The sequence below is a fragment of the Stenotrophomonas koreensis genome, from assembly GCF_001431525.1.
In the GTDB taxonomy this organism is placed as follows: Bacteria; Pseudomonadota; Gammaproteobacteria; order Xanthomonadales; family Xanthomonadaceae; genus Stenotrophomonas; species Stenotrophomonas koreensis.
On the sequence record NZ_LDJH01000013.1, the window covers coordinates 1 to 227,625 of the forward strand.

Below are 227,625 nucleotides of genomic sequence, written 5' to 3' on the forward strand. Positions count from 1 at the left end.
CCCGGTAGCCTTCCCAGCCGCCCAGCGCGGCAATCATCTTCCGATCCAGCATGACCTCACCCTTGAGCACTGAAATCAGGCCTCAAGGGTAAGCGCAACCGGGAAAAGCTCCACGCTGATCTGCGATGAACCTTTTTAATGCCTGTCGGCCGTGGCAGGAGCTGTGCAGTCACAGGATTGCCCGGGATTGACTGCTGCAGCTGCGGGTCATCTGGATGTCTGTCATCGGGCACAAAAGCATCGCGTACCGGGGCCGCTCCGGCAGGAGCGCGGGTTGTCGGCTATTGCCGGTGGTGATGGATCATCTGGCTTTTGCCGGAGCGATCCGTGTCGCGGCAAAACCAAAGGCCCCGCACTGCGGGGCCTTTGCTGTGAGCGGTGCGCCGGCGCGCGCCCGGATAGCGAGTGGAGGGCTTGCCCTTACTCCACCGCCAGCCCGTCGACCTTCTGCCACCCGCGCGGCAGCAGCTGCCCGCGGGTGCCGCGCGTTCCCAGGTAGGTTTCCAGATCCTTGAACGCCAGGGTCATGGTGCGCGCTCCGCACTGCACCAGCAGGTTCTGCCCCGGTGCAACCGCGGCCACCGCGATGACCCGTTCGGTGGCCAGCTTGGCCTTGGGGATCTCGATCAGCTTGTTGCCCTTGCCCTTGTCCAGTTCCGGCAGCTCGGTCGCGGGGATGGCCAGCAGGTTGCCCGAGCTGGTCACGGCCACGATGCGGTCGGTTTCCACCTGGCCCAGCGGGGCAGGGGTGATCACCCCGGCACCGGGGGACAGGTTGAGCATCGCCTTGCCGGCCTTGTTGCGGCCGATCAGGTTCTCGAACCGGGTGATGAAGCCATAGCCGTGGCTGGTCAGCAGCACGAAGCGCTGCTGCGCCTCGGCGCTGGTGGCAGTGACGAATTGCGCGCCGGCGGCCGGCGAGAAGCGGCCGGTCAGCGGCTCGCCATTGCCGCGTGCCGAGGGCAGGGTGTGCACGGCAGTGGAATAGCTGCGCCCGGTGTTGTCCAGGAAGGCTACCTGCCAGGTGCTGCGCGCACGCGCGGCGGCCTGCAGGCGGTCGCCATCACGATAGGACAGGCCGGCCGCATCGACGTCGTGGCCCTTGGCGGCACGTACCCAGCCCTTTTCCGACAGCACCACGGTCATCGGTTCGCTGGCCACCAGCTCGGTTTCATCCAGCGCCTGTGCGGCCTGGCGGGTGACCAGCGGCGAGCGGCGCTCGTCGCCGAACTTCTTGGCATCGGCCAGCAGCTCGTCCTTGATCAGCTTCTTCAGCTTGGCCGGGCTTTCCAGGGTGGCGATGATCTTGCTGCGCTCCTTGCTCAGCGCATCCTGCTCGCCGCGGATCTTCATCTCTTCCAGGCGGGCCAGCTGGCGCAGGCGGGTTTCCAGGATGTAGTCGGTCTGCTCTTCGGTCAGGCCGAAGCGCTCCATCAGCACCGGCTTGGGCTCGTCCTCGGTACGGATGATGGTGATCACCTCGTCCAGGTTGAGGAAGGCCACCAGCAGGCCATCGAGCAGGTGCAGCCGGCGCTCGACCTTTTCAAGCCGGTGGTTGAGCCGGCGGGTGACAGTGTCGGTGCGGAAGCGCAGCCATTCGCTGAGCAGCTGCTTGAGGTTCTTGACCTGCGGCCGGCCATCCAGGCCGATCACGTTGAGGTTGACCCGGAAGCTGCGCTCCAGGTCGGTGGTGGCAAACAGGTGCCCGATCAGCTGCTCGGCATCCACGCGCGAGGAGCGCGGCACCAGCACGATGCGTACCGGATTGGCGTGGTCGGATTCGTCGCGGATGTCTTCCAGCCACGGCAGCTTCTTGGCGCGCATCTGCGCGGCAATCTGCTCGATGATCTTCGACGGCGAGACCTGGTAGGGCAGGGCGCTGATCACCAGGTTGTTGGCCTCGCGGCTCCACACCGCGCGCGCGCGCACCGAGCCGTGGCCGGTGGCATAGATCTGGCGCAGGTCGGCGGCCGGGGTGATGATCTCGGCGCTGGTCGGGTAGTCCGGGCCGCGCACGTGCTCGCACAGCTCTTCCAGGCTGGTCTGCGGTTCGTCGATCAGCCGGATCAGTGCCGATACCAGCTCGTTGAGGTTGTGCGGCGGCACATCGGTGGCCATGCCCACGGCGATGCCGGTGGTGCCGTTGAGCAGCAGGTGCGGCAGCCGTGCCGGCATCCAGGTCGGCTCTTCCAGGGTGCCGTCGAAGTTCGGGTTCCAGTCGGTGGTGCCATGGCCGAGCTCGCCCAGCAGCACTTCGGCCAGGGGGGAGAGCTTGGATTCGGTGTAGCGCATGGCCGCAAACGACTTCGGGTCATCGGGCGAGCCGAAGTTGCCCTGGCCGTCGATCAGCGGGTAACGGTAGGAAAACGGCTGGGCCATCAGCACCAGCGCTTCGTAACAGGCGCTGTCACCGTGCGGGTGGTATTTGCCGATCACATCACCGACGGTACGCGCCGACTTCTTGTGCTTGGACGCGGCGCTCAGGCCGAGCTCGCTCATCGCATAGATGATGCGGCGTTGCACCGGTTTCAGGCCGTCACCGATGAACGGCAGTGCGCGGTCCAGAACCACATACATGGAGTAGTCCAGGTAGGCACGTTCGGCATATTCGCGCAGCGGCAGCTGCTCAAAACCGTGGAACGGAGAACGGGCAAGGTCGGTCATGCAGGGAATACCAGTAGCCTGAGGAGAGCGGCGCCAAGCGCCGGCACAGCCCGTTGATTATCCGCATGTGCCGGCCAATGCCAAGCACTACCGCTGGCGGCCCTGTGGCGGGCAGTGCGCTGTCAGGGCGCCAGAACCGCCGGCAGGGCGCCGCGCAGGGCATTGCAGACCAGCAGTTCCTGCGCAGCGAGCAGCTCATCGCGGGTGATCGTGCGTTCGCGCGCCTTCAATGTCGGGTCCGCGAGCAGCTGCCCGCGCATCACCCCCGGCAACAGTCCAGCCGCCACCGGCGGGGTGTACCAGTGGCCTGCGAGTTTGACGAACACATTGCTGCGTGCGCCTTCGGTGAGCTGGCCTTGAGCATTGAAAAACAGCATGTCGAACGCACCGGCCGCGGTGGCGGTGGCAATGGCCTGGTCATACTGCTGGCGCAGGTCGGTTTTGTGCGCCAGCAGCCAGTGCGGCGTGTCTATCGGGCTGGGCGACAGCAACAGCGTCACCGGGCCGGTACCGGGCAGCGGTTCGAGCACGCTGCAGTGCCAGTCCAGCCGGCCATCGGCCGCCAGGCTCAGGCGCAGCCGCCGTGGCGGGCCAGCTGCCAGCCGTCCCTGTTGCTGGTTGAAGGCCTGATCCAGGGTGTTGGGGCCCAGCGGCAGGCTCAATTGCCGGGCGCTGGCCAGCAGCCGGGCGCGATGGGCCGGCCAGGACAGCACCTTCCCCTGGGCATCGACACGCATGGTTTCAAACAGGCTCAAACCGGCCATGTCGCGGCAGGCAAAATCGCCCTTGAGCAGACACTCGTCCCATTCGGAGGCGGCATCGGAGTCGATGGTGATGCCTGCCCCCACCGGCAGGCGTGCGTAGTGGCCACCGCCGGGGTGGGGCGAAAGTTCGATGGTGCGGATCGGCACCGACAGGCACAGCTGCATGCGTGCCGCATCGGTTCCGCCCTGCAGCCAGCCGATTGCCCCGGTGTACAGGCCGCGCGCATGTGGCTGTGGCGATGCGGTTTCCAGCTGCTGGATCAAGGCCATCGTGCTGCGCTTGGGCGCCCCGGTGATCGAGCCGCACGGAAATACCGCCTGCAGCAGCGTTGCCAGGTCGGTTTGCGGGGCCAGCCGGGCCTGGATCGTGCTGGTCATGCCCAGCACCCGGCCGACCGGCTGCACCTGGAACAGGGCCGGAACCTGCACCGTGCCCGGCAGCGCGATCCGCGCCAGGTCGTTGCGCAGCAGGTCGACAATCATCAGGTTTTCGGCGCGGTTCTTGCCGTCTGTGGCCAGCCAGTGCGCCGCTTCGGCAGGGTTGTCGCCCGCCGCGACGGTGCCTTTCATTGGTTGGGCACTGACCACACCGTCATCCACCCGCACGAACAGCTCCGGAGACAGTGACAGCACCCAGTGCTGCTGCGGCAGCCGGATCAGCGCGCCGAATGCGGCCGGCTGGCGTTGGCGCAGCTGCGCATGGATCGCCGCCGGATCACCGTGGGCCAGGCCCTGCAGGGCAAAGGTATGGTTGACCTGGTAGGTGTCGCCACGCCGGATTGCCGCGTGGATCCGGGCGATGGACTGGATGAAGCGTTGCCGGTCATGTGCCGGCCGCCAGCCGAGCAGGCCACAACGCGTCGGCCCCGGCGTGGCCAGCCATTGCGCCACTTCGGTCGTATCCAGCAGCTGCTGCTGTGCAAACAGCAGCGCACGCAGGCCTGTCGCGCCGTCGTGCTCGCAGGCGCTGGGCGGCAGGTCGTGCAGTTCCAGCCCCCATTGGTAATCGGCCAGCAGCAATACGTGCTGGCCGGCATCGATGGCGGCCTGCAACTGTGCTTGCCAGGCTGGCAGGTCCTCTACGCTGGCACAGGCCAGCACGCCGGTAAAACCGTGCAACAGCCGGCTGCGCGCTTGTCCGGCCGGTGCGCGTGCGTCATCGAGCAGGGCAAACGGCTCAGTGCTGGCCAGCAGCTCGGCGAGGGACGGGGGCGCGGGCATGTGCGGCATGGTGTCGACCAGGGCAGGCGAGCAAAGCGCAAATTGCCCGCGTTGGGAAGTGCGGATACGAAAAAACCGGCTTTCGCCGGTTTTGTCTGCGTCAACGTCGTGGTGCCCAGGAGAGGACTCGAACCTCCACGGTTTTACCCGCTAGTACCTGAAACTAGTGCGTCTACCAATTCCGCCACCTGGGCGACTTGACGAGGTGAATCTTGAACGTTTGACGGGACAATGTCAACGTTTTTTTCACTTTTATGAAGCGGTATTGCCGAGATATTGCCAACGGGTCCGCCTGCTGTCACTGCCGGCCGTCAGGCATGAAAAAACCGGCTTTCGCCGGCTTTGTCGTGATCAAGTCATGGTGCCCAGGAGAGGACTCGAACCTCCACGGTTTTACCCGCTAGTACCTGAAACTAGTGCGTCTACCAATTCCGCCACCTAGGCGACTTGAGCGGTGAATTCTGATGGCTGTGGCAGCTGCCTGTCAAGGCTCGACAGGCACTGTCTGCCGAGTGGCCAGCTTGTGCAAAGCAGTGCTTGCCGGCGGCTCTTTCCTTTGCACAAATGAAAAAACCGGCTTTCGCCGGCTTGATCGTATGGTGCCCAGAAGAGGACTCGAACCTCCACGGTTTTACCCGCTAGTACCTGAAACTAGTGCGTCTACCAATTCCGCCACCTGGGCGCCTCAGGAGCTGTGAATTATGGGTAAGAGGCAGGCCTTCGTCAAGCCTTGGCGAAGAAAATTTTCGATGCGGCCAGGCAGTTGCCTTGCGTACCGCGCAGACATGAAAAAACCGGCTTTCGCCGGTTTGATCGTATGGTGCCCAGAAGAGGACTCGAACCTCCACGGTTTTACCCGCTAGTACCTGAAACTAGTGCGTCTACCAATTCCGCCACCTGGGCGCCTCAGGAAGCATGCATTGTGCAGGGTGCGTCCAGTGCTGTCAACCTCCCAGGGCGCGGCGGCTGTCCTGGGCTGCAGCGGGCTGGCTGAACAGGTCGGTGGCGGGCAGGAATGGCCGGGCACACGGTAATGGCGCCGCAGCAGGTACCATGGTCGGCAATGAAAAAGAAAACCCCGACCGGGTCCAATGGTCCAGAGACCGGCAAGGGCGGCATTGCCCGCACTGTCACTTCGTTGTTCAACAAGCTCGTCGCGAACCCGCTGAAGGCCGTACGCCGCAGCGAGCCGGCTGCCATCGCCGCTGCGTCCGCGCCACCCGAGCCGCCACTACAAGCTGAGGCGATGAAGAAAAAAACCTCGTCCGGGCCCAAGCGCCGCAATCCCGCCGATGGCGGATCCAGCCATCCGACCCATCCGACCCATCCGACCGCCGGCAAGCCCCCCGCACGCAAGAGCGGCGCCGGCAAGGGCGCGCGCCGCAAGTCGGCCGACAAGCCATTGCCGGGCTGGCTGCCGCAGCTGGACTCGGCACCGCCGCAACCGCCGATGGCCGGCCGTCGCCGCGGCAGCCCCGCACAAGCCCGGCCGACTGGCCACACTGGCAGTAAACCGGGTCCCTTGGTTGATCCCCAGGCCGAGCGCGAGGCCCAGCGCTACGAGCAGCCGATTGCCAGCCGCGAGGCCTTGCTGCAGGTGCTGGCCGAGGCCGGCGGCCCGCGCAATGCGATGGAGCTGGCCGTACAGCTGGAACTGACCGCGCCGGAGCGTTTCGAGGCCCTGAGCCGTCGCCTCGGGGCGATGGTGCGTGATGGCCAGCTGGTGCAGAACCGCCGTGGTGGCTTTGCCCCGGTGGCGCAGCTGAGCCTGGTGCCCGGTGTGGTCATCGCCAACCCGGAAGGCTTCGGCTTCCTGCGTCCTGACAGCGGTGGCGATGACCTGTTCCTGCCGCCGTATGAAATGCGCAAGGTCCTGCACGGTGACCGGGTGCTGGCCAATGTCACCGGCATCGACCGCCGTGGCCGCCGCGAAGGCAGCATTGCGCGCGTGCTCGAACGCGGCATGACCCGGATGATCGGTCGCTTCATGACCGAATTCGGCATCTGTTATGTGGTGCCCGATGACAAGCGCATCCAGCGCAACATCCAGATCCCGCCCGACGCGGTGGGCGAGGCCCGTGACGGCCAGCTGGTGGTGTGCGAGATCACCCAGGCACCGGATACCCGGCGCCCGCCGATCGGGCGCATCCTCACCGTGCTCGGCGACAAGCTCACCCCGTCGCTGGTGGTGGAGGCCGCCATCCACGGCCATGAGCTGCCGTTTGAATTCCCGCAGGAGGTGATCGACGAAGCCGCCGCGGTGCCGGTGGATGTGTCGCCGGCCGAACTGGAAGGACGCATCGACCTGCGTGCGCTGCCGCTGGTGACCATCGATGGCGAGGACGCCAAGGATTTCGATGACGCGGTGTACTGCGAGGCGACCGCCGACGGCTTCCGCCTGGTGGTGGCCATTGCCGATGTCTCCTACTACGTGCGCCCGGGCAACCCGCTGGACAACGAAGCGCAGGACCGTGCCACCTCGGTGTATTTCCCTGGTTTTGTGGTGCCGATGTTGCCGGAGACACTCTCCAACGGCATCTGCTCGCTCAAGCCGAAGGTGGACCGCATGTGCTTTGTCTGTGACATGCAGATCGACCGCAGCGGCCAGGTCACCGAGTCCAGGTTCTATGAGGCGGTGATGCACTCGCATGCGCGGCTGACCTACACCCAGGTGTGGGATGCGGTGGGCGAGGGCGAGCCGGCGGCGATTGCCGCGCTGGGCGAGAACTTTGAGGCGATCAAGCGCCTGCACCAGCTCTACAAGGTGCTGGCCAAGGCCCGTGCCAAGCGCGGCGCGATCGAGTTCGAGACCAGTGAGGTCCGTTTCGTGCTGGACAACACCGGCCAGGTGACCCAGGCCGGGATGCTGGTGCGCAACGACGCGCACAAGCTGATCGAGGAATGCATGATCGCCGCCAACGTCGAGGCCGCGCGCTACCTGCTCTCGGTCGATGTGCCGGCGCCGTACCGCATCCACGAGAAGCCACCGGAGTCCAAGTACGAGGACCTGCTGGAGTTCCTGAAGGAATTCCAGCTGGCGATGCCGTCCTGGTCCAAGGTGCGCCCGGGCGATTTCACCAAGCTGCTGGGCAGGATCCGCGAGCGCCCGGATGCGGCGCTGATCGAGTCGGTGCTGCTGCGCAGCCAGTCGCTGGCGGTATACAGCCCGGACAACGTCGGCCACTTTGGCCTGGCGCTGGAGTTCTACGCGCACTTCACCTCGCCGATCCGCCGCTATCCGGACCTGCTGGTGCACCGGGCAATCAAGCAGGCCCTGCGCCATGGCAGTGCCAAGGGCTTTGCCTATGGCCCGCGCGAGATGGCCGCGTTGTCGCTGCAGTGCTCCGAGCGCGCGCGCCGTGCTGACGAGGCCGAGCGTGAGGTGGACGAGCGTTACCGCGCGGCGTGGATGGAAAAGCACGTCGGTGGCCAGTTCGATGGCGTGATCAGTGGCGTGACCAGCTTCGGCCTGTTCGTCGAGCTGGACCAGTCCAAGGTCAATGGCCTGGTCCATGTGACCCAGCTGCCGCACGATTTCTATCATTTCGATGCGGTGCGCAAGGTGCTCACAGCGGATCGCCGTGGCCAGGAATACCGGCTCGGTGACCGCGTGCGGGTACTGGTGCTGAAGGCAAGCATGGAAGAGCGCAAGATCGACTTCCGCCTGGTCAGCCATCTGGGCGAGGAGCAGGAGCAGCATTCCGCTCCGTCGCCGTTGCCGCCGCATGGCAAGCCGGCCCGGCGCAGCAAGAAGAAATACTGATCGAGCAGACGATCTGCGGCCGCCGCCAGGGGCGCTGTTGCCCCTTGGCGGTGCAGCGCGGCTTCACTCAGCGGCGGCCGCAAGTCGTACCATTAGCCCCTGATAATCCCCCGTGGCGCCCATGAGCAAGCAAAACCAATGGATCGTCGGCGTCAATGCCGTCGCTTCCGCCATCGAAAAGGACGCAGAGAACGTCCGCGAAGTGTTGATTGAGGCCGGCAGCAAGAACCCGCGCCTGGTCGAAATCGAGGAAAACGCGCTGCGCAAGGATATTGCCGTGCGCAAGGTCAATGCGCAGGCGCTCAGTGGCGTTGCCGGCCAGTTGCGCCACCAGGGCGTGGCCGCACGTTACGCCGCCGCCAAGCTGACCGAGGAAGGCGAGCTGCCCGGGTTGATCGAAGCGGCCGACGGCAAGGCACTGCTGCTGGTGCTGGACGAAGTGCAGGATCCGCACAACCTTGGCGCCTGCCTGCGCAGCGCCGCCGCCGCCGGCGTCACCGCGGTGATCATTCCCAAGGACAAGAGCGCCCAGGTCAACGCCACCGTGCGCAAGGTCAGCGCCGGTGCTGCCGACACCATCGCGGTGATCGCGGTCACCAACCTGGCACGCAGCTTGAAGGAAATGCAGAAGCTCGGTGTCTGGGTCTATGGCCTGGCCGGTGAGGCGACCCAGACCATCCACCAGCTGGACCTGCGCGGCAATGTCGCGCTGGTGATGGGAGGCGAGGCCGATGGCCTGCGCCGGCTGACCCGCGAAACCTGCGATGGCCTGGTCAAGATTCCGATGCCGGGCGATATCGAAAGCCTGAACGTGTCGGTGGCTACCGGCATCGCGCTGTTCGAGGCCGTGCGCCAGCGGCTGTGACCGCTAGGCGCAGGCCAGCGTGCCAAGCCCGATGCTGCTTGTCGTCGCTGCCTGGCAAGCCTGCTGAAAACCCCGCCATCGGCGGGGTTTTTTGCTGGTGTGCACTGGCAGCGGCGTGTGCGGTTGTGCGCACGCCGGTAGCGCCCGCGCTGCGAAGTGATGCGGCCGGTTGATGCGGCCGCAAGCTCCCATGGCAAGTGTCTTCCGGAGCGCGAGAGGGGCTGCGCACTGCGGTGTCGTGGCACCGGCGTGAACGGCTGCTGCCGGGTCGGGGGCGGGCGTGGATGGTGCACTGGGCAGTGCTTGTCCGCTGGCCTGGCAACCGGCCAGTGGGGCTGGCGGCACTGCCCGCGCGCGAACCACCGTGCACGCCGATCTCCGCTGGCCGGCGGTGCTGGCAGCGGGTACTGGCCAGGCTGCCGTGGGCGACGCAGGCGCTTGTGCGGTGCGGCCGAAGGGATCAGCCCTTGCTGCCGGCAAGCCGGGGTGCCGGCGTGGTCAGGGCGGATTGGCCTGGCTTGTACTGGCAGCGCGGGTAGCCCGAGCAGGAATGGAACGGGCCGTAGGGGCCGTTGCGCAGCACGATGACCCCGGTGCTGCAGGCCGGGCAGCGTTTCTCGTCCACGGCCTGGCCATCAAGATGGGTCAGCTGCACGGCGCCATCGGCGACCAGCTCGTCGAGGAACGGCGAGTTGCGGCCCTGTACGGTGAGCATCAGTACCTGGCGGCGGGCTCGGGTCAGGGCGACGTAGAACAGACGGCGTTCTTCGGCCAGTGGGTAGTGCTCGCCATCGGGCATGGCCAGGGCCAGGGCCGGGTCATCGGCGCGCTGGCTGGGGAAACTGCCGGCCAGCAGGCCGGGCAGGATCACCACATCGGCCTCGGCACCCTTGGAGCGGTGGATGGTGGCAAAGCGCAGCTGAAGCCATTGGCCGAAGCGTTCCTGCCAATCGGCCGGGATCCAGGCCCGTTCGCGGTTGTAGCGGCCCAGTACGAACACCTGCAGCTTGCCGCCCCGCCCCGGCGGCTGCTGGCCACTGCGCAGCTGGGCCACCAGGCGGGTCAGCAGCCGGGCCACTGCATCGCCCAGCTGTTCGCGGCGGGCCACCTGCAGCGCCTGCAGGACCGGACCATGCGCAGGGGTGAGCGAACGCACCTGCTTGCGCAGCTGCGCCGGGTTCTTGCTGACGAAGCGGCTGGCCGCATCGCACAGCGCCTGCGGGCAGCGGAAGGTCTGGGTCAGCTGCAGCACCTGGCCGTGGCCGAAGTAATCAGCAAACCCGGTCATCACCCCGACATCGGCACCGGCGAAGCGGTTGATCGACTGCCAGTCATCGCCAACGGCAAACAGATGGCGGTGTGGTGCGGCGACCAGGGCGCGGCACAGCCGGGCGCGGGCACGTGAGGCATCCTGGAATTCGTCGGCCATCACCAGGGTCCACGGGGTGCTGGCCTGGCCGCTTTCCAGCAGCTCGGCGGCGTGGTTGAGCATGTCCTCGAAGTCCACCCCGCCTTCGGCGGCCAGGGCCTGATCCCAGGCGGCGGTCACCGGCGCGGCCAGCTCGAGCAGGCGGCGGTGGCGTTCGCTGAAGTCATCGCCCGGCAGGCCGGCCAGACGCTGCTGCAAGGCCGCGTTGCCCAGCGCGTTGCTCTTGGCGTGGCTGATGAAGGCGCGCATCAGGCCGATCAGTTCCTCGTCGGGCAACGGCGGCTGGCCGTCGGCGGGCAGTTCGCGGTCGGGGTGTGGGTCCAGTTCAATGCCGGCGGCCTGCAGGGCATCGGCCAGCAGCGCGAAAGCCTGGCCGCTGCGTAGCTGCGCCGAGGTCGTTTCCAGCAGGCGGTGGCCACGGGCGTGATGGATCAGACGCTTGAAATCGCTGGCCTGCTGCTGCGCCGAAAAGTGCAGCAGGGGCTGGCCATCGGCATCGAGCACGTGGTGCTCGTACCACAGCCCGGCTTGCGGAAAGTGGAAATCCGGATGGTGGCTGCGCGTGCCGCTGCTGTCTGCGTCCAGTGCGAAAGGGGCGCGATAGCAGTAGTCCACGCCGTTGTAGAACAGCCAGTTGGCAAGCAGGCAGTGTTCCTGGCTGTGCATCTGTTCGCCGCGCAGGGTGAGCACATACGGCTGGCCGGCGCGGTCATGGCCATCGGCCTGGGCGATGGCGGTGCCGGCGGCCGGCAGGGCGTGGCCGAATACCAGCCGGAACAGGTCCCAGCGGGTGCGGAAATCGGCCGAGCGGTCCTTGAGCATATCCACCTGCTCGGCCAGCTTGTCCACGCCGGCCTGGGCATCGATGGCCCAGGCCGGGACATGCGGTGTACGCCCGCTGGCCTGGCCGATGATCTGCAGGCCCAGGGCGTGGAAGGTGGCCGCCTGGACCTGCCAGCCGGGCTGGCCGAGCCGGGCAAACGCCTGTTGCGCGCGTGCCTGCAGTTCGCCGGCCGCCTCCTTGTTGAAGGCCAGCATCAGGATCTGCGATGGCTGGGCGATGCCGCGGTCGATCGCATAGGCGGCCTTGGCCACCAGGGTGGAAGTCTTGCCCGAGCCGGCGGCGGCCACCACCTGCACCCGGTTGTCGAAGCAGATGACGGCACGCGCCTGCTCCTCACTCAAGGGGCGGCTTTCGACCCGCGCAAACAAGGCGCGGCTGTGCGCCAGCTCGGCATCGGCCATGTGCTGGTTGGCCTGTTCCCACAGCGCCGGCCAGTCGGCCTGCCAGTCCTGCAGGCAGGCGGCTTCGGCGCCGGACAGGTCAGCCGGTGATGCCTGGCACCGTGCCTGCTGGCCCGGATCGATGTGCTGACGCTGCAGCAGCAATGCCTGTTGTTGTTCGTGGCTGATCCAGCGACGCTGCTGCACGGCCTGGTCACACAGGGCATCGGCGGCGTCGATCCATGCGGCCATGGCGGCAAGGCGGTGCTGGCGCTGTGTATCGGCCTGGGCGTGGTCAAGCAACTGCTGCAGCTGGCGGGCATCGCGCGGTGACAAGCCGGGCAGGCAGATGGCCTGTCCGTCCTCGCCATGCAGGTGCACGCTGGTCCACCACCACCGGCGTTGCAGTGTCAGGCCCGCCTGTGCCGATAGCGGCAGCGTGTAGCGGCCTTGGGCGGTGATCGCGCTGAGCTGGCTGCCGTCCAGCTGCAGTGACCAGGGGGCACAGCGGTACCGGCACAGGGCGAGGGCCGAGGGAAACCAGCGGTGTTGCATCCAGCACGACCAGAGCAAAAACAGCCGTCATCTTAGGCCAAGGCCGGCGCAAAAAGGCCCCATCGACAGATGGGGCCCTGGCCGCCAAGCGTCTGCGTTCGCGGCGCGGTGCGTACTCAGGGCTGGCTGCGGTCCGAACCGCCCAGCGCCTTGTACAGCGTGGTCTGGTTGACCAGTACGCTGCGCTTGGCCTGGGCCAGCGCGAGCTCGGCAGTGCGCCGGGTCTGCTGGGCATCGAGCCAGTTGCGCAGGTCGGTGGCGCCAGCACGGTAACGCACTTCGTACAGGCGCTCGATCTCCACGGCGTGGTCATGGGAGGCCTGGCTGGCGGCCAGCTGCACGGCCAGTTTCTCGCGGGCCGACAGCGCGTTGTCGACCTCGGCCAGTGCCGAATACAGCGTGTCGCGGAACTGATTGGCGGCGATCTGGTAGGCCAGATCACTGGATTTGATGTTCAGCTGCATCTGGCGCAAACGCAGGAACGGCAGGCTCAGCCCGGCGCCGAGGCTGGCCACCGGGTTGGCCAGCACATCGGCCAGGTCGGTGCTCGAGCCGCCCACCGAACCGGACAGGCTGAAAGTGGGGTAGTAGCTGGTGGCGGTGACCTTGATCTGCTTGAGCGACTGGCGCAGGCGCAGCTCGGCCGCACGCAGGTCCGGGCGGCGGGCCAGCAGTTCGGCAGGCAGGCCCGGTGCGACACCCGGCAGCGTGAAGCCATCCAGGTCCTGTGCCTCGCGCCCGGCTGGCCAGGGCTGGCCATCCAGCAGCACGGTCAGGGCATTGCGTGCTTCCACCCGCTGCTGTTCCAGCTGGGCCTGGTTGGACTTCTGCGCTTGCAGGTTCTGCGCCGCCTGGCGCACTTCCAGCATCGACACCGCACCGGCGCGGTACTGCACGTCGACCAGTTGGTTGATGCGCTGCAGGCGCTCGAGGTTGGCCTGGCCGCTGCGGATGGCCAGGTTGAGGTAGCCGATCTGCCAGTACAGCTCGGCGGCCTGGCTGACCAGCAGCAGGGCGGTGTTCTGCTGGTCCTCGGCGGTGGCTGCTGCTTCCCACTGGGCAATGTCGCGCTGGGCGCGCAGCTTGCCCCACAGGTCCAGTTCCCAGCCCAGCGAGACGCTGGCGTTGTAGCCCTCGCTCCAGTCATCGCCGGTGTCGATGCGGCGGTTGCCGGACACCCCGACCGAACCGTTGGCGCTGGGCCACAGGTCGGCACTGGCCAGACCGGCCTGCAGCCGCGCGCGCTGCAGGCGCAGGCCGGCCACGGCCATGTCGGTGTTGCTGGCCAGCACCTGGTCGATCAGGGCATCGAGCTGGGCGTTGTTGAAACCGCGCCACCAGGCATCGGCGGCAATGTCGGTCGGCGGTGCGGTGACCTCCAGCGGCTGCACCTGGGTCGGCGCGCTGGGCTGGCCCCAGGCCGCAGGCACGCGGATGTCGGCGGCCGGGTTGGCGCCGGGGGTGGCGCAGCCGGCCAGCGCGGCGCTGACGGCCAGGGAGAGAAGCAGGGTACGCGGGGCAATCATCAAGGCAGTCCTCATTCGCGGGCCAGGGCGTCGACCGGATCAAGCTGGGCCGCGCTGCGGGCCGGCAGGAAGCCGAAGGCAATACCGATCACCGTGGAGCAGGCAAAGGCTGCCACGATCGATGCGGTGGAAAAGATCAGCGGGAAGCTGGCACCAAAGGTCTTGAACGCCCAGCCGATGGCCAGCGCCAGCGCGATGCCGAGCACGCCACCGAGCAGGCAGACCAGCACCGCCTCGATCAGGAACTGCTGGCGGATGTCGCTCTGGCGCGCGCCCACGGCCATGCGCACGCCGATCTCGCGGGTACGCTCGGTTACCGACACCAGCATGATGTTCATCACCCCGATGCCGCCGACCAGCAGCGCGATGGCGGCGATCGAACTGATCAGCAGGGTCATGGTCTTGCTGCTGGACTCGATGGTGTCGCGGATCTCGGCGGTGTTGTTGAGGAAGAAATCCTGCTTGCCGTGACGCAGGGTCAGCAGCTTGGTCATGGCTGACTGCGCGGCCGGCATCGGGATCTCGTCCCTGACCCGCACGGTGATCGAGTTGATGTGGGCCTGGCCGAGCATGCGCCCCATCACCGTGGTGTGCGGCGCCCACACGCTCAGGTTGGTGCTGCCACCAAAACCCATCGACTGGCGCTTGGCCACACCGATCACGCGCGCCGGGACATTGCCCAGCAGCAGCACCTGGCCAATCGGATCCTCGCTGCCAAACAGCTGGTTGCGGGTGTTTTCGTCAATCACCGCGACCTGGGCCATCGCGCGCACGTCATCGGCATCGAACAGGCGGCCGGACACCAGGGTGACGCCCTTGACCCGGAAGAACTGCTCGCCCACGCCGTTGACCTGGGCATTGGCGGCCTTGTTGCCGATGCGTGCGGTGACGGAAGAGGATACTGACGGCGTGGCGCTGTCGACATAGCTCTGCTGGGACAGGGCGGTGGCATCGCTGGCCTTCAGCGTCTGCACCCGTCCCGAGCGCATGTCACCAAAACCGCTGCCGGGATAGACATCGATGGTGTTGGTGCCCAGCGCGGAGATGTTCTGCAGGATCTGCTGCTGCGAACCGTTGCCCATCGCCACCACGGTCACCACCGAGGCGATACCGATGATGATGCCCAGCATGGTCAGGAAGGTACGCAGGCGGTGGGCATTCATCGCCAGCAGGGCCATGCGGAAGGCTTCGGTGAAGCGGTCGCGGGCGGCCTGGAAGGCGGTGCCGCCGGTACGCAGTTTCTCCCGGCGCCTGGGCGGGGGCAGGGTGGGTACCTTGTCGTTGCGGCGGTCGGCAATGATGGTGCCATCACGGATTTCGATGATGCGCTGGCAGTGTTCGGCCACCTGCATGTCGTGGGTGACGATGATGATGGTGTGGCCCTCGGCATGCAGCTCGCCGAGGATGCGCATCACCTCCTCACCGGAAGCGGTATCCAGTGCACCGGTGGGCTCGTCGGCCAGGATCACCTCGCCGCCGTTCATCAGGGCACGGGCAATGGACACGCGCTGCTGCTGTCCACCGGAGAGCTGGCCGGGCTTGTGGCCCATGCGTTCGCCCAGGCCCAGCCGGGCGAGCAGGGCATCGGCACGTTCGCGCCGTGCCTGGGCCGGGGTGCCGGCATACACGGCCGGTACCTCGACATTGCCACGTGCATCCAGGTCACCGAGCAGGTGGTAGCGCTGGAAGATGAAGCCGAAATGCTCGCGGCGCAGCTGCGCCAGCTCGTCCGGCGCCATCTGCCCGGTCTGGCGGCCATCGACCTGGTAGGAGCCGCTGGTGGGGCGGTCCAGGCAGCCGAGGATGTTCATCAGGGTGGACTTGCCCGAACCGGACTGGCCGACGATGGCCACCAGCTCACCGGCAGCGATGTCCAGGTTGATGTCCTTGAGCACGGCGATGGTCTGCTCGCCGGCCGGAAACTCGCGTCGCAGGTTGCGTAGCTGCAGCAGGGGCTGGCTCATCGACGCGGACCACCCATCATGCCCATCGGGCCGCCGCGCATGCCGCCGCGCGGGTTGCCGTTGCCGGCCGGCATCTCGGAGCCATCACCGACCACGACCTGGTCGCCTTCGGCCAGGCCATCGACCACCTGGGCCATGGCGCCGTTGTTCAGGCCGATGCAGACCGGCCGCGGTGCGGCCTGGCCTTCGGCATCGAGCACGCTTACCAGGTAGTGGGTGCAGTCATCGCGCCTGGCCACGCGCGGCGGCGCAGCCGGGTCACGCTTGCCCCGCGCCTGGCCAGCGGCCGTGCGCTCACCTGCCGAGCCCTGCGCGCCGGGCTTGCCGCCTTCGCCGCGCGGGCCACGGCCTTCGCCCATCTTCGGGCCCAGGGCCACGGCCGGGATCATCAGGGCATCGCTGGCCTGCTGCAGCAGCACCGAGACCTGGGCGGTCATGTCGATGCGCAGCGAGCCATCGGGGTTTTCCACGTCAAACAGCGCGTTGTAGTAGACCGCCGAGCTGCTGGCGTTGCTGGTGTTGTTGCTGGTCTCGGTGGCGATCGAGGCCGGGGCCGGGTTCACCGTGCGCAGGGTGGCGTGGTAGCGGCGCTCGGGGTTGCCCAGGATGGTGAAGTAGACCGGCATGCCGGCCTTGACCTTGACCACGTCGGCTTCGGAAATCTCGGCATTGACGGTGACCGTGTCCAGCCGGGCCAGCTTGACGATGGTCGGTGCGGACTGGTTGGCGTTGACGGTACGGCCTTCCTCGGCGACCACCGCGACCACGGTGCCGTCGATCGGGGCGGCGATGCGGGTATAGCCCAGGTTGGCACGGGCGGTGCCCATCTCGGTCTCGCGCTGCTTGATCTGCGCCTCGATGGCACGGATCTGCGCGCGGGTGGTGGCCAGGCGCGCCTCGGCCGTGTCGTACTCGGCCCTGGAGGTGGCGCCTTCGGCAAACATCATCCGCTGGCGCTCGAAGGCCAGTTCGGCCTCGCGCAGGTTGGCCGCCTGCAGGTCACGCTGGGCGCGCACGTTCTCCAGTGCCGCCTCGGCGTTGCGCAGGCTGTTTTCCTGGGTGATCGAATCAATCTCGGCGATCGGGTCGCCGGCCTTGACCTCGTCGCCCAGCTGCACGAACAGCTTCTTGATCTGGCCCGAGGCCTGGGCGCCGACATTGACCAGCTTGTAGGCATCGATCACCCCGGTGGCCTCGACAGTCACTTCCAGGTCGCCGCGGGTGACCGGTGAGGTGGCCAGTTTCGGAGCTTCCTCGCTACGGCTCAGCAGCCAGGCGCCGCCACCGAGGGCGGCCAGCACGGCAACGGTCAGGAGCAGGCGGCCATTGCGGGTCTTGGGCAGGGGCAGTTTCACGATCGGTGGACTCAACGTGTGGGGCCGGCAGTCGGCGACGCCCCAGTTTGCCAGTGCCTTCATGGACCACAAGCCTGGACATGTACCGGCCTGTATCGGCAGCTGGCGGGAATGTGTCGTTGTGTGTCAGCCAGGGCCTGCGGACAAGGACCGGTACACCGCGGCAGGTGCATGTGCGCGCGCCAACGGCGAAGATGCCCCCATGAACGATGACAGCGCTCCCCACCACCTGCTGGTGGTCGATGACGACCATGACATCCGCACCCTGCTGGCCGAGCAGCTGGGCCGGGCCGGCTACCGTGTCTCCACCGCTGCCGACGGTGCGCAGATGCGCCAGCAGCTGCAACGCCAGGCCATCGACCTGGTGGTGCTGGACCTGAACCTGCCGCGCGAGGATGGCCTGACCCTGTGCCGCGACCTGCGTGCCCAGTCCAGCCTGCCGGTGATCATGCTCACCGCGCGCAGCGAGCCGATCGACCGTGTGCTCGGGCTGGAAATGGGCGCCGACGACTACCTGGCCAAGCCGTTTGAACCGCGCGAGCTGCTGGCGCGGATCCGCAATGTGCTGCGCCGCACCCAGGCCCTGCCGGCCAACCTGGAGCCGTTGACGTTGCGCAAGGCACGTTTCCAGGGCTGGCTGTTTGACCTGGAACACCGCCACCTGATTGATCCAGCCGGACGGGTGCTGGTGCTTTCCGGCGCCGAATACCGTCTGCTCAAGGTCTTTGTCAGCCATCCGAACAAGGTGCTCAGCCGTGAGCAGCTGGTCATGCTCTCCAGTGGCAAACCGTTCGATTCGCAGGAGCGGGCCATTGACCTGCAGGTCAGCCGCCTGCGCGCCAAGTTTGGCCAGGCCGGCGGCAGCCTGATCAAGACCGTGCGCAACGAAGGCTATGTGCTGGCCTGCACGGTGGCGGTGGAATGAACCGGCTGCGCCAGTTCCTGTCCTCGATGACCGGGCGGCTGTTCGTGATCCTGCTGCTGGGCATGAGCATTGCCGCGGTGGCAGCCACCGCGCTGGCCAATGCACGCCGCAACCAGGAGTTTGATCGCCAGCTGCTGGTGCGCAATGCCGACCGGCTGCAGAGCTTTGTCCAGCTGCTCGATGCCAACCCGGAAATCCGCACCCGGTTGCTGGCGGCCGGTGCCGGCATCCGCGCTGCCCCGCAGCAGGTCCGGCTGTTGCGCAGCGATGTGGCCTTGCAGGCGCTGCTGGCCCAGCGCAGTGGCCCGGTGGCCAGTGCCCGGGTGGACCTGGCCTCCTTTGGCACCTGCCAGCCGGAACTGCGCCAGTTGCTGCCCCGGACACCACGTGCCGACAACCGTAGCACGGAGCGGACACGCAGCCGCCGCGAATACCAGCCGCCACGCTGCCGCCTGGTGAGCCTGACCCTGAGTGATGGCACCGACTTACGGCTGGCCTTTGAAACCCCGGCGGTGGCGCGCGACCAGGCCGCGATGCTCGACCCCTGGTTCCTGTCCCTGCTGCTGCTGGCCATTGCCGTCCTGGCCTACGGGGTGGCGCGCATCGCCAGTGCCCCGTTGCAGCAGCTGGCCGCTGCCGCCCGCGCCCTGGGACGTGACCTGGATCGGGCACCGATGCCCGAGGCCGGCCCCAGTGAGGTGCGCCATGCCGCGCAGGCCTTCAATGCCATGCAGCAGCAGCTGCAGCATCACCTGGCCCAGCGCACCCAGATGCTGGCGGCCATCACCCATGACCTGCAGACGCCGCTGACCCGGCTGCGGCTGCGCCTGGAGAATGTCGACGACGCCAGCCTGCGCGAACGGCTGGTGGCCGATCTGGCCGCGATGCAGGCACTGATCCGCGAGGGCCTGGACCTGGCGCGCAGCGAGCACAGCCGTGAGAAACCAGTGCCGCTGGAACTGGATTCGCTGCTGGAAAGCCTGGTCGAGGACGCACAGGAAGCCGGTGCCGATATCGTTTTTGCCGGCGGCTGTGGCCAGGTGCTGTCGTTGCGGCCGCAGGCCATGCACCGCCTGTTTTCCAACCTGATCGACAACGCGCTCAAATATGCCGGCCAGGCCCGGGTATGGGCGGCAAGCGACGACCACGGGATAAGCGTGCACATCCGCGACCAGGGGCCCGGAATCCCCGAGCAGGCGCTTGCCAGCGTGTTTGACCCGTTCGTACGGCTGGAGACCTCACGTTCGCGCGATACCGGCGGTGCCGGCCTGGGCCTGGCCATCGCCAGGGCGCTGGCCGACAAGGACGGCGCGCAGCTGAGCCTGCGCAACCACCCCGATGGTGGCCTGGAGGCCATCGTGCATTGGCCGGCTTGTACACAATAAGGTGGGCAGCATTGCCCGGGTATGCCTAAAATCAAGCCCTACACGCGAGCAGTGGCAGGGGCAGTGGTCATACGCATAGCACAAAGCCAGGCAGTACCGGCGCTGGTTGCCAGGGTGTACGGCTGGCTTGGCTGTTGTCTGTTGCTGTTGGGCCTGCTGCTTGCGGCACCAGCACACGCGGTAGCGACAGCATTTTCCAGTGGCAGTCCCGGCCCCGGGCTGCTGGATCCCACCCCGGTGGCACCCACGATCCGGCCGATGCGCGATTACGCCATCGATATCTGGACCACCCGCGAGGGCCTGCCGCACAACTCGTTGCGCAAGATTGTCCAGACCCCCGATGGCCTGATCTGGCTGGCAACCTGGGAAGGCCTGGTGCGTTACAACGGCCAGGAGTTCACCACCTTTGACCGCGGCAGCACCCCGGGCCTGCTCGACAACGCGGTCGGCACCCTGCATGTGGACCGGCAGGGTGCGCTGTGGGTAGGCGATTCGCGTGGCAACCTCAGCCGCTATGACAGCAAGGGGCACTGGCAGCATTTCGAACGCGAGCTGCCGGCGCCCGGGGTATTGATCCAGGGCATCGCCAGTGACCAGAACGGGCGCCTGTGGCTGCAGTACGAAGGCAAGGGGTTGGGCCACCTGGACCCTGGCGGGCGCTTCAACTTCACCCCGCCGCCGGATGACCTGTCGGTGCTGCTGACCTATCCGGGCCTGGTCGTGGACAGCCTGGGCCAGGTCTGGCTGGGAACCATGGATGGCGTGCTGATGCGCGACAGCCGGGGGCAACTGCGGCGCGCGCCCGCCAGTTTTGGCCTGCCCGCGGCGCCGGCATGGCCGTACCTGGCCCCGGACGGGGTGTTGTGGCTGGTTGTCGGCAACCGCATCTACCGCATGCGTGATGGCCGCCCACAACTGCACTACAGCGTTGATGAGCAGACATTCCTGACCACGATGCTGGTCGACAGCAAGGGGTTGATCTGGCTGGGGACCGAAAGCGATGGCCTGATGCGGCTGGGCCCGCACGGCCTGGAACGGCTGCCCGAGGGCAAGCAGCTGCCCGGGGGACGCATCCTGAGCATGTTCGAGGACAACGAGGGCAGCATCTGGGTCGGCGCCAATGGCGGCCTGTTCCGCCTGCGCGAAACCCTGTTCACCAGTTATGGCACAAGCGACGGGCTCAGCGGCAACTATGCCCGCAGCGTGCTGGAAGACCAGCGCGGCCGGATCTGGGTCGGCACTGCGCAGGGGCTGGACCGGATGGAGACCGATGGCCGCATCGGCAAGATCGATCTGTCCGCGGTAACCGACAATGCGGTCTCGGTCCTGAGCCTTGCCCAGGGGCCGGATGGCGCGGTCTGGGCCGGCACCTTTTCCGATGGGGTCATCCGCATTGACGGCGATGACCGCTTGACCCACTACCCGCAGGTGCAGCAGCTGTCCTCGGGCAATGTCCGTGCCATCGAGGTGGATGCGGACAACCAGGTGTGGGTGGGGACCCAGGGGGGGCTGTTGCGGATCAGCAACGGCGTGGTCGATCGACCGCAGATCCACGGCCTGCCCAAGCAGGAACTGGTGATTGCGCTGGGCCAGCACCAGGGCAACCTGTGGGTAGGCAGCACCGAAGGGGTACGCGTGGTGCTGCCCGACCGGGTCCAGCGTCTGGAGCTGAACCAGCTCGGCGGCGCGCGGACCGTGTTTGGACTGCAAAGCGTCGGCAATGCGATGTGGATCAGCACCGACCGTGGCCTGTACCGCTACCGCGATGGCCAGCTCGGCCATGTCGGCCTGGAGCAGGGCCTGCCGGTGGATGCGGTGTTCCAGCTGGTGCCTGACCGCCTGGGCAATGCCTGGCTGTCTTCCAACCGCGGCGTGCTGCGCACGGACATGGTCAGCCTCAACGATGTGGCCGATGGCCGCCGCGACCTGCTGGAAACGGTCGAGCGTTATTCCGAAATCGATGGCATGAGCAATTCGCAGGCCAACGGCAGCAGTGGGCCGGGGGCGATGCTGGACCGGCACGGGCGCTACTGGGTGGTCACCGCCGGCGGCCTGAGCGTGGTCGATCCACAGCATCTGCGCCAGTTGCGTGAGCGCCCGGCGCCGCGGCCGATGCTCGAGCAGGTGCGGGTCAATGGCCAGCTGCAGGACTGGCGCAACAACCCGCTGTCGGTTCCCGGCGGTGCGCGCCTGTCGATCAGCTATGTCGGCCTGAGCTACCTGATCAGCGACCGCATCCGCTACCGCACCCGCCTGGTCGGCCTGGATGAGGAGTGGATCGAGCGTGGCCGCCAGCGCAGCGTGGAATACATCGGTTTGCCGCCGGGCGAGTACACCCTGCAGGTGGCCTCGATGCACCCGGGCGGGCGCTGGAGCCTGCAGGCGGCCGAGCTGCATTTCCGGGTGGCCCCGTTGTGGTGGCAGAACGCCTGGGTGTGGATGGTCGCGGTGTTTGCGCTGCTGCTGCTCTGGGCCTGCCTCTACCGCTATGGCGTGTACCGCTACAAGGCGCACAACCAGCGGCTGGCGCGACTGGTGGACCAGCGCACCTACGACCTGCAGCTGCAGGCCGAGAGCCTGCTGGCGGCCAACCAGGAAAAAACCCGCCTGCTCGAGCGCCTGCGCGAGCAGTCCGAGGCGTTTGAGCGCCAGGCGCGCGAAGACCCGCTGACCGGCCTGCCCAACCGCCGGGTGTTTGATGAAGCGCTCACGCGCGAGTTTTCCCGCCATCAGCGCAGTGGCCATCCGCTGTGCCTGGTGGTGCTGGACATCGATCACTTCAAGACCGTCAATGACCGCTTCAGCCACAGCGTCGGCGACCAGGTGCTCAAGGATGTGGGCCAGTTGCTGCTGGATGCCTGTCGCGAGGGCGACCTGCCTGCGCGCCTGGGCGGGGAGGAGTTTGCGCTGCTGCTCGGTGACACCACCGCCGATGAGGCCGAGCAGTTGTGCAGCCGGCTGCAGGGCCTGTTCCATCAGCGGCATGACTGGGGTGGCGTGCAGGGCCTGACGGTGACCTTCAGTGCCGGTCTGGTGCAGGCACGCTCTGACGACAGGCAGGCCACCGACCTGTACCAGCGCGCCGACCACGCGCTGTACCGCGCCAAGAGCAGCGGCCGTGATGTCACCTGTGTGGAATGAACCGGTGCCGCAGGCATTGCATGGTTGAGGCAATGAAAAAAGCAGGCCACTGGCCTGCTTTTTTCATCATCGACCGGTCCGTTGGGGGCTCAGGGACGATCCTGGCGTGGCCACTGGTTGGCGATATGGCAGAACAGCTCGGCGGTCTTTTCGGTGTCATACACCGCGCTGTGCGCCTGGCTGGCATCGAACTCGATACCGGCGGCGGCCACGGCGCGGGCCAGCACGGTCTGGCCGAAGGCAACCCCGCCCAGGGTCACGGTGTCAAACACGCTGAACGGATGAAACGGGTTGCGCTTGTGGCCGCTGCGCGCGACCGCCGCATTGATGAAGCCCAGGTCGAAATGGGCGTTGTGCCCGACCAGGATCGCGCGCTGGCAGTTGTGCTTCTTCAGCGCCGCGCGGATCGGCGCAAACACGTGTTCCAGCGCGTCCTTTTCGGCCTTGGCCAGCCGGAACGGATGGTCCAGACGGATGCCGGTGACCTCCAGCGACTTCGGATCGATCTGCGTGCCTTCGGCGGGAACCACATGCGCGGCATGGGTCTGGCCGGGGATCAGCAGCCCCTGGTCATCCAGTTCCAGCGGCACCGCCGCCAGTTCCAGCAGGGCATGCCGGCTGGCATCAAAGCCACCGGTTTCAACATCCACGACCACCGGCAGGTAGCCGCGGAAACGGCGGGACATCGGCACGAACGCAGCGGTTTCGTGCGCGCAATCAGAAGGGGTATCCATCGCCATAGCCTAACAGAGCCGCTTCACTGCCGGCCCATGGATGACCGGGCCGGCGCCTGCCTGGCCCGGTGGGAAAAGCTCAGTTGCCGCTGGTGCGGTCGGCCTTTTCGCGTGCCGGCAGCGGGGTGTCGCCATGCACCAGGAACCACAGGTTCTCGGCAATGTTGGTGGCATGGTCGCCAACCCGTTCCAGGTTCTTGGCCATGAACAGCAGGTGGGTGCAGGCGGTGATGTTGCGCGGGTCTTCCATCATGTAGGTCAACAGCTCGCGGAACAGTGCGGTATACAGCGCATCGAGCCGGGCATCGTCCTCGCGCATGGCCATGGCCGCCTGCACATCGCGCTTTTCGTAGGCATCAATGGCGCGCAGCACCTGGCTGGCAGCCAGCTTGCCGACCGCGCGCAGCCCCTGGATCTGCGGCGGGGTCGGCTGGTTGGCCGGCGGCATCTGCGCCAGCACCCGCGAGCGCTTGGCCACGTTGGCCGCGTGGTCGCCAATCCGCTCCAGCTCGGCAGGCACACGCACGCCGACCAGGATCTCGCGCAGGTCACGCGCCAGCGGGCCGCGCAGCGCCAGCCGCATCACGTCATGGGCAATGGACTGCTCCAGGGCATCGATCTCGACATCGTTGGCGATGATCCGTTCGGCCGCGAGCGGGTCGAAACGTTCGATCACATCCAGTGCCGATTCCAGCTGGGCTACGGCCATCCGGCCCATGCGGGTGATTTCCTGGGTCAGGCGCTGCAGTTCTTCGTCGTAGCTCTTGACGATGTGCTCGTTGGGCATGGTCATGTGTCCGGTGGAGGGTGGGGCGGCAATGCGCCCGTGTCTGGTGCAGCAGGGCGGCAGCGGTGTGTCTGTGCCGGCCTGGCAATGCCGCGGGAATGGCTGCACGGCTGACGTGCAGCCAGGCAGCTCAGCCGAAGCGGCCGGTGATGTAATCCTCGGTCTGCTGCTTGCTGGGCTGGGAGAAGATCACCTCGGTACGGTCATGCTCGATCAGGTCGCCCAGGTACATGAAGGCGGTGTAATCGGACACGCGCGCGGCCTGCTGCATGTTGTGGGTGACGATCAGGATGGTGTAATCGCTCTTGAGCTCTTCCACCAGCTGTTCGATGCGGCTGGTGGAGATCGGGTCCAGCGCCGAGGTCGGCTCGTCCAGCAGCAGCACCTCCGGGCGCAGGGCCACCGCACGGGCGATGCACAGGCGCTGCTGCTGGCCGCCGGACAGCCCCAGCGCGCTCTGGCCCAGCTTGTCCTTGACCTCGTCCCACAGCGCGCCCTGGCGCAGCGCCTGTTCGACCCGGTCGGCCATCTCGGCCTTGGACAGCTTCTCGTGGTGGCGGATGCCGTAGGCGACGTTCTCGAAGATGGTCATCGGGAACGGCACCGGCTTCTGGAACACCATGCCGACCTTGGAACGCAGCCGGCTCATCGGGTACTTGGGCGCCAGGATGTTCTCCCCGTCCAGCAGCACCTCGCCCTTGGCTTCCAGCTTCGGATACAGGTTGTAGATGCGGTTGAAGATGCGCAGCAGGGTCGACTTGCCGCAGCCGGACGGGCCGATCAGCGCGGTGACGCGCTTTTCCGGCACATCCAGGTTGATGTTCTTCAGCGCATGGAAGCCGTTGTAGTAGAAGTTCAGGTTGCGCGCAGCCAGCTTGACCGGTGCATCCGGCAGCACGATGCCGTTGTGGCTGGGCACGTTGATGCGCTGCATCGGCACGCTGTGGGAAGTGTTGTTCATGGTCGGCTCGACGGAAAGATCAGTCATGGGAGATGCGGTTGCGCAGCAACAGGCCACGGGCGGTCAGGCTGACCAGCAGCACGAACAGGGTCAGCACCAGGGCACCGGCCCAGGCCAGTACCTGCCAGGATTCATACGGGCTGCCGGCAAACTGGTTCATCACCACCGGCACCGAGGCCATCGGTGTGAACACATTGCTGTTCCAGTACTGGTTGCCGAAGGCGGTGAACAGCAGCGGCGCGGTTTCGCCGGAGATGCGCGCCAGCGAGAGCAGGATGCCGGTGATGATGCCGGCACTGGCGCTGCGGTAGAGCACCTGCACGGTGACCTTCCACTGCGGCACGCCCAGCGCCAGTGCGGCCTCGCGCATCTGTACCGGCACCAGGCGCAGCATTTCATCGGTGGTGCGGATCACCACCGGAAGCACGATGAAGGCCAGTGCCAGCGCACCGGCAAAGGCGGAAAAGCGCCCGCCGGTCTGCATCACGTACAGGGTGTAGACGAACAGGCCCAGCACGATCGACGGTGCCGAGAGCAGGATGTCATTGACAAAGCGCACCACCGTGCCGGCCTTGCGCGCATTGCCGTACTCGGCCAGCCAGGTGCCGGCCAGCACGCCCAGCGGGGTGCCGATGGCGATGGCCAGCGCGCACATCACCGCCGAGCCGAAGAAGGCATTGGCCAGGCCGCCTTCCTGCATCGGTGCCGGGGTCATCTGGGTGAACAGTGCCCAGTTGATGCCGGGCAGGCCGCGGCTGATCAGGGTCCACAGGATCCAGCCCAGGAAGAACAGGCCGAACAGGGCCGTGGCGCAGCCCAGGCCGATGGCCAGCACATTGGTCAGCCGGCGGCGCAGGTAAAGCGAGGACGTGGACATCAGTTGCCCTCCTTGCGGGACAGGCGCATCAGCATCAGGCGGGCGATGGCCAGCACCACGAAGGTGACGATGAACAGGACAAAGCCCAGCAGCAGCAGGGCCGAGCGGTAGGTTTCGGTGGCTTCGCCAAAGTCATTGGCGATCAGCGCGGCGATGGTGGTGCCCGGCTCCAGCAGCGAGGGCGTCAGGCGCACCGAGTTGCCGATCACGAAGGCCACCGCCATGGTCTCGCCCAGGGCGCGGCCCAGGCCAAGGAAGATGCCGCCGATCACCGCCGAGCGGGTGTAGGGCAGCACGATGTCCCAGGTCACTTCCCAGCGGGTGGAGCCCAGCGCATAGGCCGATTCCTTCAGCCGGGTCGGCACGGTCAGGAACACCTCGCGCATCACCGAGGAAATGAACGGGATCACCATGATCGCCAGCACGAAACCGGCGGTGAGCATGCCGATGCCCAGCGGCGGGCCCTGGAACAGCACGCCGACCAGCGGCAGCGTGCCGAGGTGGTCATTGAGCAGCGGGGTGACGTACTCGGTCATCACCGGCACCAGCACGAACAGGCCCCACATGCCGTAGATGATCGACGGGATGCCGGCCAGCAGTTCCACCGCGGTGCCGACCGGGCCGCGCAGCCAGCGCGGCGCCACTTCGGTCAGGAAGAAGGCAATGCCGAAGGACACCGGCACCGCGATCAGCATCGCGATCACCGCGGTGACCAGGGTGCCGTAGATCGGCGCCAGTGCGCCGAACTTGTTCTCGACCGGGTTCCAGTCGGCCGAGGTGAAAAAGCTCAGGCCCTGGCTGGCCAGCGCATGGCGCCCGCCCCAGAGCATGGACAGTGCCGCACAGACCAGCGCCACCAGGACCAGACCCACGGTGGTCATCAGGATCGCGCGGAAAATGCGGTCATTGCGCGCATCGCGCCGTTCGTTTGGCGTCGGTGCAGCGGTAGAAGAGGGGGATGTCATCGGTCACTAAAGCCGGTTGTGGAGCACTGTGCGGACAGGCCGCAAGGACGGTGCCCGCGTCAGACGCGGGCACCGGCGCTGTTACTTGCTGAACTCTGCCGCCCAGTAGGTTTCGATCTGGGCGACCAGTTCGGCCGGCAGCGGCACGTAGTGGAGCTCGTTGGCCTGGGCCTGACCGTTGTGGAAGGCCCACTTGAAGAAGTCCAGGGCGGCCTGGTTGCGCGCCGGATCCTTGGGCTGCTTGCTCATCAGCATGAAGTTGGTGGCAGTGATCGGCCAGGAGTTGGCACCGGTGGCGTTGGTGATCACCAGGTTGAAGTCGGCCGCATTGGCCCAGTCGGCATTGGCTGCTGCGGCGGCGAAGGTCTCGGCGCTCGGCTCGACCCAGTTGCCATCGGCATTGCGCATGGACGCATACGGCATCGCGTTCTGGGTGGCATAGGCAAGTTCGACATAGCCGATCGCGCCCTTGATCTGCTTCACGTACGAGGCCACGCCCTCGTTGCCCTTGCCGCCGACGCCGGCCGGCCACTGCACCGAGGTGCCTTCGCCGACGCTGTCCTTCCAGCCAGTGCTGACCTTGGACAGGTAGTTGGTGAAGTTGAAGGTGGTGCCCGAACCGTCGGAGCGGTGGACCAGGGTGATCTTCTCGGCCGGCAGGGACAGTTCCGGGTTCAGTGCGGCGATGGCCGCATCGTTCCACATCGTGACCTTGCCCAGGTAGATGTCAGCCAGCAGCTCGCCGCTCAGGCGCAGCTGGCCCGGGGCCATGCCTTCCAGGTTGACCACCGGAACCACGCCGCCGATGGCCGACGGGAACTGGCTCAGGTTGGCCGCGGCCAGCTCATCGCTGGGCAGCGGCTTGTCGGAGGAACCGAAGTCCACCGTGCCGGCCTTGATCTGGGCGATGCCGCCGCCCGAACCGATGGACTGGTAGTTGATCTTGGCGCCGGTGGCGGCGTTGTAGTCGGCCGACCACTTGGAGACCAGCGGGAAGATGAAGGAAGCGCCGGCACCGGATACTTCGGTGCTGATGCGCTCGCTGCTGCCTGCCTGTTCGCCTTGCGGTGGCTGTGAGCCGCCACAGGCCGACAGGCCCAGGGCAATGGCCAGGGAAAGGGCAGCAAGGCCGGTGGTGCGCAATTTCATGGTGGTCTCCATAGACACAACGATGGGGTTCAAGCAGGTTGCGACTATGGAATGATGTTTTTGTTACACGTGTATGACGAGCGAAGGAGAAATTGTCATACGCGGTGTTTTGGCAGCCGCGCACAGGTGCCGGGAGCTGTACACCGGGTCTGTTGCTGGCTGCGGTTTGTGCGCCGGACAAGTAAAACGCCGCCGTATGACACTACGGCGGCGTTCGGGTGACAGCGCGATGACGTCTCTTACCAGTGCAGCTGAATGCGCGCCTCGAGGATGTCCGGATCATCCGAAAGCGTGCTGCCGGTGGCGGCATCGAAGCGCTCACTGCGCAGCTTGACCCAGTTCAGGGCGAATTTTGAATGGGCGCCGTACCAGTAATTCACCCCCAGGGTCAGGGCCTGCTGCCTGCCGCCGGCCACCGCACCGTCATCCAGGTCCAGCTGGTCGTAACGGGCACCGAGCTGCCACAGCCCGCCGGCCAGCGAGCCGGCCTTGGGCGGGGAGGGAACCCCGCCGCTGTAGCTCCAGGCATGGCCGCCCAGGTTGTAGACCGCGCTGGCGTAGCCACCGTGGCTGTCGAAATCGGCGCTGGCCTGGCGCTGGCCGGTGGCGGTGAAGTATTCGGCCTGCAGCTTCCACGGCCCGGCCAGCCACAGCGCCTCCACCCCGGTGGTGGCCAGGCGGTCGGTGCCGGGCAGCCGGCCGGTGTCGATCAGGCGCACATCGGCCAGGTCGGCATTGGGGCGGGCACGTAGCCGCAGGGTGTCGGCCGGCAGGTCATAGCGGGCATGGTTGATGCCCAGGTGCACGGTGTTGCCGGCGCCAGCATTCGGCAGCCACCAGCCGCGCAGTGCCTGGCCATTGCCTTCAGCCAGACCGTTGGTCAGCTCATCGCCGAACACACTGGCGCTGATGCCCCAGCGCTGGCCGCCCAGCTCGTAGCCCAGGCCCAGCCGCCGGCCGATCGCGTAGGTCGAGGTGGCCGTGGCCTTGGCGATGAAATCGTTGGCGCCGGTGCTGCTGAGCTCTTCCAGCGAGTTGGGCTGCTTGAACTGGCCCACGCGCAGGCTGTGCTTGAGGTCACCGCTCTGCCAGCGCGCACGCACGTTGGCATCGAGGAATTTTTCGGCCTTGGCATCCCAGCCCAGGGTCCAGTCCAGCGGGCCGGGGCCATCGCCCTTGAGCACCAGCTCGGCCCGGCGCATGCGCAGGCGGTCATCGCCCAGGTCGCGCTGGTCGGAGGAATACCAGTTGCCATCGGCCTGGAGCAGGCCTTCGAGGCTGAGGTCGGTCTGGCCGACGCTGCCGATCTTCACCGCCGCCTGGGCGGCAGGCACGGCAAGCAGACTGGCGACAACGGCCAGGTACAGCGGGGTTGTACGGTTCATGGGCGTTCTTGCGGCTGGGGTGGGACGCAGGTTATGAACGCTAGATTGCAACAAGATGACCGGATCTGTCGTCAATGACAGGCGAGAGTCATTTTTGTGACGGCGGTGTGGCATGGCTGCCGACTGGCTGGCGCTGCAGCCGCGCTTGCAGCGAACCATTGCCGCGCCACAGCTGCAGTTGGTCGGGCAGCTGTGCGGCAGGCAGTTGCGCCAGCCAGCCGGTCAGTGCCTGCGCCTTGCCAGGGGCGGTTTCCATGCTCAGCCCCTGTCCGGCATCGTTGCTGTGCTGTGCCAGTTGCAGGCCGCTGTCGGCCAACGAAGCCTGCCACTGCTGCAGCAGGAGCTCCGGTTGCTGGACCTGCTGATCCAGCGCCTGCAGGCTGCTGTGCAGTTGCTGCTGTTGCCGGTGCGCCTGCTCAAGTTGCTGCTGGCCCTGGGCCTGCCAACGCAGCAGCGGGGCCAGCAGGCCGTACCAGGCCACAAAGCCGGTGATCGCCAGCAGCATGGTCAACAGCATGGCCTGCTCACGCCGGGCGCGCTGCTGCCACCAGCCCTGCAGGCGGGAAAGGCCAGCGCTGCGCTGCTGGCCGGTTGCAGTGGAAAGGTTCATGGCAGCTCCTGGGCAGTGATGATCAGCGTGGTGCTGGTGGCCGGGTCGGCGGACGGCTGGATGGCCAGTCCCTGCTGGTGCAGTTGTGTGTGCAGCTGCGCCAGCGCGGTGGCCGTGGCCGGTTGCAGCTCCAGGATCAAACGGCCATCACCCAGTTGCAGCTGTTCCAGCGCCACGTCCGGGCTGGCCTGCACCGCCTGCAGTCCGGCGCGCAGCAACGACCACTGCCGCTGGCGCTGTTCCCGTTGCGCGGCCAGTGCATGCACGCTGGCGACCGGCTCGGGGTTGTCGGCGCCAATGCCCGGATGCTGGCGGGCCAGCGCCAGGCTCTGCTGCTGGATCTGGCTGGCTTGCCAGCGCAGGCCGGCGCCATGGGCGGCAATGGCCAGCGGCAGTGCCAGCACCAGTGCGGCCACGGCGATGCCGAGCCGGCGTCCGGCCAGCGGCACCGGCTGCTGGCCGGGGGCAAAGCGGCCCTGCAGCAGGTTGCTGTCCGGCAGTCGCTGCAGGTCCAGCTGTGCGGCCAGTGGCAGCACCTTTGCCGGTGCCTGGGTCAGGCAGCGCTGGATCAGCGCCGGCTCGGCCGTCATCGCCTGCTGCTGGCTGCGCCAGAGCCACAGCCCCTGGTGTTCGGCCAGGACGCCATCAGCGCTGTCGGCAGTGACCGGCAACAACAGGCTGTCGGGAATCACCTGTGCCGGGCTGACGCCATGGGCCCGGGCCCGGGCCATTGCGTCCTCCAGCACCTGCGGGGCGCACAGCATCAGCTGCCAGTGCGTACCATCGCGCTGGGCCGCTGCGTGCAGGCTCTCCGGCGGGGCAAGCAGGTCATCGGCCAGGGCACTGGCGCCGGCGGTGCGCGCCTGGGCCGGGCTGTGCGCGGGGATATCCAGCCAGCGCACCAGTACCTGCTCGCCGGAAAGGGCCAGCACCACGTGTTCATTGTCCGGCCCGGCCGGCAGGCGCTGGCCAGCCAGCAGCTGGCCGTGCTGGAGCTGGTCATCGGCCAGCCGCCACCAGTGCGCCGGGTGCTGGTCATTGCGGGGTAAAACGAGCAGACAGATCGGTTTCATTGCGGAGCATCCAGCGGCGTGACAACAAACGGGCGTGGTCAGGGGTATCGGTACTGAGCAGGCTGGTCAGTTCGGCCTGGCTGCCATCGAGCAGCACCTGCACCTGCAGCTCGAACAGCGTGGGTTGCAGCCGGATCTGGCTGGCCAGCCCGGCATCGCCGGCCAGCGCCTGCAGGGCGGGGTGGGCCAGGAAGGCGCTGCGCTGGCGCCAGCCACCGGCCGGCCGCTGCGCCAGCCATTGCTGCGCCGCAGGCAGGGACATCGCGCCCCGGCTGAGCATCACCAGCAGCGGCGCCTGGCGCGGGCTGAGGGCATTGACATTGACCGGGGTGGGCGCGTTGTCGGGTAGCGCACACAGCCACGGGCGCAGGCGCTGGTACAGCGCGGCATCCATGCCGGCCAGCGCCAGCAGCTCGCTGGGATCGTTCAACAGCGCCGCGGCGCTGAGATAGGCCGGTACCTGCAGGCGGTAATAGGCGTCTTCGGCACCGGCGGCGCTGGCCACGCTGTCGTGGTCAATCCAGTCGACCAGACTGTCGCTGAAGGCCTGGGCCTGTGACGGTGGCAGCTGCAGCGCCTGCAGCAGTGCCAGCAGTTGTGCCACCCCGGTTTCGGAGCGTTGCCATTGCCCGGGGGCGCCGATGACCACCGCATTGAGGTTGAAACAGCTGCTGGCATCGCGCAGCCGGTACTGCAGCTGGCCTTCGGACAGGGCCAACTGTTGCACGCGTCCATGCCACTGGCCGAGCTGGGCCGGCGGCAGCTGCGCCAGCCGGCCGACCTGGCGGACAGCCAGCTGTTCGGCGCCCAGCGCATGGGCACGGGCCTGGACCAGCGATTGGTTGTTGCGCGCGCGCGCCAGGCCCAGCCCGATCAGGTCCAGCTGGGTGCTGGCCACCAGCGCGATCACCGCCACCAGCAGCAGTACCGTGAGCAGGGCGGCGCCGCGTTGCCGGCTGGCCATCAGCGCCCCTCCGCTGGCAGTGCCAGCACATGCTCGACCATCCCGAAATCGCGGTGGTGATAGCGCAGGCGCAGTGCCCGTGGCAGCTGGTCCAGCCCACCCGGCCAGCCGCGGTTCCAGCCGCTGCCGTCGTGGTAGGCCAGTTGCAGCTGCTGCATATCATCGAGCAGGACCTGCTGCTGCCAGTGGCTGCTGCCATCCAGACGGTCCCGGCTCAGCCGTACCAGCGCCTGTCCCTGCAGCCGGTACTGCACATGCAGCAGCTGTGACCGTGGCTGGGCCGGGTTGTCCCAGCCGCCGCGGGTGAAGGCAAACAACGCGCTGCGCCCGGACCAGGCCGCGGCGTCGCCATCGGTGGCGCCGGTAAATACGGCGGTGGCCGGCTGGCCGTCGACCTGGCGCACGCTGCGGCGGGTAGCCTGGCCCAGGTCGGCACGCAGCAGGTTGTCCAGCCGCTGCAGCCGGGCCACGCTGTCGATGCGCTGCTGCACCGCCTGCTGGTTGTCCAGTGACTGGCGCAGCACCAGCACGCCGCTGCTGGCCAGCAGTGCAAACACCGCCAGCGCAACCAGTGCCTCGATCAGGGTAAAACCGCGTTGTGCGCTCATGGCGCGGCCTGCCAGCTGGTCAGTTCGGCCACCTGCTGGCCGCTGTCGGCCAGCACCGCCCAGTGCCAGCCCTGGATGCCGGGCAGCGCGCCCTGTACCGGCCGGCGCTGCCAGTGCCACTGGCGGCCGGCCAGTTCGATCTGGCCCTGGTTGCCCCACTCAGGCGACAGCTCGGCGCTGGCGGCCAGGTTCTGCAGCACGATCAGGGCCAGGGCCTGCTGTTCGCTGTGCTGGGCGCTGCGGGTGCTCTGGCTGCCCAGGTGCAGCAGGGCCACCACTGCCAGTGCCAGCACGGCCACTGCGACCATCAGTTCGAGCAGGCTCAACCCCTGTTGTCTGCTAGCGGGGCTGGACATCGATGCTCCCATCGGCGTGCAGCTGCAGTTGCCAGCGCTGCTGCCCGCTGTGCAGTTCCAGCAGGCCGGGCAGGGTGTTGCCTGCCGGATCCAGGGTCAGCTGCAGCTGTTCGCTGGCCTGGCCGGCAAACACCAGGGTGGTCGGCGCCGGCCATGGCTGCGCGGCCAGTGCCGGGTCGCTGCTGGGCTGCCACTGGCCCTGCTGGCGGTGTTCAAAGCGGTAACCATCGCCATCGAGCAGTACCCGCAGGCTCTGGTTGCGCAGCACGGCCTGATCCTGCGCGTGGGCCAGGCGGGCGGCCAGCCGCTGCACCGGCTCGCGCAGCGGATCGGCCGGCGGCACGCTGAGCACCACCGCCGCGCTGGCCAGGGCCAGCAGCACCAGCACCACCAGCAGCTCGATCAGGCTGAAGCCGGCCGCACGCCTGTGCATGGCTTATTGCCAGTTGCCGATGTCGGCATTGTCATCACTGCCGCCGTCCGCCCCATCGGCGCCCTGCGACCAGACATCGAAGCTGCGGCCATCGTTGCCCGGCTGACGGTACTGGTAGGGGTTGCCCCACGGGTCAGCGGGCAGCCGGCGGACATAGCCACCGGGACGGTAGCGCTGCGGCTGGGACAAGTCCTGCGGTGCGCGCTGCAGCGCCGCCAGGCCCTGGCCGCTGCTCGGATAGGCCAGGTTGTCCAGCCGGTAGGTTTCCAGGGCCTGTTCCAGCACGGCGATGTCGGCGCGGGCCTTTTCGACCATCGCCCGGTCCTGGCTGGGCATCACATTCAGGGTGACCACGGTGGCCAGCAGGCCGAGGATGACGATCACCACCATCAGTTCGATCAGGGTGAAACCACGTTGGCGTTGGGTTGATGGAACGGACATGCAGGACTCCAGAGGTCAGCCAAGGACAAGGGAATTGAATTGCAGGATCGGCAGCAGGATCGCCAGCACGATCACCCCGACCACCACGCCCAGGACGATGATGATCAGCGGCTCGAGCAGGCCCATCGCGACCTGGGTGGTGGTCTGGGACTGGCGTTCCAGGTAATCGGCTGCGCTTTCCAGCATCGGCGCCAGCTGGCCGCTGTCCTCGCCGCTGCTGGCCATGTGCAGCAGGGTGGAGGGAAACACCGCCGCCAGCCGCATCGCGGTGCTCAGGCTGCCGCCCTCATCGATCACCGTGGCCATCTGCGCGGTGGCATTGCGCAGCACCGTGTTGGCGATGGTGCGCGCACTGGCGCGCAGGCCGTCGATCAGCGGCAGGCCGGCAGCGAGCATGATCGCCAGCGTGCGTGCCAGTTGTGCGGCATGTACCTGGCGCAGCAGGTTGCCGGCCAGCGGCAGGCGCAGGATCAGGCGGTCCACGGCCAGGCGCAGGCCGGGGCGGCGCAGCGCCAGTGGCGCGGCCAGCAGCAGGGCCAGCAGTGCAGCGCCCAGCCAGGGGGCGAGTGCGGCCAGCAGCTCGCTGCTGCCGACCACGATGCGGGTCAGCAGCGGCAACTGCCGGCCCATCGCATCGAATTGTTCGACCACCCGCGGCACCACCAGGGTCATCAGCGCGATCACCACCGCGCAGGCGGTCAGCGCCAGGGTGGCCGGGTAGATCAGTGCGGTGGCCAGGCGGGCGCGGACCTGCTGCTGCTGTTCCAGCAGGTCGGCCAGCCGGGCCAGCAGCTGCGGCAGCGCACCGGAGGCTTCGCCGGCGGCGATCATCGCCCGGTACAGCGGCGGGAACGCGCGCGGCTGTGCGGCCATGGCCTCGGCCAGCGCAAAGCCTTCGGCCAGCCGGGTCTGGGTGCTCTGCACGGCCTGGCGCAGCCGGCGCTGCCCGGCCTGCTGGCTGATCGCCTGCAGCGCCTGGGCCAGCGGCAGGCTGGCCGTGAGGGCGGCCAGCTGGCGGGTGAACAGGGCCAGCTCGCGCGCCGGCAGGCGGACCTGGCGGCCTGGCTCGGCTGCGGCCGGGGCCAGCTGCAGCACCAGCCAGCGCTTGCCCAGCAGCTGCGCGGTGGCGGCCTGGGCATCGCTGGCGCGCAGCTGGCCGTGCCGGGTGCGCCCGGCAGTGTCCACGGCCTGGTAGGAAAAGGCGATCATCGGCCGGCCTGCGCGCGGGCTACCCGCAGCACTTCACTGGCACAGGTCAGGCCGGCGGCCACTGCCGCACGCCCGGCATCAAGCAGGGTGCCGCCCTCGGCAAACGCCTGCGCGGCGAGCTGGTCCTCATCGGCCTCGGCCACGATCAGCCGGCGCAGCGGTTCATCGATCGCTACCGCCTCATACAGCGCCATCCGTCCGCTGTGCCCGGTGTGTTCGCAGGCGGCGCAGCCGGCGGCATGGAACTGCGGCGGCACCGGCTGGCCGGCAAACAGGCGTGCGGCCAGCGGGTCATCCAGCGCGCAGGGCTGGCGGCACTGTGGGCACAGCCGGCGTACCAGGCGCTGGGCCAGCACCAGGCGCAGGGTGCTGGCCAGCAGGAAGGACTCGCTGCCCATGTCGCGCAGGCGGGTGATCGCACCGATCGCATCGTTGGTATGTACGGTGGACAGCACCAGGTGGCCGGTCAGGCTGGCCTGCACCGCGATCTGCGCCGTTTCCACATCGCGGATCTCGCCGACCATCACCACATCCGGGTCCTGGCGCAGGATCGCGCGCAGGCCGGCGGCAAAGCTCATCCCGACCTTGGCATTGACGGGGGTCTGGCCGATGCCGTCGATCGCATATTCGACCGGGTCCTCGACGGTAAGGATGTTGCGCTGGCCGTCATTGAGCGCGGCCAGCGCCGCATACAGCGTGGTGGTCTTGCCCGAGCCGGTGGGGCCGGTGACCAGCACGATGCCGTTGGGCTGGGCCAGCGCGCCCTGCAGCCTGGCCGCGACCGTTGGCGACAGCCCCAGCTGTGCCAGCTCCAGGGTGCCGGCCTGCTTGGCCAGCAGGCGCAGCACCACGCGCTCGCCATCACGCGCGGGCAGGGTGGACACGCGCACATCCAACGCCTGGTTGCCCATCCGCAGCGAGATCCGGCCGTCCTGCGGCACGCGTTTTTCGGCGATGTCCAGCCGCGCCATCACCTTGATCCGCGACACCAGCAGTGGCGCCAGCCGCGGTGGCAGGCTGGCGGCGGTGCGCAGCACCCCGTCCACGCGCAGGCGTACCCGCAGCATCGATTCAAACGGTTCGACATGGATGTCCGAGGCGCCCTGGCGTGCGCCCTCGGCAATCAGCCCGTTGATCAGGCGGATCACCGGTGCATCATCGGCGGCGGCCAGCAGGTCGGCGGCGGCCGGAAGGTCGTCCAGCAGCGCTTCCAGGCCGCTGCCGGCCTCCAGCGCCAGCACGCTGTCATCGCCGCCATCCACGCTGTCGGCATACACCCGCGCCAGCTGCTGGTCGAACAGCTCGGCCGGCAGTGGCTGCAACTGCAGCGCACATCCTGCCACCCGGCGCAGTTCGGCCAGTGCCGGCGCATGCGCCTGCGGGTGCAGCCATACCGTCACGCCATCGCCGGCGTCGTCCGGCCCGGCAAGCAGCAGGCCATGGCGGCGGGCAAAGGCATACGGCAGGCGCCCGGGCAGGCTCATTGCGGCGTACCCGCAGCGGCGTCAGCGGGGGCCGGCAGCTGCGGCGGGGCGCTGCGCAGGTAGTCGCGCACCAGTGCATCCAGCGCCGCCTCGCCGCCACGCGGCTGGCCGGGCAGGGCCAGCTGGGCATCGCGCATCCAGTCAAAGCGCGGCGCGGTGATGCGCTGGGCATCGGCGCGGTCGCGGATGATGGTCGGGCGCAGGAACACCATCAGGTTGGTGCGGGTGTCGCTGTTGGCATCGGAACGGAACAGCCGGCCCAGCAGCGGGATGTCGCCCAGCCCGGGCACCTTGTCGCGGGTCTGGCGCTGCTGCTGGTCCAGCAGCCCGCCCAGCACCACGATCGCGCCGTCATCGACCAGCACCCGGGTGTCGATCTCACGCTTGTTCAGGATCAGCTCGTTGTAGCTGGCCGAGACCGGGCCGGCCACCGAGGACACTTCCTGGCGCAGCTTCAGGGTGATGCCGCCGCCGGCGTTGATCTGCGGGGTGACCTCCAGCGCGATGCCCACGTCCTGGCGCTCGATGGTACGGAATGGGTTGGAGTTGGCATCGCCGAGCACCTCGCCGGAGGTCAGCGGCACTTCCTGGCCGACCAGGATGCGTGCCGGCTCGTTGTCCAGGGTCAGGATCGACGGGGTGGACAGCAGGTTGGAACCGGTGTCGCTGCGTACCGCGGTGATGATCGCGCCGAACAATACATCGCCGGCCTGGTCGGCGATCCCGGCCAGCCCGCCGGACAGGCCGAGCAGGGAGTTGGCCGCGGCACTGCGTGCGCTCTGCGCCCAGGCCGAGTCATCGCTGCCGGCCGCCGCGCCGGCGATCAGGCCCATGATCCCGGGCTGGCTGGACGGGAACTGGGTGCCCAGCAGCGGGATGTCGCCGTTGCGCCCGGCTGCGGCCAGCTGCACGCCGAGCTTGCGCGAGGCCTCATCGGAGATTTCCACCACCACCGCCTCCACCAGCACCTGCTCACGGCGGGTGTCCAGCTGGGTGATCACTTCCATCAGGGTGCGCTGGGTTTCCGGATCGGCATTGATGATCAGCGCGTTCTGGCCCGGTGCCCGCGCCAGGGTCGGGCGCTTGCCGCCGGCCGGGGTGATCAGCACCGCCTGGTTGGGGTCCAGCGTGCTGCTGCCGTTGGTCGTGGCGGTGGCGCTGCCGCTGGCCGGGGCGTTGCTGCTGCCTTCGCCCTGGCCGATCAGCTGCTGCAGCACCGGCAGCAACTGTTCGGCGCTGGCGTGCTGCAGCTTGACCACGCGCACATCGCCGGTGCTTTCGGCGCGCCGGTCCAGCTCGGCGGCCATGTTGATGGCGCGCTGGACCACCCCGGCATCGCCACGGATCACGATCGAGTTGCTGCTTTCCACCGGCAGGATCGACAGCACCTGGCTGCCGCCTTCGCCACGCACGCCGAACAGCGCGTTGAGGGTGGCGGCAATCTCGTGCGCCGAGCTGTTGCGCAGGGTCAGGGTATCGATGCTGGCGTTGTCGCTGTCGATCTGCGCCACCAGCGAGCGGATGCGCGCGATGTTGTCGCTGTAGTCGGCAATCAGCAGGCTGTTGCCCTGCGGGGTGGCAATGACCACGCCGCCACGGCCGAGCAGGGGCTTGAGGGTTTCGGCGGCGATCCGTGCATCGATCCGGCGCAGGCCGATCACCTGGGTGGCAAAGTGCGCATTGCTGCCGGTCCCCTGGCCGGCCGCGCCCTGGTCGGGCACCACGCGGTAGGTGCCCTGTCCGGCCGGTACCGCAACCAGGCCATGGCTGCGCAGGATGGTCAGCAGCACCCCGAGCATGTCCGCCTGTGACATCGACTGCGGGTTGCTGTAATCGACCGTGCCCTGGACGGCCGGGTCGACGATGAAGCTGGTGCCGGTGGCACGGGCGACATCCTGGATGAAGGCGCGGATGTCGGCACCACGCACATCCAGGGTGTTGCCCGGCGCCGGATTGGCGGCGGCCCAGGCCGGGCCGGGCAGTGCGCAGCAAAGTGCGGCAGCCAGCAGGCCGATGGGCAGGGCGATCGGCAGGGCAAGGCGCGGCAGGGAGCAGGTCATCAGGGCATCCGCAAAACAGAGGTATGGGTCTGGCCATCGCGGCGCCATTGCAGGCGCACGCTGTCGCGCCCGTGCAGCTGGGCGCGCAGGGCATCGGCATCGAGCCGCGTCAGTGGCTGGCCATCGACGGCCAGCAGTTCATCGCCCACGCGCAGGCCCTGGGTCTGCAGCCACAGTGCCAGCGGCGTGCCGGCCTGCAGTCGCGGGGCGGCATCGGCCGGCAGCGCGGTATCGCTGGCGGGCGGCTGCGCGGCGTGCTCTACGGCGGCGTGCTCTACGGCGGTGCGCAGCAGGCTGTCGGCCTGGGCAGGCAGGCTCAGCTCGACCAGGCCACCCGGGCCGAGCAGACGCACACCACTGGCGGCCACCTGTTGCAGCTGCCAGCCCGCGGCAATCTGTTCGCCTTCGGCATAGGAATCCTGCTGGCCGGCCTCGTTGCCCAGGATGGCACTGGCCTGCGCGCCGCCCAGACGGATCCCGTGCAGGGTCCATGTGCCGGTGCCGGGGGCGCTGTGGTTGCCGGCCTGGCGGTGGAACAGGTCCTGCTCCGGCCACGCCAGCGGATCGCTGCCGGCCGTTGCCGGCACAGACCTGGCGAGCGGCGCGGCACTCGGTGTGCGCAGGCCCAGCAGCAGTGCCAGCAGGGGCAGTGCCACGGCCAACACCCACAGGCCTTTGGGAAGCAGGCGGTTGATCACAATGATCACAGCGGGCGGCAGCACGATCACGCCGGGCAACTCAGGGTGGGGACGTGGCGATCATGCGACGGCACGATGACACTATGATTTCAAAAGACATGGCGTTGCCATAATTGTTGACAGCCACTGTCATCGGCGATTGCCCGCGGCAGACCCGGTGGCCCTGCCAGGGCCAAAAAGAACCAAGCCCGCCGACCTGATGTCGACGGGCTGGTAACCACCGGCAGGACTCCCCAGCCGCCACCGATGGTGTGCATTGGCCCACGCCGCCCGGCCTGCCAGGCCGGAGGGCGGGCATTGATCAGGCTGGTGCAGGCTTAGAAGCGTGCCTCGATGCTGGCGCCGAAGCTGCGGCCCAGCTCGTAGCGGTTGACGTCGATGCGGCCACCGCCCAGCTGCTGGTACTCGTGGTATTCCTCGCCCAGCAGGTTGCGCGCTTCCAGGCTCACGCTCATCGGCACGTCCCACAGGGTGAAGTACTTGCGCCCGACCAGGTCCAGGCTCAGGCCCGGGTCCTGCATCAGCGCCGGCTGGCGCTGCACGCCGTTGGCATCGAAGGTGCCACGGGCGGAGATGCGCTCGCTGGCATAGCCCACCAGCAGGGTCAGCTGGTCGCCATTGCCGCTTTCCAGGCCCAGCGACAGGTTGGCCAGGTGGTCGCTCTGGCCCTGCATCTGGCTGCCGTCACGCACCACCAGCGGCGCGGCCAGCGCGCTGCCGTTGTACAGCAGCACCTGGTCACTGGCGCCGGCACTGACCTTGGAATCGGTGTAGGTGTAGTTGACGTTGAAGAAGATCCGCTTGTCACCCAGCCAGGACACTGCCGGGGTCAGGTACTTGCGGTAATCCAGCTCCAGCCCGTACAGGCTGGCTTCCGGTGCATTGACAAAGCTCTGGCGCAGGAAGGAGACGTCGTCGGAAACCACCGCCTCGATCGGCTTGTCCAGCTGCTTGGCGAACAGGCCGGCATGGAAGTACTCGCCGCTGTTGAAGTACCACTCCAGGCGTGCGTCGAGGTTGAGCATCTCCGTATCCTGCAGGTACGGGTTGCCCACCGTCATGCGGTCCAGCTCCAGGTCCAGGTACTGCAGCGGCGAGAGCTCGCGGAACTGCGGGCGGGCGATGGTCTGCGAGGCGGCCAGGCGCAGCTGCAGGTTGTCGGCGAAGTTCCAGGTCAGCGACAGCGCCGGCAGCAGGTAGTCGTTGTCCAGGGTGTTGCCCGGCAGGGTGCTGCCGCCCTGGAACAGGTTGCGCGGGTTCACGCCCTGGGTGGCCTGTTCCCAACGCAGGCCGGCGGTGGCGCGCACGGTGCCGGTGAGCTGGCTTTCCAGCTCCAGATAGGCCGCCTCGTTGTCCAGGCTGGCGGTGTAGGCCGAGGCGCCGTTGGCACCGGTGTTCTCGCGCAGCTCCAGGTAGCCCTGGTAGAGGTTGTAGTCGGAGAACAGGTAGTCCGGGCGCTGGTAGCCGTTGTAGAACGGCGCGGTATCGGTGATCAGGAAGGAGAAGTCACGCGTGCGTGCATCGCGTTCGGTTTCCGACCAGGCGTAGCCGGCCGAGAGGATGATTTCGCGCTCGCTGGGCAGGCGCCAGTCCACGTCCACCGCGGCGCTGTCGATGCGCTCGTTGACATCGCCCAGGCTGACGGTGTTGTTGAGGTGGCGCCAGAAACCGAAGTCGTCCTGGAAATAGTTGATCTCGCGTTCGAACGGCGACTGCCGGCTGGCACGGGCATGGCCACCGCGCCAGCTCACGGTCAGGTCGTCGTACTCGCCGAACACATGCTTGCCGGTGAACTGGTGGTTGAGCATCTCGCGCTCGATCCAGCGGGTGGCATCGTTGCGGCGTACCTGCGAGGCCTGCCAGGTGAAGCCCTCGCGAGAGCGCGCCTGCTTTTCGGTGTCATGCACATACAGCGTGCTGGCGCCGAGGGTGTGCTTGCCCACTTCCCAGGTCAGGGCGAGCAGGCCGTTGAGCCTGGCCTCGTTGCTGGTGCTCAGGTACTGCTGCTGGGACAGCACCTCGGCGGTGCCGGTGCGTGCCTCGCCATACTGCTGCACGCCGTTGCGGCTGCGCCAGCTGTTGCTCAGCGCGGCGCTGGCAACCACGCCCAGGCGTGAATCCTCGGCAAATTCCAGGGTGGTGCCGGCGGCAACCGAGCCGCTGTGGTTGGGGTTGATCGAGTCGCTGGTCTGCAGCAGGTTGATCGCGGCATTGGGCATGGAAGCACCGATCGCGGCCAGCTGCTCGCGGCTGAAGTGCTCGCCGACGCTGATCATCTGCCCGCTGGCCAGGGCCTGGGCGAAGGGCTCGCGCACCTTGCGGGTGCCGTCGTCGTAGCCGAGCAGGTCCGAATCGCCGCCGCCGTAATAGGTCAGGCCCGGCTGGGTGGTGGTTTCGGAGTTGCCGGACAGGCCGTAGGACAGCTTCAGGAACGGTGCCTCGGGCACCACCGCGGTGGACAGGTTGATCACGCCGCCACCGAACTCACCCGGGTAGCGCGCCGAGTAGGTCTTCTGCACCTCGATGGTTTCCAGCACGTTGGTCGGGAACAGGTCCAGCGGTACCACGCGCTTGAGCGGTTCCGGGCTGGGCAGCGGCGAGCGGTTGAGCAGGGCCTGCGAGTAGCGCTCGTTCAGGCCACGCACGATCACATACTTGCCCTGCGACACGCTCATGCCGGCCACCCGTCCCAGCGCATCGGCAGCGGTGCTGGCGCCCTGGCGGTCGATGTCTTCCTTGCTGACCAGGCTCATCACCTGGGAGCTGAGCAGCATCGGCTCGGGGATGTGTTCACCGCGCACCTGGATCGCATCCAGGCTGGTCGGTGCCGCATCCGCGGCGCTGACGGCGGTGCTGTCGGTGGCGCTGACCGGGTTGGCAGCGGCGAAAGTGGGAACCAGCAGCGCGGCAATGGCCAGCGACAGGCTGGAGCGGGCAAGGGGAGCGTGTGTCATCAGGGGAGCCTTGAAGGGAACATGCGGCGGGGAGGACGTGCTTGCGTCCGGCCTGGCTTGGCGGCCAGCCTTGGATAAAGCCACGCCGCGGCAGGTCCGCGGCGTGGCTGGATGACGGTCATGCGTGCTGCCGCCATCGTGGTCGATCAGCAGGACGGGGTGCCCGGCAGGCCGCAGGTCCAGCCCTGCCACCAGGTGTCGTTGCCATCCTTGACCGCGCCGATGTAGTTGACCTGGCGCACGAAGCCACCGCTGCGGGTGATCAGGGTCGACAGGTCGGCCGCGGTCACCGCGTTTTCATTGGCACCGTTGGTGAAGCCACTCAGGCTGGAAGTACCGTTGGCCACGTTGTTGGCATTGGCGGTGAAGGCGGCCAGCTGGGTGCCGGCGCCGTCGTTGTAGAACGGCGCACCGCAGGAGAAGAACACCGAGGCGAAGGTGCCGCGGGTGTTGGCGTTGCCGGCGGTATCGATCTCGGCGCAGTTGTTGGAGCCGGTCACCACCGCGTTGTAGTACTCCACGTGGGTGCCGGAGTTGAGCACCATCGCCGAACGGTCATGCGCCGGGGCGCCGACGAAGGTCACGTTGACCAGCTTCGGGTTGGACGGCAGTGCACTGGAACCGGCCGCGCTCATCTCGTTGATGCGGTCGCCGCGGTCGCCGGAAGCTGCCTTCTGGCCGCGCTGCATCACGATCGCGAACTGGATCGCGCCGCTGAAACCGGTGTCGGTATCGATGGAGTCGTCGTCGTTGCCGGTGGCCACCAGGTAACGGTTGTTGACGGTGCCGCCGAACCACTCAAAGCCGTCGTCGGAGCTGTTGTGCACCTGCACGTACTCGATCGAGGTGCCGCTGCCCAGGCCGGCCAGGGTGATGCCGTTGAGTTCGACGTTGGGCAGCACTTCAAAGCCGGAGTGCATCACGCGCACGTACTTCAGGGTGCCGGTGCTGTCGCCCGGGGCGTTGCCGCCGTAGTAGGCGCCGGTGACGCCTTCCACTTCCGCCTCGCAGGCGGCGGTGCCCGGGGTCACCGAGCCGATGCAGTTGGCCGTCGGTGCGCGGCCGAGCAGCACGAGGCCGCCCCACTGGCCGATCGAATCGACGTTGGTGGTGCCTTCCACGCTCTGGCGGCTGGTGAACACGATCGGCTTGGTCTTCTCGCCGACGGCATTGATCCTCGAGCCGCGGTTGATCACCAGCGCGTCCTGGCCGCTGGAGCCGAAGATGGTCACGCCCGGCTCGATGGTCAGGGTGGCGCTGCGCTGGTTGGCGCGCGGGTTGGCGGCATCGCCGCCGACGTCCTCACCGACGCGGGTGTAGCCGCTGATCGAATACAGCACGCCATCCACATACGGCACCGTGGTGTTTTCCACGATCAGCGCCGGCAGGCGGCAGTTGGTCTTGCCGGCGATGGTGCCGACATCGCTGAAGCCAGTCGGGCAACCGGCGACCGGACCCGGTGCCGGTGCCGGTGCGGGGGCAGGGCCCGGTGCCGGTGCGGGAGCCGGGGCCGGCGGGAAAGCACCTTCGCCTGGCGAGGCGACGCGGTCGGCACCGCCGCCACAGGCCGACAGGGCGAGCACGGCGCCGATGGACATCATCAGGTTACGGGTGGATGCAACAGCCATGGGTCTTGCTCCAGATCAGTGAATTGGGCGCCGTCAAGGGATGAGCGCAGATCGGGAGCGATTTATAGGTGCTGCAGATGACAGCGGGCTTGCACGGATGTGTCAGTGCCAAGGCAGTGCCTGCGCGCTGCCACAACGGCGTGTGCTGGTGCACACTGTGGCGATGAACGCCGATGCCCTTTCTCCCGAGTTTTCCCAGTGGTTGGTCATCCAGGCCCAGGCCGGTGCGCGCCCGGAGCAGTTGATCGCGCCGCTGCTGCAGGCCGGCTGGGACGAGGATGCTGCCAGCACCGCGGTGGATGCGGTCCTGCGCCGTTTTGTCGCCGAGCAGGGCCAGCGCCAGGGGCTGCCGCCGGCGGTGCCGGTACCGACACCGTTCCAGCTCAATGGGCCCTCGCAGATCCATATCGATGGCCAGGCCATCCATGTGCTGGGCAGCAGCCTGCACCCACGGGTGGTGCTGCTGGGCAATGTCCTCAGTGCCGATGAATGCACGCAGCTGATTGCCACCGCGCGTGGCCGGTTGCAGCGTTCGGCGACCTTCAATGCCGTGACCGGCGCCAACGAGGCGCACCAGTCGCGCACCAGTGATGGCACCTACCTGCCCACGGCGTGTACGCCGCTGGTGGCGCGCATCGAGCAGCGCATCGCCGATCTGGTCGGCTGGCCGCTGGAGCAGGCCGAGCCGCTGCAGGTGCTGCACTACGGCCCGGGCGCCGAATACCAGCCGCATTACGATTATTTCGACCCTGACGGTCCCGGTGCCGAGGCAGCGCTGCGCCATGGTGGCCAGCGTGTGGCGACCCTGGTCACCTACCTCAATACCCCGCTGTCCGGCGGGGCGACCACCTTCCCCGATGCCGGCCTGGAGTTTGCAGCGGTGCAGGGCAATGCGGTGTTTTTCAGCTACGACCGCGCCCACCCGTCCAGCCGCACCCTGCATGCCGGTGCGCCGGTGATCGCCGGTGAGAAGTGGGTGCTGACCCGCTGGTTCCGCGAGCGCCGCTTCGGCTGAGCGGCGCCCGCGCAGGCCAGGTTCAAGCCGCGGTGGTCTTGTCCGGGTAGCGGCACAGGTCGGCAATCACGCAGCCGCCGCAGTCAGGCTTGCGCGCCTTGCACACATAGCGTCCGTGCAGGATCAGCCAGTGGTGGGCATCGAGCAGGAATTCCTCCGGAATGACCTTGACCAGCTTGTCCTCGACCGCGCGCACGGTCTTGCCCGGTGCCAGCCCGGTACGGTTGGCAACCCGGAAAATATGCGTGTCCACCGCCATCGCCGGTTGTCCGAAGGCAGTGTTGAGCACCACGTTGGCGGTCTTGCGCCCGACCCCGGGCAGGGCTTCCAGTTCCTCGCGGGTCTGCGGCACCACGCTGTTGTGTTTCTCGACCAGGATCCGGCAGGCGGCAACCACATTGGCGGCCTTGGCGTTGTACAGGCCGATGGTGTTGATGTAGCGCTTCAGGCCGTCCTCGCCCAGGTCAAGGATGGCCTGCGGGGTATTGGCCACCGGGAACAGCCGGCGGGTGGCCTTGTTGACCCCGACATCGGTGGCCTGCGCCGACAGCGTCACCGCCACCAGCAGCTCGAACGGCGTGCTGTATTCCAGCTCGGTGACCGGCTTGGGGTTGAGTTCGCGCAGGCGCGAGAACAGCTCGCTGATCTGCACCCGGCTCAGCAGCGAGGCCTTGCCGGCACGTTTGAGCACCCGTGCCATCACTGGCCACCGCTGCCGGCCCTGGCCTTGGCCCGGGCCAGGATCGCGGCCACGTTGGCCGGCAGTGCCGGGGCAACGCCGCTGCTGGCCGGGGCGGGGCGCCGGGCATCGCGTTCGGCGGCAATCCGGCGCAGCCGCACCGCGCGCGCGCGATGGCGTTCGCGTGCGGCCAGCGCAGCGCGCAGGCGCTGTCCGGCCGCGGCAACCTGCGCCGCCTGTGCGGGGTCATCGCCGGGCTGCGCCTGCCAATGGATCAGGCCCGCCTCGATGGCGGCATCCAGGTTGTCGGCCGCCAGCCAGGCGGCCAGTTCGGTGGTGCGGGCGATGCTGCTCACTGGCCGGCAAACTCCGGCTGGCGACGTTCCAGGAAGGCGGCGGTGCCTTCGCGCATGTCGGCGGTGGCAAACACCAGGCCAAACTGGGTGCTTTCAAACTGCAGTGCCTGTTCCAGCGCACACTCGCCACCGACCAGCACGCAATCCAGGATCGCGCGCAGCGCCAGCGGCGCGGCCTTGGCCAGTTGTGCGGCCAGTTCGGCCACGCGCGCATCCAGCGCATCGGCCGGGACCACCTCGTTGACGATGCCCAACGCCTGCGCGCGGCTGGCGCTGATCGGGGCACCGAGCAGGCACAGTTCCAGGGTGGCCGCCCGTCCAGCCAGGCGCAGCAGGCGCTGGCTGCCGCCGAAGCCGGGGATCAGTCCGAGGTTGATTTCCGGCTGGCCGAGTTTGGCGGTATCGGCGGCAATGCGCAGGTGGCAGGCCATCGCCAGTTCCAGTCCCCCGCCCAGGGCAAAGCCGTTGATGCGTGCAATCACCGGTTTGCCGAGGCCTTCGATCCGGCGCATCAGCTGCTGGCCGAGCAGGGAAAAATCGCGCCCCTGCACCGGCGTCAGCTGGTTCATCTGGCTGATGTCGGCGCCGGCAACGAAGGCCTTGGCGCCGGCGCCGGTGAGCACCACCACGCGTACGCGCTGATCCGCAGCGGCCTCGGCGAAGGCCTGGTCCAGGGCTTGCAACGTCTGTTGATTCAGCGCGTTGAGCTTGTCGGGGCGGTTGACGGTCAGGGTGCAGATCCCGTCTTCCAGATGGCGGGTGACCAGGTCCAGATCCATGCAAGATTCCTTACAGACGTTAAAAAAAAAGAAAGTTTATGAATTCGTGGGAACTTGTGCCGGCCAGCGCAGTCAAAACGGCTGCGTTGGCAGTGGCGATGTGCCGGCGCGCAGGGCTATGCTAGCGCGTCGCCTCGGGTTCAATGATTGCCTTGGTGCCATTCCTTTTGCGGAGAATCGTTTGATGAAGTTGCGTTCCCTCGCCGTCGCTGTGGCGGCTCTGGCCCTGTCGGGTGCCGCTCTGGCGCAGGACACCACCTCCGAAAAGGGGCGTCTGAGTTATTACTTTGGCTATGACTACGGCAACAATCTCAATGAACTGACTGCCCGTGGCGAGCAGCTGGACATCGACTCGGTGGTCAAGGGGCTGCAGGATGCCTTTGCCAAGCGCGAGCCGGCCATCACTGCCGACCAGCTGCGTCCTGCGGTAGAAGCCTTCCAGCAGCGTGAGCGTGCGCGTGCCGAGCAGGCCCGTGCCCAGTACGAGAAGGCCGCTGCCGACAACAAGACCCGTTCGGACAGCTTCCTGGCTGAAAACCGTGCCAAGGCCGGCGTGCAGACCCTGGCCGGTGGCGTGCAGTACCGCGTGATCGAAGCCGGCCGTGGCGCCAAGCCGACCACCGGCAGCAGCGTGGCGCTGGAAGTGGCCGGTCCGTTCCCGTACGGCCAGCGTCCGGCCGAGGTGCGCGTGCAGAACGTGCCGGAAATCAAGATGGCCGATGTCGAGCTGCAGGCCATGCGTGATGTCCTGCTGCAGATGCCGGTCGGCTCGAAGTGGGAAATCACCCTGCCGGCCGACAAGGCCTACGGTGCCGACCCGCGTCTGCCGTTCCCGCCGAACGTGGCCGTGCAGTTCGAGGTCAAGCTGGTCAGCATCAAGTAAGCCAGCAGTTGGTGCATGCAGACGCCGGCAGATGCCGGCGTCTGTGTTTGGGCCGCAGTGCAGCGGCGACATGGCAGGTGCGAAGGTGAGTGAGCAGCGTCGGCAGGCAGGATGTATCGGGTTGTGCCCGTCGGGCTGGCCAGACCGGCTGGCGTGCCCGTATTGCACCGCTCTGACGACGGCGCCCGGGGTGTGGCCTGACACCAGCAACGATGGCCTGGGCACTGTGCGGCCTTACCTGGAGGCCTTGCCGGAGTTGCCGGCGCTGGGCCGGGTGTTGCACCGCCTGGACCGGGTGCCGCAGGGCATTGGCTGGAATCATGCCCAGCTGGCCGACCTGTTGCCCAGCCAGCCACCGGTGCAGGCGGCGGTGCTGGTCGGCCTGGTGCCACGCGCCGAGGGCACCCAGGTGATATTGACCCGGCGTACCGAAACCCTGCGCAGCCATGCCGGGCAGGTGGGCTTTCCCGGCGGGCGGATCGAGGCCGTTGATGGCCATCCGGCGGTGGCGGCGCTGCGTGAGAGCAACGAAGAAATTGCCCTGCTGCCGGAGCAGACCGTGGCGCTGGGGTTTCTGGATCCGTTCATCACCATTACCAATTACCGGGTGCTGCCGTTGGTGGCGGTGATTGATCCGGATTTTGTCGCCATTCCCAGCCCGGATGAAGTGGCCGAGGTATTTGAAGTGCCGCTGGCCTATCTGATGGACATGCGCCACCTGCGCGCCAGGCCCGTGGATTGGGGCGGCAACACCCGCAGCGTGCTGGAATATGACTGGCCCGGCCAGCGTATCTGGGGAGCCACGGCGGCCATGCTGGCCAACCTGCACCAGCGCCTGCAGCAGGCCTGAGTCCGGCACTCCCGTCCTGCCACCTGCCGCTGCGCGGCGGCGGCGGTGGTAACGTAGCGGCTCTGTCCGATCAGGATCCTTGATGAGCGCAACCGCCGTCTCGTTGCTGGCCCCTGGCCAGGTGTTGATCGATGTGCCGACGCTGCGGGCCTGGTTGCACGCCGGGCTTCGGCTGCGTTTGATCGACGCACGTTGCGCCCCGGCTATCGGCGGCGGTGACCGCGCGGCCGGCCGCAAGGCCTGGCAGGCCGGCCATCTGCCCGGTGCGCTGCATGCCGATCTTGACCAGGATCTCGCCGCGCCTGCGGCCAGTGCCCCGGGGCAGGGCCGTCATCCGCTGCCGGAGCAGGCCGCCTTCAACGCCGCGCTGGGGCGCTGGGGCATCGATACGGACACCACCGTGGTGGTCTACGACGCGGCTGATGGCAGCATGGCCGCTGCGCGCCTGTGGTGGTTGCTGCGCCTGCTTGGGCATCAGCGCGTTGTTGTGCTCGATGGCGGCGTGGCGGCATGGAGCGCCGCCGGTCTGGCGCTGGATACCGATATCCCGGTGGTGGCCGGGTTGCCGCCCTATCCGGGCCGGTTCGACCGGCAACAGATGGTCGATGCCGACCAGGTGCTTGCACGCCTGGGCCAGGGCCCTGGCTGGCTGCTGGATGCGCGCGCGCCAGCACGCTTTGCCGGCCACAGCGAGCCGGTCGATCCGGTGGCCGGGCATGTGCCCGGAGCGCTCAACCTGCCGTATGCGACGCTGGTGGAACAGGGCCGGTTGCTGGCGCCGGAGCAGATCCGGGCACGCGTGCTGCCGCTGCTGGGGGCTACCGAGCTGCGCGATGTGGTGCTGATGTGTGGTTCGGGGGTGACCGCCTGCCATCTGTTGCTGGCCCTGGAGCATGCCGGGCTGCACGGTGCGCGCGTCTATCCGGGCTCCTGGAGCGGCTGGATCGCCGATTCCTTGCGGCCAGTCGCAACAACTGCGACCGGCTGAGCCGACAATCGCCCCATGTCCCTGCTGCTGCCATTGCCGTCCGCCCGCTGGTTCAGCGCTGCCTTGCCGCTTGCGCTGCTGCTGGGCTGCCACGGTGGCGCCAATCCGGCCGGGCCGATGGATGCGGCCTACCTGGAGTCCCTGCAGCAGTGGCGCAGTGCGCGGGTTGTGGAGATGAAGCACCGCCCGGGACGGCTGGGTTATGTTGCCTCCGGGCGGCTGCTGCCGGGCCGTTACTCGGTTGGCGGTGAATTGGCCGCAGAGCCGGATATCCGCCTGCCGCTGGCGGTATCGGAACTGGGCCAGCTGGTGCTGGAAGCCGACAGCGCGCGCTTTGTTTCCGTGGACCAGGCCCGGAGCACGTCCTTGCAGCCATCGCGCTTTGACATCGACCCGGGTACCCGGCTGGATATCGGCGATGGTCAGTTCTTCGTGGTGCGCACCGGGCCGTTGTGGGGCTGGCGTTTCAAACGCCAGCAGGCGGCAGCTGAGCATCCTTTCAATGGGTTCGAGCACTATCCGGTCGATGTCCGCTGGCGGATCAAGGCACGCTGGAAGGCCTATCCCAAGCCACAATCGCTGATCGTGCTGACCACGATCGGCACGCCACTGGAATTTGCCGCGCTTGGTGAGGCCAGTTTCTGGCTGGGCGGGCAGGAGCACCGCCTGCGTGCGGTATCCCTGCCCGAAGGCGACCGGATGATGTTCATGTTCAGTGACCGCACCTGTGGCCGTGGTTCGCATGGCAGCGGGCGCAACGTGGTCACCGCCTTGCCCGGCCCGGGGCAGCGCTGGATCGAGCTGGATTTCAACCGCGCCGAAAATCCCGCCTGTGCGCTGACCACCCACCTGGTCTGTCCGTTGACCCCGGCAGAAAACCGCCTGGATATCGCGGTGGAGGCGGGCGAGCAGGCCTGGCGCGAGGTCTGACCGCGCTCAGCCGGGGACGTGCAACCGCCGCAGCTCGGTGTTGGCCAGCAGGTAGGCCCACGGGAACTGCGGGCCCGGGTCGCGTTTGCGCGCGACCAGGATGGCCGGATCATCACTGGCCGGCACCTGCTCCCGGTCCAGGTCCTCATGCCCGGCAATCCAGCGCAGCCCGGGCAATTGCTGGCGCAGCTGGTCCAGCAGCTGCAGCAGCACATCCAGCTGTGCCGAGGTGTAGGGCTCGTCCATCGCCTGGTGGCGTGAGTCCAGCCAGTGCGGCCAGCGCCCGCGGTTGACCAGTTCAATGCCGATCGAGCGCGGGTTGTAACCACGCACATGGTGGGCGATGCGGTTGAGCGGGGCGTATTGCTCCAGCCGGCCATCGCGGTCGATATAGAAATGGCCACTGTTGCCGGTGCCACTGGCATACAGCACGCGCTCGCCGTACTGGCGCGCCGTATCCATGTCCGGCAGCTCGGTGCAGTGCAGGACCACCAGGTCAATGGCCGACAGCGGCCGTGACTCAAGCCGCTCGCTGTAGGAGAGCCAGTGGGGGCGGGCAAGTGGCTGCGCGGTGTCCATGGTCGCCGATGCTAGCATTGCCACCCCCTTCGCCAGCAATGAGGCATGTCATGTCGCGCGGCCACTGCATTTTGTCCCACGGTTTTGAAAGTGGTCCGGCGGCGACCAAGGTGACGGCGCTGGCGCAGGCCGCGCAGCAGCTGGGCTGGAGCAGCGAGTGCCCGGATTACACCGACCTGGATGCACGCAGCGACATCAGCCGGGTCGGCGATGTGCCGGCACGCCTGCAACGGCTGCTGCAGCTGGCCGGGCAGCGCGCGGCCGAAGGCCCGTTGGTGCTGGCCGGTTCCAGCCTGGGGGCCTACATTTCGGCCATTGCCAGCCTGCAGCTGCCGGTGCGTGGGCTGTTTTTGATGGTGCCGCCGCTGACCATGGGGCCGCTGCTGGCGCTGGATGCCGCCGCGGTGCCGACCAGCGTGGTGCATGCCTGGCACGATGAGCTGATTCCTGCATCCGGGGTGATCGACTGGGCTGGGCGGCGTTCGGCCCGCCTGCTGCTGGTCGATGACGGCCATCGGCTGTCAGCGCATGTGGACACCTGTGCGCGGGCGTTTGCCGAGCTGCTTGCCACGCTGTGATCAGGCCACGCTCAGCGGCCTGGCTGCTGGCTGCGGTTACACTGTGCGCCGCCGGGCCTTGTTGCCCGGTGCCGACCGCGCCCTGAGCGCGCCGCTTTCCCTGTTGTGGACGTAACCTGCGTGAAATTCTTCGTATCCTGCGCCAAGGGCCTTGAGTACCTGCTGGCTGATGAGCTGTTGGCCCTGGGTCTGCCCCGGGCGACCGCCACCGTGGCCGGCGTCAATGCCGAGGGCACGATGAATGATGCCCAGCGTGTCGTGCTCTGGTCGCGGCTGGCCAGCCGCGTGCTGTGGCCGCTGCACAGCTTCGAGTGTCCCGATGATACGGCGCTGTACCAGGGCGTGCTGGCCATCGACTGGGAAAACCAGACCACCGCCGACCGCACCCTGGCCGTGGATGCGCATGTCTCCGGTGAGCAGATCACCCATGCACGCTTTGCCGCGCAACGGGTCAAGGATGCGGTGGTGGACCGCATGCGCGGCCAGGGCCTGGAACGCCCCAGCGTGAATGTCGAGCTGCCCGATGTGCGCATCAACCTGTCCCTGCGCAAGGGCATTGCCACCATTTCGATCGACCTCGGTGGCGGCCCGCTGCACCGGCGTGGCTGGCGCATGGCCGCCCACGATGCGCCGTTGAAGGAAAACCTGGCTGCCGCGCTGTTGATCCGTGCGCAGTGGCCGAAAATCCACGCCGAAGGCGGTGCGCTGCTGGACCCGATGTGTGGTGGCGGCACGCTGCTGGTTGAAGGTGCGCTGATGGCCGCCGACGTCGCCCCGGGCCTGCACCGGCATGGCTCGATCCCACCGACCCGCTGGCTCGGCTTTGACCAGGCCAACTGGAAGGCCCTGTTTGCCGAGGCCCGCAGCCGCGAGGCCGCCGGCCGCGCCGCGCTCAAGCCAGTGATCCATGGCAGTGACATCGACCCGCGTGCGATTGCCTCGGCGCGGCAGAATGCCGAGGAAGCCGGGTTGTCGCAGATCATCCAGTTCAGCGTGGCCGATGTGGCGCTGCTGCAGGCACCGCCGCAGGCGCGCGGCTGCGTGGTCTGCAATCCGCCGTATGATGAGCGCCTGGCTGCCGACGAGGCGCTGTACCGCGACCTCGGCGATGCGCTCAAGCGCGCGGTGCCGGGCTGGCGTGCCTCGATCCTGTGCGGCACCGCCGAGCTGGGCTTTGCCACCGGCCTGCGTGCGCGCAAGACCTACCAGCTGTTCAACGGCGCGCTGGAATGCACCCAGCTGGTGGTGGACCCGATCAAGATGCCCGAGCGCGAGCGCACTGCCGACCAGGCGCCGCGCGAGTTGAGCGAGGGCGCGCAGATGGTGGCCAACCGGCTGCGCAAGAACCTGCGCAAGTACAAGGCCTGGCTGGCCCGTTCCGGGGTCAGCTGCTACCGCGTCTATGATGCCGACCTGCCCGAATATGCCGCCGCGATCGACGTCTACACCGAAGCCGGTGGCAGCGGCCGGATCTGGCTGCATGTGCAGGAATATGCCGCGCCGGCGGCGATTCCCGAGGCCGACGTCAAGCGCCGCCGCAACGAACTGCTGGCCGCCGCGCGCGAAGTGTTCGGGCTGGAGCATGACCGCATCGCCCTGAAGACCCGCGAGCGCGGCAAGGGCGGCAGCAAGTACGGCCGGATGGAAAAGCGTGAGCAGTTCATCAAGGTCAGCGAGCACGGTGCGCTGCTACAGGTGAACCTGTTCGACTACCTGGATACCGGTCTGTTCCTGGACCACCGTCCGCTGCGCGCGCAGATGGCGCGCGAGGCTGAAGGCAAGCGGTTCTTGAACCTGTTCTGCTACACCGGCGTGGCCAGTGTGCAGGCGGCAGTGGCCGGCGCGCTGTCCACCACCAGCGTCGATCTGTCGGCCACCTACCTGGAATGGTGCGCCGACAACATGGCGCTCAATGGCCTGGGCGGGCGCGAGCACCGGCTGGTGCAGGCCGATGCGCTGCGTTGGCTGGAAGCAGAAACCTGGCAGTACGACGTGATCTTCTGCGACCCGCCGACCTTCTCCAACTCGGCTCGTGCCGAGGACTTCGATGTCCAGCGTGAGCACGTCCGCCTGCTGATGGCGGCGGTGCAGCGGCTGGCCCCGGGCGGGGTGCTGTACTTCTCCAACAATTTCCGCCGCTTCAAGCTGGACGAGCAGGCCATTGCCGGGTTCGCCCACTGCGAGGAAATCTCCCCGCGCACCATCGACCCGGATTTCGAGCGCAATGCGCGCATCCACCGTGCCTGGCGGCTGACTGCGTTGTGATCCACAAGCGGTTTGAGTTGCAATGAATAAAGGCAGCCATCGGCTGCCTTTATTCTTGCCCGTCAGCTCAGTTGAGCCAGACCTTGATCGCATGCAGCCCCAGGCCGATCAGGCCGCCGACCAGGGTGCCGTTGTAGCGGATGAACTGCAGGTCGCGGCCGACGCTCAGTTCCAGTTGATCGACCAGCTTGTCGTCATCCCAGCTTTTGATCGTGTTGGCCACATGGGTGCGTGCCACTTCGCGCAGGCGTCCGGCGATACGGGTGGCCGCGCGCTGGATGTGGGTATTGAGGGCATCACGCAGGGCGCCATCGCGCTGCAGGGCGCCGGCCAGCCCGCCCAGGGCGCGTTCGATATGCGCCGCGACGGTGGAATCCTCCTGCGCCAGGTCGCTGCGCAGTGCCGCGGCGATGCGCTGCCACAGCCCGCCGACATACTCGGTCACCGCCGGGTGTACCGCCAGCTGGGCCTTGTAGTCCTGCAGGCGCGCGGCCAGGGCCGGATCGGTGCGCAGCCGCTGCACATAGCCGTCCAGCCACTGGTCATAGTCCTGGCGCAAGGGATGGGCGCTGTCGGTCAGCACGCCCTGCAGTTCCTGCACCAAGGCCTCGCCGATGCGGGCGGCCAAGCTGTCGCCGATTTCCTCGATCGGCTTGATCCAGTCCACGGTGCTGGCCAGCTTGGGCCACTGCTTGCGGATGTAGCGGGTGATCAGCTCGCTGGCGCGGGCATGCACGGCTGGCTCGCCCAGCCACTGGCCCAGCCGCTGCAGGCCGGCATCGAACACTTCCTGATGGCGGTTGTCGGCAGTGAGCAGGCCCAGTACATCCGCCAAGGTATCGGCCGCATCCCAGCGCAGCAGCTGTTCGCTGACGAAGCGGTTGATCGCCGCGCGCACCGCGTCTTCATCGAACACCTCCAGCAACTGCAGGGCCCAGCCCCGGGCCAGTTGCGCCAGTTGCCGGCGCTGGGCCGGGGCCCCCAGCCACTGGCCGACCCAGTGCGCGGCATCCAGCCGCTGCAGGCGTTCGGCGATCAGCCCGGGCTCGAGGAAATGGTCGCGCACGAACACGCCCAGGCTGTCGGCCAGGCGCGCCTTGTTGCGCGGCAGGATCGCCGTATGCGGGATCGGCAGCCCGAGCGGACGCCGGAACAGGGCCACTACCGCGAACCAGTCGGCCAGCGCACCGACTGCGGCCGCCTCGCAGAACGCGCCCACCCAGCCCCACACCCCGTCACCGCCCATCAGGTGGCTGAACACAAAACCGCTGGCCATGGCCAGCAGCATGGCCACCGCGATCAGCCGCAGGCGGCGCAGCTGGGCCCGGCGTGGGTCAGCGGGCGGATGGATGCTCACTGCGACGCGGACGGATTGTTGCCGGGCAGCGCGGGCTGTGTTGTCTCCACTGCGACCGCAGCGGCGCTGACCCGGTGGGTGAAGCAGTGCCGGCCCGCCCCATGGGCGCGCTCGACCGGGTACTGGCGGCCGTAACGGTTGTCGGCGGTATCGGTGAGGAAGTGCGCGCACAGCTGGTAACGCCGGGCATCCAGCGGCAGGTAGTCATAGGCTGGACCGCCATCGGCCGGGGCCTGGTTCAGGCTCAACCCGGGTTGGGCCAGTACCGGCGCCAGCGTGGCCGGCAGCTGGCCGTGTTCACGCTGCCAGCGTTCGATGGTGTTCTCCAGTTGGTTCAGGTCAGCCAGCACGGCGGCATCGCGCTGCATCTGGCGGTGTTCGGCCGGGCTGGGGGTCAGGGCAATCACCGCCACGATGGTGGCAGCGATCAGCACGCTGGCGGCAATCAGCAGGCTGCGTCCGGGGGAAAGGGTTCTCATGCCGGGTCCTCCTCCTGGCGCAGGTCATGCAGGTACCAGCCGAACACGCCGCCGGCCAGCAGGGCGACCACGGCGGTCTTCAGGGCGAAGCGGGCGCTCAGCTCGCCGCCGAGCAGGGTATTGACCAGGCTGATCAGATCGCCGATCAGCACGGACGCGGCGATGAACAGGGTCAGGTAGGTCAGCCAGCGGCGCACCGGTGACAGGCGCTTGAGTGGTTGGCGCGCCACTGCGCGAGCGATGCGCCAGGACAGCCAGACAAACAGCGGCCAGCTGATGATCAGGCTGGAAACCGAAAAGCGCACCCTGGACGAATCGACCACACTGAAAAAGGTGTTGCCGCCTTGGGGCAGCATTACGTTGATCAAGGCGAACAGCAGGTGGCCCAGGTGCCAGATGCTCAGGTAAAGCGCGGTGAACAGCACCAGGTACTCGAAGGCCTCGCGCGCGGACAGCGAGGCGCTGGGGCGTGGTACCGGCAGCGGGAAGTCGACGCTGGCCCATTGCTGCATGGCCCCGTCGATCTGCGCCTGTGACCAGCCGGCATCCAGCAGGGCCCGCTGGACCGCCGCCCGTGGGTGGCCGGCAATCAATGCCTGTTCGATGAAACGTTCCAGCTCGGCACTGCCTGCGGCCATGGCGCACATCCTTTGTCACGTTGCCGCCCAGCCTAGTGGCTGGACCGCAACACTGACAAGCGCGGCTCAGTAGTCGCTGTCGGCCGGTTCGGCCAGCGGCAGGCGTGCACGCAGGGCCTCCAGCTCCATGCGCAGGGCCTGGTTTTCGGCGGTCAGGGTGATGACCTGGCGGCGCAGCACGGCCACTTCCGATTGCAGCTCGCCGGGGCTGGCGACGTGGTCGGCATCGGCGCCGGCCAGCGGGGCTTCGTCGCCGTCTTCGCGGGCCGGGCGCGGCTTGCGCCTGGCCTCGCGCACGCGCTTGGCGGCCTGCTTCAGCTCGGCCTTGCCGCCGGCCGCGGCCTGGCGCTGTTCGTCCTCGCTGAGGCTGACCAGGGTAGCCGCCGTGCTCAGGTTGATCTCACCGCTCTTGACTGCGGCAATCACCTCGGGCGCGGCATGGGCGTGGATCTTCTCGATCTGGCTGACCTGGGCGGTGCTCAGCTTGGCCTGGCGGGCCAGGTCGGCCTTGGACAGTTTCGGCGCCGGCTCCCACGGCGGGCTGTCCTCCTCAGCCTCGGCCGGGGGCAGCTCGCCGGCGCTTTCGCGGGCGAGCTTTTCCTGCTCGGCCAGGCGCCGGGCCTCGACGATGGCGCGCTTGCGCAGCGCCAGCACGCCGCGCTGGAAATCGGACACGCTGCGCCGGCCCAGGTGCTGTTCGATCATCCACAGGTGCACATCCTCCATCGACTTGAAATGCGGATGCTGGACGGTGCGGAACGGGATGTTGTGCTTGACACAGATGCCGTAACGGTTGTGGCCATCGACCAGGATGTTGCCCCACAGCACCAGCGCGTCGCGGCAGCCTTCGGCCAGCAGGCTGCGCTCCAGCGCTTCGTGCTCTTCGGCGGTGAGCGGGTCGATATAGGCCTTGAGTTCTTCTTTGACGATGATGTCCATCAGTCATCCGCAACAGATCGGGGGAGCCGGCCATTGTAGTCGCCCGCACCCGGCCCGGGCTCTGCGCACGGGGTGTCATCGGCTACAATCGCCGCGCCACTGGTGCCTTGGGTCAGTTCCTGACCCGGGTGAAACGGGAAAGCGGTGCGTCCATCCGGACCAGGCCGCTGCTGCCCCCGCAACGGTAGGCAGGTGCGGGCATGCCACAAGGCCACTGGAAGCGGTTTTTCCGGGAAGGCGGCATGCCAAGACCTGCAAGCCCGGAGACCGGCCACTGGCAATGCGGAACGTGCCACGGGGTGGTGGCGCCGGGTTTGCCGGTGGCTGTTGCTGCGCGTGCGCGTTCTTCCTGACCTTGATGCCGCTGCGCGGGGACGCGTGCCGGCTGCGGAGAACTCCCCCATGCGCCATCCACGCCTTACTGCCCTGGCGGCCTTGCTGCCGGCCTGCCTTGTTCTTGAAGCCCACGCTGCGGTTGAGCTGATGGCCGCCGAGCTGGACCCGGTGGTGGTCACCGCCACCCGCCAGGCCGCGCCGCTGTCGGTGCTGATGGCCGATGTCACGGTGATTGACCGCGAGCAGATCCAGCGCCTGGGCCAGGGCACCATCACCGACCTGCTCGGCCGCCAGCCGGGGATCCAGACCAGCGCCTATGGCGGCCAGGGCGCGGCCACCAGTTTCTATGTGCGTGGCGCCAACTCCAACCAGCTCAAGGTGCTGATCGACGGCATTGCGATCAACTCGATCGACCCTTCCGGCTCGCCGCTGCGTCTGCTCAGCCTGGCCGATGTGGACCGCATCGAAATCCTGCGCGGGCCGGCGGCCACCCTGTACGGCGCCGATGCGATCGGCGGGGTAATCCAGATCTTCACCCGCCAGGCCCAGGCCGGCTTCGCCGCCCAGGCCCATGCCGGTGCCGGCTCCCACGGCACGCGCAAGGCCGGGGTCGAGCTGTCCGGCGGCAATGCGCAGTGGCGTTGGCAGCTGGGGGGCAACCATCACTACAGTGATGGCATTTCCGCCCAGCGCGATGGCAGCAACCGCGATGCCGACGATGACAGCTACCGCAACAATGCCGTCAATGCCGGCCTGCGTTACCTGGCCAGCGAGGACGCCGAATACGGCCTGAGCTACCGCCAGGCCCGTGGCCTGGCCGAGTACGACAGCGGCAACACCCCGGCCGATGGCGATTACAACAACCGCCAGGCCTTCGACAACAGCCAGTGGCAGCTGCATGCCAAGCACCGCTTGAGCCCGCGCTGGCGCAGCACCGTGCAGTTCGGTGGTGCCGATGACTGGCAAAAGGACTGGTCCTTCAACGCTTGGGCCTTCCCGCCAGCCGAAGTGGTCGGGGCGATCACCACCCGCAACCGCGAGCTGAGCTGGCAGAACGACATCGACCTGGGCCACTGGGGCAATGCCCTGCTGGCGGTGGAAGCCGAACGCCAGCGGGTATCCACCACCAGTGCCGGCTACACCCACGAGCCGGAGCTGGAGAACCGCTCGCTGCTGGCCGGCTGGGGCGGCAGCCGTGGCCGCCTGCAGTGGCAGCTCAATGCCCGCGCCGACGACCACCAGCAGTACGGCAACCAGAGCACCGGTGCGCTGAGCCTGGGCTGGGCCCTGGGTGGCGGCTGGCGCGCCCATGCCAGCTATGGCTCGGCGTTCAAGGCGCCCAGCGTGGACCAGCTGTATATCGACAACCCGGCATGGATGCTGACCGGCAACCCGGATCTGGCTCCGGAAAAATCGCGCAACCGCGAGCTGGGCCTGCGCTGGGGCAACAGCACCCAGCAGCTGGGCGTGACCTGGTACCTGAACCGGGTCAGCAACCTGATTGACTGGGTCTCCGACCCGGTGACCTGGGCTGGCACCTATGCCAACGTCAGCCAGGCCCGGATGGAAGGGGTCACCGCCCAGTGGCGCGGCAACTTCGGCGCCTTCAGCCCGTCGTTGTCGTATGACTGGCTGGACGCGGAAAACCTGGACACCGGCTTCGCCCTGGGCCGGCGTGCCCGCCACAAGGCCAGTGCCGGCCTGGACTGGCAGCACGGTCCGCTGCAGCTCGGTGGTGAGGTGCTGGCGGTGGGCCGGCGCTGGGATTACAGCAACCAGACCGGCAATCTTGCCGGCTATGCGCTGCTCAACCTCAGTGCCAGCTATGCCCTGCGCGAGGACCTGCAGCTGCAGGCCCGGCTGGACAACGCGCTGGACCGTGACTACCAGAGCATCGGCGGTTACGGCACGCCCGGGCGCAGTGCCTACCTGGCCCTGCGCTGGTCGCTGCGCTGAGGATGGCCCGGCGGCGTCGCCCGTTCTGGTTGATGGCCCTGTTGCTGCTGGCTGGCAGCGGCATGGCCGGCGTACCGCAGCGGGTGGTGTCGCTGGACCTGTGCAGCGACTGGATCCTGGGCGAGCATGCCGACAAGGGCCAGGTGGCCGGGTTGTCGGCCATGGGACAGCGCTTTGACGCCCGTTACGGGCCGGCCAGCGGCTGGCCCAGCCATGACGGCTCGCTGGAACAGGTGGTGGCCCTGCAGCCGGACCTGGTGCTGGTGGGGCCATACAACGCCAGCGCCCTGCGTCAGCGCCTGCAGGCGCTCGGCATAAGAGTGGAAGTGACACCGCTGCCGACCACGCTGGAGCAGGTGGCCGGCTTCGAGCGCCAGGTGCTGGGCCTGCTCGGTGGCGACCCGTCGCGCGCCCACCCGGTGCTGCCGATGCCGGCGCTGGCCGCCGATGCGCCGCGATTGCTGGTGCTGGGCGCCAACGGGGTGGGCACCGGTTTGCAGACCTTTGAAAATGAAGTTATCGCACGTGCGGGCTGGCGCAACTACCTGGCTCTTCCCGGTTATGTACGGCTGGACATGGAGGCGCTGGTGGCCGACCCGCCCGACGCCATCCTCTGGGCGGCACCGACCAGCCCGGCCAAGGCCAATGCCTTTGCCGGGCATCGCGCATTGCTGGCGGTGGTGCCGCCACCGCGCTGGCTGAAGACCGACAACTGGCGCTGGGAATGCCCCGGCCCCTGGACCTGGTCCCTGGTGGAGCAACTGCAGCAGTGGCGCAATCGATGAAACGTGGTCTCCTTCGCTACGGGCCGTTGCCCTTGCTGCTGCCGCTGGTCGGCGTGCTGGCCCTGGCCTCGCTGGCCATCGGCAGCACCGCGATGCCGGCGCTGGAAGGCCTGTGGCAATGGCTGCGCGGTGAGCACAGCCTGGCAGCGATCGTGATTGGCGAGATACGCCTGCCGCGCACCTTGCTGGCGCTGGCCGCCGGCGCCTGCCTGGGCCTGGCCGGGGCGGCGCTGCAGGGGTTGTTGCGCAACCCGCTGGCCGACCCGTCGCTGACCGGGGCCAGCCAGGGGGCGGCGCTGGGGGCGGCGGCGGTGTTCTATTTCGGCCTGTTCCCGGCCCTGGGCGGTTTTGCCACCGCGCTGGGCGGGCTGGCCGGGGCGCTGGCAGCGCTGGGGCTGGTGCTGTGGCTGGCCGGCGCCGGCAACCCGTCGCGGGTGATCCTGGCCGGGCTGGCCGTGTCCACCGTGGCCGGTGCCTCGTTGGCCGCGGTGTTGACCCTGGCGCCCAACCCCTACGCCTTGCAGGAACTGGTGTTCTGGTTGATGGGCTCGGTCGCCGACCGTGGCCTGGAGCAGCTGTGGGTGTTGCTGCCGGCATTGCTGCTCGGCAGCGCCCTTCTCTGGTGGCAGCGCGGCTTGCTGCATGCGCTGAGCCTGGGCGAGGACGTGGCCGCCAGCCTGGGCTTTGCGGTGGGCCGTGGCAGCCGCTGGCTGGTGCTGGGCTGCGGCCTGCTGGTCGGTGGCAGCGTGGCGGTAGCCGGCGGGATTGGTTTTGTCGGGCTGATGGTGCCGCACCTGTTGCGGCCGCTGGTCGCCCACCGGGCCGACCGCCTGTTGCTGCCCAGTGCGCTGGCCGGTAGTGCGCTGGTGCTGGCCGCGGACATGCTGGTACGGCTGATGCCGCCCGGGCGGCAGCTGCAGCTGGGGGTGCTGACCGCGCTGGTCGGTGCGCCGTTGTTTGTCCGCCTGGTGTTCAAGGAGCGTGGCCGGTGAGTGTGTTGCGTGGCAGCGGCCTGACTGTCGAGCATCGCCTGAGCGCGGTTGACCTGGTGCTCGAACCGGGCGAGCTGGTCGGGGTGATCGGCCCCAACGGGGCGGGCAAATCGACCTTGCTGTCGGTGCTGGCCGGGTTGCAGCCGCTGGCCCAGGGCGTGGTGACGCTGGACCAGCAGCCGCTGGAAAGCCTGCCCGCGCGCCAGCGCGCGCGGCAGATCGGTTACCTGGCCCAGTCCGGGCACAGCGCCTGGGCATTGCAGGTGGAGGACATCGTGGCCATGGGCCGCCTGCCCTGGGGCGATGCCGATGCCTGCGCCATTGCACAGGCACTTCGCGACAGCGGTGCCGAGGCCCTGCGCGGGCGGCGCATCGATGCGCTGTCCGGCGGCGAGCAGGCCCGGGTCTGGCTGGCCCGGGTGCTGGCCGGGCAGCCGCAGCTGCTGCTGGCCGACGAGCCGGTGGCCAGCCTGGACCTGTACTACCAGCGTGCGGTGATGCAGACCCTGCGTGGATTTGCCGACAGCGGCCGCAGCGCGCTGGTGGCCCTGCACGACCTGGCGCTGGCCGCACGCTATTGCGACCGCCTGCTGCTGCTGGCCGATGGCCGCCTGCACGCGGCCGGCAGCCCGGCCCAGGTGCTGCAGGCCGACCTGCTTCAAGCCGTGTATGGCCTGCCGGTACAGGTGGACCTGCAGGCACAACCACCGCACATCAGCTTCAGGTGAGTGATGAAACACAGCCGTGACCCCGACGAGAATTGCTACCCCTTCATCTATGAGGCCGGGGCGCTGTGCGACTTTGAGGTCTTCACCGACGAACTCTGTGGCCACCTTGGTGCGGCGCTGAGCCTGCTCGAGGACCCGGCTTGCCAGGACATTGTCGATGACCTGGCCGCGATCCAGCCGCTGGCCTTCCATGCCAATGGTTCGGTGCGCGGGCGGCTGGCCATTGGCGAGGCCGACATCGACTGGCTCAAGGCGCGGCTGCACTACTGGCGCCAGCAGCCCGGTGGCCATTACGCCGGCTTCGTGCTGCCGCGTGGTGCCCAGCCGGTGCCGACGCTTCACCTGGGGCGTTCGGCCTGCAAGAAGGCCATCCGCGCCCTGGTGCAGGTGGAGCAGCAGGGCATCACGGTGCCGCTGCAGGTGCCACGCCTGCTCAATGTGCTGTGCAACCTGCTGTTTGTGTTGACGCTGGTGATCAACCACCGGCGCGGGTTGGCCGAAGTGCCGTTTGTCAGCCTCAGCTATGGCCGTGCAGTGGCGACCCGGCCCCGGGATTGATGCAACCGGGCAGATGCCGGTCTGGCGATGATCGCCGCGCGAACCGGCCGCGCGGCCTGTTGACCACCTGCCACCCCCCAAGCGGTGCAATCAGCGGAACAGGCGCTTGAGCGTGCGTCCCAGCCAGTTGCCGTCATCGTGTTCGCGCGCGAACCGGTTCAGGTGGTTTTTGACCTGTTCGGCGTAGGCCTTGTCATCGCCGCGGATGTGGTTGAACAGCCAGCGCGAGAGCATCGTGCGCAGTTCATCGGTGATGTCCTCGCCGGCCTGGAAGCGCATGCGGTATTCGGACACGCGCTTGACGAACACCTCGTGCACGCGTTTGTGCGCGGCGCAGAAGGCGTAGCCGGCCTCTTCCATCAGCTCTTCTTCGAAGGCGAAATGCGACAGGGTGTAGTCGACCAGCTCATCGATCACCTCACCGACCACGGTGCGCTCCATCGAACGCTGGGCGTTGTACAGGTGGTTGAGCATCTCCACGATGCGGCGGTGTTGCTGATCAATGACCTCGATACCCGTATTGAGATCGTCCTGCCAAACCAGAAGAGCCATCTGAGCATTCCCCCTTGCGATGAGCGATTGGGGCGCAGCATAGGCGCGGGGCAGGGCGCCGGCGTTGATCTGGATCAAGCCGGCCGTTTGTGGGTTCAGCCCAGGCGGTCGCGCAGCTTGTACCAGCTCATCGCTGCCACCAGCAGCGGCCGGCGCAGCAGGCGGCCGCCGGGGAAGGGCTGGTGCCTGATGGCCGCAAACGCATCCAGGCCTTCGGCCTGGCCGGTGATCGCGCGGGCAATCAGGTCGCCGGCCATGCCGGTGGCGGCCACGCCATGGCCGCAGAAGCCCTGGGCAAAGTACACATTGGCCGCCAGCCGGCCGAAGTGCGGGGCGCGGTTGCGGGTGATGTCGATCATGCCGCCCCAGACGTTTTCCAGGCCGACATCGGCCAGCTGGGGAAACACTGCATGCATGCGCCGGGTCATCGCCGCCTGCAGCCCCGGTGGCGGCAGTGCCGAATAGCTGGCCATGCCCCCAAACAGCAGGCGGTGGTCGGCACTGAGGCGGAAATAATCCAGTGCCCAGTTCACATCGGCCACGGCGATGTCATTGGCGATCAGCCCCGCGGCACGTTCTGCCCCCAGTGGCGGGGTCGCACCGACATAGGTACCCACCGGCATGATGCGTTTTTCCAGCGCCGGATCGATGCCCTCCAGCAGGGCATTGCCGGCAATCACCGCAAACGGAGCCGTGATGCAGCCGTGCGAGGTATGTAGGCGGACCTGGCGGCCATGCTCGAGCCGGGTCACCGCGCTGTGCTCGTGGATGCGCACTCCCAGCTGGCGGGCGGCGCGTGCCAGCCCCAGCACATAACGCAGTGGATGCAGGTGGCCGGCATTGGCATCAAACAGGCCGGCAATGAAGCGCGGGCTGGCGACCTGTGCCTGCAGCTGGGCCTGGTCCCACAGCTGCAGTGGATAGTCATACAGCGCGGCCATGCGCTCGGCCTGCCGCTGCAGGCCGGTGGCCTGGCGCGCGCTGATGGCGACATCGGCCGCGCCGGGCCGCCATTGGCAATCGATCTGGAACTGATCGATCCGCTGTTTGAGCAGTGCCAGGCCCTGGCGCGAATAGTCGAACAGCACTCTTGCGTGGGCTTGGCCGGTGAGGCCTTCGAGCACCTGCTGGTCGCAGCCAAAACCGACCAAGGCCTGCCCGCCATTGCGCCCGGAGGCGCCCCAGCCGACCCGCTGCGCTTCCAGTACCACCACCTCCAGCCCCTGCTGGGCCAGTGAAACCGCCGCACCCAGCCCGGTAAGGCCGGCACCGAGGATCACCACGTCCGCCTGCCGGCTGCCGGCCAGGGGCGGCAGCGACACTGGCGGAGGAATGCTGCTGGTGTACCAGCTGGGACGGTAGCCGGCAGGAGGGTTCTGGATGCTCACCGGCACATGATAGGGGCAGTGGGCCGGCCCGGTGCAGTGGCGCGGTTGCCGTGGCAACACACTGCGGAGTAACGTGCCCGGGCTGGCAGGGCATGATACGCCCCTGCAGGCTGCTGCCCGGTGCTGGTACCGGTGTGTGGTGGCCCATCACCGGAGGTCCTGATGTCCAACCGTTCCCGCTCCCGTACCCGCAGCCGACTGCCGGTGGCAGCGCCGCCACCAGAGAGCACCCTGCTGCGCTGGTTGCGTGACAAGCGCATCACCGAGGTCGAGTGCCTGGTGCCGGACCTGACCGGCAACGCGCGCGGCAAGATCATCCCGGCCGACAAGTTCCGTCACGATTACGGCACCCGGCTGCCAGAAGGCATCTTCGCCACCACCGTGACCGGCGATTTTCCCGACGACTACCACGAAATCATCCCGCCGTCGGATTCGGACATGCTGCTGCGCCCGGATCCTGCGACCGTGCGCATGGTGCCCTGGGCCGCCGACCCGACCGCGCAGATCATCCATGACTGCGTCACCCGCAGCGGCCAGCCGCATGAACTGGCCCCGCGCAACGTGCTGCGGCGGGTGCTGGCCGAGTACGAACGCATCGGCCTGCGCCCGGTGGTGGCGCCGGAGCTGGAATTTTTCCTGGTGCAGAAAAACACCGATCCGGATTTCCCGCTGCAGCCGCCGGCCGGGCGTTCGGGGCGCCCGGAGACCGCCCGCCAGTCCTACTCCATCGATGCGGTCAATGAGTTCGACCCGATCCTGGACCTGATGTACGACTACTGCGATGCGATGGAACTGGACGTGGACACCCTGATCCACGAATCCGGTGCCGCGCAGCTGGAGGTCAACTTCACCCATGCCGATGCGATGGGCCTGGCCGACCAGGTGTTCCTGTTCAAGCGCACGATGCGCGAGGCCGCGCTGCGTCATGGCATCTACGCCACCTTCCTGGCCAAGCCGATGGAGAACGAGCCGGGTAGCGCGATGCACATCCACCAGAGCCTGGTCCGGGTCGCCGACGGGGTGAACGTGTTCTCCGGCGAGGTCGAGGGCGAGATCAGCCCGCTGCTGGGCCATTACATCGCCGGGCTGCAGAAGTATGTGCCGGCGGCGATGGCGTTCTTCGCCCCCAACGTCAACTCCTACCGCCGGTTGATGTTTGGCGAGGTCTCCCCGTCCAACGTGCACTGGGGCTATGACAACCGTACCTGCGGCCTGCGCGTGCCGCTGGACAGCCATGAGAACATGCGGGTGGAAAGCCGTTTTGCCGGCTCCGATGCCAACCCGTACCTGGCCATGGCCGCGACCCTGGCCTGTGGCCTGCTCGGCATCCGCGAACAACTGCAGCCGACCCCGGCACAGACCGGCAGTGCCAAGGTGCTCGGCTATGACCTGCCGCGCTCGCTGGGCGAGGCGCTGGACCACCTGCAGGCGTGCCAGCCGTTGCAGGAACTGATCGGGCCGCGCTTCTGCCGGGCCTACACCTCGGTCAAGCACAAGGAGTATGAAACCTTCTTCCGCGTGATCAGCTCCTGGGAACGCGAGTTTTTGCTGCTCAATGTCTGATCACACGGCACTGCGACCTGTCCATGCAAACTCCAGCGCTGGCGTTGCAGCCCCATGGCCGTTACGCTGGCGCCCGCGCCGGCACTGACGGCGGACCTTTCAAGCACCGTACTGGAGACACTGATGAAGCTACGCACCCTCTCTGCCGGCCTGGTGGCCGCCATCCTCACCGCTTGCGGCGGTGGCAGCACGGAGGGCGAAGCTGCCAAACAGGTTGTCAATGTCTATAACTATTCGGACTACATCGCCGAAGACACCATCCCGAATTTTGAAGCCGCTACCGGCATCAAGGTCACCTACGACGTGTTTGACAGCGACGAGATGGTCGAAGCCAAGCTACTGGCCGGTGACAGTGGCTACGACGTGGTGGTGCCGACCCTGAACTTCTTCGGCCGCCAGATCCAGGCCGGCGTGTTCCTGGAGCTGGACAAGGCCAAGATCCCGAACCTGGCCAACCTGGACGCCGACATCATGGCCCGCATCGCCGGCCAGGATCCGGACAACAAGTACGGCGTGCCGTACATGATGGGCACCACCGGTATTGGCTACAACGTGGCCAAGCTGAAGGAGCGCTTCGGCGAGGACACCGAGATCGGCAACAGCTGGGACCTGGTCTTCAAGCCGGAAAACATCGCCAAGATGAAGGACTGCGGTGTCACCCTGCTCGACACCCCGGCCGACATGCTGCCGATCGCCCTGCACTACCTGGGCCTGGACCCGCACTCGTCCAATGAGGCTGACCTGACCAAGGCCGCCGACCTGCTCAAGTCGATCCGTCCGTACGTGCAGAACTTCCATTCCAGCCAGTACGTTTCCTCGCTGGCCAATGGCAGCACCTGCCTGGTTGTGGGTTGGTCCGGTGACATCATCCAGGCCCGTGACCGCGCCGAGGAAGCCGGCAACGGGGTGGAAGTGGCCTATTCGATCCCGGTCGAAGGGGCGCCGCAGTGGTTTGACATGCTGGCCATCCCGGCCGATGCCAAGAACGTAGATGCTGCCTATGCCTTCATCAACTACATGCTTGATGCCAAGGTTGCGGCCAACAACACCAACTTCATCCAGTACGCCAACCCGGTTGCGACCGCGACCCCGCTGGTGGACCCGGAAATCAGTGCGGATCCGACCATCTACCCGCCGGCCGATGTCGCCGCGCGCATGTTCACCTACGCGGTCAACAACCCGGAAACCGACCGGCTGTATACCCGCCTGTGGACCGAGATCAAGACCGGCCGTTGAGCCTGTCCTGGCCGTGGATCCGGCCACACACCGGCAGGGTTGGCCTTGGCGCCGGCCCTGCCGTCACCACGAGATTTGATTGGCGCACGCCGCTGCGCCGATCCATGCAGGCGGACGTGCGTTCCGCCTTTTCCTTTGAGGGATGGCCATGGCCGCAACACAACCCGTGATCGAGCATGTACCCGGCGCCACTGCCACTGGCAACGGTTATCTCTCGCTGGTGGGCGTGCGCAAGGAATACGACGGCTTCGTCGCCGTGGACAATGTCTCGCTGGACATCGGCAAGGGCGAGATCTTTGCCCTGCTCGGTGGCTCGGGCAGTGGCAAATCGACGCTGTTGCGTTGCCTGGCCGGGTTTGAAACCCCCAGCGCCGGTGAAATCCGCCTCGATGGCCAGCTGCTCAACGGCCTGCCGCCGTACGAGCGCCCGGTCAACATGATGTTCCAGTCCTATGCACTGTTTCCGCACATGAGCGTGGAGCAGAACATCGCCTTCGGCCTGAAGCAGGACGGCATGGCCAAGGACGCCATCGCCGCGCGGGTGGCCGAGATGCTGGCGCTGGTACAGCTGGGTCATCTGGGCAAGCGCAAGCCGCACCAACTTTCCGGTGGCCAGCAGCAGCGCGTGGCGCTGGCCCGTTCGCTGGCCAAGAGCCCGAAACTGCTGCTGCTGGACGAGCCGATGGGCGCGCTGGACAAGAAGCTGCGCTCGCGCATGCAGCTGGAGCTGGTGGACATCATCGAGCAGCTGGGCGTGACCTGCGTGATGGTCACCCATGACCAGGAAGAGGCGATGACCATGGCCCACCGCATGGCGGTGATGGACCAGGGCTGGATCCAGCAGGTCGGCATCCCCTCGGACATCTACGAGCAGCCGGCCAACCGTTTCGTGGCCAGCTTCATCGGCTCGGTCAACCTGATCGATGGCGTCATCGACGAGGACCTGCCCGAGTACGTCACCGTGCGCACCCCGGATTTCCCGGCCCCGGTCTACATCGGCCACGGCATCACCTGCTATGAAGGCCAGCCGGTGTCCTTTGCGCTGCGCCCGGAAAAGGTCCATATCGCCAAGGAAGAGCCGGAAGGCCCTTACAACAAGGCGCGCGGGGTGGTCGAGGACATTGCCTATTTCGGCAGCCACTCGGTCTACCACGTGCGCCTGCCGTCCGGGGCCAGGATCATGGCCAACTTCGCCAACATGAAGCGCTGGGACAGCGATGGCATCACCTGGAAGGATGAGGTCTGGGTGTCCTGGCGCGACAACGACGGCGTGGTGCTGGTGTCATGAGTGCGCTGACCCGGTTCAAGCCGGCATGGCCGGACGTGCGCAAGCTGGTAACCGCGTTGCCGTACCTGTGGCTGCTGCTGTTTTTCGCGGTGCCGTTCCTGATCGTGGCGCGGATCAGCTTTTCCAGCGCGGCCAGCGCGATGCCGCCGTACACCGATGTGGTCGGCTACAGCGAGCGCGCGCTGCAGATCACCCTGAACCTGGGCAACTACCTGGCACTGCTGGGTGACAGCCAGTACATGCTGGCCTACCTGAGCTCGATCAAGGTCGCGCTGATCGCCACCGTGCTGACGTTGCTGATCGGCTACCCGATGGCCTATGTCATCGCCGGCATGCAGCCGGCCACCCGCAGCGTGCTGATGATGCTGGTGGTGCTGCCGTCGTGGACCTCGTTCCTGATCCGGGTGTATGCCTGGATCGGCATCCTGGACACCCACGGCATCCTCAACCGCACGCTGATGGCCATCGGCATCATCGACAGCCCGCTGCGCATTCTCTACACCCCGACCGCCGCCTATATCGGCCTGGTCTATTGCTACCTGCCGTTCATGGTGCTGCCGCTGTACGCCAACCTGGTCAAGCATGACCGCCGGCTGCTCGAGGCCGCCTACGACCTCGGCGCCAAGCCGTGGCAGGCCTTCGTGCGCATCACCCTGCCATTGTCCAAGGCGGGCATCATCGCCGGCTGCATGCTGGTGATGATTCCGGCCATCGGTGAGTTCGTGATCCCGGAAATGCTCGGTGGCCCGGATACGCTGATGATCGGCCGGGTGCTGTGGGGCGAGTTCTTCAACAACCGCGACTGGCCGATGGCCTCGGCGGTGGCCATCATCATGCTGCTGATCCTGCTGGTGCCGATCCTGGTGTTCAACCGCTTCCAGCAGAAGGAAATGGAGGGCAAGCTGACATGAGCATGCCCGGCAAGCGTCCCTGGCTGGGCTGGGCGGTACTGGCCGCCGGCTTTGCCTTCCTCTACCTGCCGATCCTGTTGCTGATGGTGTATTCGTTCAACGAATCGCGCCTGGCCACGGTGTGGACCGGTTTTTCGACCAAGTGGTATGGCGAGCTGCTGCGTGACCGCCAGTTGCTGCAGGCGGCCTGGATCAGCCTGAAGGTGGCCTTCTGGACCGCCAGTGCGGCGGTGGTGCTGGGCACGATGGCCGCGCTGGCGATGGTGCGCTTTGGCCGTTTCCGCGGCCGCACCGGCTTTGGCGCGCTGGTTACCGCACCGCTGGTGATGCCCGAGGTGATCCTGGGCCTGTCCACGCTGCTGCTGCTGGTCTCGATGGGCGGGCTGTTCGGGCTGCCGTCCAAGGGCCTGGTGGCGATCTGGATCGCGCATGTCACCTTCACCCTGGCCTACGTCACCGTGGTGGTGTCCTCGCGGCTGCAGGAACTGGACCGTTCGCTGGAAGAGGCGGCGATGGACCTGGGCGCCAACCGGATCAAGACCTTCTTCCAGATCACCCTGCCGATCATCGCCCCGGCGCTGGTCGCTGGCTGGCTGCTTGCCTTCACCCTGTCGCTGGATGACGTGGTGATTGCCAGCTTCCTGTCCGGGCCGAGCTCGACCACCTTGCCGATCAAGATCTTCGCCTCGGTGCGCCTGGGGGTCAGCCCGAAGATCAACGCGCTGGCCACGATCATGGTGCTGGCGGTGTCGCTGATCGCGGTGATCGGCTGGTGGCTGATGGCACGCAGTGAAAAACGCCGCGCGCGTGAAGTGCAGCAGGCGTTGAAGGACAACGGCTGAGCCGTCTGCTGCAGCCGTTTCGGCCTGCCGGCCTACAATGGCCGGCATCGACTAACGGGAGCCTGCAGACAATGAACGCCACGCCCAACCCCTACACCGGGCAGGTGGAACATCAGCAGCGTCTGGATGACGCGGCACAGCTCGAGCAGCGCATCGCCAGTGCGACCGCCGCGTTTGCCGGCTGGTCCATTACGCCCTGGGAGCAGCGCGTCGGCGTGTTGCGCCGGGCGGCGCAGGCCCTGCGCGCGCAGGCACCGGAACTGGCGGCACTGATGCGGGCGGAAATGGGCAAGCTGCAGCGCGAAGGCGTGGCCGAGGTCAACAAATGCGCCAGCGTCTGCGAGTACTACGCCGACCACGCCCAGGCGATGCTGGCCGATGAGCCGATCGCCACCGAGGCCCGCCGCAGCTATGTGCGGCATGAGCCGCTGGGCTGCGTGCTGGCGGTGATGCCGTGGAATTTCCCGTTCTGGCAGGTGTTCCGTTTCCTCGCCCCGGCGCTGATGGCCGGCAATGTGGCCCTGCTCAAGCATGCGGCCAACGTGCCGCGCTGCGCCGATGCCATTGCCCGGTTGCTGGCCGGCGCCGGGCTGCCGGACGGGGTGTTCGGGGTGCTGCATATCGACAACGAACAGACCGCCACGGTGGTGGCCGATCGACGGATCCGTGCGGTCAGCCTGACGGGCAGTGAGCGGGCCGGCAGCGCGGTAGCTGCCAATGCCGGCAGGCACCTGAAGAAGTGCGTGCTGGAGCTGGGCGGCAGCGATGCCTTCATCGTGCTGGCCGATGCCGACCTGGAGGCGGCGGTGGCGGCGGCAGCGGCCTCGCGTTTTGACAATGCCGGGCAGACCTGCATCGCGGCCAAGCGCTTCATCGTGCTGCCCGAAGTGGCCGATGCCTTCGTGCGTGGCCTGGTGCACGCGGCCGGACAGCGTGTGTATGGCGATCCGGCCGATGCGCAGACCTCGTTGGCGCCGATGGCCCGGGCCGACCTGCGTGACGAACTGGACAGGCAGGTGCGCCAGTCGGTGGCTGCCGGGGCACAGGTGCTGATCGGTGGTGCACCGCTGGTGCAGACCCATGCCGGCTATCCGGCCACGGTGCTGGATCATGTGGCCGCGGGCATGCCCGCCTATGCCGAGGAGTTGTTCGGGCCGGTGGCGGCGGTGATCCGGGTGCCGGATGTCGCCACGGCCATCGCGGTGGCCAATGACACCGATTACGGGCTGGGTGGCAGTGTGTGGGGCGCCGATGTGCAGGCTGCCGAGGCCGTGACGGCTGCCCTGCAGTGCGGGGCAGCCTTCGTCAATGCGCCGGTACGTTCGGATCCGCGGCTGCCGTTTGGTGGTTGCAAGCGCTCCGGCTTCGGCCGGGAACTGGGCCGTGCCGGCCTGCTGGAGCTGGTCAACAGCAAGACCGTCTACCTGGCCTGATCCGGTTTACAGCCAGTCGGCCCGCTTGAACAGGCGGTACAGCCCGACGCACACCAGCAGCACTGCTGCGCCCAGCAGCGGATAGGCATATGGGCTGTCCAGCTCGGGCATCCGGGTGAAGTTCATCCCGTACCAGCTGGTGATCAGGGTCGGGGCGGCCAGCAGCGCCGCCCACGCACCCAGCCGTTTGACCGTCTCGCCCTGGGACAGGGTGACGATGGACAGGTTCACGCTCAGCGCGGTGCTGATCATGTCGCGCAGGGTATCGATGGCATCGGCCACCCGCGCAACATGGTCATGCACGTCGCGCAGGTAGGGCCGGACCTCGTCGGCAACCAGCTCGCCGGGGCTGCGCCGCAGCTGCCCCAGCACATCCTGCAGCGGGCTGACCGCCATCCGCATCAGGTTGACCTCGCGCTTGAGCTCGTACAGCCGGCGGATCGTGCTGCGCTTGTAGCGGTCGGCAAAGATGTCCTTTTCCAGCGCATCCAGGCTCTGTGTCAGCTGGTCGGTGATCGGCAGGTAGTTGTCCACCACCGCATCGAGCACCGCGTACAAGCACACCGAGGGCCCCAGCCGCAACAGGCCAGGTTCCAGTTCCAGGCGCTCGCGCACCGGCTCGTACGACAGCGAGGCAGCGTGGCGGATGGTGATCAAGAAGCGCTTGCCCAAAAACAGATGGGTCTCGCCATAGCGCAGTTTCTGTTCGATCTGCTGGGTGGTGTGCACCACCACGAACAGCACATCGTCAAAGCTTTCCACCTTGGGCCGCTGGTGGGCCTTGGCCGCATCCTCAATGGCCAGCGGATGCAGGTTGAACAGGGCCTGCATCTGCTGCAATGCGGCCATGTCCGGTTCGTACAGGCCGATCCAGACAAAGCCCTCATCGTTGTTGAGCTGCGCCTTGACCTGGTCCAGGGCGATGGCCTGGCGGCTGCCATCCGGCCGGTAATGGGTGCAGCTTTTCACCCCGTGCGGCAGTGTCGGGTTCACCGTGCACCTGCCTGGCCCGGGCGCCGGCGCAGTTGCCAGGCCAGTACCGCATGGGCCGGGGTGAGCAGCACGATCCAGCCCAGATGCGCCTGGCCACGGACCTGCAGCCCATACAGCAGCAGGGCGAACAGGCTGCCAGCCAGCAACAGCAGCGACAGCCAGAAAAATCCGCTGGCCGGTTGCCGGCCCTGCCACCAGCGACGGGCGGCAGGCAGCAGGCCCAGCGCCAGTGGCGAGCACAGCAGCAGGTTGTGGTTGGTCCAGCCGGCGGTGTGCTCGGTGGCCAGCCAGAGCAGGGTCAACAGCGTGCCGAGCAGGCCGCTGCTGGTCCAGAACCCGGCCGCCAGCAGGGCCTGCAGGCGGTGGCGCCGCTGGCTCAGCCACAGCGCGCCGGCCAGCCCCAGCCCGAACAGCAGCCAGGGCCACAACTGGCGTGGCCGTTCGGCCGGTTCGGGCGGCAGCCGGTGTGGCAGCAGTTCAATCTCCTCGGCCACCAGGGCGCGGCCTTCGCTGTTGCTGGCCAGGCGCAGGCTGTCAGCCAGCCGCATCGGCACGAAGGCCTCTTCCCAGCGCGAGAGCGGCCGGTCGGCGGCCGGGCCCAGTGCCAGGTCAAAGCCCAGCCACATCCACGGCGAGGGCCTTGCCAGCCGGATCGATTCGCTGCGCCAGGTATTGCCGGCCGAGCGGCCGGCCAGCTGTGCCTGCAGGTGGCCGCCCATGGCCTGGTCCAGCGCATCGCGCACCATCGTGGCGCAGTTGGCCTGGTAGTAGTCGTAACGGTAACGGGCCTCAGGCGAGTTGGCCCGTGTGGCCAGCGCCTCGGCCAAGGAGCGTGCCTGGTCCGGCGGCAGGTCCAGCCATTGCAGGGTGGCGCCGCGTCCGGCCTGCTGGTACTGGCGCAGGTCCTCGGCCAGTGGCAGCGCCACCAGCCAGTACATCATCCTGCCGCGGGCAAAATTGCCGACAAAGTCCGGCTCGGACGGATCAAAGAAGCCGAAGTTGTAGGACACCGGTTCCAGCCCGGGTTCGGCGACGACGATGGCATCGTGGCCGAAGCGCTCGAAAAAGATCTCGCCCGGGGCCATGGTGACCACGCCGATGCGCGGGGCGGGCTGGGCGGGGGCTGCTTCGGCAGTCCGCTCAGCGGCCAGGCCGGCCGCCTGGACAGGGCTGAAAATGATGCTGGCCAGGGCCAGCACGGCCCCGGCCAGCAGCCAGGCGAAGCGGCGCACGCAGGTGCTCAATCCGCCTCCGGGTTCACCGGCGGCAGCACGGTGACATGGAAGGCCTGCACGCGGCGCGCATCGGCCTTGGCCACCCGGAACAGGAAGCGGTCCAGGCTCAGCTCATCGCCGGTCTCGGGCAGGTGGCCGAAGGCTTCCACCACCAGGCCGCCGATGGTGTCGTAATCCTCGTCGGAGAAATCGGCACCGAAGCGTTCGTTGAAATCCTCGATCGCGGTCAGCGCATCGACCACGAACTGACCATCGGCCTGGATCGCGATCTGGGTGGAGTGGTCTTCGGCCTCGTCATGCTCGTCATCGATCTCGCCGACGATCTGCTCCAGCACGTCCTCGATGGTGACCAGGCCGGCAACCCCGCCGTACTCATCGACCACGATGGCCATGTGGTTGCGCGAGAGGCGGAATTCCTTGAGCAGCACGTTCAGGCGCTTGGATTCGGGGATCAGGACCGCCGGGCGCAGCAGCTCGCGGATGTTGGCCGGGCCGTTGTCGGCGACCACGCCGCGCAGCAGGTCCTTGGCCAGCAGCACGCCGAGGACTTCGTCGCGGTTTTCGCCGTGTACCGGGAAGCGTGAGTGGCCGGATTCGACCACCTGCTTCATCAGGTCCAGAAAGCCCGATTCCAGCGGCAGTGACACCATCTGCGAGCGCGGGATCATCACATCACCCACGGTCAGGTCGGCGACATTGATCGCGCCTTCCATCATCTTCAGCGTGTCGGCGGCAATCAGCCCGTCGGTCTGGGCGGTCTGCAGCACGGCGAGCAGGTCATCGCGGGTGTGCGGTTCGCCGGAAAAGGCCGAGCTCAGACGCTCAAGCCAGCTACGTTTCTTTTCAGGCTCGCCATGCGAGCCACTACTGTCGTCTTCTGACATCTCTTGGCAGTGCGGTGCCCACGCATGGCGGGCGGTAGGGCGAGTCTAACAGGGCAGCTGCGGCCGGTGCGAGAGCAATCGCGCGGGCTTTGCCGCCCTGGTGGCGGTGGCTCAATCCTCGCTGGGGGCAGGGTCGGAATCGGGCTGCTCTTCCGGCAGGTCCAGCGAATAGGTGCAGCCCAGCAGGGTTTTGCCGACATGGCTGGCCACCGTCGATACCCCGATCACGGCCGATTCGATCAGTACCTGGCCGTTGTCCGGGTCGATCCAGTCGCGGCTGACCAGTTCGCGGCCGGCCATGAACTTGCCGTTTTCATCGACCACCACTTCCAGTGCCAGCTCCGCGGCCAGTGCCTGCGGGCTGACCTGCTCCAGCACCAGCATCACCGTGCCGCCGGAAATGGCCAGCCAGTCGCTGTGCCGGCCGTAGGCCTGTACCGGCGTGTTGAGCCGGTACTCGGCCATGAACGGGTTGGTCCGCGGCCGTGGGGCCCAGCCCAGGGCCACGGCCTGCAGCGGCTCATCGACCGCGCCGGTCAGGCCGGCGAACTGTTCGACGCTGGCCTGGCATTGAACCAGGGCCGACAGGTCAGGGTGTGGTGGGCTGCCGGGGCTGGCAGGCTGGCCGTGGGCGATGGCTGACAGCAGCAGGCCGCCGATTGCCGTGGCGTGCAGGGTGGGACGTCGTAAGCGGGTGATGGACATCGATGGCGTGATCAACAGCGGGCACAGGGCAGGCAGTGTGCCAGTTCGTGCCGGCTCAGCGCTCGCCTGCGTATGGGTCGGCGATACCCAGGCTGGCCAGGATCTGCCGCTCCAGCGCTTCCATTTCTTCGGCTTCCTCATCCTCGATATGGTCAAAGCCGAGCAGGTGCAGCACGCCGTGGATAGTGAGATGGGCGTAGTGATCGCCCAGCGCCTTGCCCTGTTCTGCCGCTTCGCGCGCGACCACCGGCGCGCAGATCACCAGGTCACCCAGCTGCGGGAAGTCGAAGTCCTCCGGCAGCCCTTCGGGCATCTCGGCCGGAAAGGACAGCACGTTGGTGGCGTAGTCCTTGCCGCGATACTGCAGGTTCATCGCCTGGCCTTCGGCGGTATCGACCAGACGGATGGCCACTTCCGAATCGAAGCGGCGGCCGGCGCCATCCACTGCTGCCTTCACCCATTTGCGGAAACTGGCCGCTGCCGGCAGGCCGGCACGGGGCAGGGCGTAGCTGACGGCGACATCAAGATGGACGGGGCCCTTGGTCATGTTGGTTCCAGCACTGGCGCAATACGAAAGCGCACAGTATCGCCCGCAGGCGCGCTTACTGCGACTTCCAGTCCTGCGCGCTGAAGGCGATTTCGACAATGTCGTGGTCCAGGCGCTGTTGCGCGCTGACCGCCTTGCCCGCGTCCTGGTGGCAGTTGAGGGACTGGTGGACGGTGATCTGCCGCACCAGCTCCAGTGCGGCTTCCTCGTCGGGCGCATCGGCCGGAACGTTGATCTGCGCACTGGCGCAGCTGCCGACATGGGCCACCTGCAGTGCCGGCACCAGTTCGCGCGCGGCACGGTCAGCCAGGGCGTTGAAGCGGTCCTGGTCGATGTCCTGCTGTGCGGCGGAGGCGCGCAGCTTGAGCCAGTACAGCTGCTTGTAGAACAGGTAGGCATTGGAGTGCATCGGCAGCTCGCGCGGCGGCAGGCTCAGCTGCAGTTGCAGCTTGCGGCCCTCCACCTGCTCGATGGCGGCAATGGTGGCAATCACCCGGGCGTCGAAATCGTTGGCCGGGGCGGTGCCGGCTGTAGGCCCGGCGGGCAGGGCGAACGTCGCTTCGCCCAGCTCACGCAACTGGCTGTAGGAGCCCTGGGCCTTGGCATGGGCCATGCTGGCACGCAGGTCGCGCATCCCGACCTGCAGCGCCTCGGCCGGGGTCATGCGCCCGGCAGGGTACACATACAGGTCGATACGCAGGCCCGGATGGTCATCGCTGGTGTAGCGGAAGCCGGCCCCGGCGTATTTGTTCGCCGGGTCGTAGCTGCTTGCCTGCAGGCTGAAACCGCCGGCCTGACGCGGTGCCTGCAGGTAGCTGGTTTCAATGTAAGGCCGCTCATCGGCGGTGTTGCCGGCCTGTTCGGCGGCGGCCGGCAGGCTGGCGGTGGACAGCAGCAGGTACAGCGGCAGCAACAACAGGACGGGGCGTGACATGGCGGTTCCTGACGGCGACGGTAACCGGCAGTGTAGGCCTATTCAGCAGCGGCGGTGCCCTGCTGCTCGCGGCGTTCGTAGGCGTTGACGATGCGGGCCACCAGTGGGTGACGCACCACGTCGCGCGATTCAAAGAAGGTGAAGCTCACGCCCTCGACCTCGCGCAGCACCTCGATGGCATCGCGCAGGCCCGAGCGCACGTGCTTGGGCAGGTCGGTCTGGGTCAGGTCGCCGGTGACCACGGCGGTGGAGCCGAAGCCCAGCCGGGTCAGGAACATCTTCATCTGCTCGATGGTGGTGTTCTGCGCCTCGTCCAGGATCACGAAGGCGTCATTGAGGGTGCGCCCGCGCATGTAGGCCAGCGGTGCGATCTCGATGACGTTCTTCTCCAGCAGCTTGGCGACCTTCTCCACCCCGAGCATCTCGTACAGGGCGTCGTACAGCGGGCGCAGGTACGGGTCGACCTTCTGGGTCAGGTCACCGGGCAGGAAGCCGAGCTTCTCGCCGGCCTCCACCGCCGGGCGGACCAGGATCAGCCGCTGCACGCGCGATTCGTTGAGCGCGTCCACCGCCATGGCCACGGCCAGAAAGGTCTTGCCGGTACCGGCCGGGCCGATGCCGAAGTTGATGTCGTGGGTGGCGATCTGGTGCAGGTAGCGGGCCTGGTTGGCACCGCGGCCACGCACGGTGCCGCGCTTGACCCGGATGGCCACGTCCTGGGCGGCATAGCTGCGCTGGGCGACCTGCTCGACATTGGCCTGGCTCAGGCGCAGCGCGATCTGGGCGCTGTCCAGGCTCACCTCGGCCGCCTCCTCGTACAGGGACTGGATCAGCCGGCTTGCCGCCATCACGGCGGGCTTGGCGCCGCTGATGTGGAAAATATTGGCGCGGTTGGCAATTTCCACCCCGAGCGCGCCTTCGATCTGGCGCAGATGGGCATCGAACGGGCCGCACAGGCTGGCCAGACGTTCGTTGTCCAGCGGCTCCAGGGTGAAGTCTTGGCGATGGTTCTGGGACATGGGGACTCCGCCGGACCAGCCGGCCAATCACGAAATGACAAGGGGCAAAGGTAGGCCGCCAGGCTCGGAAGAGCCAGTGGGGCCGGCCAGGAGTTATCCACCGGGGCTGTGGACTTCTCGGTGGTAAACCCTGTGGATAAGCATGTTTGGCCCGCTCGCCGTAAGGGCTTGTGGTTGCCGGGTGAAAAAAGTGCCAATGCTGTGATCCATTGCCGCCTCCGGGCCTGTCGCCATTGTCCGTTGCACCCGGGCAAGGGCAGGCCGCAGGGCAGCTGTGCAGGCAGGTGCCCAGCGGCGATGGATCGCGACCCTGGCCGTTGCGTCAGTCCAGGCCGACAACCCGGCCGCGCAGCGAGTTGCTCAGCGCGTGGGTGATCTGCACATCGACAAACTGGCCGATCAACCGCGCCGGGGCCGGGAAGTTGACCGAGCGCATGTTCTCGGTCTTGCCGGTCAGCTCGTTGGGATCCTTGCGCGAGGGGCCTTCGACCAGCACGGTCTGCACGCTGCCGACCATGGCTTCGGAAATCTTCGCCGCATTGGCATTGATCGCCGCCTGCAGCCGGCTCAGGCGTGCATGCTTTTCGGCATCGCTGACATCATCTGCCAGGTCGGCGGCCGGGGTGCCCGGGCGGCGCGAGTAGATGAAGGAGAAACTCTGGTCAAAGCCCACGTCCTGAATCAGCTTCATGGTCTTTTCGAAATCGGCCTCGGTCTCGCCGGGGAAGCCGACGATGAAGTCCGAGGAAATCGAAATGTCCGGGCGCACCGCGCGCAGCTTGCGGATCCGGGACTTGAACTCCAGCGCGGTGTAGCCGCGCTTCATTGCCGACAGGATGCGGTCGCTGCCGGCCTGCACCGGCAGGTGCAGGAAGTTGGCCAGCTTTGGGACGTCACGGTAGGCATCCACCAGCGAGTCGGAGAACTCCAGCGGGTGGGAAGTGGTGAAACGGATGCGGCCGACACCGTCGATCTCGGCGATGGCGCGGATCAGCAGGCCCAGGTCGGCAAACTCTCCGTCGCCATACGGGCCGCGGTAGGCATTGACGTTCTGGCCGAGCAGGTTGATCTCGCGCACGCCCTGGGCGGCGAGCTGGGCGCACTCGACCAGCACGTCCTCGAACGGACGGCTGACCTCGGTGCCACGGGTGTAAGGCACCACGCAGAAGCTGCAGTACTTCGAGCACCCTTCCATGATCGAGACGAAGGCGCTCGGGCCCTCGGCGCGCGGCTCGGGCAGCCTGTCGAACTTCTCGATCTCCGGGAAGGAGATGTCCACCTGCGGCTTCTTCTCGGCGCGGCGGGCGGCGATCAGTTCGGGAAGGCGATGCAGGGTCTGTGGGCCGAACACCAGGTCCACGTACGGGGCGCGCTTGATGATCGCCTCGCCCTCCTGGGAGGCCACGCAGCCACCGACACCGATGATCACGTCACGGCCGTCCTTCTTCAGCTCCTTCCAGCGGCCGAGCTGGCTGAACACCTTTTCCTGGGCTTTTTCGCGGATCGAGCAGGTGTTGACCAGCACCACATCGGCTTCTTCCGGGTTGTCGGTCAGCTCCAGGCCTTCGGATGCGGCAAGTACGTCGGCCATCTTGGCCGAGTCGTACTCGTTCATCTGGCAACCGTGGGTCTTGATGTAGAGCTTGCCGCGGGCACCGCCGGCAATCGGCTGGCGCTGGCCAGGCAGGGGCAGCAGGGTGGGGGCGGTATCGGTGGTTTCGCGGGTCATGATGATGTCGTGCTTCCCGGGCCTGGCGGTTATTCCAGACGGGTGGAGGGGCGCGCGCAAACTGCGGCGGTCAGTCACATATTGTATGCCAGCCAGCCTGGATCGACAGTCCGGGGCTTGGCAGCGCGGGCCGGCTGGGACAGACTTGCCCGCATGAAGGGGAGTCTGGGGACCATTGCAGTGTTTCTGGCCATGCTCGGCTGCGCGCCGGCGTGGGCCGGTACGCTGTACAAATGCGTCGGCAATGACGGTGTGCCCGCGTATGTCAGCAAACGGGTCGCTGCTGCGCGTTGCGAGGTGGTCAGCCGCTACCGTCCGCAGGCCTCGCGGCCGGCCATTGCCCCGGCGGTGGCGTCACCGCCGCCCACTGCTGCCGCTACCACTGTTGCAGCGGCAGCCACTGCCCGTCCGGCGCAGGTCGCTGCCACTGCGGCAGCCAGCCCATCCCCGGCCGTGGCCACGGGTGGCCGTGCCGGGCGCTCGGTCAGTGGGCAGGTCTACAGCTACATGAAGGACGGGGTGCGTCACTACTCCAGCCAGCGCCCGGCCGGCAGCCAGGGGCCGGTACGCACGATTGCCTACACCTATATCGAGCGGTGTTTTGCCTGTGGCAGCAACAGCAGGGTCAACTTTGGTTCGGTTCGCCTCAATACCAATGCCTACCGCGATGAGATCGCCGCGGCAGCACGCCAGTTCGGGGTGGAAGAGGCCGTGGTGCGTGCGGTGATCCATGCCGAATCGGCCTTCAATCCGACTGCGGTCAGCCATGCCGGCGCCCAGGGGTTGATGCAGCTGATGCCGGCGACGGCGCGCCGTTTTGGCGTCTCCGACAGTTTTGATGCCAGCCAGAACATCCGCGGCGGTGTGCAGTACCTGTCCTGGTTGCTGCGGCGCTTCAATGGCAACCTGACCCTGGCTGCGGCCGGTTACAACGCCGGCGAGGGCGCGGTTGACCGTCATGGCGGGGTGCCGCCTTACCGTGAAACCCAGAACTATGTGGTGCGGGTGGCGCAGCTTGCCGAGCGTTATCGCAGCGAGGGGGTTGTCAGTCAATAAAGGCGTGCTGCAATGCAGGATCCATCTGCGTTGTGTGTCCGTTAAGCATTCCGCTACACTCCCAACGGATTCAAGGGCGAAAGGCCCCCACCTTTTGCCGGCAGCCACTTACGCTACCTAATCAAAATCGGAGTGCCGCATGGCCAACGATGGGGTAAACGATCCAGTCAACGCCGGTCGTCGAAAGTTTCTCACCGCCACCACGGCTGTTGTCGGGGCGGTCGGTGCCGGGTTTGTCGCAGTACCTTTCATCAAGTCATGGAGCCCCAGTACCCGTGCCAAGCTGGCCGGTGCACCGGTGGTGGCTGACATCAGTGCCCTGCAGGAAGGTCAGCGGATGATCCTGGAATGGCGTGGTCAGCCGATCTGGATCGTCAAGCGCTCGCAGGCCATTCTGGCCGCGCTGCCGGGCCTGGACGGGCGCCTGCGTGATCCGGACTCGGAAAATGCCGAGCAGCAGCCGGATTATGTGCTGGCCGAAAACCGCCAGTTGCGCTCGATCAAACCGGAGATTTCGGTGCTGGTCGGCCTGTGCACCCACCTGGGCTGTGCGCCGGAAATGGTCGCCGAGATCCGTCCCGAGCCGTATGACGCGCAGTGGAAAGGCGGCTATTTCTGCCCCTGCCACAAGTCGCGTTTCGACATGGCCGGGCGGGTGTTCCAGGACGTGCCGGCGCCGACCAACCTGGTGGTACCGCCGCATCATTACGCCGATGACAACACCATCGTCATTGGTGTTGATCCGCAGGGAGGGGTGTGAGCATGCGCAATCCGATCACGCGCGCCGTTGGCGGCGTCCAGCACTGGGTCAATGAGCGCGCCCCGGGCCTGGGGCCAACGCTGCACAAGCATCTCACCGGTTATTACGCGCCGAAGAACTTCAACCTCTGGTACTACTTCGGCTCGCTGGCGCTGTTGGTGCTGGTCAACCAGATTGTGACCGGCATCTTCCTGACCATGCACTACAAGCCCAGCGCGGCCGAGGCCTTTGCCTCGGTGGAATACATCATGCGCGATGTGGAGTGGGGCTGGCTGATCCGCTACATGCATTCCACCGGGGCCTCGCTGTTCTTCATCGTGGTCTACCTGCACATGTTCCGCGGGCTGATGTACGGCTCCTACCAGAAGCCGCGTGAGCTGGTGTGGATCCTGGGCATGCTGATCTACCTGGTGCTGATGGCCGAGGCCTTCATGGGCTATGTGCTGCCGTGGGGGCAGATGTCGTTCTGGGGCGCCAAGGTGATCATCTCGCTGTTTGGTGCCATCCCGGTGATCGGCAATGGCCTGACCGAGTGGATCATGGGTGATTACCTGCCCGGCGATGCCACGATCAACCGCTTCTTCGCCCTGCATGTGATTGCGCTGCCGCTGGTGCTGCTGTTGCTGGTGGTGCTGCACCTGGCCGCGCTGCACGAGGTCGGCTCCAACAATCCGGACGGGGTCGATGTCAAGCATGGCCCCAAGGGCAACCGCTGGTCGGCCACCGCGCCGGCCGACAGCATTCCCTTCCACCCGTACTACACGGTCAAGGACCTGTTCGGTGTTGGCTGCCTGCTGATCATCGCCGCCTTCATCATCTTCTTTGCCCCGGGCTTTGGTGGCCTGTTCCTGGAGCATGACAACTTCACCGAGGCCAACCGGCTGGTGACCCCGCCGCACATCAAGCCGGTGTGGTACTACACCCCGTACTACGCGATGCTGCGCGTGGTGCCGGACAAGCTGGGCGGGGTGATCGTGATGTTTGCCGCGATCGCGATCCTGTTCCTGGTGCCGTGGCTGGACAAGGCCAGGGTCAAGTCGATCCGCTACCGCGGCCTGCTCAGCCGGCTGATGCTGGCGATGCTGGTGGTGTGCTTTGTCTGGCTGGGGATCATCGGTTCGGGCCCGGGTACGGCGGCCTGGGAAACCTGGGTCGGGCGGGTGCTGACCCTGCTGTACTTTGCCTTCTTCATCACGATGCCGATATGGACGCGGCTGGACAAGACCAAGCCGGTTCCGGAAAGGGTGACCCTCCATGACTAATCGCCGTTTCCTGTCTCTGCTGGCCGCTGGCGCGATGTTGCTGGCCTCGGCCTGGAGCCATGCCGCTGGCGGCGGTGCGCTGCAGTCGGCCGGCAATGATCTGGGTGATCAAGCCTCGCTGCAGCGGGGGGCGCAGCTGTTCACCAACTACTGCGCCGGCTGTCATTCGCTGAAGTACCTGCGTTATTCGCGCATGGCTGAAGATCTGGGCCTGAGCGAGGAGCAGATGCAGTCCAGCCTGAACTTCAGCGGCGCCGCTTTCGGCGAGCACATCACCACGCCGATGCCGCCCGCCGCCGAGAAGTGGTTCGGCAAACTGCCGCCGGACCTGAGCCTGGTGGCGCGCGTACGTGGCAACGACTGGTTGTATACCTACCTGCTCTCGTTCTACCAGGATGAGCAGGCGGTCCTGGGCTGGAACAACCAGCTGTTCCCGGATGTGGCCATGCCCAATGCCTTGTGGGAGCTGCAGGGTCTGCAGCGCCCGGTGTACGCGCCGCAGCCGGACCAGTCCGGCAACCCACAGGTGGTCGGTGTGCAGCTGGCAGCGCCCGGTGCGATGGAGCCGGCGCAGTTCAAGCAGGCCGCTCGCGATATCACCAACTTTCTGGCCTATGCTGCAGAACCTGCCGCGCTGAAACGGCAGACGCTGGGTATCTGGGTGATTTTGTTCCTGGTGGTGTTTACCTTGTTGGCCTGGATGCTCAAGCGCGAGTACTGGAAGGACGTGCACTGAGCGGTGTGCCTCCCCGAGCCCCCACCTTCCGGCAACCCCGGTTGCCCATGACGCCCATAGCGGGCACAGGTACCTTGATGCGTAATACCTTGACCTTGTTCTCCTCGACCGACGATGTGACCAGCCACCGTGTGCGCATGGTGCTTGCAGCCAAGGGTGTGGCATACGATCTGGTCCTGGTCGATCCGGCCAATCCGCCGGAGGATCTGCTGGACCTGAATCCCTACCAGAGCCTGCCGACGCTGGTCGAGCGCGAGCTGGTGCTGTATTCGCCCGGCGTGGTGGGGGAATATCTGGATGAGCGCTACCCGCACCCGCCGTTGATGCCGATCGATCCGCTCGGGCGTGCGCGTCTGCGTCTGGCGCTGGTGCGGCTTGAGCAGGACTGGGTGCCGCAGATCCATGTCGCAACCCATGGCAGCAAATCCCAGGCCGAGGCTGCACGCAAGCGGCTGCGCGAGCTGGTGGCCCAGTCGGTGCCGCTGTTCAAGGTCGCCAAGTTCTTCCTCAATCCGGAAATCAGCCTGGCCGACTGCGCGCTGGTGCCGATCCTGTGGCGTCTGCAGTCGCTGGGTGTGGCCCTGCCCAAGGACGGCAAGCCGCTGGAGGATTACGTCAACCGGATGTTCCGTCATCCGGCCTTCGTGCGCAGCCTGACCGATGCCGAACGCAAGCTGCGTGATTTGCCGGCCTGAGGCCTGCTTGTCGCTGGCAGGGCTGCGTTACACTGCCAGCCATGAGCCAAAGTACTTTCAGCATGACCAGTCACCGTCCCTACCTGCTGCGTGCGCTGGTGGAATGGATCAACGATAACGACATGACTCCGCACCTGCTGGTGGATGCCTCGGTGAGCGGGGTCATGGTTCCTCCCAGTGCCGTGCACGACGGGCGGGTTATCCTGAACATTGCCGAGCGCGCCGTTGCCCAGTTGCACATGGACAACCACGAGGTCAGTTTCAGTGCGCGGTTTGGTGGCGTCAGCCAGCCGGTACGGGTGCCGATCGCGGCGGTGCTGGCGGTGTATGCGCGCGAAAATGGCCAGGGCATGGCCTTGCCGGATGATCTTCCCGGCAGTGCCGAAGCGGCCGAAGATGACATCGTGATTGATGATCCGCAGCTGGTCCCCGCTGGTGGGCCGCAACTGGCGGCGGTGCCGAGCGTGGCGCGCAGTGATGACGGTGATGACGAGCCGCCAGCGCCGGGTGGCCCCGGCAAGCGCCCCTTCCTGCGGGTGGTCAAATAATCCAACGGCCGGTTCTACCGGCCGTTCTCATTTGTCCCTGGGTCCATCCAGTGGTTGCGGTGGCAGGCTGGCCTGGAAGACGACCGCAGGCTGCACCCGGGTCGGCCCGGTGAGCTGGACCAGTTGCTCGCCGCGCAGCACGATACGCCCGGCATGCCGGTCCGAGCCGTCGCGCGAGTATTCGAACCGGTAGGTGCGTTGAAACCCGAGCCAGCCGTTGGGCAGGCGGCAGGGGACGATGCCGATGGCATGCACCGACTGGTCCAGCCACTGCACCTGGGCATCCTGGCACGCCTTGCGACTGTGGTGGCTGGCCGCTTCGGCCGCAGCGCGGGAGGCGTTCCAGAACGCATAACCGGCAGCGCCGGCGATCATGAGCAGAATCAGGCTGGGCATCGGCGCACTTTACGGGGTGTCAGTGGTAGCGGCTAGTGGGGCTGGGTCGGGGCCGCGCAGTTGCAGCAGGGCGATCCAGCGTGGCGGATTCAGGCTGCACAGTTGCGGTTGCTGCACCGCGCAGTCCTGCGGGCTGCCAGCTGCCGGGGTGACCAGTGCGCCGCGCTCATTGACCGCAAGCAGACGCATGGTCACGGCGTTGAGTACATTGCCGCCGATGGTGTAGCTGGTACGGTTGCCGCCCGGGTTGCTGGCAACGACCAGGTCGCAGTGTGACTGCCAGCCGCCTGTCTGGCCGGCAGACAAGGCAGTGAGCAGACCCTGGTAATCCAGGTCGTCGCTGCGCCCACGCAGGTGGCACAGCAGGTCGCCGGGGCGGATGCGGGTCTGGTAGGGGTCGCTCAGCCGGTACGGGCCACGTTGCTGATGGCTGGCTGCGATGTAATCAAGATGTGCCGCCGAGGCGGGGAAGTCGTACACACCGGCCTGCATCATCAACCAGCTGATGAAGGCGGCTGACCAGGGGGTATCGAGCACAAAGCTGCGGCACAGTGCGCTGTCGACGGTAGTGGCCGGACTGGCGGAGGAGGTCGACAGGCAGGCGCTGCTGCCGGGATGGGCCGAGGTCCTGTGCAGGGTATTGCTGCCCAGCCAATACGCGGCTACGCGCTGCCAGGCGCGCAGGCCATCATCGGCGAGCATCCCGTTTTCGGCCTCGGTGACCGGCAGGCGGGCGAGCCGGCCCTGGCGGTCGATGAACGGGCTGTGCCACAGCCGGTGTTCATTGCAGGCGCTGCGTACCAGTGCCTGGGCCTGTGGTGCCGTGCCGTGGGGCAGCGGCAGCTGGCACGGGTCCAGCTCGGTCGTGGCCTGGGCGGGGACAATGTCCTGCGCGCTGGCGGTGGTACTGGTGCCGGCAAGCAGGGTGGCAAGCAGGAACAGTGGGCGCATCATGATGTGTCTCCGCAGGCAGGCAGAGGCGGTGCGGCCTGAACGGTGTGGTGGTTGCGCGCACACCGTCCCGCAGCTGGCTCAGGCCTTGGCCAGGCCGGCGATGCTGGCACAGGCAATCGCTTCTTCCGGCAGCAACACCGGGATGCCGTCTTCTACCCGGTAGATGTGCGCGCGGTCGGCGGTGATCAGTGCTTCGCGCAGAGGCTTGTCCAGCGTGCTGCCATCGGCGCGTTGGATGCTGCCGGCGCTGATGGCGGCATTGAGCGCCTGCAGACCGGCGCTGTCCAGCAGCGCCAGCGGCTGGCGGGTGTCGGGAGATACGAGCAGGTCGAGCAGTTTGCGGTCCATTACAGTCAAGTCTTGCGTGGAAGACGGCTAGAATACGTCTTTACTGCAGCACACGGCCAACAATGAGCACCAACACCCCCGCACCCCTGGTCGGCCTGGTCATGGGTTCCCGTTCGGACTGGGAAACCATGCAGCATGCCGCCGCCAAGCTCGATGCCCTCGGCGTCGCCTACGAAGTGAAGGTGGTTTCGGCCCACCGCACCCCGGATGTGCTGTTCAGCTATTCCGAACAGGCACAGGCGCGCGGCCTGCGCGCGATCATTGCCGGTGCCGGCGGCGCGGCCCATCTGCCGGGCATGATCGCGGCCAAGACCGCCGTGCCGGTGCTCGGCGTGCCGGTGCAGTCCAAGGCCTTGAACGGCATGGATTCGCTGTTGTCGATCGTGCAGATGCCCGCCGGCGTGCCGGTGGCCACCTTTGCCATCGGCCAGGCCGGTGCGGCCAATGCCGGCCTGTTTGCCGCCGCCCTGCTTGCGCATGACCACCCGGCGATCGCGCAGGCGCTGGCTGATTTCCGTAGCGCGCAGACGGCGCTGGTGATGGAAAACGACGACCCCCGCCTATGAAAACCGTCGGCATTCTCGGTGGCGGGCAGCTGGCCCGCATGATGATCCTGGCCGGTGCGCCGCTGGGGCTGCGCTTCCGCATCTACGACCCATCGCCGGAGGCTTGTGCCGGCCAGCTGGCGCCGCTGGTGAACGGGCAGTTTGATGACCTGGCGGCGCTGCAGGCCTTCGCTGGCAGCGTGGATGTGATCACCTTCGACTTTGAAAATGTGCCGGCCGCCAGCGTGGCGGCGTTGTCGGCACTGCGGCCGGTGTTTCCCAATGCCGGTGCCTTGGCCGTGGCCCAGGACCGGCTCAGTGAAAAGCGGCTGTTCCAGGCCCTCGGTATCGCCTTGCCGGCATTTGCCGACATCGACTCACTGGCCACGCTGCAGGCCAGGGTCGCCGAGTTCGGCATGCCCTGCATCCTGAAGACGCGGCGTCTGGGCTATGACGGCAAGGGCCAGTTCCGCATCCGGAGCCAGGCTGACATTGGCGCTGCCTGGCAGGCCCTCGGGGCGCAGGTGGATGCCGTCGGCTTGATCCTGGAAGGCTTCGTGGATTTTGACTGCGAGCTCAGCGTGGTGGCTGCACGCAATGCTGCCGGCCAGTTCGTGGCCTGGCCGGTGACCCGCAACTGGCATGTCGATGGCGTGCTGTCGGCCTCGCTGGCGCCATGTGGCCTGCCCGCGGCGGTGCAGGAGCGCGCAGTGGCGCATGCGCGTGCGGTGGCCGAACATCTGGATTACGTCGGCGTGTTTGCGCTGGAGCTGTTCCATTGCGACGGTGCGCTGCTGGTCAACGAGATGGCGCCGCGGGTGCACAACTCCGGCCACTGGACCGGTGATGGTGCGCAGACCAGCCAGTTTGCCAATCATCTGCGCGCCGGCCTGGGGCTGCCGCTTGGCGATACCGCTGTGCTGGGTGTGGCCTGCATGCTCAATTGGCTGGGGCAGATGCCCGAGGCGGCGCCGGTGCTGGCCCAGGCTGCGGGCTTCTGGCATGACTACGGCAAGCAACCGCGTGCCGGGCGCAAGGTCGGGCATGCCAATTTCCGTACCGACGATGCCCCGGCGATGGCCCGGGCATTGCAGCAGGTAGGGCAGGCGCTGGGGCGTGAGGCCCAGGTGGCGCCGCTGCTGGATGCCTTGTCAGTGGCGTAATTGCTGCCCGGGCAAGGGGCGACGGCTCGCCCCTTGTCTGCGCCGGCTCAGCGCAGGTTGCGCTCGGCCATGTCCCAGTTGACCAGTTTCCAGAAGCCGGTCAGCCAGCTCGATCGGTCGCTGTTGCCCGGGCTGTCCCAGAGGGTGTGGTCCAGCGGGCAGGCCAGCACGGGGCGGGAGGTGCCGGTCAACGGATTGCCGATACCCGGATGCGAGGTGACCGCCAGCCGGCCGTCGGCCTGTTCGACCAGCCAGATCCAGCCGTCAGCCGGCAGCTGTGCCGCGTGCTGGCTGAAGGATTCCTGCAGTGCGCCCAATGAGCCAAAGTCGCTCTTGATGCGCTCGCCGATACGCCCGCCCGGCTCGGCAGGGCTCCTGCTGCACAGCCCATCCCAGAAAAAACGCTGGTTCAGGCAGCTTGCCGCCAGCTCGAAGGTCTGGCCCTGACTGCTGGCAACCACGACATCCAGTTCCATCTGCGCCAGGTCACTGCCCGTCAATGCATTGCACAGGGCTTGCTGCAGGCCGGCCAGGCGGGCAAGGTGCGTGCCGACCACCTCGCTGCTGATATGGGGCTGCAGCGCAGTGCTGGGATAGGGGAGAATATAGGTATCCACGATCTGATCCGGTGCCGTCCTTGTGGACAGGCATACAATACGAAGACTATAGCGCCAGTCTGACGTTACCGTTGGCTGGGCTGGCAATCACAGGCGGGAGCACGCACTTGGCGTTGATCGAGCAAATCCAGGCGATGGTTGAGCAGCATCCAATGATTCTATTCATGAAGGGTACGCCGCAGTTGCCGATGTGTGGATATTCCAGCCAGGCGGTGCAGGCACTGCAGGCGGCCGGGGCTGGCCAATTGAAGACGATAAACGTCCTGGCCGATCCCGAGCTGCGTGCCAACCTGCCGCGTTTTTCCAACTGGCCAACTTTTCCGCAGTTGTTCGTCCATGGCGAGTTGATCGGTGGCAGCGAGATCATCATCGAGCTGCTCGAAGCCGGTGAGCTGCAACGCATTGTCGCCGAGGCGGGCGTGGTATGAGTCCAGGCCTCCTGGCAGGCCAGGTGGTGGTGGTTACCGGTGCCAGCGGTGGGCTCGGTGGTGCGATGGCCCAGGTATGCAGCCGTGCCGGTGCGCAGGTGGTTGCCAGTGGCCGCCATCTGCGGCGGCTCGATGCGCTGTATCAGAAGATCCTGGCCGAGGGAGGGCAGATCCAGCTCTATCCGCTGGATCTGGAAGGCGCGCAGCCGGCCGATCACCAGCAGTTGGTCGAACGGGTTATTGACGAATACGGCCGCCTGGACCTGCTGGTGCATTGTGCCGCCGACTTTCCGGGGCTGACGCCGATGATGCATGCCGATCCGGCTGCCCTGGCGCGGGCGCTGCACGTCAATCTCACCGCGCGCCTGTGGTTGACCCAGGCGGCGCTGCCGGCCTTGCAGGCGGCCAGCGGTGCGGTGGTGTTTGCGCTGGACCACGCCGAGCGTGGGGAGCAGGCCTACTGGGGGGGGTATGGTTTGGCCCAATCAGCACAGCATGCACTGATGGCGATGTTGCGCGCCGAGCTGCACAACAGCCGTGTCCAGATCCATGCACTGTGTCCGCCGCCGATGCCGACGGCGCTGCGCGCACGCGCCTATGGCCATGAGGTGGCGCAGATCGCGCGTCCGCTGGAAGTGGCTGCAGCGTGGCTGGATAACCGGTATCGTGCGGCGCAGGTGTAAGTAATTTGTTGCGCAGGGGTGGGGGCGCGGGGGGCGCAAAAACAGGGCCTTCTGCCTGCTGGATTGTCAGCTTTTCCCGGATGTCAGTCATGTAAATCAGTGACTTACAGTCGGGCGTTGGTCGTTGTTCTGTCGCAAAGTGGTCACAATTGCGGTCTATTGTGTTAACCTGTTTTTAACCGTATCGACTGCAACAACTTGCATTGAAAGTCGTCCCGGTTGGGACACCCAAGATTCAGCCGATCAGTCGCCCAGTCGTTCCTGGGGCTGAAGGATCGCGTTTTTTACCAATCGCCAACTCGTATCGAGGCTACCCATAATGAACCACCCACGTCTCCGGATGTCCAAGCTGACCCTTGGCCTGGTGGCTGCACTTGCAGCTGCGCCGGCTTTCGCCCAGAGCACCTCTGCCGGTGTCGGCGGTCAGGTCCTGTCCAATGCCGGCCAGCCGGTCATTGGTGCCGAAGTTGTCATTACCCACAATGAGTCGGGTACCGTCAGCCGCGCAACCACCGATGCATCCGGTCGCTACAACGCCCGCGGTCTGCGCGTGGGTGGTCCGTACACCATCACCATCACCAAGCCTGGTGAAGGCACCAAGACCGAAGAGGGTGTCTACCTGAACCTGAACCAGGTCAACACCGTCAACGCTGCCCTGACCGGCGATGTCGCCACCCTGGAAGGCGTCACTGCCTATGCCGTGGCCGGTGGTTCGGAAATCTTCAGTGCCAACAAGATGGGCACCGGCACCAACCTGAACCGCGACATGATCGAAGCCATGCCTTCGGCCAACCGCAACATCCAGGACTACATGCGCCTTGACCCGCGCATCTCGCAGGTCAGCAAGGCTGACGGTGCGATCTCGGCCGGTGGCCAGAACACCCGTTACAACGCCATCCGCATCGACGGTATTGGCGCTTCGGATCCGTTCGGCCTGGAATCCAATGGCCTGCCGACCGAGCGTCAGCCGGTCTCGATGGATGCCATCGAAGAAATCAACATCGACCTGGCCAACTACGACACCACCATCTCCGGTGGTACCGGTGCGGTGGTCAACGCCGTGACCAAGTCGGGTACCAATGAGTTCCACGGCACCGTCTATTACACCTACCGCGACAAGGACATGGTCCGTGATCGCCTGGAAGGCGACCGCGAAGACTTCAGCGGCTTCGACAAGGAAACCACCATGGGCATGACCCTGGGTGGCCCGATCGTCAAGGACAAGCTGTTCTTCTTCGCCAACTACGAAAAGTACGAGCGTGAAGCCCCGGGCATTGCCCTGAGCAGCACCCCGTACGGCAATGGCTCGATCACCGATGCCGACATCGCCACTGTGCAGCAGTACATGTCCGGCCTGGGCTATGACGTCGGTGGCCTGACCACTCCCGATGCCACCACCGAGATCGAGGAATACGCGGTCAAGCTGGACTGGAACATCAACGAAAACCATCGTGCAGCCCTGCGCTACAACAAGATGGAACAGAACGTGATGCGTTTCCCGGGCCTGGGCAACAGCACCGTTTCGCTGAGCAGCTACTGGTACGCACAGCCGAAGGCTTACGAGACCTGGATGGGTGAGCTGTTCTCCAACTGGAGCGACAACTTCACCACCGAGTTCAAGGTCTCGCACAAGGATTATTCGGCTGTTCGCGTCCCGGGCGTGAACCTGCCGCAGATCCGTATCAACGGTTTTGCCAACAACAACGCACTGCTGCTGGGCACCGAGCAGAACACCCACGTCAATATCGTTGAATCCAAGGAGCTGAATGCCTTTGGTGCCGGTACCTGGTATGTCGGTGACCACACGCTGAAGTTCGGTTTCGACTACAGCGACAACGACCTGATGAACTTCTACGGCCGTAACCTCAACGGTGTGTATGAGTTTGCCAACATGGCTGCCTTCCTGGCAGGTGAGCCGACCCGTTACCAGCTGCGTGCACCGCGTCCGGGCGGCAGCCGTGACGACATCCCGGCGGCCTTCACCCTGAAGAACACCGGCCTGTTCGTGCAGGACACCTGGGCGGTCAATTACAACCTGAACGTGATGGCTGGCGTCCGCGTCGACATGCCGTCCTTCAGCGACCAGCGCCTGTACAACCCGCGCATCGAGGCCGAGTACGGCTACAACAACACCAACCTGGTCGATGACAAGCTGGTGCAGCCGCGCGTCGGCTTCAACTACACCTTCGACAGCGATCGCCCGACCCAGCTGCGTGGTGGCGTCGGCCTGTTCGGCGGTGCTGCCCCGAACGTGTGGCTCGGCGGTGCGTACTCCAACACCGGTCTGAACTACCAGGAATACGACCTGCGCAACCCGGGTGCGATCTTCACTCCGGACGTCAACAATCCGTATGTCCCGGGCTCTGCCGTTGCCGGTCGTGACAACGTCGACCTGGTCGAGCCGGGCACCAAGCTGCCGTCGGTGTGGAAGGCCAACCTGGCGTTCGACCACGAGCTGCCGTGGTACGGCATCACCGCATCGGCCGAAGTGCTGTTCACCAAGGTCAATGACGGTCTGTACTTCGAGCGTCTGGACATCACTGATGGTGTTGCTGGCCCGACCGCTTACGGTCAGGACGGTCGTGCGATCTACTGGAACGCCGCTGGCCTGGATCCGGCCAACGCTGGCCGTTTCGGCACTGAAAACGGCACCAACGGTGCTGGCAACCGTGCCAGCCGCCCGAACTGGGTCGGCGACGTGATGCTGCTGCGCAACACCGACAAGGGCCGTGGTGCACAGGCGACCTTCGCGCTGTCCAAGGCGATGACCGACAAGTGGGCCTGGTCGCTGGGTTACACCTACACCGAGGCTACCGAAGTCAGTCCGCTGGCCAGCTCGCAGAACACCTCGAACTGGTCGGGCACCCTGATCAACAACGCCAACGAAAACGTTGCCTATAACTCGCGTTATGCCATCAAGGACCGTGTCACCGGTACCGTCGAGTTCAAGCACAACTTCTTCGGTGACTATGCCACCCGCTTTGGCATGTTCTACGAAGGCCGCTCGGGCCGTCCGTTCAGCTACATCTACTACAACGATGTGAACGGTGACAGCGCCACCACCAACGATCTGTTCTATGTCCCGAACGGTTACGGTGATGTGCAGTGGGTCGGTGGTGCAGCGATGGAGAAGCAGTTCTTCGACTGGCTGGCCAAGAATCCGGAACTGGCGGCCTACCAGGGCCAGATCGCTCCGGCCAACGGCTTCCGTTCCAGCTGGGTGAACAACTTCGACGTGCGCATCAGCCAGGAACTGCCGGGCTTCTTCAAGGGCCACAAGTCCGAGATCGCGCTGGACATCATGAATGTCGGCAACCTGCTCAACAAGGACTGGGGCCTGATCGAAGACTACGGCTTCTACTCGACCCGTCGCGTTGCCAACTACGCTGGCATTGACCCGGCCACCGGCAAGTATGTGTACAACTTCACCGGCTCGACCGACAACGAAGCGGTGCAGGAAAACAACAACGACAAGGGCAACACCGCCGTGTCGCGCTGGTCGATGATGCTGAGCTTCAAGTACAAGTTCTGATGCCTTGACGGATCAGTTCTGAACAGGGGAACGGCCGGGGCAACCCGGCCGTTTCTCTTTTTGGCGGCCGGCGCTAAAGTCGCTGGGTTGATAAGAGGACATTCAAAGTTATGAGCAACAACGAGCAGCGCCAGCGTGCACTCCCGGTACAGAATGCGCGCATTTTCCCGCGTGGCGAGCTGGATATTCTTTCGCGGGTGGAAGTGGCGCGTCTGCGCGATGCCTCTTCCGGAGGCATGCATGACCTGCTGCGCCGTTGTGCGCTGGCGGTGCTGACCAGCGGCAGTGCTTCGGATGATCCGCGTGCAGCCTCGGACCTGTACCCGGACTTTGATATCCAGGTCACCCAGCAGGACCGCGGCGTGTTGATCGACCTGGTCAATGCGCCGGCACAGGCGTTTGTCGATGGCGTCATCATCAAGGGCATTGCCGAGCTGCTGTATGCCGTGGTGCGCGACCTGGCCTATACCGCGATCGAGCTGGGGCCGGAATATGCGGCCGAGCTGGAATCCTCCGAAGGCATCACCAATGCAGTATTCGGATTGATGCGCAATGCGCGTGGCCTGCAGCCAGGGGATCCGAACCTGGTGGTGTGCTGGGGTGGCCACTCGATTCCGCGTGATGAATATCTGTACACCAAGCAGGTTGGTTACGAGCTGGGCCTGCGCGGGCTGGATATCTGTACCGGTTGCGGCCCGGGTGCGATGAAGGGGCCGATGAAGGGCGCCACCATTGCCCATGCCAAGCAGCGCAAGCATCCAGCGCGTTATATCGGCATCACCGAGCCGGGCATCATTGCCGCCGAATCACCCAATCCGATAGTCAATCATCTGGTGATCATGCCGGATATTGAAAAACGCCTGGAATCGTTCGTACGTCTGGGCCACGGCATCATCGTCTTCCCCGGCGGCGTGGGCACGGCCGAGGAAATCCTCTACCTGCTGGGCATCCTGCTGCGTGAGGAAAACAAGGACCTGCCATTCCCTCTGGTGCTGACCGGTCCGGCGGTGGCCGCGCCGTATTTCGAGCAGATTGACCGTTTCATCCGTTTGACGCTGGGCGATGCCGCTGCAGCGCGCTACCAGATCATCGTCGGCGACCCGCCGGCCGTGGCCCGGGCGATGGCGGCAGGCATCAAGCAGGTGCGCGAATACCGCCTGCACAACAAGGACTCGTTCTACTTCAACTGGGGCCTGCATATCCCGCTGGAATTCCAGCAGCCCTTCGAGCCCACCCACGAGGCGATGGCCGCGCTGGACCTGCACAGGAACCGTCCGCCGCATGCGCTGGCAGCGGATTTGCGGCGTGCGTTCTCCGGCATTGTTGCCGGCAACGTCAAGGAGCCGAGCATGCGCCGGATCGAGCAGTACGGCCCGTTTGAAATCAATGGTGATGCCGAGCTGATGGCATCGCTGGATGCCTTGCTGCGCGCCTTTGTCGAGCAGCGCCGGATGAAGATCGCCGGCGACTACAAGCCCTGCTACCGCGTGGTGACCTGATCGCCCAATGGCAACTGCAGGCGGGCATGGAAGTGCCCGTCTGCCTGCCAGGTTTCCAGCCGGGCCTGTTCGCTGTACGCGGCCAGGCGCGCACGCACGGCCTCCAGTCCGACACCATGGCCATGATGGTGCCGCGCGCCTGCTGCATGCAGCGGGTTGCCGATGTCGATCACCATCCGGTCCTGTTCCAGCCTGGCGTGGATCTGGATCAGGCTGCTGCCATGTGAGCGTTCAACCCCGTGATGCACCGCATTCTCGACCAGGGGTTGCAGGCAGAGCGGGGGAATGGCCAAGGCAGGCAAGGGATCAGGCAGCTGCCAGTGGGTCTGCAGGCGATCGCCAAAACGTGCCTGTTCGATGGCGATATAACGCCGGCACAGGTCTATTTCTTCTGCCAGCGTAATGGTGCTGGCGGGCGAAAGCGCACTTCGGAACAGGTCGGCCATGTCGATCAGCAGGTTCTCCGCGCGTGCCGGTTCGCTGCGTACCAGGGCGACGGCGGAGTTCAAGGTATTGAACAGGAAGTGCGGGCGTATCCGCGCCTGTAGCGCCTGTAGTTGAGCCTGACTGGCCTGGAGGGCGAGGCGTTGCAGTCGCAGGTGGTTTTCAATGATCCCTATGGACATCAGGCCTAGAAGGAGCGCCATCCCGCAGCCAGCCACTGCAAGATTCTGCAGCGGGGCACCTGGTGGAATCAGTGGTACCGGCAGTATTGTGTTGAAAAAAAACAGTGTGGTGGCGGTTACGATCAGCAGCAGGATGAGGATGGCAACCATCTGTGCTGTCGATGAAAGTCGGCTCAGTCCATGATGCGTCATATGGATCAGTGCCAGCGTCCCGAAGATGATCCACTGTATGATCAAGGAGTTGACGCCAAACCACACGGGCCTGTCATGTGGGATGCCGGGGGCAAGTGCCATCAGCAAGGCAAGTGCCTCGCCACAGAAAAATGCCCACGCCAGGAATTGGCCGGTCGACAACACTTGCAGGTGTTGGTTGTAGCGGGGGAGTGAGGCCGTTCGGCTGTGTTTTTGCACCGTCTGTCGCTCAGCCTGTGGAGTCGGAGAGTGGTTTGGCTATGCTTATTGTGCCATTGGTGCGGGGAAGGTTGATGCTGTCCAGGAAACGTCAAACGGGTGTGCTGAATGGAGGGTGTGCTGGCCAGTGCGGTTTCACACTGGTAGAGCTCATGGTGACAGTTTTGGTGCTGTCCATTCTCGTAGGTATTGCAATACCAAGCATGACGGGGCTGATCAATACCAATCGGCTGGCAGGCCAGGCCAACGAGTTGGTATCGGCGCTCCAGGTGGCCCGCAGTGAGGCCATCCGTCAAAACGCCGGGGTCACCGTTTGTGCATCCACAGATGGTCTTGTCTGTTCTGATGCCGGTACCTGGACCCATTGGTTGGTGCGCGGTGGCCGCGACAATGAGGTCATACAGTCCGGTCTGATCAACGGATCGGTGCGGATCAGTGCTGCGGGTTATCCGGTACGTTTCCGTGCTGATGGCCTGGCGCGCTCGGCCGCTGGTGGGCTGGCGGCAGCCACCATCACGCTGTGCATCCCGACCACGCGGCCTGCGCAGAACCAACGGCAGGTGACATTGAGCAGAGGCTCACGGATTGAGGTCGTGCCAGTCAACGGCGGAGGGGCTTGCTGATGAACCATCGTGTCTATTCGCCCCGGGGGCGTCAAACAGGGGCCAGTCTGATCGAGGTGTTGGTGGCGGTGCTGATCCTCGGCGTTGGATTGCTGGGCGTCGCGGCCATGCAGGCTGCCTCGCTGCGCAACAGCCAGAGTGCGTATGAAAATACGCAGGCGGTTGCGCAGAGTTACGCCATTTTGGACATCCTGCGCGCCAATCGTGTCGAAGCGGTGGCGGGCAGCTTCAATACCGGGTCAATGCGCTGTGTGGCGGCGGACATTGACAGTGAACATTCCGCAGGCAAGCAAGCCGCCCAGGCCGATGTGAATGCATGGGTTGCCGGCTTGAAGCGCAATATCGGCAGCGCAGGTGATACCTCCACGTGTGGCTCCATAGAGTGTGCGGCCAATACCTTTGGTGGTGCAGACTGCACGATTGCCGTGCAATGGGATGACAGTCGCGGCACTGCTGTGGACACAGGGGCTGGTGATGATGAGCGCACGATCGAAACAGTGGTGGCCATATGACAGGTGAGCTGAAAATCACGCGGATGCATTGCCAGGCCGGCTTGACGCTGATCGAGCTGATGATCGCGATGCTGTTGGGCCTGCTGGTGGTGCTGGCTGCAGGTGGTATTTTTCTCAGTAACCAGCAAGCCTCGCGCTCTACGCAGGCGGTGGGTTACATGCAGGATGCATCCTTGTTTGCCTTTGAGCTGATTGCCAAGGATGTGCGCGAAGCAGGTGGCAATGCCTGCGACGCCGGGTTGATCCCGAATGTTCTCGCCACAGCAGCGGCGGGCGCCACTCCATCGGGCAGCAACTGGTTTCTGGCTTTTGATCACCCGTTGTTCGGGTTCGAGGCCAATGCCGCTGGTTCGCCCGCGCACCAGACCGGTGCAGATGTGCTTCAGTTGATACGCATGGGCGATGACGTCCGCACGGTCAGTGTGCAGCCTGCGGCTGTCGGGCCCAGTTTTACCTATGTCCCGGCGAGCCCGGCAATTGGGTCTGCACAGTACGTTTACGTGTGTGACCACGCGGTGCTGGGGGTGTTCAACAGTGGCAGCACCGAAATCAGCGGCGGTGCGCTCGCAGTGCCCGCATCGGGAAATACCTGTACTTATTTTTCACGCCCCAATGCTGCGACGTGCGGCGGCACCGGTATTGCCTATCAGTACGACAAGTACGCCATGCTGGGTACGGTCCAGGGAGTGCGTTGGTTTACGCGTGATACCACCAATGGCCCTGCCTTGTTTCGTCAAGTCAATGATGGTGCGGCCGAGGAGGTCCTGCGTGGTGTCGGCAATCTGCAGTTGAGCTACTTGACCCCTGCAGGGTATGTCCTCGCTTCGGATTTGCTCACTGCAACAGGCTGGCAAGAGGTGCGCGCGGTGCGGATCACGATGGATCTGGTGGAAGAGGGGCGTAGTGGTGTGGGCGCAGCTGGCGCAGGCGCTTCCCAACTTTCGCGTCGCGTGGAACATGTGGTGACCCTGCGTAATCGTGTCCTGTGAGGGTGAATCGATGACACATAAATCACAACAGCAAGGTGCCGCATTGGTCGTGGTGCTTATTCTTCTGCTGGTTATGACCATTCTGGGTTTGGTTGTCGTGCGTGGTACTGCATTGAACGAACGCATGAGTGCCAACATGTATGACCGCAGCTTGGCTTTTCAGCAGGCTGAGACAGCGTTGCGCGAGGCTGAGCAACTGGTGCGCGACACTGTCATTGCCAATGGCAATGGCTGGGTCATCGGCGTGAAATGTGGGCCGGATCCGACGCCTGGCCGTGGCGGTGCCACTGGTATTGCGGATGCAACCCAGTGCGGCCTGCCGGATGCGGCGGTTGCCGGAACCACCTGTTCAGGTAATGGGTCGCTCACCTCGCATTGCTGGCGCAATGTCAGCGCGGACAGGTTGCAGGTTGCAGGTCTGCCAACGGCGGGTGCACCACAATATATGATCCAGTTCATGGGTTTGCGCGATGCCCACGAAGATTTGAACCTGGGCTCTGGCGCCGGCAGCAATCAATATGGTGGCGGTGGTGGTAGTGCGGTCCAGGAGGCGCTGTTCCGCATCGTTGCCAGGAGTCAGAATCCCGCCGCGGCAGCAGGGCAGGGTCGCTCGCTGGTTGTACTCCAGTCCAATGTGGCAGCACGCTGATGAATATTTTCAACAAGGCTTTGGGAGTGAACTCATGACGACGAAAACTTCGATGGGGGGCAGGCAAGTGATGGCCAACCACCGTTTCCCATCATTTGTTTTTGGCCTCGGTGTTACGCTGATGTCAACCCCGGCCATGTCCACGGCTGTCATTGACAACAAACCGTTGACTGTCACCAGTGCAGTGCCGGGCAATATGGTGTTGCTGCCCTCGGTGGAGTGGCCCACCGTGGTCACCCAGGCCAACCAGCCCGGTGTAGATGAAGGTAATGCCAATTACTCTGCGGCGCAGGCCTATTCCGGGTATTTCAACCCGGATGTGTGTTATGCCTATGAATATCATACCAATGAAGTCAATCGCTATTTTCGTCCGGCCGCTCATGCATCCTCCAGGACTTGTACCACCAGTGGTGATGTAAAGCTCTGGAGTGGCAACTTCCTCAATTGGGCTGGCATGCAGGCGGCGGACACATTCCGCATGGCGCTTACCGGGGGTTATCGTGTTCACCGCCCGGCTGATGGCAATGTTTCCAATGTGACCGTGCGTGACAGTGAGGGTGCTTCGGTAACGCACTCTGTCAGTGAGCTGGCGTCTGTCACGTACCTGGAGAAGGCGAATTCGGACCGCTGGGATAATAATTACACCAAGCTGCGACGATTGAATTCCACGGCGCTTGTCGCTGGTGCTACGCCGGCTAAAACCGGGCATCTCAGGGCGAGAATTGGTGGTTTGCGCAATCAGATGTGGTTTAGGCCCAGCTCTTCCGGGATTGGTAACGCGACCAGTTACAACGATCCCAAGGCGATTGCATTGCCGGTGACTGATGGTAATCAGAGTGATGGCAACTCCACCAGTGCTATTCCTTACCAGCCGAGATGGCATCAGCTGCCGAATGCCGATACCACTACAACCGAAACCGACAAGGCATGTGCGGCGGGGGAGCCCGATTGCGAGCCTCGCAATAACGGCAAGTATCGTCGTACGGTACGCGGTAGAAATGAAAATTACGCGGTGAGTATGCGTGTGCAGGTCTGTGATGGGGTTTATGACCGCCGCGATTTCTGTACGCAGTACGGCAGTTATTACAAGCCTGAAGGTCTGCTGCAGCTCAACGCGTATAAAAGTCGCTTCGGGATGTTTTCCTACCTGGCCGAAAGCGGGCAAAACCGTAACGGCGGAGTGATGCGCTCGCGTCTGAAGTTCATCGCCCCGTGGACAGCGTCTGAAATTGCCGGTACCACCACCCTGTATCCTGATCGCGCGCGTATTGGTGGCACCGACAACCCTGAATGGGATCCGGCCACGGGCATGATCCTGAACAATCCTGATCCGGACATGGCTAATGCCACCAACACCAATGTCCAGGCAGGTGGGGGTACTTGTGCTGATTGCACAGTGCGCTATAGCGGCGTCATCAACTATGTCAACCGCTTTGGCCAGGTCAGTACCGGTATGTCGCGCCTGAAGGAATATGACAACCTTTCGGAGATGTATTACACGGCGCTGCGCTATATGCGCGGTCTGGCCAATGTTTCCAATTACTCCAGCTTGGAGCCTGTCAGTTCCACCCACACCTCATCCGGCAAGACCGGTCGTTTTCGCAATGCGGATGGTCTGCCGGTAATCGAGGATTGGTATGGCACAGGCGCCAATGCGGCAGCGCCGTCGTGGTCGGAGCGACTGGTCGGTCAGAACGGTGACTCTACCCTCTACCAATGCCAGACCAGTGTGTTTCTGGGCATTGGTGATACCAATACCAATAATGAGGATTCTAACCATTCCGGTGATGGCACGCTTTCTGTGTCAACTTGGCGCACCAAGGCTGGCGGTGGTAGCGCAGATCGGAATCTAACGGCTGGCTTGGCTTATTGGGCGCATACACAGGATATCCGTACCGACATTCCCAACGTGGATCTGGGGGGTGGGCGCTTCAAGGGTCAGTCGGTGTCCACCTACTGGGTCGATGTGGTAGAGCAGAATGATTTGAAGTCCAAATCGTCCAACCAGTACTACCTGGCCACCCGCTTCGGTGGTTATGACATCCCGGCAACGGATTATGATGCCAATGGCAATGCCACGGCGCGCGATTACAATGCCAGCTGGTGGGCCAGCAATGAGGGTGCCTGGACGTCAGCGACGCAGAACGTCAAGGCCGCCACTGGCTTGGGTGGCACGGGCGATTTCAAGTTGCCGCGCAATATGTATTTGGCCAACGATGGTCAACGCATGATCGATGGCCTGACCGAGGCGTTCCAGCGCATCACTGACTCCATCACCGGCTCAGGCGGTTCGTTTGCCAGCAACACGACCAAGCTGGAGGCGGGAGCCTATACCTATCAAGCTCAGTATCTCTCCAATGGCTGGGGTGGTCGCCTGATCGCCAGTTCGGTGGACACCAGCAGTGGCGAGTTGACCGCCCAGTGGGATGCGGCTACCTGGCTTTCCGATGCCAATAGCCATTACACCAAGCGCAGGATGTTCCATGTCAATGGCTCCAGCATGCGGGAGTTCATTTCCAACCGCAGCGCCACGGGTGCGGTTGTAAACTCGCCGACCCTGGTCAAGCCTTCGTCATGGGTAGGTAGTGACAACCAGCTCAAGTATATCCTCGGTGATCGTACGCATGAGCGGCAGAGCACGGCATCCGGTAGTACCCGTGAGTTCCGCAATCGCAATGGCATGCTGGGCGATATCGTCAATTCGGCGCCGGTATATGCCGGTGCCCCCAACCTGAATCTGTATCGCGGTGATACAAGTTACGCGACCTTTGCTGCCAGCAATGCGTCGCGCAAGAAAGTCGTGTATGTCGGTGCAAATGACGGCTTCCTGCATGCATTCGATACCTCCAATGGACGCGAATTGTTCGCCTTCATGCCTACCGAATCGTTGTCGGTGCTTTCGCGTAACGATCCTGCTACGGGAAATTATCCCTACTGGGATCCTGCCTATGACCATGCATACAGCGTCGATGGTGAGTTGACCATTGCCGATGTTAAGGTTGGAACCAGCTGGAAGACGGTTCTGGTCGGTACCATGGGGCGTGGCGGGAAGTCGATTTTCGCCTTGGATGTCACCAATCCGGAGAGCCCGAGCTTCCTCTGGGAAAAGACGGCAGCAGACCCAGCCATCGGCAGCATGCTCGGCAACAGCCTTGGTCGCCCGCTGATTGCAAAAGTCGCCGATGGTGATTGGCGTGTATTCATGGGCAATGGGCCCAACAGCAGCGGTGGGCGTGCCGCCATCTTGATGCTCGATGCCTATACTGGCGCTGACATGGGTTCTACTGTGGTCTCCACGGATTCGAACAACGGCCTGGCTCCTGTCAATGTATGGGATGGCCGTGGCGTAGATCCAGATAGCCGCCCGGATGGGAATTTTGAAACCGTTTATGCCGGTGACCTTCTGGGCAGTGTCTGGAAGATCGATATCGCCACCAGTTCGGCAACCAAGATTTTCCAGACCGATGCAAATCAGCCAATCACCATTGCGCCACTGGTGGCGCGTAATCCTTATTCGGCCACGACGGATACTTGGCTGTTCTTTGGTACCGGTCGCTACCTTTCCAAGTCTGATACTTCTAATGAGCAGAATGCCCATGTGCAGTCGTGGTACGGGTTGATCGACCGAGACGCACTTGTGGCTCGTACCACGCTGAAGCAGGTTCGAATCACCGATGAGGATGACAAGGGCCGGGTTATCGAGAAGGTGGGGGCCCCGGGCGCCAATGGCTGGTTCATCAACTTGCAGTCCCCGGATGAGGCTGCTGCCAATTCCACGGCGACTGCACGTGGCGAACGCATGGTAGTGCCGAATTTCTTCCAGGGCATGGTGTTGATCGGTACGACACGCTTCCCGTTCTCGAACGATCCGTGTACCCCGACCGGCAAGGGATTCACCATGGCCATCGATCCGTTCACCGGCGGCCGGCTTAGTGATGTCTTCTTCGATGCCGACATGGATGGTACTGTCGGTGATGAGGGGGATTACAAGGGCGGCAATACCGGTACGCCGTACTCCGGTGTTGGTTATGGCAGTGGTCCCAACAACCCGATCTTCATGGGTCAATATATGTATACCAGCCTGGATGATGGTACCTATTCGCGCTACCGTACGAATGCGGGTATGGCTGAAGTGCGCCGCGTTTCCTGGAGAGAGGTGTTGAATGTTGATTGATGATCGCCGAGCTGCGTTTGTTTCCCAGCGCGGATTCACCCTTATCGAGCTGATGATTGTGGTAGCGGTCATCGCAATCCTTGCTGCGATTGCCTATCCCAGCTACACCAATCATGTGGTCAAAACCAGGCGTGCTGCAGCAGCTGTATGCCTGATGGAGCGTGCGCAGTTGATGGAGCGCTACTACACCACCAACCTCAGTTATGCTGATGCGCCTGACCCTGCGCAATGTGAGGGTATTGAGCAGTTTTATCAGGTAAGTTTCTCTGGAGACAACGCTCCGCGCAGCTATATTCTCCAGGCAGTTCCGCAGGGTGTTCAGGCCTCGCGCGACACACTGTGTGGAACCTTGACTGTCAATCAAGCCGGTTTGCGAACTGAAAGCGGCACGGCCAGTGCAGCGACGCAATGCTGGTGATGCCGTTGTTCTGATGGAAAGGCCGCAACTTCTGTTGCGGCCTTTTTTATTGGCTCAGGCGATGGCTGGTTTGTCGCGGCCAGGTCACACGTTTCCAGTGGGAGGCTGCGCGGTGGAATCATTGCCAGCATCAGCGCGGCCGGGTTTCCCGTGGCGGAGATCTTTTCCATATCACAATGGAAATGTCTGGATGGACTGGCTGAATCTTGGCTATGGAGTGTTGCTGGGCCAGGGCGCTGCATGGACCCTGCCGCCCAACAGCTTGGTGTTGGACATGCGCACCCATGGCCATTATGTCGCTCTCGGTCCTGTCATCCGGCCTGTGGCTTCAGTCTTGGTCCGGGTGACGCATCTGATGTGCTTCTATCTGACGTTCCAGTGGCCTGGACGTTTGTTGTGTCGATGGCTGGAACTTTGATCGCCTTGTGGCTTGGCCAAATCAGGAGGGGCTGGTGTCTGCGATAACAAAAAAAGCCGCAGCGTAAGCTGCGGCTTTTGAAAGTGGCGCCCGAAGTTGGACTCGAACCAACGACCCCCTGATTAACAGTCAAGTGCTCTAACCGGCTGAGCTATTCGGGCGTGGGGGCAGTGTACTGTGTGAATTCAGCTTGCGCAAGTTTTCAAGCGGCTCAACATGGTGTGTTGTTGATCAGGGTGCTGCGTACCCGGCCGCTGTTGCTGACCACGATCTGGCGCGATGCCATGCCGCGGCTGCACAGGTGCAGGGTGAGATTGGTGCCCGGGCTGCGGCCATCAGGCAGGAAGCGGACGTGACGCCGGCCCTGGCTTAGGCTGACCTGGATGTTTGCCGGCAGGTAGCCCTGCATGGCCTCGGCGGTTGAATGGGGTGGGCGTTCACTGCGTACCAGCCAGCCGTGTGACCAGTCCTCGGCCGCGCCGCAGCTGCCCGCATGCAGTGACGGGCACAGCAGTGCAGGCTGTCCATTCTTGACGGCGGTGCTGCGCGCCAGCTGCAGGCCGGTGACCAGGCTGTTGCTGGCGCTGACCAGTGCCTGGCGGGCAGCGAATTCACGCATCGACGGGGCGGCGATGGCAAGCAGGATGGCGGCAATGGCCAGGGTGATCAGCAGTTCGATCAGGCTGAAACCCCGTGCATCAGCATGGAAATCGCAGGACATGCGGCTATCTCTGGTGGCTCACGACCAGCCTGCCGTGCCGCTCACGGTTTGCTTGTCGGTCACTGGCTGAGCGGCAGGTGAGGCCTGCTCCCGCCGTGCGGTGGTTGTTTGCCGAGGCGGATCCGGCCGGCCGGCTATACTGGCCGCTTGTCTTGCGCTGGTGCGTTGTCCCCATGTCTGAGCGTTTTGTGCTGTCTTCGCCCTACCAGCCTGCCGGTGACCAGCCGCAGGCGATTGACAGGCTGTCGGAGAACTTCGAGGCCGGCGTTGCCAAACAGACCCTGCTGGGGGTGACCGGGTCGGGCAAGACCTACACCATTGCCAATGTGGTGGAGCGGGTGCAGAAGCCAACCTTGGTGATGGCACCGAACAAGACCCTGGCCGCGCAGCTGTACGGGGAGTTCAAGCAGTTCTTCCCGGACAACGCGGTGGAGTACTTCGTCAGTTACTACGACTACTACCAGCCCGAAGCCTATGTGCCGTCCTCGGATACCTTCATCGAGAAGGACAGTTCGATCAACGAGCACATCGAGCAGATGCGGCTGGCCGCGACCAAGGCATTGCTGAGCCGGCGCGATGTCATTGTCGTGGCCACGGTATCGGCCATTTATGGCCTGGGTGCACCGGAAGACTACCTGTCGATGCGCCTGATCCTGTCGCGTGGCGAGCGCATGGAGCAGCGTGACCTGATCAACCACCTCACCGCACTGCAGTTCACCCGCAATGAGTATGAGCTGGAGCGCGGCACGTTCCGGGTGCGTGGCGAGGTGGTGGATGTGTTTCCGGCCGAATCCGACAGCGAGGCGGTGCGGATCGAGCTGTTCGACGGCGAGGTCGAGCAGCTGAGCATGTTCGACCCGCTCACCGGCGAAACCCTGCGCAAGCTGCCGCGCTACACGATCTATCCCAAGACCCATTACGCCACCACGCGCGAGCGGGTGCTGGCAGCGATCGAGACGATCAAGGTCGAACTGAAGCAGCGTCTGGAGCAGTTGTACGCCGCCAACAAGCTGGTCGAAGCGCAGCGCCTGGCGCAGCGTACCCAGTACGACATCGAGATGATGGCCGAGGTCGGCTACTGCAACGGCATCGAAAACTATTCGCGCCATTTGACTGGCAAGGCGGCAGGCGAGCCGCCGCCGACCCTGTTTGATTACCTGCCCGCAGACGCGCTGCTGGTGATCGACGAATCGCATGTGACCATTCCGCAGATCGGTGCGATGTACAAGGGTGACCGCTCGCGCAAGGAGACCCTGGTCGAATTCGGTTTCCGCCTGCCCTCGGCGCTGGACAACCGCCCGCTGCGTTTTGAGGAGTGGGAGGCACGCTGCCCGCGGGCGATCTATGTTTCGGCAACGCCCGGACCCTATGAATTGCGTGAGGCGGGCGAGGAGATCACCGAGCTGGTGGTGCGCCCGACCGGGCTGATCGATCCGGTGGTGGAAATCCGTCCGGTGGCCACCCAGGTGGACGATTTGATGGGGCTGGCGCGCCAGCGCATTGCCGAGGGTGATCGCGTACTGGTGACCACGCTGACCAAGCGCATGGCCGAAAACCTGACCGAATACCTGTCCGAGCATGGCATCGCCGTGCGCTACCTGCATTCGGACGTGGACACCGTTGAACGGGTGGAAATCATCCGCGACCTGCGGCTGGGCAAGTTCGATGTGCTGGTTGGCATCAACCTGTTGCGCGAGGGCCTGGACATGCCGGAGGTCTCGCTGGTGGCGATCCTGGATGCCGACAAGGAGGGCTTCCTGCGCTCGACCGGTTCGCTGATCCAGACCATCGGCCGTGCCGCCCGCAACGTCCGTGGCACGGCCGTCCTGTATGCCGACCGGATCACCCGGTCGATGCAGGCGGCCATTGACGAGACCGACCGCCGCCGCAGCAAGCAGGTCGAGTACAACCAGCTGCACGGCATCGTGCCCAGATCGGTGGCGCGCTCGATCACCGATGTGCTCGATGTCGGCAGCAGCGACGGTGGCGCGGAAAGCAAGGGGCGCAGCAAGGGCAAGGGGCGTGAGCGCGCCGCCCAGGTGGCTGACAGTGCTGCCGATTACCTGCGTCTTTCCCCGTCGCAACAGGCTGCCGAGCTCAAGCGCCTGGAGCAGTTGATGTACCAGCACGCGCGTGATCTTGAATTCGAGGAGGCAGCGCGGGTGCGCGACCAGGTGCAGAAATTGCGCGAGGCCAGCTTGCTGTGAAAAAAGTTGCAAGGAAGGCTTGCGCAACGCGTTGATCTTGCCTAATATACGCCTCTCGCAGCGCTGAAGCGCGGCGCGAAGGGCGGTTAGCTCAGCGGTAGAGCACTACCTTGACATGGTAGGGGTCACAGGTTCGAACCCTGTACCGCCCACCACTTCATCAACGAAGTGGCGTTCATGGAAACGGCAATATCAGGCCGTACCCAGGCTGGAACGATATCCGGAACACAGTGGGCGGTTAGCTCAGCGGTAGAGCACTACCTTGACATGGTAGGGGTCACAGGTTCGAACCCTGTACCGCCCACCACTTCGGCAGCGAAGTGAAAAACAACCAGGCATTGCCTGGTTTTTTTGTGCCTGTTTTTTGACGCAAATTGTGAGGCGCTTTGCAGAATGCAACTTTGCCTGGGTTGGCGAGGGCGCGATATCACATTGGCTGCGGCAAGATTCACGGTTGCATGACGGCGCTGTCATGCCGGCCACTGGGTGGTGGCTGTCCCTGTATTGGAGAGGGCGTGTGTTGCACAGGAACAGGATGTTGTCGGTGGCGGTGGTGTTTGTGCTGGCACTGCTGTTGGGGTTCGTTTTTTCCGGTTGGCTGACCCTCAAATTGCTGGAGCTGGGAACCACGCCACTGCAATGGAATACCTACTACACCTATCTGGCGGCGATGGATCTGCCCCAGGTGCAACCCTTTCTCGGCAGGATCCGTCTGGCCGGAATCATTGGTTTTGGTCTGCCTTTGCTGGCCTGGCTGGGCGTGGTCTATCTGCTTGTGCGCAACAAGGAGCAGCAGATACACGGCGATGCCCGCTTTGCCAATGCAGGTGACCTGGCGGCGGCCGGGTTGTTCAAGAAGGAAAAAACCGGGGTGATCGTTGGCAAGCATGGCGGCCGTCTGGTCCGCCTGTCGGGCCAGCAGTTTGTCATCCTGGCCGCGCCGACACGCTCGGGCAAGGGGGTGGGTGTGGTCATTCCCAACCTGCTCGATTATCAAGAGTCGATGGTGGTTCTGGACATCAAGCAGGAGAACTACGACCTGACCTCGGGTTGGCGCGCAAGCCAGGGGCAGAAGGTCTACCTGTTCAATCCGTTTGCCGAAGATCGACGCACCCATCGCTGGAATCCGCTGACCTACGTATCGCCGGATCCTGCGTTCCGGGTTTCTGACCTGATGGCCATTGCCGCCATGCTGTATCCCGATGGCAGTGACGAGCAGAAATTCTGGGTCAGCCAGGCCCGTAATGCCTTCATGGCGTTTGCCCTGTACCTGTTCGAGAACCGCGATGACGAGCTGGCCATCGGTTTTCCCGGCAGTGGTGCGCCGACGCTGGGTGCCATCTACCGGCTGTCCTCCGGTGATGGCACGGACCTGCGCAAGTTCCTGCAGCAGTTGTCCCAGCGCCCGTTCCTCAGTGCCAAGGCGAAACAGGCTTTCGCCAACCTGCTGTCGCAGGCTGATGAAACCTTTGCCTCGATCATGGGCACCTTCAAGGAGCCGCTCAATGCCTGGATCAACCCGGTGCTGGATGCGGCCACCAGTGCCGATGATTTTGACCTGACCGCACTGCGCAAGCAGAAGATGACCATCTACATCGGTATCCAGCCCAACAAGCTGGCCGAAAGCCGGCTGATCATCAACCTGTTCTTCAGTCAGATCATCAACCTCAATACCCGCGAGCTGCCGCAGGCCAATCCCGAACTCAAGCACCAGGTCCTGCTGCTGATGGATGAGTTCACCGCGATCGGCAAGGTCGACATCATTGCCTCGGCGGTGTCCTACATGGCCGGTTACAACGTCCGCCTGCTGCCCATCATCCAGTCGATGGCGCAGCTCGATGCCACCTATGGCAAGGATGTGTCGCGGACCATCATCACCAACCATGCGTTGCAGATCCTGTATGCCCCGCGTGAGCAGCAGGATGCCAATGACTACTCGGAAATGCTGGGTTACACCACGGTGCGCAAGCGCAATACCTCGCGCTCCAATGGGCCGCAAACCAGCGTGACCACCAGCCACAGCGAGGAGCGGCGTGCGTTGATGCTGCCGCAGGAGCTCAAGGCCATGGGTAATGACACCGAGGTGTTTCTGTACGAGGGCATCGCGCATCCGGTGAAGTGCGACAAGATCCGTTATTACAAGGACCGGTATTTCACCTCGCGATTGCTGCCCAAGGTGGATGTGCCGTTGATCCGGGTCTGAGTGTGTCCGACTTCTTGCTTTCGGCGTGATGCATGTCACCCTTTTGCGCATCCGTTGTTTTTTTGACGCAAAATGCCCGCTGAATGCTTGACGTGTCATATTTGGACGCGCAGAGTCACACTCCATCAACGCTGCATATCGGTTTCATAGGTGCAGCCTTTCAGCGATGAGCCAGCAAGGGCTTGGGGGCAGCACGGCTGTCACGGTCCGCAAGGCTCATCCGGGTACTGGGTGGCGTCGTCGTGTTCCTGCCGACGTGCTGCTGTGCCAAGGAAAATTTGAAGCCAATTCTTGACCTGCCTGGGGTGAGGCGGGTGTGGGTTGGTGCATCCATGTTGCATGACGCTGGGGGATTTGTGAGGCAAGGATATTTTTTGTCAGTCGTCACCGTTGCCGTGCTGGCAGGTGCGCTGAGTGGTTGCGGGACCACGCCGGCCAAGGAGTTTGGTGGGCGCTGGAAGCCAGTGAATCATTTCACTGACCAGCCGCAGGAGTTGCCGCTGTACACCGCCTATGTTTACCAGGCTTCGCCATTGGACCGCACGCTGAAAACAATGCTGCAGCGCTGGGCCAGCGATAGTGGTTTTCGTCTGGATTACCGCCTGCAGTCCGATTACACGCTGCATCAGCAGATCGCAGCCGTCAGCGTGACGGACCTGCAGCAGGCGGCCCAGGCCGTTGCCCAGGCCTATGCCGCGCAGGGTGTGGTGGTCCGGGTCGAGGGCAATGCACTGATTGCCGAGGCCGCGTCGGTTTCAGGCTGACCCGGGTGCTGTATTGCCAACACCAGTAAACGCAGCGTCTGACAGGGGGCGTGATGATAGGCGGTAAGAAGAAGGCGGGGGCGGCAGTGGATGCTGCAGTCTTGCGATCAATGAATTACGAAGTGACCGTGGCAGATCTGGCCAGGCGCAGCCAGAAGCGGGCCTGGTGGGTAGCCGGTGTGTCACTGGCGGTGACGCTGATTCTGGCCGGTGCGATCTTCATGATGCTGCCGCTCAAGGAGCGGGAACCGTATCTGGTGGTTCTGGATCCGGTAACCGGCAATGCCCAGGTCAGTCGTCTGGTGGCCTCGGCCGCCGATGGCCGTCTGTATGCCGATCAGGCGGTGGCGCGCTCGAACATCCACCGCTTTGTCGTGGCGCGTGAAAGCTACGACTACGACCTGATGATGACCTCCCAGTCCGGCGACTGGAAACTGCCGTTCCTGATGAGCACCGGCTCGGTCTCGGCCGAGATGCGTGCGCTATGGGGGCAGGGCAACCCGGCCAATCCCTCGATCCTGTACGGCAAGGATCGCGCGGTGCGTATCCGCATCCTGAGCATCGTGCTGGAGCGGGTCGGCGGGCCGCGGCGTGAGGGCGCGGCGACGGTGCGTTTCCAGCGCGTGCTGTTTGACAAAAAGAGCGGTGGCAGCCGTGTGATCGACAACAAGGTGGCCATGATCGAGTTCGAATACAACCCGAACCTGCGTCTGAGTGATGCCGATCGTGTCCAGAATCCGCTCGGCTTCCAGGTCAAGACCTACCGTGTCGACAACGATGCGGCCCTGACCACGCCGGGCGAGGTCGAGCTGGCGCCGGTGCCGGCGACAACCCTGCCTGACCTGTCTGTTGCGACGGGCCAGCCGGCGGTATCGGGCGCGGAGGGCGCAGCGCTGCCTGCAACCGGTGCCGTGGATCCGCTGCAGATCCAGCAACTGCAATTACAGCTTCAATTACTGCAGCAGCAGCAGCTGCAACAGGGTCAGCTTCAGCAAGGACAGGAGCAGGTGGCAACCCCGGGAGCAATGGGCTCGTTGCCGCCGCCTAACGGAGATGTCGCACGATGAATCGTAGTTCGAATTTGGCCTTGTCGGCTGCGCTGGCAGTGGCCGGGCTGGCCGCGGTGGTGCCAGTGGCCGTGGCCCAGGAAGTCCCTGCCGGTGCCGTGGCCGTGGGCCGGCGTGTTGTCGATACCTATGCCTATGTGCCTGATGCGGTCTATCCGGTGCGTACCGGGCTGGGCATCACCACCCAGATCGAGCTGGATCCTTCCGAGCAGATCCTGGATTACTCCACCGGTTTCAGCAGTGGCTGGGAATTGAGCCGGCGCGACAACGTTTTCTACCTGAAGCCGAAGAATGTTGATGTGGACACCAACATGGTGGTCCGCACGGCCGCCCATTCCTACATCTTCGAACTGAAGGTGGTTGCCACCGACTGGCGTGAACTGTCCCAGGCCCGCGCAGCGGGTGTGCAGTACAAGATCCGCTTCAGCTATCCGCCGGAGAGCTTTGGCCCGGCGACCGCGACCGGTGCCGAACCGGAGCCGGAGCCGGTGGACCTGGTCAGGGCATCGACAGCGATCGAGAAGGATCGTCGTTACCACTATGGCTATGACTATGCCACCCGCAGCAAGGCAGCCTGGATGGTTCCGGTTGCCGTGTATGACGACGGCCGCTTTACCTATATCCGCCTCAATGATGGTGTGGCCTTCCCGAGCGGCAATTTCCCGGCGGTGTATGCGCGTGAACGTGAGCGCTCGGAGGAGTTTGTGGTCAATACCACCGTGGAAGGAAGCACGATCATTGTTCATGGAACCTATCCCTACCTGTTGATGCGCCATGGCGACAACGTGGTCGGGCTGCGGAGGAAGAAGCAGTAATGAGTCAGAATCCATCGGATAACCCGAACGATCCGGGCATGGTTGACCCTGCCCTGGTCAACAACCCCTATCTCAATGCTGCCCGTGCCGAGCCGGTCCCGGACCTGGACGCGGCTGCACCGCAGCTGCGGGTGGAAGAAAACCAGCGCATGAACCGCAAGGCGCTGATGTTTCTGGGCCTGCTGATCCTGCTGGTGCTGGGCATGGCCTGGTTGATGCTGGGGCGCAGCAGCAAGCCGGACAAGCCGGCCGCTGCGCCGCGCGAAGAGCGCCCGTATGTGCCCGATACGCCGACGGTGGCACGGATGCCGGCTCTGCCGCCACCGGCCGAGCCGGTACCGATGGTGCCGCCGTTGCCGTTGGCCGAGCCGATGCCAATGCCCAGCGCCGGCGATGATTCAACCCAGATGGCGGCACCGCGTGGGCCGAGCCTGCTGGCTCGTCGCATCGGTGATGCCGGCGGCCTGCCCGATGGCATGGTGGCCCAGTCCGATGTCGGTATGGGGATGATGCCCGGACCGGCGGGAATGCCTGCAGGCATAGGCAATGATGGCGGTATCCAGGCTCAGCTCAAGGATGTGGCCCAGGCCGGTTTCCTGCACCGGCGCGACACCCTGCTGCAGCGTGGCACCTATATCCGTTGCGTGCTGGAGACGCGTGTGGTCACCGACCATCCGGGTTTCACCAGCTGCATCGTCACCGAGCCGGTGTATTCCACGACCGGCCAGACCCTGTTGCTGCCGCGCGGCTCCAAGGTGTTTGGCAGCTACGGCGGGGCAATGACCGATCGTGTGCAGGTGATCTGGGACCGCATCACCACCCCCAACGGGGTTGACGTGACGATGTCCAGCCCGGGTGTGGATGGACTCGGCGGTGCCGGCCATCCGGGCGACCTGGACAACCACTGGGGGCAGAAGATTTCCAGCGCACTGTTGATCAGCCTGGTGGCCGACGGTTTCAAGTACGCCGCTGCCGAACATGGTCCGCGTGAGTACGAGATCGGTGCCAACGGCACCATTGTCAGCACCCCGTATGAAAGTGCCACGGCCCGGACCATGGAGCGCATGGCCAATGACGTGCTCACCCAGCAGCTCAACCGCAAGCCGACGGTCACCATCAACCAGGGCACCGTGGTCAATGTCTATGTCGCCCGCGATGTCGACTTCTCGGCTGTTGTGGCCAATCTGAAGCGCTGAGACGAGCAATGGGCATGGCGATGGACATGGCGGCACTGGGCAATGCCTTCCTGGACTACCAGTTCCAGGCGCTGGGCATTGGCGATTACATCGCCAGCAACGATGTCACCGAGATCTGCATCAACCGTCCCGGTGAGGTCTGGCTGGAAATCCGTGGCCAGTGGCAGCGGGTCGAGGTGCCGGGCATGACGTTCGAGCGTGCCCGCCAGTTCTGTGTGGCCATCGTCAATGAAAGCAATACCGGCCAGCGCATCACCGATACCGATCCGGTGGTGTCGCTGACCTTTCCCACCGGCCAGCGTGCACAGTTCGTCATTCCGCCGGCCTGCGAGCCGGGCACGGTGTCCATCACCATCCGCCTGCCGTCGCACCAGACCCGCAGCCTGGACCAGTACCAGCAGGACGGCTTCTTCGAGCGTGTGCTGGAAGGGGCGCCAAGCCTGAGCGCGCATGACCAGGAGCTACTGGAGCTGCGTGCCTCGCGCCAGTACGCGGATTTCTTCCGCAAGGCGGTGCACTACAAGAAGAACATCGTGGTGGCCGGTGCGACCGGTTCTGGCAAGACCACCTTCATGAAGGCGCTGGTCAACCACATTCCGGAAAACGAGCGGCTGGTGACCATCGAGGATGCGCGCGAGCTGTTCATTGCCCAGCCCAACGTGGTGCACCTGCTGTACTCCAAGGGCGGGCAGAGCACGGCCAATGTCACCGCCAAGAGCTGCATGGAGGCCTGCCTGCGCATGAAGCCGGACCGGATCATCCTGGCCGAGCTGCGTGGTGATGAGTCGTTCTACTTCATCCGCAACTGTGCCTCCGGCCACCCGGGATCGATCACCAGCTGCCATGCCGGCAGCATTGGCCAGACCTGGGATCAGCTGGCGCTGATGGTCAAGGCATCGGCCGAAGGTTCGGGGCTGGAGTTTGATGTCATCAAGCGCTTGCTGCAGCTGACCATCGATGTGGTGGTGCATATCGCCGCGCACGGCGGCAGCCGCCACATCACCGGTATCGACTTTGATCCACAACGGACCCTGGGGGCCTGAAGCGCGATGTTGCCGGGTTTGGAAATGATGGCTGCCTGCACCGATCTGGCCGTGCCTGGTCAGCTGATGCAGCATGTGGCCCAGGTCGAGTCCTCGCACAATCCCTACGCCATCGGCGTGGTCGGTGGCCGTCTGGTGCGCCAGCCGCGCAACCTGGCCGAGGCGGTCAGTACCGCGCAGATGCTGGAGCAGCAGGGACGCAATTTTTCGGTGGGCCTGGTCCAGGTCAACCGTTACAACCTGGCCAAGCAGGGCTTGGGCAGCTATGAGCAGGCCTTTGACGTGTGCAGCAATGTGCGTGCCGGTTCGCGCATCCTGGCCGAGTGCCATGCCCGCGCCGGCCAGGACTGGGGCAAGGCCTTCAGCTGCTACTACTCGGGCAACTTCACCACCGGCTATCGCCATGGCTATGTGCAGAAGGTGTTTGCCTCGCTGGCGCGCGATGCCCAGGCCAGCGCGCTGCTGGGGCGAAGCGAGCAGCTGGCCATTTCCCTGGCCGGCACCGACCAGCAGCGGATGGCCCGCCGCATCATCGACATGCCGGCACAGCGCAGCGCGCCACTGCCATTGCCGCGACGGGCCGAGCCATTGCCGGCCACGCGTTCGGTTGCGTTCGCGCCCGCAGCGGCGGCAATGCCGGACGCATCGCCGGCCATTGCGCAGCCGCTCAGCGTGCAGGTGCGTGGGCAACCGGTGGCGCCCAGTGCGCTGGCCAGTGCCGCCACTGCGATGCCGGCTTCCGGGCAGCTGCCGCAGCCATCGACGGCCCTGCCGCCGCAGTCATTGCCCGAGCGCGACAGCGCCTGGGTGTTCTAGCCGGTGTCCTGCCGGTCTATCCGGGCCATGTGCCCATTGTTCGCAAGTAGGAGAAAATCCATGGAAAAGCAGGGAATCAAGCAGAAAGTCATCAAGGCCGGCAAGATCGCCCGCAACGCCAGCCTGTTGCTGGCGGTGATGGTGACCCCGGTGCTGGCACAGGATCGCTACGCTGACACCGAAGGCAGCGTGTGCGGCTTCCTGGACAACATCAACGGCCTGCTGTCGATCGCCTCGATTGCCGTGGTGACCATCGCGATCATCTTCGCCGGTTACCAGATCGCCTTTGCCCACAAGCGCATTTCCGATGTCGCCCCGATCCTGATCGGTGGCCTGCTGATCGGTGCCGCTGGCCAGATCGCCTCGATGATCATGCCGGAAAACGAGGCCTGCACCACCGGTACGACGACCGGCAGCATCAGCATCGAAGCCAGCCAGTACGAGAATGCGTAAAAACGCGATGTTTCGCGGCTGCACACGCCCAGCGATGTTCCTGGGCGTTCCGGTCGTGCCGTTTTTCGCCGGCGTCGGCGCGGTCCTGCTGGTCACGGTCTGGAGCAGGAATTATTTCCTGATCAGCCTGGTTCCGGTGGTGATCATGGTGATGCGGGCGATGGCCAAGCGCGACGAAATGATCTTTCGTCTGCTCGGCCTGAAACTGCAGTTCCGCTTGCGTACGCGCAACATTGCCCAAAACGGTGGCATGTGGGTTTACTCGCCCAATGACCACCGCAAGCAGCCTCCACGTTGACTCAAGCCCTGGCACCGCGTGGTGCCAGGACTTTCCTATCTGGTAAGTGTGATGTTCAGTCCTAATGCCGCCATTGCCGACTTCGTGCCGTACTCCAGCCATGTCTCGCCGACGGTGATCAAGACCACCGGTGGCGACTACCTGATGACCTGGTTTCTGGGGGGGCTGCCGTTTGTCGGGCGCGAGGAATGGGAGCTTGAACATCGCCACAACACCTTCAACCGCATGCTGCAGACCCTGCGTGCGCCGGACTACGTCAATGTGGCGTTCTGGGTGCACGATATCCGCCGCAAGGGCAGCATCAGCGGCAGCGGCAGTTATCGCCAGCGTTTCAACCAGGAGCTGTCCGATGCCTATTACGGCTCGCTGTCCGGTCAGCGGGTCATGCTCAACGAGCTCTACCTGACCCTGATCTACCGGCCGATCACCGGCGGCAAGGCGTTTGTCGAAAAGACCGACGACATCAGCAAGCTGCGGGCGATGGAAGAGCAGGCCGTGGCCAAGGTGATGGAGCTGGCCAGCAACGTCGAGGCGGTGCTGAAGGATTATTCGCCGCAGCGGCTGGGCATCTACGAAGCCAGCAACGGCATGGTCTTTTCCGAGACCCTGGAATTCCTGGGCTACCTGCTCAACCGCGTCGCCGAGCCGGTGCCGGTGCTCAGTGCGCCGGTCAGTGGCTACCTGCCGGTCAGCAAGCAGACCTTCTCGGTCAAGACCGGCGATTACGTGATCACCACGCCGTCGGGCAGCAACCATTACGGCGCGATCCTGAACATCAAGGAATACCCGGACAGCACCTATCCGGGCATCCTCAATGGCCTGAAGTACCTGGATTTCGAATACGTCATCACCCACAGCTTCAGCCCGATCGGGCGCCAGGATGCGCTGCGCGTGCTCGACCGCACCAAGGGCCTGATGATCTCCTCCGGCGACAAGGCAGTCAGCCAGATCGTCGAGCTGGACGAGGCGATGGACCAGCTCAGCTCGGGCAACTTCGTGCTGGGCGAGTACCACTACATCATTGCCCTGTATGCCGACAGCCAGGCCGCGCTGCAGCAGCAGGTGGCCACCGCACGCGCCGAGCTGTCCAATGCCGGCTTTGTCTCGGCCAAGGAGGACGTGGCCATCGCCGCCTCCTTCTATTCCCAGCTGCCATGCAACTGGCGCTACCGCACGCGTCAGGCCAATGTCAGCTCGCTCAACTTCCTCGGGCTGTCGCCGCTGCACAACTTCGCCACCGGCAAGAAGGAGCGCAACCCCTGGGGGCAGTGCGTCACCGTGCTGCAGACCACCAACGGCCAGCCGTACTACTTCAATTTCCACGCCACCCATCCGGCGGAAGATTCGCTGGGCGAAAAGGCGATCGCCAATACGATGGTGATCGGCAAGTCCGGTACCGGCAAGACCGCGCTGATCAACTTCCTGCTCAGCCAGGTGCAGAAATACGAGCCGGCACCGACCATTTTCTTCTTCGACAAGGACAAGGGCGCGGAGATCTTTGTGCGTGCCTGCGGCGGCAATTACCTGGCGCTGGAAAACGGCCAGCCGACCGGCTTCAATCCGTTCCAGTGCGAGCGCACCGATGCCAACGTGCAGTTCCTGGCCGACCTGGTCAAGGTGCTGTGTGGCAAGAACGAGTACACCGCGCGCGAGGACGAGGATATCTTCCGGGCAGTGGAAAACATGCTCGACACGCCGATGCCGTTGCGCAGCATGACCAACTTCCAGAAGTCGCTGCCCAACATGGGCGATGACTCGCTGTATGCCCGCATCCGCAAATGGACCAACGGCAACTCGCTGGGCTGGGTGTTCGACAACCCACGCGATACCGTGGACCTGACCCGGGCCAACATCATCGGTTTTGACTATACCGACATCATCGACAACGCCGAAGTTCGCGTACCGGTGATCAACTACCTGCTGCACCGGCTGGAAGAGCTGATCGACGGCCGTCCACTGATCTATGTGATGGACGAGTTCTGGAAGATCCTCGATGGCAAGGGCGGGCTGAAGGAATTTGCCAAGAACAAGCAGAAGACCATTCGTAAGCAGAATGGTCTGGGCATTTTTGCCACCCAGAGCCCGGAGGATGCCCTGGCCAGCGATATTGCCGCCGCATTGATCGAGCAGACCGCCACGCTGATCCTGCTGCCCAACCCGAATGCCTCCAAGAAGGATTACATCGAAGGGCTGAAGCTGACCGAGGCCGAGTTCGAGGTGGTGGTCAGCCTGGACGAGCGCTCACGTTGTTTCCTGGTCAAGCAGGGCCATTCCTCCACCGTGTGCCAGTTGAACCTGCGTGGGCTGGACGATGCACTGGCGGTGATTTCCGCCTCCACCGACAACATCGAGATCCTCAACCAGGTACTCAGGACCCGCTCGCGCGAACTGGGGGTGCAGGTCGATGCCCTCACGCCCGAACAGTGGCTGGATGCGTTCTATGCCAACCGCAAGGGCTCGGGCAAGGCAGTTGCCTGACAGACCAGACAAAAGCGCGAAGTGCAGCACGGAAATCCGGCCCGCTACGCGTTATCGCTACACCATCTTGGACAAGGAGTAAGCCATGATCCGAAATTCCACCACTTCGCTGTCACTGGGCGCTGTCATGGTCACGCTTTTTCTTTCGGCGATGACCCCATCGGCGCAGGCCGCCTGGAACGTCAATGACCGCACTGCACAGGATCTGCTGCGCCAGATCAAGCGCGACACCGGGCGTATTGATACCAGTACTGGCCAGATCCGTGACTATTTCAATGAGAAAAGGCAAACCGGCGAGCCGCTTTATCGCGTGATTGCGGATATTCCCCTGCCTGAAGGGCAGCAGCTTCCGCGGATTTCCGAGGATTTTGGTCTCAAGCAATCCTGTGGTGCCGAGTACTCCATGACTGCTGCGGATCTGCGTTCGCGCATGAGCGCCGGGTTTTCCCTCCCCGAAAATGCAAGCGAGCAGCAGATCAAGGAGCATCAATTGGCCGTGTGTGGTTCGATCCGGGTGCTGGCCAATATCCGTTACAACGAGTCCGTACAGCTGGTCAGCGAAGTCCTGCCGCAGATCAAGACCCGCTATCAGGAGCGGGTACTGCCGGCGCTGCGCAATGGGCACGACCGTGACTACAACAATGCCGGTCGCAACCAGGTGACGCTGCAGTCGGTCCAGTTCGAGTTTGATCTGGCACTGGCTACCCATCGGGAGCGCCAGCAGCAATATCAGCAGTACGAAGTCATGCTCGCCCAATACAATGATTATCTGGGGCGTCGGGTCATGGATGGTGGCAAGCGTGATGTCCTGGGCTCCCTGGTCGGGAGCAGTGTGATCCAGCTGGCCCTGGGGCTGTGACCTTGATGGTTGGCATGGCAGCAGTATTTGATTGGATGAGTGACTATGGATTGGAATGAGCTGTTGGGTGGGTTGCAGCAACTGGCCTTCTTCAGTGCCATCTATGATTTTCTGGATGATGCGATTGAGGAGTTCACCAGCGGTACCCTGGCGCGGGCCATGGGAATCGTGTCCGGGATGGCGCTTACCGCGCTGACCATCTGGATCATGATCCAGGGTTACCGGATCGTCACCGGGCAATCTCGCGAGTCGATGTCGGCACTGATGGCCAATACCGGCCGTGCCGCGGTGATCTGTGCCTGCGCCAGTGGCTTTGCCATGTTCGGTTTCGAGCTGGACGGATATTTCAATGACGGTCTGCGCAAGGAGATCACCTATCTGGTCACCGGCGATGATGAGGCGCCCGAGCAGCAGATCGACAAGAATCTTGCCTTGATGACGCTGTCGATCATGGCCATCGATCAGGTCCAGTCCAGCAACAATGCCGAGCTCGATGCGCGCAAGCGCCAGGCCAAGATCATGGCCGGCGTTGGTTCGGGTGGTCCGGCAATCGTGGCGGCATCGATGCTGCTGCTGTACAAGATCGCCATCGCCATGTTCATCGGCTTTGGCCCGATATTCATCCTTGCCCTGTTGTTTGAACAGACAAAGTCGTTGTTCACGCGATGGGTGTTTTACGGGATGGGTACTTATTTCAGCCTGGCGGTACTGGTTTTTGTCACCTCGGTGGCCATGGAAATGGTGGCGCGGGTGGCGGCGGCAATCTGGGTGACCAACGGGGTGTCCACGCTTCTCGGACTGGATGCCTCCGGTAGCCAGGGCCTTACCTCGCAGACCCTGCAGCAGGGTGGCATGGGGCTGATCTTGTCCACTTTGATCCTTGCCACCCCGCCGATGGCGGCCATGTTCTTCCAGGGGGCGTTGGGTAATTTCAGTCCGTACGCAGGCATGGGGGGGCAATTTACCGGAGCAGCTACGGCGCCGCCGGGCGCCAGCAATGCTGCTAGAAATACCGCGCCCACGGGGGCCGGTAAGAACGAGGGTTGATTCATGGAGCTTGAGAGAAAGCAACACGCTACTGTTTGGCGGTTTTTTTGCTTGGCTGTCGTCATGCTCGCGGGTGCCGGTATACAGCCGTCAATGGCCCAGACAGCATGTCCTGTCGGAACGCTTGCAGGAAGCGCTACCTGCGGGCCTGATACGGCGCCGGTTGATCAATCGCCTTCGCGTCCTACGTCCTATGTCCGGTACGATGGGTACGGGGCCATTGCGTATTCGCCGGCGTCTCACGTTTCCTTCCTGAACGGCGCCAGTAATGGGATGGGCCAAGAAGCGGTAATCGAGCAGGCCATGACCAGATGCCGTGCTGAGTACGGCGACTGTGTCATTTTGCATACTTGGAAAAATACATGTGCTAATACGGGTAGCGTGATTGTCGACGGGGAAAAGCAGGTTTTTGCCGTTGAAGCACGCAGCGAACGTGCGACTGCACGCAAGGTGCGTCAGGAGTGTTCACGTCGTAACCCAAATTGGGATTATTGCAAGGTAGGTGCTCAGCCTGTTTGTGCCAAAGGCTGGGGCGGTTATGTCTCGTATTGATTCTGTGTGCTTGCATTGATCATTTTGTGAAGTGATGGGCCTGGCGTTGAATTCTGTGAATTTCTGCATGTTACTGGAGGTGTTGCGTGAAGGTATTCTTTTCGGCTGTTCTGGGTTTGTCGCTTTGAGTGGCTGCCAGCTCTCCAGTGCAGGCTCAGTCTCATTTTGATTATGCGACTGGCCAGGTTCCGTATTCTGGATGTGATGGAATTTTGGGTTCCGGCACTGTGTGCCTTGTTGCTGGCGGCGGTTTCCCTGCCGGCCATGGCGCAGACCGCCTGTCCGGTCGGTGCCACGCCGGGTAGTGTGGTCTGTGGTCCGGACCCGGTTGCCGCCCAGTCGCAGGGGCCATCGGTGCCTTTTCAGCGCCTGGATGGCTATGGCGCGATGGCCTGGAGTGCGGATGCCGGGCTGACCTACACCGAAACCCGAAACGGCGGCGAGGGGACTGACAGGGCAGTGGTCAACGGCGCAATGGAATACTGTCGCAGCGCTGGCAACAGCGACTGCGTGATCAAGCTGACCTGGGAAAATGCCTGTGCCGCGGCGGCTACCAAGCCGCTCAACGGCCAGCGCCAGTGGGTCGGGATCACCGCGCGCACGGAGTTTGGTGCCCGTCGTGCCATCCGCCGTGCGTGTGAGGAATTGCCCGGTGATGGGCAGTGCAAGATCAACCGTGTTTATTGCCGGAAGCAGGAATCTGGCTATTTCAATGATTATTGAAGTGCTGCCGGTAGCCTGGCAGGTGCCGGCTTTGTCGTGGATGTCACGCTGCAGGGCGACCGACTTGCCAGTGCTCTGGCTGTCCGCCTCGCGACGGGTTGATCATCGACAGGGGCAGTGGGGTGTTTCTGGCGCTGGTCTGACGGACGGCTGTGCTGCTGCAGGTTGAGGGTTGTGCTGACAACCTTTTCACGGATGTAACATCATTCAATGAGGTGATTGCGATGAAGAAAATGGCTTTTGCTGTCGTGGTTGCTGTCGGATTGTCCACCGTTGCCCCGGCCCAGGCCCAGCATGTGGATTACGTGGCCAGTCAGATTCCGCCGACCTATCAAGGCGACATCGAACGATTCTGCAAACGCGGCTACACCCGGCACCGCTGGATCTCGGTAGTGCCCGAGATGGGCATCTGGATGCCGATCTGGAAGAAATTCAATACCCAGTACATTCCCTCGTTCGTCGAGCGTTGCTTCAGTGGTGGCCAGATCCCGTCGTAACGCCGGCAGGCGTTGCCGGTGCGTTATGCCAAGGCTGGCCGCGGACGGTGGGGTGTGCTGGGTGCGGTACTCAGGCTTGCTGGCTTGCTGGCTTGCTGGCTTGCCGACTGGCTCCAGCGGCAAGACGCGGGCAGTCATCGCCAGTAGTTGCTGTCGGGAAATCTCCTTCGCCGTGCCGCCCACCCTTTGGTGGGCAGGCTTTCCGGTTTGCCGACGGGCAGTGGTAGATCAAGCGCCACGCGGCCAGGGGCGTCGTCCAGGTCCGCCCCGCCTGGCCTGGATCATCCCCGGCTGCCTGTCCACTGGCTCCGGCCCCAGTGTTCTGCAGGGCGCTGCCCGCGTTCTGTTGCGGTGGCCGGCTGCCGACGACAGTGGGGTGTGGCGGGGCCGGCAGCCATGGCAAGGGCGGGGTGCTTGTGGTTAAATGTAGCTCCTTGAAACCAACCTCCAGGTGGCCCGCGCCAATGCGCCGGCCGAGTGTGTGACATGGCCACTACCATCTCCTGCTGCTGACGCCACCCGAGGTTGCACCCGTTGCAGGCGCCCTCGTGGCGCTTTTTTTTCGCCCTGATGACGGGCATTCCCGGTTCAATGCGGCCTTGCCGCTCGCTATAGACGATAAATTCATGGTCACCATTACCCTTCCCGACGGCAGTACCCGCCAGTTCGACAACCCGGTCAGCGTCATGGACGTGGCCCAATCCATCGGCGCCGGCCTGGCCAAGGCCACCATTGCCGGTGAAGTGGATGGCAAGCTGGTTGATGCCTGCGACCTGATCAGCAGTGATGCCCGTCTGCGCATCATCACCGCCAAGGACGAGGAGGGCGTGGAAATCATCCGCCACTCCTGCGCCCACCTGGTCGGTCATGCGGTCAAGCAGCTGTATCCGGATGTGAAGATGGTCATCGGCCCGGTGATCAACGAAGGTTTCTACTACGACATCTTCTCCGAGCGCCCGTTCACCCCGGAGGACATGGCCGCCATCGAAAAGCGCATGGCCGAGCTGATTGCCACCGAGTACGACGTGGTCAAGCAGATGACCCCGCGCGCCGAGGTCATCGAGGTCTTCACCGCCCGTGGCGAGGACTACAAGCTGCGCCTGATCCAGGACATGCCTGAAGACGTGACGGCCATGGGCCTGTACCACCACCAGGAATACGTGGACATGTGCCGTGGTCCGCACGTGCCCAACACCCGTTTCCTGAAGGCGTTCAAGCTGACCCGCATTTCCGGCGCCTATTGGCGCGGCGATGCCAACAACGAGCAGCTGCAGCGCATCTACGGCACTGCCTGGGCCGACAAGAAGCAGCTGGATGCCTACATCAAGCGCATCGAGGAAGCCGAAAAGCGCGACCACCGCCGCATCGGCAAGCAGCAGGACCTGTTCCACATCCAGGAAGAGGCGCCGGGCCTGGTGTTCTGGCATCCGAAGGGCTGGTCGATCTGGCAGGAAGTGGAGCAGTACATGCGTGGCGTCTACCGCAAGAGCGGCTATGGCGAAGTGCGTTGCCCGCAGATCCTGGATGTGAGCCTGTGGAAGAAGTCCGGCCACTGGGACAATTACCAGGAGAACATGTTCTTCACCGAGTCGGAAAAGCGCACCTACGCGGTCAAGCCGATGAACTGCCCGGGCCATGTCCAGGTGTTCAACCAGGGCCTGCACAGCTATCGCGACCTGCCGATCCGCTACGGTGAGTTCGGTTCGTGCCACCGCAACGAGCCGACCGGGGCGCTGCACGGCATCCTGCGCGTGCGCGGCTTCACCCAGGACGATGGCCACATCTTCTGCACCGAATCGCAGATCGAATCCGAAGTGACCGCGTTCCACCAGCAGGCGCTGGCGGTCTATCAGCACTTTGGCTTCGAGGACATCCAGATCAAGATCGCGCTGCGCCCGGAATCGCGCCTGGGCGACGATGCCACCTGGGACAAGGCCGAAGGCGCGCTACGCTCGGCCCTGGCTTCCTGTGGTGTGGAATGGCAGGAACTGCCGGGCGAGGGCGCTTTCTACGGTCCGAAGATCGAGTACCACCTCAAGGACGCGATCGGCCGCACCTGGCAGCTGGGAACCATGCAGGTCGATTTCATGATGCCTGGCCGCTTGGGAGCTGAATATGTCGATGAGAACAGCCAGAAGAAGCATCCGGTGATGCTGCACCGGGCCATCGTCGGCTCGATGGAGCGCTTCATCGGCATCCTGATCGAACACCATGCCGGTGTTTTCCCGGCTTGGCTGGCGCCTATTCAGGTCGTGGTGGCCAACATCACCGACGCCCAGGCCGACTACGTTCAGGACGTTCGTAAAACCCTTGCCGCGCAAGGTTTCCGCGTGGAGGCCGATTTGCGCAATGAGAAGATCGGCTATAAGATTCGCGAGCATACGCTGCAGCGCGTGCCCTATCTGCTCGTCGTGGGTGACCGCGAAAAGGAGAACGGGGCCGTGGCGGTACGCACGCGCTCTGGTGAGGATCTTGGCTCAATGCCGGTGGATGCCTTCATCCAGCACCTGCGTGCCGAAGTGCAAGCTTGATCAGCCGGTGCGCCGACCCTCTCCGGTCGGCGCACTGAACCCTACCTTTTGGGAGAGTGGAATATCAGTACCCCGGACAACAAACAGAACCGCAAGAATCAGGAAATCCGAGTGCCGCGCGTCCGCGTGATCGGCAGTGACGGAGAAATGATCGGCGTGTTGACCCGTGACGAAGCATTGGCGCTGGCCGAAGAAGAAGGCCTGGATCTGGTGGAGATCCAGCCGCAGGCCGATCCGCCGGTGTGCAAGGTCATGGACTACGGCAAGTTCCGTTTCGAGGCGCAGAAGCGTGCCAACGAAGCGAAGAAGAAGAGCAAGCAGGTCGAGATCAAGGAAATCAAGTTCCGTCCGGTCACCGATGAAGGTGACTACCAGATCAAGCTGCGCAACATGCGCCGCTTCCTGGAGGAAGGCGACAAGGTCAAGATCAACATCCGCTTCCGTGGCCGTGAAATGAGCCATCAGGATCTGGGCCGTGCGATGGCCAACCGGATCGAGGCTGACCTCGGTGACGAGGTGGTGATCGAATCGCGTCCGCGCCTGGAAGGGCGCCAGATGGTGATGATGATTGCGCCGAAGAAGAAGTAATTCTTCGATCGATGCATCAGGCAAGGGTCGCTGCGGCGGCCCTTTGTCATGTTGGCAGGTTGCTTGCGGCCGGTGCGCCGGGCTGGCATAATGGGCGGCCCGTTTTTCGGGATTGCTGCAAGGCAATAGGAACTGCACGCTCTCATGGTGCGTGTTGATAGGCAGGTTCGGGCAAGGATGGAAAGAGTGGCTTGTGCCAACGCCCTGACCAGTTGACAAAAACCATCAAGGACATAGTTATGCCCAAGATCAAGACCAACCGGGCTGCAGCCAAGCGTTTCCGCAAGACTGCCTCGGGCAAGTACAAGGCTGGCCACGCCAACCGTAGCCACATCCTCACCAAGAAGGCGACCAAGCGGAAGCGTAACCTGCGTCAGACGAACCACGTCCGCGCAGAAGACGCCGGCCGTCTGGACCGCATGCTGCCCTACCTCTGAGGATATAAAACATGGCACGAGTTAAGCGTGGCGTTCAGGCGCGTCGCCGTCACAAGAAGGTTCTGGATCTGGCAAAGGGCTATTACAACGCCCGTCGCAAGGTCTTCCGCGTTGCCAAGCAGGCCGTCATCAAGGCACAGCAGTACGCCTATATCGGCCGTAAGCAGAAGAAGCGCAATTTCCGTTCGCTGTGGATCACCCGCATCAACGCGGCTGCCCGCATCAACGGCATGAGCTACAGCCGTTTCATGAACGGTCTGCTCAAGGCTGGCATCACCCTGGATCGCAAGGTCCTGGCTGATATCGCCGTGCACGACGCAGCCGGTTTTGCTGCCCTGGCTGAAAAGGCCAAGGCTGCCCTGGCTGCCTAAGTCCTTCTCCCACGGCCGTTGCCGTTGACGCAACGGCTGAGCGGGCAGGCAACGACATGGGGAAGGGCGTAAAGTCCTTCCCCATTTCTATTTCCAGCGGCCGGCGCGATGCGCGGGCCGCATGCGCAGGCGACGCGGGGTCGGCCCGTTGCCTGGCGCACCGGCATTCCGACTGAAGGTCTTTCGTCGCTCCATGACTGACATCCAAACCCTGACTGCACAGGCGCTGGCCGATGTGGCCGCTGCCCCGAGCCCCGAGGCGCTCGAGGCGCTGCGTGTGAACCTGCTCGGCAAGAGCGGCACGATCACTGCCCAGCTCAAACAGCTCGGTGCGCTGCCGGCCGAGGAACGCAAGGCCGCCGGCGAGGCCATCAACCGCGCCAAGGAGGCCGTCGCCGCTGCCCTGGGCGAGCGCCGTGTGGTACTGGATGCGGCGGCATTGGCTGCACGCCTGGCTGCCGAGACCGTGGATGTCACCCTGCCGGGCCGCAATGGCGAGCGCGGTGGCCTGCATCCGGTGACCCGTGCGCTGGAGCGCATCACCGAGATCTTTGGCCGCCTGGGCTATGAGCTGAGCGAAGGTCCGGAAATCGAGGACGACTGGCACAACTTCGAGGCGCTGAATTTCCCGCCGCACCATCCAGCGCGCGCCATGCACGACACCTTCTATTTCGGCGATGGCCGCCTGCTGCGCACCCACACCTCCGGTGTGCAGGTGCGTTACATGGAAAACCACCAACCGCCGCTGCGCATGATCGCTGCCGGCAAGGTCTACCGCTCCGATTCGGACCAGACCCATTCGCCGATGTTCCACCAGGTCGAAGGCCTGCTGGTGGACGAGCACGCCAATTTCGCTGACCTGAAGGGCACCCTGTCCGAGTTCGTGCGCGCCTTTTTCGAGCGCGATTTCGACATGCGCTTCCGCCCGAGCTATTTCCCGTTCACCGAGCCGTCGGCCGAGGTCGATATCGCCTGGCAGCAGCCCGATGGCAGCACCCGCTGGCTGGAAGTGCTCGGCTGCGGCATGGTCCACCCGAATGTGCTGCGTGGCCTGGGCATCGATCCGGAAAAGTACACCGGTTTTGCCTTCGGCCTGGGCGTGGAGCGCTTTGCGATGCTGCGTTACGGCGTCAACGACCTGCGGGCCTTCTACGAGAACGACGTGCGCTTCCTGCGCCAGTTCGCCTGATTGCCCGGTCGGCCCGTGCGCGGGCCGGTGGATTGCTACGGCAGGTGCGAGCCTGCCCTTGGGAATACGACAACGATGAAATTCTCGGAAAACTGGCTGCGCAGCCACGTCAAGGTGACGGCATCGCGCGATGAACTCAGCGCCGTGCTGACCGCCATCGGCCTGGAAGTGGAAGAGGTGACCGCGATGGGCCAGGGCCTGGACCAGGTGGTGGTGGCGCGCATCATCAGCGCCGAACGCCATCCCGAAGCCGACCGCCTGCAGGTCTGTCAGGTCGATGCCGGGCAGGGCGAGCCGCTGCAGATCGTCTGCGGTGCCCCCAATGCCCGCGCCGGTCTGGTCGCGCCGCTGGCGATGATTGGCGCCGCCTTTGGCGACTTCAAGATCAAGGCCGCCAAGCTGCGCGGCGTGGCCTCCAACGGCATGCTGTGCTCGGCCAAGGAGCTGGGTCTGGACGAGGATGCCTCCGGCCTGCTCGAGCTGCCCGATGACGCGCCGGTCGGCACCCCGATCGCCGACTACCTGCAGCTGCCCGATGCCAGCATCGAGATCAAACTGACCCCCAACCGCGCCGATTGTTTCTCCATCCGCGGCATTGCTTTTGACGTGGCCGCTGCCTGCGGCAGTACCGTGGAGCCGTTCGACTTCGCCCCGGTGGCCGCCAGCATCGAGCGCAGCGTGCCGGTTACCCTGAACGCCGGCAGCGATGCGCCGCGTTTTGCCGGCCGCGTCGTTACTGGCGTCAATGCCCGCGCCCAGACTCCGATCTGGATGGCCGAGCGCCTGCGCCGTGCCGGCATCCGTCCGGTCAGCCTGCTGGTGGACATCACCCAGTACGTGATGATCGAACTGGGCCAGCCCATGCATGCCTACGATCTGGACACGCTGCAAGGCCAGGTCGGCGTGCGCCTGTCGCGCGCCGGCGAAAGCCTGAAGCTGCTGGACGGCCGCGATGCGGCGCTGGACGACAGCTTCCTGGTGGTCACCGATGGCGACCGTCCGGTCGGTCTGGCCGGCCTGATGGGCGGCTTCGAGTCGCGCGTCACCGATGACACCACGTCCGTGTTCCTGGAGGCAGCGCACTTCGCGCCGGCCGCCATCATGGGCCGTGGCCGCAAGCTGGGCCTGCACACCGATGCCAGCCACCGCTTCGAGCGCGGCGTGGATCCGCAGCTGCCGGCCACCGCCATCGAATATGCCACCCGCCTGCTCATCGATCTGGCCGGCGGCCAGGCCGGTCCGGTGCAGGTGACCGATATCGCTGAAGGCCTGTCGATGCCGCAGCCGATCACCCTGCGTCGTGCGCGTATTGCCCGCGTGCTGGGCATGGCCATTGCCGATGCCGACGTGGCGCGCATCCTGCGGGCGCTGGGCATGAACGTGGTCGACACCGCCGAGGGCTGGCAGGTCACCGCGCCGAGCAGCCGCTTCGATATCGCCATCGAAGAGGACCTGATCGAGGAACTGGCCCGCATCCACGGCTATGACCGTATTCCGACCACCCTGCCGGCCGGTGCCTCGCGCATTGCCGCCGGCAGCGAAGAAGTGCTGGACCAGGCCACCGTGCGTCGCCAGCTGGTCGCCCGCGGCATGCTGGAAAACATCAACTTTGCCTTCGTCGATGCCACCTGGCTGCAGGCCTGGGGCATGACCGACGGGCAGGTGGCCCTGGCCAATCCGCTGTCGGCCGAGCTGGCGGTGATGCGTCCTTCGCTGTTGCCGGGCCTGGTTGCGGCACTGGGCCGCAATGTTGCCCGTCAGGCCGGCCGCGTGCGTGCTTTCGAGCTGGGCCGCGTGTTCCATGCCCCGGCCGTGGCCGGTGAGGCGCCGGTCGAAACCCGCCGCATTGCCGCTGCCGTCTGTGGCGACGCGCTGGCGCTGCAGTGGGGCGTTGCCGCCCGCAAGGTCGATTTCCACGACATCAAGGGCGACCTGGAAGCGCTGGCTGCTGCCAGCGGTGCGCGCCTGGCTTTCGCTCCGAGCGCGCCGGCCCATGCCCATCCGGGTCGTTCGGCCGATGTGCTGCGCGATGGCGTGCGCATTGGTTGGGTTGGCCAGCTGCATCCGTCGCTGGTGGATACGCTGGAGATCGGTGCCGAGGTCTATGCCTTCGAACTGGATCTGGATGCGCTGCTGGCCCGGGAGCTGCCGCAGGCCGACAAACTGTCGCGCTTCCCGTCCACCCGCCGCGATCTGGCCTTCCTGGTGCCCGACAGCGTCAATTGGGCCGACCTGCGTGCCACGGCGCTGGCCGCCGGTGGCGAACTGTTGCGCGATGTCGTGCTGTTTGACCGTTACGTGGGGCCGGGCGTGGAGCCGGGCCACAAGAGCCTGGCCATGGGCTTGATTTTGCAGCACGCCTCGCGCACCCTGAGCGATGCGGATATTGAACCGGTGGTCACTGCCGCGGTAGCCGCGATCGAGCAGCAACATCAGGCGCGCATGCGCGCCTGACCACCTCGGGGGAGTGAGTGGATGGCGTTGACCAAAGCGGAGATGGCCGAGCGTTTGTTTGACGAGGTTGGGTTGAACAAGCGCGAAGCCAAGGAATTTGTCGATGCGTTCTTTGACGTATTGCGCGAATCCCTGGAGCAGGGGCAGCAGGTCAAGTTGTCGGGGTTTGGCAACTTTGACCTGCGCCGCAAAAACCAGCGCCCCGGGCGCAATCCCAAGACCGGTGAAGAAATTCCGATCTGCGCCCGCACCGTGGTGACCTTCCGCCCGGGCCAGAAGCTCAAGGAAAGGGTGGAATCGTATGCTGGATCCGGGCAGTAACCGCGAACTACCGCCGATCCCGGCCAAGCGCTACTTCACCATCGGTGAGGTGGCCGAGCTGTGCGATGTCAAACAGCATGTGCTGCGCTACTGGGAAACCGAGTTCCCGTCGCTGGACCCGGTCAAGCGGCGCGGCAACCGCCGTTACTACCAGCGCCATGATGTACTGGTGGTGCGGCAGATCCGCAGCCTGCTGTACGAGCAGGGCTATACCATCGGTGGTGCACGCCAGCGCCTGGAAGGTAGTGAAGGCCGGCAGGAATCGGCCATCAGCCACCAGATCGTGCGCCAGGTGCGGATGGAGCTGGAAGAAGTGCTGCAGATGCTCAAGCGCTGAAACGCAAGCTTGAAAAAGCTGGCAATACCGGGTTTCACTGCCTATAATGGCCGTCTGCTTCACGGCTTGGCCGTAAAGCAAAGCAAGTTACGGGGCGTAGCGCAGCCTGGTAGCGCATCTGCCTGGGGGGCAGAGGGTCGTCGGTTCGAATCCGGCCGTCCCGACCAACTTGCCGATAAAAAAACCCGCCTGGATTGGCGGGTTTTTTGTTGCCTCAAATCCACCGATTGCCGCGGCATCGGCGCGCGGCAAACTCGGCGGCATCACCGCCTGTCACGATTTTCCCGGCAATGCGGCGAAGGCGCGCTGCATGCAGTCCTCGCGCGGGCAGACCCGGCAGCCCGGGCCGATCGGTACCGCGTTGCTGGGGTTCTGGGTATCCAGGCCGCGGGCATAGACCAGCCGGTCGGCGTGCTGCAGCTCGCAGCCGAGGGCGACGGCGAAGGTCTTGCGCGGTTGGCCATGGCCGACCGGGCCGCTGCTGACCTGGCGTGCCAGCCAGAAATGGCGCCGGCCATCAGGCATCCGCGCCACCTGGGTGAGGATGCGCCCGGGCTGGTTGAAGGCCTCGTAGATGATCCACAGCGGACAGGAGCCGCCGACCTGGGAAAAGTGGAAATCGGTGGCCGAGTGGCGCTTGGAAATATTCCCGGCGCGGTCTACCCGGATGAAGAAGAACGGCAGGCCTGCCGCACCGCGCCGGGCCAGGGTGCTCAAGCGATGGCAGACCGCTTCGAAACCGACGCCAAACAGATGCGCCAGGTGTTCGATGTCGTAGCGGCTCTGTTCGGCCGCCTGCAAAAACCGTTGATAGGGCATCACCAGCGCGCCGGCGAAGTAATTGGACAGGCCGATGGAGGCCTGGGCCAGCTGCGCCGGCTCGGTAAAACCGGTACGCGCGATGACCTGGTCGATCTGCTCGCGATAGCCCAGCAGGGCCAGCTGGGCGGCAATCTGGAAGGCCTGCTGGCCGGGTTCCAGGTAATCGGGCAGCCACAGGCGGCGGCTGCGCTCGTCGAGCAGGCGTTTTTCCCGACCGACCTGCAGCGGCGCCACCTCGGTCAGCACACCGTGCCGGTCGGCCAGGATCTGGCGCAGCCGTTGCGGCATGTTGGCCGGTGTCAGCCCCCATTCGCCGTACAGCTGCTCGGCCAGTGCATCCAGCTCGGGGATGTGGTTGTGCATGCGGTTGAAGAAGTCGCGCACCAGGTCACTGGCCGGCAAATGCTGCCCGGCATCGGGCGCGCCGAGGCGGAACTCCAGCGCGGCGGCATGCTCGCGCAAGGCCAGGTGCTGACGGTGCAGGTCCAGCAGCGCCTGGCTGACTTGAGGCAGGTTGCCGGCCAGTGCACGCAGTTCCTGTGCGCTGATGTCGCTCAGGCCGAGGTCACGCAGGGTGTCGGCCAGTGCCTGTTGCAGGGCCGCGGGCTGGTCATGGTCGAACAACCCGCCCAGCGAGCCCAGCACCTGGGACAGCCGCTGCTGGATGGCCGCCGTCAGTGGGCGCTTGTTCTTCTCGATCTGGTTCAGATAACTGGCCGAAATGCCCAGGGCCCTGGCCAGCGCGGCCTGGCTGTAACCGGCGTGTTCGCGCAGCCGTGTCAGGCGCAGGCCAACAGGCGAGTTTCGCGGATGATCATTCACAAAATTTACAAATTTCGTGCGGGTGGTTGGCGATATTAAGCGCAATTTGGCCGGTGCTGCAGCCTTTGGTTGTGAATAATGCAAATCATCCTTCACACCTACCGGGATTCCCATGACTGCCAGTACCCCCCGCATTCCCCTGTTGATCGACGGCGAATTTGTCCAGTCCGCTACCGGCCACTGGCAGGAAGTGGTCAACCCGGCCACCCAGCAAGTGCTGGCCCAGGTGCCGATGGCCACGATGGACGAGGTCAATGCGGCCGTCGCTGCGGCCAAGGAAGCGTTCAAGAGCTGGCGCAAGACGCCGATCGGCACCCGTGCGCGGATCTTCCTGAAGTACCAGCAGCTGATCCGTGAAAACATGCCCGAACTGGCGGCACTGCTGAGCGCCGAACAGGGCAAGACCCTGCCCGATGCCGAGGGCGACGTGTTCCGTGGCCTGGAGGTGGTCGAGCATGCCGCGGCGATCGGCAACCTGCAGCTGGGTGAGCTGGCCAACAACGTGGCCAATGGCGTGGATACCTACACCCTGATGCAGCCGCTGGGCGTGTGCGCCGGCATCACCCCGTTCAATTTCCCGGCGATGATCCCGCTGTGGATGTTCCCGATGGCCATCGCCACCGGCAACACCTTCCTGCTCAAGCCGTCCGAGCAGGACCCGATGGTGACCATGCGTCTGGTCGAGCTGGCGCTGGAGGCCGGCATTCCCAAGGGCGTGCTCAATGTCGTGCACGGTGGCAAGGACGTGGTCAATGCGATCTGCGACCACCCGGACATCCAGGCCGTCTCCTTTGTCGGCTCCACCCCGGTGGGTACGCACGTCTACAACCGCGCCTCGCAGGCCGGCAAGCGCGTGCAGTGCATGATGGGGGCCAAGAACCATGCCGTGGTGCTGCCCGATGCCAACAAGGAGCAGACCCTCAATGCGCTGGCCGGTGCCGCCTTCGGTGCGGCCGGCCAGCGCTGCATGGCCGCCTCCACCCTGGTGCTGGTGGGCGAGGCGCGTGGCTGGGTGGCCGAACTGGTGGAAAAGGCCAGGACCTTGAAGGTTGGCCCGGGCAATGCGCCGGGCGTGGATGTCGGCCCGGTGATTTCCTGTGCCGCACGCAGCCGCATCGAAGGCCTGATCGCCTCGGGCGTTGAGCAGGGCGCGCGGCTGGTGCTGGATGGCCGCAACCCGCAGGTGCCGGGGTTCGAGAACGGCAATTTCATCGGCCCGACGATCTTTGCCGGGGTGACCACCGACATGCGCATCTACCAGGAGGAGATCTTCGGGCCGGTGCTGGTGATCCTGGAAGCGGAAACCCTGGATGAGGCGATTGCCCTGGTCAATGCCAACCCCAATGGCAACGGCACTGCGGTGTTCACCCAGTCCGGCGCGGCGGCACGCAAGTTCCAGGAGGAAATCGATGTCGGCCAGGTCGGCATCAATGTGCCGATCCCGGTGCCGGTGCCGCTGTTCTCCTTCACCGGCTCGCGTGCTTCCAAGCTCGGCGACCTCGGCCCGTACGGCAAGCAGGTGGTGCTGTTCTACACCCAGACCAAGACCGTCACCGCCCGCTGGTTCGACGATTCCACGCTGGGCCACGGCGTCAACACCACCATCAGCCTGAAGTGATGCCATGAGTGAGCACAACAGTGCAGCCGGTCCGGCCGATTTCGGCCTGAGCGAAGAACAGGTCGCCTTCCGCAGTGCGGCCGCCGCGTTTGCCGCCACCGAGCTGGCCCCGCATGCCCGCCACTGGGATGCCGAGGGCATCTTCCCGCGCGAGGCGATCGCCAAGGCCGGCGAGCTTGGGTTTTGCGGGATCTACACCCCGGAAAGCGAGGGCGGCATCGGCCTGTCACGGCTGGATGCGGCGCTGATCTTCGAGGAGCTGGCCACCGCCGACCCCTCCACCGCGGCCTACATCAGCATCCACAACATGGCCACCTGGATGATCGCCAGCTGGGGCCAGCCGGCGCTGCGCGCGCAGTGGTCGGCGGCAATGGCCAGTGGCCAGCTACTGGGCTCGTACTGCCTGACCGAGCCGGGTGCCGGCTCCGATGCCGCCTCGCTCAGGACCCGCGCGGTGCGCCAGGGCGATGAGTACGTGCTTGACGGCAGCAAGGCCTTCATCTCCGGCGCCGGGGCCACCGACATGCTGGTGGTGATGGCGCGCACCGGCGGTGAGGGTGCACGCGGGATCAGCGCCATTGCGGTGCCGGCCAACCTGCCGGGCATCGAATACGGGAAGAAGGAAGAAAAGATGGGCTGGAACAGCCAGCCCACGCGCACCATCAGCTTTACCGGGGTGCGCGTGCCGGTGGCCAACCGCCTGGGCGAGGAGGGCGAGGGCTTCAAGATCGCGATGAAGGGCCTGGATGGCGGCCGCCTGAACATTGCCGCCTGCTCGCTGGGTGCGGCCCAGGGGGCACTGGATGCGGCCCGGCGTTACCTGCGCGAGCGCAGCCAGTTCGGCCAGGCGCTGGCCCAGTTCCAGGCGCTGCAGTTCAAGCTGGCCGACATGGCCACCGAGCTGGTCGCCGCCCGCCAGATGGTGCATGGCGCGGCCCGCCGGCTGGATGCACGCAGCAGCGATGCCACGGTGTGGTGCGCGATGGCCAAGCGCTTTGCTACCGATGCCGGCTTTGCCGTCTGCAACGAGGCACTGCAGCTGCACGGCGGCTACGGCTACATCCGCGAGTACCCGGTCGAACGCCTGCTGCGTGACAGCCGTGTCCACCAGATCCTGGAAGGCACCAACGAGATCATGCGGGTGATCGTGGCCCGCCACCTGCTCAATACCGAGGAACCCCTGCGATGACCGATTACACCACCCAGGCCTGGGCCGGCCTGCAGCTGGAAGTACGCCAGCACACCGCCATCGTCACCCTGTGCAACCCGCCGGCGCACACCTGGACGGTGGACAGCCTCAATGCCCTGCGCGACCTGGTGGCGCAGATCAATGCCGACCGCAGCATCTACGCGCTGGTGATCACCGGGCAGGGCGGCAAGTTCTTCAGTGCCGGTGCGGACCTGAAGCAGTTTGCCAGTGGCGACAAGGCCGCTGCCCGCGCTGCGGCGCGTGCCTTCGGCCAGGCCTTCGAAGCGCTGGCCGGCTTCCGTGGGGTATCGATCGCGGCGATCAACGGCTATGCGATGGGCGGTGGGCTGGAGTGTGCGCTGGCCTGTGACCTGCGCATCATCGAGGCCCATGCCCAGGTCGCCCTACCCGAAGCCACCGTCGGCCTGCTGCCCTGTGCCGGCGGTACCCAGAACCTGACCCGGCTGGTCGGCGAGGGCTGGGCCAAGCGGATGATCCTGCTGGGCGAGCGCATCGATGCCGATACCGCGCTGGCCATCGGCCTGGCCGAAGCCCGGGCCGAGACCGGCCAGGGCCTGGCTCTGGCGCTGGAGTGGGCCGACAAGGCGGCACGGCAGAGCCCGACCAGCGTGGCCGCGTGCAAGACCCTGGTCCAGTCCACCCGCTACGGCACCCATGCCGCCGCGCTGGTGGCCGAGCGCGAGGCCTTCGTCGACCTGTTTGACAGTGCCGACCAGGCCGAAGGCGTCAACGCCTTCCTGGAAAAGCGCGCCCCGCAATGGAAGAACGCATGAACACGGAAGACCAGGCACCGGTACTGTTCGAACAGCGGGTGGGGGTGGATGGCGCGGTGATCGGCATCGCCACCCTCAACGCCCCGCGCACGCTCAATGGTTTTTCGCTGGCGATGGCGCAGCTGCTCGGCGAACAGCTGCAGCGCTGGGCGCGCGACCCGGCGGTGGCCGTGGTGGTGTTGCAGGGGGCCGGCGAGAAGGCCTTCTGCGCCGGCGGCGACCTGCACGGGCTGTACCGCAGCATGTGCGAGTACCGCCAGGCCGGGCACAGCGACATCACCGCCAATGCCTTTGCCAGCGAGTTTTTCGCCACCGAGTACCGGCTGGATCACGCCATCCACCATTACCCCAAGCCGCTGCTGTGCTGGGGCCATGGCATCGTGATGGGCGGCGGGCTGGGCCTGATGGGCGGTGCCAGCCACCGCGTGGTCAGCGAGCGCTCGCGGCTGGCATTTCCGGAGATCAGCGTCGGCCTGTTCCCCGATGTCGGCGGCACCTGGCTGCTGCAGCGGGTACCGGGCAATGCCGGCCTGTTCCTGGGCCTGACCGGCGCCCAGCTCGGCCCGTCCGATGCGATCCATGCTGGCCTGGCCGATGTGCATATTGCCGAGCAGCAGCGCGATGCCGTGTTCCAGGCGCTGCAGGCGCAGCCCTGGCAGGCCGATGCGCAGGCCAACCGGCGGGCGCTGGGCGATCTTCTGCAGGGCTTTGCCAGCACGGCGCCGGCCGGGCCGTTGCAGCAGCATGCCGCGCTGATCGACCAGCTGTGCGAGGACGACGGGCTGGAAGCTGTGGTCGGGCGGATCCTGGCCATCGACAGTGACGATGCCTGGCTGCAGTCAGCAGTGAAGACCCTGGCCCACGGTGCGCCGGGGTCGGCACGCCTGGCTTATGCACTGCGCCAGCGCGGGCAGGGCGCCAGCCTGGCCGAGGTGTTCCGGCTGGAATACACCGTGGCCCTGCATGGCTGTGCCCATGGCGATTTTGCCGAAGGCATCCGCGCCCTGCTGATCGACAAGGACCGCAACCCGCAGTGGCAGCCGGCCACCCTGGCCGAGGCCAGCGCCGCGTGGGCCGAGACCTTCTTTACCGCGCCGTGGCCGGCCGACCGGCATCCTTTGGCCGACCTTGGCCGCGATGACTTGATGAGGAACTGACATGAGCCGTATTGCATTCATTGGCCTGGGCAACATGGGCGGGCCGATGGCCATCAACCTGGCCAAGGCCGGGCACCAGGTCCACGCGTTCGACCTCAGTGCCGACGCCCTCGCGGCCGTGGTCGCGGGCGGGGCACAGGCCGCTGCCAGCGCCGCCGAGGCGGTGGCCAATGCCGAGGTGGTGATCTCGATGCTGCCGGCCAGCCGGCACGTCGAAGGCCTGTACCTGGGCGAGGGCGGCCTGCTGGCACAGATCCCGGCCGGCGCGCTGGTGATCGACAGCAGCACGATTGCCCCGGCCTCGGCGCAGAAGGTGGCCCAGGCCGCCAGTGCCCGCGGGCTGCAGATGCTCGATGCCCCGGTCTCCGGTGGCACTGCCGGCGCCCAGGCCGGCACCCTGACCTTCATCGTCGGCGGTGAGGCCGCGGTGCTGGAGCGCGCACGCCCCTACCTGCAGGCGATGGGCAAGAACATCTTCCACGTCGGCGCCAACGGTGCAGGCCAGGTTGCCAAGCTGTGCAACAACATGGCACTGGGCGTGATCATGGCAGCCACCGGCGAGGCGCTCTCGCTGGGTGTGGCCCATGGCCTGGACCCGAAGGTGCTCTCGCAGATGATGGCCGTCAGCACCGGGCGCAGCTGGGCCACCGAGGTCTGCAACCCGTGGCCGGACGTGCTGGAAAACGCCCCGGCCTCGCGCGGCTACAGCGGTGGTTTCGGCAATGACCTGATGCTCAAGGACCTGGGCCTGGCGGCCGAGGCGGCGATGGCCAAGGGTGCGTCGATCCCGCTCGGCGAGCTGGCGCGCAACCTGTACTCGATCAACAGCCAGCGCGGCAACGGCGGGCTGGATTTCTCCAGTGTGATCAAGCTGTTCAACAAGGAGGGCGCATGAGCCTGAAAATCCTCGTCGCGTACAAGCGCGTTGTGGACTACAACGTCCGTATCCAGGTCAAGCCTGACGGATCGGGTGTGGTCACCGACGGCGTCAAGCTCTCGCCCAATCCGTTTGATGAAATCGCCTTGGAAGAGGCCCTGCGCCTGCGCGATGCCGGCATTGCCAGCGAGGTGGTCGTGGCCACCATCGCCCCGGCCGATGCCCAGGCCCACCTGCGCAACGGCCTGGCGATGGGCGCCAACCGCGCCATCCACGTGGTCACCGATGCGGCGATCCAGCCGCTGACCGCCGCGCGCACCCTGCTCAAGCTGGTGGAAACCGAGCAGCCGGACATCGTGCTGCTGGGCAAGCAGGCCATCGACGATGATGCCAACCAGACCGGGCAGATGCTGGCCACGCTGTGGGGCCGTCCGCAGGCCACCTTCGCCTCCAAGGTCGAGATTGCCGACGGCAAGGCCACGGTGACCCGTGAAGTCGATGCTGGTCTGGAAGTGCTGGAAGTCGATCTGCCGGCGGTGATCACCACCGATTTGCGCCTGAACGAGCCGCGCTTCATCAAGCTGCCGGACATCATGAAGGCCAAGGCCAAGCCGCTGCAGACCCTGCCGCTGGCCGAGCTGGGCGTTGAAGCCGCCGACACCTTTGAAACCACCGCCTATGCCCCGCCGGCCAAGCGCTCCAAGGGGATCATGGTCAAGGACGCCGCCGAACTGGTGGCTGTACTGAAGCAGAAGGGGTTGCTGTGATGTCCAAGGTACTTGTCATTGCCGAACACCTGCACGGCCAGCTCAATGCCGCCGTGGCCAAGACCGTGACCGCCGCCGTGGCGGTGGGTGGCCAGGTCGACGTGCTGGTGCTGGCCGCCGACCCGGCCGGCGTGGCCGCACAGGCCGCGCAGATTGCCGGCGTCAGCCGCGTGCTGACCATCGCCAACCCGGCCAACGCCCATGCCGTGGCCCAGGTGCTGGCACCGCAGATCGCCAAGGCCGCTGCCGGTTACAGCCACGTGTTCGGCCCGTCCACCACCACCGGCAAGGACCTTATGCCGGCCGTGGCCGCGCTGCTCGGCGTCAACCAGGTCTCCGACCTGATGACGGTGATCGATGCGCACACCTTCCAGCGCCCGATCTACGCCGGCAACGCGATCATCACCGTGAAGACCCCGGCCGACCAGGTCGTGGTCGCCACCGTGCGTGCCGCCTCCTGGGCCAGCGCCGCCGCCGGTGGCAATGCCGCCATCGAGGCAATCAGCGTTGATGCCACCCTGCCGACCCACACCCGCTTTGTCTCGCTGACCTCGGGCAAGAGCGACCGCCCGGACCTGCAGAGCGCAAAGCGTGTGGTCTCCGGTGGCCGCGGTGTCGGCTCGGCCGAAAACTTCGAAGTGATCTACAAGCTGGCCGACAAACTCGGTGCCGGCGTTGGCGCCTCGCGCGCAGCGGTGGATGCCGGCTACGTGCCCAGCGACATGCAGGTCGGCCAGACCGGCAAGATCATCGCCCCGGAGCTGTACGTGGCGGTGGGCATCAGCGGTGCGATCCAGCACCTGACCGGGATCAAGGACGCCGGCACCATCGTGGCGATCAACAAGGACGCCGACGCGCCGATCTTCGAGGTCGCCGACATCGGCCTGGTGGGTGACCTGTTCACGTTGTTGCCGGAGCTGGAAGCGTTGATTTGACGCCTGCATCGACCAAAGGCGAAAGGCATCGCCACGTGACTTGCTGTACATCGGAATATCGGGTTTGGGGAGGATTGGATAATGCAGTGCAACAAAGAAGCATCGTCACCGTCGTCGCAGCAGGCACCCACGTTGAGCGGCAGCTATGAGCAGCTGCACCGCTTTTCCATCGAACAGCCGGAACAGTTCTGGGAAGAACAGAGCCGGTTGATCCACTGGGAAACGCCGCCGCAACAGATTCTGGATTACTCCAATCCGCCGTTCCGCAAGTGGTTTGTCGGTGGCCGTACCAACCTGTGTTTCAACGCGGTTGACCGCCATCTGCAGGAGCGTGGCGATCAGCTGGCGCTGGTGGTGGCTTCCAGCGAGACCGACAGCGTGCGTGAGTTCACCTATCGCCAGCTGTACCGCGAGGTGAATGATTTTGCCGCGGTGCTTGTGCACCTGGGTGTGGGGCAGGGCGACCGCGTGGTCATCTACATGCCCAACATGGCCGAGGCGGTGTTTGCAATGCTGGCCTGCGCGCGCATCGGCGCGGTGCACTCGGTGGTGTTTGGCGGCTTTGCCGCGCACAACCTGGCCCTGCGCATCGACGATGCCCAGCCGAAACTGTTGATCACCGCCGATGCCGGCTGCCGCGGCGGCAAGGTCATCCCCTACAAGCCGCTGGTTGACAGCGCGCTGGCCTCGGCCCAGACGCCGCCGGAGAAGGTGCTGGTCGTCTCGCGCGGGCTGGATCAGGCGCTGGCGCTGGAGCCCGGTCGCGATGTCGATTACGCCAGCCTGCGCGCCCAGCTCGGCCCGGTCGATGTGCCGGTGCAGTGGCTCGAATCCAACGAGCCCAGCTACCTGCTGTATACCAGCGGCACCACCGGCAAGCCCAAGGGCGTGCAGCGTGATGTCGGTGGCTATGCGGTGGCGATGGCGCTGTCGATGCTGACCGTGTTCGACGTCAAGCCCGGGCAGGTGATGTTTTCCACCTCCGATGTCGGCTGGGCGGTGGGGCATTCCTACAATGTCTACGGCCCACTGATCGGCGGTGCCACCGCGCTGCTGTACGAGGGCCTGCCGACCCGTCCCGATCCGGGGGTGTGGTGGCAGTTGTGCGAGAAATACCGCGTGCGCACGCTGTTTTCCTCGCCCACTGCGATCCGCGTGCTGAAAAAGCACGATCCGGATTTCATCCGCAAACACGACCTGTCGGCGCTGCAGTACCTGTTCCTGGCCGGTGAGCCGCTGGATGAGCCCACCGCGCTGTGGATCAAGCAGCTGCTCGGCAAGCCGGTGATCGATAATTACTGGCAGACCGAAACCGGCTGGCCGGCGCTGACCCTGCTGCCCGGGGTGGATCTCAAGCCCACCCGTTTCGGCTCGCCCGGCTTTGCCAACCTCGGCTACAACGCGCGCATCATCGATGAAAACACCGGCCAGGAAGTGGCCCCGGGCCAGAAGGGCGTGCTGGTGTTTGTGCCGCCGCTGCCGCCAGGCTGCCTGAGCACGGTGTGGCGCAATGACGAGCGTTTCATTGCCAGCTACTTCAGCCACTTCAAGACCCTGCTGTACAGCTCCTCGGACTGGGCGATCCGCGACGAGGATGGCTACATCTTCATCCTCGGCCGCACCGATGACGTGATCAATGTCGCCGGGCATCGCCTGGGCACGCGCGAGATCGAGGAATCGGTGTCCTCCAACCAGGCGGTGGTCGAAGCGGCCGTGGTCGGTGTGCCCGACGAGCTCAAGGGCCAGGTGCCGGTGGTGTTTGCGACCCTGCGTGACGAGCATGCCGGTGACCGTGCTGCTGCGGCCGCCGGGCTGCGCAAGACGGTGGAAACCAGCCTGGGGGCAGTGGCCCGGCCGGCGCGGGTCTACATCGTCGATGCCCTGCCCAAGACCCGTTCGGGCAAGCTGCTGCGCCGTTCATTGCAGGCGCTGGCCCAGGGCGGCGACCCGGGCGACCTGTCCACCCTGGACAACCCGGCCGCGCTGGACGAGGTGCGCAATGCGCTGAACCGCGGCGCCGACGCCGGCGACTGAGCCGGGCCACGCCGCTTTTGGGCCATCCTCAACAACGGCGCCGCTGATCAGGGCGCCGTTGTTGTGTGCGGCGGCGCCCGGGCTGTGCATTGCAGCTAGAGGAACAGACAGCAAGAGGATTGCACCCGGCCGGGCAAGCTTGTCCAGACGCCGACACTGGCCAGGACCGGGCTTTACTGCATTTGCCGGATCTTCCGTGGTTCCGGGGTGGAACCCACCGGTACTTCTGACGCCAGAGTTTGCTTCCGGTTGTGGTGAGCTCCAGATCGAGGCCATTGCCGTCAAACAGGCGGATCGTCTTGGATCAGGGCTTCGTTTTTTGATCTGGGTGGTAGCGAGCTTCATGTTCACCTGTGTGGGTAGTCAGGTGCCGGCTCGGTATCGATGCCCCCAGAAATGCCCCCAGATGGGGGCATTCAGGAGAGCCGGATCATTCAGTGGGGTCAAACAAAAAGGGCCTGATTCAGCTGGAAAATCCAGTAGAATCAAGCCCTTGATGTGTGTCCACGAACTTCAGTGAACACTTGAATGGTGGAGGTGGGCGGAATTGAACCGCCGTCCGAAGGCACTCCATCCCCGGTACTACATGCTTAGCTCACCGTTGGATCTCGTCTTTGAACAGCACGGTGCGCAAAGCGCATCCAAAGACCAGCCTGCTTTGGTTAAGCCGTGACTGACAGGCAGCCATCACAGCCGGTTCCGTGATAATGACCCTACATCCACGAGCACGGGCACAAGTGGGTTCGGGGCTTACGCCTTAAGCGGCGAGAGCGTAGTTGTCGTCGTTGGCAACTAGAGTTTTGCAGCTGGATTTACGAGGAAAGCTACCCCCTCGGCATGCACCAAGTAACTTCACAACCCCCGTCGAAACCAATGCACCCCCGGTTTCTTCAAGAACTGCACAGTGTGCTGATTGAACTGGCCCACTGCGTTGCTTGACATGGCGATCCTAGCGCAATGCCGTGGTGCTGTCACGCAGCACGGGCAGCGATGTTGCCCCAGCGTTTATCTGCCACATCCAGTGCAGGGCTTGCAACCGTGGGCCAAAGCCTGGCGGCGATGGCGCGGGATGCTGTCCTTGCAGGCGGGTGGGCGGCGGATGGGCTGCCGCATCATGCAGCGCCTGCGCAGGGAGGGGTGATGAGTATTTTCAAGACCATGCATGCCTGGAAGTCCGATCAGCTGGATGCGGATGTGATTGTCGGCGCAGTGTTTGTCGGCATGTTTGGCCACGGATTCAAACCGGATCAGTTGCGTCGCTGGGATGTGGATTGCGCCGATGCGGAGGTTGACCGGCGGAAAAACGCCGAGCAGGTCAGGGCGGTGCTGGAGGCGGTGGCCAGGCTGGCCGGGGTTGATCCGGGGTTGATACAGGTGGGGTTGACGCCGGCCTTCGGCAACTCCAGGCAGGGCATGGCGATTCATGCCCATCGGCCGGACCACTGCGGTGAGCAGGCGCCGCCCATGTCCGATGCGCTCTGGGCGCAGATACAGGCCCTGGTCGCACCGCCTTCCACCTTGCTCGAGCGCAAGGTCAACAGTGAATACGGTGCGTATTACGGCGTGCTCGATGCCGCTCGTCCGGGGCAACCGCCGCATGGGCCAGGCAGTGGCAAGTTCATCAGCAGTGTCCGTACCCTGGTGCCGTATCCGGGCTCGGGGCGTTGGCAGCGTGGTTACCCGTATCACGGTCTGATTGGCTACGACCAGAATGGTTTCCGCGCCGAGTGTGCCGGCGATGAGAACAAGCAGGCCGGCTCGCTCGAGCCGACTGGCCTGATCAGCCAGTGGGATGGTGCCGATCAGGTGTGCGGCTACTGTCACGGCATGGTGTTTGCGGTGGCCGAGCTGGAGATCACCGCCGGCGGTCATGGCGTCGCCTACGAACTGCCATTGGGCAGCAAGACCAAAAAGCGCTCATCGTGCCTGGGCTGTACGACCTTTCTGCTGGCCCATGGTTACCAGCCCAGCTCGGTGCATCTGGGGCGATCGGATTCGTGGCTGCCGCTGCCGGAAAATCCGCTGATGATCGAGGCGTTCCTGGCCGGTTGTCACGCCGACGGGCAACAGGCGCAGTACAAGGCGCTGAACAGGCTCTGGGGCGCCCGGGTGGCCGGCTGGATGCAGGCCGGGGTGAAGTCGGTGCTGGCGGCTGGTCCGGCAGCAGTGCCGGTGGCGGTGCGGGCCCGCCTGATGCTGCTCGGGGCGCATGTTGAAGCGCTGCTCCGGCAGCAACGGGAAATGGCGGTCGCGGGTCTGTTGCTGGACGCCTTTACCGTGCATGACAAGGATCTGTCGCGCCTGCAGCGTTTTTTGGGCCTGCAGGCTTAGCGTCAAGGAAGAAGGGCCCGGATTTTCCGGGCCCTTACCGTCATGCATCCTTGTTGTGGGCACGCAGGGCGCGCTGCTTTTCGCGGTTCCAGTCGCGGTCCTTGGCCGCATCGCGCTTGTCGTGGGTCTGTTTGCCCTTGGCCAGCGCCACTTCCAGCTTGATCTTGTTCTTCTTCCAGTACATGGCGGTCGGCACGATAGTGTAGCCATCGCGCTCGACCCGGCCGATCAGTTTGTCGATCTCGCTACGGTGGAGCAGCAGCTTGCGCTGGCGCCGGTCCTCGGGCACCACATGGGTCGAGGCCTGGATCAACGGAGTGATCTGTGCGCCGATCAGGTAGATCTCGCCGTCCTTGACGTAGGCGTAGGCGTCGGTCATGTTGCCGCGCCCGGCGCGGATGGCCTTGACCTCCCAGCCCTGCAGCACCAGACCGGCCTCGAAACGGTCTTCCAGGTGGTACTCATGCCTGGCCCGCTTGTTCAGCGAGATGGTTTTGTCGGCATTGCTGCCCTTTGCTTTATCCTTGCCGGTCTTCTTGCTCATGTGGCCATTGTCTCCGATCCGGAGGCGGCGGTCGATGGATTGTCGTCTATGCCTACTGTTCGTCGCAGCGCGCTGGTCAGCCAGCCGCCGGAAGTCCTGTTTGATCTGGTCAATGATGTGGCCGCGTATCCGCGCCGCTTTGGCTGGTGCTCGCGGGCGCAGATCCTTGAGCATTCCGACCAGCACCTGGTGGCCCGGCTGGATCTGGGCCTGGGCGCGCTGCGCACCTGGTTCACCACCGAAAACCGCAATGTCCGTCCGCGCAGCATCGACATGCAGCTGCGCGATGGTCCGTTCAAGAAGCTGCATGGCCGCTGGGAGTTCACCCCGACCGGCGAGTCGGGCAGCAAGGTCAGCCTGGTGCTGGAGTTCGAGCCGACCTCGCGGCTGCTGGCACCGGCATTGTCGCTGGGCTTCCAGGCGCTGGCCGACCGCATGGTCGCCGATTTCGTCCGCGAAGCCGGAAAGGTGGCCTGCTGATGCCCCGGGTCGAGATTGTCAACGCCCTGCCTGATGGCTACCAGCGCCAGATTCTTGATCTGGCCGACGGCGCCAGCGTCGGCGATGCGCTGGCGGCAGCCCATGTGCAGGTGCCGGCACAGGGCATTGTCGCCGTCGCCATCTACGGTGTGGTGGTGCAGCCGACCCGGTTGCTGGAGGATGGCGACCGGCTGGAACTGCTGCGGCCGTTGCTGGCCGACCCAAAAGAAAACCGCCGCAGGCGGGCCCGCGGCGGTCAGTAATTCAGACCAGGGTGGCGTGGCTCAGCGGCGCTTTTTCTTGTCGCGTGCCAGGTTGCGGCCGAACTGCTGGACGGTCTTCATGGCCAGCTCGCCGTCATTGACGGCCAGGTAATCGCCTTCCCAGCGGCTGACCCTGTCGTTTTCAAAGTGGACGATGAAGTTGGTGGTTTCGGTCTTGCCGGCACGGTTGATCCGGCGGCTGCCGGTGTAGTCCCAGCGGTCACTGTTGAACGGGTCCATGATCGACGGGGTGCCCAGCAGGGTTGAGACCTGTTGGCGGCTCTGGCCGACCTGCAGCTGTTGTACCGCGGTTTCGCGAATGAGATTGCCCTGGTACATGGGTTGCTTGTAGACCGCGCCGCAGCCGGCGGTGGTCACAATGGTGAGGGCGAGCAGCAGGAAGGAGCGCATCGTGTCACAGGGTCTGGGATATCTGGGTCGATGATACACTGCCGGGCACGTCCCGCGACCCCCTAACGAGAGGATCAGGCGCCCGGCGCCTCAAATGCCCATGACCACTGAATCCTACGACCTGCGCAAGGTCGGCCTGAAGGTCACCCATCCGCGCACGCGTATCCTGCAGTTGTTGGAGCAGCGTACCCCGCACCATCACATGACGGCCGAAGACATCTATCGCGTCCTGCTGGATGATGGCGAGGAAATCGGCTTGGCCACGGTGTACCGCGTGCTGACCCAGTTCGAAGCCGCCGGGCTGGTGCTCAAGCACAACTTCGAGGGTGGCCAGGCGGTGTATGAGATCAACCGTGGCAGCCACCATGACCACATGGTGGACATGGACACCGGCAAGATCATCGAGTTTGAAAGTGCCGAGATCGAGGCGCTGCAGCACAGGATCGCCGAACAGCATGGCTATGTGCTGGAGGAGCATTCACTGGTGCTGTACGTGCGCAAGAAGCGCTGAAACGAGCGGCATCGATGCAGCATGACAACGGCGCCTGATGGCGCCGTTGTCATCTGTGGCGGGGTAGTGGCAATCAGACGGCAATCAGCTTGCGTGCGGCGGCCCGGGCCTCGCTGCTGATCTCCACCCCGCCCAGCATGCGTGCGATCTCTTCCTCGCGCGCCTTGCTGTCCAGGCGCTCGACCGCGCTCTGGGTCATGCCTTCCACCGGCGCCTTGCTGACCCGGTAATGGGTGTGGCCCTTGGCGGCCACCTGCGGCAGGTGGGTCACGCACAAGACCTGGCAGTGTTCGCCCAGGGCACGCAGGCGGTTGCCGACGATATCGGCAACCGCGCCGCTGATGCCGGAGTCCACTTCGTCGAACACCATGGTCTGCACGCTGTCCAGGCCGATCGTGGCCACTTCGATGGCCAGCGAGATGCGCGATAGTTCGCCACCGGAAGCCACCTTGCGCAGCGGCCGCGGCGGCTGCCCGGCATTGGCCGCGACCAGGAATTCGACCCGCTCGGCGCCTTGCGGGTCCGGGCGGGCAGGGCCTGTCGGCTCCAGCTGCACGCAGAAAATGCTGCCGCCCATCCCCAGTTCGTTGATCAGGGCGGTGGTGGCTTCAGACAGGCTCTGTCCGGCCTGCTGGCGGCTGTGGGTCAGCTGGTCGGCAGCAGCAAGCCAGGCCTGTTCGGCCTTGCTGATTTCGCCGGCCAGTACCTGCAGGCGGTCATCGGCACCGCGCAGCTGCTCCACTTCCTCGCGCAGCCGTGCCTGCTGGCCGGCAAGTTCCTCCATCGGCACCCGGTGCTTGCGTGCCAGGCCATGCAGCCGGCCCAGCCGGGCCTCGATCTCGGCAAAACTGTCCGGGTCATCGATCAGGTCCTCGCCGATCCGGTCGATCTGGCGCATCGCCTCATCCAGGGCGATGGCGGCACTGTCGAGCAGGGCATCGACCTCGGCCAGCCGCGGCTCGTGTTCGGCCACCCGCGCCAGTTCATGCCGTGCCTGGCGCAGCAGGTCCAGTGCGCTGGCATCGTCATTGCTGCCGATCATCCCCTGGGCCCGTTCGCAGGCGCTGGCCAGGGCGCTGGCATGGGCCTGGCGGCGGTGGCTGACGGTGAGCTGTTCAATGGACTGCAGGTCGAGGTCCTCGCCGTCCAGTTCATCAAGCTGGTGCTGCAGCCAGTCAATCCGGTCGCCGACATCGCCACGTGCCGACAGCGCCTGGGCCTCGTCCAGCAGGGCCTGCCAGTGCTGTGCGGCCTGGCGTACCAGACGCCGCTGTTCGCCGTTGCGGGCATAGGCATCGAGCAGGTTCAACTGGGAGCTGCGTGCCATCAGTGCCTGCTGGTCGTGCTGGCCATGCACCTCGACCAGGAAGCCGGCCAGCTCACTGAGCTGGCTGATGGTGGCCGGGCGGCCGTTGATCCACGCGCGCGAGCCGCCATCGGCGCGGATCACCCTGCGCAGCTGGCAATGGCTGCTGTCCTCGTCCAGTTCGTTGCTGCGCAGCCACTCCAGCGCCGGACTGGCTCCAGACAACTGGAACTCGGCGGCCAGCTCGGCGCGCTCGCTGCCGTGGCGGACCATGCCGCTGTCGGCACGGGCACCGGCCAGCAGGGTCAGGGCATCGACCATCAGCGATTTGCCGGCGCCGGTTTCACCGGAAACAACCGTCATGCCGGGGCCAAATTCCAGTTCGGTCTGACGAACGACCGCAAAATCCTTGATCGATAGATGTTTGAGCATGTTCAGCGGGCCTTGAGCGGCGCAAAAGCTAGCACGGAGCACGCAGGCGGCCAATCCGGTGCCGCCTGATCCAGCCTGCATTGTGCGCGATGGCGTCTCACCAGGTGAGTCTGGGCAGCGAAAAAGCAGTACGGCCCTTGAAAGCAGGTATTGCGCCCATAGATGACCGGCATGAGGCGGCTGTCCTTCCGCCTGGGACATGGATATGAATCAAGACCACCCGGAAAACGAATCGCAGATTCCTCACGCTGATGCCGCAGCGGCCGGCGAGGAGGACGCACAGTCGGTGATTGAATCGCTGCGCGCCGAGCTGGAACAGCTGCGTGCGCAGGTACTGCTTGAGCGTGCCGACCTGGAGAACCAGCGCCGCCGTCTGGCGCGCGATGTGGATCAGGCCCGCAAGTTTGCCAATGAAAAGCTGTTGGGCGACCTGCTGCCGGTGTTTGACAGCCTAGACGCCGGTCTGGCCGCTGCTGCCGGCCAGGATCATCCGCTCAAGGAAGGCCTGGAGCTGACCTACAAGCAGCTGCTCAAGACCGCCGGCGACAACGGCATGAGCGTGGTCGATCCGGTTGGCACGCCGTTCAACCCGGAACAGCACCAGGCCATCAGCCAGGTCGATGCCCCCGAAGGCGTGGCCCCGGGCGCGGTGGTGACCGTGTTCCAGAAGGGCTATGTGCTCAACGAGCGCCTGCTGCGCCCGGCTCTGGTCGTGGTTGCCCGCAACGATTGACCTTGATGCCGACAGGCCAACGGCAGCTGAAACCAGCGCCTTGAACCGTCCCTCGGCACCCCCATATTTGAACCAGCGCCGGCACGGCCGGCATCCAACGACTTAACTTCAGGAGCCTCACACATGGGCAAGATCATTGGTATTGACCTGGGCACCACCAACTCGTGCGTGTCGGTCATGGAAGGCGGCAAGGCCCGCGTCATTGAAAACGCCGAGGGTGACCGTACCACCCCGTCCATCGTCGCCTACACCAAGGACGGCGAAGTGCTGGTCGGCGCCGCGGCCAAGCGCCAGGCCGTGACCAACCCGAAGAACACCTTCTACGCCGTCAAGCGCCTGATCGGCCGCAAGTTCACCGACGCCGAAGTGCAGAAGGACATCGGCCACGTGCCGTACAGCATCCTGGCCCATGACAATGGCGATGCCTGGGTGGCGACCTCCGACGGCAAGAAAATGGCTGCCCAGGAAATCAGCGCCCGCGTGCTGGAGAAGATGAAGAAGTCGGCCGAGGACTTCCTCGGCGAGAAGGTGACCGAGGCGGTGATCACCGTGCCGGCCTACTTCAACGACAGCCAGCGCCAGGCCACCAAGGACGCCGGCCGCATCGCCGGCCTGGACGTCAAGCGCATCATCAACGAGCCGACCGCTGCCGCGCTGGCCTATGGCCTGGACAAGGGTGACGGCAAGGACCGCAAGATCGCCGTCTACGACCTGGGCGGCGGTACCTTCGACGTGTCGATCATCGAGATCGCCAATGTCGACGGTGAAAAGCAGTTCGAGGTGCTGGCCACCAACGGCGACACCTTCCTGGGTGGCGAGGACTTTGACAACCGCGTGATCCAGTACCTGGTCGAGGAGTTCCAGAAGGACCAGGGCCTGGACCTGCGCAATGATCCGCTGGCGCTGCAGCGCCTGAAGGATGCGGCCGAGCGCGCCAAGATCGAGCTGTCCAGTGCCCAGCAGACCGAGGTCAACCTGCCGTACATCACCGCAGACGCTTCCGGTCCGAAGCACCTGAACATCAAGCTGACCCGCGCCAAGCTCGAAGCCCTGGTCGATGACCTGGTCAAGCGTTCGATCGAGCCGTGCCGTACCGCCCTGAATGACGCCGGCGTGCGCGCCAGCGACATCTCCGAAGTGATCCTGGTCGGTGGCCAGACCCGCATGCCGAAGGTGCAGCAGGCCGTGGCCGAGTTCTTCGGCAAGGAGCCGCGCAAGGACGTCAACCCGGACGAAGCAGTGGCACTGGGTGCCTCGATCCAGGGCGGCGTGCTGGCCGGCGACGTCAAGGACGTGCTGCTGCTGGACGTGACCCCGCTGTCGCTGGGCATCGAGACCCTGGGCGGCGTGTTCACCAAGATCATCGAAAAGAACACCACGATCCCGACCAAGGCTTCGCAGACCTTCTCCACTGCCGAGGACAACCAGTCGGCCGTGACCGTGCACGTGCTGCAGGGTGAGCGCGAGCAGGCCCGCTTCAACAAGTCGCTGGCCAAGTTCGACCTGTCCGGCATCGAGCCGGCCCCGCGCGGCATGCCGCAGGTGGAAGTGTCCTTCGACATCGACGCCAACGGCATCGTCCACGTCACCGCCAAGGACAAGAAAACCGGCAAGGAACAGAAGGTCGAGATCAAGGCCGGCTCGGGCCTGAGCGAGGAGGAGATCGCACGGATGGTCGCCGATGCCGAGGCCAACCGCGAGGAGGACAAGAAGTTCCAGGAGCTGGTGTCGGTGCGCAACCAGGCTGATGCGCTGGTGCACTCCACCCGCACCGCGATCAACGAACATGGCAGCAAGGTCGATGGCGCGGTGCTGGGCAATGTGCAGTCGGCGCTGGGTGAGCTGGAAACGGCGATGAAGGGCGATGACAAGGCGCAGATCGAAGCCAAGACGCGTGCCCTGGAAGAAGCCTCGCAGCAGCTGTTTGCCGCTTCGGCGCAGGGCGCGCAGGCCGAGGCCGGCACCACCGGTGCGGCAGCGGCTGGCGACGACGTGGTGGACGCCGAGTTCACCGAAGTCAAGGACGACAAGAAGTAATCAGCGCGGCGGCAGCAAGCTCTGTCGCCGTTGTTGAGATCGACCTCGGTGGCGGGCCAGGTGCCCGCCATCGTGTACCTGATCGACCCGATCCATCGCTACCGCGGCCCCGAGTTGAACCATGAGCAAGCGCGACTATTACGAGGTGCTGGGCGTTGCCCGTACCGCTACCGACGAAGAACTGAAAAAGGCTTATCGCCGCATGGCGATGAAGTATCACCCGGATCGCAACCCGGGCGATGCGGCTGCCGAAGCCTCCTTCAAGGAGTGCAAGGAGGCCTATGAGGTCTTGGCCGATGCCGGTAAGCGCCGGATGTACGACGCCCATGGCCATGCCGCCTTCGAGGGCGGCATGGGTGGCGGCGGTGGTGGTGGCCCGGACATGAACGACATCTTCGGCGACATCTTCGGCAACATCTTCGGCGGTGGTGGCGGCAGCCGTGGCCCGCGCCGGGGTGCCGATGTCGGCTATGTGATGGAGCTGGACCTGGAAGAGGCCGTGGCCGGGGTCGAGCGCCGGATCGAGATCCCGACCCTGGTCGAATGCTCGCCCTGTCATGGTTCCGGCTCGGAAGATGGCAAGGTGGAAACCTGCAGTACCTGCCAGGGCCGCGGCCAGGTCAGGATGCAGCGTGGCATCTTCGCCATGCAGCAGGCCTGCCCGCATTGCGCCGGTACCGGCAAGCAGATCCCCAACCCGTGCAAGACCTGCCGTGGCGCAGGCCGGGTGGAGGACGAGAAGGTCCTGCAGGTCAAGATCCCGGCCGGTGTCGATACCGGCGACCGCATCCGTCTGCAGGGCGAAGGCGAGGCGGGCCCGCCGGGTACTTCGCCGGGCGACCTGTATGTGGAAGTGCGCGTGCGCGAGCATGCGATCTTCCAGCGTGATGGTGATGACCTGCATTGCGAAGTGCCGATCCGCATCTCGCAGGCGGCACTGGGTGACACCGTGCGCGTGGCGACCCTGGAAGGCGAGGCGGAGATCCGGATTCCGGCCGAGACCCAGACCGGCAAGCTGTTCCGCCTGCGTGGCAAGGGCGTGCAGTCGGTGCGCTCGCGCGCGCCCGGTGACCTGTACTGCCGCATCCTGGTCGAGACGCCGGTCAACCTGACCGCCGAACAGCGCAAGCTGCTGGAACAGTTCGAGGCGACTTTCACTGCCGAATCCTCGCGCAAGCACTCGCCCAAATCGGCGACCTTTGTCGACGGCATCAAAGGTTTCTGGGAAAAAATGAAGCCCTGAGCAATGGCAGGGCGCTGAAGGAAAAAGCCGCGGCTGTGCCGCGGTTTTTTTTATCTGCGCCGTGTCTGGTTCCTGTCCAAACTAGCGGGCATCGCCAGTTGTGCCAGCGTAACCGTGGCACCAGGAGGTGGCGGTTTTGTCTGCCTACCCGGCATGCAATTGCCAGTGCCAGTCCGCTTGCGCAAGCAGCTGCAGCCGTAGTGCCGCGCTTGGGGCTAACACCGCGAGGATGGCACGGCCCGGCGCGCCGCCTCCAGGTCCTATGCCTGCGCGAGGCTGCCATCGGGATTGATCACGGTGGCGGCAGTTGCAGCGGCAAATATCGGGCTGGCGTGCTGCAGTGCGGCGTTAGAATGTGCCGATGGATAAGCCCTCGGAAAGTCATCTGGTCCATGGTCGTCGCGTGCGCCCGGAAGGCCCCTCGCCGGTGGATGTGATCACCGTTCAATCGCAGCTGGTGTATGGCCATGCCGGCAACAGTGCGGCGGTACCGCCGTTGCGTGCACTCGGGCTGCGGGTAGCCGAAGTGCCGACCACCCTGCTCAGCAACGCGCCGTTCTATTCCACCCTGCGCGGGCGGATGCTGCCGGCCGACTGGCTGGCGGAGCTGTTGCAGGGTGCCAGCGAACGTGGCTTGCCGGAGCGTGCGCGAGCGCTGGTTTCAGGTTATTTCGGCACCGTCGACAACGGCCAGGTATTTGCGCAGTGGGCGCGCCAGGCGCTGGCAGACAACCCCGCGCTGGACTACTGGCTGGATCCGGTGATCGGTGATACCCACACCGGCCCTTATGTCGAGCCAGCGCTGGAAGCGGTGTTCCGCGAACAGCTGCTGCCACTGGCCACGGTGGTGACGCCCAATGCGTTCGAGCTGGGCCGGCTCACCGGGCGTGATGCCCTTGCCCAGGACGATGCCATTGCCGCGGCACGGGAACTGCTGCAGCGTGGGCCGCGCTGGGTGATCGCCCACAGCGTGCAGGGTGAGCCGGGCCAGCTGGTGACCCTGGCGGTGAGTGCCGATGAGGTCTGGCGCTGGAGTTCGGAGCACCTGCCGGTGGATGTGGCTGGCACCGGTGATGTGCTGCTGGCCCTGGCCATGGCCTTTGTCCTGCGTGGCGAGCCGATGCCGATGGCGATCAGCCGCGCCATTGCCGGGGTGCATGCGGCGCTGGAAGCCACTCTGGCCGCCGGCGTGGAGGAGTTTGATGTGCTTTCCGCGGCGCCGGCAGCCCAGTTGCCGCCCGGGCGCTTCCGCGGCCAGCGGCTGGCATGAACAGTGCCGTGCGGCCGGTAATCGGTATCGTTGGCAGCGCTGGCGCCTATGGCCGCTGGTTGCAGCAGTTTTTCAGCCAGTGCATGGGTTTGACGGTCATCGGCCATGACCCGGCCGACCCTGCCTCCGCTTCACCGGAGCAGCTGATCACGCAGGCGCAGGTGCTGGTTTTCAGTGTGCCGATCCGGCATGCCGGGCAGATCATCGCGCAATGGGTGGCCCAGGCCGATGGACGTGAGGCTGGTCAGTTGTGGCTTGACATCACCTCGGTCAAGGTCGCCCCGGTGGCAGCGCTGCTGGCTTCGCGGGCCGAAGTGGCCGGGCTGCATCCGATGTGCGCACCGCCCAAATCGCCCACCCTCAAGGGCCGGGCGCTGGTGGTCTGCGCGGTACGCGTGCAGGCCTGGCAGCCGTGGCTGGAGCAGCTGTGCGCAGCGTTGCAGGCGCAGTGTGTGCAGGCCACACCGGAGCAGCATGACCGGGTGATGGCACTGGTCCAGGCGATGGTGCATGCCTGCGGCCTGGCCCAGGCCAGCGTATTGCGTGAGCAACGCGATTGGCTGGGCGCGCTGACCGGGTTGCTGTCGTTCCGTACGGCCGGTTTTGACATGCACCTGGCGACGATGGCGCGCATCCTGGCGCTCAATCCGGCCATCTACGAGGACATCCAGTTCGGCAATCCGTATGTGGCGCCGATCCTGGCCCGGCTCAGTGCGCAGTTGCAGCAGTTGCATGCCTGGGTGGTGGCGGGCGACCAGGCCGCACGTGATGCGTTCCGCGCCCATTTCCTGGCCGCCAATGCCCAGGCCTTTGGCCAGGAGCTGATTGCCGAGGGCAACTACAGTTTCGAACGTATTGGTTACCTGCTGGCCGACTTGAGTGGCGAGCGGGCAGTCAGCGTGTATCTGCCCGAAGACCGTCCCGGCTCGCTGCGCGCCTTGCTGGCCGCGTTCGAGCAGGCAGGGGTGAACCTGGCCTCGATCCATTCCTCGCGTACCCCGGCCGGTGAGCTGCATTTCCGGCTTGGCCTGGGCGCCGAGGTGATGCCCGCGGCATTGGCGCAGGCCCTGGCGCTGGTTGCCGATCAAGGCATCGGCCGCATCCTGGAGCCATAGCCGGCGCTGCCGGACCGTTGCCACCGCAAGCAAGCAGCGGGGCGGGCGGTGGCACCGCCCCAGCGCTACGCCATGGTCCTGCCGTCATCGGGGCATGACCGAGCAGAGCTGCTGGTAGCAGCGCGGCAGGGTGGCTGCCGCCTGTACTCGGCCGCTGTCAGTGAATGAACTGCAGGTGCGCCAGTTCGGCGTAGAGTCCGCCAGCGGCCAGCAGCTCTTCATGGCGGCCCTCGGCGACAATCCGTCCCTGGTCCATCACCACGATGCGGTCAGCCGCCATCACCGTGGCCAGGCGATGGGCAATCACCACCGTGGTGCGGCCCTGCATCAGGCGGGTCAGTGCCTGCTGCACGGCATGCTCGCTCTGTGCATCCAGCGCGCTGGTGGCTTCATCGAGCAGCAGCACCGGCGCATCACGCAGCAGTGCCCGGGCAATGGCCACACGTTGCTGCTGGCCGCCGGACAGGCGGGTGCCGCGTTCGCCCAGCTCGCTGTGGTAGCCCTCCGGCAGTGCCGCCAGGAAGCCATCGGCTTCGGCGGCGCGGGCGGCGGCGAACACCTCCTCATCGCTGGCGTCCAGGCGTCCGTAGCGGATGTTCTCCAGCGCCGAGCCGGCAAACAGCACCGGATGCTGTGGCACCAGCGCCATCGCCTGGCGCAGCTGCTGCGGGTCGAATTGGCGCACGTCCACCCCATCCAGACAGACCTGGCCCTGCTGCGGATCATAAAAACGCATCATCAGGGTCAGCAGCGAGCTCTTGCCGGCCCCGGAGGGGCCGACCAGGGCCACGGTTTCGCCCGGGCGGATATGCAGGTTGATCCCCTGCAGCACCGGCGCCTGCGAGCGCTGCGGGTAATGGAAGTGGATGTCGCGCAGTTCCAGCTCGCCGCGCACCGGGGCTGGCAATGGCATGGGCGAGGCCGGGGCATGGATGGTGACCGGCTGTGCCAGCAGCTCGCTGACCCGGCCCATGCCGCCGGCAGCGCGCTGCAGCTCGTTCCAGACTTCGGCCAGGGCGCCGATCGAGCCGCCGCCGATCATCGCAAACACCACGAACTGGCCCAGTGCACCGGCGCTCATCTCGCCAGCGGCCACCGCGTGGGCGCCGTTCCACAGCACCAGCACGATGGCGCCAAAAATCAGCACGATGGCCGCGGCGGTAACCACGGCCTGGGTGCTGATCCGCCGCCGGGCGGTGGCCAGCGCCGCGTCCAGGGTCTGCCGGTAGCAGCGCTGCTCGTAGTCTTCGCGCGCATAGGCCTGTACCGTGCGGATCGCCCCCAGCCGTTCGCTGGCGCGGCCGGTGGCCGCGGCAATCGCATCCTGGCTTTCACGTGAGGCACGCTTGAGCCGGCGCGCGCCCAGGATCACCGGCAGGATCGCCAGCGGAATGCCGAGCAGGCTGTAGGCGGCCAGCCGTGGGCTGGTGGCGAACAGGCCGATCAGTGCGCCGGCGGCGGTCACCGCCGAGCGCAGTGCCACCGAGATGGTGGTGGCGACCATGTTGCGCAGCAGTTCCGAATCGGTGGCCAGGCGCGAGATCAGTTCGCCACTGCGGTTGTTGTCATGAAAGCTGGCATCGAGCGCGATCAGGTGCGCATACAGCTGGTCACGCAAATTACGTATTACGCTTTCGCCGAGCAGCGATACAAAATACAGCCGTGCAGCCGTGGCCAGCCCCAGGCCAACGGCGACCAGGAACAGGACCAGGAAGGCGCTGTCGATCCGAGTACCGCTGCCAAAACCCTGGTCGATCATGCGCCCGATCGCCAGCGGCAGGCACAGCGTGGCCAGGCTGGACAGGCCCAGTGCAATCAGCCAGCCACTGAGCAGGCCCGGATAACGGCGCAGGAACGGCCACAGCGTGGTGATGCTGTCAAAACGCGAGGGGGAGGCGGAATCGGACGTGGTGGGGTCAGCGTGCATTGACAGACTCATCGCAGGTGAGCGTGATGCGGTTGCGTGAGCCATCACGCAGGCGCAGGGTCAGGGCGGAAAGCTGCGCTGCCGGCAGCCGGATCTGCAACTGCACGCCCTGCTCGGTGAAATGCTCGCTCAGTTTTTCGGCCTGATGGTTTTCCAGCGCACTGTGCAGCAGGCCGAGTTCGTCGAACGGGCAATCCACGCCGGCCTGGCAGTAGTGCACCAACTCGCGGCGGGGTGCGGTGCGCAGGCATTCGGCGGCCGTGCCGCCATAGGCACGCACCAGCCCGCCCGCGCCCAGTTTTATCCCGCCATACCAGCGGATGACCACGACCATGACCTGGTCAAAGCCCTGGCCATCGATTGCGGCCAGAATCGGGCGACCGGCGGTACCGGCCGGTTCGCCGTCGTCGCTGGAGCGGTATTCCTGGCCGATGCGGTAGGCCCAGCAGTTGTGGGTGGCATCGGCCACGCTGACTTCGCGCAGGAAGGCCAGTGCCGCGTCCGGGTTCGTCACCGGGCTGGCCAGGGCCAGGAAGCGGCTGTGTTTGACTTCCAGTTCGTACTGGACAGGCTGGGCAAGGGTGTAAGGCATTGCCACCATTGTAGAGCCAGTTGTGAAGACTGGCACAAAGCCTGCATCAGGCCTCAACGCAGCGCGGCGCGGCGTTTTTCGTCGAACCACTTGCCGGCATCGCCGGGGGTGTAAGTGTTCATCCACTGCAGCATCTGGCCGATGTCTTCGCCGAACCACAGGTCGTGGCGCTGGTCGGCGTGCAGGAACTTCTCGGCCACCATGTGCTCGATCATCGCCATCAGCGGGCTGTAATAGCCATTGACGTTGAGAAAGGCGATCGGCTTCTGGCCGATGTTGAGCTGGCGCCAGGTCAGCATCTCGAACACTTCCTCCAGCGTGCCGAAACCGCCGGGCAGGGCGATGAAGCCATCGGACAGATCGAACATGCGCGACTTGCGCTCATGCATCGAGCCGACCACTTCCAGCGTGGTCAGTCCCTTGTGGGCCACTTCCCAATCGACCAGATGCTGCGGGATCACCCCGGTGACCTCGCCGCCGGCATCGAGCACGCCGTTGGCCACTGCGCCCATCAGGCCGGTGTTGCCGCCGCCATAGACCAGGCGCAGGCTGGCGTCAGCCAGATGCCTGCCCAGCTCGGTTGCGGTACTGGCGTAAATCGGGGTGGCGCCGGCATTGGCGCCGCAGTAAACACACACAGACTTCATTGGTTGCTCCAACAGGCAAAAAGGCGAAGGCCCCGCAGCTGCAGGGCCTTCGCTGTCACAGACGCAACGGGCGGATCAGTTGGTCTTGTGGATGGCGCGCTTGCTCACCGCCATCGCCGCGTCGTGAATCACTTCCGACAGCGACGGGTGGGCGTGGCAGATGCGTGCCAGGTCATCGGCCGAGCCGCTGAACTCCATGGTCAGCACACCTTCGTGCACCAGCTCGGAGACATTGGCGCCAACCAGGTGCATGCCGAGCACGCGGTCGGTCTCGGCGTGGGCCAGGACCTTGACGAAACCGGCCGGCTCGACCATCGCCACGGCACGGCCGTTGGCGGCGAACGGGAAGCTGCCGGCCTTGTACGGGATGCCCTCGTCCTTGAGCTGCTGTTCGGTCTTGCCGACCCAGGCCAGCTCCGGCTCGGTGTAGATCACCCACGGGATGGTGTCGAAGTTGACGTGACCCGGCAGGCCGGCGATCAGTTCGGCCACCGCGATGCCTTCCTCGAAGCCCTTGTGCGCCAGCATCGGCCCGCGCACGCAGTCACCCACGGCCCAGACGCCGTCCACGCCGGTGTGGCAGTGCTCGTCGACGATGATCTGGCCACGCTCGTTGAGCTTGACCTGGCAGCCTTCGCCCAGCAGGCCCTTGGAGGCGGCCTTGCGGCCGACGGCCACCAGCAGCTTGTCCACGGTCAGGGTCTGCTCGCCATTGGCGTCGTTGTAGGTCAGCACGACTTCGTCGCCGACCACTTCGGCCTTGGCCAGCTTGGCGCCGAGCTTGATGTCCAGGCCCTGCTTCTTGAATTCACGCGCGGCCAGCTTGGCCACTTCGGCGTCGGCAGCGGCCAGGAAGTTCGGCGCGGCTTCCAGGATGGTGACTTCCGAACCCAGACGCTTCCAGACCGAGCCCAGCTCCAGGCCGATCACGCCGGCACCGATCACGCCCAGGCGCTTCGGGGTCTCGGTGAAATCCAGCGCGCCGACGTTGTCGACGATGTGCTTGCCGTCGAACTTGGCAAACGGCAGCTCGATCGAGTCCGAGCCGGCGGCGATGATGACGTTGGTGCCCTTGAGCTCAACCACCGAACCATCGTGCTGGGTCACGGTGACCACATTGCCGGCCTGCAGCTGGCCGAAGCCGTAGTAGGTGGCAACCTTGTTGGCCTTGAACAGCATCGCGATGCCGCCGGTGAACTGCTTGACGATGGCGTCCTTGCGGCCAACCATCTTTTCCACGTCGATGCCGGCATTGTCGAAGCTGATGCCGTGCTCGCCGAAGATGTGGCCCATGTTCCAGAACTGGCGCGAGGAATCCAGCAGCGCCTTGGACGGGATGCAGCCCACGCGCAGGCAGGTGCCGCCCAGGGCCGGCTTGCCGTCCTTGCCCAGCGCGGCATCGATGCAGGCGGTCTTCAGGCCCAGCTGGGCAGCGCGGATGGCGGCATGGTAGCCGGCCGGGCCGGCACCGATGACGACGACGTCGAATTGTTCAGCCATTGAATAGTTCCTTGTTGCTTGCCCGGGATCCGTTGCGGAACCGGTGGCGCGGTGCGCCAGGGTAGGGCGGGAGTGCGGGGGCTCAAAACCGCACCGCTCCCCGTTGGCGGGGAGCGGTGGCGGGGATTACAGGCCCAGCAGCATGCGGCCCGGGTTTTCCAGCTGGTTCTTGATGTCGACCAGGAACTGGACCGAGTCCTTGCCATCGATGATGCGGTGGTCGTAGGACAGTGCCAGGTACATCATCGGGGCGATCACGACCTGGCCGTTCTCGGCGATCGGACGCTCCTTGATTGCGTGCATGCCCAGGATGGCGCTCTGCGGCGGGTTGACGATCGGGGTCGACAGCAGCGAACCGAAGGTGCCGCCGTTGGTCACGGTGAAAGTGCCGCCCTGCAGCTCTTCCAGCGACAGCTTGCCGTCACGCGCCTTCTTGGCGTAGTCGGCGATGCCCTTTTCGATGTCGGCAAAGCCCATGCGCTCGACATTGCGCAGGACCGGGGTGACCAGGCCCTTGTCGGTGGACACGGCGATGGAGACATCCGAATAGCCGTGGTAGACGATGTCGTTGCCGTCGATGGAGGCATTGACCAGCGGGAAGCGGGCCAGCGCATTGGCGGCAGCCTTGACGAAGAAGCTCATGAAGCCGAGCTTGATGCCGTGGGCCTTGACGAACTCTTCCTGCAGTTCCTTGCGCGCGGTCATCACCTTGGACAGGTTGACCTCGTTGAAGGTGGTCAGCATCGCGGTCGAGTTCTTCGACTGCATCAGGCGCTCGGCGATGCGGGCGCGCATGCGGGTCATCGGCACGCGCTCCTCGGCGCGGGCGCCGGAAGCCTTGGCGGCGCCGCCGCTGCGGGCGTAATTGATGATGTCTTCCTTGGTGACCGCACCGCGACGGCCGGTGCCGTCCACATCGGCCGGATTCACGCCTTCGGTGATGGCCGAGAAGCGGGCGCCCGGGGGCAGGGCGGTGCCGGCAGCAGCGGCCGGGGCCGGTGCGGCGGCGGCCGGAGCAGCGGCCGGAGCCGGGGCAGCAGCGGCCGGGGCCGGTGCGGCGGCAGCCGGGGCGGCAGCAGCGGCAACGGCGCCTTCCTCGATGATGGCAACGATCTGGCTGCTGGTGACGGCATCGCCTTCAGCGAACTTCAGCTCCTTGATCACGCCATCGACCGGAGCCGGGACTTCCAGAACAACCTTGTCGGTTTCCAGGTCCAGCAGGTTCTGATCGCGGCTGACCTGATCGCCGACCTTGACGTGCCATGCGGCGATGATGCCGTCAGCGACGGATTCGGGCAGGACCGGGGCTTTGACTTCGGTGGTCATTAGATGAGTTTCCTGGTTGCAGATTCTGTGGAGAAGGGGAGGCTTAGTCGGCGTACTTGTTGTCGTCGAAGCTGTTGACCAGCGCATCGGCCAGCAGCTGCTGCAGCTCGGCGATGTGGTCGGCCATGTGGCCAACGGCTGGCGACGGCGACCCCGGACGACCGGCGTAATGCAGGCCCAGCGACCCGACCACCGCCTGCAGGTGGTGGCGGATCTGGTACCAGGCGCCCTGGTTCATCGGCTCTTCCTGACACCAGACCACATCGGTGGCATTGGCGAAGCGGGCCAGTTCGGCCTTTACGGCCTCGCGCGGGAACGGGTACAGCTGCTCGACACGCACCAGGGCGACATCGTCCTGGCCACGCTTGGTCACGTCCTCCAGCAGGTCGTAGTAGACCTTGCCCGAGCACAGCACCACGCGCTTGACCTTGGCCGCATCGGCGGCGGTGGTGTCGGCGATCACGGTCTGGAACTGGCCGTTGGCCAGCTCCTCCAGCGAGGAGACCGCCAGCTTGTGGCGCAGCAGCGACTTCGGGCTCATCACCACCAGCGGCTTGCGGGTGGTCATGTGCATCTGACGACGCAACATGTGGTAGGCCTGGGCCGGGGTGGACGGTACGCAGACCAGCATGTTTTCCTTGGCGCACAGCTGCAGGAAACGCTCCAGGCGCGCCGAGCTGTGTTCCGGGCCCTGGCCTTCATAGCCGTGCGGCAGCAGCAGGGTCAGGCCGGAAATGCGGCCCCACTTGGCTTCGCCGGAGGCAATGAACTGGTCGATGACCACCTGGGCGCCGTTGGCGAAGTCGCCGAACTGGCCTTCCCAGATGCACAGGGTGTTCGGGTCGGTGGTCGAGAAGCCGTACTCGTAGGCCATCACGGCTTCTTCGCTGAGCAGCGAATCGATGATGGTGGCCTTGGACGGGGTATCGACCAGCTGGCGCAGCGGCAGGTAATAGGCGTCGGTGGTCTGGTCGTGCAGGATCGCGTGGCGGTGGGTGAAGGTGCCGCGGCCGACGTCCTGGCCGACCAGGCGCAGGCCAAAGCCTTCATCCAGCAGGGTGGCGTAGGCCAGGTTTTCGGCAAAGCCCCAGTCAGCCAGCTGTTCGCCGGCGGCCATCTTGCGACGGTCGTCATACACCTTGGCCACGCGCGAGTGCAGCTTGACCTCGGCCGGGATGGTGGTGATGTTCTCGGCCAGGGCCTTGAGCTTGTCCATCGCCACCGCGGTGGAGACGGCATCCTTCAGGCTGCCGGTCAGGTACTTGCCCCAGTCCACATACAGCTTGGAGGTGACCGGGGTCTTGCCCAGGTCGGCCAGCTCGGTGGTCACTTCGCCGGCGTCGAGCTTGTCGCGGAAGCCATCCACCAGCGCCTTGGCGGTAGCCGCGTCGATCACGCCTTCGGCGGCCAGCTTCTCGGCGTACAGCTCGCGGGTGGTCTTGTGCTTGCGGATCACCTGGTACATCAGCGGCTGGGTGATCGACGGTTCGTCGGCCTCGTTGTGGCCCCAGCGGCGGTAGCACACCAGGTCGATGACCACGTCCTTCTTGAACTGCTGGCGGAAGTCATAGGCCAGCTGGGCGGCGTAGACCACCGCTTCAGGGTCGTCGCCGTTGACGTGGAACACCGGCGCGCCAACCATCTTGGACAGGTCGGTGCAGTACAGCGTGGAGCGGGTGTCATCCGGGTTGGAGGTGGTGAAGCCCACCTGGTTGTTGATGACGATGTGCACGGTGCCGCCGACGGCAAAGCCGCGGGCCTGCGACATCTGGAACAGCTCCATCACCACGCCCTGGCCGGCAAAGGCCGAGTCGCCGTGGATCAGGATCGGCATGACCTGCGAGCGGCTGTCATCGCCACGGCGTTCCTGGCGCGAGCGCACCGAACCGGCAACCACCGGGTCGACGATTTCCAGGTGCGACGGGTTGAAGGCCAGTGCCAGGTGGACCGGCTCGCCATCGGTGACCACGTCGGCCGAGAAGCCCATGTGGTACTTGACGTCGCCGGCGTGGGCGCGGGCGTCGTGCTCGAACTTGCCTTCGAATTCGTCAAACAGCTTGCGCGGGCTCTTGCCCAGCACGTTGACCAGCATGTTCAGGCGGCCACGGTGGGCCATGCCGATGATGATGTCCTTGACGCCATCACCGCCGGCACGCCGGATCACGCGGTCCATCATCGGGATCAGCGATTCGCCGCCTTCCAGCGAGAAGCGCTTCTGGCCGACGTACTTGGTGTGCAGGTAGCGCTCCAGGCCCTCGGCAGCGGTCAGCCGCTCCAGGGTGCGCTTCTTGATCTCGGTGGACAGGCCGTAGTTGCCGCCATCCTGCTCCAGGCGCTTGTACAGCCACTGGCGCTGCTCGACATCGGCGATGTACATGAACTCGGCGCCGATCGAACCGGTGTAGGTCGCCTTCAGGCGGGCCAGCAGGTCGCGCAGCTTCATCCGCGGCTGGCCGCCCACGCCACCGGTGCTGAACTCGTCGTTGAGGTCAGACTGGGACAGGTTGTGGAACGGCAGCTCCAGATCCGGCGGGTTGGTCGGCTGGGTCAGGCCCAGCGGATCGAGCCGGGCGCCGAGGTGGCCGCGCGAACGGTAGGCGGTGATCAGGCGGCCGACATTGCGCTCGCGCTCATCGCCGGTGCCTTCGGCGCTGGCAGTGACCGACTTCCTGGCCGCATCGGCGATGTGCGCGATGACGGCCGAGTGGGGGATGTCACCCGCCTGACGGCCATTGAAACCATCGAAGTAGGTCTTCCACTTGGGATCGACGCTGTCAGGAGAGACCAGGTACTGCTCGTACAGGTCTTCGATGTAGGCGGCGTTGCCGCCGGCGAGCTGCGATGACTGCGCAAACTGCTTCAGTAGATTGTCCACGATGGAGTTTTGGTTCGCTTGTGGGGTAAGTCGACGGTGAGGACGCGCCTAGCCGGTGTTGCAGGTTAGTCAACGCCAGTTTTTTTAACCTCTTGATTATACCCCCGGGGATGCTTAACGGGGGATCGAGGGGTGGTATGGCTTTGATTCTTTAGCCCAATGGCATTAGGCATTTACATACGCCTGGGTATCGATCGAAGGTGGATCACAGCCGTAGCGGGCGCAGCTCCGGACACTCGCGGGAATTGGCCCAGTGTTGCTCGAACTGCTGCTGCAGGCGTTGTGCCGCCGGACGCCAGGGCAGCCCGGCAGTGCCTTCAGGCAGGTCGGCATTGCTGCGCGCCAGGCTATAGCCACGGTCGTTGACCGCCAGTGCGTCGGCGCTGGTGGTGCGCTCCAGGTCGCGCTGGCGCAGGCAAAAGACGCTGGGCAGGCGCTGGATCAGGGCCAGGACCGGGCCACCGCTGCGCGCGATGCGCAGCGGGTCATCGACCAGCACCTGGATGGTTGTCGGCTGGCGGCGGGCAGCCAGGCTGCGCAGGCTCTCCAGCACCAGGGGGGCATCCAGCAGGCCCGGATCCAGGGCCGGCGCGAGCAGCCGCAGGTGGCGGCCGGTGGTGCTGATGATGCAGGCCAGTGCGGCCTGCGCGGCAGTGTCATCGGCCACGGCCATGGTGCCATCCAGTCGGCGCTGCAGCGGCAGGTGGGGCAGGCCAGCCTCGTCGAACTGCGGCCCGGCCGGCAGGTAGCCGGCGCGCAGGTACAGTGGCAGGGCTGGCAGTTGCGCGTGCAGGGTCAGCCGGCCCAGCCCGCGTTCGCGCGCCGCCTCACCCAGCCAGTCCAGCAGCTGGCGGCCGATGCCCTGGTTGCGCCAGGCCGGCAGCACGGCCATGCGCCCGATCCGGCCGCTGTTGCTGGCCGGGTCGATCACCATGCGCGCGGTGGCCACCGGTTGACCTTCTGCGTCCACGGCCAGGACATGTACAGCGCTGACGTCATGGCTGTCCTGCTCCAGTGCCGGGTCGATGCCCTGACCCAGCACAAAGACGGTATGGCGGATCGCATGGACCGTGCCCGCCTGGCGGGGATAGTCGACGGCATGCAGGCTGATGGCTGTGGACATGGCGGGCTCCCGGGCTCAGGGCTGACGGTCGGCATCCTGGTCGGGGCCGACCAGTTCGGTGTACTCGATCTCCACTTCCGGCGCGTCCGGGTCTTCGTCGTCCCCGGCGTGTTCGTCGCTGTGCGGATCGTTCACCAGTTCCAGGTACTCCACCTCCAGCTCGGGGCCGTCGCCGTCGCGCTTGTCATCGTCCCGGCTGTCGTCGACCACCTCGTCCTCATCCTCGTCGATGGCCTGCGGGTCCAGCAGCTGGTAACCACCGGCGGCCACCAGGGCGAGCACGGCCTTGCGCCCCTTGGCGCTGAGCTTGCGCCACAGCGGGTAGTCAATCACTTCGGCGGCGGCGATCAGCGGGGCATCCTTGCTGCCCACGGCCAGGTCGCGGCCACTGAAGAACACGGTGGCGCCGCTGGCGTTGCCGCGCCAGGCCACGCGCGCCCACGGGTGGCGGTGCAGTTCCCAGCCGGCGGACAGCGCGGGCTCGACATGCACCGGCTCCGGCGTATCCGGGCCGGGGCTGATGTCGCTGGCGCAGCGGTAGGTGGTGATGAAGCGGCCGAACCAGTTTTCCAGCTGCTGCGGATCATCCAGGCGGATCGCATTCAGCGCCTTGACCACGCGCTTGAGGGCGGCGGTGTCGATCTCGTTGGGATCAGCCGGCGCCTTCAGGTCGCCATCGGTATAGCGGATGTCCTCGCAGGCATCGGCCACCAGCTCATCGACAAAGTCGGAGAGCAGCTCGGCCGCCGACGGCGCGCGCATGCCGAAGGAGAAGGTCAGGCAGGGGTTCACTGCCACGCCGTCGTGTGGCACGTTCGGCGGCAGGTAGAGCATGTCGCCCGGACCCAGCACCCAGTCATGGCTGGGCTTGAACTTCTTCAGCAGCTTGATCTCGGCATCGTCGCGGAAATCCAGCGGCGGGCGCTTGCCCTTGGTGGATTCGGAGGCGTCGATCTTCCAGCGACGCTGGCCATGGGCCTGGAGCAGGAACACGTCGTACTGGTCGACATGGGCACCCACGCCGCCACCGGTGGCGGCAAAGGAAATCATCACATCATCCATGCGCCAGCGCGGCAGGAAGCCGAAGTGGTCGACCAGCGCGCGCACGTCGGCATCCCACTTGTCCACGTCCTGCACCAGCAGGGTCCAGTCGTGGTCGGGCAGGCCCGGGAAGTCCTCCTCGGCGAACGGGCCGGTACGCACGCTCCAGCCGTTGTTGTTGCCATCGTGGCTGATCAGCCGTGCCAGTACACCCTGCTCGCAGGCCAGGCCGGCCAGGTCCTCGGGCATCACCGGGGTTTCAAAGTCAGGGAAGGCGTTGCGGATCAGCAGCGGGCGCTTCTGCCAGTAATCGCGCAGGAAGCTGGCCACCGGCATGCCGAGCATCTGCCCGGGCTTGGCGTGGACTTCGATCGGGAAGGGCTTGGGCTGCTTGGCGGAGGCCATCGGCGTGAATCCTTGCTGCGGGGTAGGGGGTGCCCGCGGGGCACCAAGGGGGCCATTGTCCACCGGGGCGCGGGCAAACGCACCCCCGGGATTTGCGCCGGATCAAAACGCCAGGACCCGCGCCGGAGGGCGCGGGTCCTGGGGGGTTGCCGGTAGGGCCTGGATCAGATGGCGCGTGCCAGATCCGCCGCCAGGCCGGTGTAGCTGCCCGGGGTCATCGCCAGCAGCGGGGCCTTGGCCTCGGCCGGCAGGTCCAGGCCGGTGATGAACTCGCGCATCGAGTTTTCGGTGATGCCCTGGCCACGGGTCAGCGCCTTGAGCTGCTCGTAGGGGTTGGGCAGGCCATGACGGCGCATCACCGTCTGCACGGCTTCGGCCAGCACTTCCCAGGCCGCATCCAGGTCGGCATCCAGGCGCTCCGGGTTGACGGTCAGCTTGCCCAGGCCCTTGGCCAGCGATTCCAGGCCGACCTGGCCGTGGCCAAAAGCGGTGCCCAGGGCGCGCAGCACGGTGGAGTCGGTCAGGTCGCGCTGCCAGCGGCTGATCGGCAGCTTGGCCGAGAAGTGTTCAAACAGGGCATTGGCGATACCGAAATTGCCTTCGGCGTTTTCAAAGTCGATCGGGTTGACCTTGTGCGGCATGGTCGAGGAGCCGACCTCGCCTTCCTTGAGCTTCTGCTTGAAGTAGCCCAGCGAGATGTAACCCCAGATGTCGCGGGCCAGGTCGATCAGGATGATGTTGGCGCGGCGGGCGGCATCGCCGATCTCGGCAATGTTGTCGTGCGGCTCGATCTGGGTGGTGTAGGGGTTGAACACCAGGCCCAGCGAGGTGACGAACTTTTCGGCAAAGGCCGGCCAGTCAACGGCCGGGTAGGAGGCGATGTGGGCGTTGTAGTTGCCCACCGCGCCGTTGATCTTGCCGGTCAGCTCGACGCCGGCGATCTGCGCGATCTGGCGCTCCAGGCGGGCCACCACGTTGGCGATTTCCTTGCCCAGGGTGGTCGGTGAGGCGGTCTGGCCGTGGGTGCGCGAGAGCATCGGCTGGTCAGCCTGGGCGTGGGCCAGACTGCGCAGGGAATCGGCAATGCCCTGGTAGGCCGGCAGCACCACGCTGCGGCGGGCCTGTTCCAGCATCAGGCCGTAGGAGAGGTTGTTGATGTCCTCGCTGGTGCAGGCGAAATGCACGAATTCCAGGGCCGGGGCCAGCTCGGCGTCATCGCGCAGCTGCTCCTTGATGAAGTACTCCACCGCCTTGACGTCATGGTTGGTGGTGCGCTCGATTTCCTTCACCCGGGCGGCCTGCTCCGGGCTGAAGTTCTCGGCCAGCGCACGCAGGCGGGCGCTGGCCGCGGCCGTGAAGGCCGGCAGCTCGACGATGCCAGGCTCGGCGGCCAGGGCCAGCAGCCATTCGATCTCGACCTTGATGCGGGCGCGGATCAGGCCGTATTCGGAAAAAATCGGCCGCAGCGCGTCGACCTTGGAGGCGTAACGACCATCGAGCGGGGACAGGGCAAGCAGGGCAGAGTGCGACATGTCGGTGACGGAGCAGTAACGGCAGGGGCGCATATTCTACGCGGTGCCGGTAGCTGACCGCAGGGCGGGGCAGGCATCATCGGGTTTTATTTTCCTGTTGCACGGCAAGGGTGGCTGACATGGACAAGGACAACTGGCGTACCGAGCATGATTCGATGGGGCAGCTGCAGGTGCCGGTCGAGGCCCTGTGGGGCGCCCAGACCCAGCGTGCGCTGAACAATTTCCCGCTCTCCGGCAGGCCGCTGCCGGCCCGTTTCGTTGCCGCACTGGGGCTGGTCAAGGCGGCGGCGGCACGGGTCAATGGCCGTCTGGGCCTGCTGGCGGCCGAACGTGCGGCCGCGATCGAGGCCGCTGCCACCGAGGTGGCGGCCAACCGGCATGACCCCCATTTCCCGGTGGATATCTACCAGACCGGTTCGGGCACTTCTTCCAACATGAATGCCAATGAGGTGATTGCCACGCTGGCCAACCGCCAGCTGCCGATCGAATGGGCCGTGCATCCCAACGACCACGTCAACCTGGGCCAGAGTTCCAACGATGTGATCCCGACCACCCTGCGGGTGGCCGCGGTCGGCGCGGTGTCCGGGCGGCTGTTGCCGGCGCTGGAACATCTGTCCACGGTGATCGGCGGGCGGGCGCAGGAGCTGCAGCACGTGGTCAAGACCGGGCGCACCCATCTGATGGACGCGATGCCTTTGACCTTCGGCCAGGAATTCGGCGCCTGGCAGGCCCAGCTGGACAGTGCGCGCAGCCGCTTTGACGATTGTCTGGTGCGCCTGCGCCGTCTGCCGCTGGGCGGCACGGCGGTGGGGACCGGGGTCAATGCCGATCCGCGTTTTGCCCCGGCGGTGGTGGCCGAGCTGGCCGAGATCACCGGCCAGCGCTTCGTGACTGCCCCCAACCTGTTCGAGGGCCTGGCCTGCCAGGACGACGCGGTCGAGCTGTCCGGCCAGCTCAATGTGCTGGCGGTGGCATTGATGAAGATTGCCAACGACCTGCGCTGGATGAACTCCGGGCCGTTGGCCGGCCTGGGGGAAATCGAACTGCCGGCGCTGCAGCCGGGCAGCTCGATCATGCCTGGCAAGGTCAACCCGGTGGTGCCCGAGGCGGTGGTGATGGTCTGCGCCCAGGTGATGGGCCTGCATGTGGCCAATACCGTGGCCGGGCAGACCGGTAATTTCCAGCTCAACGTGACCCTGCCATTGCTGGCGGCCAACCTGCTGGAGGCGGTGCAGCTGCTGGCCAACGCCTGCCGCCTGCTGGCCGACCAGACCATTGCCGGGCTGCGTGTGCGCCAGGATGTGGTTGCCGCCGCACTGGCCCGCAACCCGATCCTGGTCACCGCGCTGAACCCGATCATCGGCTATGAAAAGGCCGCTGCCATTGCCAAGCAGGCCTACGAGCAGGGCCGGCCGGTGCTGGAGGTGGCACTGGAGCAGACCGACCTGGGGCGGGAACACTTGCAACAGCTCCTCGATCCGGTGCTGCTGGCCCATCCGGATCGCCACTGAACCCCGTTCCGGGCGCTCTGCTCCGGTCTGTAGAGAGGACAAAGGGCCCGTTCGGGCCCTTTGTGGTCATGCTCAATCGCCGCCGTCAATCAGCGCATTGACGCTTCAGCGCTCGGCCACCAGGTTGTCGAAGCATTCGGTGTAGTCACGCAGCTCAGGCACCGCGGCAATCAGTTCGGGCGGAAAGATCACCAGGTTGGCCGGTGCCTGGATCTTTGGCGCACGGGCCTGGGTGGTGTCGGAGGTCAGGGTGTTCTGGCGCAGGATCTGCATTTTCACGAAGACCTCGCGCAGCAGGGTGCGCTGGTGCTCGTCGGTGGGGATGCCGATGTCATCGATGCGCAGGTTGCCATCGGCCAGGATGTGGATCTGCGGGTAGGGGCGGCGCATCAGCATGACCGAGTGGTCCATGGCCACCACACGCGGTTTGTTGCGCTCGGCGCGATGGGCGCGATAGGCCTCACGGTCGCCACAGGCTGCCAGCAGCAGGGTGGACAGGGCGATCAGGATCAGCAGCAGCTTCTTCATGGCGGGCAGACAGCAAAACGGGGCGACCATTGTAGTCGCCCCGCCTGTACGCCGACTCAGGTCCGGCAGATCAGCATGCGTTGATCAGGACAGATCGATCTGCCCGTCGTTGCGGCAATCGGCAATGGTCTTGTCGTTGATCGATGCATACGGTGCGAACTCCGGCACGGCGGCGGCCAGCGCCTGGCCGGCGAGCATCAATGCCGGCAGGCGATCACACAGCTGGGCAGCGGCCTGCTTCAGGCCGGCAGCCCTGGCTTGTACCTCGGCCTCGATCTGGCCGGCATCCTTGCCGCTGAGCGCGCCGCCCAACGCCGTTGCTGCTGCGCCGACCCCCAGTTCGGCGCCCTGCAGGCCAAGCTGCATGCCCTCACTGGCGATGGTCTGGATCTGCTGGCGGTACTGCAGCGCCAGCGCCTGTTGTTCGGCGGTCAGCGGCAGCGGTTTGCCATCGATGCTCAGCACGCCTTCCGGGCTGATCGAGGCAGCCGGCAAGCCGTCGGCATTGAGCTGGAACTCCTCGTTGGCCAGCTTCTGCGCGGCCTTGTCCATTTCCTGGCGCACCTGGGCCTGGATCCTGCTGCTCAGGTCGGCCTGTTGCTCGGCGCAGCTGGCCAGGGGAAGGATCAGCGCGGCAGCCAGTGCCAGACGCTGTAGCGGGGTGGGAATACGCATGGCAATGTTCTCCGGTTGTCAGGGTTTGCGCGGCAACTGCACGTCGCCACCGATGTTGTTGTGCTTGACCTCGCCACTGCCCAGCTGCTGCACCTGCAGGCTGCCGCTGGCCTGGTCCACGCGCAACTCGCCCGAACCGATGGTCTGTGCCCTTACCGAGCCGGTGACTGTCTGCAGCTGGATATCGCCGGAGCCGACGCTGCCGATGCTGACATCGCCATTGATCTGCCCGGCCTGGATGTCCCCCGAGCCCAACGCCGGGATGGACAGGCTGCCGATGCCGTGCAGCTTGACATCGCCGGAGCCGACGGTGAGCTCGACCGCGCCGGTGATTGCGCTGGCCTCCAGATCGCCCGAACCGAGGGTGGCGGCAAGGCCGTTGGCGTTGTCGATCTGGACGTCGCCCGAGCCCAGGGTCAGCTGCACCGGACCGCCGATCCGGCTGGCGACCAGGTCGCCGGAGCCCACCCGCGCCTGCAGTGCGCCGGTACCGGTCAAGCGGACATCGCCCGATCCCAGCTGCACGCTCAGCGGCATCTGCGCCGGCAGGCTGCCACGCAGGTCCAGCCAGGCGTAGCGCTCCCGGCCCAGGCTCAGGCCCTGGCGCATCGGCGCTTCCAGCTTCACCCGCAGCTGGTCACCCTCGCGCTGCTGGGTGATCTGCAGCCCATCCAGCAGGTCGGCAGAAGCGGCGCAGGCACGCCCGCTCAACTGGCCAGTGGCTTGCTCCTGGCCGGTCAGGACCAGGGTGTCCGGACCGACTTCGAAACTGACCGAGGTGACCCCGTCCAGCGCCAGCTCCAGCGCGCGCGGGGCGTGATGGCGGCAGTTGGCCGGGCCATCGGCCGCCGGGCTTGCGCTGTCGGCGGTGGTGGCCGGGCCGGCAGTGGCTGCCGGTGGTTGGCTGCAGGCGGCCAGCAACAGGCCAACGGGAAGCAGGGCAGGACGCAGGTTCATGGCAGACCTCGGCAGGAGCGGAAGGATGTGAAAGGGCGCGGTGTTTCAGCTGTCATCACTGCGGCGGCGCAGCCAGACAGCCCCGGCCACGCAGGCCAGCCCGAAGACAGCGCCGATCCACAGGGCCGGCAGCGACAGCGGTGCGAAGGCATGGCTGGCCGAGAACAGGTTGGTCAGTGCGGCCTGGTCCTGGCCGGCGGCATCGGGCAGGTAGAGCTCGGTCATCCCGGGCATGGTGCCCAGCAGCAGGCGGGCGATGCCGTCCCGCCACAGGGCGGCATGCCCCAGCCCGGTCATCCCGACCAGCCCGCTGGCACTGAGCAGGGCGCCGCCCAGCACCGGTACCACCACCGCCCACAGGAACGGCACCCGGCGGGCGAAGGCCGAGCACAGCAGCAGCCAGCCAGCGGTCGGCAGTGCCCACAGGGCATAGGCCGGCAGCGACAACAGCAGGTTGCCGAGCAGGGCCAGCGGGCGGGCGGGCTGCCAGACCAGGGCGACCGGGTCGGCCCCGGCCCAGGCCACGCCGGCCATCATCAGGGCCAGATAACCGGCCACGGTCAGCGCCGAGGCGAGGATGGCCAGCAGCGGAGCCACCAGCAGGGCGGTGGCCAGTTTGGACAACACCGTGGCCAGGTCCGAGACCGGCAGCGATTTCCAGAACAGGATGCTGCGGTCGCGGCGGTCGTCATACAGCGCGCCCAGGCAGTAGAAGAACACCACGAAGGCCATCACCAGCAATGGCCAGAACGCGGCCAGCAGCAGGGTCATGTTCAGCACATCGGCCAGCTGGCCGTAATCCTCCGGGCCCATCCGGCTGGCCAGGGCCGCCAGGTCCAGGCCGTTGAGGGTGATCGTCTCGCCATTCATGTCGACCTGGCCGGAGGCGTTGCGGCCAAGCAGGACCGCGGTGACCATGCCGATGGCGGTCAGCAACAGGGCCAGGCCGCCGGCGACCAGCGGGGCATACAACACCCCGGTGCGATGCTCCCAGAATTCGCGGCGCAGCAGCCAGCCGAAGCGACGCAACGGGGGAAGAGGGGTCACGGCGGCGTTCATGCGTAGGTTCCTTTCATGCTGGCGACAAACAGGTCGGCAAGGCCGGGGTTGCGCAGTTCGCCGAGGGCAGCCAGTTCGGCCCGCGGCACGTTGTCATACAGCAGCACGGTCTTGCCGAACGGGAACGCGCGCTCGTCGATGGGCCCCAGCGCACGCGCGGCCGGCAGCTGTTCGGCACTGACCAGTACTTCGCAGTAGCGCTCGGCCAGGGTTTCCATCGCGCTGTCCAGCACGATCCTGCCGTCGCGGATGAACAGTACATCGGTGAGGATGTGTTCGATTTCCTCGACCTGGTGGGTGGTGATGACGATGGTCTTGCCCTCGTCGAAATAATCCTCCAGCAGCTGCTGGTAGAACTGCTTGCGATACAGGATGTCCAGGCCCAGGGTCGGCTCGTCCAGGACCAGCAGGCGGGCGTCGATGGCCATCACCAGGGCCAGATGCAGCTGCACGATCATGCCCTTGGACATCTGCCGCACGCGCATGTCCATCTTCAGCTTGGTGGCCGCCAGCATGGCCAGGCAACGGGCACGGTCAAAGCGCGGATGCACGCCGGCGACAAAGTCGATGGCCTCGCGCACCTTCATCCAGCGCGGCAGTACCGCCACATCGGCGATGAAGCAGACATCATTCATCAGTGCATCGCGGGCGCGGCGCGGATCCTGGCCAAGCACCGACAGCTCGCCGTCAAACCCGGTCAGGCCGAGGATGGCCTTCAGCGCGGTGGTCTTGCCGGCGCCATTGGGCCCGATCAGGCCGACGATACGGCCCGGCTGCAGGGTGAAGTCGAGTCCGTCCAGGGCGGGCTGGCCCTTGCCGCGATAGGCCTTGCGCAGGCCGCGGGCGGTAATCATCGGAGCGTTCAGGTCAGTGCTCATCGGGGTGCCTTGATCAGGTCGGCCAGTGACAGCCCCAGACGCTCGATGCGCTCCAGGACAGCGGGCCACTGATGGTTGAGGAAGCGTTCGCGTTCACGTGCCAGCAGCAGCCGGGCCGCATCCGGGGTCATGTACATGCCCAGACCGCGGCGTTTTTCCACCAGCTGCTCGTCCACCAGCTCCTGGTAGGCGCGTGAAACGGTGATCGGGTTGAGCTGGTAGTCCGCCGCGACCTGGCGCACCGAGGGCAGGGCCTGGCCGGGCTGCAGCTCGCCATCGAGCATCAGGGTGATCACCCGTTCCTTGAGCTGGCGGTAGATCGGGGCGTCATCGCGCCATTGGATATCGGTCATGTCAACTCCCGGGGCGCAGGGCCCGGGCAAAGGAAAAGTACGGCAGGTGCAGGCTGCTGCGCAGGTCGGGCAGTGCCTTGTCGACCGTGCCGGGAGTGTCGCTGGCGTTGGGTAGCGCCAGCAGCATGATGCTGGCGATCAGCGCCAACCAGAAACACGCGGCCAGCGCCAGCACGGCGTACAGCCGGGCATTGAATGAATGTACGGGCGTGCGGGATCGGTTCATGGTGTGCCGCTCTGCGTGGCTGGTGTTGTATCTAACTATAACACCAAGATCGGGCCGCGACGATGCCAAAGGTCATGTTTTATGCTGAACCCCCCTTGTGATTGCAGATTCTTTCGATGCGCCTGCTCATGTGTGCTGTGTTGGCCTTGCTTGTTGTGGCTCCCGTTGCCTGTGCCGGACCGTCGCCTGCGGTTGCCGGCCAGGCGTCTGCGGTCGGTCCGGTGCTCAACCACCAGTACCGGCCGCTGGCCCGGCAGCAGCCGGTCAACCTGGCACAGGCCCATGCCGGGCAGGTGCTGCTGGTGGTCAATACCGCCAGCAAGTGTGGCTATACCACCCAGTACGAGGGCCTGGAGGCACTGCACCAGCGGCTGTCAGCGCGCGGTTTTGCGGTGATTGGCTTTCCATCCAATGACTTCATGGGCCAGGAGCCGGGCAGCGAGGAGCAGATTGCCGAGTTCTGCACGCTGACCTACGGGGTGAAGTTTCCGATGTACGAGAAGGTGGTGGTGAAGGGGCCGCAGGCCACCGGGCTGTACCGCCAGCTCGCCGCCGCTACCGGGGTCGCCCCGGGCTGGAATTTCCACAAGTACGTGATCGGTCGCGATGGCACGGTGCGTGCGCAGTTCCCCAGCCGGGTGCGTCCGGATGCACCGGAGCTGGTTGCCGCCATCGAGCAGGCACTGGCCGAGCCGGTGCCGCGTTGATCGGCCATGGCTCGACAAGTGCGGTGCGCATGCGACAATGTGCGCCATCACGCCGCCGTCAGGCGGTAATTCACTGATCCAGGAAAACAGCGAATGAAAATCGGAATGCGCGGCGCTGCGGTGTCGCTTCTGGCTCTGGCGATGGCTGCACCGGTGCTTGCCACCGCCCAACAATCAGCTGCCGCAGCGGCTAACAAGGAGACCTCTGTTTTGACCTCGGAACGTGAAAAGATCGGCTACGCCGTTGGTATTGACGTGGCCAGCTCGTTCGAGCCGCTGGCCGACCTGATCGATGTGGCTGCCCTGCGCGCTGCGATCGAGAATGCCTTTGCCGGCAAGGACCCGGTACTGAGCCAGGAAGAAGCCCAGGCCACCGACGGTGCGCTGCGCATGGCAATGATGGCCAAGAGCGGCCAGCCGATCCCGGGCATGGCGCCGGGCACCGAAGCCCCCAAGCCGGACCCGGTCAAGGTCGGTCAGCTGCTGGGCGGCTATGCGGTCGGCCCGTCGCTGACCCAGATCAAGGACGACATCTCGCTGGACGCGCTGTTTGCGGCCGTCGGTGATGTGTTCGCCAAGCGCGAGCTGCGCTTCACCCGTGAGCAGGCAATGGCCGAGCTGCAGGCGTTCGCCCAGGCCAAGGCCGCCCGCGTGTCGGAAGAAAACCGTCGCGCCGGTGCCGAATTCCTCGCTGCCAACAAGACCCAGCCCGGCGTGATCACCACTGCTTCGGGCCTGCAGTACCAGGTGCTGCGTGCCGGTTCCGGCGAGAAGCCGGCCGCCAGCAGCCGCGTGCGTGTGAACTACGAAGGCAAGCTGCTGTCCGGTGAGGTGTTCGACAGCTCCTATGCGCGTGGCGAACCGGCCGAGTTCGGCCTGAACCAGGTCATTGCCGGCTGGACCGAAGGCGTGGCGCTGATGCCTGTCGGTGCCAAGTACCGTTTCTGGATCCCGTCCGAGCTGGCCTACGGTGCCAATGGCGCCCCGGGCGGCAAGATCGGTCCGGATGCGACCCTGACCTTCGACGTCGAACTGCTGGGTGTGATGCCCTGATCCACAGCGCCGGCGCCAGTTGAAACAGGCGCTGGCCGTGGTCAGCCAACGGTGCCGCGGCGCAAGCCCGGCACCGTTTCCCGTTTGGAAGGTCCCAACGAGTTGAATGCCCGCATGACCGCAACTGATCCCAGCACGCACAGTGCACGCGAACAAGCGCTCGAGGCGCGGCTGGTGGAACTGGAAACCCGGCTTTCCTTCCAGGAACACACCATCGCCGAGCTCAGTGATGCCCTGGCCGAGGCGCGCATGGAAGGTGCCCGCAACACCAACCTGTTGCGGGTGCTGATGGAAGACCTCGGCAAGATGCGCAATGCGCTCAATTCCTCCGACCCGGCGAGCGAACCGCCGCCGCCGCATTATTGAACAACGATGAGCGATTCGATCCGCGACCAGTTACTGGGCATGGGCTTCAAACCTGCCCCCAAGCCCGAACGCAAGCCTGACCCGCGCAAGCCCGGCCCCGGCGGGCGTGGCCAATGCCCGGCCGCCGGGGCTGACGCCAACAAGCCTGGCAAGCCCGGCAAGCCGCGCGCTGAGCGGCGTCCGTCCGGCCCGGCCAGGGCGGGGCGCAGCCAGGAGGACATCGACCTGGCCAAGGCCTATGCCATCCGTGCGCAGAAGGAAAAGGACGAGCGCCTGGCCGCCGAGGCGGCCAAGCAGGAGGCTGCCCGCCTGCGCCGCGAGGCCAAGGCGAAGTTCGATGCCTTCATTGCCGGCAAGTCCTTGAATGTGGAATCGGCCGAGATCGCCCGCCACTTCGAGTACGGCGGCAAGATCAAGCGCGTGTATGTCACCGCCGAGCAGCTCAAGGCGCTCAACGCCGGCCAGCTGGGCGTGCTGCAGCAGAACGGGCGTTACCTGGTGGTAACGGCTGATGTACTGGCCGAAGCCGAGGCCATCTTCCCGCAGGGCGTGGCGCTGAAGGTGGACCCCAATGCCACGGCGCAGGAGGATCCTTACGCCGACCCGCAGTACCAGATCCCCGACGATCTGGTCTGGTAAATGCGGCCAGTGTGATGCGACAAGGCCCGGGGTGACCCGGGCCTTGTTGTCTGTCCGGCGCTGGCCGGGCGTTGTGACCTCAGCGGCTGCCGGTTGCCGGCGGATCGGTGTAATTGGCGCTTATCACCGCGCGCAGGCTGGCATCGGCCGCCGGGTCGATGGTCATCATCAACAGCACCGCGCGTGGCTGGCCCGGCTCGTGCCAGGTGTACTGGAGGGTCTGGCGCTTGCCATCGGCCGAGGCCTGGCTGTCGTGCTGGACCTGCAGCGGTGCCGGTGCGGACCGGCCGAGGTGGTTGAATTCCTCCTGCAGCGCGGTGGCATCGCCCTGGCGCACGTACAGCAGGCACAGGCCGCGGTTCTGACGGGCCAGGGCATGCGTGCGCTGGTACGGGTCGGCCACCAGCCAGGCCTTGCCGGGCTGGCCCTGCAGGAAACGGGTATCGGCCTCCAGCGGCACGCCGATGGTGGCCATCAGCTGTTCCAGCTGGGCCGGGTCGGGCAGGGTGCGGATGCAGGCATCGGCATACAGCCGTACCGGCAGACGCCCGGCACTGTCATCGGCGGTAGCGGTGGTGGGCAGGCTGGCAGCGATGGCAAGCACGGCACTGAGACAGCATTGACGCATGACACGATTCCTTGTGTTTTCGGCCTGCCCGTATAGCACGCAGTCAGGGCCTGCCGGCGCTGCCGATGGCGGTTGTGTGACCCGGGTCGCTCAGGTGGCGGGCTTGCGTTGCGGCCGCACCCAGATGAAGGCGATCACGGTGCCGATGAAGGCAAAGCCTGCACCGGCCAGGAAGGCGACCTGGCCATCGCCAAAGCGCCAGAGCTGGCCGGCGATCAGCGCGCCGAGCACGCCGCCCAGGCCGGAGGAAAAGCCATAGAACAAGCCCTGGCCGTGGCCGTTCAGGCGGCCGGGGAAGTAGCCGGCCAGCAGCTGCATGGCCGAGGCGAAGAAGGCGGCAAAGCCCAAGCAATGGGTGGCCTGGGCCACCAGCATCACCGGCAGGTTCTCCGGCCACAGCGCGGTGGCGACCCAGCGCAGGCTGGCACTGGCCATGGAGATGATCAGCAGCCAGCTGGCATCAAAACGCCGGAACAGCCGCGAGATGGCGAAGAACACCGCCACCTCGAACACCACCCCGACCGTCCACATCAGCCCGAGCATGCCGGTGGCATAGCCATGGCTGCTCATGTAGACCGAGAAGAAGGTGTAGTAAGGGCCGAAGGACAGCTGTTCGAGGAAGGCGGCGATGAAGAAGGCCAGCACCGCCGGCCGGCGCACGATGCTCCAGAAGCCGGCGCGGTCGCCCGAGTCGGTGCCACTGTCGATGTCGCGGGCATAGCGGTTGCCCAGCGCGCTGGCCAGCAGCAGGCCGAACAGCGGCAGCATCAACCAGGGCAGGTGGCTGGCACCGTAGCGCTGGATCAGCAGGCCAAAGCCGGCCACCACGGCGATGAAGCCGAACGAGCCCCAGACCCGGATCCGGCCATAGCGGTGGCTGTCCGCCCCGAGGTGGGTCAGGGTGATCGACTCGAACTGCGGCATCACCGCGTTGTAGAAGAAGCAGAACGCGGCCATCGCCACGAACGGCCAGACCCCGGGCAGCGGCAGCAGGAAGGCGCAGAAGGTGAGCAGGGTCAGCACGCAGCCGGCCTGCAGCCAGCGGATCGGGCGGGTGGACACCGCCGCGGCACTGGTCCAGATGCTGGGTGCGACCACCCGGGTGGCATACCACAGGCTCATCATCACGCTGATCGCGGTGATGCCCATGCCCTGGCTTTCCAGGTACAGGCTCCAGTACGGGGTGAAGGCGCCCAGCGCGGCGTAATAGAACAGGTAGAAACTGGACAGGCGTACCACCGGTACGCGCTCGACACTGACGGACATCAACAGCTCATCTGGCGCAGCGGCGCCGGTGGGGGAAGGGGGGAATCAGGCAAACGCGGCCAGGCGCTCGAGCCAGCGGCGCAGGTGGCCCTGCTCGAGCATGGCGGCCCAGTGGCCATCGCAGAAGCGTTCGCCACGGACCATCCAGGTCAGCAGGCTGCACAGGGTCGCCAGGCCAGCCCGGGCGATGCCGTCCTCGGCGCGGATCAGCGCAGAACAGGCCTGTGGCTGGTAGTGGCTGTCCGACCAGGGTGGTTGTGCGGCAGCAGCGAAGAAATCCTTCAGCGCTTGCGGATACTCCGGCCAGGGCAGCCCGTCGCCGGATTGCCAGCGGATCGGCGTCTGTTCACAGGCCAGTGCCGCCTGCCCGAGCGCGAGCAGCTGGGCGATGGCGTTGGCATCTGGCAGGGTGGTTTGATTCATTGCGGCATCCTCGCTGGCCGGCTCATTCCGGGTCGTAGTCAAGGATGGGTGCCAGCAGTCGCTCGGCTTGCGACTGCCCAATGCCCTTGCGTGCGGCGTAGTCGGCCACCTGGTCGCGGCCGACCCGACCGACCACGAAGTACTGGCTGTCCGGGTGGCTGAAGTAATAGCCACATACCGCCGCGGTGGGCAGCATCGCAAAGCTTTCGGTCAACTGCATGCTGGCGTTTCCGGGGGCGTCGAGCAGGGCGAACAGGGTGACCTTCTCGCTGTGCTCCGGGCAGGCCGGGTAGCCCGGCGCCGGGCGGATGCCCTGGTAGCGCTCGGCAATCAGGTCCTCGTTGCCCAGGGCTTCGCCCTCGGCATAGCCCCAGTAGTCGGTGCGCACGCGCTGGTGCAGGCGTTCGGCCAGCGCCTCGGCCAGGCGGTCGGTCAGCGCCTTGAGCAGGATGGCGTTGTAATCGTCATGGTCGGCCTCGAAGCGGGACACGTGGGCGTCGATGCCGATGCCGGCGGTCACCGCGAACGCGCCGATCCAGTCGGCCTTGCCGCTGGCGGCCGGGGCGATGAAATCGGCCAGGCAGAAGTCCGGGCGCTGCGCCGGCTTGTCCACCTGCTGGCGCAGGAAGTGCAGCGTGACCGGGCCGTCGGGGCCGGAGACCAGTACGTCATCGCCGTGGCTGTTGGCCGGGAACAGGCCAAACACCGCACGCGCGGTGAGCCACTTCTCCCCGACGATCTTCTCCAGCATCGCCTGGGCATCGGCATACAGGCTGCGCGCCTGCTCGCCGACGATGGCGTCATCGAGGATGTCCGGAAAGCGCCCGGCCAGTTCCCAACTCTGGAAGAACGGGGTCCAGTCGATCACCGGCAACAGGTCCTCCAGCGGCCAGTCGGCGATGACATGGTGGCCGGGCTGGCGTGGCGCCGGCGGGGTGTAGCTTTGCCAATGACCATCAAAACGCTGGCCACGGGCATGATCCAGCGAGACCAGTCGCTTGGCCTCGCCGCGGTTGGCGTGGCGGGCACGGATGGCGGCGTAGTCGGCGGCGATCTCGGCGGCCAGGGTGTCGCGCAAGACATCGCTGGCCAGGCGCTGGGCCACGCCGACCGCGCGCGAGGCGTCCTTGGTCCAGACCACCGGGTGCGCATAGGCCGAGGCGATCTTCAGCGCGGTGTGCGCACGCGAGGTGGTGGCGCCACCGATCATCAGCGGCAGCGTGAAGCCCTGGCGCTGCATCTCGCGTGCGACCTGCACCATTTCCTCCAGCGACGGGGTGATCAGCCCGGACAGGCCGATCAGGTCTGCGTCGTGCTCGCGCGCGGCGTCGAGGATCTTCTGCGCCGGCACCATCACCCCCAGGTCGATCACCTCGAAGTTGTTGCAGGCCAGTACCACGCCGACGATGTTCTTGCCGATGTCATGCACATCGCCCTTGACCGTGGCCATGACGATGCGTCCGGCGGTGCGGGCGCTGCCACCGCCAGCCGCCTTCTCGGCCTCGATGTACGGCAGCAGATGGGCCACGGCCTTTTTCATCACCCGGGCGGATTTGACCACCTGGGGCAGGAACAGCTTGCCGGCGCCGAACAGGTCGCCGACCCGGTTCATGCCGGCCATCAGCGGGCCTTCGATCACGTCCAGCGGCCGTGCGGCGGCCTGGCGGGCTTCTTCGGTATCGGCCTGCACATGGGCATCGATGCCGTGCACCAGGGCATGGGCCAGACGCTGGTCCACCGGCAGTTCGCGCCAGGCCTCGTCGACCACGGCCCTGGCACCCTTGCGCTTGCGGTAGTTGTCGGCGATGGCCAGCAGGCGCTCGGTGGCATCAGCGCGCCGGTTGAGCACCACATCTTCCACATGCGCACGCAGGACCGGGTCCAGCTCGTCGACCAGCGGCAGCGCGCCGGCATTGACGATGCCCATGTCCAGCCCGGCGGCGATGGCGTGCTGCAGGAACACCGCATGGATGGCCTGGCGCACCGGCTCGTTGCCGCGGAAGGCGAAGGAGACGTTGGAAATGCCCCCCGACACATGGCAGTGCGGCAGGCTGGCGCGGATCTGGGTGGTGGCCTGGATGAAGTCCACCGCGTAGTTGTCGTGCTCGGGCAGGCCGGTGCCGATGGCGAACACGTTCGGGTCGAAGATGATGTCTTCCGGCGCGAAGTCCAGCCGCTCCACCAGCAGGTGGTAGGCGCGGGTGCAGATGGCGACCTTGCGCGCGCAGGTATCGGCCTGGCCGTCCTCGTCAAAGGCCATCACCACCACGGCCGCACCGTAGCGCTGCACCAGCCGCGCCTGGGCCAGGAACGCCGCCTCGCCCTCTTTGAGCGAGATCGAGTTGACCACGCCCTTGCCCTGCAGGCACTTGAGCCCTGCCTCGATCACCGACCACTTGGACGAATCCACCATCACCGGAATCCGCGCGATGTCCGGCTCGGCCATGATCAGGTTCAAAAAGCGCACCATCGCGCTTTCCGAATCGATCATGCCGTCATCCATGTTCACGTCCAGAATCTGCGCACCGGCATCGACCTGTTGACGGGCCACCTCGACCGCGGCCGCGTAGTCGCCCTCGCTGATCAGGCGGCGGAAGGCGGCACTGCCGGTGACGTTGGTGCGTTCACCGATGTTGATGAAGTTCAGCGCCGGGGTGATCACCAGCGGCTCCAGGCCAGACAGGCGGGTGTAGCGGGGGGGCAGGGCGGTCGTCATGGTTGTGGTGCCGAGGTTGCCGGACGCGGGGCGATACCGCTCATGGCCTGGGCGATCGCAGCGATGTGGTCCGGCGTGGTGCCACAGCAGCCGCCGACCAGGTTGAGCAGGCCGTCGCGGGCAAAGCCGGCCAGGATCGTGGCCATCTCTTGCGGGCTCTGGTCATAGCCACCGAAGGCATTGGGCAGGCCGGCATTGGGGTGGGCGCTGACCGCGCAGGTCACGCTGCGCGCCAGCGCTTCCACGTGCGGGCGCAGCTCGGCCGCGCCCAGCGCGCAGTTCAGGCCGATCGCCAGCGGGCGCGCGTGCAGCAAGGAGATCGCAAACGCCTCGGCGGTCTGTCCGGACAGGGTGCGGCCGGAGGCGTCGGTGATGGTGCCGGAGATCATCACCGGCAGCCGTGCGCCGCGCGCAGCGAAGGCGTCGTCGATGGCGAACAGCGCGGCCTTGGCGTTGAGGGTGTCAAACACCGTTTCCACCATCACGATGTCGGCGCCGCCATCGATCAGGCCATCGGCGGCCACCCGGTAGTCATCGCGCAGCGCATCGAAGCTGGTGTTGCGCGCGCCCGGGTCATTGACGTCCGGACTGATCGAGGCGGTGCGGCTGGTCGGGCCGAGCACGCCGATCACAAAGCGCGGTTTGTCCGGGGTAGCCGCCTGGGCGGCGTCACAGCACTGGCGCGCCAGCCGGGCGCCGGCATGGTTGAGCTCGTAGACCAGGTGCGCCAGCCGGTAATCGGACTGGCTGGCCGCAGTGGCGTTGAAGGTATTGGTCTCGATCAGGTCGGCGCCGGCATCCAGGTAGGCGCGGTGCACCGCGGCCACCAGCTCGGGGCGGGTCAGCAGCAGCAGGTCGTTGTTGCCCTTCAGGTCCACGCCGGTTCCGTCGGCCGGCGGCTGCTGCGCATCAAAACCAGCGGCAAAGCGCTGGCCACGGTAATCGGCCTCGGTCAGCTGATGGCGCTGGAGCATCGTGCCCATCGCACCATCAATGATCAGGATGCGCCGAGCCAGGGCGGCCAGCAGCGCGTTGGCGCGTTCGGGGTGGAGCCAGGGCAGGGTGGTCATCAGCGGCGGTAGGCGAGCAGGGAGATCACTTCGAAATGCGGCGGGCGGCGTTCACGGGTCACGGTTTCCACCGTCGCCACCTCCAGCCCGGCCTTTTCGCAGAACTTGCGCAGCTCCTTGGCCGAAAAGCCCAGGTTGACGTGGCCGTAGGCTTCCACCGCGGCGCGATGCTCGTGCTTGCCCAGCGAGGACAGCAGCAGCCGGCCACCCGGACGCAGTACCCGCGCGGCCTCGGCCACCGCCTGGGCGGGCTTGTCGGCATAAGTCAGCGCGTGCATCAGCACCACCAGGTCGAAGCTGGCAGCGGTGAACGGCAGGGTGTGCATGTCCCCTTCGCGCACTTCCACATTGGGCAGCCGGCGCAGACGTTCGGAGGCCATGGCCACCACCCGCGCGCTGGTGTCGATGCAGACATAGCGCTGCGCATGCGGGGCGATCAGCTCGGCCAGCACACCATCGCCGGAGGCGATGTCCAGCACGTCGCCCGGCTCCAGCAGTGGCAGCGCGCTGCGCGCCAACGCTTCCCAGGTGCGCCCGGGGGAATAGTGGCGCTCCATGTCACCGGCCACGGTATCGGCCCAGTTCTGCTCGGCCGCGCGGCTGGCCAGCACCCCGGCCACGCGCTCGGCATCCTGGCGCAGCAACGGATCATCGCTACCGGACTTCAAGGCATGCCACAATGCGCGCTGCGCCGCATCCAGCTGGGCCTCGTCGAAACGGTAATACGCCGAGACGCCGGCACGGCGGTCGCGCACCAGCCCGGCCTCCTTCAGCCGCGCCAGATGGGTCGACACCCGCGGTTGTGCCAGCCGGGTGATGGCCGACAGTTCGGCCACGGTGAGTTCCTCGCCTTCCAGCAGGGCCAGCAGGCGCACACGGGTGGCGTCTGCAAAGACCTTCAGCCGGGTTGACCAATCCTCGAGATCCATAAATATCCATTCATCGCGATATAGCGATATTTTGCCCGTGCAGGGGCGGCCTGTCCAGCCATGGCAGCACCGGGCGGCGCTGCGCTTCGTGCACTGCGGCAAGGCTTTGCGCTGGCTGATGGTTACACTCGCAACTTCTTTTGCAGTGGAGTGGTCGGCAGTGGATTTCAGCTTTACCGAAGAGCAGTTGATGCTGCAGGAACTGGCCGCACGCATCGCGCGCGAGAAGATTGCCCCCAGCGCCGCCGGACATGATGCCGCCGCCAGCTACCCGCTGGAGAACATCCGCCTGCTCGGCGAAAACGGCCTGATGGGCATCGAGGTACCGGTCCAGTTCGGCGGAGCCGGCATGGACCCGGTGGCCACCGTGCTGGCAATCAGCGAGATCGCCGCCGCCGATGCCGCACATGCCACCATCCTGTCGGTGAACAACTCGCTGTTCTGCACTGCGCTGACCCTGCACGGCAGCGATGCGCACAAGCAGGGGGCACTGCGCCAGGTGGCCGAAGGCCGCGCCATCGGCGCCTTCGCACTGACCGAGGCCCATTGCGGCTCCGATGCCACCGCGATGCGCTGCCGCGCCGAAGCCACCGGCACCGGCCAGTGGCGGATCAACGGTGCCAAGAGCTGGATCACCTCCGGCCCGGTCGCCGACTGGGTGATCCTGTTCGCGGTCACCGACCCGCAGGCCGGCAGCCGTGGCATCACGGCCTTCCTGATCGATACCACCCGTGCCGGTTTCAGCCGCGGCAAGAGCGAGCCGAAGATGGGCGTGCGCGCCTCGGCCACCTGCGAGATCCGGTTTGATGACTATCTGGCCGAGGCGGCCGATGTGATCGGTGCACCCGGGCAGGGCTTCAAGCTGGCAATGAGCCTGCTCGATGGCGGCCGCATCGGCATTGCCGCCCAGGCGGTGGGCATTGCCCGTGCCGCCTACCAGGCCAGCGTGGCCTATGCCCAGCAGCGGCAGGCCTTTGGCCAGGCGATCGGCAGCTTCCAGCTGATCCAGGCCAAGATCGCCGACATGAAGTGCAAGCTGGACGCGGCCACCTGGCTGACCCTGCGTGCAGCCTGGCTCAAGGGCCAGGGCCAGCCGTTCTCCACCGAGGCGGCGGTGGCCAAGCTCACCGCCTCGGAGGCGGCGATGTGGATTGCCCACCAGGCGGTACAGATCCACGGCGGCATGGGCTACTCGCAGGAACTGCCGGTGGAGCGCTACTTCCGTGATGCCAAGATCACCGAGATCTACGAAGGCACCAGCGAAATCCAGCGCATTGTCATCGCGCGCAACGAAACCGGTCTGCGCTGACAGTTGCTGCGGGTTTTGTGCCATTTCAAGCACCCCTGCGCAGACATCGGTCAATGATGCTGCGCAGCAGGTAAATGTCGTGGCGCTGGTTACACTCCAAGAACCATTTTTCCGGCCGCAAACCCTGTTGCTTTCTCTATGAAATCCTCAACCCGCGTTGCCAAGACCACCACCACTCCGCGCAGCAAGAGCGCCAAAGCCTCCACCGCTACCACCAGCGCAAACCAGCAGCGGGCACAACAGCCTGTGCTGGATCCGGTGATTGCCGCCCTCGGCAGTGGTTTGAAGAAGGCCGACCAGCCGCTGGCCATTGCCTTTGCCCAGGCCTTCTACCAGCGCCTGGACGCAGACGAATACGCCCGCCACAGCGATGCGCAGTGGGCGGCGATGGCCGCGGCGATGTTTGAACTGGCGCGCGAGCGCAAGAGCGGGCAGATCAAGCTGGTGGTCAGCAACCCGGCCGATGCCGGCCATACCCAGATCCAGCTGCTGCATCCGGACATGCCTTACCTGGTCGACACGCTGAGCCTGGTGCTGGCCGGGCGCGGCATCGGGGTCCAGCTGCTGGGCCATCCGGTACTGGAATTGACCCGCGACAAGGCCGGACGGCTGCAGGCCGTCGGCCAGGGCCCGCGTGAGTCGACGATGCTGGTGGAAGTTGATCGTCAGCCGGGCCAGGAACTGGCTGGGCTGCAGCAGGAGCTGGAGCAGGCGCTGGCCCTGCTGCGGGCCGCCAATGCCGATGCGGGAGCGATGCGCGAGCAGATCCTGGCCGCGGCTGAGCAGGTCAGCCCGGCCAGCCATGGCCAGACGGTGGCCAGCGAGGCGCAGCAGTTCCTGCGCTGGGTGGCCGACCAGCACTTTGTCTTCATGGGCAGCCGCCATTACCAGGTGCAGGGCAAGGGGGCCAAGGCCCGGCTGGTGGCCGATGAGGGCAGCGGCCTGGGCCTGATGCGCGGCAAGCCGCGTGCTCCGTCGCGGCCGGTCGCCGGGCTGGCGGCCGAGGGGCTGCACCAGCGCGGCAGCCTGGATGCGCCGGTCATTGTGACCAAGACCAATGCCCGCTCGCAGATCCACCGCGGCGGCTACATGGATTACATCGGCGTGCTGAGCTTCGACAAGGAGGGCCGGATTACCGGCGAACAGCGCTTTGTCGGCTTGTTTGCCAACAGTGCCTGGGGCGTGCGCCCGTGGGATGTGCCGCTGGTACGCCAGCGCGTCAACGCCGTGATGCAGCGTTCCGGCCTGGATGCCAACGGCCACAGCGGCAAGGCGCTGCGCCACATTCTGGAAACCCTGCCGCGGGTGGAGCTGTTCCAGTCCACCGAGGACGAGCTGTTTGCCACCGCGATGGGGCTGCTGGGCCTGCGCGAGCGCGTCGCTGCCCGTCTGTTCCTGCGTCGCGACCGCTTCAGCCGCTTTGATTCGGTGCTGGTCTACCTGCCGCGCGAACGTTTCAATACCGACCTGCGGCTGCGGATCGAGGCCCTGCTGCGCGATGTGCTGCAAGGGGAATTTGTCGACAGCAGTGTGGTGCTGGGCGAATCGCCGCTGGTCCAGCTGCACCTGATCGTGCGCAGCCGTGAGGGTACCAGCATCGAGGTCGATGTGGCCGGCTTGAATGACCGCCTCAATGAGCTGCTGCGCAACTTCAACGATGAACTGCGCGATGCGCTGGTCGAGATCTGCGGGGAAAGCCTGGGCCTGAACCTGGCGCTGGGCTTCGGCCGCGCGTTGCCGGCCGGTTACATCGAAGACTCCAGTGCCCAGGCCGCCGCCGAGGATGTCTGCGAGCTGGCCCAGCTGGACGATGAGCAGACCCTGCGGCTGCGTCTGCATACCCGCCACAGCGATGGTTCACTGCGCCTGAAGCTGTACCGCAAGGGCGAGGACCTGCCGCTGTCGGATGTGCTGCCGATGATGGAAAACCTCGGCCTGCGCGTGATTGCCGAGCGTCCGTACCGGCTGCAGGTCGATGCGCAGCTGTTCCACATCCAGGATTTCGAGGTGCAGGCGCTGGGCGCGGCGATCGATCCGGACCAGGTCAACGCCGCCTTTGCCGAGGCCTTCATCCGCATCTGGCGTGGCGAGGTGGAAAACGACGGCTTCAACCGTCTGGTACTGGCCGCTGGCCTGGTATGGCGGTCGGTGACCATGCTGCGCGCCTACTGCAAGTACCTGCTGCAGGCCTGCACGCCGTTCTCGCAGAGCTATATCGAGGCCACCCTGCTGCGCTATCCGCTGGTGGCCGCGCTGATCGACCAGCACTTCCAGACCCGTTTTGATCCTGCCCTGGCCGGTGCCAAGGGTGGCAAGGCGCTGGCCATGCTTCCCAGCGGTCTGGTCCAGGCCGCAGCCGCCGATGCGGCGGCGGCTACGGCGGTGGCTGCCATCGGCAAGGCCAGCACCCGTGCTGCCCGCAGCGAAGCGGTACGCGCGGCGCTGGGCGCCCAGCTGGAGCAGGTTGCCAGCCTGGATGAGGACCGCATCCTGCGTGCCTTCATCAGCGTCATCGATGCCACCCTGCGCACCAGCTACTACCGCCCTTACGCCGATGGCCTGCGCGCCGATGGCGGCCCGGCTGATTACATCAGCTTCAAGCTCGATTCGGCCCAGGTGCCGGACCTGCCCAAGCCGCGCCCTTACCGCGAGATCTTCGTTTACGGCCCGAAGGTGGAGGGCGTGCACCTGCGCTTTGGCCCGGTGGCGCGTGGCGGCCTGCGCTGGTCGGACCGTCGCGAGGACTTCCGCACCGAGGTGCTGGGCCTGGTCAAGGCACAGATGGTCAAGAACACCGTGATCGTGCCGGTCGGCTCCAAGGGCGGCTTCTATGCCAAGCAGCTGCCGGACCCGGCGCTCGACCGCGATGCCTGGTTTGCCGAGGGCGTGGCCTGCTACAAACGCTTCATCAACGGCCTGCTGGACATCACCGACAACATCGTCGATGGCAAGATCGTGCCGCCGCCGGGCGTGGTCCGCCACGATGGTGATGATCCGTACCTGGTGGTGGCGGCCGACAAGGGCACGGCGACCTTCTCCGACACCGCCAACGGCATTGCCCGCGCGCACGGCTTCTGGCTGGACGACGCTTTCGCCTCCGGCGGCTCGGTCGGCTATGACCACAAGGGCATGGGCATCACCGCCCGTGGCGGCTGGGAATCGGTCAAGCGCCATTTCCGCGCGCTGGGCATCGATTGCCAGAAGGAAGACTTCACCGCGGTCGGCATTGGCGACATGTCCGGTGACGTGTTCGGCAACGGCATGCTGCTGTCGCCGCACATCCGCCTGGTCTGCGCCTTCGACCACCGCCACATCTTCCTGGACCCGAGCCCGGATGCGGCCAGCTCGTTCGCCGAGCGCCAGCGGCTGTTCAAGCTGCCGCGCTCTTCCTGGGCCGACTACGACAGCACGCTGATCAGTGCCGGCGGCGGCATCTACCCGCGTTCGCTCAAGTCCATCGCGATCACCCCGCAGGTACGCCAGGCGCTGGGGCTGGCAGAGGAAGTGACGGCACTGACGCCGACCGAGCTGATCAGCGCCGCGCTGCGGGCACCGGTGGACCTGCTCTGGAATGGTGGCATCGGCACCTACATCAAGGCTGCCAGCGAAACCCATGCCGATGTGGGTGACCGTGCCAACAACGCGTTGCGGGTCAACGGCGGTGAGCTGCGCTGCCGCATTGTCGGCGAGGGTGGCAACCTGGGCATGACCCAGCTCGGCCGCATCGAGGCCGCCCACGCCGGGGTGCTGCTCAATACCGACTTCATCGACAACTCCGCCGGTGTGGACACCTCCGACCACGAGGTCAACATCAAGATCCTGCTCAACGATGTGGTCGCCGCCGGCAAGCTCAGCGTGGTCCAGCGCAACAAGCTGCTGGCCTCGATGACCGACGAGGTCGCCCAGCTGGTGCTGATGGACAACTACCGCCAGAACCAGGCCATCAGCCTGATGGAGCGGATGAGCAGCAAGCGCCTGGGCTCGGAGCAGCACTTCATCCGCACCCTGGAGCAGGCCGGTCAGCTGGACCGCGCGATCGAGTTCCTGCCTTCCGATGCCGAGCTGTCCCAGCGCAAGGCCCGTGGTCAGGGCCTGACCCGTCCGGAGCTGGCGGTACTGCTGTCCTATTCCAAGCTGGTGGCCTTTGGCCAGCTGCTGGAGTCGGACATCCCCGAGGATCCGTACCTGTCCAAGGAGCTGCAGCGCTACTTCCCGACGGCGCTGCAGAACAAGTACGCCGCCTACATGGATGGCCACCGCCTCAAGCGCGAGATCATCGCCACCGCGGTCACCAACCAGACCATCAACCGGATGGGCGCCACCTTCCTGCTGCGCATAGTCGAGGACACCGGGCGCAGTGTCGCCGATGTCGCCAAGGCCTATACGATCAGCCGGGAAACGCTCGATGCGCGCGCGCTGTGGGCGCAGATCGATGCCCTGGACGGCCAGCTGCCCGAAAGCGTGCAGGTCGATGCGCTGGAGGTGATCTGGAAGCTGCAGCGTTCGTTTGTGCGCTGGCTGCTGCAGCGCCCGGGGGCGATCCCGGCCATCAGCACCGCGGTGGAGCGTTACCAGGGCCCGTTTGAACAGATCCGCAGTGCCTCCGGCGTGCTGGCCGATGCCCAGCGTGCCGGTTACGAGGCCCGTGTGCAGGGCTGGAAGGACAAGGGGCTGCCGGCGTCGTTGGCCCAGCAGCTGGCCGAGCTGGCCTACCTGGAGCCGGCCTTTGACATCATCGAGCTGGCCATCGCGCGCAAGACCCGGCCGGTGGAGATGTCCAAGGTCCACTTCCGCCTGGGCGATGCGCTCGGCCTGCCGTGGATCTTCGAGCAGATCGACGCGCTGGAGGTCAATGGCCGCTGGCATGCCATTGCCCGCGGTGTGCTGCGCGATGAACTGGCCGCCCACCAGCGGGTGCTGGCAGGCCAGGTGCAGGGCATGAAGGGCAGCGATGCCAGCGCCAAGGTGGCCGCCTGGATGGCCCGCGATGACAGTGCACTGCGCTTTACCCTGGCCATGCTGGGCGAGCTGGCCGAGCAGAAGTCGCTGGATTACCCGACCGTGTCGGTGGCGGTGCAGCGGCTGGGCCAGCTGGCCGCGCACGCGCGCTGATTGCATCCGGTCACAGCCCTGCCGTGATTGGCAGGGCTGCGACCGGCGTCAGCAGCGGGTATGCTCGCGCGATCCTTGTGGAGTGATCGATGTCCAGCCCGCGCATTGCTTTTCTGGCCAGTTCCGCCGCTCCGGCGCAGCAGGCCCTGGCCGAACTGACCGCCCGCTACGGGCAGTGGCAGCCGGAACAGGCCGATGTCCTGTGCCCGCTTGGCGGTGATGGCTTCATGCTGCAGACCCTGCACCGGCATGGTGACCTTGGCCTGCCGGTGTTCGGCCTGAAACTGGGCACGGTCGGTTTCCTGATGAACCAGCACCGGCCCGAGGATGACCTGTGCCAGCGGCTGGCCGGCGGCCAGCCGGCGCACCTGCATCCACTGGAAATGACCGCATTCACTGCCGGCGGCGAGCAGGTCAGCGAGCGCGCCTACAACGATGTCTCGATGCTGCGCCAGACCCGCCAGGCCGCGCATATCGGCATTGACCTCAATGGCCAGGAGCGGCTGCCCGAGCTGGTCGGCGATGGCGTGCTGGTGGCCAGCCCGGCCGGCAGCACCGCCTACAACTATTCCGCGCATGGCCCGGTGCTGCCGCTGGGCAGCCAGACCATTGCGCTGACGCCGTTGGCTGCTTACCGGCCGCGGCGTTGGCGAGGGGCCATCCTCAAGGCCAATACCGTGGTCCGTTTCCGGGTGCTGGATCCGGTCAAGCGGCCGGTCAGCGTCACCGCCGATTCGCACGAGACCCGCGATGTGCTGCAGGTCACCATCGTCCAGTCGCAGCGCCATGTCAGCCTGTTGTTCGACCCGGAGCACAACCTGGAAGAGCGCATCTTGAACGAGCAGTTTCTGTCCTGAGTGTGCGCCCCGGGATACCCTTGCCGCCCGTCGCAGCTGTTGCGACGGTGTTGTTCCAGGATGAGTCATGACCAACACGCCGTACCTGTCCGATAACCATCCGCGCCTGTTGACCGTGGCGGTCACCTCGCGTGCCCTGTTCGACCTGGAAGAGGGCAATGCCCTGTTCGAGCGCGAGGGCCTGGAGGCCTATGCGCAGTACCAGCGCCAGCGCGAGGATGAGCTGCTGCAGCCGGGCGTGGCTTTTCCGGTGGTACGCAAGCTGCTGGCGCTCAACGCCCAGTTGCCCGAGGGCAGCCCCCGGGTGGAGGTGATCCTGCTGTCGCGCAACTCGGCCGATACCGGGCTTCGCATCTTCAGTTCGATCCAGCATTACGGGCTGGAGATCGTGCGCGCGACCTTTACCGCCGGTGGGCCGACCTGGCCGTATGTCAAACCGTTTGGCACCGATCTGTTCCTGTCGGCCAATCCGGTTTCGGTGCAGCGGGCGCTGGCCCATGGCATTGCCGCGGCCACCATCCTGCCGCAGGCACCGGGCGAGGCCGGCACTCTGGGCCTGGGCGACACCAACCGCAGCGAGCACCAGCTGCGCATCGCCTTTGATGGCGATGCGGTGCTGTTTGGCGACGAGGGCGAGCGGATCAGCCGCGAGCACGGCGTGGAGGCCTTCGGCCGGCATGAACGCGAGAACGCCCACCAGGCACTGTCCGGCGGGCCGTTCCGCAATTTCCTTGCGGCCCTGCATGAACTGCAGGCGGTGTTGCCGGCCGGCGAGCACTGCCCGCTGCGCACCGCGCTGGTCACCGCGCGCTCGGCACCGGCGCATGAGCGGGTGATCCGCACGCTGCGTGCCTGGGGCGTGCGTCTGGACGAGGCGCTGTTCCTGGGTGGGCGGCACAAGGGCCCGTTCCTGGAGGCCTTTGGCGCGGACATCTTCTTTGACGACTCGCGCCACAACATCGACAGCGCCAGCCGCCATGTCACCGCCGGCCATGTTCCGCACGGGGTGGCCAACGAGACACGCCCGTGAGCGTGCGGCAACAAGTGGCCGCTTTTGCTTGATCCGCGTGGTTCAACGGCACCTTTTGCCGCTAGCAGATGGTCTTCAACCGGGTATCTGCCAACAAGTATGACCGCGGCAGGAATGTAGGCTTGCTGCCTGAGCCTGCTGCCAGGCAGTCGTTGCCGGGTGGGCCATGGTTGGCCAGTGGCCCGCACAACCGATGGCCGCGCCAGCAACGGACGAGCCTCAATGGCCGCTTTTCGGCGGTCGATCATGCGGATATCGCCAGCGCTGCCTGGCGTTTGCCGACTGTGTGGTTGGGCCAGGTGATCGAACAGCCCAGCGCCGCGCCGGAGCAGTGGCCACGGTCTGCGGCCCAGTGCTGCGTGCCGGTGGCCGAGGCCCGGCGCTGCGCCGGTCATCACCAGCGGCTGCAAGCCCGGCCGCTGGCAGCGGTGCGCTTCAGGCAGCCAGGCTGAACGGGCCGTTCATTCATCTATGTTAGTCTTCATCGCTCCCCACGCCATGGCGGGGGATCGCCGAGCCGCCTGCCCTTGGCAGTGCGCTCCTCTTCGCCGGTAGTGGTGGCAGTGGCCCTTGCCCTGTCTTAGCGCCGTTGTGCGCCTTCCTTCCCACCACGGGCCCGTTGCGGGCCTGCCGGCACTCGTGCGCCCACGTTACGCAGCGTGGGCGTGTTCGCGCCTTGCGCAGGACCGCAGCCGTGCTGCGGTCGCTACACAGGAGACACAACACGAATGTCCATGCGTATCGCAGTACTTGGTGCCGGCCCCAGCGGCCTGGCCATGCTTCGCGCCATTGATTCCCTGCGCCGTCAAGGCCATCCGGTTCCGGAGGTGGTCTGCTATGAAAAGCAGTCCGACCTGGGCGGGATGTGGAACTACACCTGGCGTACCGGCCTGGATGCCTACGGCGAACCGGTCCACGGCAGCATGTATCGCTACCTGTGGTCCAACGGGCCCAAGGAAGCACTGGAATTTTCCGACTACAGTTTCGAAGAGCACTTCGGCCACCCGATTGCTTCCTATCCACCGCGCGCGGTGCTGCGCGACTACATCATGGGCCGGATCGAACGCAGTGGCCTGCGCGAGCAGATCCGCTTCAACATGGCCGTGCACTGGGTGCAGCGTGATGCCGACAGCGGGCGCTTCCAGGTCACCGTGCGTGACATGAAGGCCGACACCCTGATCACCGAGGAGTTTGACCATGTGATCGTGGCCACCGGCCACTTCTCCACGCCGAACGTGCCGTATTTCGAGGGCCTGGAGCAGTTCCCCGGGCGTGTGCTGCATGCACATGACTTCCGTGATGCCTGCGAATTCACCGACAAGGACCTGTTGCTGGTGGGCAGCAGCTACTCGGCCGAGGACATCGGTACCCAGTGCTACAAGTACGGTGCGCGCTCGGTCACTTTCAGCTACCGCAGCCGGCCGATGGGCTACCAGTGGCCGTCCAGTTTCGAGGAAAAGCCCCTGCTGCTGCGCATGGAGGGCAACACCGCGCACTTCAGTGATGGCAGCAGCAAGGACGTCGATGCGGTCGTACTGTGCACCGGTTACCGCCACCACTTTCCGTTCCTGCCGGACGAACTGACCCTGCGCACCCACAACCGGCTGTACCCGGGGCAGTTGTACAAGGGCGTGGTCTTCATCGACGACCCGGGGCTGATCTACCTGGGCATGCAGGACCAGTACTACACCTTCAACATGTTCGATGCCCAGGCCTGGCTGGCACGCGACCTGTTGATGGGCCGGCTGCCGTTGCCGGACAAGGCGGCCATGCAGGCCGACAGCGAGCACTGGCAACAGCGTGAGCAGGCCTGTAGCAACGCCGACCAGGAGATCGACTTCCAGGCCGCCTACGTGCGCGACCTGGTCGATGCCTCCGATTACCCGGATTTCCCGATCGAACAGGTGGCGGAAATCTTCAAGCAATGGAAGCGTGACAAGAAGCGCGACATCCTCGGCTACCGTGACCAGCGCTACCGTTCGGTACTGACCGGCACCCTGGCCCCGGCTCACCATACCCCGTGGATGAAGGCGCTGGACGATTCACTGGAAGCGTTCCTGCACGAACCGGCGCCGGCGGCCAAGCGGGCCTGAGAGCTAGCCAAGGACATCGGCTGCCGCCCAACCGGGCGGCAGCTGGATGTCGACCAGGCGCCAGCGCAGCTGCTGACGTTGAAAAATGAACACGGTGATGTGGCCGTCGCCATCCTGCCGGCTGGCGCTGAAGCGGTTGGCCGATTCGTAGCGCCAGTGGATCCGGGCAAAGGGTTGCGGTCTTGCCGGCGGCGAATGGGTGTCGGCCGTTTCAGTGTTGCCGGTGGCCTTGCGCCAGCCGCCCTGGCCGTGGAGCAGGGCGCTGATGCCCAGCGGGGTGACCATGGTGTCGATACTGGCACCGACCAGGCCGGTGGCGGCGAGCAGGGCCAGCCCGCCCAGGCGGCTGGATTGCAGCTGCGGCCCGGCCGCATGTACCAACCGGTCAGCCAGTTGCGCCTTCAGGCTCACCCGCAGCGCGGCAAAGTCGACATGCCGTTCCAGCCTGGCCGGGTCACGTTGTGCAAGCGCCTGCTCGATTCCCCGCATTGCCAGCCAGGGGCCGGCCGCCCACAACGCCACCAATGCCAACAACAACGCCAGGATCAGGCTGAGCCACAGGCCGGGTCTGCGCATCACGTTGCTCCAGAACAGGGGCTGCCAGCCTGCCGCAACCGCAGGTGTCCTGCATGAATGCCGGTAAGCGGATTGCGCCGGTGCTGGGCCTGTCGCAGCCGGTGCGACACAATGCCGCGCTAATGTGGTTTTCCCCAAGGACGGCTCATGCGTCTGCTGCACACTTCCGATTGGCATCTGGGCCAACACTTCTTTGGCAAGAGCCGCCAGGCTGAACATGCCGCCTTGCTGGCCTGGCTGCTGGAGCAGGTCGTCGTGCAGGCGGTCGATGCGGTAGTGGTGGCCGGCGATGTGTTCGATACCGCCAGCCCGCCCAGCCATGCACGCGAGGCCTACCACCAGTTCGTGCTCGACATGCACGACGCCGGCGTGCAGCTGGTGGTGCTCGGTGGCAACCATGACTCGCCGGCGGTGCTGGGCGAGTCGCGCCAGCTGCTCGAACGCCTGCATACCCGGGTGGTGCCTTCGCTGGACCGGCCCGCGGCCGAGCATGTGTTCGCGCTCAATGGTCGCGACGGCCAGCCCGGCGCGCTGCTGTGCGCGGTGCCGTTCATCCGTGCCCGCGAGGTGCGCCCGTCGCTGCCCGGACAGGAAACCGAAGCCGCGCGCCAGGACCTGGTTGCCGGGATCGCCGGCCATTACGCGGCCATCCACGCCGCGGCGCTGGCGCGCCGGCAGGCGCTGGGCCGGCCGCTGCCGATCGTGGCCACCGGCCACCTGACCTGCGTCGGCGCCAGCCGCAGCGAATCGGTGCGTGAGATCTACGTCGGCTCGCTGTCGGCCTTCCCGGCCGATGCCTTCCCGCCGGCCGACTACATCGCACTGGGCCACATCCACCGCCCGCAGCAGGTCAGTGCGTCGGGCCATATCCGTTACAGCGGCTCGCCGATCGCGCTGGGTTTTGACGAGCTGGGCGTGGCCAAGCAGGTGCTGCTGGTGGACCTGGATGCGGCGGGGCTGCAGGCGGTCACGCCGCTGGAAGTGCCGGTGTTCCAGCCGCTGGCACGGATCAGCGCCACGCTGGCCAGGCTGCCGGCCGAGCTGGACGCGGTGGCCGCCACGCTGGCTGCTGGCCAGGTCGCCTGGCTGGAGGTGGAGGTTGTTGGTGATGAGCTGTTGCCCGACCTGCCGGCACGGGTGGCCGCACTGGTCGAGGACCGGCCGCTGGAAGTGCTGCGCCTGCGCCGCCGGCGTGCCAGCCAGCCGGCGCTGGCCCCGGTGCTGCAGGACCTGGACGAGCTGGCCCCGGCCGAGGTGTTCGAGCGCCGGCTCGCCGCCGAGCCCGCGCTGGAGGACGGACAGCGGCAGGCCCTGCGCGAGCGCTTTGCCACGGTCGTGGCCCGCCTCGAGGAGGGGGCGGCATGAAGATCCTGTCGCTGCGCCTACGCAACCTCAATTCGCTCAAGGGCGATGTCCATGTGGATTTCCAGGCACCAGCCTTTGCCGATGGCCTGTTTGCGATCACCGGGCCGACCGGGGCCGGCAAGACCACGATCCTGGATGCGATCTGCCTGGCGCTGTATCACCGTACCCCGCGCTTTGATGCGCTCAGCGCCAGCGCCAACCCGCTGATGACCGAGCACACTGCCGAGTGCCACGCCGAGGTCGAGTTCCTCGCCCGTGGCCAGCACTACCGCGCCCGCTGGAGCCAACGCCGGGCGCGCAACCGCATCGACGGCAAGCTGCAGCAACCCGACGCCGAACTGGCCCTGGTCGACCCGGCCGGGGCGGACGGTCGCGGCCGGATCCTGACCGAGAAGCTGCGCGAGAAGGAAGAGCTGGTCGAGGCGGTTTCCGGGCTGGACTACAAGCGCTTCACCCGCTCGGTGCTGCTGGCCCAGGGGGATTTCGCCTCCTTCCTCAACAGCGACGACAAGGAGCGTGCCGGGTTGCTCGAGCAGCTCACCGGCACCGAGGTCTATGGCCGGATCTCGGCCGAGGTGTTCGAGCAGGCCAAGCAGCAGCGCCAGGCGCTGGAACTGCTGCAGCAGCGTGCGGCCGGCCAGCCGGCGCTGGCGGCCGAGGCGCGTGCGCAGCTGCAGGCCGAGCTGGCGCAGCTGGAGGAGCAGCTGAAAACGGTGCAGGTGCAGCGCGATCAGGCCGCTGCCGCGCTGGCCTGGCGGCGTCAGTTTGAGGCCGCCGGCGTCGAATTGGCCCAGGCCCAGGCGACCCTGGCGCAGGCCGAGGCAGTGCTGGCCGATACCGCGGCCGACCAGGCCACGCTGGCGGCAGCCGCACCGGCCGAGCAGGCCTGGCCGGCGTGGCAGGCCAGCGAGCAGGCCGATGGCGCGCTGGCCGCCGCACGCCAGGCGCAGCGGCAGGCAGCCGAAGAACAGGCCGCTGCCCACGCCGCCGAGCGCGAGCAGGCCAGGCGGGTAGTGGCGATCGCTGCTGCGCAGGCGCAGGCCGCGCAGGCGGCGGTGGACACCCTGCAGCAGCAGCGCGATGAGGTTGCAGCGCTGCTGGCGGCCCATGCCGATGACGCTGGCCTCGGGGCCGCGTTGCCGGCCTGGCAGCTGGGTCTACAGCAATGGCGGGCCGCTGCCAGCACGCGCGAGAAGGCGCGCAGCGCACAGGCACAGGCCGAAGTCGAGGTCCAGGACGCCGGGCGCCGGCTGGCAGAGCAGCAGCAAGCGTTGTCGGTGCTGCAGCAGCAGCTGCCAGCGGCCGATGCCCGGGTGGCCGAGGCTGACGCCGGGTTGGCCGCGGTGCTGGCCGGGCAGACCGTCGCCGGCCTGGCCGAGCGCCGCGAGGTGCTGGCCGACAGATACCGCCAGCGCGCTGCGCTGCGTCCGTTGCTTGAGCGCCACCAGCAGGCAGGGCAGGTACTGGACGGGCTGCGTGCCGGGCACCAGCAGGCCGAGCAGGCTGCCGGCCAGGCGCAGCTGGCGCTGGGCCAGGCACAGGCGGAACTGGATGCGGTCACGTCCCGGCTGGTCGACAAGCAGCAGATCCTGCAGCTGCAGCAGACCGTCGCCGGCCTTGCCGCGCACCGGCAGCAGTTGTGCGATGGCCAGCCCTGTCCGCTGTGCGGCGCGCTGGAGCATCCGGGTATCGATGGCGATGTGGATGCCGCCTTGCAGGCTGCAGGGCAGGCGGTCGCCGCCGTCGAGGAAGAACACCGCCACGCGCTGCTAACAGTGCAGCAGGCGCAGGCCGGCCTGGCCCGCGCGCAGGCCCTGATGCAGGCGCGTGGCGAGCAGCTGGCGCAGGCGCAGGCGCAGTGGCAGGCCGATGCCGACACCCTGGCCAGCGCCGGCATGGCCGGCGTTGCGCTGGCGGTGCTGGAGGCCGAGCTCAGGCACCTGGAGGCCGACGGTCGCGCGCTACGCCAGCAGCTGGATCTGGCCCAGGCCGCAGCTGTGCGCCTGCAGCAGGCCCGCCATGACCAGCAGCAACTGCAGCAGCAGTTGGAAGCCGCATTGGTCACGCTGGCCCTGCATCGCGAGGTGCTCGAGCGTGCCCGGGTGCAGTGCGGCAGGCGCCAGCAGGAAAGCGCCGCTGCCGAACAGGCCTGGCAGAGCCAGGGCCGGGAGCTGGCCGCGCAGTGGCCGGCCGGTGTGCTTGACGCCGATCCTCAGGCCTGGCTGGAGCAGCGCCAGGCGCACTGGCAGCGTTACCAGGGCTGGACCGGCGAACACGAAGCGCTGGCCGCCGGCCTGCGCGGGCAGGAGCAGGCCGCCGCCGAGGCGGCGGCCCGGCTGGCACACTGGCAGCAGCGGCTGGGGGCCGAGGTTGCCGCAGCGGAAGGGCCGGCCAGCGGCACGCTGGAGCAGGCGATCGCGCAGTGGAGCGACGCCAGCGAGCGCGCCAGCCAGGCAGCGCAGCACGCCACCAACGCCCAGGGTCGCGAGCAGGCGCTGGCCGAAACAGCCGCCGGCTGCAGCGACGCGTTGGCGCACGCGCTGGCGGCCAACGGGCTGGCCGATCTGGCCCAGCTGCAGGCACGGCGGCTGGCGCCAGAGCGCCGGCAGCAGCTGGAGCAGGGCATCGAACAGGCGCGCCAGCGCCAGCAGCAGGCGGCGGTGGTCGTCGCCCAGCTGCAGCAGCGGGTGGCTGGCCTGCAGGCGCAGGCGCTGACCACGCAAGCCGAGCCGGAGCTGCGCGTCGCGCTCGAGCAGGTCCAAGTGCATTGGCAGGGGTTGGCCCACCGCCAGGGGGCGATCAGCGCGACGCTGGCCGCCGACGACCAGCGGCTGGCCGAACTGGGCCAGCTGCAGCAGGCCATCGCCGCGGCGCAGGCCGAGCTTGACGTGTGGGAGCGCCTGAACGGCCTGATCGGCTCGCGTGACGGCGACAAGTTCCGCACCTTCGCCCAGGGCCTGACCCTGGACCGGCTGCTGCTGCTGGCCAATACCCACCTGCAGCGGCTGGATGCCGGCCGCTACAGCCTGCAGCGCAGCGGCAGCGGGCTGGGCCTGCGGGTGGCCGACAGCTGGCAGGCGGACGTGGTGCGCGATGTGCGCACGCTGTCCGGTGGCGAGAGCTTCCTGGTCTCGCTGGCGCTGGCGCTGGGGCTGTCGGACCTGGTCAGCCACCGTACCCGGATCGAGTCGTTCTTCCTGGACGAGGGCTTCGGCTCGCTCGACCCGGACGCGCTGGACCTGGCGCTGGACGCACTGGATTCGCTCAATGCCCAGGGCAAGCTGATCGGGGTGATCAGCCATGTCGAGGCGGTCAAGGAGCGCATCCCGGTACAGATCCGCGTGCGCAAGACCCGTGGCCTGGGCCACAGCGTGGTGCTGTTGCCGTAAGCCCGGCCCGGCTGGCGGCGCGGCCGCTGGCCGGGCTCAGTAGCCCTCGGGCATGGGCGTGGAGCGCAGGCGGTCCATGCCGTCGCCCGGCAGCCACAGCTCGTGCCTGGCGCGGGTCATGGCCTGGTAGGCGGCACGGGCCGGGTGGTAATGCCGTTGCTCGACGCTGCGGTCAAAGCAGCAGGGGGTCAGGGCGACCACATCGGCTTCCAGGTTCTTGGCATGTTCGACCAGGCCCAGCAGCAGCGCCGCGTTGTCGGTATCGGCGCTGGCGGCGAGCAGGGCATCGAGCGCGGCCAGGCTGAAGCCGTCCTCGATGCGCTGGCGCAGTGCGCTGCAGCCAGCGTCCTGCAGCTGCTGGGCCGTGGCCTGCCACTGCATGGCGATCCTTGCCTGCTGCTGGCGATGGCGGTCGATCAGCCCCAGTGCCTGCTGGCGCAGCGCACGTGCGCTGGCCGGCAGGACCGCCACGCTCGCGGCCTGCGCAGCGGTGAGCTGCAGCAGGAAGTCCAGCAGCGCATCGGGGTTGCCGAACACGCGCAGGCCTTCGCCCGGCAAGCCTGCGGGGTCGCTGTAGCTGCGGCGGGCGGTGATGTGCGAGCGCGAGGCGGCAAACCCCTGGGCCTGCGGATCATTGCCGCCCAGGGCCAGGGTGGTGTTGACCAGATGCTCGACCCCGTTGCCGATGCGTACCGACTGCCCCATCCAGACCTGCTGCACGCCGTGGCTCGGCCGTGGCTTGCCGCGCAGGCGCTGGTTGGGGTCGCCCATCTGCACGCAACCGCCCGGGTAGCGGGAGAACAGGTACTGCCAGGCCGGCTGCAGGTCGTGCGCCTCATCGATGATCAAGGTGCCAAAGTGCGCCGGGATCTGTGCCCCGGTCACCATCAGCCACTTGGCCAGGTGCACGATATCGACGCTGAGCAGGTGGCCGTGCACGGCCTGGCGCTGGAACATCTGCCGCCACAGGTGCTCGCAGCTGGCCAGCAGGTTGGCCGCCATGGGGCCGGACAGGCCGGCAGTGTCGCGGTTGATCTCGCGCAGGCTCAGCAGTGGTGAGTCAGTGTGGCACCAGCGCTTGATGATGCGCTGGCAGATCATCAGCACCTGCGCCGGGCTGTGCGCCCCCAGGGCCGGAATGCCGAGGATGCGGGCCTGTTCGGCCGGCGGGTAGGTGGCGCTGATGCGCCGGGGGACGAAACCCAGCTGCAGCCGCTGCGCATTGAGCTGCGCCAGTTCATGCGCCAGGCCCCACAGATGCAAGGCGCGCACGGTGTTGCCACTGGCCCTGGCGGCCTGCTGGAAACCGAACAGGTGGCCCTGGCTGGGAGCGATATAGGTGAAGGCCGTGCCCAGCACCGCGGTCATGCGGTGGATCAGGTGGGTCTTGCCGGTGCCGGCATAGGCCTGCACCTGGATGTGCTCGCCATCGCCGGCGCTGATCACCGAGGCCACCACATGCTGGTCGCGGGTGCCGTGGATGGCCAGTTGCGGCCGTGGCCGGCGGCGGGCGTTGAGCGGTTCGGCCTCGGCCTCGGGCTCGGAGGACGGCGCGGCCAGGCGGATGGCAAACGGCTGCAGGCTGCCGCGGCAGGCCTGCTGGAAAGCCAGGTCATACAGCCCGTCGGCGCCACGCCAGGCCTGGCTGTGCATCAGCTCATCCGGCGCATAGGTGATGGCGGCGCCGGCCAGCTGGCGGTGGATCTGCTCAGGGGCACGGTCAGCCAGCTGCAGGCGCTGCTGCAGCAACGTCTGCGCGCCGTTTTCCGGTTGCTGCGCAAACAGCTGCTGGGCCTGGCGCAGCAGTACCTGCAGGTGGCTGTGCGATTGCGCCTGCTCCAGCTGTGCCATGACCACAAACAGTGCGGCCCGCTCCACCGGCAGCGGTGGCAGCCGGGCGTGCTCGAAAAAACCGGCTGCCGCGCTGGCGGTGATCGGCAGGTACAGCGGAACAAGCGCAGGACGTGACATCGTTCAATGATACCGGGCTGCTGCCGGCGTCGGCCGGATCAGAACTCCAGGTCCAGCGCCGCGCACAGGTAATCGATGAACGGTGCCAGCGTGGTGTAGTCGGCCACCAGGGTCTGGCGCAGCTGGGGGCTGCATATTTCCGCTTCGCTCAGTGCACGTGAATACACCCAGTTGCGCTGCTTCAGGTCCTCGATGAAGGGGTGGTCGGCCGGGTAGCCACGCGGCGGACGTTGCAGCTTCTCGTCCTGTTCCAGCACGAAGCGTGTGGTGATTGCCGGAGCGTGGGCGGCACGTTCCCAGCTGGCCGGGTTGTCGAAAATGAACTGGCGCACTTTCTGCAGGTTGGCCGGCTCCGGATGCCACAGCCCGCCGCCGAGGAAACAGTTGCCCGGCTGCAGGTGCAGGTAGAACAGCGGCACGATCTGCAGCCGGCGGTGTTCGTGGTAGAAGCGGCAGCCCTGCCAGCCCTTGTAGGGTGACTTGTCGTGCGAGTAGCGCGCATCGCGCTGGATGCGGTACAGCGAGCCACCGACCGTGCGCGGGTCGGCACGGAAGTGCGGGCTGATCGCCTGGATGTCCGGGGCGATATCGGTGATCAGCTGCAGGAACGGCTGGCGCACGTGCTGCTCGTACTGCGCCTTGTGTTCGTTGAACCAAGCCTTGTTGTTGTTGGCCGACAACTGCGCCAGGAAGCGCAGGCTGGCCGCAGAGAAATAGCCGCTCACAGGCTGGCCTCCAGGTCATTGCCCCAGGCATCGAGTGCGTCGAGCAGGGCGAGTTTTCCGGCATCGCCGGCATGTTCGCTGCGCAGGCGGGTGATCTCGGCGCGGTAGCTGTCCAGGCTGTACTCACTCATCGGGCTGCCTTCGGCCAGGCGCTGGCGGCGCCAGGCATTCCAGTGTGCACGCGCGGTTGGATCCAGGCTGTCGGGGAAGTTGCGCGCCTGGTAGCGCGCCAGCAGGGTCTTGAGCCGGCCATCACGCAGCCGCAGCGCGAATTCGCCCAGTGCCTGTGGCGGGCAGGCGCGCACGGCCGGCAGCAGGGCACGGTCGCCCTCGGCCAGGAAGCCGTCATACAGCGAGCCATCGGCGTCACCGGGCGGCAATGCCTCCTTGCCGGCGTAGACGCGGCGTACCTTCTCGGCGATTGCCGGCAGGTGCGGGGCCAGGGTGTCGATGCGTTGCTGGACCAGCTCCGGTTCGATCTGCAGCCGCGAAAAATCTGCCGCGCGCAGGTGTGCCCACTGGATCAGCGCCGGGCATTTGTTGGTATGTACTTCCTTCAGGCCGATCCGTGTCACGCCTTCGGGCAGGTCCTCGCGGCGGATGAACACGCGCTCGGCAATCGCTTCGGCCGGCAGCGCGATCAATGCCTGCGGGTCCTCATCCAGGTCCAGCACGATGACCCGGCTGGCAATCTGCGGGTGCAGGGTGATCGGCAGCACCGGCGCGGCGCACATCCGGCTGGCCGGGTAGCGCATGGAAACGTGCAGCAGCGGTTGTGCGGCGCTGACATTGAGCAGGCCGGCGACATGGCGCTTGTCACGCAGTTTCAAGGCGTGTTCCCACAGCCGGGGCTGGTACTGCTTGAACAGCCGGGCCAGCGCGATGGTGGCATGCACATCGCTCAGCGCCTCGTGCGCATCGCCCACGCGTACCCCGTTGGCGGTGGCCAGGTGTTCGAGCTTGAACGAGGTGCCGCCGCCATCGGCGCGTTGCGGCCAGACGATGCCTTCCGGGCGCAGCGCGTGCATCAGCCGCAGCATGTCCAGCAGGTCCCAGCGTGAGTTGCCGCCGCGCCATTCGCGCTCGTAGGGGTCAAAGAAGTTGCGGAACAGGCCGTGGCGGACGAACTCATCGTCAAAGCGCAGCGTGTTGTAGCCCAGCGTGCAGGTGCGCGGAGTGCTCATCAGGTCGCTGATGCGGGCAAACGCCGCCGCCTCGCTGACCCCGTCGGCCAGTGCCTGTTGCGGGGTGATCCCGGTGATCAGGGTGGCGATCGGCGAGGGCAGCAGGTCATCGGCCGGGCGCACGAAGAAGCTGTGCTCCTCCAGTACGTTCAGGGCGCTGTCGGTACGCACCGCGGCGAACTGGGCAATCCGGGTGCGGCGCGGATCCTGGCCGAAGGTTTCCAGGTCATAGAAAAGGAAACTGTCCTGGTGCATGGGCACCCTCCAGCAAACGGGTAAAGAAAAACGCCGGCCTCGGGCCGGCGCGGGGAAACGTCAGTCGCGCGGGCCCTGGCGTGGCACGTGGGCCAGCGCCTTCTGGTAGGCCGCATCCAGCTCGGCGGCCGAGCCGACATCAATGCCCATCTCGCGCACGCGGCCGTCCTTGAGGCTGTAGACCCAGCCGTGGATCATCAGCTTCTGGCCGCGGTCCCAGGCATCGTTGACCACGGTGGTGCGGCAGATGTTGACCACCTGCTCGATCACGTTCAGTTCGCACAGCCGCGCATGACGCAGGGCCGGGTCCTCGATCGCATTGAGCAGGTCGGCATGCTTGTGCGCGACATCGGCGACATGGCGCAGCCACAGGTCGGCCAGGCCGACGCGGTTGCCGTGCAGGGCGGTGTGCACACCGGAGCAGCCGTAATGGCCGACGATCAGGATGTGCTTGACCTTGAGCAGGTCCACCGCGAACTGGACCACGCTCAGGCAGTTCAGGTCGGTCTGCACCACCACATTGGCGACGTTGCGGTGCACGAACACCTCGCCCGGGGCCAGGCCGGTGATCTGGTTGGCCGGCACCCGCGAATCGGAACAGCCGATCCACAGGTACTCCGGCGACTGCTGCTTGGACAGGCGTTCGAAGAAAGTGGGATCTTCCTGGGCGATGCGGTCGGCCCATTCCTTGTTGTTTTTCAGCAGTTGCTGGATCTGGATCATTGCCTTTCCTCGGGGAAATACGTGCCCGCCCTGGCCGGTGGCGGCAGCGCCGGCGCTTGGAAAAGTCAGGCGCGCGCGCCCAGCTGGCGGACCATCAGGGGCACCAGGTCTTCATCGCTGGCCGCCTGCGGCGGCGCGACTTCGTCCAGGCTGAAGCCGCGTGCCAGCGCATCGTCCTGGTCCAGGCCGTCCCAGGCAACAAATTCAGCGTCAAACAGCATCGCCCGGGCGGTGTCCTCGCTGTCGTAATTGAGCGTGTTGCCATCACTGTCCAGCACTTCGGCGGTGCCGGCCTCGCGCACGCGCAGGCGTGCCCAGATCAGGGTGCGGCCGAGGCTGGCCAGCCACCATTGCTCGGGTGGGGAAACGAAGTCAGTCATGCAGATACCTGTGAAAACAGCCAGAACGCGGCAGCCAGGGCCGCCCCGCCCAGCAGGGTAAGTAATGCCAGCCGGGCCGGCGCGGCCAGCCCGCTCAGCGAGCGGTCGGCCAGTGCGCGGTCATCGCGGCGCAGCAGCCAGCCCAGCGGCTGGCGGCCAAGGAAAGCGCCAGGCCCAAACTGCGCATGCAGCTGCGGGTGGCGGTCACGCAGGTGGATCAGGGTCAACGGCCAGAAGATCACGAAGGCCGAGAACCCGGCGATCGCCACCCCGACACAGCACAGGGCCAGGAACAGGATCATGGGGCGAGGAACGAGGGGGCAGGAGTGAGCAACGAGAGAAAGGCGCCGTGGTGCGCTGGTTTGGCTTTTACTCGTTGCTCGTTGCTCATCACTCGTTGCTCACTCTCAGAATTCGGCCGAGCCGGGTGCGCGCGGGTAGGGGATGGCGTCGCGGATGTTGGACAGGCCGCAGACGTAGACCACCAGGCGCTCGAAGCCCAGGCCGAAGCCGGCATGCGGCACCGAGCCATAGCGGCGGAAATCGCGGTACCACTGGTAGTGGGCCGGATCCAGACCGAACTGGGCCATGCGTGCATCCAGGATGTCCAGGCGCTCCTCGCGCTGGGAGCCGCCGATGATCTCGCCGATGCCCGGGGCCAGCACGTCCATCGCCGCGACGGTCTTGCCGTCATCGTTCAGGCGCATGTAGAAGGCCTTGATGTGCTCGGGGTAGTTGGTCACCACCACCGGGCGGCCGACGTGTTCCTCGGTCAGCCAGCGCTCGTGCTCGGTCTGCAGATCCAGGCCCCATTCGACCGGGTAGTCGAACTTCTTGCCGGATTTCTGCAGCAGGGTGATCGCGTCGGTGTACTCGATGCGCTCGAACGGCGCTTCGATGAACTTCTCCAGACGGGTGATCGCGTCCTTCTGCACGCGTTCGGCGATGAAGGCCATGTCATCGGCGCGCTCATCGAGCACAGCCTTGAAAAGGTACTTCAGGAAGTCCTCGGCCACACGGGCGTCCTCGGCCAGGTCGGCGAAGGCGATTTCCGGCTCCACCATCCAGAACTCGGCCAGGTGGCGGGTGGTGTGGCTGTTCTCGGCACGGAAGGTCGGGCCGAAGGTGTAGACCTTGCTCAGTGCCAGCGCATAGGCCTCGACGTTGAGCTGGCCGGACACGGTCAGGAAGGTTTCCTTGCCGAAGAAGTCGCGGCTGAAATCCACGTTGCCGGCGCCATCGCGCGGCAGGTTGGCCAGGTCCAGGGTCGAGACCCGGAACATCTGGCCGGCACCTTCGGCATCGGAGGTGGTGATGATCGGGGTCGAGATCCAGCAGTACTCACGCTCGTGGAAATAGCGGTGCACGGCCTGCGACAGGCAGTTGCGGATGCGGGTGACCGCGCCGAACAGGTTGGTGCGCGGACGCAGGTGGGCAACCTCGCGCAGGAACTCCGGGCTCATCGGCTTGGGCTGGATCGGGTAGGTCAACGGGTCCTCGACCCAGCCCACCACCTCCACCGCCGAGGCCTGGATCTCGTAGCTCTGGCCCTTGCCCTGCGAGGCCACCAGGGTGCCGGTGACGATCACCGAGCAGCCCGGGGTCAGGCGCTTGACCTCGTCGAAGTTGGACAGGCCATCGGCGACCACGGCCTGGATCGGGGCAAAGCCGGAGCCATCACTGACATTGACGAAAGCCAAGGCCGCTGAGCCGCGAACGGTGCGTACCCAGCCGCGGACCGTAACTTCCCCGCCTTCCGGGAACTTCCCGGCAAGGGCCTGTGCAACGCTGACCACCGTCATGTCTTGGAATCCTTCTGCTGATCGACTCGATCTGTGACCGCACAGTTTACGACTGCCGGCGCGTTGGCGCGAGGCATTGCCGCAGGCGATCTATAATGGCCGCTGCTTTGAGCAGGAGAATGCAATGGCCATCACCCTTACCCCCGCCGCCCATGCCCGTGTGGCCCAGTTCGTTGCACGCCAGCACGGGGCGCTGGGCCTGCGCTTCGGGGTCAAGCGCACCGGCTGTTCGGGTTGGGGGTATGTCACCGACCTGGTCACCCAGGCCGGCAGCGATGACACCGTGTTCGAGCAGGACGGCGTGCGCGTGTATGTCGATGCCACCAGCCTGCCGCTGGTCGATGGCACCGCCATCGACTTCGCCAGGCAGGGGCTGGGCGAGGTGTTCGTGTTCGACAACCCCAATGCCAAGGCCGAATGCGGCTGCGGCGAAAGCTTCACCACCGATGCCGAAAAGGCCTGAACCGGCGTGCAGCGTCTGAACCAACCGCGGCGGCAGGCCGGGCGCTTGCCTTGCGCGGTTGGATCCAGCATAATTTCCCGCTTACCTGCGCCCGGCCAAGCCGGCGTGCAGGGCTCCTTGCTCCACCGCCGGCATGATCGTGCGGGGGGCTGACCGGCCCGCAAGGGTCACATCCACAAGGTAATAAAAACATGAGTCGTCATTACGAAGTCGTGTTCCTGGTCCACCCGGACCAGAGCGAGCAGGTCCCGGCCATGGTCGAGCGCTACAAGGGCATGATCGAAGCAGGCAACGGCACCATCCACCGTCTGGAAGACTGGGGCCGCCGTCAGCTGGCTTACCCGATCCAGAACCTGGTCAAGGCCCACTATGTCCTGATGAACATCGAAGCCGACCAGGCTGTCATGAATGAGCTGGTTGAAACCTTCCGTTTCAACGATGCCATCCTGCGCAACCTGGTGATCAAGCGCGACGAAGCCGATACCGAGCAGTCGCTGATCATGAAGAGCAAGGACGAGAAGGGTGACAAGCCGGAGCGCGGTGAGCGCCGTCGTCGTGACGACGATGAGGCCATCAATTCCACCAACGATGAAGCCGGCGACGACGCCGTTGCTGAGTAAGGAGACCTCTCATGTCCAAGTTCTTCCGTCGCCGCAAGTTCTGCAAGTTCACTGCTGAAGGTGTGAAGGAGATCGATTACAAGGATCTCAACACCCTGCGCCAGTACCTGACCGAGAACGGCAAGATCGTGCCCTCGCGCGTCACCGGCACCAAGTCCAAGTACCAGCGCCAGCTGGCGACCGCTGTCAAGCGCGCCCGCTTCCTGGCCCTGATCCCGTACACCGACAACCACGACGTCTGATGTCGCGGTGTGCGACAGGCCTGGTGCCTGTCGCACGGTGAACGTTTTCTGTCTTATTCGGACAGCATCTACGTTGCGGTGCGCCTGGCGCACCGCTAACGAATAACGGAGTTGAAACAATGAAGCTGATTCTTCTGCAAAAGGTCACCAACCTCGGTGGTCTGGGCGACCTGGTCGACGTCAAGCCGGGTTATGGTCGCAACTTCCTGGTTCCGCAGGGCAAGGCCGTGCCGGCAACCGAAGCCAACGTGGCTGCTTTTGAAGCCAAGCGCGCCGAGTACGAAGCCAAGGCTGCCTCGATCCACGCCGAAGCTGCCGCCCGCGCTGAAAAGCTGGAAGGCGCCTCGGTGACCATCGGCTCGCACGCTTCGGCCGAAGGCAAGCTGTACGGCTCGGTTGGTCCGCGTGATATCGCTGAAGCCTTCACCGCTGCCGGCCTGGCCGTGGAGAAGAGCGAAGTGATCCTGGGCGAAGGCGCGTTCCGCCAGATTGGCGAATACGATGTCATCGTCAAGCTGCACGCCGACGTCTCGGCCAACGTCAAGGTTGTGGTCCAGGCCGACGCCTGAGCCAATGCCGTGCCGGCATGAGCCATAAAGACGGGCCTTCGGGCCCGTCTTTTTTTATGCCGCCGGGGGCTGGCTATACTGGGAAGTATTGCCCGCCCCGACCGGGCACGAGCCCTGCATGCGCCTGACCTCGATCAAACTTTCCGGTTTCAAGTCGTTTGTTGACCCGACAACGCTGCTGTTGCCGTCAAACTTCACCGTGGTCGTGGGTCCCAATGGTTGCGGCAAGAGCAACATCATCGATGCGGTGCGCTGGGTGATGGGCGAAAGCTCGGCTGGCCGTCTGCGTGGTGAAGCCCTCAGTGATGTGATTTTTTCCGGCTCGGCCTCGCGCAAGCCGGTCTCCCAGGCCAGTGTCGAGCTGGTGTTTGACAACAGCGACCGCCTGATCAGCGGCCAGTACGCCGGTTTTGACGAAATTTCGGTCAAGCGCCGGGTGGCCCGCGATGGCAGCAGCGATTACTTCCTCAACGGCAGCCGCTGCCGCAAGCGCGACATCACCGACCTGTTCCTGGGCACCGGGTTGGGGCCGCGCAGCTACGCGATCATCGAGCAGGGGATGATCAGCCAGGTCATCGATGCCAAGCCCGAGGCCTTGCGCGCGTACCTGGAAGAGGCCGCCGGCATCAGCCTGTACAAGGAGCGGCGGCGCGAGACCCAGGGCCGGATCAGCCAGACGCGCGAGAACCTGGAGCGGCTGGAGGATCTGCGTGGCGAGATTGGCCGCCAGCTGGAGCATCTGCGCGTCCAGGCCGAACAGGCCAGCCAGTACCAGCAGTGGCAGGGCCAGCGCCAGCAGCTGCAAGGGCAGGTGCTGGCGCTGCAGTACCGCCAGGCCGAACAGCAGCGCCAGCAGCTGGCCGATCAGCTTCTGCGCCGCCAGACGGAGGTGGATGCGGCGGTGCTGCAGATCCAGGCGTTGGACGCTGTCCAGTCCGGCCCATTGCAGCAGCTGCAGGCAGCCCAGCAGGCGCTGGAACAGGCCCAGGCCGCGGTGTATGCGCAGCAGGCCGAGCACACCCGGCTGCAGCAGATGCTGGTCCATGCGCAGTCCTTGCTGCAGCGGCAACAGGTCGAACAGGCCCAGGCCGATACCGGTCTGGGCCAGCTGCAGGGGCAGCTTGAGCGTGACCGCAGTGACAATGAGCAGCAGCAGGCACAGCTGGCCGCGCTGGCCCCGCAGCTGCAACAGGCTGCCCAGCAGTTGGAACAGGCACAGCAGGCCCTGGCCCAGGCGCAGGCCCGGCGCAGTGCCTGGCAGCAGCAATGGGAGCAGGCGACCCGCCAGCGGCATGACGCCAGCACCGCGGTGACCCGCGAGCGCACCCGCCAGGAATTCATGGCCCGCCAGCACCAGCAGCTGCTGCAGCGCATCGCCGAACAGGACGAGCAACTGCAGGCGCTGCAGGCCGGGGAGGATCCGCAAGGCCTGGCCCAGGCCGAGCAGGCACTGCACGATTGTGCGCAGCAGCTGGAGCAGGCACAGGCCCAGGCCGCGCTGGGCAGCACGCAGCGGCTCGAGGCCGAAGCGGCGCAACAGCGGGCCGATCAGGCGTTGCAGGCCGCACGTGGACAGCAGCAGTTGCTCGCCGCGCAACAGGTGGCATTGCAGACCCTGCAGGCGGCTGCGCTGGGCGCCGATGATGCCGCGCAGCGGGACTGGCTGCAGGTGCAGGGGCTGGCCGATGTGCCGCGGCTGGCCAGTGTGCTCAAGGTGCAGGCCGGCTACCAGGACGCGGTGGAGGCGGTACTCGGCCCCTGGCTGCAGGCACTGGTGGTGCCGGCACGGCAGCGGCGGCAACTGCAGGCGCAGTGGAACGGGCAGGGCATCTGCCGGCTGGTCGATGATCTTCCCGACGACCACGCCCCGGCCTTGCCGGTCGCCGCCGACAGCCTGGCCAGCAAGGTCCAGGGGCCACCGCTGGCACGCTGGCTGCTGGGCGCGGTGGGGCTGCCTGGCGCTGCTGCGCCGGGTGATGGCTGGCAGCTGGATGAAGCCGGCTGGTTGCACAGCGCCTTCGCCAGTGTGGGTGGGTGCCCCCCCGGCGACAGCGGCGTGCTGGCCCGCGAACAACAGCTGGCCCTGCTGCAGTCGCAGCTCGAACACGCTGCCGCTACGCTGCATGCTACCGAAGGCGACGATGCCCAGGCGCGTGCGGCCGTGGATGGCGCCCGCCGTAACGAACAACAGGCACTTGCCGGGCTGGACCAGGCAAGGCAACAGCAGGCCGGCGCCCATGCGCGTGTCACCGTGCTGCGCGCACAGCGCGAGGATCAGCAGCGTGCACTGGCACGGGCATTGGCACAGCAGCAGGCACTGACAGAACAGCAGCGGCAGCTGGCCGCTGAGCTGCAGGCCATCGAGACGACGCTGGCCCAGGCCCAGCAGGCGCTGGCGCAGGCGCAACAGGCCAGCGATGCACTGGCCAGCCAGCGTCAGGCGCTGGAGGATGATTGCGAACTGGCCCAGGCCCAGCTTGCCGACAGCCGCGAACGGCAGCAGGCGCTGGTGCTGGCGCGCGAAACCGGGCAGGCACGACAGGCGGCGCTGGGCCAGGCACTCCAACGCGGGCTGGCCCAGCAGCAGGCGCTGCAGCAGCGCCTGCTCCAGCTCGATGCAGCGCACACCCGGCAAGCCGAGGACCAACACCGGTTGCAGCAGGCAGTGGCCGCTGCCCAGCAGCAGCTGGCTGATGCCGGGCAGGCGCTGGTGCAGGCGCAGCAGCACCAGCAACAGGCGGAACTGGCGGCCGAGCAGGCCACTGGCCACCGCCAGCAGCGCCAGCAATGGCTCGAGGAGCAGCGTGAGCAGCTGGTGCAGCTGCGGCTGCAGCTGCAGGCAGCCGAGTTGAACCTGGGGCATGTCCACACACAGGCCGAGCAGGCCCAGCTGGATCTGCCTGCTGCCGTTTCGGCGCTGGAGGCAGGCAGCGAGGTGGCGGCATTGAACCGCCAGCTGCGCCAGATCGATGCCAGGCTGGCGGCGATGGGTGCGGTGAACCTGACGGCGATCGAGGAGTTCGAGCAGGCCAACCAGCGCCATGCCTGGCTGGAAGAGCAACAGGGGGATCTGAGCGCGGCGCTGGAAACCCTCGAGGCGGCGATGGCGAAGATCGACCGCGAAACCCGTGCCCGCTTCAAACAGACCTTCGACAAGGTCAACGCCGGCCTGCAGGATCTCTACCCGCGTCTGTTCGGCGGCGGCCAGGCCTGGCTGGAGCTGACCGAAGGCGATCTGCTCGATGCCGGGGTGCTGCTGATGGCGCGTCCGCCCGGCAAGAAGGTCAGCACCTTGTCCCTGCTTTCGGGCGGGGAGAAGGCAATGACCGCCGTGGCCCTGGTGTTTGCGATCTTCCAGCTCAATCCAGCCCCGTTCTGCCTGCTCGATGAGGTGGATGCCCCGCTGGACGAGGCCAATGTCGGCCGGCTGGCGCAGATGCTGCAGCAGATGAGCCAGAGCGTGCAGTTCCTGAGCGTGTCGCACAACAAGGCCACGATGGAGGCGGCCGAGCAGTTGTGCGGGGTTACCATGCGCGAGCCCGGGGTCAGCCGTCTGGTCAGTGTGGACCTGCAGCAGGCGGCCCAATTGGCGGGCGCGGCGTGACGTGCCATCCTGCGCACACTTTGGAAACGAGATCATCCCATGTCCGACACTAGCTGGGTCCGCATTGGCATTCTGGCGGCAGGGCTGTTGTTGATTGCCGCGATTTACTTGTTCAGCCGTCCCTCCAAGCCTGCACAGGGCCGTCGCCGTACCAGTGAGCCTGTGCGTGATGACAGCCCGGACAGCCCGCTGCTGACCCCGGCCGTGGGAGAGGAGGCGGCTGCATCGATGCAGCAGGCCGAACTTGCCTTTGCCGAGCCGGGTGCTTCCACCGAGCTGGGCAGGAGGGTGCAAGAAGATTTCGACAAGATCGTTTCGCTGTATGTCGCCGCGCGTACCGGCCAGACCCTGCGCGGCGAGGATATTGTCGTGGCCGCCGAAAAGACCGGCATGGTGTTTGGGCATATGCAGGTGTTCCACCGGCTGCTCGAAGGCAATCCGGAAGCTGGCCCGGTGTTCTCGATGGCTTCGATCCTGAAGCCGGGCAGCTTCGACATGGCCACCATCAGCCAGATGGAAACCCCGGCCATTGCGTTCTTCTTGACCCTGCCGGCGCCGATTCCCGCGCTCGATGCCTGGGAGAAGATGGAGCCGATCGTGCAGCGGATGGCCGAGCTGCTGGATGCGGTGGTGTTGGATGACAGCCGCAACGCGCTCGGCCGCCAGCGCATTGCCCACATCCGCGACGAGCTGCGTGCCTACGACCGCCAGCACGAGGCGCCGCCACTGACCAAGCCGCCGCGCTGGTAAGGTCCTGGCCTGCTGACCCGGCCGCGGTCGTCAGGGTATGCACAACGAGGCGGGCGCCCGCCGGCAGGCCGATGCTGCCGCCCGGCCACGGCTACGGTTGATCCGGCGCATGGGCGGGGGCAGCCAGCCGTTAGAATTGGCGTTCAGATCGACCAAGTAGCTGTCATGTCCCAGACTCCCATCCAACGTGCCACGCAATTGCGTGAGCAGCTCGAGCGGGCCGCCGAGGCCTATTACAACCGTGACGAGCAGCTGATTCCGGATGCCGAATACGATGCGCTGCTGCGCGAGCTGGAGGCGCTGGAGGCCGAGCATCCGCAGCTGAAGGCGGAGGACTCGATCAGTGGACGCATCGGCGGCCGCGCCTCGGGCCGTTTTGCCGAAGTCACCCATGCCCTGCCGATGCTGTCACTGGGCAACGCCTTCAGTGAGGGCGAGGTGGCTGATTTTGTCCGCCGCATCAGCGAGCGGCTGGACCTGGCCGAATGTGACCTGGCCTTTTCGGCCGAGCCCAAACTCGATGGCCTGGCCATCAGCCTGCGCTACGAGGACGGGGTGTTCGTCCAGGGCGCGACCCGCGGCGATGGCAGTACCGGTGAGGATGTCACCGCCAACCTGCGCACGATCGGCGATATCCCGCAGCAGCTCACTGGCAGCGGTTGGCCGGCGCTGCTGGAGGTGCGCGGTGAGGTGTACATGTCACGCGCCGATTTCGAGGCCTGCAACGCGCAGGCCCGCGCCAGCGGCGGCAAGGTACTGGCCAACCCGCGAAATGCCGCGGCCGGAACCCTGCGTCAGCTCGATGCCAGGGTCGTGGCCCAGCGCAGGCTCAGCTTTTTTGCCTATGCCACCGGTGTGGTCGAAGGCGGGCAACTGCCCGATACCCATGCCGGCACCCTGGCGGTGTTGCAGCGCTGGGGGTTTCCGGTCAGCGACCTGTGCCAGGTGGTGCACGGCCTGGATGGCCTGCTCGGTTACTACCAGCGCATCGGCCAGGCGCGTGACCGGTTGGCGTTCGATATCGACGGGGTGGTCTACAAGCTTGATGACAAGGCCGGCCAGCAGGCTATGGGGTTTGTCGCGCGCGCACCGCGCTGGGCCATTGCGCACAAGTTCCCGGCCCAGGAACAGACCACCACGGTGGAGGACATCGAGATCCAGATCGGCCGCACCGGCGCGGCCACCCCGGTGGCGCGGCTGGCGCCGGTGCAGGTGGCCGGCGTGGTGGTGACCAATGCGACCCTGCACAACGCCGACCAGATTGCCCGGCTGGATGTGCGCATCGGCGACAGCGTGATCGTGCGCCGTGCCGGTGATGTCATCCCCGAAGTGGTCAGCGTGCGGCTGGAGCTGCGCCCGCCGGCGACCACGCCGTGGCTGATGCCGCAGGCCTGCCCGGTGTGCGGCGCCGAGCTGGTGCGCGAGGAGGGCATGGCGGTGTGGCGCTGCTCCGGCGAGCTCAGCTGCCCGGCCCAGCGCAAGGAGGCCATTGCCCACTTCGCTTCGCGCAAGGCAATGGATATCGATGGCCTGGGCGAGAAGTTCATCGAGGTGCTGGTCGACTCGGGCCTGGTCCGCTCGGTCGCCGACCTGTACGCGATCGATCGCGACACCCTGCTCAAGCTGAAGTTGATCCTGGACGCGGCCGATGTCGAGGCTTATGTGGCGGCCTTGCAGCCGCATCTGCTGCCGTTGAACAGTGGCCAGGCGCTGGCGCAGCTGCTGGCCCTGTCGGCAGCTGATGACTGGCGCGCGCGCGCCCTGGCGCTGCCGGTGCAGGTTGCCTGGGCCGACAAGAAGATCGCCACCCGCTGGGCCGACAATCTGGTCGCCGCCATCGATGCCAGCCGCCGCACCACGCTGGCACGGCTGCTGTTCGCGCTGGGGATCGAGCATGTCGGTGAGGCCACGGCCAAGACCCTGGCGCAATGGTTTGGTGACCTGGAACTGATCCGCCAGCTGCCGTGGCCGTTGTTCAAGCAGGTGCCGGACATCGGTGGCGAGGTGGCCCGTTCGATTGGCCACTTCTTCGACCAGTCCGGCAACCAGGCCGCGATCGACGCGCTGCTGGCCGGCGGGGTCAGTGTGACGGATGCGCATCCGCCTTCTGCTCGCTTGCACGCCGGGCTGGGGCTGGCCCCGCTGCTGGTGGCCTGCGAGATTCCCGGCATCACCCAAAAGCGCGCCGAGGCGCTGGCCGCAGTGGTGGCCGACATGGCCGCGCTGGTGGATGCCGAGCCGGCGCAGCTGCTCGCCTCCGGCCTGCCGGCGACGGTGGTGGCTGGCCTGACCCAGTGGCTGGAGCAAGGCGACAACGCCGCGCTGCTGCTGCGTGCGGCCCAGGCCCAGGCGCGGCTGGCAGCGCTGCTGCCGGAAGAGGATCCGTCCGCTGCCGGCCCGCTGGATGGGCAGACCGTGGTGTTGACCGGTACCCTGAGCCGTCTGGGCCGCGAGACGGCCAAGGCCTGGCTGGAGCAGTTCGGGGCCAAGGTGGCCGGCAGCGTGTCGAAGAAGACCAGTTTTGTCATCGCCGGCAGTGAGGCCGGCTCCAAGTTGGCCAAGGCCCAGGAGCTGGGCGTGCCGGTCTGGGATGAAGAGCAGTTGCTGGCCTGGTTGGCACAGCAGGGAGTGGTGTTGTGAGCAGTGGTAATACCCCGTTGGACTGGCGTCTGGCTGACGCCGCGGACCTGCCGGTACTGACCGGCCATATCGCCGATTTCTATCGTGAGGACCAGATCCCGCTCAACCACGAGCGGGTCCAGGCTGGCCTGCAGCAGTTGCTGGCCGCACCGGCCAATGGCGCGGTCCTGATCCTGTCCACCGCGCAGGAGCCGTTTGCCGGCTACATCACCCTGGGCTGGTGCTTCAGCATCGAACAGGGCGGACGCTTCGTGCTGCTCGACGAGCTGTACCTGGTGCCTGCGGTACGTGGCCAGGGCCTGGGCCGCCAGGCGCTGGCGCTGGCGGCGCAGTGGGCCAGGCAGCAGGGGGCAGCGGTGATGCGGCTGGAGGTCAACCACCACAACGCCCGCGCCAAGGCGCTGTACCTGTCCTGCGGCTATGCCGATGACCAGCGCGACCTGCTGAGCCTGGACCTGAGCGCGTGAAGCTCAGCGAGGAAAAATGCCGCGCCCTGCTGCTGCGCGCCCGGGTCAATGCGGCCATCCGCGGCTTTTTTGCCGAACGCGGCGTGCTCGAGGTGGAAACACCGATCCTCTCGGCCGCCGGCAACACCGAGCCGAACATCGACAGTTTCACCACCCGCTTCAGTGGCCATGTCAGCGCCGGGCCGCGTGAGCGCTGGCTGCGTACCTCCCCGGAGTATCCGCTCAAGCGCCTGCTCGCCGCCGGCCTGGGCGACTGCTACGAGCTGGGCCGGGTGTTCCGCAACGGCGAAGCCGGTGGCCGCCACAACCCGGAGTTCACCATGCTCGAGTGGTACCGGGTGGGCTGGGATCACCACCGCCTGATCGAGGAAACGGTGAGCCTGGTGCGCCAGTTGCTGGCCCTGGTGGACCGGCAGGCGAGGGTGGAGGTGCTCACTTACCGCGAGCTGTTCCAGCGCCATGTCGGGGTGGATCCGTTTACCGCCAGCCTGCAGCAGCTGCAGGCGCCACTGGCCGGGATCCAGATTGACGGCGAAGGCCTGAGCCGCGATGACTGGCTGGACCTGCTGATGACCCACCGCATCCAGCCGGCGTTTTCCCGACAGGTGCTGACCGTGGTGCATGACTGGCCGGCCAGCCAGGCCGCGCTGGCCCGGATCCGTCCGGGTGATCCGCCACTGGCCGAACGCTTCGAGCTGTACCTGGGCCCCTATGAGTTGGCCAACGGCTACCACGAGCTCAATGATGCTGCCGAGCAGCGTGCCCGCTTTGTCCGCGACCATGCCGTGCGCAGCGAACGCGGCGCGGTGCTGCCCCCGCTGGACCAGGCCCTGCTGGCCAGCCTGGACGCACTGCCGGCCTGTGCCGGGGTGGCCGTCGGTGTCGATCGGCTGCTGATGTGCCTGCTCGATACTGCTGCCATTGCCGATGTATTGGCATTGGATTTTGCCAGCGCATAATGGCGCTGCCCTGCCAGGCCTTGCCTGTTCCTGTCTTTTGATGACCTGCCGCTGATGACCATTCCTGCTGATTTCGACTTCTCCCGTTACGACCGTATCCGCCCGATCCAGTGGACCGGGCAGGCCCTGCAGTTGCTGGATCAACGCAAGCTGCCGTTTGTGGTCGAGCAGGTGCCGTGCCAGAACAGTGACCAGGTCGCTGAAGCCATCCATGCCCTGACCGTGCGCGGTGCACCGGCCATCGGCATCGCCGCCGCCTGGGGCGTGGTGCTGGCCGCGCGCAGCGTGCAGGCAGCCGATGGCGCTGCCGCACTGCTGGCGCTGGAGCCGGCAATGGCGCAGCTCAATGCCGCTCGTCCCACCGCCGTGAACCTGGCCTGGGCGCTGGCCCGGATGCGCTCGGCAGTGGCGGGCGCCGGTGCCGACTGGCGTGCCGTGCTCGAGGCCGAAGCGGCGGCCATCGCGCGCGAGGATCTGGCAGCCAACCACCGCATGGGGGCGCTCGGCGCGGGCCTGATCGCCCCGGGCAGTGGCGTGTTGACCCATTGCAATACCGGCTCGCTGGCCACCGCCGGCTTCGGTACCGCACTCGGGGTGATCCGTGCCGGCGTGGCCACCGGGCGCATCGACAAGGTGTTTGCCGGCGAAACCCGGCCGTGGCTGCAGGGTGCCCGCCTGACCGTATGGGAACTGGCCCAGGATGGCATCAACCCGACCCTGATCGCCGATTCGGCCGCCGCCCACCTGATGAAGACCGGTGCCGTGCAATGGGTCATCGTCGGTGCCGACCGCATCTGCGCCAACGGCGATACCGCCAACAAGATCGGTACCTACCAGCTGGCGATCGCCGCCCGTTACCACGGGGTCAAGTTCATGGTGGTGGCGCCGTCTTCGACCGTGGACATGTCCACCGCCGATGGCGCGCTGATCGAGATCGAGCAGCGTGATCCGGGCGAGCTGTACGGCGTCGGCGGGGTGCGTACCGTGGCCGAGGGCATTGCGGCGTGGAACCCGGTGTTCGATGTCACCCCGGCCGGGTTGATCGATGCCATCGTCACCGAACGCGGGGTGATCGAGCACCCCGATGCACAGGCCATGGCCGCCGCCTTCGGTGCCGCCGGCCCAGCGGCCTGAGCGTTGTCCACGGGGGTCTGGCAGCGGGCAGGGAAGGGGGCGCCTGTGGTAGAATCGACAGGTTAGAGCTAGCTGGTTTACCTGCGCCTGCACCTGCTGCCGGGCAGGGTGGAACCGGCTCGGTCGCCTCCTGATTACGGAACCTCAATGGCAGACACCGCCAAGGAAATCATCCAGGTCAATCTGGAAGACGAGATGCGCAAGAGCTACCTCGATTACGCCATGAGCGTGATCGTGGGCCGCGCACTCCCCGATGCTCGCGATGGCCTCAAGCCGGTCCATCGCCGCGTGATGTTCGCGATGAGCGAACTGGGCGCGCACAGCAACAAGCCCTACTTCAAGTCGGCGCGTATCGTCGGTGACGTGATCGGTAAGTACCATCCGCACGGCGATGCTTCGGTCTACGACACCCTGGTGCGTATGGCCCAGCCGTTTTCGCTGCGTTACATGCTGGTCGATGGCCAGGGTAACTTCGGCTCGATCGATGGCGACAGCGCGGCGGCGATGCGTTACACCGAGGCGCGCATGTCGCGCCTGGCGCATGAGCTGATGGCCGACATCGACAAGGAAACGGTCGATTTCCAGCCCAACTACGATGAAAAGGAACTGGAGCCGACGGTCATGCCGACCCGGTTCCCGAACCTGCTGGTCAATGGTTCGGCCGGTATTGCGGTGGGCATGGCCACCAACATTCCGCCGCACAACCTGACCGAGTCGATCAATGCCTGTGTGGCGCTGATCGACAACCCGCAGATCGATGTCGACGGCCTGATGGAATACATTCCCGGTCCGGATTTCCCGACCGCCGGCATCGTCAACGGCACCGCCGGCATTGTTGCCGGTTACCGCACCGGCCGTGGCCGCGTGCGCATGCGTGCACGCGCGGAGATCGAGGTGGCGGCCAACGGCCGCGAATCGATCATCGTTACCGAGATCCCGTACCAGGTGAACAAGGCGCGGTTGATCGAGAAGATCGCCGAGCTGGTCAAGGAAAAGAAGATCGAAGGCATCTCCGAGCTGCGCGATGAGTCCGACAAGGACGGCATGCGCATCTATATCGAGATGAAGAAGGGCGAGTCGGCCGAGGTTGTGCTCAACAACCTGTACAAGCAGACCCAGATGGAGTCGGTGTTCGGCATCAACATGGTCGCCCTGGTCGACGGCCGGCCGCAGCTGATGAACCTCAAGCAGATGCTGGAGGCCTTCGTCCGCCACCGCCGCGAGGTGGTCACCCGTCGCACCATTTTCGAGCTGCGCAAGGCACGCGCACGCGCGCATGTGCTCGAAGGCCTGACCGTGGCGCTGGCCAACATCGACGAGATGATCGAGCTGATCAAGACCTCGCCGAACCCGGCCGAAGCGCGCGAGCGCATGCTGGCACGGACCTGGGACCCGGGCCTGGTCGGCGCGCTGCTGGCCGGTGCCGGCGCCGAGGCCTCGCGCCCGGATGACCTGCCCAAGGGCGTTGGCCTGATCGATGGCCGCTACCAGCTGACCGAGATCCAGGCCAACCAGATTCTGGAAATGCGCCTGCACCGCCTGACCGGGCTGGAGCAGGACAAGCTGACCGAGGAATACCGCCAGCTGCTGCTGGTCATCGCCGGGCTGATCGAGATCCTGGAAGACCCGGCCGTGCTGCTGCGGGTGATCCGCGACGAGCTGCTGGCGGTCAAGGCCGAGTACGGCGACGAGCGCCGTACCGAGATCCGCCACAGCGAGGAAGATCTCGACATCCTGGACCTGATCGCGCCGGAAGAGGTCGTGGTCACGCTGTCCAATTCCGGTTACGTCAAGCGCCAGCCGGTCTCTGCCTACCGCGCGCAGAAGCGTGGCGGCCGTGGCCGCAGTGCGGCGGCAACCAAGGAAGAGGACTTCATCGAGCAGTTGTGGCTGGTCAACACCCACGACACCCTGCTTACCTTCACCAGTTCCGGCCGCGTGTTCTGGCTGTCGGTCTACCAGCTGCCCGAGGCCGGCTCCAATGCCCGTGGCCGCCCGATCATCAACTGGATCGGGCTGGAGCCGGGCGAGCGGGTGCAGGCGGTGCTGCCGGTACGCGACTACGCCGAGGACAAGTTCGTCTTCTTTGCCACCCGCAACGGCACGGTCAAGAAGACCCCGTTGTCCGAGTTCGCCTTCCGTCTGGCCCGCGGCAAGATTGCGATCAACCTGGACGAAGGCGATGCGCTGGTCGGCGTCGGCCTCACCGATGGCCAGCGTGACATCGTGATGTTCGCCTCCAACGGCAAGACCGTGCGCTTCAGCGAGGCAGCGGTGCGTTCGATGGGCCGCACCGCCACCGGCGTGCGCGGGATCAAGCTCGCTGCCGGTGAGGACGTGGTCAGCCTGATCGTGGCCGAAAGCGCCGGCGGCCCGGAAACCGAGGGCGAGGAGCTGGAGCTGGCCGAAGACGCGGCCGTGGACAGCGGCGATGGCGAGCTGGGCGATGCCAATGGCCCGTACATCCTCACCGCGACCGAAAACGGTTACGGCAAGCGCACCCCGCTGGCTGACTACCCGCGCAAGGGTCGTGGTACCCAGGGCGTGATCGGCATCCAGACCAGCGAACGCAATGGCCGCCTGGTCAGTGCGGTGCTGCTGGAGGAAGCCGACGAGGTGCTGTTGATTTCCGATGGCGGCACCCTGGTGCGCACCCGCGCCCAGGAAATTTCCCGCGTTGGACGCAATACCCAGGGCGTGACCCTGATCCGTCTGTCCAAGGGTGAGAAGCTGCAGGCCGTCGAGCGCATCGATGGCGCGCTGGTGGAAGAGGATAGCGAGGATGGCGTGCCGGACGGCGCCGAAACCACCCTCACCGCCGCCGAGCCCGCCACCGCGCCAGCGCTGGATCCGGCCGCGGAGTAATCCCGGCCAAGGGGATCGGATACGGCAGCGCCGGCCTTGTCGCCGGCGCTGTTGTTTTTGTTTCGGCTACAGGGCCGATCGCGCTACAGGCATCACCGGTGGCTTGATGTATATACATTGACCATCATCGTGTCACCCACAAGGAATCCGACGTGACTGCATCCAAGTCCGCCACCCTGAATCAGCGTATCCGCAGTGATATCGAGGAGCGCATCCTGAGCGGCGAATGGCCGCCGGGTCACCGCATTCCGTTCGAGCACGAACTGATGCAGCAGTACGACTGCTCACGGATGACGGTCAACAAGGTGCTGACCACGCTGGCCGAGAACGGACTGATTGAACGTCGCCGGCGCGCCGGTTCGTTTGTCGCCAGGCGTTCACCGGAGCAGGAGTTCGTTACCCTGGAGATTCCGGACATCGGCCTGGCCCTGAGCAGCCGCCAACGCCGCTATGCCTATCGCTTGCTGCAGCAGACGGTGCGCATGGCCGACCGGGAAAACTACAGTGAATCCCTGCTTGCCGGTGGTGGCCAGATCGTTGCCATCGAAGGCCTGCATCTGGCCGATGACCGCATCGTCGGGCTCGAACACCGCCTGCTCAATGCCACCTCGATCCCACAGGTACTTGAAACCGACTTTTCGCGGGTGCCGCCCGGCACCTGGCTGCTCAATGAAATTTCCTGGACGCGCGGTGAGTACCGCATCAGCGCGGTGGCGGTCAGTGCCGCTGATGCGGCCTTGATGCAGTGCGAGCCGGGAACGGCCTGCCTGGTCATTGAGCGCCGCACCTGGCGCGGCGAGGCGCCGATCACCTGGGCGCGGCAGATCTTCCTGTCTGACCAGCATGAACTGGTCGCCCGCTTTACCGCGGGTGGACGCTGAAATGAAAAGCCGCGATCAATCGCGGCTTTTTTGATCCGGCAGGTGGGGCTCAGATCGTGCTGCACTGGCGCCAGCGCACCGGCTCCTGGACCCCGATGCGCGGATTGAGCTGGACGCGTACCGTGCGCAGGGACGGGTAGCGCTTGAGCACCGGGCAGATCAGCGCCATGGCCTGCACCTCATCCACCGCGCGATCCACGATCAGCGTGGTCTGGGTCATCCAGATCGCCGAATGCAGGCCTTCGGTGCCGGCAAGCAGGCGCGATACCTGTTGCTGATAACGGCGCAACAGTTCCGGCCCGGGGTCTTCCACGCTGGTGTCAATTCCATCCACCAGTGAGGGGGGGGAATGCTGCTGCGCGGCGGTCTTGTCTGGCGCCTCCTGCTGCGCGTCGCCCGCCGCAGGCCCGGTAGCGAGGCGGGGCTGCGCAGGGCTGGCAGGCTGGCTGTTGACGGCGACCTGTGGCGAACGGCTGGGCGGTTGTTCGCTGTGGCCCAGCAGGCCCAGCCCAATCACCAGGCCCAGGGTGAGGCAGCCGAGCGCGGCGATGCCGGTGCGCCGGATTGACGCCCGTTTTGCATGGTCGGCGGCTGCATTTTCCAGTTCGCTGGGGACATAAGGCCGGACCAGGGGCCACAGCTGGGGGCCGTCGATGATGTCGATGCGATGGCGGGTAGCCAGTTCACGCCCTTCGCGCGCAACACTGCCCTGGGTCACCAGCAGCCCGCTGCTGGCACCGGCGAGCCGGATCTTGGTGCCCAGTTCGATCACCGCTGCTTCGCCGATCCGGTAGGACAGGCCGTGCTTGCAGGAAATCAGGCAGGGTTGGCCATTTTCCAGCATCAACCAATCCGCACTGTGCTCGCCTGGCGACTGTTCATTGGTTGCAATGTCAGACAGGCCGCGCTTTTCGATCAGTGCGCGGCGGATGATGTGGACGAAATCGCGCCAGTGCATATCGGCAAGGTCGGCCAGGCCACGCTCGCGTTCGATACGGCTGCGGGCGGGCAGCCAGAGCCATGCCGTGATCAAGGCAAAACAGCCAATGGCCAGGACAAGGGCAATAAGCCAGGAAAGCATGTAGAAAGGTTCCGGCAGCAGCTTGGTGAACGCGTGATTCTAGCCCGCAGTGGCTGTATGCCGGGTGTTGGCCCACAAAAAACCGCCACTCCTGCGCCATGAGGGGAGGGGAGCTATGGCGCAAGGTACTGCGTGGCGGTGTTGCCATTGTCAATGATCGGATGTTGCTTTGCAACAAATGGCCGGATCAGTTCCCTGTTGGCTTGTGTGCCGCCTGCTGGGCGTGCAGGCGCGCCTCGAGCTGGGTGATTTTCAGCCGCAGTGCATTGATTTCCTCCTGCAGATGGCTGACATCGGCCGCGGCCGGTACATTGAGCCGGCGCAGCACGCCCTGTACCTGCTCGTCGAACGCCTGCTCCACCTTGTCCCAGGTCCGCGCGGTACGCTCGCGCGCCTGTCCCAGGCTGGCAGCGATGCTGTCATGCATGCCCGCTGCGCCACCTGTTTCTGCCTTGCTGCGTTGCTCGTAAGCTTCGCCATCACGCACCAGGCTGTCGAAAAAACGACTGCCTTCCACCTGCGCGCGGTTGAAGGCCCCCAGGCCGGCCAGCCAGACCTGATGGGCCGACTCGCCAAGACGTTGGGTGAACCGGTCGGCGCCCGGGGTGTCCTGTTCCTGGCCGGGGGGCGGGGTGTGTGTTGAGTTGGTCATAGGTACCTCCTGTAGCGCATGAAAAACACGGCAACACTATCCAGAGCCGATGTTGCCCGGGCGTGATGAAGGTATCAGCCCAGGCGCTGTGCAAGCACGCGCTGGATTTCTTCTTCCACCATTGATTGCATCATCGAATACGGGAAGCCCAGTTGCGCGGTTACCCGTACCTGGCCGGGCAGCAGGCTGATCCGACCCTCCACGCCAGCGCGCGAGAAAACCAGTGCCTCGCCTTCCCAGCAGTTGCCCATTTCAAAGCGCTCAGCCAGTTTGTCGGCAATGGTCTGTACGACGGCACGCGCGGCCGCGGCATCCAGACGGTGGGGATGGGAAATATCGATCATCGAGGGAATCAGCCAATCAGAATTTGTGGCGGTTATTTTCGCCGCGAATTGGCTGATGGCAAGTAAAACGCCTGTAATAGACTGCATACACCTGATACGCTGCCGGCAACCATGCTCCGTCTTCATTTCCCCAACCGTCCTGCTGCCGACGTGCCCTTGAGCGATGGCCTGTGTCCGGTGGTGAGGCATGCCTCCGGGCAGATTCTGGCCGGGGTCAGCGCGGTGGGCATGCTGCTGCTGGCGCGGTTCTGCCTGGATGGCCGCGGTTTGTGGCTGCAGGTCAGCCATGATGGTGCACAGGTGCATGTCAATGGTCGCCCGGTGCGGCGCATGGCCATTGTGCGCAGTGGCGACCAGATCAATATCGATGGCCAGGATATCCATATCCTTGGCCGCCATCCCGATGCCTCGTCTCACGCCGGCGCACCGGCACTGCTGCGTGGTTACGGCGGTCATCTGCACGGGCGTGCGTTTGCACTGGACCGCAACTGGGTGATGGGCAGCAGTGCCCAGGCCGATATCGTGCTGGAAGACAAATCGCTGCCGGCCCTGTTCGTGCGTATCCAGCCGCATGCGGGAACGATCGATCTGCAGGTGCTGCCCGGTGGCGAGCCGTTGCTGGTCAATGGCCAGACGTGCCTGCAGGCGGCGTTGTTGCCGGGTGACCAGGTCGTACTGCCACAAGGCGTCCGGCTGGTTGTGGAGGCGGCTCAGGCACTGCGTCCGCTGGTCCAGGCGGCCGAGCCGCCGCACACGGCGGCGACCACGACGGCGGCATCCACACCAGCGGTAGGCTCCGGCTTTACCAGCTCATGGCTGCTGCTGGCCGCGTTGGCCCTTGCCGCGGGATTGACCGCATTGCTGCTGTTCGGGCCGCGCTGATGGCGGCTCCCGCCTGCCCATTCAGATCGATTCAAATGCAACTTTTCATAGCCGCACCAAAGCCTTAGCCGCTGGGGCATACTGGGAGTCCCCACAGCTTTGGTGTCCCATGTCGCGCGCGTTCAATTTCAGTGCCGGCCCTGCAACATTGCCGGAAGTGGTTCTGCGTCAAGCCCAGGAACAGATGCTGGAGTTTGACGGTGCCGGTGCCTCGATCGTGGAGATGAGCCACCGCGGACCGGAATTCATTGCCGTTGCCCAGCAGGCCGAAGCGGACCTGCGGCGTTTGCTGAGCATCCCGGAAGATTATGCGGTGCTGTTCACCGCAGGCGGCGCGACAGCCATCCAGGCCCTGCTGCCACTGAATTTTGCTGCTCCCCAGCAGCGCGTGGACTATGTGCTGACCGGACACTGGGGGAAAACCGCGGTCAAGCAGGCCAGCCCCTGTGCCCAGGTCAGCATCGCCGCCAGCAGTGAAGACAGCGGGTTTACCCGGATTCCGCCGCGGGACAGCTGGCAGTTGGGTGCCGATGCGGCCTATGTGCACATCACCGACAACGAAACCATCCACGGCGTGCAGTTTGACGGGGCGCCGGATACCGGAAAGGTACCGCTGTTCGCCGATTTTTCCTCCTCCATTGCCTCGGCACCGCTGGAGGTGGCCAAGTATGGGTTGATCTATGCCGGCGCCCAGAAAAATCTTGGACCGGTCGGCATCAGCGTGGTGATCGTCCGCCGCGAGCTGCTTGAACGTAGCGGGCAGCCGCGTGCGGAGATCTTCAATTACCGGGCAGTGGCCGCACGCGATTCCATGCTCAACACGCCTCCCACCTGGAACTGGTACCTGCTCGGGTTGACCGTGCGCTGGATGCTCGAGCAGGGCGGGGTGGAGCATTTTGCCCGGCTCAATGCCGAAAAATCCGCTGCCGTATACGCCGCCATTGACGGCTCCGGTGGCTTCTACCGCAATGATGTCGTGCCGGCTGCGCGCTCGAAGATGAATATCCCGTTCTTCCTGCCCGACGATACCCTCACTGCGCGCTTTGTCAGCCAGGCCAGCCAGGCTGGGCTGCTGGCGCTGAAGGGGCACCAGGCGGTCGGCGGGATCCGTGCCTCGCTCTACAACGCGATGCCACTGGCTGGCGCCCACGCCCTGGCCGCCTTCATGGCTGATTTCCAGCAGCGCAACGGCTGACCGCCGTTCCCGGATGACAGCGGCTGCGGGCCGCCTGAACGAAGAACTGACCACATGGCAGCAAAAGACAAGGCCAGCACCAGCAAGGCTGGCACGCAGGCAACCGGCGCCGCCGCGCCGCAACTGGCTGATGTGCGTTCGCGCATCGACCAGATCGATCGCGACATCCAGGCACTGATCGCCGAGCGCGCACGCATGGCCCACCAGGTCGGCAAGGCCAAGGGCAAGCTGGCCCAGGCGGTGGATTACTACCGTCCGGAACGTGAGGCACAGGTGCTGCGGATGGTGGTTGACCGCAACGAGGGGCCGCTGTCCGACGAGCTGCTGGTACACGTGTACCGCGAGATCATGTCGGCCTGTCTGGCCCAGCAGGAACCGCTGAAGATCGGTTACCTCGGCCCGGAAGGCACCTTCAGCCAGCAGGCAACCCTGAAGCATTTCGGCCGCTCGGCCATTGGCCTGCCGATGGCCAGCATCGAGGAGGTGTTTGCCGAGGTCGAGGCCGGCAACGCCGATTTCGGCGTGGTGCCGGTGGAAAATTCCGGCCAGGGCACGATCCAGGTCACCCTGGACATGTTCCTGACCTCGAACCTGAAGATCTGTGGTGAGGTCGAGCTGCGGGTCAATCAATACCTGCTGTCGCGCTCGGGCCGGATCGAGGATATCGAGCGCATCTATTCCCATCCGCAATCCTTTGCCCAGACCGCGGCGTGGCTGCGTGCCAACCTGCCCAAGGCAGAGAAAATTCCGGTGGCCAGCAATGCCGAGGGCGCGCGCCGTGCCCGTGCCAGCGATGATGCCGCCTCCATCGGCGGGGAAAGCGCCGCCCAGGTCTACGGGCTGAAAAAGGTGGTGACCCGGCCGATCCAGACCGATGCCGACAACACCACCCGTTTCCTGGTGCTCGGCCGGCAGATCTTCCCGCCGTCCGGGCATGACCGCACCTCGGTGCTGGTGTTCATCCATGACAAGCCCGGTGCGCTGTTCGATGTGCTCAGCCCGTTCGCACGGCACGGCATCTCGATGAACCGGATCGAGTCACGGCCTTCGCACCAGGCCAAATGGGAGTACGGCTTCTTCATCGACCTGGCCGGCCATGTCCAGGAGCCGGCGATGCAGGCGGCCCTGGCCGAGCTGGCCGCGCAGGCAACCGACATCAAGGTGCTGGGTTCCTATCCGGTCGCCGTGCCCTGAACCTGCCGCCGCGCTGGCCGGCGCTGATCCTCTTTCGTACAAGGTCTTGCAATGTCCCAATCACAGTCTTACTGGATTGCCCGTCCCGGCACTGCGCTGCACGGGGAATTGAGCATTCCCGGTGACAAATCGATTTCACACCGCGCGGTGATGTTTGCCGCGCTGGCCGATGGCAGCAGCCGGATTGATGGCTTTCTGGAGGGCGAGGATACCCGCGCCACTGCGCGCATCTTCCAGCAGATGGGGGTGCGCATCGAAACCCCGGATGCCAGTAGCCGGATCGTGCATGGCGTTGGCATTGATGGCCTGCAGGCACCGGCAGAACCGCTGGACTGCGGCAATGCCGGCACCGGCATGCGGCTGCTGGCCGGCCTGCTGGCGGCACAGCGCTTTGACAGCACCCTGGTCGGCGATGCCTCGTTGAGCAAGCGGCCGATGCGGCGGGTGACCGAGCCGCTGGCACAGATGGGCGCCCGGATCGATACCGCCGCCGGCGGCACGCCGCCATTGCACATCCATGGCGGGCAAGCCCTGCAGGGCATCGATTACGCTCTGCCGGTTGCCAGCGCGCAGCTGAAGTCGGCGTTGCTGCTGGCCGGGTTGTATGCCCAGGGGTGGACCCAGATCACTGAGCCGCACCCGACCCGGGATTACACCGAACGCATGCTGCGCGCGTTTGGGGTGGCCATCGATTTTGAACCCGGCAAGGCCAGCCTGCAGGGCGGGCAACGGCTGCGGGCGACCGATGTGGTGGTGCCTGCCGACTTCTCCTCGGCCGCTTTTTTCATCGTTGCTGCGAGCATCATTCCCGGCTCACTGCTGCGGCTCAGGAAGGTTGGGCTCAATCCCCGGCGTACCGGCTTGTTGGCGGCACTGCGGCTGATGGGCGCCGATATTGTCCAGCTCGATGCCGGCGAGCAGGGGGGCGAAGTGGTCGCCGATCTGCTGGTGCGCCATGCCCCGCTCCACGGTGCGGTGATTCCCGAAGCCCTGGTGCCGGACATGATCGATGAGTTCCCGGCATTGTTCATTGCTGCCGCCGCAGCCCGTGGCCAGACCGTGGTCAGCGGTGCTGCCGAGTTGCGGGTCAAGGAATCGGACCGGCTGGCAGCGATGGCCACCGGCCTGCGTGCCCTGGGGGTACGCGTGGACGAGGTCGCCGATGGCGCCACGATCCATGGCGGGCCGATCGGCCCGGGCAGCATCCAGGCGCACGGGGATCACCGCATCGCGATGGCGTTTGCCATTGCCGGCCAGCTCGCCACTGGGCCGGTACGGGTCCACGATGTGGACAATGTGGCCACCTCGTTCCCGGGCTTTGATGCGCTGGCGCGGGGCTGCGGCTTTGGTCTGGAGTGCGGCGCTTGAAAGGTGCTCAGCGCGGTGCAGCGGTAACCACGCGCACGGCCGGTTGACCGGGAACCTGTTCGCGTACCCACAGCAAGGCGCTGAAGAACATCAGCAGCACCAGGGCAATGGTGCCGGCACTGCCGCGGTGTTTGCGCGGTAGTTTCCAGGAGCGCGGCAATGAGGCAGGCATGGCAGTCTCGGCGGGGGCAGGGCGGGCAGTGTGC

Annotated in this window: 197 protein-coding genes, 8 tRNA genes, 1 other RNA gene, 1 pseudogene and 1 riboswitch; of the genes and pseudogenes, 113 read left to right on the plus strand and 94 right to left on the minus strand. The window is 65.9% G+C overall.

From position 1 onward, the window contains the following. Positions 1-420 precede the first annotated feature (420 nt). The 6 genes from parC to ABB25_RS08130 form a co-directional block, all read right to left on the minus strand. Complete coding sequence (gene parC, locus ABB25_RS08105; RefSeq protein ID WP_057665748.1) at positions 421-2,664, minus strand: DNA topoisomerase IV subunit A; 2,244 nt, start codon at positions 2,662-2,664, stop codon at positions 421-423. A 122-nt stretch (positions 2,665-2,786) separates the two neighbouring features. Beyond that, positions 2,787-4,649 (minus strand): chorismate-binding protein, encoded by a 1,863-nt coding sequence (locus tag ABB25_RS08110; protein ID WP_057666091.1) that lies wholly within the window; start codon positions 4,647-4,649, stop codon positions 2,787-2,789. A gap of 109 nt (positions 4,650-4,758) precedes the next feature. Then, a tRNA-Leu gene (locus ABB25_RS08115) sits at positions 4,759-4,843 on the minus strand. Positions 4,844-5,008: 165 nt separating this feature from the next. Then, positions 5,009-5,093, minus strand: a tRNA-Leu gene (locus ABB25_RS08120). Between the two features lie 153 nt (positions 5,094-5,246). Then, positions 5,247-5,331: transfer RNA gene (locus ABB25_RS08125), tRNA-Leu, on the minus strand. Positions 5,332-5,467: 136 nt separating this feature from the next. Then, a tRNA-Leu gene (locus tag ABB25_RS08130) sits at positions 5,468-5,552 on the minus strand. 625 nt (positions 5,553-6,177) lie between these two features. On the opposite strand from ABB25_RS08130, the pseudogene rnr reads away from it, so the two are divergent. Together rnr and rlmB are read left to right on the plus strand one after the other, a co-directional pair. After that, positions 6,178-8,412: pseudogene (gene rnr, locus ABB25_RS08135) on the plus strand (ribonuclease R); the annotation flags it as partial. 121 nt (positions 8,413-8,533) lie between these two features. Next, on the plus strand, positions 8,534-9,277 hold the full coding sequence (gene rlmB / locus ABB25_RS08140) for a 23S rRNA (guanosine(2251)-2'-O)-methyltransferase RlmB (RefSeq protein ID WP_057665749.1): 744 nt from the start codon (positions 8,534-8,536) through the stop codon (positions 9,275-9,277). Between the two features lie 460 nt (positions 9,278-9,737). On the opposite strand, the gene ABB25_RS08145 is transcribed toward rlmB, so the two are convergent. The 4 genes from ABB25_RS08145 to ABB25_RS08160 form a co-directional block, all read right to left on the minus strand. Continuing rightward, the gene (locus tag ABB25_RS08145) at positions 9,738-12,485 is read right to left on the minus strand and encodes a UvrD-helicase domain-containing protein (protein WP_057665750.1); all 2,748 of its coding nucleotides are present in this window, start codon (positions 12,483-12,485) and stop codon (positions 9,738-9,740) included. A gap of 116 nt (positions 12,486-12,601) precedes the next feature. Then, positions 12,602-14,011, minus strand: coding sequence for an efflux transporter outer membrane subunit (locus ABB25_RS08150; RefSeq protein ID WP_244477779.1), 1,410 nt, complete (start codon positions 14,009-14,011; stop codon positions 12,602-12,604). 11 nt (positions 14,012-14,022) lie between these two features. Beyond that, entirely contained in the window at positions 14,023-15,975 is a 1,953-nt protein-coding gene (locus ABB25_RS08155; RefSeq protein ID WP_057665752.1) for a MacB family efflux pump subunit, read from the minus strand. Continuing rightward, complete coding sequence (locus tag ABB25_RS08160; protein ID WP_244477780.1) at positions 15,972-17,330, minus strand: efflux RND transporter periplasmic adaptor subunit; 1,359 nt, start codon at positions 17,328-17,330, stop codon at positions 15,972-15,974. Before ABB25_RS08160 ends, ABB25_RS08155 begins: the two co-directional genes overlap by 4 nt. Before the next feature lie 202 nt (positions 17,331-17,532). Here ABB25_RS08160 and ABB25_RS08165 point away from each other — a divergent pair, with 202 nt between their 5' ends. From ABB25_RS08165 to ABB25_RS08175, 3 genes are all read left to right on the plus strand, one after another. Beyond that, the gene (locus tag ABB25_RS08165; protein WP_057665753.1) at positions 17,533-18,255 is read left to right on the plus strand and encodes a response regulator transcription factor; all 723 of its coding nucleotides are present in this window, start codon (positions 17,533-17,535) and stop codon (positions 18,253-18,255) included. Continuing rightward, complete coding sequence (locus tag ABB25_RS08170; protein WP_057665754.1) at positions 18,252-19,640, plus strand: ATP-binding protein; 1,389 nt, start codon at positions 18,252-18,254, stop codon at positions 19,638-19,640. Before ABB25_RS08165 ends, ABB25_RS08170 begins: the two co-directional genes overlap by 4 nt. 237 nt (positions 19,641-19,877) lie before the next feature. Further along, complete coding sequence (locus ABB25_RS08175; protein ID WP_244477781.1) at positions 19,878-22,781, plus strand: ligand-binding sensor domain-containing diguanylate cyclase; 2,904 nt, start codon at positions 19,878-19,880, stop codon at positions 22,779-22,781. 89 nt (positions 22,782-22,870) lie between these two features. Here ABB25_RS08175 and rnt read toward each other — a convergent pair whose 3' ends face one another. The 20 genes from rnt to ABB25_RS08275 all read right to left on the minus strand — a co-directional run bounded on the left by rnt (position 22,871) and on the right by ABB25_RS08275 (position 44,157). Then, positions 22,871-23,515 (minus strand): ribonuclease T, encoded by a 645-nt coding sequence (gene rnt / locus ABB25_RS08180; protein WP_057665756.1) that lies wholly within the window; start codon positions 23,513-23,515, stop codon positions 22,871-22,873. A 79-nt stretch (positions 23,516-23,594) separates the two neighbouring features. Further along, positions 23,595-24,308 (minus strand): phosphate signaling complex protein PhoU, encoded by a 714-nt coding sequence (phoU, locus tag ABB25_RS08185; protein WP_057665757.1) that lies wholly within the window; start codon positions 24,306-24,308, stop codon positions 23,595-23,597. 124 nt (positions 24,309-24,432) lie between these two features. Further along, entirely contained in the window at positions 24,433-25,290 is an 858-nt protein-coding gene (gene pstB / locus ABB25_RS08190; protein WP_425477319.1) for a phosphate ABC transporter ATP-binding protein PstB, read from the minus strand. Next, entirely contained in the window at positions 25,283-26,140 is an 858-nt protein-coding gene (gene pstA, locus ABB25_RS08195; RefSeq protein WP_057665759.1) for a phosphate ABC transporter permease PstA, read from the minus strand. The genes pstB and pstA overlap by 8 nt, the downstream gene beginning before the upstream one ends. Then, positions 26,140-27,105, minus strand: a complete 966-nt coding sequence (gene pstC / locus ABB25_RS08200; RefSeq protein ID WP_057665760.1) for a phosphate ABC transporter permease subunit PstC — start codon at positions 27,103-27,105, stop codon at positions 26,140-26,142. The genes pstA and pstC overlap by 1 nt, the downstream gene beginning before the upstream one ends. 81 nt (positions 27,106-27,186) lie before the next feature. Next, positions 27,187-28,254: a phosphate ABC transporter substrate-binding protein PstS gene (gene pstS, locus ABB25_RS08205; RefSeq protein ID WP_057666094.1), complete on the minus strand. Its 1,068-nt coding sequence runs from the start codon at positions 28,252-28,254 to the stop codon at positions 27,187-27,189. A gap of 239 nt (positions 28,255-28,493) precedes the next feature. Beyond that, positions 28,494-29,639, minus strand: a complete 1,146-nt coding sequence (locus ABB25_RS08210; protein WP_057665761.1) for an OprO/OprP family phosphate-selective porin — start codon at positions 29,637-29,639, stop codon at positions 28,494-28,496. An 88-nt stretch (positions 29,640-29,727) separates the two neighbouring features. After that, a complete protein-coding gene (gene gspM / locus ABB25_RS08215) occupies positions 29,728-30,249 on the minus strand; it encodes a type II secretion system protein GspM (protein WP_057665762.1) in 522 nt (173 codons plus the stop codon). Then, a complete protein-coding gene (gspL, locus tag ABB25_RS08220) occupies positions 30,246-31,322 on the minus strand; it encodes a type II secretion system protein GspL (protein ID WP_057665763.1) in 1,077 nt (358 codons plus the stop codon). Before gspL ends, gspM begins: the two co-directional genes overlap by 4 nt. Beyond that, complete coding sequence (gene gspK, locus ABB25_RS08225; protein ID WP_057665764.1) at positions 31,285-32,286, minus strand: type II secretion system minor pseudopilin GspK; 1,002 nt, start codon at positions 32,284-32,286, stop codon at positions 31,285-31,287. The genes gspL and gspK overlap by 38 nt, the downstream gene beginning before the upstream one ends. Next, positions 32,286-32,894 carry a type II secretion system minor pseudopilin GspJ gene (gspJ, locus tag ABB25_RS08230; protein WP_057665765.1) on the minus strand — a complete coding sequence of 203 codons (609 nt, stop codon included), beginning with the start codon at positions 32,892-32,894 and terminating at the stop codon, positions 32,286-32,288. Before gspJ ends, gspK begins: the two co-directional genes overlap by 1 nt. Beyond that, positions 32,891-33,250 (minus strand): type II secretion system minor pseudopilin GspI, encoded by a 360-nt coding sequence (gene gspI, locus ABB25_RS08235; protein ID WP_160319423.1) that lies wholly within the window; start codon positions 33,248-33,250, stop codon positions 32,891-32,893. The genes gspJ and gspI overlap by 4 nt, the downstream gene beginning before the upstream one ends. Continuing rightward, entirely contained in the window at positions 33,234-33,683 is a 450-nt protein-coding gene (gene gspH / locus ABB25_RS08240; RefSeq protein ID WP_057665767.1) for a type II secretion system minor pseudopilin GspH, read from the minus strand. The genes gspI and gspH overlap by 17 nt, the downstream gene beginning before the upstream one ends. A 3-nt stretch (positions 33,684-33,686) precedes the next feature. After that, the gene (gene gspG, locus ABB25_RS08245; RefSeq protein WP_057665768.1) at positions 33,687-34,124 is read right to left on the minus strand and encodes a type II secretion system major pseudopilin GspG; all 438 of its coding nucleotides are present in this window, start codon (positions 34,122-34,124) and stop codon (positions 33,687-33,689) included. Between the two features lie 15 nt (positions 34,125-34,139). Next, complete coding sequence (locus ABB25_RS08250; protein WP_057665771.1) at positions 34,140-35,333, minus strand: type II secretion system F family protein; 1,194 nt, start codon at positions 35,331-35,333, stop codon at positions 34,140-34,142. Further along, positions 35,330-36,817, minus strand: a complete 1,488-nt coding sequence (locus tag ABB25_RS08255) for a GspE/PulE family protein (RefSeq protein WP_057665772.1) — start codon at positions 36,815-36,817, stop codon at positions 35,330-35,332. The genes ABB25_RS08250 and ABB25_RS08255 overlap by 4 nt, the downstream gene beginning before the upstream one ends. Further along, positions 36,814-38,877 carry a type II secretion system secretin GspD gene (gene gspD / locus ABB25_RS08260; protein WP_057665774.1) on the minus strand — a complete coding sequence of 688 codons (2,064 nt, stop codon included), beginning with the start codon at positions 38,875-38,877 and terminating at the stop codon, positions 36,814-36,816. The genes ABB25_RS08255 and gspD overlap by 4 nt, the downstream gene beginning before the upstream one ends. Then, complete coding sequence (locus ABB25_RS08265) at positions 38,877-39,533, minus strand: PDZ domain-containing protein (RefSeq protein WP_211259304.1); 657 nt, start codon at positions 39,531-39,533, stop codon at positions 38,877-38,879. Before ABB25_RS08265 ends, gspD begins: the two co-directional genes overlap by 1 nt. A gap of 359 nt (positions 39,534-39,892) precedes the next feature. Further along, positions 39,893-42,529 (minus strand): TonB-dependent receptor domain-containing protein, encoded by a 2,637-nt coding sequence (locus tag ABB25_RS08270; RefSeq protein WP_083488199.1) that lies wholly within the window; start codon positions 42,527-42,529, stop codon positions 39,893-39,895. A gap of 146 nt (positions 42,530-42,675) precedes the next feature. Next, the gene (locus ABB25_RS08275) at positions 42,676-44,157 is read right to left on the minus strand and encodes a hypothetical protein (protein ID WP_057665778.1); all 1,482 of its coding nucleotides are present in this window, start codon (positions 44,155-44,157) and stop codon (positions 42,676-42,678) included. A gap of 163 nt (positions 44,158-44,320) precedes the next feature. On the opposite strand from ABB25_RS08275, the gene ABB25_RS08280 reads away from it, so the two are divergent. Next, complete coding sequence (locus tag ABB25_RS08280) at positions 44,321-45,172, plus strand: prolyl hydroxylase family protein (protein ID WP_057665780.1); 852 nt, start codon at positions 44,321-44,323, stop codon at positions 45,170-45,172. A gap of 22 nt (positions 45,173-45,194) precedes the next feature. On the opposite strand, the gene nth is transcribed toward ABB25_RS08280, so the two are convergent. Genes nth through ABB25_RS08295 form a run of 3 tightly spaced genes read right to left on the minus strand, consistent with a single transcriptional unit; the run spans position 45,195 to position 46,986 of the window. Then, complete coding sequence (nth, locus tag ABB25_RS08285; protein WP_057666098.1) at positions 45,195-45,872, minus strand: endonuclease III; 678 nt, start codon at positions 45,870-45,872, stop codon at positions 45,195-45,197. Further along, positions 45,872-46,207 carry a hypothetical protein gene (locus ABB25_RS08290; protein WP_057665782.1) on the minus strand — a complete coding sequence of 112 codons (336 nt, stop codon included), beginning with the start codon at positions 46,205-46,207 and terminating at the stop codon, positions 45,872-45,874. The genes nth and ABB25_RS08290 overlap by 1 nt, the downstream gene beginning before the upstream one ends. Next, positions 46,204-46,986 (minus strand): enoyl-CoA hydratase/isomerase family protein, encoded by a 783-nt coding sequence (locus ABB25_RS08295; protein WP_057665784.1) that lies wholly within the window; start codon positions 46,984-46,986, stop codon positions 46,204-46,206. The genes ABB25_RS08290 and ABB25_RS08295 overlap by 4 nt, the downstream gene beginning before the upstream one ends. A gap of 184 nt (positions 46,987-47,170) precedes the next feature. On the opposite strand from ABB25_RS08295, the gene ABB25_RS08300 reads away from it, so the two are divergent. From ABB25_RS08300 to ABB25_RS08315, 4 genes are all read left to right on the plus strand, one after another. After that, the gene (locus ABB25_RS08300) at positions 47,171-47,869 is read left to right on the plus strand and encodes an FKBP-type peptidyl-prolyl cis-trans isomerase N-terminal domain-containing protein (RefSeq protein ID WP_057665786.1); all 699 of its coding nucleotides are present in this window, start codon (positions 47,171-47,173) and stop codon (positions 47,867-47,869) included. A gap of 70 nt (positions 47,870-47,939) precedes the next feature. Further along, complete coding sequence (locus ABB25_RS08305; protein WP_083488217.1) at positions 47,940-48,719, plus strand: NUDIX hydrolase; 780 nt, start codon at positions 47,940-47,942, stop codon at positions 48,717-48,719. Positions 48,720-48,801: 82 nt separating this feature from the next. After that, positions 48,802-49,707 (plus strand): sulfurtransferase, encoded by a 906-nt coding sequence (locus ABB25_RS08310; RefSeq protein ID WP_057665791.1) that lies wholly within the window; start codon positions 48,802-48,804, stop codon positions 49,705-49,707. 15 nt (positions 49,708-49,722) lie between these two features. Further along, positions 49,723-50,637, plus strand: coding sequence for a DUF1684 domain-containing protein (locus ABB25_RS08315; RefSeq protein ID WP_057665793.1), 915 nt, complete (start codon positions 49,723-49,725; stop codon positions 50,635-50,637). Between the two features lie 6 nt (positions 50,638-50,643). On the opposite strand, the gene ABB25_RS08320 is transcribed toward ABB25_RS08315, so the two are convergent. Beyond that, on the minus strand, positions 50,644-51,216 hold the full coding sequence (locus ABB25_RS08320; RefSeq protein WP_057665795.1) for an N-acetylmuramoyl-L-alanine amidase: 573 nt from the start codon (positions 51,214-51,216) through the stop codon (positions 50,644-50,646). Positions 51,217-51,266: 50 nt separating this feature from the next. Here ABB25_RS08320 and ABB25_RS08325 point away from each other — a divergent pair, with 50 nt between their 5' ends. Then, positions 51,267-51,794: an alpha/beta hydrolase gene (locus ABB25_RS08325; RefSeq protein ID WP_057665797.1), complete on the plus strand. Its 528-nt coding sequence runs from the start codon at positions 51,267-51,269 to the stop codon at positions 51,792-51,794. A 120-nt stretch (positions 51,795-51,914) separates the two neighbouring features. Then, positions 51,915-54,059 carry a bifunctional 23S rRNA (guanine(2069)-N(7))-methyltransferase RlmK/23S rRNA (guanine(2445)-N(2))-methyltransferase RlmL gene (rlmKL, locus tag ABB25_RS08330; RefSeq protein WP_057665798.1) on the plus strand — a complete coding sequence of 715 codons (2,145 nt, stop codon included), beginning with the start codon at positions 51,915-51,917 and terminating at the stop codon, positions 54,057-54,059. 67 nt (positions 54,060-54,126) lie between these two features. Here rlmKL and ABB25_RS08335 read toward each other — a convergent pair whose 3' ends face one another. From ABB25_RS08335 to ABB25_RS08350, 4 genes are all read right to left on the minus strand, one after another. Beyond that, a complete protein-coding gene (locus ABB25_RS08335) occupies positions 54,127-55,410 on the minus strand; it encodes a DUF445 domain-containing protein (protein ID WP_057666100.1) in 1,284 nt (427 codons plus the stop codon). A 2-nt stretch (positions 55,411-55,412) separates the two neighbouring features. Next, a complete protein-coding gene (locus ABB25_RS08340) occupies positions 55,413-55,895 on the minus strand; it encodes a hypothetical protein (protein ID WP_057665800.1) in 483 nt (160 codons plus the stop codon). Further along, positions 55,892-56,533: a DUF5671 domain-containing protein gene (locus ABB25_RS08345; RefSeq protein WP_152981113.1), complete on the minus strand. Its 642-nt coding sequence runs from the start codon at positions 56,531-56,533 to the stop codon at positions 55,892-55,894. Before ABB25_RS08345 ends, ABB25_RS08340 begins: the two co-directional genes overlap by 4 nt. Positions 56,534-56,599: 66 nt before the next feature. Beyond that, complete coding sequence (locus tag ABB25_RS08350; RefSeq protein WP_057665805.1) at positions 56,600-57,472, minus strand: hypothetical protein; 873 nt, start codon at positions 57,470-57,472, stop codon at positions 56,600-56,602. 83 nt (positions 57,473-57,555) lie between these two features. Beyond that, a riboswitch (cobalamin riboswitch) is annotated at positions 57,556-57,762 on the plus strand. Between the two features lie 112 nt (positions 57,763-57,874). On the opposite strand from ABB25_RS08350, the gene ABB25_RS08355 reads away from it, so the two are divergent. From ABB25_RS08355 to ABB25_RS08375, 5 genes are read left to right on the plus strand one after another with little or no spacing between them, the layout of a single operon-like run. Further along, on the plus strand, positions 57,875-59,764 hold the full coding sequence (locus ABB25_RS08355; RefSeq protein ID WP_083488200.1) for a TonB-dependent receptor domain-containing protein: 1,890 nt from the start codon (positions 57,875-57,877) through the stop codon (positions 59,762-59,764). Positions 59,765-59,796: 32 nt separating this feature from the next. After that, complete coding sequence (locus tag ABB25_RS08360; RefSeq protein WP_152981139.1) at positions 59,797-60,549, plus strand: ABC transporter substrate-binding protein; 753 nt, start codon at positions 59,797-59,799, stop codon at positions 60,547-60,549. Beyond that, complete coding sequence (locus ABB25_RS14545) at positions 60,546-61,541, plus strand: FecCD family ABC transporter permease (protein WP_057665810.1); 996 nt, start codon at positions 60,546-60,548, stop codon at positions 61,539-61,541. The genes ABB25_RS08360 and ABB25_RS14545 overlap by 4 nt, the downstream gene beginning before the upstream one ends. After that, positions 61,538-62,269, plus strand: coding sequence for an ABC transporter ATP-binding protein (locus ABB25_RS14550; RefSeq protein WP_057665813.1), 732 nt, complete (start codon positions 61,538-61,540; stop codon positions 62,267-62,269). Before ABB25_RS14545 ends, ABB25_RS14550 begins: the two co-directional genes overlap by 4 nt. A gap of 3 nt (positions 62,270-62,272) precedes the next feature. Continuing rightward, complete coding sequence (locus tag ABB25_RS08375) at positions 62,273-62,827, plus strand: hypothetical protein (RefSeq protein WP_057665814.1); 555 nt, start codon at positions 62,273-62,275, stop codon at positions 62,825-62,827. Positions 62,828-62,917: 90 nt separating this feature from the next. Here ABB25_RS08375 and ABB25_RS08380 read toward each other — a convergent pair whose 3' ends face one another. Together ABB25_RS08380 and ABB25_RS08385 are read right to left on the minus strand one after the other, a co-directional pair. Further along, entirely contained in the window at positions 62,918-63,379 is a 462-nt protein-coding gene (locus tag ABB25_RS08380) for a bacteriohemerythrin (protein WP_057665816.1), read from the minus strand. Between the two features lie 95 nt (positions 63,380-63,474). Beyond that, positions 63,475-64,773 carry an NAD(P)/FAD-dependent oxidoreductase gene (locus tag ABB25_RS08385; protein ID WP_057665818.1) on the minus strand — a complete coding sequence of 433 codons (1,299 nt, stop codon included), beginning with the start codon at positions 64,771-64,773 and terminating at the stop codon, positions 63,475-63,477. Positions 64,774-64,929: 156 nt separating this feature from the next. Here ABB25_RS08385 and ABB25_RS08390 point away from each other — a divergent pair, with 156 nt between their 5' ends. The 6 genes from ABB25_RS08390 (at position 64,930) to ABB25_RS08415 (ending at position 72,040) form a co-directional block, all read left to right on the plus strand. Continuing rightward, a complete protein-coding gene (locus ABB25_RS08390; RefSeq protein ID WP_057665820.1) occupies positions 64,930-66,330 on the plus strand; it encodes a glutamine synthetase family protein in 1,401 nt (466 codons plus the stop codon). 123 nt (positions 66,331-66,453) lie between these two features. Next, complete coding sequence (locus tag ABB25_RS08395) at positions 66,454-67,566, plus strand: polyamine ABC transporter substrate-binding protein (protein ID WP_057665822.1); 1,113 nt, start codon at positions 66,454-66,456, stop codon at positions 67,564-67,566. A gap of 148 nt (positions 67,567-67,714) precedes the next feature. Beyond that, the gene (locus tag ABB25_RS08400; RefSeq protein ID WP_152981115.1) at positions 67,715-68,854 is read left to right on the plus strand and encodes an ABC transporter ATP-binding protein; all 1,140 of its coding nucleotides are present in this window, start codon (positions 67,715-67,717) and stop codon (positions 68,852-68,854) included. Then, the gene (locus ABB25_RS08405) at positions 68,851-69,765 is read left to right on the plus strand and encodes an ABC transporter permease subunit (protein WP_057665826.1); all 915 of its coding nucleotides are present in this window, start codon (positions 68,851-68,853) and stop codon (positions 69,763-69,765) included. Before ABB25_RS08400 ends, ABB25_RS08405 begins: the two co-directional genes overlap by 4 nt. Beyond that, on the plus strand, positions 69,762-70,607 hold the full coding sequence (locus tag ABB25_RS08410) for an ABC transporter permease subunit (RefSeq protein ID WP_152981117.1): 846 nt from the start codon (positions 69,762-69,764) through the stop codon (positions 70,605-70,607). Before ABB25_RS08405 ends, ABB25_RS08410 begins: the two co-directional genes overlap by 4 nt. A 71-nt stretch (positions 70,608-70,678) precedes the next feature. Continuing rightward, positions 70,679-72,040 (plus strand): NAD-dependent succinate-semialdehyde dehydrogenase, encoded by a 1,362-nt coding sequence (locus ABB25_RS08415; RefSeq protein ID WP_057665830.1) that lies wholly within the window; start codon positions 70,679-70,681, stop codon positions 72,038-72,040. 6 nt (positions 72,041-72,046) lie between these two features. Here ABB25_RS08415 and ABB25_RS08420 read toward each other — a convergent pair whose 3' ends face one another. The 8 genes from ABB25_RS08420 to miaB all read right to left on the minus strand — a co-directional run bounded on the left by ABB25_RS08420 (position 72,047) and on the right by miaB (position 80,086). Next, a complete protein-coding gene (locus ABB25_RS08420; RefSeq protein ID WP_057665832.1) occupies positions 72,047-73,033 on the minus strand; it encodes a magnesium and cobalt transport protein CorA in 987 nt (328 codons plus the stop codon). Continuing rightward, on the minus strand, positions 73,030-74,265 hold the full coding sequence (locus ABB25_RS08425) for a lipoprotein N-acyltransferase Lnb domain-containing protein (protein ID WP_425477320.1): 1,236 nt from the start codon (positions 74,263-74,265) through the stop codon (positions 73,030-73,032). Before ABB25_RS08425 ends, ABB25_RS08420 begins: the two co-directional genes overlap by 4 nt. 8 nt (positions 74,266-74,273) lie before the next feature. Next, positions 74,274-75,152, minus strand: a complete 879-nt coding sequence (locus ABB25_RS08430; RefSeq protein WP_057665835.1) for a CorC family transporter — start codon at positions 75,150-75,152, stop codon at positions 74,274-74,276. Between the two features lie 111 nt (positions 75,153-75,263). Continuing rightward, entirely contained in the window at positions 75,264-75,857 is a 594-nt protein-coding gene (locus ABB25_RS08435; RefSeq protein ID WP_083488201.1) for a hypothetical protein, read from the minus strand. 55 nt (positions 75,858-75,912) lie between these two features. Continuing rightward, positions 75,913-76,404: an rRNA maturation RNase YbeY gene (gene ybeY, locus ABB25_RS08440; protein ID WP_057665837.1), complete on the minus strand. Its 492-nt coding sequence runs from the start codon at positions 76,402-76,404 to the stop codon at positions 75,913-75,915. Positions 76,405-76,459: 55 nt separating this feature from the next. Next, positions 76,460-77,338, minus strand: coding sequence for a hypothetical protein (locus tag ABB25_RS08445; protein ID WP_057665839.1), 879 nt, complete (start codon positions 77,336-77,338; stop codon positions 76,460-76,462). Positions 77,339-77,376: 38 nt separating this feature from the next. After that, positions 77,377-78,357: a PhoH family protein gene (locus ABB25_RS08450; RefSeq protein WP_057665841.1), complete on the minus strand. Its 981-nt coding sequence runs from the start codon at positions 78,355-78,357 to the stop codon at positions 77,377-77,379. Between the two features lie 322 nt (positions 78,358-78,679). After that, positions 78,680-80,086 carry a tRNA (N6-isopentenyl adenosine(37)-C2)-methylthiotransferase MiaB gene (gene miaB / locus ABB25_RS08455; protein ID WP_057665843.1) on the minus strand — a complete coding sequence of 469 codons (1,407 nt, stop codon included), beginning with the start codon at positions 80,084-80,086 and terminating at the stop codon, positions 78,680-78,682. A 153-nt stretch (positions 80,087-80,239) separates the two neighbouring features. Between miaB and ABB25_RS08460 the strand changes: the two genes are divergently transcribed. The 6 genes from ABB25_RS08460 to ABB25_RS08485 all read left to right on the plus strand — a co-directional run bounded on the left by ABB25_RS08460 (position 80,240) and on the right by ABB25_RS08485 (position 85,143). Beyond that, positions 80,240-81,142 carry a lytic transglycosylase domain-containing protein gene (locus ABB25_RS08460; protein WP_057665845.1) on the plus strand — a complete coding sequence of 301 codons (903 nt, stop codon included), beginning with the start codon at positions 80,240-80,242 and terminating at the stop codon, positions 81,140-81,142. 139 nt (positions 81,143-81,281) lie between these two features. After that, positions 81,282-81,902: a ubiquinol-cytochrome c reductase iron-sulfur subunit gene (gene petA / locus ABB25_RS08465; RefSeq protein WP_057665847.1), complete on the plus strand. Its 621-nt coding sequence runs from the start codon at positions 81,282-81,284 to the stop codon at positions 81,900-81,902. 2 nt (positions 81,903-81,904) lie between these two features. Next, a complete protein-coding gene (locus ABB25_RS08470) occupies positions 81,905-83,164 on the plus strand; it encodes a cytochrome b (RefSeq protein WP_057665849.1) in 1,260 nt (419 codons plus the stop codon). Further along, positions 83,157-83,900 carry a cytochrome c1 gene (locus ABB25_RS08475; protein ID WP_057665850.1) on the plus strand — a complete coding sequence of 248 codons (744 nt, stop codon included), beginning with the start codon at positions 83,157-83,159 and terminating at the stop codon, positions 83,898-83,900. Before ABB25_RS08470 ends, ABB25_RS08475 begins: the two co-directional genes overlap by 8 nt. 47 nt (positions 83,901-83,947) lie before the next feature. Beyond that, positions 83,948-84,595: a glutathione S-transferase N-terminal domain-containing protein gene (locus tag ABB25_RS08480; protein ID WP_425477321.1), complete on the plus strand. Its 648-nt coding sequence runs from the start codon at positions 83,948-83,950 to the stop codon at positions 84,593-84,595. Positions 84,596-84,636: 41 nt separating this feature from the next. Continuing rightward, positions 84,637-85,143 carry a ClpXP protease specificity-enhancing factor gene (locus ABB25_RS08485; RefSeq protein WP_057665854.1) on the plus strand — a complete coding sequence of 169 codons (507 nt, stop codon included), beginning with the start codon at positions 84,637-84,639 and terminating at the stop codon, positions 85,141-85,143. A gap of 27 nt (positions 85,144-85,170) precedes the next feature. On the opposite strand, the gene ABB25_RS08490 is transcribed toward ABB25_RS08485, so the two are convergent. The 3 genes from ABB25_RS08490 to ABB25_RS08500 form a co-directional block, all read right to left on the minus strand. Beyond that, complete coding sequence (locus tag ABB25_RS08490; RefSeq protein WP_057665855.1) at positions 85,171-85,539, minus strand: DUF3301 domain-containing protein; 369 nt, start codon at positions 85,537-85,539, stop codon at positions 85,171-85,173. A gap of 9 nt (positions 85,540-85,548) precedes the next feature. Continuing rightward, positions 85,549-86,493: a DUF2272 domain-containing protein gene (locus ABB25_RS08495; RefSeq protein WP_057665857.1), complete on the minus strand. Its 945-nt coding sequence runs from the start codon at positions 86,491-86,493 to the stop codon at positions 85,549-85,551. A gap of 78 nt (positions 86,494-86,571) precedes the next feature. After that, positions 86,572-86,841, minus strand: a complete 270-nt coding sequence (locus tag ABB25_RS08500; protein ID WP_057665859.1) for a Trm112 family protein — start codon at positions 86,839-86,841, stop codon at positions 86,572-86,574. Between the two features lie 62 nt (positions 86,842-86,903). Between ABB25_RS08500 and purE the strand changes: the two genes are divergently transcribed. Continuing rightward, positions 86,904-87,407: a 5-(carboxyamino)imidazole ribonucleotide mutase gene (gene purE / locus ABB25_RS08505; protein WP_057665861.1), complete on the plus strand. Its 504-nt coding sequence runs from the start codon at positions 86,904-86,906 to the stop codon at positions 87,405-87,407. After that, positions 87,404-88,549 (plus strand): 5-(carboxyamino)imidazole ribonucleotide synthase, encoded by a 1,146-nt coding sequence (locus tag ABB25_RS08510; RefSeq protein WP_057665863.1) that lies wholly within the window; start codon positions 87,404-87,406, stop codon positions 88,547-88,549. The genes purE and ABB25_RS08510 overlap by 4 nt, the downstream gene beginning before the upstream one ends. A 47-nt stretch (positions 88,550-88,596) precedes the next feature. Here the strand turns inward: ABB25_RS08510 and ABB25_RS08515 are convergent, their stop codons facing one another. After that, entirely contained in the window at positions 88,597-89,166 is a 570-nt protein-coding gene (locus ABB25_RS08515; protein ID WP_057665865.1) for a Fe-Mn family superoxide dismutase, read from the minus strand. Positions 89,167-89,273: 107 nt separating this feature from the next. On the opposite strand from ABB25_RS08515, the gene grxD reads away from it, so the two are divergent. The 4 genes from grxD to ppnN all read left to right on the plus strand — a co-directional run bounded on the left by grxD (position 89,274) and on the right by ppnN (position 95,308). Beyond that, positions 89,274-89,594 (plus strand): Grx4 family monothiol glutaredoxin, encoded by a 321-nt coding sequence (gene grxD / locus ABB25_RS08520; RefSeq protein WP_057665867.1) that lies wholly within the window; start codon positions 89,274-89,276, stop codon positions 89,592-89,594. Further along, the gene (locus ABB25_RS08525) at positions 89,591-90,277 is read left to right on the plus strand and encodes an SDR family NAD(P)-dependent oxidoreductase (protein WP_057665869.1); all 687 of its coding nucleotides are present in this window, start codon (positions 89,591-89,593) and stop codon (positions 90,275-90,277) included. The genes grxD and ABB25_RS08525 overlap by 4 nt, the downstream gene beginning before the upstream one ends. 319 nt (positions 90,278-90,596) lie before the next feature. Next, on the plus strand, positions 90,597-93,809 hold the full coding sequence (locus ABB25_RS08530) for a TonB-dependent receptor (protein WP_083488203.1): 3,213 nt from the start codon (positions 90,597-90,599) through the stop codon (positions 93,807-93,809). Positions 93,810-93,919: 110 nt separating this feature from the next. Then, positions 93,920-95,308 (plus strand): nucleotide 5'-monophosphate nucleosidase PpnN, encoded by a 1,389-nt coding sequence (gene ppnN / locus ABB25_RS08535; protein ID WP_057665872.1) that lies wholly within the window; start codon positions 93,920-93,922, stop codon positions 95,306-95,308. Here ppnN and ABB25_RS08540 read toward each other — a convergent pair. Continuing rightward, positions 95,290-96,291, minus strand: coding sequence for a sensor histidine kinase (locus tag ABB25_RS08540; protein ID WP_160319424.1), 1,002 nt, complete (start codon positions 96,289-96,291; stop codon positions 95,290-95,292). The genes ppnN and ABB25_RS08540 overlap by 19 nt on opposite strands. Positions 96,292-96,419: 128 nt before the next feature. On the opposite strand from ABB25_RS08540, the gene ABB25_RS08545 reads away from it, so the two are divergent. The 7 genes from ABB25_RS08545 (at position 96,420) to ABB25_RS14555 (ending at position 104,128) form a co-directional block, all read left to right on the plus strand. Then, the gene (locus ABB25_RS08545) at positions 96,420-96,968 is read left to right on the plus strand and encodes a GspH/FimT family pseudopilin (protein ID WP_057666103.1); all 549 of its coding nucleotides are present in this window, start codon (positions 96,420-96,422) and stop codon (positions 96,966-96,968) included. Further along, on the plus strand, positions 96,968-97,480 hold the full coding sequence (gene pilV, locus ABB25_RS08550; protein WP_057665877.1) for a type IV pilus modification protein PilV: 513 nt from the start codon (positions 96,968-96,970) through the stop codon (positions 97,478-97,480). Before ABB25_RS08545 ends, pilV begins: the two co-directional genes overlap by 1 nt. Then, entirely contained in the window at positions 97,477-98,469 is a 993-nt protein-coding gene (locus tag ABB25_RS08555) for a prepilin-type N-terminal cleavage/methylation domain-containing protein (protein WP_057665879.1), read from the plus strand. Before pilV ends, ABB25_RS08555 begins: the two co-directional genes overlap by 4 nt. A 10-nt stretch (positions 98,470-98,479) precedes the next feature. Continuing rightward, complete coding sequence (locus ABB25_RS08560) at positions 98,480-99,118, plus strand: pilus assembly PilX family protein (RefSeq protein WP_083488206.1); 639 nt, start codon at positions 98,480-98,482, stop codon at positions 99,116-99,118. A gap of 34 nt (positions 99,119-99,152) precedes the next feature. After that, entirely contained in the window at positions 99,153-103,292 is a 4,140-nt protein-coding gene (locus ABB25_RS08565; RefSeq protein ID WP_083488207.1) for a pilus assembly protein, read from the plus strand. Continuing rightward, positions 103,282-103,710, plus strand: coding sequence for a type IV pilin protein (locus ABB25_RS14320; protein ID WP_083488208.1), 429 nt, complete (start codon positions 103,282-103,284; stop codon positions 103,708-103,710). The genes ABB25_RS08565 and ABB25_RS14320 overlap by 11 nt, the downstream gene beginning before the upstream one ends. A gap of 190 nt (positions 103,711-103,900) precedes the next feature. Further along, positions 103,901-104,128 carry a hypothetical protein gene (locus tag ABB25_RS14555; RefSeq protein WP_152981121.1) on the plus strand — a complete coding sequence of 76 codons (228 nt, stop codon included), beginning with the start codon at positions 103,901-103,903 and terminating at the stop codon, positions 104,126-104,128. An 84-nt stretch (positions 104,129-104,212) separates the two neighbouring features. On the opposite strand, the gene ABB25_RS08570 is transcribed toward ABB25_RS14555, so the two are convergent. Both ABB25_RS08570 and ABB25_RS08575 read right to left on the minus strand, forming a co-directional pair. Beyond that, positions 104,213-104,289 (minus strand) — tRNA-Asn (locus tag ABB25_RS08570). Positions 104,290-104,339: 50 nt separating this feature from the next. After that, a complete protein-coding gene (locus ABB25_RS08575; protein WP_057665883.1) occupies positions 104,340-104,849 on the minus strand; it encodes a GspH/FimT family pseudopilin in 510 nt (169 codons plus the stop codon). A gap of 173 nt (positions 104,850-105,022) precedes the next feature. Between ABB25_RS08575 and uvrB the strand changes: the two genes are divergently transcribed. From uvrB to ABB25_RS08705, 26 genes are all read left to right on the plus strand, one after another. Further along, positions 105,023-107,056 (plus strand): excinuclease ABC subunit UvrB, encoded by a 2,034-nt coding sequence (gene uvrB / locus ABB25_RS08580; protein WP_057665885.1) that lies wholly within the window; start codon positions 105,023-105,025, stop codon positions 107,054-107,056. 80 nt (positions 107,057-107,136) lie between these two features. Further along, positions 107,137-107,211 (plus strand) — tRNA-Val (locus ABB25_RS08585). Positions 107,212-107,288: 77 nt separating this feature from the next. Next, positions 107,289-107,363 (plus strand) — tRNA-Val (locus tag ABB25_RS08590). A 228-nt stretch (positions 107,364-107,591) separates the two neighbouring features. Further along, positions 107,592-109,259: a type IV secretory system conjugative DNA transfer family protein gene (locus tag ABB25_RS08595; protein WP_211259305.1), complete on the plus strand. Its 1,668-nt coding sequence runs from the start codon at positions 107,592-107,594 to the stop codon at positions 109,257-109,259. 332 nt (positions 109,260-109,591) lie between these two features. Continuing rightward, the gene (locus ABB25_RS08600; protein ID WP_057665889.1) at positions 109,592-110,023 is read left to right on the plus strand and encodes a TcpQ domain-containing protein; all 432 of its coding nucleotides are present in this window, start codon (positions 109,592-109,594) and stop codon (positions 110,021-110,023) included. A 110-nt stretch (positions 110,024-110,133) separates the two neighbouring features. Next, complete coding sequence (locus ABB25_RS08605) at positions 110,134-111,090, plus strand: VirB8 family type IV secretion system protein (RefSeq protein ID WP_057665891.1); 957 nt, start codon at positions 110,134-110,136, stop codon at positions 111,088-111,090. Continuing rightward, on the plus strand, positions 111,087-111,905 hold the full coding sequence (locus tag ABB25_RS08610) for a TrbG/VirB9 family P-type conjugative transfer protein (protein WP_057665893.1): 819 nt from the start codon (positions 111,087-111,089) through the stop codon (positions 111,903-111,905). Before ABB25_RS08605 ends, ABB25_RS08610 begins: the two co-directional genes overlap by 4 nt. A 38-nt stretch (positions 111,906-111,943) precedes the next feature. Next, positions 111,944-113,101 carry a TrbI/VirB10 family protein gene (locus ABB25_RS08615; protein WP_057665895.1) on the plus strand — a complete coding sequence of 386 codons (1,158 nt, stop codon included), beginning with the start codon at positions 111,944-111,946 and terminating at the stop codon, positions 113,099-113,101. 14 nt (positions 113,102-113,115) lie between these two features. Beyond that, positions 113,116-114,144 (plus strand): P-type DNA transfer ATPase VirB11, encoded by a 1,029-nt coding sequence (virB11, locus tag ABB25_RS08620; protein ID WP_057666106.1) that lies wholly within the window; start codon positions 113,116-113,118, stop codon positions 114,142-114,144. An 18-nt stretch (positions 114,145-114,162) separates the two neighbouring features. Beyond that, entirely contained in the window at positions 114,163-114,960 is a 798-nt protein-coding gene (locus ABB25_RS14325; RefSeq protein ID WP_211259308.1) for a lytic transglycosylase domain-containing protein, read from the plus strand. Positions 114,961-115,020: 60 nt separating this feature from the next. Then, positions 115,021-115,413 carry a TrbC/VirB2 family protein gene (locus ABB25_RS08630; protein WP_057665897.1) on the plus strand — a complete coding sequence of 131 codons (393 nt, stop codon included), beginning with the start codon at positions 115,021-115,023 and terminating at the stop codon, positions 115,411-115,413. After that, a complete protein-coding gene (locus ABB25_RS08635) occupies positions 115,406-115,711 on the plus strand; it encodes a VirB3 family type IV secretion system protein (RefSeq protein ID WP_057665899.1) in 306 nt (101 codons plus the stop codon). The genes ABB25_RS08630 and ABB25_RS08635 overlap by 8 nt, the downstream gene beginning before the upstream one ends. 51 nt (positions 115,712-115,762) lie before the next feature. After that, on the plus strand, positions 115,763-118,189 hold the full coding sequence (locus tag ABB25_RS08640) for a VirB4 family type IV secretion/conjugal transfer ATPase (protein ID WP_057665901.1): 2,427 nt from the start codon (positions 115,763-115,765) through the stop codon (positions 118,187-118,189). An 85-nt stretch (positions 118,190-118,274) separates the two neighbouring features. Further along, positions 118,275-119,048: a hypothetical protein gene (locus tag ABB25_RS08645; RefSeq protein ID WP_152981123.1), complete on the plus strand. Its 774-nt coding sequence runs from the start codon at positions 118,275-118,277 to the stop codon at positions 119,046-119,048. Between the two features lie 45 nt (positions 119,049-119,093). Continuing rightward, positions 119,094-120,095: a TrbL/VirB6 family protein gene (locus ABB25_RS08650; RefSeq protein WP_057665904.1), complete on the plus strand. Its 1,002-nt coding sequence runs from the start codon at positions 119,094-119,096 to the stop codon at positions 120,093-120,095. A 756-nt stretch (positions 120,096-120,851) separates the two neighbouring features. Next, entirely contained in the window at positions 120,852-121,370 is a 519-nt protein-coding gene (locus tag ABB25_RS08655; protein WP_057665906.1) for a DUF4189 domain-containing protein, read from the plus strand. A gap of 224 nt (positions 121,371-121,594) precedes the next feature. After that, on the plus strand, positions 121,595-121,867 hold the full coding sequence (locus tag ABB25_RS08660) for a hypothetical protein (protein WP_152981125.1): 273 nt from the start codon (positions 121,595-121,597) through the stop codon (positions 121,865-121,867). 626 nt (positions 121,868-122,493) lie between these two features. After that, complete coding sequence (thrS, locus tag ABB25_RS08665; protein WP_057665910.1) at positions 122,494-124,398, plus strand: threonine--tRNA ligase; 1,905 nt, start codon at positions 122,494-122,496, stop codon at positions 124,396-124,398. Between the two features lie 48 nt (positions 124,399-124,446). Beyond that, positions 124,447-124,986 (plus strand): translation initiation factor IF-3, encoded by a 540-nt coding sequence (gene infC / locus ABB25_RS08670; protein WP_083488212.1) that lies wholly within the window; start codon positions 124,447-124,449, stop codon positions 124,984-124,986. Positions 124,987-125,225: 239 nt separating this feature from the next. Continuing rightward, the gene (gene rpmI / locus ABB25_RS08675; RefSeq protein WP_010342861.1) at positions 125,226-125,423 is read left to right on the plus strand and encodes a 50S ribosomal protein L35; all 198 of its coding nucleotides are present in this window, start codon (positions 125,226-125,228) and stop codon (positions 125,421-125,423) included. Between the two features lie 11 nt (positions 125,424-125,434). Beyond that, the gene (rplT, locus tag ABB25_RS08680; protein WP_057665911.1) at positions 125,435-125,794 is read left to right on the plus strand and encodes a 50S ribosomal protein L20; all 360 of its coding nucleotides are present in this window, start codon (positions 125,435-125,437) and stop codon (positions 125,792-125,794) included. Positions 125,795-125,987: 193 nt separating this feature from the next. Continuing rightward, positions 125,988-126,983 (plus strand): phenylalanine--tRNA ligase subunit alpha, encoded by a 996-nt coding sequence (pheS, locus tag ABB25_RS08685; RefSeq protein ID WP_057665913.1) that lies wholly within the window; start codon positions 125,988-125,990, stop codon positions 126,981-126,983. Positions 126,984-127,058: 75 nt separating this feature from the next. Then, complete coding sequence (gene pheT / locus ABB25_RS08690) at positions 127,059-129,437, plus strand: phenylalanine--tRNA ligase subunit beta (RefSeq protein ID WP_057665914.1); 2,379 nt, start codon at positions 127,059-127,061, stop codon at positions 129,435-129,437. 21 nt (positions 129,438-129,458) lie between these two features. Continuing rightward, complete coding sequence (locus ABB25_RS08695; RefSeq protein WP_057665917.1) at positions 129,459-129,758, plus strand: integration host factor subunit alpha; 300 nt, start codon at positions 129,459-129,461, stop codon at positions 129,756-129,758. Beyond that, positions 129,739-130,095, plus strand: a complete 357-nt coding sequence (locus tag ABB25_RS08700) for a MerR family transcriptional regulator (RefSeq protein ID WP_057665918.1) — start codon at positions 129,739-129,741, stop codon at positions 130,093-130,095. The genes ABB25_RS08695 and ABB25_RS08700 overlap by 20 nt, the downstream gene beginning before the upstream one ends. A 90-nt stretch (positions 130,096-130,185) precedes the next feature. Next, positions 130,186-130,262, plus strand: a tRNA-Pro gene (locus ABB25_RS08705). A gap of 106 nt (positions 130,263-130,368) precedes the next feature. Here the strand turns inward: ABB25_RS08705 and ABB25_RS08710 are convergent. Continuing rightward, on the minus strand, positions 130,369-131,739 hold the full coding sequence (locus ABB25_RS08710; protein ID WP_057665920.1) for a helix-turn-helix domain-containing protein: 1,371 nt from the start codon (positions 131,737-131,739) through the stop codon (positions 130,369-130,371). Positions 131,740-131,851: 112 nt separating this feature from the next. Here ABB25_RS08710 and ABB25_RS08715 point away from each other — a divergent pair, with 112 nt between their 5' ends. From ABB25_RS08715 to prpE, 8 genes are all read left to right on the plus strand, one after another. Continuing rightward, entirely contained in the window at positions 131,852-133,357 is a 1,506-nt protein-coding gene (locus tag ABB25_RS08715; RefSeq protein ID WP_057665923.1) for a CoA-acylating methylmalonate-semialdehyde dehydrogenase, read from the plus strand. A gap of 4 nt (positions 133,358-133,361) precedes the next feature. Then, positions 133,362-134,546, plus strand: a complete 1,185-nt coding sequence (locus ABB25_RS08720) for an acyl-CoA dehydrogenase family protein (protein ID WP_057665925.1) — start codon at positions 133,362-133,364, stop codon at positions 134,544-134,546. Continuing rightward, a complete protein-coding gene (locus tag ABB25_RS08725; protein WP_057665928.1) occupies positions 134,543-135,340 on the plus strand; it encodes an enoyl-CoA hydratase in 798 nt (265 codons plus the stop codon). Before ABB25_RS08720 ends, ABB25_RS08725 begins: the two co-directional genes overlap by 4 nt. Continuing rightward, complete coding sequence (locus ABB25_RS08730; RefSeq protein WP_057665930.1) at positions 135,337-136,497, plus strand: enoyl-CoA hydratase/isomerase family protein; 1,161 nt, start codon at positions 135,337-135,339, stop codon at positions 136,495-136,497. Before ABB25_RS08725 ends, ABB25_RS08730 begins: the two co-directional genes overlap by 4 nt. 1 nt (position 136,498) lies before the next feature. Beyond that, positions 136,499-137,392 carry a 3-hydroxyisobutyrate dehydrogenase gene (gene mmsB / locus ABB25_RS08735; protein WP_057665932.1) on the plus strand — a complete coding sequence of 298 codons (894 nt, stop codon included), beginning with the start codon at positions 136,499-136,501 and terminating at the stop codon, positions 137,390-137,392. Positions 137,393-137,394: 2 nt separating this feature from the next. Then, the gene (locus ABB25_RS08740) at positions 137,395-138,141 is read left to right on the plus strand and encodes an electron transfer flavoprotein subunit beta/FixA family protein (protein WP_057666110.1); all 747 of its coding nucleotides are present in this window, start codon (positions 137,395-137,397) and stop codon (positions 138,139-138,141) included. After that, the gene (locus ABB25_RS08745) at positions 138,141-139,076 is read left to right on the plus strand and encodes an electron transfer flavoprotein subunit alpha/FixB family protein (RefSeq protein WP_057665933.1); all 936 of its coding nucleotides are present in this window, start codon (positions 138,141-138,143) and stop codon (positions 139,074-139,076) included. The genes ABB25_RS08740 and ABB25_RS08745 overlap by 1 nt, the downstream gene beginning before the upstream one ends. A gap of 81 nt (positions 139,077-139,157) precedes the next feature. Further along, complete coding sequence (prpE, locus tag ABB25_RS08750) at positions 139,158-141,110, plus strand: propionate--CoA ligase (protein WP_057665935.1); 1,953 nt, start codon at positions 139,158-139,160, stop codon at positions 141,108-141,110. Between the two features lie 529 nt (positions 141,111-141,639). Here the strand turns inward: prpE and ssrA are convergent. After that, positions 141,640-141,993: a transfer-messenger RNA gene (gene ssrA, locus ABB25_RS14330) on the minus strand. Positions 141,994-142,250: 257 nt separating this feature from the next. On the opposite strand from ssrA, the gene ABB25_RS08755 reads away from it, so the two are divergent. After that, positions 142,251-143,441 (plus strand): hypothetical protein, encoded by a 1,191-nt coding sequence (locus ABB25_RS08755; RefSeq protein WP_057665938.1) that lies wholly within the window; start codon positions 142,251-142,253, stop codon positions 143,439-143,441. 40 nt (positions 143,442-143,481) lie between these two features. On the opposite strand, the gene smpB is transcribed toward ABB25_RS08755, so the two are convergent. Next, on the minus strand, positions 143,482-143,985 hold the full coding sequence (gene smpB, locus ABB25_RS08760) for an SsrA-binding protein SmpB (protein WP_057665940.1): 504 nt from the start codon (positions 143,983-143,985) through the stop codon (positions 143,482-143,484). A gap of 48 nt (positions 143,986-144,033) precedes the next feature. On the opposite strand from smpB, the gene ABB25_RS08765 reads away from it, so the two are divergent. Further along, complete coding sequence (locus ABB25_RS08765; RefSeq protein ID WP_057665941.1) at positions 144,034-144,465, plus strand: type II toxin-antitoxin system RatA family toxin; 432 nt, start codon at positions 144,034-144,036, stop codon at positions 144,463-144,465. Beyond that, positions 144,465-144,728: an RnfH family protein gene (locus ABB25_RS08770; protein WP_057665944.1), complete on the plus strand. Its 264-nt coding sequence runs from the start codon at positions 144,465-144,467 to the stop codon at positions 144,726-144,728. The genes ABB25_RS08765 and ABB25_RS08770 overlap by 1 nt, the downstream gene beginning before the upstream one ends. A 21-nt stretch (positions 144,729-144,749) precedes the next feature. Here the strand turns inward: ABB25_RS08770 and ABB25_RS08775 are convergent, their stop codons facing one another. Next, positions 144,750-145,139, minus strand: coding sequence for an outer membrane protein assembly factor BamE (locus tag ABB25_RS08775; RefSeq protein WP_057665946.1), 390 nt, complete (start codon positions 145,137-145,139; stop codon positions 144,750-144,752). A 100-nt stretch (positions 145,140-145,239) separates the two neighbouring features. Here ABB25_RS08775 and fur point away from each other — a divergent pair, with 100 nt between their 5' ends. Then, positions 145,240-145,650, plus strand: a complete 411-nt coding sequence (fur, locus tag ABB25_RS08780; RefSeq protein WP_057665948.1) for a ferric iron uptake transcriptional regulator — start codon at positions 145,240-145,242, stop codon at positions 145,648-145,650. Between the two features lie 73 nt (positions 145,651-145,723). Here the strand turns inward: fur and recN are convergent, their stop codons facing one another. Next, positions 145,724-147,388: a DNA repair protein RecN gene (recN, locus tag ABB25_RS08785; protein WP_057665950.1), complete on the minus strand. Its 1,665-nt coding sequence runs from the start codon at positions 147,386-147,388 to the stop codon at positions 145,724-145,726. A gap of 205 nt (positions 147,389-147,593) precedes the next feature. On the opposite strand from recN, the gene grpE reads away from it, so the two are divergent. The 5 genes from grpE to ABB25_RS08810 all read left to right on the plus strand — a co-directional run bounded on the left by grpE (position 147,594) and on the right by ABB25_RS08810 (position 153,786). Beyond that, positions 147,594-148,121, plus strand: a complete 528-nt coding sequence (gene grpE, locus ABB25_RS08790) for a nucleotide exchange factor GrpE (RefSeq protein WP_057665952.1) — start codon at positions 147,594-147,596, stop codon at positions 148,119-148,121. Positions 148,122-148,244: 123 nt separating this feature from the next. Further along, positions 148,245-150,158, plus strand: a complete 1,914-nt coding sequence (gene dnaK / locus ABB25_RS08795; protein WP_057665955.1) for a molecular chaperone DnaK — start codon at positions 148,245-148,247, stop codon at positions 150,156-150,158. Positions 150,159-150,279: 121 nt separating this feature from the next. After that, a complete protein-coding gene (dnaJ, locus tag ABB25_RS08800; RefSeq protein WP_057665957.1) occupies positions 150,280-151,401 on the plus strand; it encodes a molecular chaperone DnaJ in 1,122 nt (373 codons plus the stop codon). Between the two features lie 361 nt (positions 151,402-151,762). Then, complete coding sequence (pdxY, locus tag ABB25_RS08805; protein WP_057665959.1) at positions 151,763-152,671, plus strand: pyridoxal kinase; 909 nt, start codon at positions 151,763-151,765, stop codon at positions 152,669-152,671. Beyond that, on the plus strand, positions 152,668-153,786 hold the full coding sequence (locus ABB25_RS08810) for a prephenate dehydrogenase (protein ID WP_057665961.1): 1,119 nt from the start codon (positions 152,668-152,670) through the stop codon (positions 153,784-153,786). The genes pdxY and ABB25_RS08810 overlap by 4 nt, the downstream gene beginning before the upstream one ends. A gap of 157 nt (positions 153,787-153,943) precedes the next feature. Here the strand turns inward: ABB25_RS08810 and ABB25_RS08815 are convergent, their stop codons facing one another. The 9 genes from ABB25_RS08815 to purB all read right to left on the minus strand — a co-directional run bounded on the left by ABB25_RS08815 (position 153,944) and on the right by purB (position 166,754). Beyond that, positions 153,944-155,713, minus strand: coding sequence for an ABC transporter transmembrane domain-containing protein (locus tag ABB25_RS08815; RefSeq protein ID WP_057665963.1), 1,770 nt, complete (start codon positions 155,711-155,713; stop codon positions 153,944-153,946). Continuing rightward, positions 155,703-156,314, minus strand: coding sequence for an IMPACT family protein (locus ABB25_RS08820; protein ID WP_057665965.1), 612 nt, complete (start codon positions 156,312-156,314; stop codon positions 155,703-155,705). The genes ABB25_RS08815 and ABB25_RS08820 overlap by 11 nt, the downstream gene beginning before the upstream one ends. 44 nt (positions 156,315-156,358) lie before the next feature. Then, positions 156,359-156,952: an LOG family protein gene (locus tag ABB25_RS08825; protein ID WP_057665966.1), complete on the minus strand. Its 594-nt coding sequence runs from the start codon at positions 156,950-156,952 to the stop codon at positions 156,359-156,361. A gap of 75 nt (positions 156,953-157,027) precedes the next feature. Further along, entirely contained in the window at positions 157,028-158,452 is a 1,425-nt protein-coding gene (lpdA, locus tag ABB25_RS08830) for a dihydrolipoyl dehydrogenase (protein ID WP_057665972.1), read from the minus strand. A 126-nt stretch (positions 158,453-158,578) separates the two neighbouring features. Beyond that, the gene (sucB, locus tag ABB25_RS08835) at positions 158,579-159,778 is read right to left on the minus strand and encodes a dihydrolipoyllysine-residue succinyltransferase (RefSeq protein WP_057665974.1); all 1,200 of its coding nucleotides are present in this window, start codon (positions 159,776-159,778) and stop codon (positions 158,579-158,581) included. Between the two features lie 43 nt (positions 159,779-159,821). Further along, on the minus strand, positions 159,822-162,653 hold the full coding sequence (locus ABB25_RS08840) for a 2-oxoglutarate dehydrogenase E1 component (protein WP_057665976.1): 2,832 nt from the start codon (positions 162,651-162,653) through the stop codon (positions 159,822-159,824). A gap of 205 nt (positions 162,654-162,858) precedes the next feature. Beyond that, positions 162,859-163,776, minus strand: coding sequence for a GNAT family N-acetyltransferase (locus tag ABB25_RS08845; protein WP_057665978.1), 918 nt, complete (start codon positions 163,774-163,776; stop codon positions 162,859-162,861). A 15-nt stretch (positions 163,777-163,791) separates the two neighbouring features. Next, positions 163,792-165,222 (minus strand): cupin domain-containing protein, encoded by a 1,431-nt coding sequence (locus ABB25_RS08850; RefSeq protein ID WP_083488214.1) that lies wholly within the window; start codon positions 165,220-165,222, stop codon positions 163,792-163,794. 164 nt (positions 165,223-165,386) lie between these two features. Continuing rightward, on the minus strand, positions 165,387-166,754 hold the full coding sequence (purB, locus tag ABB25_RS08855; protein ID WP_057665980.1) for an adenylosuccinate lyase: 1,368 nt from the start codon (positions 166,752-166,754) through the stop codon (positions 165,387-165,389). A 119-nt stretch (positions 166,755-166,873) separates the two neighbouring features. Between purB and ABB25_RS08860 the strand changes: the two genes are divergently transcribed. Continuing rightward, positions 166,874-168,265 (plus strand): class II fumarate hydratase, encoded by a 1,392-nt coding sequence (locus ABB25_RS08860; protein WP_057665982.1) that lies wholly within the window; start codon positions 166,874-166,876, stop codon positions 168,263-168,265. A 105-nt stretch (positions 168,266-168,370) separates the two neighbouring features. Here ABB25_RS08860 and ABB25_RS08865 read toward each other — a convergent pair whose 3' ends face one another. The 7 genes from ABB25_RS08865 to ABB25_RS14560 form a co-directional block, all read right to left on the minus strand. After that, on the minus strand, positions 168,371-168,793 hold the full coding sequence (locus ABB25_RS08865; RefSeq protein WP_057665984.1) for a hypothetical protein: 423 nt from the start codon (positions 168,791-168,793) through the stop codon (positions 168,371-168,373). Positions 168,794-168,877: 84 nt separating this feature from the next. Then, entirely contained in the window at positions 168,878-169,468 is a 591-nt protein-coding gene (locus ABB25_RS08870) for a YggN family protein (RefSeq protein ID WP_057665985.1), read from the minus strand. 18 nt (positions 169,469-169,486) lie between these two features. After that, positions 169,487-170,425: a DUF4097 family beta strand repeat-containing protein gene (locus ABB25_RS08875; protein WP_057665986.1), complete on the minus strand. Its 939-nt coding sequence runs from the start codon at positions 170,423-170,425 to the stop codon at positions 169,487-169,489. A gap of 45 nt (positions 170,426-170,470) precedes the next feature. After that, entirely contained in the window at positions 170,471-171,484 is a 1,014-nt protein-coding gene (locus ABB25_RS08880) for a hypothetical protein (protein ID WP_152981129.1), read from the minus strand. Continuing rightward, on the minus strand, positions 171,481-172,362 hold the full coding sequence (locus ABB25_RS08885) for an ABC transporter ATP-binding protein (protein ID WP_057665990.1): 882 nt from the start codon (positions 172,360-172,362) through the stop codon (positions 171,481-171,483). The genes ABB25_RS08880 and ABB25_RS08885 overlap by 4 nt, the downstream gene beginning before the upstream one ends. Next, a complete protein-coding gene (locus tag ABB25_RS08890) occupies positions 172,359-172,715 on the minus strand; it encodes a GntR family transcriptional regulator (RefSeq protein ID WP_057665992.1) in 357 nt (118 codons plus the stop codon). The genes ABB25_RS08885 and ABB25_RS08890 overlap by 4 nt, the downstream gene beginning before the upstream one ends. Before the next feature lies 1 nt (position 172,716). After that, positions 172,717-172,941 carry a hypothetical protein gene (locus tag ABB25_RS14560; RefSeq protein WP_152981131.1) on the minus strand — a complete coding sequence of 75 codons (225 nt, stop codon included), beginning with the start codon at positions 172,939-172,941 and terminating at the stop codon, positions 172,717-172,719. Between the two features lie 128 nt (positions 172,942-173,069). Here ABB25_RS14560 and ABB25_RS08895 point away from each other — a divergent pair, with 128 nt between their 5' ends. The 4 genes from ABB25_RS08895 (at position 173,070) to ABB25_RS08910 (ending at position 175,706) form a co-directional block, all read left to right on the plus strand. Next, positions 173,070-173,648: a glutathione peroxidase gene (locus tag ABB25_RS08895; protein ID WP_083488221.1), complete on the plus strand. Its 579-nt coding sequence runs from the start codon at positions 173,070-173,072 to the stop codon at positions 173,646-173,648. 93 nt (positions 173,649-173,741) lie between these two features. Beyond that, complete coding sequence (locus ABB25_RS08900; RefSeq protein WP_057665994.1) at positions 173,742-174,701, plus strand: FKBP-type peptidyl-prolyl cis-trans isomerase; 960 nt, start codon at positions 173,742-173,744, stop codon at positions 174,699-174,701. Positions 174,702-174,815: 114 nt separating this feature from the next. Beyond that, positions 174,816-175,067, plus strand: a complete 252-nt coding sequence (locus ABB25_RS08905) for a SlyX family protein (protein WP_057665996.1) — start codon at positions 174,816-174,818, stop codon at positions 175,065-175,067. 6 nt (positions 175,068-175,073) lie between these two features. Then, complete coding sequence (locus ABB25_RS08910) at positions 175,074-175,706, plus strand: DUF2058 domain-containing protein (protein ID WP_057665997.1); 633 nt, start codon at positions 175,074-175,076, stop codon at positions 175,704-175,706. Positions 175,707-175,785: 79 nt separating this feature from the next. Here ABB25_RS08910 and ABB25_RS08915 read toward each other — a convergent pair whose 3' ends face one another. The 6 genes from ABB25_RS08915 to ABB25_RS08940 all read right to left on the minus strand — a co-directional run bounded on the left by ABB25_RS08915 (position 175,786) and on the right by ABB25_RS08940 (position 182,738). After that, positions 175,786-176,334: an NMCC_0638 family (lipo)protein gene (locus tag ABB25_RS08915; protein ID WP_152981133.1), complete on the minus strand. Its 549-nt coding sequence runs from the start codon at positions 176,332-176,334 to the stop codon at positions 175,786-175,788. A gap of 90 nt (positions 176,335-176,424) precedes the next feature. Beyond that, positions 176,425-177,600, minus strand: a complete 1,176-nt coding sequence (locus ABB25_RS08920; RefSeq protein WP_057666000.1) for an MFS transporter — start codon at positions 177,598-177,600, stop codon at positions 176,425-176,427. Positions 177,601-177,645: 45 nt separating this feature from the next. Next, on the minus strand, positions 177,646-178,023 hold the full coding sequence (locus ABB25_RS08925; RefSeq protein WP_057666002.1) for a DUF6508 domain-containing protein: 378 nt from the start codon (positions 178,021-178,023) through the stop codon (positions 177,646-177,648). Between the two features lie 22 nt (positions 178,024-178,045). Continuing rightward, a complete protein-coding gene (metH, locus tag ABB25_RS08930) occupies positions 178,046-180,739 on the minus strand; it encodes a methionine synthase (RefSeq protein ID WP_057666004.1) in 2,694 nt (897 codons plus the stop codon). Next, complete coding sequence (locus ABB25_RS08935) at positions 180,736-181,809, minus strand: homocysteine S-methyltransferase family protein (protein ID WP_057666005.1); 1,074 nt, start codon at positions 181,807-181,809, stop codon at positions 180,736-180,738. Before ABB25_RS08935 ends, metH begins: the two co-directional genes overlap by 4 nt. Further along, entirely contained in the window at positions 181,809-182,738 is a 930-nt protein-coding gene (locus tag ABB25_RS08940) for an ArsR/SmtB family transcription factor (RefSeq protein WP_057666007.1), read from the minus strand. Before ABB25_RS08940 ends, ABB25_RS08935 begins: the two co-directional genes overlap by 1 nt. Positions 182,739-182,856: 118 nt before the next feature. Between ABB25_RS08940 and ABB25_RS08945 the strand changes: the two genes are divergently transcribed. From ABB25_RS08945 to ABB25_RS08970, 5 genes are all read left to right on the plus strand, one after another. Next, positions 182,857-184,047: an acyl-CoA dehydrogenase family protein gene (locus tag ABB25_RS08945; RefSeq protein ID WP_338062034.1), complete on the plus strand. Its 1,191-nt coding sequence runs from the start codon at positions 182,857-182,859 to the stop codon at positions 184,045-184,047. Between the two features lie 138 nt (positions 184,048-184,185). After that, entirely contained in the window at positions 184,186-189,159 is a 4,974-nt protein-coding gene (locus ABB25_RS08950) for an NAD-glutamate dehydrogenase (protein WP_057666011.1), read from the plus strand. 89 nt (positions 189,160-189,248) lie between these two features. After that, positions 189,249-190,016: an NAD kinase gene (locus tag ABB25_RS08955; protein WP_057666013.1), complete on the plus strand. Its 768-nt coding sequence runs from the start codon at positions 189,249-189,251 to the stop codon at positions 190,014-190,016. 85 nt (positions 190,017-190,101) lie between these two features. After that, a complete protein-coding gene (locus tag ABB25_RS08960; protein WP_057666113.1) occupies positions 190,102-191,046 on the plus strand; it encodes a 5'-nucleotidase in 945 nt (314 codons plus the stop codon). A 728-nt stretch (positions 191,047-191,774) separates the two neighbouring features. Further along, positions 191,775-193,139 (plus strand): flavin-containing monooxygenase, encoded by a 1,365-nt coding sequence (locus ABB25_RS08970; protein ID WP_057666016.1) that lies wholly within the window; start codon positions 191,775-191,777, stop codon positions 193,137-193,139. Between the two features lie 3 nt (positions 193,140-193,142). Here ABB25_RS08970 and ABB25_RS08975 read toward each other — a convergent pair whose 3' ends face one another. Beyond that, complete coding sequence (locus tag ABB25_RS08975) at positions 193,143-193,715, minus strand: DUF2939 domain-containing protein (RefSeq protein ID WP_057666018.1); 573 nt, start codon at positions 193,713-193,715, stop codon at positions 193,143-193,145. Between the two features lie 147 nt (positions 193,716-193,862). On the opposite strand from ABB25_RS08975, the gene sbcD reads away from it, so the two are divergent. Both sbcD and ABB25_RS14970 read left to right on the plus strand, forming a co-directional pair. Beyond that, on the plus strand, positions 193,863-195,080 hold the full coding sequence (gene sbcD, locus ABB25_RS08980; RefSeq protein WP_057666020.1) for an exonuclease subunit SbcD: 1,218 nt from the start codon (positions 193,863-193,865) through the stop codon (positions 195,078-195,080). Further along, entirely contained in the window at positions 195,077-198,469 is a 3,393-nt protein-coding gene (locus tag ABB25_RS14970) for an AAA family ATPase (protein WP_057666022.1), read from the plus strand. Before sbcD ends, ABB25_RS14970 begins: the two co-directional genes overlap by 4 nt. Positions 198,470-198,505: 36 nt before the next feature. Here ABB25_RS14970 and ABB25_RS08990 read toward each other — a convergent pair whose 3' ends face one another. The 7 genes from ABB25_RS08990 to asnS all read right to left on the minus strand — a co-directional run bounded on the left by ABB25_RS08990 (position 198,506) and on the right by asnS (position 205,509). Further along, positions 198,506-200,440, minus strand: coding sequence for a DEAD/DEAH box helicase (locus tag ABB25_RS08990; RefSeq protein WP_057666023.1), 1,935 nt, complete (start codon positions 200,438-200,440; stop codon positions 198,506-198,508). Positions 200,441-200,478: 38 nt separating this feature from the next. Further along, positions 200,479-201,165, minus strand: coding sequence for a DUF2461 domain-containing protein (locus ABB25_RS08995; RefSeq protein ID WP_057666027.1), 687 nt, complete (start codon positions 201,163-201,165; stop codon positions 200,479-200,481). Then, positions 201,162-202,604, minus strand: coding sequence for an exodeoxyribonuclease I (gene sbcB, locus ABB25_RS09000; protein WP_057666029.1), 1,443 nt, complete (start codon positions 202,602-202,604; stop codon positions 201,162-201,164). Before sbcB ends, ABB25_RS08995 begins: the two co-directional genes overlap by 4 nt. 60 nt (positions 202,605-202,664) lie before the next feature. Further along, positions 202,665-203,327 carry a carbonate dehydratase gene (can, locus tag ABB25_RS09005; RefSeq protein ID WP_057666030.1) on the minus strand — a complete coding sequence of 221 codons (663 nt, stop codon included), beginning with the start codon at positions 203,325-203,327 and terminating at the stop codon, positions 202,665-202,667. A gap of 65 nt (positions 203,328-203,392) precedes the next feature. Then, on the minus strand, positions 203,393-203,707 hold the full coding sequence (locus ABB25_RS09010) for a hypothetical protein (protein ID WP_057666032.1): 315 nt from the start codon (positions 203,705-203,707) through the stop codon (positions 203,393-203,395). Continuing rightward, complete coding sequence (locus ABB25_RS09015; RefSeq protein WP_057666034.1) at positions 203,704-204,009, minus strand: hypothetical protein; 306 nt, start codon at positions 204,007-204,009, stop codon at positions 203,704-203,706. The genes ABB25_RS09010 and ABB25_RS09015 overlap by 4 nt, the downstream gene beginning before the upstream one ends. A 105-nt stretch (positions 204,010-204,114) precedes the next feature. Continuing rightward, positions 204,115-205,509, minus strand: coding sequence for an asparagine--tRNA ligase (gene asnS / locus ABB25_RS09020; RefSeq protein ID WP_057666035.1), 1,395 nt, complete (start codon positions 205,507-205,509; stop codon positions 204,115-204,117). Between the two features lie 124 nt (positions 205,510-205,633). Here asnS and ABB25_RS09025 point away from each other — a divergent pair, with 124 nt between their 5' ends. The 12 genes from ABB25_RS09025 (at position 205,634) to ABB25_RS09080 (ending at position 220,703) form a co-directional block, all read left to right on the plus strand. Then, positions 205,634-205,972 carry a HesB/IscA family protein gene (locus tag ABB25_RS09025; protein ID WP_057666115.1) on the plus strand — a complete coding sequence of 113 codons (339 nt, stop codon included), beginning with the start codon at positions 205,634-205,636 and terminating at the stop codon, positions 205,970-205,972. Positions 205,973-206,163: 191 nt separating this feature from the next. Further along, complete coding sequence (gene rpsF, locus ABB25_RS09030) at positions 206,164-206,592, plus strand: 30S ribosomal protein S6 (RefSeq protein ID WP_057666037.1); 429 nt, start codon at positions 206,164-206,166, stop codon at positions 206,590-206,592. An 11-nt stretch (positions 206,593-206,603) separates the two neighbouring features. Further along, positions 206,604-206,834 carry a 30S ribosomal protein S18 gene (gene rpsR, locus ABB25_RS09035; RefSeq protein WP_002804494.1) on the plus strand — a complete coding sequence of 77 codons (231 nt, stop codon included), beginning with the start codon at positions 206,604-206,606 and terminating at the stop codon, positions 206,832-206,834. 119 nt (positions 206,835-206,953) lie between these two features. Next, positions 206,954-207,403, plus strand: coding sequence for a 50S ribosomal protein L9 (rplI, locus tag ABB25_RS09040; protein WP_057666039.1), 450 nt, complete (start codon positions 206,954-206,956; stop codon positions 207,401-207,403). 118 nt (positions 207,404-207,521) lie between these two features. Beyond that, the gene (locus tag ABB25_RS09045) at positions 207,522-211,007 is read left to right on the plus strand and encodes an AAA family ATPase (protein ID WP_057666040.1); all 3,486 of its coding nucleotides are present in this window, start codon (positions 207,522-207,524) and stop codon (positions 211,005-211,007) included. Between the two features lie 39 nt (positions 211,008-211,046). Continuing rightward, positions 211,047-211,757 (plus strand): cell division protein ZipA, encoded by a 711-nt coding sequence (gene zipA, locus ABB25_RS09050; protein ID WP_057666042.1) that lies wholly within the window; start codon positions 211,047-211,049, stop codon positions 211,755-211,757. Between the two features lie 165 nt (positions 211,758-211,922). Next, positions 211,923-214,397, plus strand: a complete 2,475-nt coding sequence (ligA, locus tag ABB25_RS09055; protein WP_057666044.1) for an NAD-dependent DNA ligase LigA — start codon at positions 211,923-211,925, stop codon at positions 214,395-214,397. Beyond that, entirely contained in the window at positions 214,394-214,864 is a 471-nt protein-coding gene (locus tag ABB25_RS09060; RefSeq protein WP_057666045.1) for a GNAT family N-acetyltransferase, read from the plus strand. The genes ligA and ABB25_RS09060 overlap by 4 nt, the downstream gene beginning before the upstream one ends. Beyond that, on the plus strand, positions 214,861-215,823 hold the full coding sequence (gene epmA, locus ABB25_RS09065; protein ID WP_057666048.1) for an EF-P lysine aminoacylase EpmA: 963 nt from the start codon (positions 214,861-214,863) through the stop codon (positions 215,821-215,823). The genes ABB25_RS09060 and epmA overlap by 4 nt, the downstream gene beginning before the upstream one ends. Before the next feature lie 54 nt (positions 215,824-215,877). Continuing rightward, positions 215,878-216,957: an S-methyl-5-thioribose-1-phosphate isomerase gene (gene mtnA / locus ABB25_RS09070; RefSeq protein ID WP_057666050.1), complete on the plus strand. Its 1,080-nt coding sequence runs from the start codon at positions 215,878-215,880 to the stop codon at positions 216,955-216,957. Positions 216,958-217,104: 147 nt separating this feature from the next. Beyond that, a complete protein-coding gene (gene gyrA / locus ABB25_RS09075) occupies positions 217,105-219,822 on the plus strand; it encodes a DNA gyrase subunit A (protein ID WP_057666051.1) in 2,718 nt (905 codons plus the stop codon). A gap of 152 nt (positions 219,823-219,974) precedes the next feature. Next, positions 219,975-220,703 carry a histidine utilization transcriptional repressor HutC gene (locus tag ABB25_RS09080; RefSeq protein ID WP_057666053.1) on the plus strand — a complete coding sequence of 243 codons (729 nt, stop codon included), beginning with the start codon at positions 219,975-219,977 and terminating at the stop codon, positions 220,701-220,703. A gap of 49 nt (positions 220,704-220,752) precedes the next feature. Here the strand turns inward: ABB25_RS09080 and ABB25_RS09085 are convergent, their stop codons facing one another. The 3 genes from ABB25_RS09085 to ABB25_RS09095 form a co-directional block, all read right to left on the minus strand. After that, the gene (locus ABB25_RS09085; protein WP_057666054.1) at positions 220,753-221,784 is read right to left on the minus strand and encodes a restriction endonuclease; all 1,032 of its coding nucleotides are present in this window, start codon (positions 221,782-221,784) and stop codon (positions 220,753-220,755) included. A 187-nt stretch (positions 221,785-221,971) separates the two neighbouring features. Continuing rightward, positions 221,972-222,436: a phasin family protein gene (locus ABB25_RS09090; protein WP_057666057.1), complete on the minus strand. Its 465-nt coding sequence runs from the start codon at positions 222,434-222,436 to the stop codon at positions 221,972-221,974. Between the two features lie 74 nt (positions 222,437-222,510). Further along, entirely contained in the window at positions 222,511-222,780 is a 270-nt protein-coding gene (locus ABB25_RS09095; RefSeq protein WP_057666059.1) for a polyhydroxyalkanoic acid system family protein, read from the minus strand. A gap of 111 nt (positions 222,781-222,891) precedes the next feature. Between ABB25_RS09095 and ABB25_RS09100 the strand changes: the two genes are divergently transcribed. From ABB25_RS09100 to aroA, 4 genes are all read left to right on the plus strand, one after another. Continuing rightward, positions 222,892-223,662: an FHA domain-containing protein gene (locus ABB25_RS09100; protein ID WP_152981135.1), complete on the plus strand. Its 771-nt coding sequence runs from the start codon at positions 222,892-222,894 to the stop codon at positions 223,660-223,662. Between the two features lie 109 nt (positions 223,663-223,771). Then, entirely contained in the window at positions 223,772-224,857 is a 1,086-nt protein-coding gene (serC, locus tag ABB25_RS09105; RefSeq protein ID WP_057666062.1) for a 3-phosphoserine/phosphohydroxythreonine transaminase, read from the plus strand. A 54-nt stretch (positions 224,858-224,911) separates the two neighbouring features. Then, positions 224,912-226,051: a prephenate dehydratase gene (gene pheA, locus ABB25_RS09110; RefSeq protein ID WP_057666064.1), complete on the plus strand. Its 1,140-nt coding sequence runs from the start codon at positions 224,912-224,914 to the stop codon at positions 226,049-226,051. Between the two features lie 51 nt (positions 226,052-226,102). After that, positions 226,103-227,419, plus strand: coding sequence for a 3-phosphoshikimate 1-carboxyvinyltransferase (gene aroA / locus ABB25_RS09115; RefSeq protein ID WP_057666065.1), 1,317 nt, complete (start codon positions 226,103-226,105; stop codon positions 227,417-227,419). Between the two features lie 7 nt (positions 227,420-227,426). Here the strand turns inward: aroA and ABB25_RS14760 are convergent, their stop codons facing one another. Further along, positions 227,427-227,591 (minus strand): hypothetical protein, encoded by a 165-nt coding sequence (locus ABB25_RS14760; RefSeq protein ID WP_160319425.1) that lies wholly within the window; start codon positions 227,589-227,591, stop codon positions 227,427-227,429. Between the last annotated feature and the right edge of the window lie 34 nt (positions 227,592-227,625).

Coding starts and splice junctions, on each gene's coding strand:
- grpE (WP_057665952.1), top strand. CDS start 147,594: ATGAATCAAGACCACCCGGAAAACGAATCGCAGATTCCTCACGCTGAT.
- ABB25_RS08640 (WP_057665901.1), top strand. CDS start 115,763: ATGTTCAGTCCTAATGCCGCCATTGCCGACTTCGTGCCGTACTCCAGC.
- ABB25_RS08990 (WP_057666023.1), bottom strand. CDS start 200,440: ATGTCACGTCCTGCGCTTGTTCCGCTGTACCTGCCGATCACCGCCAGC.
- ABB25_RS08630 (WP_057665897.1), top strand. CDS start 115,021: ATGGAAAAGCAGGGAATCAAGCAGAAAGTCATCAAGGCCGGCAAGATC.
- ABB25_RS08880 (WP_152981129.1), bottom strand. CDS start 171,484: ATGAACGCCGCCGTGACCCCTCTTCCCCCGTTGCGTCGCTTCGGCTGG.
- rpmI (WP_010342861.1), top strand. CDS start 125,226: ATGCCCAAGATCAAGACCAACCGGGCTGCAGCCAAGCGTTTCCGCAAG.
- gspD (WP_057665774.1), bottom strand. CDS start 38,877: ATGACCTGCTCCCTGCCGCGCCTTGCCCTGCCGATCGCCCTGCCCATC.
- ppnN (WP_057665872.1), top strand. CDS start 93,920: ATGAGCAACAACGAGCAGCGCCAGCGTGCACTCCCGGTACAGAATGCG.
- aroA (WP_057666065.1), top strand. CDS start 226,103: ATGTCCCAATCACAGTCTTACTGGATTGCCCGTCCCGGCACTGCGCTG.
- petA (WP_057665847.1), top strand. CDS start 81,282: ATGGCCAACGATGGGGTAAACGATCCAGTCAACGCCGGTCGTCGAAAG.
- ABB25_RS08155 (WP_057665752.1), bottom strand. CDS start 15,975: ATGAGCCAGCCCCTGCTGCAGCTACGCAACCTGCGACGCGAGTTTCCG.
- ABB25_RS08350 (WP_057665805.1), bottom strand. CDS start 57,472: ATGGACATCATCGTCAAAGAAGAACTCAAGGCCTATATCGACCCGCTC.
- ABB25_RS08645 (WP_152981123.1), top strand. CDS start 118,275: ATGATCCGAAATTCCACCACTTCGCTGTCACTGGGCGCTGTCATGGTC.
- recN (WP_057665950.1), bottom strand. CDS start 147,388: ATGCTCAAACATCTATCGATCAAGGATTTTGCGGTCGTTCGTCAGACC.
- rpsF (WP_057666037.1), top strand. CDS start 206,164: ATGAGTCGTCATTACGAAGTCGTGTTCCTGGTCCACCCGGACCAGAGC.
- ABB25_RS08545 (WP_057666103.1), top strand. CDS start 96,420: ATGCTGTCCAGGAAACGTCAAACGGGTGTGCTGAATGGAGGGTGTGCT.
- ABB25_RS08110 (WP_057666091.1), bottom strand. CDS start 4,649: ATGCCCGCGCCCCCGTCCCTCGCCGAGCTGCTGGCCAGCACTGAGCCG.
- ABB25_RS09100 (WP_152981135.1), top strand. CDS start 222,892: ATGCTCCGTCTTCATTTCCCCAACCGTCCTGCTGCCGACGTGCCCTTG.
- ABB25_RS08775 (WP_057665946.1), bottom strand. CDS start 145,139: ATGCGCTCCTTCCTGCTGCTCGCCCTCACCATTGTGACCACCGCCGGC.
- ABB25_RS08825 (WP_057665966.1), bottom strand. CDS start 156,952: ATGAAGTCTGTGTGTGTTTACTGCGGCGCCAATGCCGGCGCCACCCCG.
- ABB25_RS08600 (WP_057665889.1), top strand. CDS start 109,592: ATGTTGCATGACGCTGGGGGATTTGTGAGGCAAGGATATTTTTTGTCA.
- ABB25_RS08310 (WP_057665791.1), top strand. CDS start 48,802: ATGAGCGCAACCGCCGTCTCGTTGCTGGCCCCTGGCCAGGTGTTGATC.
- pstB (WP_425477319.1), bottom strand. CDS start 25,290: ATGACTGATCTTTCCGTCGAGCCGACCATGAACAACACTTCCCACAGC.
- gspG (WP_057665768.1), bottom strand. CDS start 34,124: ATGTCCGTTCCATCAACCCAACGCCAACGTGGTTTCACCCTGATCGAA.
- ABB25_RS08755 (WP_057665938.1), top strand. CDS start 142,251: ATGAGTATTTTCAAGACCATGCATGCCTGGAAGTCCGATCAGCTGGAT.
- ABB25_RS08415 (WP_057665830.1), top strand. CDS start 70,679: ATGAACGCCACGCCCAACCCCTACACCGGGCAGGTGGAACATCAGCAG.
- purE (WP_057665861.1), top strand. CDS start 86,904: ATGAGCACCAACACCCCCGCACCCCTGGTCGGCCTGGTCATGGGTTCC.
- ABB25_RS08870 (WP_057665985.1), bottom strand. CDS start 169,468: ATGCGTATTCCCACCCCGCTACAGCGTCTGGCACTGGCTGCCGCGCTG.
- virB11 (WP_057666106.1), top strand. CDS start 113,116: ATGGCGATGGACATGGCGGCACTGGGCAATGCCTTCCTGGACTACCAG.
- ABB25_RS08485 (WP_057665854.1), top strand. CDS start 84,637: ATGAGCCAAAGTACTTTCAGCATGACCAGTCACCGTCCCTACCTGCTG.
- ABB25_RS08955 (WP_057666013.1), top strand. CDS start 189,249: ATGTCCAGCCCGCGCATTGCTTTTCTGGCCAGTTCCGCCGCTCCGGCG.
- ABB25_RS09045 (WP_057666040.1), top strand. CDS start 207,522: ATGCGCCTGACCTCGATCAAACTTTCCGGTTTCAAGTCGTTTGTTGAC.
- ABB25_RS08950 (WP_057666011.1), top strand. CDS start 184,186: ATGAAATCCTCAACCCGCGTTGCCAAGACCACCACCACTCCGCGCAGC.
- ABB25_RS08615 (WP_057665895.1), top strand. CDS start 111,944: ATGGTTGACCCTGCCCTGGTCAACAACCCCTATCTCAATGCTGCCCGT.
- ABB25_RS08575 (WP_057665883.1), bottom strand. CDS start 104,849: ATGTCCTGCGATTTCCATGCTGATGCACGGGGTTTCAGCCTGATCGAA.
- ABB25_RS08660 (WP_152981125.1), top strand. CDS start 121,595: ATGAAGAAAATGGCTTTTGCTGTCGTGGTTGCTGTCGGATTGTCCACC.
- ABB25_RS08925 (WP_057666002.1), bottom strand. CDS start 178,023: ATGAATCAAACCACCCTGCCAGATGCCAACGCCATCGCCCAGCTGCTC.
- ABB25_RS08210 (WP_057665761.1), bottom strand. CDS start 29,639: ATGAACCGTACAACCCCGCTGTACCTGGCCGTTGTCGCCAGTCTGCTT.
- ABB25_RS08250 (WP_057665771.1), bottom strand. CDS start 35,333: ATGATCGCCTTTTCCTACCAGGCCGTGGACACTGCCGGGCGCACCCGG.
- ABB25_RS08850 (WP_083488214.1), bottom strand. CDS start 165,222: ATGGCCTCCGCCAAGCAGCCCAAGCCCTTCCCGATCGAAGTCCACGCC.
- ABB25_RS08475 (WP_057665850.1), top strand. CDS start 83,157: ATGACTAATCGCCGTTTCCTGTCTCTGCTGGCCGCTGGCGCGATGTTG.
- ABB25_RS08150 (WP_244477779.1), bottom strand. CDS start 14,011: ATGATTGCCCCGCGTACCCTGCTTCTCTCCCTGGCCGTCAGCGCCGCG.
- ABB25_RS08430 (WP_057665835.1), bottom strand. CDS start 75,152: ATGTCAGAAGACGACAGTAGTGGCTCGCATGGCGAGCCTGAAAAGAAA.
- ABB25_RS08875 (WP_057665986.1), bottom strand. CDS start 170,425: ATGAACCTGCGTCCTGCCCTGCTTCCCGTTGGCCTGTTGCTGGCCGCC.
- ABB25_RS08470 (WP_057665849.1), top strand. CDS start 81,905: ATGCGCAATCCGATCACGCGCGCCGTTGGCGGCGTCCAGCACTGGGTC.
- ABB25_RS08915 (WP_152981133.1), bottom strand. CDS start 176,334: ATGCGTCAATGCTGTCTCAGTGCCGTGCTTGCCATCGCTGCCAGCCTG.
- sucB (WP_057665974.1), bottom strand. CDS start 159,778: ATGACCACCGAAGTCAAAGCCCCGGTCCTGCCCGAATCCGTCGCTGAC.
- ABB25_RS08975 (WP_057666018.1), bottom strand. CDS start 193,715: ATGCGCAGACCCGGCCTGTGGCTCAGCCTGATCCTGGCGTTGTTGTTG.
- ABB25_RS08700 (WP_057665918.1), top strand. CDS start 129,739: ATGCTGGATCCGGGCAGTAACCGCGAACTACCGCCGATCCCGGCCAAG.
- ABB25_RS08525 (WP_057665869.1), top strand. CDS start 89,591: ATGAGTCCAGGCCTCCTGGCAGGCCAGGTGGTGGTGGTTACCGGTGCC.
- ABB25_RS08910 (WP_057665997.1), top strand. CDS start 175,074: ATGAGCGATTCGATCCGCGACCAGTTACTGGGCATGGGCTTCAAACCT.
- ABB25_RS08325 (WP_057665797.1), top strand. CDS start 51,267: ATGTCGCGCGGCCACTGCATTTTGTCCCACGGTTTTGAAAGTGGTCCG.
- ABB25_RS08765 (WP_057665941.1), top strand. CDS start 144,034: ATGCCTACTGTTCGTCGCAGCGCGCTGGTCAGCCAGCCGCCGGAAGTC.
- thrS (WP_057665910.1), top strand. CDS start 122,494: ATGGTCACCATTACCCTTCCCGACGGCAGTACCCGCCAGTTCGACAAC.
- ABB25_RS08895 (WP_083488221.1), top strand. CDS start 173,070: ATGTGTGCTGTGTTGGCCTTGCTTGTTGTGGCTCCCGTTGCCTGTGCC.
- ABB25_RS08405 (WP_057665826.1), top strand. CDS start 68,851: ATGAGTGCGCTGACCCGGTTCAAGCCGGCATGGCCGGACGTGCGCAAG.
- ABB25_RS08375 (WP_057665814.1), top strand. CDS start 62,273: ATGAAACACAGCCGTGACCCCGACGAGAATTGCTACCCCTTCATCTAT.
- ABB25_RS08715 (WP_057665923.1), top strand. CDS start 131,852: ATGACTGCCAGTACCCCCCGCATTCCCCTGTTGATCGACGGCGAATTT.
- metH (WP_057666004.1), bottom strand. CDS start 180,739: ATGACGACCGCCCTGCCCCCCCGCTACACCCGCCTGTCTGGCCTGGAG.
- ABB25_RS08815 (WP_057665963.1), bottom strand. CDS start 155,713: ATGCACGCTGACCCCACCACGTCCGATTCCGCCTCCCCCTCGCGTTTT.
- ABB25_RS08500 (WP_057665859.1), bottom strand. CDS start 86,841: ATGGACCGCAAACTGCTCGACCTGCTCGTATCTCCCGACACCCGCCAG.
- rplI (WP_057666039.1), top strand. CDS start 206,954: ATGAAGCTGATTCTTCTGCAAAAGGTCACCAACCTCGGTGGTCTGGGC.
- ABB25_RS08900 (WP_057665994.1), top strand. CDS start 173,742: ATGAAAATCGGAATGCGCGGCGCTGCGGTGTCGCTTCTGGCTCTGGCG.
- ABB25_RS08695 (WP_057665917.1), top strand. CDS start 129,459: ATGGCGTTGACCAAAGCGGAGATGGCCGAGCGTTTGTTTGACGAGGTT.
- pheT (WP_057665914.1), top strand. CDS start 127,059: ATGAAATTCTCGGAAAACTGGCTGCGCAGCCACGTCAAGGTGACGGCA.
- ABB25_RS08315 (WP_057665793.1), top strand. CDS start 49,723: ATGTCCCTGCTGCTGCCATTGCCGTCCGCCCGCTGGTTCAGCGCTGCC.
- ABB25_RS09015 (WP_057666034.1), bottom strand. CDS start 204,009: ATGATCCTGTTCCTGGCCCTGTGCTGTGTCGGGGTGGCGATCGCCGGG.
- ABB25_RS08905 (WP_057665996.1), top strand. CDS start 174,816: ATGACCGCAACTGATCCCAGCACGCACAGTGCACGCGAACAAGCGCTC.
- ABB25_RS08490 (WP_057665855.1), bottom strand. CDS start 85,539: ATGCCCAGCCTGATTCTGCTCATGATCGCCGGCGCTGCCGGTTATGCG.
- ABB25_RS08860 (WP_057665982.1), top strand. CDS start 166,874: ATGGACAAGGACAACTGGCGTACCGAGCATGATTCGATGGGGCAGCTG.
- parC (WP_057665748.1), bottom strand. CDS start 2,664: ATGACCGACCTTGCCCGTTCTCCGTTCCACGGTTTTGAGCAGCTGCCG.
- ABB25_RS08885 (WP_057665990.1), bottom strand. CDS start 172,362: ATGAGCACTGACCTGAACGCTCCGATGATTACCGCCCGCGGCCTGCGC.
- ABB25_RS08770 (WP_057665944.1), top strand. CDS start 144,465: ATGCCCCGGGTCGAGATTGTCAACGCCCTGCCTGATGGCTACCAGCGC.
- ABB25_RS08920 (WP_057666000.1), bottom strand. CDS start 177,600: ATGTCCGTCAGTGTCGAGCGCGTACCGGTGGTACGCCTGTCCAGTTTC.
- uvrB (WP_057665885.1), top strand. CDS start 105,023: ATGTCTGAGCGTTTTGTGCTGTCTTCGCCCTACCAGCCTGCCGGTGAC.
- pstA (WP_057665759.1), bottom strand. CDS start 26,140: ATGTCCACGTCCTCGCTTTACCTGCGCCGCCGGCTGACCAATGTGCTG.
- mmsB (WP_057665932.1), top strand. CDS start 136,499: ATGAGCCGTATTGCATTCATTGGCCTGGGCAACATGGGCGGGCCGATG.
- ABB25_RS08360 (WP_152981139.1), top strand. CDS start 59,797: ATGGCCCTGTTGCTGCTGGCTGGCAGCGGCATGGCCGGCGTACCGCAG.
- prpE (WP_057665935.1), top strand. CDS start 139,158: ATGCAGTGCAACAAAGAAGCATCGTCACCGTCGTCGCAGCAGGCACCC.
- dnaJ (WP_057665957.1), top strand. CDS start 150,280: ATGAGCAAGCGCGACTATTACGAGGTGCTGGGCGTTGCCCGTACCGCT.
- rlmB (WP_057665749.1), top strand. CDS start 8,534: ATGAGCAAGCAAAACCAATGGATCGTCGGCGTCAATGCCGTCGCTTCC.
- ABB25_RS08340 (WP_057665800.1), bottom strand. CDS start 55,895: ATGAGAACCCTTTCCCCCGGACGCAGCCTGCTGATTGCCGCCAGCGTG.
- ABB25_RS08565 (WP_083488207.1), top strand. CDS start 99,153: ATGACGACGAAAACTTCGATGGGGGGCAGGCAAGTGATGGCCAACCAC.
- ABB25_RS08510 (WP_057665863.1), top strand. CDS start 87,404: ATGAAAACCGTCGGCATTCTCGGTGGCGGGCAGCTGGCCCGCATGATG.
- can (WP_057666030.1), bottom strand. CDS start 203,327: ATGATCCAGATCCAGCAACTGCTGAAAAACAACAAGGAATGGGCCGAC.
- ABB25_RS08410 (WP_152981117.1), top strand. CDS start 69,762: ATGAGCATGCCCGGCAAGCGTCCCTGGCTGGGCTGGGCGGTACTGGCC.
- ABB25_RS08820 (WP_057665965.1), bottom strand. CDS start 156,314: ATGGTGGCAATGCCTTACACCCTTGCCCAGCCTGTCCAGTACGAACTG.
- ybeY (WP_057665837.1), bottom strand. CDS start 76,404: ATGACCAAGGGCCCCGTCCATCTTGATGTCGCCGTCAGCTACGCCCTG.
- ABB25_RS14555 (WP_152981121.1), top strand. CDS start 103,901: ATGGACTGGCTGAATCTTGGCTATGGAGTGTTGCTGGGCCAGGGCGCT.
- ABB25_RS14760 (WP_160319425.1), bottom strand. CDS start 227,591: ATGCCTGCCTCATTGCCGCGCTCCTGGAAACTACCGCGCAAACACCGC.
- smpB (WP_057665940.1), bottom strand. CDS start 143,985: ATGAGCAAGAAGACCGGCAAGGATAAAGCAAAGGGCAGCAATGCCGAC.
- pstC (WP_057665760.1), bottom strand. CDS start 27,105: ATGACATCCCCCTCTTCTACCGCTGCACCGACGCCAAACGAACGGCGC.
- gspL (WP_057665763.1), bottom strand. CDS start 31,322: ATGAAACCGATCTGTCTGCTCGTTTTACCCCGCAATGACCAGCACCCG.
- gspJ (WP_057665765.1), bottom strand. CDS start 32,894: ATGAGCGCACAACGCGGTTTTACCCTGATCGAGGCACTGGTTGCGCTG.
- rpsR (WP_002804494.1), top strand. CDS start 206,604: ATGTCCAAGTTCTTCCGTCGCCGCAAGTTCTGCAAGTTCACTGCTGAA.
- ABB25_RS14320 (WP_083488208.1), top strand. CDS start 103,282: ATGTTGATTGATGATCGCCGAGCTGCGTTTGTTTCCCAGCGCGGATTC.
- ABB25_RS08945 (WP_338062034.1), top strand. CDS start 182,857: ATGGTTACACTCGCAACTTCTTTTGCAGTGGAGTGGTCGGCAGTGGAT.
- miaB (WP_057665843.1), bottom strand. CDS start 80,086: ATGACCCGCGAAACCACCGATACCGCCCCCACCCTGCTGCCCCTGCCT.
- dnaK (WP_057665955.1), top strand. CDS start 148,245: ATGGGCAAGATCATTGGTATTGACCTGGGCACCACCAACTCGTGCGTG.
- ABB25_RS08650 (WP_057665904.1), top strand. CDS start 119,094: ATGGATTGGAATGAGCTGTTGGGTGGGTTGCAGCAACTGGCCTTCTTC.
- gspH (WP_057665767.1), bottom strand. CDS start 33,683: ATGCACAGGCGTGCGGCCGGCTTCAGCCTGATCGAGCTGCTGGTGGTG.
- ABB25_RS08555 (WP_057665879.1), top strand. CDS start 97,477: ATGACAGGTGAGCTGAAAATCACGCGGATGCATTGCCAGGCCGGCTTG.
- ABB25_RS08730 (WP_057665930.1), top strand. CDS start 135,337: ATGAACACGGAAGACCAGGCACCGGTACTGTTCGAACAGCGGGTGGGG.
- rplT (WP_057665911.1), top strand. CDS start 125,435: ATGGCACGAGTTAAGCGTGGCGTTCAGGCGCGTCGCCGTCACAAGAAG.
- asnS (WP_057666035.1), bottom strand. CDS start 205,509: ATGACGGTGGTCAGCGTTGCACAGGCCCTTGCCGGGAAGTTCCCGGAA.
- ABB25_RS14970 (WP_057666022.1), top strand. CDS start 195,077: ATGAAGATCCTGTCGCTGCGCCTACGCAACCTCAATTCGCTCAAGGGC.
- nth (WP_057666098.1), bottom strand. CDS start 45,872: ATGGCACGGGTGCTCAAACGTGCCGGCAAGGCCTCGCTGCTGAGCCGG.
- ABB25_RS08270 (WP_083488199.1), bottom strand. CDS start 42,529: ATGACACACGCTCCCCTTGCCCGCTCCAGCCTGTCGCTGGCCATTGCC.
- ABB25_RS08655 (WP_057665906.1), top strand. CDS start 120,852: ATGGAATTTTGGGTTCCGGCACTGTGTGCCTTGTTGCTGGCGGCGGTT.
- ABB25_RS08280 (WP_057665780.1), top strand. CDS start 44,321: ATGAACGCCGATGCCCTTTCTCCCGAGTTTTCCCAGTGGTTGGTCATC.
- ABB25_RS08145 (WP_057665750.1), bottom strand. CDS start 12,485: ATGCAACACCGCTGGTTTCCCTCGGCCCTCGCCCTGTGCCGGTACCGC.
- mtnA (WP_057666050.1), top strand. CDS start 215,878: ATGACCATTCCTGCTGATTTCGACTTCTCCCGTTACGACCGTATCCGC.
- ABB25_RS08395 (WP_057665822.1), top strand. CDS start 66,454: ATGAAGCTACGCACCCTCTCTGCCGGCCTGGTGGCCGCCATCCTCACC.
- pheS (WP_057665913.1), top strand. CDS start 125,988: ATGACTGACATCCAAACCCTGACTGCACAGGCGCTGGCCGATGTGGCC.
- ABB25_RS08275 (WP_057665778.1), bottom strand. CDS start 44,157: ATGGCTGTTGCATCCACCCGTAACCTGATGATGTCCATCGGCGCCGTG.
- serC (WP_057666062.1), top strand. CDS start 223,772: ATGTCGCGCGCGTTCAATTTCAGTGCCGGCCCTGCAACATTGCCGGAA.
- ABB25_RS08295 (WP_057665784.1), bottom strand. CDS start 46,986: ATGGATCTGGACCTGGTCACCCGCCATCTGGAAGACGGGATCTGCACC.
- ABB25_RS08970 (WP_057666016.1), top strand. CDS start 191,775: ATGTCCATGCGTATCGCAGTACTTGGTGCCGGCCCCAGCGGCCTGGCC.
- ABB25_RS08890 (WP_057665992.1), bottom strand. CDS start 172,715: ATGACCGATATCCAATGGCGCGATGACGCCCCGATCTACCGCCAGCTC.
- ABB25_RS14560 (WP_152981131.1), bottom strand. CDS start 172,941: ATGAACCGATCCCGCACGCCCGTACATTCATTCAATGCCCGGCTGTAC.
- pstS (WP_057666094.1), bottom strand. CDS start 28,254: ATGAAATTGCGCACCACCGGCCTTGCTGCCCTTTCCCTGGCCATTGCC.
- ABB25_RS08355 (WP_083488200.1), top strand. CDS start 57,875: ATGCGCCATCCACGCCTTACTGCCCTGGCGGCCTTGCTGCCGGCCTGC.
- ABB25_RS08745 (WP_057665933.1), top strand. CDS start 138,141: ATGTCCAAGGTACTTGTCATTGCCGAACACCTGCACGGCCAGCTCAAT.
- ABB25_RS08460 (WP_057665845.1), top strand. CDS start 80,240: ATGAAGGGGAGTCTGGGGACCATTGCAGTGTTTCTGGCCATGCTCGGC.
- ABB25_RS08810 (WP_057665961.1), top strand. CDS start 152,668: ATGAACAGTGCCGTGCGGCCGGTAATCGGTATCGTTGGCAGCGCTGGC.
- ligA (WP_057666044.1), top strand. CDS start 211,923: ATGTCCCAGACTCCCATCCAACGTGCCACGCAATTGCGTGAGCAGCTC.
- ABB25_RS08345 (WP_152981113.1), bottom strand. CDS start 56,533: ATGGCCGCAGGCAGTGCCGAGCTGGAACGTTTCATCGAACAGGCATTG.
- ABB25_RS08445 (WP_057665839.1), bottom strand. CDS start 77,338: ATGTCACGCCCCGTCCTGTTGTTGCTGCCGCTGTACCTGCTGCTGTCC.
- fur (WP_057665948.1), top strand. CDS start 145,240: ATGACCACTGAATCCTACGACCTGCGCAAGGTCGGCCTGAAGGTCACC.
- ABB25_RS08725 (WP_057665928.1), top strand. CDS start 134,543: ATGACCGATTACACCACCCAGGCCTGGGCCGGCCTGCAGCTGGAAGTA.
- sbcD (WP_057666020.1), top strand. CDS start 193,863: ATGCGTCTGCTGCACACTTCCGATTGGCATCTGGGCCAACACTTCTTT.
- zipA (WP_057666042.1), top strand. CDS start 211,047: ATGTCCGACACTAGCTGGGTCCGCATTGGCATTCTGGCGGCAGGGCTG.
- gyrA (WP_057666051.1), top strand. CDS start 217,105: ATGGCAGACACCGCCAAGGAAATCATCCAGGTCAATCTGGAAGACGAG.
- ABB25_RS08170 (WP_057665754.1), top strand. CDS start 18,252: ATGAACCGGCTGCGCCAGTTCCTGTCCTCGATGACCGGGCGGCTGTTC.
- ABB25_RS08560 (WP_083488206.1), top strand. CDS start 98,480: ATGACACATAAATCACAACAGCAAGGTGCCGCATTGGTCGTGGTGCTT.
- ABB25_RS08605 (WP_057665891.1), top strand. CDS start 110,134: ATGAATTACGAAGTGACCGTGGCAGATCTGGCCAGGCGCAGCCAGAAG.
- ABB25_RS08595 (WP_211259305.1), top strand. CDS start 107,592: ATGTTGTCGGTGGCGGTGGTGTTTGTGCTGGCACTGCTGTTGGGGTTC.
- ABB25_RS08865 (WP_057665984.1), bottom strand. CDS start 168,793: ATGAAGAAGCTGCTGCTGATCCTGATCGCCCTGTCCACCCTGCTGCTG.
- ABB25_RS08390 (WP_057665820.1), top strand. CDS start 64,930: ATGTCCAACCGTTCCCGCTCCCGTACCCGCAGCCGACTGCCGGTGGCA.
- rnt (WP_057665756.1), bottom strand. CDS start 23,515: ATGGATACCCCTTCTGATTGCGCGCACGAAACCGCTGCGTTCGTGCCG.
- phoU (WP_057665757.1), bottom strand. CDS start 24,308: ATGACCATGCCCAACGAGCACATCGTCAAGAGCTACGACGAAGAACTG.
- pilV (WP_057665877.1), top strand. CDS start 96,968: ATGAACCATCGTGTCTATTCGCCCCGGGGGCGTCAAACAGGGGCCAGT.
- ABB25_RS08720 (WP_057665925.1), top strand. CDS start 133,362: ATGAGTGAGCACAACAGTGCAGCCGGTCCGGCCGATTTCGGCCTGAGC.
- ABB25_RS09090 (WP_057666057.1), bottom strand. CDS start 222,436: ATGACCAACTCAACACACACCCCGCCCCCCGGCCAGGAACAGGACACC.
- ABB25_RS08300 (WP_057665786.1), top strand. CDS start 47,171: ATGAAGTTGCGTTCCCTCGCCGTCGCTGTGGCGGCTCTGGCCCTGTCG.
- ABB25_RS08480 (WP_425477321.1), top strand. CDS start 83,948: ATGACGCCCATAGCGGGCACAGGTACCTTGATGCGTAATACCTTGACC.
- ABB25_RS08450 (WP_057665841.1), bottom strand. CDS start 78,357: ATGTCCCAGAACCATCGCCAAGACTTCACCCTGGAGCCGCTGGACAAC.
- ABB25_RS08380 (WP_057665816.1), bottom strand. CDS start 63,379: ATGGCTCTTCTGGTTTGGCAGGACGATCTCAATACGGGTATCGAGGTC.
- ABB25_RS08940 (WP_057666007.1), bottom strand. CDS start 182,738: ATGGATCTCGAGGATTGGTCAACCCGGCTGAAGGTCTTTGCAGACGCC.
- gspK (WP_057665764.1), bottom strand. CDS start 32,286: ATGGCCAGCCGGCAACGCGGCGCCGCCCTGCTCACGGTACTGCTGCTG.
- pheA (WP_057666064.1), top strand. CDS start 224,912: ATGGCAGCAAAAGACAAGGCCAGCACCAGCAAGGCTGGCACGCAGGCA.
- ABB25_RS08530 (WP_083488203.1), top strand. CDS start 90,597: ATGAACCACCCACGTCTCCGGATGTCCAAGCTGACCCTTGGCCTGGTG.
- sbcB (WP_057666029.1), bottom strand. CDS start 202,604: ATGCACCAGGACAGTTTCCTTTTCTATGACCTGGAAACCTTCGGCCAG.
- ABB25_RS08845 (WP_057665978.1), bottom strand. CDS start 163,776: ATGTCCACAGCCATCAGCCTGCATGCCGTCGACTATCCCCGCCAGGCG.
- ABB25_RS09025 (WP_057666115.1), top strand. CDS start 205,634: ATGGCCATCACCCTTACCCCCGCCGCCCATGCCCGTGTGGCCCAGTTC.
- ABB25_RS08165 (WP_057665753.1), top strand. CDS start 17,533: ATGAACGATGACAGCGCTCCCCACCACCTGCTGGTGGTCGATGACGAC.
- ABB25_RS09095 (WP_057666059.1), bottom strand. CDS start 222,780: ATGATCGATATTTCCCATCCCCACCGTCTGGATGCCGCGGCCGCGCGT.
- ABB25_RS08935 (WP_057666005.1), bottom strand. CDS start 181,809: ATGACCACCCTGCCCTGGCTCCACCCCGAACGCGCCAACGCGCTGCTG.
- ABB25_RS09010 (WP_057666032.1), bottom strand. CDS start 203,707: ATGACTGACTTCGTTTCCCCACCCGAGCAATGGTGGCTGGCCAGCCTC.
- ABB25_RS08320 (WP_057665795.1), bottom strand. CDS start 51,216: ATGGACACCGCGCAGCCACTTGCCCGCCCCCACTGGCTCTCCTACAGC.
- pdxY (WP_057665959.1), top strand. CDS start 151,763: ATGGATAAGCCCTCGGAAAGTCATCTGGTCCATGGTCGTCGCGTGCGC.
- lpdA (WP_057665972.1), bottom strand. CDS start 158,452: ATGGCTGAACAATTCGACGTCGTCGTCATCGGTGCCGGCCCGGCCGGC.
- ABB25_RS09085 (WP_057666054.1), bottom strand. CDS start 221,784: ATGCTTTCCTGGCTTATTGCCCTTGTCCTGGCCATTGGCTGTTTTGCC.
- ABB25_RS08635 (WP_057665899.1), top strand. CDS start 115,406: ATGCGTAAAAACGCGATGTTTCGCGGCTGCACACGCCCAGCGATGTTC.
- ABB25_RS08435 (WP_083488201.1), bottom strand. CDS start 75,857: ATGTCCATCACCCGCTTACGACGTCCCACCCTGCACGCCACGGCAATC.
- ABB25_RS08305 (WP_083488217.1), top strand. CDS start 47,940: ATGGCAGGTGCGAAGGTGAGTGAGCAGCGTCGGCAGGCAGGATGTATC.
- purB (WP_057665980.1), bottom strand. CDS start 166,754: ATGTCGCACTCTGCCCTGCTTGCCCTGTCCCCGCTCGATGGTCGTTAC.
- ABB25_RS08610 (WP_057665893.1), top strand. CDS start 111,087: ATGAATCGTAGTTCGAATTTGGCCTTGTCGGCTGCGCTGGCAGTGGCC.
- gspM (WP_057665762.1), bottom strand. CDS start 30,249: ATGAACCTTTCCACTGCAACCGGCCAGCAGCGCAGCGCTGGCCTTTCC.
- ABB25_RS14545 (WP_057665810.1), top strand. CDS start 60,546: ATGAAACGTGGTCTCCTTCGCTACGGGCCGTTGCCCTTGCTGCTGCCG.
- gspI (WP_160319423.1), bottom strand. CDS start 33,250: ATGTCCAGCCCCGCTAGCAGACAACAGGGGTTGAGCCTGCTCGAACTG.
- ABB25_RS08255 (WP_057665772.1), bottom strand. CDS start 36,817: ATGAGCCTGCCCGGGCGCCTGCCGTATGCCTTTGCCCGCCGCCATGGC.
- ABB25_RS08400 (WP_152981115.1), top strand. CDS start 67,715: ATGGCCGCAACACAACCCGTGATCGAGCATGTACCCGGCGCCACTGCC.
- ABB25_RS08495 (WP_057665857.1), bottom strand. CDS start 86,493: ATGATGCGCCCACTGTTCCTGCTTGCCACCCTGCTTGCCGGCACCAGT.